This window comes from Mesorhizobium sp. M0207 (assembly GCF_040321995.1).
Taxonomy (GTDB): Bacteria; Pseudomonadota; Alphaproteobacteria; order Rhizobiales; family Rhizobiaceae; genus Mesorhizobium.
Genome location: NZ_JAMYSQ010000016.1, coordinates 1 through 164,491, shown reverse-complemented (window position 1 = coordinate 164,491; position 164,491 = coordinate 1). Strand labels below are relative to the sequence as shown.

Here is a 164,491-nt window from a genome sequence, read left to right as displayed (position 1 = left end):
GTCCGAGCCACTTAAGGCGAGGAGGTCGCGTCGACCTTAATCAAGACGCTTCGGTGCGAGTGGATCCACGGCTTCATCGCCGACTTCTTCAACACTATCGACCCATTTCTGCCGTTCGGATATCGGCCTCATCATCTCCAAGGCGGACATTCACCCATTATTCGACTAAAAATCTCGTTCCGATCAAAGCCGCCCTACTTCGTTGCAGCGGCTGCGGCTTCCCCCGGCGGCATAATCCGCATCATGAACGTCGACACCGCTTCCCCGGGTTTGAACGGGCCGGGAACCTGGTGGCTGACCGGCTTCACACTTTGGAGGAATGCCGCGATCGCCATGGCGTCATCCGCGGTGAGATGCGCGAAATCGCGCCAAGGCATGATCGGCGCCAGGATGCGGCCGTCCGGCCGTTCGCCGGTCTGGATCGCGGTGACGATCTGCTCCGGGGTCCAGCTTCCGATACCGGTCTCCCTGTCAGGCGTGATATTGCGGGCGACAAAGACACCAAGACCAGGAATCTCGAAGCCCACATCTGAACCGCCAAGGAAGCGCGACATGTCGGGCTTCCCGAAGAAGTAACCGGATGTGTGACAGTCGCTGCAGCCGGCAATCGTAACCAGATATTCGCCGCGCGATCTGTGTGTCATCGGCCATGGCCGCGTAAGATGGCAGGGCAACAATCGACGCTGTCAAGAATGCAAGATGAACTGGTGTCCGAAACATTGCTTCCTCCCTGTGATCTGTTCGTGTTTGTCCGTCGACCTCGCGCGCCGTCAACCGGTCGCAATTCCCCGATTTTAACCACGTCGAGGACGCTGAATTCTAGCATGGCCAGCACGTAGTAACCGTCAGCGATCAATTGGATGGTCGGCACTTGTCGCGCCCCGTTGAGCGCAGCTGTGACGGAGCTTGCTCAGCCGACGCACACGCCTTCTTTTGGCGCGATCGAGCCACGCACGTTGATGGATCGACTTCGTCGCCTGAAATGCCTTGACGGTCGGACCGGGTCGAACTCGGTCGTTCAGAGTGATTGGGTTTGATCCTGAAACGTCAGCCGCAGGCGACCGGATTCTTCAGCCGCCACACCGCATCATGCGCCGCCTCGGCCGGCCGCGCGCGCCTGTCAACCTGAGCAGTCCCACCTGTCAGCCGCATCAGTGCACCCACCGCGAACCACGCGGAACCGTCAAATCCCCATAGCGCCGGAACCACGCCCTCCATCCCGCGGGTTCTTTCCCTGGAGGCTTTCGGACGCCGGCCCTCGCGCCAAGCCAACACCTGTTGGCCGGCATCCGTAACCCTAAACAATAGCCGACATTTGCCGCACGCCTTCAGCTTTGACATCGGCGCTATCTTCAATTGCTGCCGGGGTGGCGGTGTAACCTTCAACGTGAGTCATCATGGCCTCCCTGATGTTGATAGGACGCCGCTGGCCTCTTGGGGTGCTCACGCGCTGAAGCTCGCGCTGCGAGCTTTCGACACGCTGTTCTCGGCTCGCGCGAGCCCCAACCCGAACCACAACGTCCACAGGGCCATTACAAAAGACGACGCAACCCAGACGAGGCTGCCCAGCCCGATGCCGAACCACATGCCCAGCGGCCATCCGACGAAGGCACCAAGCCCGGCCACGACTCCGACCAGTGACGCCCAGGTCGGCGTTACCTGTTGCCGGCTCAGCGTCTCATTGCCGGCGATCACGGCAACCGCCAGGCAGAGGAACATGAAGCCGTTGGCCTTGCCCTCGGCGAAGGCCCACCAGACCGCGAATCGCGCCATGTCGTTGGCGGCGACGGCATCGGCGACGGTGGTGGCCTCGGCCACGGCGGTTGTCATCGTCCAGAGCGCGCCGACGGCCACCACCGCCCAGGCGGATAGGGTCCACCAGCGTTCGGTCAGTCGAGAGCCGGCGGTCAGCACGATCAGGCTCGCGACGACGAACAGCGAAAGTGCTGCCGCGGCGGCCCAATGCACGACCACCCACAGGGTGACGCCACTGCCGATGGCCTGCATTTGCTGGGCGAGGTCGGGATTAATCGGCCCGTGACCGATCAGGACGAAACCCAAGAGTACAGAAGCGATCGCAAGCCAGGCGCCCGCGACCCGCATTGCGGTATCGGCATGCGACATCGCTACTTCCCTTCATTGTGGCCGGATGTTCGCAGCGCGATCACTGCGTCCGTCTCGCGATCTGTGGGCGAGCTGCGCCGTGGCGCCGCGCATCCATGGCCGATCGATTTCGAGTGCAAGCTAGCGCGGAAGGGAGGGCGGCGCTTCGGGCGAACCACCCAATGGGCGCCGATGACGGCATGGGTGATTCGACCCATGCCAGACCTGCTCAAACCAGGCGGTGCTCGTAGGCCCAGGCGGTGGCGGCAGCGCGCGTGGGGACGTCAAGCTTGTTGAAAATATTGCTGACGTGCCTGTCCACTGTCTTCCCGCTCAAATCCAGTTCGTTGGCGATTTGCTTGTTGGTTTTGCCGGCAGCGACCAGGCGGAGAACTTGCAGTTCACGGGCAGAGAGGCCGCGGGCTCCGTCTGATCGCATGCCAAGCAGGATATCGACACGAGAAAGGTCCGGCATGGCACCGAGCTGCCGGAACACTGTCCGGGCTGCCTGCAACTCCAGTTCCGCACCATCGTTGTCACCGAGGGCGCGGCAAGCCTGGCCTATCATGACGCCTACGCGCGCTGCTTCGTATGGCGCTTCGACTTGCTGCCACCCCTCGAGTGCCTGGCGCAGCCAAGTCAATGCAGCCTGCGCTTCGCCTTCTGCCAGTTCCACCGCTCCCCGCGCGTGAGCGGCAAGGGCGCGCAGCGGTTCGGTTCCGTAGCTTTCTCCAACGTCCGCCAGTTCGTGGCAGGCACGCCGTGCTTCCTCGATGTCATCAGCCGCCAGCATGATCTCGACGTAAGCAGGCAGCAGCCGAATGCGCTTCAGTTGGTCGGTCGTCGCGCCCATGACGCGCCGGATTGCGGCCGCAGCCGCATCGATGTGCCTTTCGGCCAACCGCAACAGGGCAAGGCCCGGCTGCGGTTCGAAGCCATGTTGGCTTGCACTCCGATATGCCTGCTCGGCCACGTCAAAGTCTCCGCGAAGGCGGTATACTTCCGCCAGCTGGTACCATGCTCCAGCCGTATCTCTCCGATTGTTCGACTGCGTCAAACGCTCCACGGCCTGCTGCGCTTCGTCGATCGCGTCCTGCCATGCGCCGCTGAGCCGCTTGATCTCGGCGCGATGCATCAGGCAGGTGCCGCTGAAACTGATCAGCTGGGGCTGTTCGGCGCACCATCGCCCCAGGGCGGAGGTCCATTCGCGTGCGCGGCCCAGAGCATGGACTTGCTGACACGCTTCGATCACGCTGCAGTAGATCAAGCCGGTAAGCAGCGGCGACAATTCGCCGGCCGTGACCGAAACCATCGCCTCGTCGAGGAGCGCGAAACCTTCCGCGGTTCGCCGCTGGCGCAACAGAACACGGCCCTGCAAATGCCGTGCACAGGCAACCAGATCCACGTCCGCAAAGCGCTCGCCAATCTCGACTGCGCCGCTCGCCGCAGCGTAGGCCGCTTCAAGGTTGCCCGAAGCAAGCTGCTGTTCGACATGGGGCAGCATCAGGTAACCCTGTTCGGCACAATCATGTGGCTCGCGTTCGAGCAGCCGATGCGCCCGTCCAAACCAGCCGGCCGCCTGAGCCATCTCCCCACGAAAGACAAGGCGCAGGCCAAGCCAGAAGGCGCAGCGGGCGGCCCGATGGCACTCGCCCGCGTCCAGATATGCATGATGGGTTCGCTCCAGGGCCCGCAGGTACTCCTCGTCGCGCCCGGTCAAATAGGCCGACATCGCCAGCCGTTCGAGATCGTCCACTGCGAGCGGAGCCGCTTCGCGGGCACGCGAGAAGAACCGATAGGCGTCGTCCCACGCCCTTTCCTCGTAAGCCTCACGACCGAGCACGAGCTGGTCCGCCTCCTGCAAGGAGCCGCTGTTGAATTGCTGTCGGTCTGACCTGCCCATCCGCATTGGTTCCTAGCCATCAATGGCTGCTTTGGAGCCAAGGTGCAGTATAGCATGCTCGAACGCGAATGACCGGAATGCACTTAAAGCGCTCTGAATGGGGAACGTCCCGGACGACTGAAACGGGTCGAACTCGGTCGTTCAGAATGATTGGGTTTGATCCTGAAACGTCAGCCGGCCGTGGCCGGCGTCTTCAGCAGAACGTCGCCAGAGGCTCAGTGCGGATCTCGACCCACTGGCAGCGCCGGCTCTCATGATAGAAGGACAAGAAGGGCGATGGGAACGCAGGGTCCGCGAAGGCACCCACCGGGATGGCGGTCAGACCGGGCTGGGTGTCGATCCGGTAGTGGACGGTGGTGCCGCAATCCGGGCAGAAGCTGTAGATGACGCGGCCACCCTCCTCGCCGGTGCGCGAGAATTCCGCTGCCCGCCCCTCGATCGATACGTCATTCTCGGCAAACCGCGCATTGAAGCTGAATGCACTGCCGGTGCGCCGCTTGCAGGCCAGGCAATGGCAGACGGAGACGCGCACCGGCTCGCCCGAACAAATGGCCGATAGCTGACCGCAGGAACATTTGGCGCGACGCGTGACCATGGCTGCTAGACTCCTGAAATGACCTCACTGCGCATCCGCGTGGGTGCTCAATTCGGCCCGCTTCTCATCCGAGACGACGGCGAGATCGAGGACCTTCTGCAATTCGGCAGCATGCCGGAACGACGGTTCGGCCTGGACGCCGCTGCGCACCGCATCGACGAAGCGCTGGTAGTTGGTCTGCACCGTTCCGGCGTCCAGAACTTGCCATTTGGCGTTCTCGACATCCTCGCCGATGCAGGCTTTCAGCTCCGAGCCGGTCAGATTGTGCACGACTTCGATGCCACCCTTGTCGCCGTAGATGCGCAGTCGGAGCTCGTTGAGATGGCCCGTCGCCCAGCGGCTGGCATGGACGACGCCGAAAGCGCCATTGCTGAAATCGAGCGCCATGGTGAAACTGTCATTGGCGTCGAGCTCGTACTCCCCGATCCGGTTGCCAGGCGCCTTGTCGAAGGACCGCAGGCGGCAGAACACATGGTCGATGTCGAGCACCGCGCCATAGCTGGCGAAATCGAGGATGTGGATGCCGACGTCGCCCAGCACGCCATTGGAGCCGTGGCCGCGCGACAGCCGCCACAGCCATTTCGGATCGGTGCGCCAGTCGCCCCAGAACTTGGATATCAGCCAGCTCTGCAGATAGGACGCCTCGACATGCCTGACCGTGCCGATCTCGCCTGCCAGCACCATGGCGCGCGCTCTCTGCAGCGGCGCGACATTGCGATAGGTCAGGTTGACCATGTTGATGATGCCGGCCCGCTCGGCCGCATCGGCCATTTCACTGGCCCTCTGGTAATTTTCGGCGAGCGGCTTTTCGCACAGCACCGGCTTGCCCGCCGCGATCAGCATCATGGTGGTCGGATGGTGGATGCGATCGGGCGTCACGTTCGCCACCGCGTCGAACTTGCCCCATGCCAGCGCCTCGTCCAGCGACGCGAAGCGGTTGGGGATACCGTAGATGTCCGAAAACTTGTCGACACGCGTGCGGTCGAGATCGACGGCGCCGATCAGTTCGACGCCCTCGATCTTGCCGAACTGCCTGGCATGCTCCTCCGCCATCCAGCCGGTGCCGAGTATCAACAGACGCATGATTCTTATCCTTAGGACAGGGCTTTATCTTCTTGTTCGATCATGGATTTGTCGTCTAGCGGAAGCCGGCTTCGCCGGCGGAATGAAGCTTTCCGCCGCGCTCGACGATCGGCTCGAGCGCCTTTTCCACCGGCACGTTCGGCGCATCGAGGATGGCTGGATTGGAGCCTTGGGGGTTGTGCGCCCATCTCACCGCATTGCGCAGCACCTTGTGGACGTTGGCGTCGTGATAGGTCGGATAGGTCTCGTGGCCGGGCCTGAAATAGAAGATGTTACCGGCGCCGCGGCGATAGGTCAGCCCCGACCGGAACACTTCGCCGCCCTGGAACCAGGAGATGAACACGGTCTCGAGCGGCTCCGGCACGGCGAACTGCTCGCCATACATCTCCTCGTTCTCGAGCTCGAAATACTCGCCGATCCCGGCAGCGATCGGGTGGTTGGGGCTGGTCACCCAGAGCCGTTCGCGCTCGCCCGCCTCGCGCCATTTCAGCGTGCAGGGAGTGCCCATCAGCTTCTTGAATACCTTCGAGAAATGGCCGGAATGGAGAACGATCAGCCCCATGCCTTCCCAGACGCGGCGCGCCACGCGCTCGACCACTTCGTCGGCGACGGCGCCATGGTCCTTGTGTCCCCACCACAGCAAGACGTCGGTCTCGGCCAGACGGTCGGCCGGCAGCCCATGCTCCGGCTGCTCCAGCGTTGCCCAGGACACTGATATTTCCGGGTCGAGCTTCAGTGCATTGGCGATCGTCGCATGCATGCCCTCAGGATAGATGCCCGCGACCACTTCGTTGGTTCGCTCATGAATATTCTCGCCCCAGACGACAGCGCGTATTGTCATGATGTCCTCGTGATTGTTTGAAGCCGGAGCCGCTCCACCGGCCACTCATACTGTCCCTGGACGGGATTGAAAACCTTCGAGATTGGCCAAACCTCCCCAGCTTCGTCATCCCAGGGCGGAGCAGGCGCGAAGCGGCGTCGCGAAGACCCTGGGATGACGAAGCCATGAAGGGCTGCCGCGAGCGACCTAAGCCCCTCGCCCCTCTTGGGCGACGCGTGTCAGCGGCTTCGACAGGCGCGGCACCACGACGAGGCGCTTGATCTTGCCCTTCTTGTAGGCGGCGAGGAAGCGGGCATAGTCCTTGAAGACGACGCAGCCATTCGATTCGGCGCGGCCGCCGCGCAGCATGTAGGTGTGGGCGAGCAGGCCGTCACGGCCATATTTGTTGCTGCCGCTGGCCGGCGTCAGACGGATCGCCTCGACACCGTGGAAGCGCGATTCGCGCATCGTCAGATTGTAGGTATCCGGCGGCGTCGGGCCGACATTCTTCTTGTGGACGTAGCGTGGCTGGTCGACCATCGCGCCCAGTCCCGAATGTGCCTCCAGCCGCGAGCCGTCGGGCATATAGACGGTCTTGGCCGAGATGTCGTAGACGGCGACGCCGGTACCCATGTTGGGCGTGGTGAACAGGTTCCTGAAGGCTCCGCCGAGTCCGCCGGAAGGCATGTCGGGCTTGGCATAGGCCAGCATGTCGCCGCCCTGCGTCTTCGAACGTTTGCCCGGCTTGCCCGACACACCCGGCACTGCCGCTTGTGACGAATTGCGAGGCGACAGGCTGCCGGGTTGCGTCTCGACCGGCGGACCGTCGGCCGTCTGCACCTTGCTCGCCTTGGCGGTCCTGGAGGCCTGCGCCTTGGGCGGCTCCGTTTTCGATGCCTGATCCTTTTGCGCCTGATCTTTTCGCGCCTGGTCTTTTAGCGCCTGATCTCTTGACGCTTGAGCCCGCGGCGCCTCGGCCAGCTTATCGATGTCCGCCCGCGGACGCAGCGTCGGCAGCGGAATGCTGTCGGGCATGTCGTCTTGCGGCGGCAGCGAGGCCAGTTGGACCTCAGGTTCTTGCGGCTCTTGCGAAGCCGCGGGCTCGCTTGCCGCGACGGCTGCCGGGAGCACGTCGATCATCTGCTCCGGCAATGTATTCGCCAGCGCCAGCGCAAGGCGCGACGAGCGTTCGATCTCCGCCACCGCGGGCCCGAAGCGCACTGACGCCGGGCCGTTCGGGTCGGGTATGCGTACCGGCTCGGCGAACCGGGCGTCGGCCGGCAGGCTGGCGAGCATGACGGGAGAGCCGGCTGAGGCACGGGCAAAGGCGGCGGCAAGCTTTTGCGGCGACAGCGCGGCCTTGGCGACCACGTCGTCGAAGCTCGATTGCCGCGACGCATCAGCGACAAGCGGCACGGTGTTGCGCTTGAGGCGGGCCGATTTTCCCTGGTGGACGAAGTTCGACGCCGACCGCAGGCAGTTGGCATCGCATCCGTGCTGCAGCAGCTTGGCCGACAGCGCCGCGTTTGCTGCGGCCCATGTCGGGGCCTGCGCCTTTGGAAGGCTGCGGCGAGGATCGGCGAGCGCGATGGTGCGCGGCGCGAGCAGGCTTTGCGGGAGACCGTTGGAAGCGGCGCTGAGCGAGGTTCCCACTGAATAAAGGCCGGCCAAGGTCGCCACCGACCATAAAGCAATGGCTGCGCCGACGGCCGGAACCGCGACCCAGCGCAGGCCGGGCCTCATCGAAGTCAATCCAGTTGCAGGACTGTCACCCCGGGTTTTCGCACTTACAAACGCCATTCAACCACTCTCAATCGGCCGATGCCGGCTAGCGGATTTCGCAGCCGTGACATTCACAGTTCGCCTGGTGCCCCCAGCACGCTTTGCGTCTGTTGCCGATTGATTCAAAAGATGGACAAAGTTGGTTAACCAATCCCTCTACCGACCGCCGATTGGGCGACGGTCACACCGAAAAACGCCCTCCAAAACCTGCATAGTTGGCAAAACTGCCCTCCAATGATGACTTTGCTGCCCGTTTTTGTCGGCCGAGTCAAGAAAGCGAAATGACTAGACCTTGCTGGGCGGAGTCGGCCATGGCTGCCAAAGTGAAGCCGGGCCGACGGGAATCGCGCGGCCGGTAGCCGCCGCCATCAAGCCCCGGCGATCGGTCAAACCGGCGATTATCGACCTGGCACTTGTCGACCTGCCACTCGGGCGAATGAACGTTAACCTCTGAGAATTCGGGATAGCGGCAAGATGTTTGCCGCACAGCAGCTGAATGTCGCGAAGTGTCGGAGCGGGATATCCAACACCTAGGCCACAGCCACCACTATGTGAGCCTGGATTTTGGCAGCAACCTCGCCGCTGCCATGCCTGTCAGCAATCGCGGCTGCGGCGTAGTCGGTTGCAGCGTCCAGTTTTCCCGCCTCTCTGGTCTCGATTTCATTGCGAAGGAGAGTGCCCTGGCAATATGCAACGGCCGGAACGCGGGGCGAGGAGGCACGGCTTTGTTCGGCTCTCGTCTCGATCACCACACCGGAAAAACCTGCGTCCTCCAGCTCGCTACGGATCAGTGCCGTATCGTGGTAGCCATGCGGCGTGCGTGCCAGAAAGCGCGGTGGATCGTTCGGAAAAATCCTCGCCAGGGCATTCGTCACATCGTCCGCAAATACATTCTCTTCGATGCGATCCCATACGCTGAATAGAAAATGTCTTCCGGGCTTCAGGACTCGCCGCGCTTCGCGATAGGCAGATGAGCGGTTGGGAAAGAACATCGCACCGAACTGACAACAAACGAGATCGAAGGCCGCATTTTCGAACGGTAGCGCCAGAGCATCAGCCTGACGCCATTTGATGCGATCGTCGGGAGCTTGCCGCGAAGCGGCGTAGTCGAGCATCGGCTGGTTGAGGTCGGTTACGACATAGCTTGCACCGAGCGACAGTTTTGGCGCCAATGCGCGGGTGACAACCCCGGTGCCCGCGGCGGTTTCCAAAACGGCGCTTGGCGACAAGGACGCTGCCCGTCGTGCAAGATCTGCGGCGAACGGCTCGAAAATCAACGGCACCATATAGCGGTCGTAGTTTTCCGGAATTGAGCCGGCGAATACCTTGTCCGTTTCCAACATTGCTATCCCCCGCCGTCCGTTTGATGGCTCGTCAGCATAGCATGGAATTGTTTGCTATTCGGTCGCATTCGACCGGGAGGCGGTTCGCTCCCGGAAGCTCCGAAACGCCGTGCTGCAATTATCTGCATATGTGTTAATATATTGTGGTCATGCGCATTGGTGCGTGGCCAACCATAAAATGGGAGGACGCGATGAAAACCATGAATCGCAGGTCCGCGATTGCTCTCGGCGTGACGGCGGCAGCGGTAACGCCTTTGTTCACGCTGGCGGCGGCGGCAAAGGTGAAGAAATACGGCCCGAAGGAAGGCAAGGAGATTGCACCCGGCGTCAGATTGGTCGAGGTCGGCACCGGCAATTCCGATATCCCCGCCTACAAGAGCATCTCAATTGTCGATATAGTCTTTCAGCCCGGAGCAGCCGCCCCTCAAATGGTGATGGACAACGACATGGTCTGCACCATTGCCGCCGGTGAATTCACGATCAAGAAGGCCGACAAGGAATTCAAGCTCAAGGAAGGTGACGTATATACCTGCTCCAAGGGCAAGACCGACGCGGCGGCCAACACCAGCAAGGTGGTCGGCATCCACCGCATCGCCGTCTTGATACCTGCCTAGCGCATACCGACGAAATCGGCCCGCGTCCTCTTCGGAGGCGCGGGCCTTTTGATGACGTGCGTGGCCTTGTGCGGTTCATCGTTTCACCGCTTCAACCCGGTCGACTTCGTCCAAGTGTGGTGAGGCTCATGCTGTTCATGGTTTTTCCTCCCGTTTTTTGCTTATGGGCGGTTCTCCCTCCGACCGCTTTGAAAGGGTGCGATTATATTAGAGATCGCGCAAGTTTCTGGCTGACTGCTGGCCGGTATAGGGGCCTGCATTGGCGGATTGGCAATGCGGCAGCGCGCTGAGCGTTTTGGAGTTCACGAAACGGCCCGGTGCTCTTCCCGAGCTGCCTCCCAGACCTCGCGCGCCGCATCTGCATTCAGTGCCGCGATTCCCAGGCCGACGATCAAATCCGGCCACGCCGAGCGCCACAGGAAGGCCGTCACCAATCCGGCCAGTATGATCGCAATATTGGCGACCGCATCGTTGCGGGCCGAGAGAAATGCCGCCCTGGTAAGACTGCCGCTGTGATGGCGGTAGCGCGCCAGCATGTAGGCGCACGACAGATTGACCGCCAGAGCGCCTAATCCCGCCAGCGTCAGCGCCGTTGGCTGCGGCGGCACCGGCATGTTGAACTTTTCCCACGCGGTCCACAGCGTCGCCAGGCCCGGCACCAGCAGGATAAGCGCCAGCGCCATGCCGACCCGCGAGCGGGCACGCAGCGACCATCCCATGGCGAGCAGTATGAGGAGATTGACCGAGGCATCTTCCAGAAAATCGACGCTGTCGGCGAACAGCGACACCGAGCCGATCGCCAGCGCGACAGCGAATTCAATGCCGAAATAACCCAGGTTCAGCAGTGCGACGACAACCACCACCCGGCGAAGGCCGTCCGACGCAATGGCTTGCTGCATGGTCTGTCCTAACACGATGCCGTTGTCGCTCTTACCAGCTGCTCTTCCAACGCAACAGCCGCATGGCATTGGCCGTCACCAACACCGTCGCCCCGGTGTCCGCGAGAATGGCGGGCCAGAGGCCGGTGATGCCGGCGATCGTCGTCACCAGGAACACTGCCTTCAGGCCCAACGCAATGGTGACGTTCTGCTTGATGTTGGCCATGGTTGCTTGGGACAGCCTGATCATGGCCGCAACGTCGCCGACGCGTCCATGCAGCACCGCTGCGTCAGCCGTTTCAAGAGCCACATCGGTGCCGCCGCCCATGGCAATGCCGACATCGGCCGCGGCAAGTGCCGGCGCATCGTTGATGCCGTCGCCGACCTTGGCTACCCTAAGCCCCTGCCCCTTCAACTCGCCGAGGATGCGCTGCTTGTCCTCAGGGAGCAGTTCGGCGCGCACCTCGATGCCGAGCTGTTTGCCGATGGCAGCCGCCGTGCGCTTATTGTCGCCGGTTAGCATGACTGTCCTGATGCCTGCATTGGTCAGCGCCTTTAGACCGGCGAAAGCATCCGGCCGGGGTTCGTCGCGCATGGCAATGAAGCCGGCCAGCGCGTTGTCTACAAGCAGCACCGCCACTGACTTGCCTTCATCGTTCAATGCCACGATGCGTGCCGCCTGGTCTGCTGGCAGCAGGTTTATCTCGCCCGCCGCGACTGGCGAGCCCAGAAACAGGTTCTTGCCGCCGACACGACCGATAACCCCTTTACCGCCGATCGCTTTGGCTTCGGCGGCAGGCGGCACGGGAATGTTGCCGGCTTTGGCCCTTTGGAGGATGGCCAAAGCGAGGGGATGGCTCGAGCCGATCTCAAGCGCTGCCGCGAGCGAAAGGATGTCGCGTTCACTGGCACCCACCGCAACGACATCGGTGACCTGTGGCTTGCCGAGCGTCAGCGTGCCGGTCTTGTCGAGCGCCACGGCGTTGATGGTCGCGAGCCCTTCCAGCACCGCCCCACCTTTCATCAGCAGGCCGCGCCGGGCTCCGGCCGAAAGCGACGCCGCGATCGCCGCCGGAACTGAAATGACCAGCGCGCACGGGCAGCCGATGAGCAGCAGCGCCAGCCCCTTGTATATCCATTCGTTCCAATCGCCGCCCAAGAGCAGCGGCGGTGTGGCGGCCACAAGCGCCGCGACGGCGACAACGCCGGGCATGTACCAGCGCGAAAAGCAATCGATGAAGCGCTCGGTCGGCGCCTTGTTTTCCTGCGCCTCCTCGACCAGCTTGATCACGCGTGCAATCGTGTTGTCTGCGGCGGTCGCCGTCACCTTGACGCGCAGCACGCCGTCGCCGTTGATAGTGCCGGCAAAGACCGTGTCGCCGACGTCCTTGCGCACCGGCACGCTTTCACCGGAGACGGGTGATTCATCGATGGCGCTCCCGCCTTGGGTGATCTCGCCGTCAGCCGGAATCCGGTCGCCCGGCCGCACGAGGATGATGGCGCCCACAGCCAGGCTTTCTGCCGGCACCTCGCGGGTCTGGCCGCCTTTCTCGACGAACGCGGTTTTGGGAACGAGGACCGTGAGCGCTTGAATACTGGACCGTGCCTTGCCGGCCGCAACCCCTTCGAGCAACTCGCCGATGAGGAACAAGAAGACCACCGTCGCCGCTTCCTCGCCGGCACCGATGCTGACGGCCCCGGCCGCCGCCACAGTCATCAGCATTTCGATTGTGAACGGAATGCCTGCGGCTGCGGCCATGGCCGCTCGGCGCGCGATCGGAGCCAGGCCGAGCAGCATTGCGGCGATGAAGGCCCACGGGCCGGTCGCGGGCCAGGCGCAATCAATCGCGAAAGCCACGGCCAAGGCGACCCCGCTGGCGATGGCCAGGCGGCCCTTGGCGCTGTCCCACCATAGCTCCGACGCCGGCGCATCATCGTTATCATGTAACCCCGCTACGTTCTCGTCGTGATTGCGCCTTCCGTCGGCATGGTTGTCGGCGGATTGATCGGACGCCGGCGTCCCAGACTTGGAGGTCAGCGGAGCGACGGCGTAGCCGAGGCCGGTGACCTTCCTCTCGATCGCGCCGAGATTGCTTTCGGGAGTATGAGTGACCGTCAGAGTGCCCGCCGAAACGGATACGTTGATGTCCTGAACACCAGGCATCCGCCGCACGGCCGTATCGATTTTGCTGGCGCAACCGGCGCACTCCACGCCTTCCACGCGGTAGCGGGTCTGGTGTTTGGTCGCAGCCATGGTGAACCTCTTGTATCTTCGAGCGCGACGCTACATCCTCTAGCGACTAGAGGAGCAAGCGAAAATGCCAGCAGGTATGACCATCGGTGAAGCGGCCCGATACAGCGGCGTGAAGGTTCCAACCATCCGCTACTATGAGCAGATAGAGTTGGTTCCTGCCGCTGCCCGCAGCGAAGCCAATCGCCGGCAGTATGAAGCGGCAGACTTGCGCCGGCTCGCCTTCATCAGGCACGCGCGCGAGTTGGGGTTCGGGATCGAAGCCATCAGGGCGCTGCTGACGCTGCAGGATAATCCCAGCCAGCCTTGTGCGACCGCCGACGTCATTGCCCAGGCGCGTCTGGCCGACGTGGTTCAGCGGATACGCAGCCTTACAGCATTGAAAGCCGAGCTGGAGCATATGGTCGAAGGCTGCCGGCACGGAAAAGTCTGCGAATGCCGTGTCATCGAGGTGCTGGCGGATCACGATAAATGCGAGCATGCCCGGCACTGATTGGGTCCCCTTGGTCGCTATGTCACAGCATTGGCACTTGCAAAAACCGTACTTTGCGGTCAGCCTGAGCAGATGTTGGCTCGGCTGTCGCCAAAACACATGCTTGTCACGCTGCTCGCGGTCTTCCTGACCGTGGGGCTCAGCCTGTCCGGTGCACAGGCCAGCATCATGTCGGCAACGATGACGGCCGGCATGGCTGCCGGCGATGGCATGACCATGCCCGCGGGGCCCGGCATGGACAAGATGGCCGATGCCGCCATGAAGGGTGACTGCAAGGGGTGCCTCAAGGGTGCCGGCGGTGACGGCAAGGGGATATACTGCCCGCCGACCTGCATTGCCCCGGCGCTTGCGTTGCTGCCGCAGAAGCTCGACATGGCGGCAATCCCGCTGCCGTCGCAAATATCGCCGCTGCCGGCGCCGTTCCTGCACGGGCGAAGTTCCCTGCCCGACCCATACCCTCCCAGAGCCAGCGCTCTCGTCTGACGCCGTTTCAGCCGTCCCACGGCTGATGTCCGGCGTCCGGTCGCCCGCTCGCGTTGATGCGCGACGGGCGCGGACAAGCAATCAGTCGACGCTCGCCGTCGATCGAGATCGCAAGGAACGTAAGGGTGAATAGCAATTCCAGTCTTTTCCTGTCGCGCCGCGGGTTCCTGCTTGCGGCGGCGGGCGTCGCCGTCTCGACGTCGATGCGCCCGGCGCCGGCAGCCGCAGTTGATGAGCGCCGTATCAAGGTCACGCCGGCCCATGCCCGGTTAATCGACGCAGGTGGCCCGCAAACCGCGGTATGGGCCTATGACGGCACAATTCCCGGCCCGACACTGCGCCTGCGGCAAGGCCAGCCGGTCCGCATCACTGTCGAGAACGGTCTCGACGAGGATACGACCGTCCACTGGCACGGCATTCGCCTGGCAAACGCCATGGACGGCGTGCCGGGCCTGACCCAGAAGCCGATCGGGCCGGGGCAAAATTTCGTCTATGAGTTCACACCGCCGGACGCCGGCACCTTCTGGTACCATCCGCACGCCGACAGCCTGGTCCAGCTCGGCCGAGGCCTTGCCGGCGCACTGGTCGTTGAGGAGGTCGAGCCGGTCGCCGTCGACCGTGACATTCTGTGGCTGCTGCAGGACTGGCGGCTTGCGGCCAATGGGCAGATCGCCGGCGGCTTCGGCAGCGCCATGGATGCGTCGATGTCGGGCCGCGTCGGCAATGTCGTCACCGTCAACGGCACGGGGCCAGGCGATCGGAGCGTGAAGGCCGGCGAGCGCGTCAGGCTGCGGCTCGCCAATGCCTCGCTTGCCCGCATGATGGCGCTGCGCTTCGAAGGCCACCGTCCGGTCGTCGTCGCCATCGACGGCCAGCCCTGCGATCCGCATGAACCGGAGGGTGGTCGCCTGGTGCTGGCGCCCGCCATGCGCATCGACATCGTGCTCGACATGCAGGGCCACCCCGGCAGCCGCCACGCGGTGATCGACGATTTCTACGACGGCCTTGCCTACACCCTGACCACACTCGCCTATGACGCAGCGCCGCCGCTGAGAACCCATCCGCTCGACACGCCTGTCGGCCTGCCGCGCAACCCCTTGCCCCAGCCCGACCTCGCTGGCGCCGAGCGCCAGGAAATCGTGCTGCAGGGCGGCATGATGGGCGGCGGCAAGCTCAAGGGCGTCGGCGGCATGATGGGCATGGGGATGATGGGCATGAACGGCGGTGCGGCCTGGGCGATCAACGGCATGTCGATGACCGGCGACGGCCATGCCGGCATGGCGCCGCAGTTCACGCTGAAACGCGGTGTGACCTGCCATCTCACCATGCGCAACGAAACCGCCTGGTGGCACCCGATGCATGTCCACGGCTTCAGCCTGTCGGTCATCTCGCGCAACGGTTCGCCGGTGCCGCACCGCCAATGGCAGGACACTGTGCTGCTCGCCCCCAAGGATGTGATCGAATGCGCCTTCGTCGCCGACAATCCGGGCGACTGGATGCTGCACTGCCATGTCGCCGATCACCAGATGGCCGGCCTGATGACGGCGTTCCGTGTGACCTGAAACTTTTATCCAATCAAGGAGAACTGCAATGAAACTGACCTACCGCCTTGCCGCACTGTCCCTGCTGATCGCAACGCCGCTGCCCGCCTTCGCCGCAACGATCAACGCCGTCATGTACAAGAACCCGCAATGCAGCTGCTGCGAGTCCTACGCCAACTATCTCGGGCACAACGGCTTTAAGGTCGACATCAAGTCGGTCAACAATCTCTCCCAGATCAGCAGCGATGCCGGCGTGCCGGCCGACCTCGAAGGCTGCCACACGCTGATGGTCGACGGCTATATCGTCGATGGCCTGGTACCGGTCGAGATCGTCAAGAAGCTTTTGACCGAGCGCCCTGCCATCACCGGCATAACGCTCGCCGGCATGCCGGCCGGCGCCCCAGGCATGGGTGGCGAGAAGCAAGGCCCCTTCGTCGTCTACGCCTTCACCAAAGACGGCAAGGCGCCCACCGTCTACGCGACCGAGTGAGGACATTGTGAGCAAACTAGCCATGGTCCTGGTTGGCATGCTGCTGGCGTTTTCGTGGCCGGTATCAGCCGCTGAGCCGCCGCAGAACTTTGCCGTTCACGAGGCGCCCGTCCCGGTGCCGGAAATCAGCTTCGAGGATGGCAATGGCAAGCCGAAAATGCTTGCGGATTTCCACGGCAAGGTCGTGCTGCTTAACGTCTGGGCGACATGGTGCGCGCCCTGCCGCAAGGAGATGCCGACGCTCGATCGTCTGCAGGCCAAGCTCGGCGGTCCGGATTTCGAGGTCGTCGCGCTGTCGATGGACCGTGCCGGACCTGACGCCGTCAAAATGTTCTATGGCGAGATCGGGGTCACACACCTCGCCCTCAACATCGACAGTTCCGCGAAGGCGATGTTCACGCTCGGCGCTGTCGGCCTTCCGATGACCCTGCTGATCGACCGCGACGGCAAGGAAATCGGCCGGTTGATTGGGCCGGCCGAATGGGACGCGCCCGACATGGTCGACTTCCTCCGCGGCCGCATCGCCGCCAACCCGGAAAGGAAGTGACCGATGCACATCCAATCGAGCTGGAAAGGATGGATGCGTGTGCTGCTGGTCGCGCTCGCAGCACTGGTCGCGGGCTTCGTCTACGGTGCGCGGGCGCACTCACTCGACGATGTCGACGCCATGCTGCAAAGCGATGAGAAATATTTCCAGCAGATCGACAAGCCGGCGCCTGATTTCACACTGCGCACCGCCGATGGGCGTGTCGTGCGAACGGCGGATCTGCGCGGCAAGGTGGTCGTCCTCCACTTCATCTACACGTCGTGCCCGGATGTGTGTCCCCTGCATGCCGAGAAGATCGCCGATGTCCAAAACATGGTGAACGGCACGCCGATGAAGAATCAGGTCACCTTTGTCAGCATCACCACCGATCCAAAGAAAGACACGCCCGACGTGCTGCACTCCTACGGGTCGGCGCACGGGCTCGATCCCGTCAATTGGCTCTTCCTGACCACGACCGAGGATCAGCCGGAGGATGCGACCCGCAGACTGGCGGAGGCCTTCGGCCACAAGTTCACGCTGACCGATGACGGCTATCAGATGCATGGCATCGTCACCCATGTGATCGACAAGGAGGGCCGCTGGCGGGCGAATTTCCATGGCCTGGATTTCGCGTCCGTCAATCTCGTCACCTTCGTCAATGCGCTCACCAACAATGTCGAGCGCCCGCACCATGATCAGGAAACGGGATGGTGGGCGAAAATCAAGGACATGTTCTGAGCACCATTCGCACGTGCCGGCGGTCCGGCGAAACAGAGGGAGGGAGAAGCCTGTGGCCCACAAGTCCAATCCATTGAGCGGAGCCGTCGGCAAAATGGCCCGTGCCGTCATGCTGGCCGGCGCGACGATGTGGCTCGCGCTCGGTCTCCACAATCAGGCGATCGCCGCGCGCGAGATGTCCCAGGACCAGTTCGACCAGCGTATCCACGATTATATCCTCGCGCATCCCGAAGTCGTCATGGAGGCGCTGCAGAGCCTCGACGCCCGCCAGCGCGAGGCTGCGGCAAAAGAGGCGAAAGCCGCCCTGGCGGCCAAGGCGGACGAGATTTTCCGGGACCCGGCGAGCCCGGTCGGCGGCAACGCCGAAGGCGACGTCACCATGGTCGAGTTCTTCGACTACAACTGCCCCTATTGCCGGCAGGTTGCGCCGATCATGGCGCAAGCAATGGCCGACGATCCGCATCTTAAGGTCGTCTACAAGGAATTCCCGATCCTCAGCACGGATTCCGTATTTGCTGCCAAGGCGGCTCTCGCCGCAAAGCGCCAGGGCAAATACCTGGCATTCCACAAGGCCCTGTATGCGGTGAAGACGCGGGTGACCGAAACGGTCGTGCTGAAGGTCGCTGCCAACGTCGGGCTCGACGTGGCTAAACTGAAGACCGACATGCAGCGGCCCGACATCCAGGCGTCGATCGACCGGAATACGCAACTGGCACAGGCGCTGAAGATCAGCGGAACGCCAAGCTTCGTCGTTGGCGAGCAGATTTTCCCCGGCGCGACCGACCTGGCAACGATGAAGAAACTGATCCAGCAGGCGAGGAGCAGCAAATGAGCCGAATATGCTACCTAAACCGACGGACGGTTGTTCTGGGCGGCGCCTTTTGCGCCGCCGCGGTCCTGAGCTTCCTCAAGGGGCCGGATCTGGCGATGGCCGATGGGGATGCCGATCTGCTGCGCCGTTTCAAATATCTCAGCCAGAACGGCAACAGCACGTGTTCGGCCAAGTTCACCGAGTCGATCGCGACCATGCCGGCGATGTCGCGGATCACGGGCTCGTGCTGCAGCCCGATGGAGATGAAGCGCTATGCCGAGCAGGTGAGCGGCCTGGCCAGGTACCGCGACATCGCGATGATCCCAAGCGATCCGTACGATATTCAGGCCGGCATCGCACAGAAGATGATGCCCTACTACGATGTGAAGCTCTCCGGCGACGAGCAGCAGGCTTACGACTATGCGATGGCTAATTCCAACGAGAAAGGCCCATGCTGCTGCCAATGCTGGCGCTGGAAAGTGTATGGCGGGCTGGCGAAGTTCCTGATCCGTGAGCACGGTTTCACCGGCAAGCAGGTCGTCGATGTCTGGGATCTCTCAGACGGCTGCGGCGGAGGTATGTAAGACGACCAGGACGTGGTCGACACTCCGGTTGGCAGGACAAGATACTTCCGGTTGCCGGGACAAGGGCGACAGGGCGGCCGATCGGGTTTCCTCGTCGTCTTGACCGAAATCCACGGCGAGCTAATTCCCTGCGCAATCGCCGATGCTTACCGACTAAGGCGGGCTTTCACTGACAGCAAGGTGATTGCAATGATGAATGGTCCAATGGGTACGTGGATGATGGGCGGCATGGCGCTCGTCTGGGTCCTGGTGTTCGTCGCCCTCTTGCTCGCGATTGCAGCCCTGGTCAAATACCTGCGAACCTGAAGCCGTAGACACCGTCAAGCATACGACTATGCGATGGCAATTTCCGAGGGGAAGGGAGCAGCCGCTGCCAATCCCTGTCAGACGAAGCCGGGAACCGGCTTGGTCTTGCCGCTCAGTTGCGCGCCCAGCGTCAGTGTCTGCGGGAAATTCCGGACGATCGCCGCCATCAAGGTGGCGCTGCCGGGGCGAAGGGCAATTCCGGCAACGGCCGCGGCGGCGTAGACCCGTGTCGAAAACAGTCTTTTCCAGGCCGCCTCGTAGCGTCTGGCGGCAGCCTCGCGCCCTGCTCGGCCACTTGGCGCGCATGCGAGTTCGCGAGCCAGCAGCCAGCCGGACTGAAGCGCCATCGAGATGCCCTCGGCGATGACAGGATGAGACTCTCCGGCTGCATTGCCGACGCGGAAGATGTCCTCTTCGTAGCACGAGCGAATTCCCGGCCGGATCGGACCTGCGGCAAGCCACGGACCGTCGAGGAGAGCCGGTTCCAAGGCGTTCCTGACGCCTCGGCACGAGTCCACGAGATGGCGCGAGACCGCATCGGCGGCCGACACGTGGCTCCGTTGTTTGGGGCCATATTGTTTACGCAGCCGCGCGAGCATATCGCGCCGGATGCAGCACGAGATCGACAACCGGCCATGATCCGCCGAAACCATGCCGCCATAGCCGCCGGGGAAGGCCAGCAGAGGCATCAAATCCGGCGGCAGGGACGACCCGGTGAAATGCGCCTTGAAGCCGAGCAGGTCCGACGGGCGATTGGCCTTTGCGAGCTGGCTGGGCAATGGTCCCGGTTCCCACGAGCCGTGTGCGGCGACAATCACCGGCGCTCGCAATATCGCCGCTTCATCCCCGGCCTGAATTCGCACCCTTCGCATCTCACCGTCCGGCTCGATGGCGACGGCGCGGCAAGGTTGAAAGATTTCGACACCCGCCGATCGCGCCGCTTGCAAAAGCAGAGAGTCGAGAATGTCCCGGCCGAGCGCCCGGCCGAAGCTGTCTTTCCCACGAGGCCCAGCTCCTGCACGTGGCATTGCCGCCTCGACACAGGTCTCCCCGGAAAACAAACCGACGCGGCGGATTTCGGGGCCGGCATTGGTACGCCAGGCATCGCCGATCCCGAGCCGGTCGAGAAGCGCAAGATTGCTTGCCGAGATGTATTCGCCGCAGACCTTGCGGCGTGGAAACGCACTCTTCTCCACAATTGCCACGGCCCATCCGCGCCGGGCCAGCGTGAGCGCGACGGATGTGCCCGCCGGGCCGGCGCCTATGATGATCGCGTCATGGGTCGACAATCCCGTCATGGGTCGTTGCCGGCGCTGGCGCCGACGAAAATGTGGGAAAACAGGCCGGCGCGTCGTTCCTCGACCGGTTTGCCGTTCGCCGCAAGCCAGAGACGGGAAAGCTCGCTGCCGCGAAAGCCGGCACGCACGCTTTGCGCCGCATCGTTTCGTGTGACGTCGTTGGCGCCGATTGCCGGCAGAAGACGGGTCGCGGCCAGCGGCAGTTTCGCCCGCAGCGGCTCTGTCGCAATGAGCAACGGGGCTTTCGGCCCGATCAGCGAAAACAGACGCACGAGTTGCGCATCGTCGAGATGATGCAGAAACAGATTGACGGTGACGGCGTCGAACCGCGCGCCCTCGATCTTTCCTGCCCAGTCGAAGACATCGGCGGTGACGCCTTCCGCCTTCCATCCCAGCCGGTCAAAATCGCCGCGCAATTGCGCGGTGAGGAGGCCGACGCGGTCGAGCATCACCAGTTCGACCCCGGGCCAATGCCTGGCCACGCGCCGCGCCACCGCCAGCATGAAGGAGCCATCGCCGGCGCCGATCTCCAGAATGCGGCGTGGCGGCTTTGGCACAAACCTCCTGAGCAACGACGTCATGATCGGCGCCTGAAACATTAGCATATTGATGCGCCGAACGTCGCGGCGCGCGGCCAGCGCTCGCGGATCTTCGGCCGCAAGTCCGTCGAGGATTTCCGGCGCAAGCTGCCGGTGCTCCAGGCCGCTCATGACACCGTTCGAAAGAGCATGGTTTCGGCCGTCAGCCCGGGTCCGAACGACATGCCGCAACCGAGCAGGCCGGGTGGCGCCTTCAGCATCTCCTTAATCACGAACATGACGGTCGCCGACGACATGTTCCCATACTGGCGCAACACCTCGCGCGATGGTTCCAGCGCAGTGGGCTCCAGTTCCAGAGCCCTTTCGACGGCATCGAGAACCGAACGTCCCCCCGGGTGCACGGCCCAAAGGTCGATGTCTTTAGCCGATCGGCCTCCGAGGATGGCGGCCTGGCTGTTCCGCAACGCTTCATGAATCGCTGCCGGCACCTGGCCGGAAAGAACCATTTCGAAGCCGTGGTCGCGAATGTTCCAGCGCATCAGGTCCCGCCGTTCCCTCGCCACCAGACAGTGAAAGCTATCGAGCTCGATGCCGGCCGGCTCGGCAGTGATGAGCGCAGCCGCGCAGCCGTCGCCCCAAAGGCAGAACGACAGCAGTTTTTCCAGCTCGGTGGTCTGTCGCAGATGCATCGTGCAGAGTTCGATATTGACCAGCAGGACCTTGGCCTGCGGGTCGGAGCGGACGATGTGGCGGGCCAGCTTGAGGCCGTTGATCGCCGCATAGCAACCCATGAATCCGATCATCGTGCGTTCGATCCCGTTCGGCAGCCCGCAACGCGCAACCAGCTCGAGATCGATGCCCGGCGCCGAAAAGCCGGTGCAGGTGGTGACGATCAAATGGGTGATGCGGGAAGCGTCGCCAAGCTGCAATCCGTCGATGCCCTTTTGCGCCAGAACAGGTGCGGCATCGTCGAACATCGCCATTCTCGCCGCCGTTCCGGGAAACGCGCCCCGGATGAAGGTTCCGGCCAGGTCGGCGGACGGTCCCTCGGGGTCGGACGCCGGCGCAAAGCAGGAATATCGGTGCTCGATGCCGGCAAGATCGGCCATGCGTTCGAAGATCCTCCGGCGATCGGCCGCGAGCATGGAGGCCGCGAAACGCAGGTAGAATTGATGAACCTCGTACTCCGGCACCGCTGTCGCGATCCGGTTGATATAGGCCTTGACGGGCATGTTCTGTCTCCTCGGCGTCTGCGCGGTGTTGCGTCGAGCCAGCGCCGGAGGGTCTTTGCTCATCGGCACCCGGTGTCGAACACCGGGTTTTGAGCACTGTTCGGTAAAAACGTTTCCGAGGACCGATTTCTTCCCGAAGGTTCAGTATGTGCTGGCAGGCAAACGGTTGGAGCGGGCGGGCGGTTGCGTCAGGCATCCAAAATCGCCACATCATGTTGACCTTCCATCTACTGGAAGGTCTATTTCCTCCGATAAAGGAGATTTCCGCCATGAACATCGGCGTCGCATCCGAAAAATCCGGCCTGCCGGCCAAGACGATCCGTTACTACGAGGATATCGGGCTCTTGCACCCGGCCCGGACAGACAATGGCTATCGCGATTACTCGACGGCCGATATTCACCGGCTGCGCTTCCTGCAGCGCTCGCGAAGCCTGGGGTTTTCGGTCGACGAATGCCGCCAGCTGCTGTCGCTGTACCAGGACAGGGAACGTGACAGCGCCGACGTGAAGGCGATCGCGAAAGCCAAGCTGGTCGAGGTCGACAGGAAGATCGCCGAACTGGTCGGATTGCGCGGCTTGCTTCACCAATTGGTCAGTCACTGCCACGGCGACGAGCGGCCGGATTGCCCGATCATCGACGAGCTGGCAGGACAAGGCGTCGCCCAGTGAGGTGGATTGAAAATCGGAGCGGCTGACGTGCAAACTTCGCTGTCATGCCGGCTTGTGCTGCCGCACGACCTTCCATTCATGCCAGATCAGCACCATGACGACAGCATCGAATACGGTCAGGACAAGCAGGCCGAACGAATGGGTGTAGGAGTAGCGGTAGACTTGATAGAACATAAATGCGCCCAGCGCCGCAAGCGATGCCGGATACGACCACAGCTTGCCTCTCAAAAGCCCGACAACGAGCAGCAGTTTTATCAGGCCGTGGCTAAGTAGGTAGAAGGCATAAAACTCCTTGCTGGCGACGGAAAAGTGGCTTGCCATCTGCGACAGATAGCCAGCTATGAAATCGTTCGGATCTTCGATCAATTCCTCTTGGGTGAATGTATTGACCCAGGAGGCAATGGCGTCGGTGGTGACGACATAAAGCAGGATCCCGCCCACGCATTCGATCAGGGCATGCGCCCCTTTAAGCCAGATGCTGAGCTCGAAAATCTGATGGATGCGGCGTTCGTCTACTGCTTTCACGAAATTCACCTTGCGATCGACAACAGCGGAAACGAGAAACGATGGATGCAGCTCTAACCCACTGGATCAACGCGGCAGCCGGGATCAGCCCTTTTCTTGATAAGGCAATGATCGTCGTCTCACAAATCGGCGTTCCGCTGATGGTGCTGGCTGTTGCCCTGCAATGGCGGGCAAAGGCCGACCGCTACCATGTGCGCCATGCTGCCTTGTCCGCCGGCTTGGCGTTCCTGCTCGGTCTGGCGATCAATCAGTTCATTTTGCTATTCGTCCACCGGCTGCGGCCCTACGATGCCGGCGTGACGCATCTGCTGATTGCGCCCAGCGCCGACTGGTCGTTTCCCTCCGACCACGCGACAGCCAGCTTTGCGGTTGTTGCGGCTCTTGCAATGCAAGGTCTGCCGCGCCGGACGCTGGCCCTCTCCATCATGGCATTGCTGATCTGCTGGTCGAGAATTTATATCGGCACCCACTATCTCACCGACGTGATAGGCGGTGCCACCACTGGCGTCTTAGGTGCCGTTGTGGTCCGATTTGCCTATCGCGAGAACTCCCGACTGGACAGTCTGGTCACAAGAATTCTCTAGCTCCTTATGTGCCAACGATGAGACGAGCAGCTATCATAGCGGTCCTGTCGCTTGCCTGCGTCTCTGTCGTGCTCGCCGCCGCCCATTCGGGTCGTGATGCGGTCATCCAGGCTCGCCAGGCCTCGATGAAGGAAATGGCCGCGGCGGCAAAGGCGATCGCTGGGATGTTCGACGGCAAGCAGGCGTACGACGCCGCGGCCTTCAAGGCGGCGGCCGAGACCATCCGCGCCCGCACCGGCCCTGCCCTGATTGCCGAATTCCCCAGCGCGACATTGGGCGCGCCTTCAGGCGCCAGGCCGGATATCGACCCCGCCCGCGCGGAGTTCGAAGAGCTGGCTCGCCACATCGGGACGCTGGCCAGCGCCTTGGCCTCCGACGCCGAGCGGGCGCCGCCGCGCATCACCGACGACATGAGAATGGGTTCCGGCCTGGCGATGGGCGGTGGCAGCCTGCTTGGCAAGCGACCATCACTCGCGGAAGCCGATCCCACTAAATTGCCGGCGGAGCACCTCCTGCATCTCATCTTGCAGGATTGCTCGAGCTGCCATTCGAAGTTTAGGCAAAAGGTCGAGTGATAGCGTCAGCTTCGCTGCAGCTGACCCGCCATGAAATTGCGCCAGCCGCCGAAATGCGAAATCTCCTTTGCATCGGTGAGACCGGCACTTTCGACGAGGAAGCCTTTCGGCGAAGTTCCGTCATCAAGCAGAAGCGTGCCGATGCCTAGCGGCGGCGGGATCGCGGCAACAAAACGGCCGAAGGCTTGCGGCGAGAGCCGCCAGACTTCGACCTCGATCGCTGTCCCCTTGCCGTTGCAGATGCGTTCGAGCCCCGGTCGCGGCACCGACTGGCCGGCGAGCGCGTAAAGCCGGTAGAGCGGCGCCGTTCTTGCAGCCCGGGCGAACATTGCGCCGAGCTGCTGCAGCTGGCCGTTCAGCGCCATCCCCGACAGATGCGCGCCGACCACGGCCAGCTCGATCGTGCCTTCATCCACGCCCGCCAGAACATCGCCGCGCTGCGGCTGCGGCCAGCCGATAGCACCAAGCGCAAGGCCGCTTGCCGCATGGACATCGCGCGCAAGCGACGCAGTCAGGTGGTCCTTGCCCGCCGCGGCAAGCAAGGTGACGCTCATCGGCAGACCGTCGCTGCGGGTTCCGCTCGGCACGGCAATGCCGCACATGTCGAGCAGATTGACGAAGTTGGTGTAGGTGCCGAGCCGGCTGTTGGTGACGATCGGATCGGCCAGCACCGCTTCGACTGTGTAGTGCGTCGGCGCGGTCGGCACGCAGAAAACGTCGACCGAGGCGATGACCGGCGCAAGCTTGGCCTTATAGCCTTGCAGGGCATAGAGCCCCTTGAAAGCGTCCGCAGCGGAAAGTTTTCGCGCACCGCCGATGATCTGCCGCGTCACCGGATGCATGGCGGCCTCGTTGGCATCCATGAAGTCCCTGATCGCGGCGTAACGCTCGGCCACCCAGGCGCCTTCGTAGAGCAGAGTGGCGGTGGCGTAGAAATCACCGAACGGGATTTCGACCAGCCGGCAGCCCAGCGTCTCCAGCGAGGCAAGAGCGGCCTCGAAACCCGCCTGCATCGCCTCGTCGCCGAAGAAGGTCCAGTCCGCCCTGGCCGGCACGCCGACAGTCAGCACCGGCGGGCGCGCGGCAAGAGCCTGAATGCAGAGGTCACGCGAATAGGGATCGGCGTCGTCCTTTGCCGCCGCCGCCTCGAACACGTGATAGGCGTCATCGACGGTGAGCGCGAAGACCGAGACGCAGTCGAGCGTCCGGCAGGCCGGCACGACGCCGGCGGCTGATAGCGCGCCGACGCTCGGCTTCAGCCCGACGATGTTGTTGAGGCCGGCGGGTATGCGCCCCGAACCGGCGGTATCGGTGCCGAGCGCGAAGGAGACGATGCCGCGCGCCGTCGCCACGGCCGAGCCGCACGAGGAACCGCCCGGCACCAGTTTCGGGTCGATCGCATTCCTCGGGATTGGATAGGGCGTGCGAACGCCGACCAGGCCGGTGGCGAACTGGTCGAGATTGGTCTTGCCGACAACCAGCGCGCCGGCGGCCTTGAGCCGCGCGACGACGGTGGCGTCTTTCGCCGGCAAGTAGGCATATTCCGCACAACCCGCCGTGGTCGGCATGCCGGCAACATCGATGTTGTCCTTGACCGCGAACGGCACGCCCCACAGCGGCTTTGCCGCGGGATCGAACGGGCCGAGCTTTTCCGCCTCGGCAAGCAACTCCGCCCTGCTCGCCAGATGGATGAAGATGCCGGGGTCATCGGCCGCCGCGAGCCGCGCATGGACCACATCGATCACCTCGCCAATGCCGACGCCGGCCTGATAGGCAACGTGCAGGCTCGCTATGTCGAAGCGGATTTCGCTCATTTGGCCTCGCCCAGAATGACTACCGGCAGGTTCCACTGGATGAGCACGACGCAGCCATCCTTGGTCCACACCGAATGCTCGGTTCCGACCGGGTTCAGGATCACGCTGCCCGCGGCATGATCGCCGTTCTCGTCGCTCTGCGTGCCTTCCAGCACGATGATCGTCTCCAGCCCGGCATGGCGATGACGCGGCACGCTGGCGCCAGCCCGGTAGTTCAGGATGGCGACCGACGGTTCCATCGGCCCACCCTTGAGCAGCCAATGCACTGTGATGCCTTCGCGAAAATGCTCGAATGGCAGATCACGCCAGCCCCCTTGGATGAGAGCCGCGTATGCGACGTTAGGCATTGGAAAGTCCCTCGAGCACCTGGTCCGTCGTTGCCGTCCAGCCGACGATGGCGCCCTGCGCCCTGATCATGGCAAGGGCTGCCGCCTTGAACTCCGGAAAATAGCTCTCAGTGGCATCCTCCGCCAGAAGGCATTCATAGCCGCGGTCGTTGGCCTCGCGCATCGTCGTCTGCACACAGACCTCCGTCGTCACCCCGGCAAAGACTAGCTGCTGTGCGCCGAGCCGCTTGAGGTCGTCGCCGAAGCTGGTGGCATAGAACGCGCCCTTGCCGGGTTTTTCGATGACGATCTCGCCAGGCAGTGGGGCAAGTTCATCGAGGATCGCCGTTCCCGGCTCCCCGACGATCAGCACACGACCCATTGGCCCGACATCGCCGATCCTGATCGACGGATTGCCGCGATTGCGCTTGGCCGGCGGCAGATCCGAAAGGTCTGCCTTGTGGCACTCCATCGTGTGGATCACCGGCAAGCCAGCGGCGCGAAACCCCTCGATCAGCCTCTTCACCGTCGGCACAATCGCCGTGACCCGGCTGACGTCATTGCCGAGGCTGGCGCCGAAGCCGCCAGGTTCGGCAAAGTCGCGCTGCATGTCGATGACGACCAGCGCCATCGCCTCAGGCTTGAACACAAACGGAAACGGCAGTGCGTCGATCCCAGCCATCAATGATGTCCCGCCATGTGCTCGCCGATCGTCTGCACGCTCGCCTGCGCGATCGGCGTTTCATAGACCAGCGCGCCATCCGACATGACGAAGATGCGGTCCGAGAGCTCAAGCAGCTCATCAAGGTCCTCCGACATCAAAAGCACGGCGGCACCGGCGTTGCGCGCCTTCATGATGCGGGCGCGGATTTCGGCGACGGCAGAGAAGTCGAGGCCGAAGCAGGGATTGGACACGATGAGCAAATCGACCTCGCCGGTCAGCTCGCGCGCCAGCACGGCGCGCTGCACATTGCCGCCTGACAGCGACGAAATCGGCGAAGCGAGCGAGGCCGTCTTGACCTTGAACTGTTCGACCAGGCGGGCCGCGTAGTCCCTGATCGCACTCACCCTGATCCAGTTGACCGGCTTGCCGGCCTCGTTGAGGTCGAAGGTCCGGAAGGCCATGTTTTCCGCCACCGTCATCTTCGGTGCGCAGGCATTGCGCAACGGCTCCTCCGGAATGAAGCGGACATTGAGCGTGCGCGCCTCGCTGCGGCTGGCGCCGTAGGGCGAGCCTTTCACCAGAACGTCGCCGCCATTGCGCGCCCGCTGTCCGGCAAGGACTTCGAGAAACTCCTTCTGGCCGTTGCCGGAGATGCCGGCAACGCCGACGATCTCACCCGATTTCACATCGAGTTCGCCGATGTCGATGGTTTTCAAACCGGTGCGGTCGGGCGCCTTCAGCGACTTTACCGTCAGCACCTGTCTGGCGCCGGCCGGCACCGGGGCGCGGCTGTCGAGTGCGGCGATCGGTTGGTCGCCGATCATCATCGCCGCCATCTGCTTGTGGGAAAGTTCGGAGACCTTTCCGGTTCCGGTCAGCCTGCCCTTGCGCAGCACGGTGATATCGTCGGCAAAGGCCGTCACCTCGTGGAATTTATGCGAGATCATCAGCACGGTGAGGTCGCCGGTCCTGGTCATGTCGCGCACCAGGCCAAGCACTTCGTGTGCCTCGCCGGGAGTGAGCACCGAAGTCGGCTCGTCGAGCACCAGGAAACTGCGGCCGAGATAGAGCTGCTTGATGATTTCGAGCTTCTGCTTCTCGCCGGCCGCAAGTTCCGCCACCTTGACGTCGAGCGGCAGCTTGAACGGCATACGCTGCATGAATTGCGCAAGTGCGGCGCGCTCCTTGCGCCAGTCGATGACGCCGGGCACCTTCTCGCGCGAAATGACCAGGTTTTCCGCACCGGTCAGCGACGGGACCAGGGTAAAGTGCTGGTAGACCATGCCGAGCCCGAGCGCCGAGGCATCCTTCGGACTGGCGATCGCGACCTCGCGGCCATCGACCAGCATGTCGCCGGCGGTCGGATGGTAAAAACCCGTCATGCATTTGACCAGCGTCGACTTGCCGGCGCCGTTTTCGCCGAGCAGCGCATGGAACGATCCCGCCGGCACCTTGATCGAGACGTCGTCCAGCGCGGTGAAAGCGCCGAAGCGCATGGTCATGCCGATGGTCTCGACGCCGACGGCTTTCTTGCCGATGCTTCCGCTCAAGATCGTGTCCTCACGGCAGCTGCGCGACGAAGGATGCCGAATTCGACACCGCGCCGAACACGCCGCCCTGCATCTTGATCATCTTGATCGCCGCGAGATGGTTGCCGTAATCGGTCGCGCCGCAGCAATCCTCCAGCATGACGCATTCAAAGCCGCGATCGTTGGCCTCGCGCATCGTCGTGTGGACGCAGACATCGGTGGTGATGCCGGTCAACACGATGTTTTCGATGCCGCGCTGGCGCAGGATCAGCTCGAGGTCGGTGGCGCAGAACGAGCCCTTGCCCGGCTTGTCGATGATCGGTTCGCCCGCCGCCGGATAGAGGTCGGGGATGATGTCCCAGCCGGGTTCGCCGCGCACCAGGATGCGCCCGGAAGGTCCGGGGTCGCCGATGCCGGCATTGATGCGGCGCGAACGCCAGCGCTTGTTGGCCGGCAGGTCGGCGAGATCGGGCCGGTGGCCCTCGCGCGTGTGGATTATGGTGTAGCCCTTGGCCCGCATGGCTGCGAGCACCGACTTGATCGGCTCGATCGGCGCCCGCACCAGCGAAAGATCGTAGCCCATATGATCGACATAGCCGCCCGGCCCGCAGAAATCGGTCTGCATGTCGATGATGATCAGTGTCGTATTGTCCGGCCGGAGCTCGCCATTATAAGGCCATGGATAAGGGTCGGCGTCGATGTAGCGCTGGGTGATCTCGGCTCTGGCGTTCATCGGAAAAACTCCAGTCATTTGGTGATCGACAATTCGCCCGGCGCGCCGACAAGCGAGCGGCTCGGCGACGAGGTGGCGATCATGATGATGAGCGTGAGGATGTAAGGCGCGGCGTAGAAGAGGTAGTAGCCCTGCGTGACCCCGACCGATTGCAACGCCGGGCCTAGCGCTCCCGCACCGCCGAACAATAGTGCCGCGGCAAAGCAGCCGAGCGGATTCCAGCGCGCGAAGATGACCAGCGCCACCGCCATCAGGCCCTGCCCCGACGAGATGCGTTCGGTCCAGCTGCCGGGATAATAGAGCGACAGATAGGCGCCGCCGATGCCGGCGAGCGCACCGCCGACACCTGTCGCAAGCAGGCGCACGATGTTGGGATTGAGGCCCATGGCGCGCGCCGCATCGGAGCTGTCGCCGACGACGCGCACGATCAGGCCGGCGCGGGTGTTGCGGAACGCCCACCATAGGAACACGGCAAGTGCGGCACCAATCAGGAACAGGATGTTGACGTTGAGCGCCGCCTGCACCTGCGGGATATCCGACCAGCCACCGAAGGCGATGGCCGGCAGGTCTGGTGCCGAGGGCTGGATAAACGGCTTGCCGAAGAAGAAGGCGAGACCGGAGCCGAACAGCATCAGCGCGATGCCGATGGCGATGTCGTTAACCCCGCGGAATTTGCAGATCCAGCCGTGGAACAGGCCGAAGCAAAGACCGGCACCGGCGGCAGCCAGCACGCCGAGCCATGGCGAGCCGGTCATCACCGCGACGGCGTAGGCAGTCATCGCACCGAAGACCAGCGTGCCTTCGAGGCCAAGATTGATGCGGCCGGAGCGTTCGGTGATGGCTTCGCCGAGCGAGACGAAGATGAAGGGCGTCGAAACGCGGATGGCGCCGCCGAGAATGGCGAGCGGCACGCCCCACAGGCCGATCTCGGTCGCGTCCATCAGGAGCCTCTCTTCCACAGATCGGGATTGAAGACCTTGAAGCGGCCGTAAAAGGTTTCGCTGAACAGGATGACGACGAAGAGCATGCCTTGCAGCACCAGCACGGTGGCGTCGGGCAGGTCCATGCGGCGCTGGATCAGCCCGCCGGAAGCGCCGATACCGCCGAGCAGGAAAGCGACCGGGATGATGGCGAGCGGATTGTGGCGAGCGAGGAAGGCGACGAGGATGCCGGTATAGCCATAGCCGGCGGCGAGCGAGGCGTTGGCGCTGCCTTGCACGGCGCCGACCTCCAGCATGCCGGCCAGCCCGGCGAAGCCGCCGGCCAGCCCGGTGAAGCCGACGATCAGCGGCCCGACGGCAAGCCCTTGCACCTGAGCTGCCCTGACATTGCCGCCGGCAATGCGGGCGGCAAACCCCCAGCGCGTCTTTTCGATCAACAGCCAGGACAGGAGGCAGGCGAGAATGCCGACGACCAGGCCCCAGTGCACGTCCATGCCTGGAATGTTGCCGATGCGGTAGGCATCCGCCAGCGGCTCGGTCGAGGGTTTGTTGAGCGAAGCCGGATCGCGCAGCGGCCCTTCGACCAGATGGTTCATCAGCGCGATGGCGATATAGGCCATCAGCAGACTGGAGATGGTTTCGTTGACGGCGCGGTAGTGGCGCAGTGCGCCGACGGCACCTATCCAGATGCCGCCGGCGACCGCGCCCGCCACGCCCATCAGCAGGATGACCACAAAAGCCGGCGCGCCATTCGCCGCGACGCCGATGGCGGCGGCGGCAACGCCGCCCAGCACGATCGCGCCTTCGCCGCCGATGACGACGAGGCCGAGCCGGGCCGGCAGCGCCACGCAGAGCGCTGCCAGTAAAAGCGGTGCTGCCCGCGACAGCGAGTTCTGGATCGAGAACCACGAGCCGAAGCCGCCGCGCCACATCGTCTCGTAGAGTTGCACCGGCGATTTGCCGACCAGCGCGATGAACACGCTGAACAGCGCCATGCCGACGATCAGCGCCGCGAGCGGTATGACGAAGGCTTCCGCCCGCCGCGCCGCCCATTCGAGCGCCGCCGGATAATTCCTGGCGCCAAACAGCGCCGGTGCGCTCGCAGTGCTGACCGTGTCTGCCATGGCCGTCTCCGATCCGGTTCAGGCGGTCGAACCGACGACGCCCTCGACCAGGTAGTCCATGCTTTCGAGTTCGAGCGCGGTCTCGGCGAAGGCCTGGCCTTCGGTCGCGACGACGACGCCCTTGTTGCTCTTCAGCGGACCCTTGATGACGGAAAAGCCGCCTTTCATCATTTCGGCCAGCGTGCCGTCGAACTGCTTGCGGGCGGCCTCGCCGACAGCGGGGCCGAGCGGGCTCATCTTGACGAAGCCGTCGGCCAGGCCGCCGCGCGTGAAATTGGGCAGCGGCGTGCCGGCCACCAGATCGTCGACGAACATCTTGTAGACCTTGGCCCAGTTCCATTCCGCGCCGGTCAGGTATTTTTCCGGCGCCAGCGGGCTCTGGTTGGCATGATAGCCGCAGACGAAGGCGCCACGCCCGGCCGCCGTCTCGACCACCACCTTGGGGCTGTCGACATGGCAGGTGATGACGTCGGCACCCTGGTCGACCAGTGCATTGGTGGCCTCGGCCTCCTTGACCGCCAGCGACCACTCGCCGGTGAAGATCACCTGGCAGGTGATGGTCGGGTCGACGGAGCGCGCGCCGAGCAGGAAGGAATTGATGTTGAGCAGCACCTGCGGGATCGGCTTTGCCGCGACGAAGCCGAGCTTCTTGGTTTTGCTGGTGTGACCGGCGACGACGCCGTTCAGATACTGGCCCATGCCGATATAGCCGAAATAGGAACCGGCATTCATCGGATGCTTGTCCTTGTTCCACATGCCACCGCAATGGCGGAACTGCACGTCGGGGAATTTCGCGCACATGGCGAGCATGTGCGGATCGAAATAGCCGAACGAGGTCGGGAAGATCAGCGACGCACCGTCGAGATTGATCATCGATTCCATCGTCTTCTGGACGTCGACCGTCTCCGGCACGTTCTCCTCCTCGACGACGGAAATTCCTTCGATCCCCTTCAGCGTGGCGGCGCCTTCGGCATGCGCCTGGTTATAGCCGTAATCGTCCTTTGGCCCGACATAGATGAAGCCGACGGTGGCCGTCGCGGCGAAGGCCCTGCTGATCGGAAACGATGCGGACGCAAGGCCGAGCGCCGCTCCGGCGGCGGAGGTCTTGAGCAGGTCGCGGCGGCTAAGCATGAATCTCTCGGACATTGAATGCTCCCTCTGTGGGGCCTTTGGGGCCGGTTAACACCTCAATGAAAGAAGTGTATGCAATCAGCATGCCAGTTTCGGAAATGAGATTTATTCAGCAATATCAATGAGTGTGCCGATGTTGGCTGCACAAAGCCGGAGCAATTGCATACACTTTTTGCCTCCAAAATCGCCAATTTGACATGAAGGCTAAAACATAGGCATACAGAGATGCGGAGGAATCGAAGCCGGTGAGTGGCTTACGACTCTAGCGAAAAGACTGGACGGAGGAGACGTGTCGGGAAAGCGCAATTTGATCAGGTCGGGCACGACCGTCGATCAGATGGTGAGGGCGATCAGCGACCGGATCGTCACCGGTTTCCTGCGCCCGGGCGAAAAGCTCGACGAGGCCTCGCTTGCCGCCCGCTTCGACGTCTCACGCACGCCGATCAGGGAAGCGCTCAGCCGGCTCAGCGCCATGGGGCTGGTCGAAAGGCGGCCGAACCGCGGCGCCACCGTCGCCGTGGTGACGCAGGAGCACCTCGCCTCGATGTTCGAAAGCATGGCCGAGCTTGAAGCGATCTGCGCGCGGTTCTCGGCCGAGCGCATGACCGCTGGCGAGCGCCGCACGCTGGAGGCCGAGCACCAGGCGTCGGCGCGCTTCGTGCAGCTCGGTGCCGAAGAAGAGTATGAGCTTTTCAACACCGAATTCCACACCCGGCTCTATCGCGGCGCCCACAGCAAGCACATTTATGAACTGACCGTCATGACCCGTGGCCGGCTGGCGCCCTTCCGGCGCGCGCAATTCATGCTGCCCGGCCGGCTGGCCCAGTCGTGGCAGGAGCATGACGCCATCGTGACAGCAATCATGCGCGGCGACAGTGCGGCGGCCGGAACAGCCGCCAAGGATCATGTCTCGATCGTCAGCGAGGCGAGCGCCGTCTTTGCCATCGGCGATCGCCCCAAAGGCAGGACCGAGCCGTTCCCGACGTCGGCTTCCTAACCGTCAATCGACCAGCACGGCGACCACGGCAGCGCAGTCGCCGGCCTTGACCAGCCCCGGAAAATGCCGCGCCGCCAACAGACCGGACATTTTGGCCCGGATCTCCTGCGGAGCGCCGCCGGTGCGGCCTATGGAATGGATACGTGCCAGCACCTGGTTCTCTGCCACCGGCTCGCCGAGATCGATCATCGTTTCGATCATCCCGTCGTCCTCGGCGAACGAGAAGCAATCGCCGGACGGCATGTCGAGCCAGCGGGTCGGCTGCATCTCGACCGCGCCGGCGACGATGCCGGCATGGCGCAGCACATTGAGCACGCCGCGACGTGCGATCCGCACCGTTTCCGCGCGCGAAGTCCCGCCGCCGCCAAGCTCTGTGGTGATGAACAGCTTGCCCATCTCTTCGGCGGCAGTGTCGAACATGCCGACCGCGTCGATCTCCAGCATTTTCATCGACCATGGTGCGGAGAAGGCTTCAACCGCGGCGAAACCCTTCGCTTCCAGCACCTTGTCGGGCCGGATGTGGGCGGCGCAGAACGGCACGAAGTCGAGCGTCTTGCCGCCGGAGTGGAAGTCGAGCGCGATGTCTGTACGGGGCAGAAGCTCGCGCTGGAAATAATCGGCGATCTTCTCGGTCACCGTGCCGTCGGGCCGGCCGGGAAAGCTGCGGTTGAGATTGCCCTTGTCGATCGGCGAGGTGCGTGTGCCGGCGCGGAACGCCGGATAGTTCATTGCTGGCACGATGATGATCGTGCCGCTGACTTGCTTCGGGTCGAGCGTACGGGCGAGGTCATAGAGCGCCAGCGGGCCCTCGTACTCGTCGCCATGATTGCCGCCGGTGAGCAATGCGCTCGGCCCCTTGCCGTTGCGGATGACGCAGATCGGGATCATCACCGATCCCCAGGCGGAATCGTCGCGGCTGTAAGGCAGGCGCAGGAAACCGTGTTGCACGCCGTCGCGCTCGAAATCGACGGTCGGCGTGATCGGTGACGGGCGAAGGCTGGACATCGGGCTCAATTCTTCACCACCAGTTTGCGCGGCACATTCGCCAGGCACTCGACGCCCGTCTCGGTGATCAGGATGGATTCGGTGATTTCCAGCCCCATCGTCTCAAGCCACAAGCCGGTCATGAAATGGAAGGTCATACCGGGCTTCAACTCGGTGCGGTCGCCTGGACGCAGGCTCATCGTGCGCTCGCCCCAGTCAGGCGGATAGGAAAGCCCGATCGGGTACCCGGTGCGGTTGTCCTTGACGATGCCGTACCGCTTCAGCACCGCGAAGAAGGCGTTGGCGATGTCCTCGCATGTGTTGCCGGGCTTGGCGGCGGCAAGTCCCGCCTCCATGCCTTCCAGCGTCGCCTTTTCGGCATCGAGGAATTCCTGCGTCGGTTTACCAAGGAACACTGTCCGCGACAGCGGGCAGTGATAGCGGTTATAGCAGCCGGCGATCTCGAAGAAGGTGCCCTCGCCCGATTTCATCGGCCGGTCGTCCCAGGTCAGATGCGGCGCCGATGCGTCGGCGCCCGACGGCAGCAGCGGCACGATCGCCGGATAGTCGCCGCCGATGCCGTCGACGCCGCGCGTGCCGGCATCGTAGATCTCGGCGACCAGGTCGCATTTGCGCATGCCGACCTCGATCTTGTCGACGATGCGCTGGTGCATCGCTTCCACGATGCGGGCGGCCTTGCGCATGTAGTCGATTTCGGTCGGGCTCTTCACCGCGCGCTGCCAGTTGACGAGTGCCGTGGCGTCGACGAAGCGGGCATAGGGTAAGTGCTTCTGCAGCGCTGCGAAGGCAGCGGCCGAGAACCAGTAATTGTCCATCTCGACGCCGATGCTGAGCTTGCCCCAGCCGCGATCGGCGAACACGCTGGACAGAAAATCCATCGGATGGCGCTCGGTCGACTGCACATAGTGGTCGGCATAGCCGATGATGTTGTCGTGCGCGAGATAGGCGGTGCGCTTGGCGCCGTTGGCGTCCTGGCCGCGCCCGTACCACACCGGCTCGCCCGACGGCGGCACGATGACAGCCTGATGCACATAGAACGACCAGCCGTCATAGCCGGTCAGCCAAGCCATGTTGGACGGATCGCTGACGACGAGCAGATCGATGCCCTTGGCTTCCATGGCCTTCCGCGTCTTGGCGAGGCGCTCCGCATATTCGCCGTGCGAGAATTTCAAGTTGGGCTGCATTGTTCTTGGTCCTCGTTTGTTGGGCCTTGCGGCCAGCATCAGCTTTCGAAAATCGTACCGGTCTTGGCCGCACGCGCACGGTCGCGGGCGAGCGTGGCGATCGCCGTGTCCTGCACGCCGGTGCCGGTCAGGTCGGCGATGGTGATGTCGCTGTCCGAGCGTCGGCCGTGCCTTTCGCCGGCGATGATGTGGCCAAGCTCGGTGATTTCGGCATCGGACGCCATCACGCCCGCCGCGATAGCATGGTGCAGTTCGCCCAATCGGCGCGTCTGTTTGGCGCTATCGGCGACGTAGAGATCGGCCATGCGCAGGATCGCCGGCGCGATCTCGTTCTTGTGCTCGGCATCCGAGCCCATGGCAGTGATATGCTGGCCGGCGGAGACGAAGCCGGCCTTGATCAGCGGCTCGGTCGACGGCGTCGTGGTGACGATGATGTCGGCATCGGCCGCAGCCTTTGCCGCGTCGGGCTCGGCGTGAACGGCGATGCCCAGTCTTTCGGACAATGCGTCGGCCGCGGCTTCGGCCTTGGCGGCATCCCTTGCCCAGATGCGGGCTTTGGTGATCGGCCGCACCAGCATCAGCGCCTCGAGCTGCAGTCCGGCCTGAACACCGGCGCCGAAGATCGCGGCAACGGAGGAACCCGGCCGCGACAGATGCTTGGCGGCAACCGCGCCGGCCGCCGCCGTGCGGATGTCGGTGAGATAGCCATTGTCGAGCAGCAGCGCCTCGACCAGACCGGTTTTCGCCGACAGCAGCACCATCATGCCGTTGACGCTGGGCAGGCCGAGCTTCGGATTGTCGAAGAAGCCGGGGCTGATCTTGATGGCAAAACCGTCGATGCCCGGCACATAGGCGGTCTTGACGTCGACCTCGCCGCGATGCTCGGGAATGTCGAGCCTGAGGATTGGCGGCATCGCCACCTGCAAGGTGGCGAGCGCGCGAAACGCGTTCTCGACGCAGGCAACGGCATCGAGATCAAGCTTCACGATCTTGCGCAATTCAGCTTCGGTGAGGATCGTCATCCGGCTCATGCTGCGCTCTCCGCAATTGCTTCGCCGCAGATGATCTTGCGGTGCAGTGTCATATCGATGTTGCGGCCGGACAGCACGAGCACCGTCGGGCCATTCGCTTTGACCTTGCCGGCAAGCACGGCCGCGATGCCGACCGCGCCGGCGCCTTCGACGATCTCGCGCTCCTGCTCATAGGCATGGCGGATGCCGGCGGCGATCTCGTCCTCGCTGAGCAGGATCACATTGTCGAGCAGGTCGCGGCACATCGAGAAGGTCAGCCGGTTGTCGAGGCCGATGCCGCCGCCGAGTGAATCCGCCAGCGTCGGCAGTTCTTCGACCAAAACCGGATGTCCGGCGTCGAGGCTCGCCTTCATCGCCGCACCGCGCGCCATTGAAACGCCCACCACCTTCGTCGCCGGGCTGACGCCCTTGACGGCAGCGGCAACGCCAGCCGCCAGCCCACCGCCGGAAAGCGGCACCAGCACAAGGGCGGCATCAGGAACCTGTTCGATGATCTCCAGCCCGAGCGTGCCTTGCCCGGCGACAATGGCAGGATGGTCGAAAGGCGGCAGCATGATCAGCCCCTCTTCCGCGACCAGCCGTTCGACCTCCCGCTGCGCATCGTCCTGGCTGTTGCCGACGATGCGGATCCCGGCGCCGAGCCGGCGGATCTCGTCGAGCTTGTTCTGCGGCACCAGCCGCGACATGCAGATCGTCGCGTGGATGCCTTGCAATTGAGCAGCATAGGCAAGTGCCCGGCCGTGGTTGCCGGTCGAGGCCGCGACGACGCCGCGCGCCTTCTCCTCTTCTGTCAGCGAAGCGATTGCGCTCGAGGCACCACGCAGCTTGAAGGCGCCGGTGGTCTGCCGGTGTTCGAGCTTGAGATAAACAGGAGCGTCCAAGTGCTGGGAAAGACTCCGGGAAGGAACGGTCGGCGTACGCTCGACCTTGCCTGCGATGCGCTCGCGCGCGGTGTGGATTTCGGACAGGCTTATCCTGGACGTGGTCATGGCTCATCAATCAGTTCAGCGGCAGCGTCATCAGACGGCCGAATTCAGGGCGCGGCTCGTCGTCGTCGCAAAGCCGCAGGCAATTCCAGGCCGTCGCCTGGTTGCTGGTGACGACAGGACGGCCGATGGCTTCTTCCATGCCGACAACTGCCGCCGCGGACCGCAGTGCCGTGCAGGAGACAAACAGCGCGTCCGAGTGTTCGGCCGTCGCCTCGCGAGCCAGATCGACCAAGGATTTCGGCGCAATCCGCGCCATCTCGCGATCATCCTCGAAGCCGAGGCAAGTGAAGCTGACGATTTCGAAACCATGCTCGGTGAAATAGGCCGCCATCGGCCGGCTGGTCTCGACCGTATAGGGAGTGAGGATGCTGATCGTCCTGGCGCCCAGCGCCTTCAGGCCGCGCACCCCGGCCATCGGCGGCGTAACCACCGGCGCGCCGGGTTTGGCGGCCTGCACCGCCGCCTCGATCTCGGCATCGCCGATCACGACGGAGGCCGAGGTGCAGGAATAGCAGATCGCGTCGAGCGGCTCGTCGGGCAGGATCAGGGCCGCGGCCGCCGTCAGTGACGGCTGCATCTTGCGCAAATTGTCCGGCGTCGTCGGGTTGGCGTAGGGAATGCGCGCGACATAGACCCCGATGCGGTCGCTTGCCACCATGCGGTGAAAATCCGGTTCGCTCGTGTGGTCGGTGGCAAGGATGATCAGGCCGACCCGCTTTTCCAGCGGACGCGCGTCGAGCGGCGGCCGGGCCGAATGCAGGCGGATTTCGGGTGCAGCGCTCATCTTTCGATCCGCCCATAACGGTGTTCCAGCCAGCGCAGCAGCACCACCGAGAACAGGCTGATGGCGAGGAAGAAGGCGCCGACCAACGTGATCGGTTCGATATACCGATAATAGGTATTGGCGACGCTCTTGGCCTGGTTCATCAGTTCCAGCACGGTGATCGCCGACAGCAGCGGCGTCTCTTTGAACATGGCGATGAAATAATTGGCAAGCGCCGGGATCATCGGCGGGATCGCCTGCGGAATGATGATGTGCGTCCAGGTCTGGGTGGCGTTCAGATTGCAGGCCTTGGCCGCTTCCCACTGGCCGCGCGGAACATTATCGATGCCGGCGCGGTAGACCTCGGCCGTGTAAGTGCCGTAATGCAGCCCGAGACCGATGACGCCCGCGACCAGCGGCGGCAACAGGACGCCAAAATCCGGCAGCACGTAGAAGATGAAATAGAGCTGCACCAACAGCGGTGTGCCACGGATGAACTCGGCAAGGAAACCGACGGTGCGCGACAGAGCCCTGTTCGGCGACCGGCGCGCCAACGCGATGCCCAGCCCGACGATCGCCGCCAGTACCGAGCCGAGCAGCGTCGCCAGGATGGTGATCTTCACCCCCTCGATCAGCGTCGGCAGGATCTGCCGGACAAAATCCCAATCCCATTCCATTATCAGGTCCGATCCATCATACGCGCACCCCGTCGAGGCCACGCGCCATGCGGCGTTCCAGCGACCGCACGCCCCAGGAGATGAGCAGCGCCAGGACGAAATAGATGACGAGGATGGTGCTGAACGGCACCAGAGTATTGCCGGTCTGCGAGCGCACCACCTGCGCCTGGAAGGTCAGGTCGGCGAGCGAGATTAGCGAAACGACGGCGGTGGCCTTGAGCAATTCAATGGCGTTGTTGCCGAAGGTTGGCAGCATCACCAGAAGCGCCTGCGGCAGGATGACATGGCGCATGGCTTGCCAGCGGCCGAGATTGAGCGCGGTGCACGCCTCATATTGTTCGCGGCCGATCGACTTGATGGCGCCGCGCACCACTTCCGCTGCATAGGCGCCGACATTGAGGCCCAGCGCCAGCACGCCGGCCTGCAGCGGCGTCAGCGAAATGCCGGCAAAGGGCAGCACGAAATAGGCCCAGAACAGCTGCACGAAAATCGAGGTGCCGCGGAAGAACTCGATATAGGCGGTGGCCAGCGCCCGCAGCACGAAAAACCGCGACAGCCGCCCCAGCCCGGCAAGAAAAGCCATGATCAAGGCCAGCACCGACCCCATCAGCGTCAGCTCGATGGTGACAAGCGCTCCTTGCAATATCAGGCCGAAATAGCCGGACCATTGGGTCATTGGGTCGAAAGTTTCCGCGTTGAATGTCTAGCGACACGTTGCTTCCAGCGTCCTTCTCCCGGTTCACGGGGAGAAGATACCGGCAGGCAGATGGGGGGCAGCGCGAACCAACCGGAGTATGGCGCCGCCCCTCATCCGGCCCTTCGGGCCACCTTCTCCCCGTGAAAGGGGAGAAGGAAGAACGCACCTACTTCGCCGAGCAGAGCTTGTCGCGGCTCGTCGACATTGCCGCCGCCGCCGAGAAGCCGTAAGGCTCGATGATCTTGGCGAACTCGCCGGACTTCTTCAGTTTCGCCAGCTCGACATCATAGGCGTCGCGCAGCGCTTCGTCGCCCTTCTTGAAGGCCGCGCCGTCGCAATAGACCGGCGCACCGACCACCGGCGCGATGACTTCGAGGTTCGGATCATTGGCTTTCTTGACCAGGTCGTTGATCGACAGCACGGGCAGCGAATAAGCATCGATGCGGCCGTCCTGCAGCATTTTCAGGCCGCTCTGGCCGTCCGGCACGACGATGACGCGCTCGCGCGGCACACCTGCGGTGAGCGCCAGCTTCTCTTCAGTGCCGCCACCCGGCGCGCCGATCGTGGCGCTCGCGTCCTTCGCGACGTCCTCGTAGCTCTTGAAGCCCTTCGGGTTGCCTTTCTTCACCAGCATCGCCTCGGCGTCGCACAGCACCGGTTCCGAATAGGCGACCGCAGCACAACGTTCCGGCTTCATGAACAGGCCGGCGGTGACGACGTCGAAACGGCCGGCCTGCAGGCCGGGAATCATCGCGCCATATTCCGAGATCGAGGCGACGATATCGTTGACGCCAAGGCGCTTGAAGATTTCACGCGCAACGTCAGGCGCCGCACCCGAAACCTTGCCGTCGGCAGCGACCGCCGTATAGGGCGGCTCGTTGGCGATGGCGACGCGGGCAAAGCCTTGCGCCTTGAGCTCTTCGAGCTTGCTGTCGTCGGCCGAGCCGGCCGTCGAGGCGGCCAGCACCGCCGTCAGCGCGATACCGGCGACGCCGGCCAAAATGGCAAATTTCTTCATTGTTCCCAACTCCTTGTTTGTCTGTCTTCTTGGCTTGCTTGAGGCGTCGCCGCCTCGCATGGCAGTCAGACCCGATGTCCGGCCGCAATGATCTTCTTCAGGAAACCTTGCGTGCGCTCCTGTTTGGGATGGCGGAAAATCTCGTCGGGCTTGCCCTCCTCGACTATTCTGCCGCGATCGAAGAACAGCACCCGGTCGGCGAAGTCATGGGCGAAACCCATCTCGTGGGTGACCAGCAGCATGGTCATGTCGGTCTCGGCGGCGAGCTTGCGCATGACGTTGAGCACCTCGTCGACGAGCTCAGGGTCGAGCGCCGAGGTGACCTCGTCGAACAGCATGATTTTCGGCGACAGCGCCAGCGCCCGCGCAATCGCGACGCGCTGCTTCTGGCCGCCTGAAAGCTGCGCCGGCATCGCTTTGGCCTTGTCGACCATGCCGACCATGTCGAGCAGTTCCATCGCCCGCTTTTCGGCGGCGGCCCGCGGCACGCCTTTGGTCAGCATCGGTGCCAGCGTCACATTGTCGATGACGCATTTGTGCGGAAACAGATTGAACAGTTGGAAGACCATGCCGATCTTCTGGCGCATCTTTGCCAAATGCCGTTCATCGGCCGTCAGCAGCCGGCCGTTGCGCTCCATGTGGTACAGCTGTTCGCCGTCGACCTGGATGTGGCCGCTGTCGATACGCTCTAGCGTCATCAGGATGCGCAGGATCGTCGTCTTGCCCGAACCCGACGGGCCGATCAGTGCCAGCTTCTCGCCGGGCATGACTTGCATCGAGAGGCCGTCCAGCACCTTGAAGGTGCCGAAGCTTTTCGAAATGCCGTCGATCTTGATGATGGGCGCCGACAATGGATTTCCCGTGCTGGAGAAGCTATGCCTTTAACGATGCGGATCGCGGCAAATCATGTCAATCAAGAAAATAATATCATGACAATATTTCGAACTCCGCACAATTCGCGCCATTCGCCGTCTAGATCGCAAGCAGGAGATGCTCGGGATCGCCGAGCAGAAGCTTGGTGACAACGCCGAGACCGGCACGCAGTTCCCCCTCCGTGGTCGAGCCCAGCGAAATCCGTACGGCTGGATGCCAAGGCATCTGCGAAATGCGAAACGACGTGCCGGGCGCGATCGCCACGCCCTGCAGGCGGGCCTGGGAAACAAAGCTTTCCTCACCGCGGTCATCGGGCAGTTGCAGCCAGACATGCAGCCCGTCGCGATGAGCGCGATAGTCCACTCCGGCAAGCACCTCGGCGGCTATGTCCAGACGCCGGCGCAAAGCCAGGCGCTGCCATCGCACGAGTTCCATCGCGGTGCCGTCGGTCACCCATTTGGTGGCGATCTCGGCCACCAACGGCGTCGCCATCCAGTTCGAGACGAGATGGCGATTGGCGACCGCGGCGACATAACGATCGGGCGCCGCGAGATAGCCGATGCGCAGGCCCGGCACCACGATCTTGGTAAAGGAGGTGACGTAGAGCGTGCGCTCGGGCGCGAAGGCGGCTACCGGCGGCGGCCTGTCCTCGACCAACGGGCCGAGGACGTCGTTTTCGATAATGGCGATGTCATGCCTGCGCGCAACGGCGGCAATCTGTTCGCGCCGGCCGGCATCCATCAGGGTAGCCGTAGGGTTGATCACCGACGGCTGCACGAACACGGCGCGGATGTCCGACAGCCGGCAGGCCTCGTCCAGCGCTTCCGGGATTAGCCCATTGTCGTCGATCGGCAAACCCTCGAGATTGAAGCCGAGATAACGCGCCAGCGGGATCAGCGTGTGGTGGCCGATCGCCTCGGTGGCGACGGTCGAACCGGGCGGCGCCACGCTCATCAGCGCCACTGTCATCCCTGCGGTGGCGCCGTTGGTCAGGCTGATGTTCTGCGGCGACGCGTCGAGGCCACAGAGGCGTAGCCACTCGACACCCACCGCGCGGTGGCGCGGGAACACCATGTTCGGCCTGAACGACAGTGCCGAGCTCGACGGCAGGTTTTCGGCGAGCCAGCCCAGCGCCTGCCTCAGCCGCTCCAGATGCATCGGTTCGCAGACCGGCTTCAGGATGGAGAGATCGATGACCTCGCCCAGCCGCTCCGGCAGATAGGGCGGCTCCGGCTCGCGGCGCTGCGTCTGCACGAAGCTGCCGCGGCCGACCTCGCCGGACACCAGCCCGCGGCGGATCAGCTCCTCATAGGCGCGGCTGACCGTCTGCACGGAAAGTTGCAGATCGTCAGCCAACTGCCGGTGCGTCGGCAACCGAGCGCCATTGGCCAGGCGCCCGTCATGGATGGCGCGCGCGAACTGGTCGGCGAGCGATTGATAGGCCGGCCGCCGGATAAGAGCGGGATCTGGTCGCCAAAATGTCATGACTTATTAGAGATCGAAATCAGTGCAATTGACAATCGAAATAATGCGCCGTCATGGTGTCCGGCACTAGAAGTGGACGATCATGGCTGCAGCGAAACTCGATCCGATCGACCTGAAAATCCTCGACGCCATCCAGCGCGACGGCCGCATCACCAAGCTGGCGTTGGCCGAGAAGGTCGGCCTGTCGCCGACGCCTTGCTGGATGCGGCTGCGCAAGCTGGAAAAAGCCGGCATCGTCTGCGGCTATCATGCCAGGATCGCCATGCGCGCCATCGCACCGGTCGCCACCGTGCTGATGGAGGTGACGCTGGCTAGCCACCGCCAGGCCGATTTCGACCGTTTCGAGCGCGTCATCCGCGACATCCCCGAGATCGTCGCCTGCTGGTCTGTCGGCGGCGGCGTCGATTACCTGCTGAAGGTGATGGCGCGCGACATCGACGCCTATCAGCGGCTGGTCGACACTCTGCTCGAGCGGGAGATCGGCATCGACCGCTATTTCACATATATCGTCACCAAGACGGTGAAGGAGGAGAGTGTGCTGCCGGTGGCGGACCTGTTGCCGACATCTTCCTGATATCGGAGAGATCGTCTGCCCGCTCGGTGCAATAGAGACAATCTCTCTACGTGCAGGCACGCAAACAGCCTCTCTGTTTGCGCGGCAGAGATAGTCTTGCGGCATCACCCGAACCGGGAGCCCGATGATGTCCGCACATTTTGCCCGCTCGCAGCGCCATGAAGCACTTGACCGCCTCGCCGACCGACGGCTGCTGCGCGAACTCGCCTATGTCGCTGGCCACTGGACGGCGAGCGAGACCGCGGAGAGTTTCGAGGTGACCGATCCGGCCACCGGATCCACCGTCGCTTTCGTTGCCGCGCTCGATGCCCGGCAGACGACATTGGCGATCGATGCGGCATCGCGCGCCTTTCCTGCCTGGCGCGCATTGCTGCCGCAGGAACGGTCGAAAATCTTGCGAAAATGGTTCGATCTGATCGTCGCCGCCAAAAATGACCTGGCCCTGCTGATGACGCTCGAACAAGGCAAGCCGCTGAAGGAATCGCGCGGCGAGATCGACTACGCAGCCTCTTTTGTCGAGTGGTATGCCGAGGAGGCCAAACGTCTCAACGCCGAAAGCGTCACCAGCCATTTGCCAAATGCCGAGATGGTGGTGCGACGCGAACCGCTCGGTGTCGTCGGCGTCGTCACGCCGTGGAATTTTCCAGCGGCCATGCTGACCCGCAAGGCGGCTGCCGCCCTTGCCGCCGGCTGCACCATCGTCGCGCATCCTTCCTCGGAAACGCCGCTGTCGGCACTGGCGCTGGCCGAGCTTGGCGAACGTGCCGGCCTGCCGGCTGGCGTGTTCAACGTCCTCACCGGCAGGGCTTCGACCATCGTCGGGCGGATGTGCGAAGACCCGCGCGTTCGCGCCATGAGCTTCACCGGCTCGACCGAGGTCGGCAGGTTGATCGCCGCGCAGAGTGCGCCGACGATGAAGCGGCTGGTCATGGAGCTTGGCGGCCATGCGCCGTTGATCGTCTTTGCCGACGCCGATCTCGACAAGGCTGTGACCATAGCCGTCGATGCCAAATTCGCCACCTCCGGCCAGGACTGCCTCGCCGCCAACCGCATCTATGTCCAGCGCCCGATCTACGACCGTTTTTGCGCCGCCTTCACCAAGCGCATCGAGACGTTGCGGACCGGCAATGGCCTGGCTGACGACACCGACATCGGGCCGTTGATGCACGAGCGCGGCGTCAAGAAGATCGAAGAGCAGGTCGCCGATGCGCTGGCTGGTGGCGCGCGCTGCCTCACCGGCGGTGGCCGCCATGTGGCTGGGCCGCTGTTCTACCAGCCGACCCTGCTCGCCGACGTTGGAGACGACGCGCTGATCATGCGCGAGGAGACCTTCGGTCCGGTTGCGGCCGTGACGCCTTTCGACAGCGAAGACGAAGTCGTCGCCCGCGCCAATGCGACAGAATACGGGCTCGTCGCCTATGTCGTCACTGAAAACGGCGGCCGGCAATTGCGCATGGGCCGCGCGCTCGACTATGGCATGGTCGCCATCAACCGCGTCAAGATCACCGGCGCGCCGATCCCCTTCGGCGGCGTCAAACAGTCCGGCATGGGCCGCGAGGGCTCGCGTCACGGGCTCGAAGCCTTTACCGATCTCAAATATCTCTGCCTCGACCTAGCGTAACGCCCTGTCAGGCTTTTTGCTTTCAAGGAGTAAAAAATGCTCGACCAGTCCAACGAACTCGCCGCCTGGGATCGCGATCATTTCTTCCATCCCTCGACCCATATGGGCACGCATGCGCGTGGCGAGAGCCCGACGCGTGTGATCGCCGGTGGCGAAGGCGTCACCATCTGGGACAATAACGGTCGCAAGAGCATCGATGCCTTCGCCGGGCTCTACTGCGTCAATGTCGGCTATGGCCGCCAGAAGATAGCCGACGCCATCGCCGCGCAGGCCAAGAACCTCGCCTATTACCACGCCTATGTCGGGCACGGCACCGAGGCATCGATCACGCTTGCCAAGATGATCATCGACCGTGCGCCCGAGGGCATGTCGAGGGTCTATTTCGGCCTCTCCGGTTCCGACGCCAACGAAACCAACATCAAGCTGATCTGGTACTACAACAACGTGCTCGGCCGGCCGGAGAAGAAGAAAATCATCTCGCGCTGGCGCGGTTATCACGGCTCCGGCATCATGACCGGATCGCTGACCGGCCTCGACCTGTTCCACAACGCCTTCGACCTGCCGCGTGCGCCGGTCCTGCACACCGAGGCGCCCTACTACTTCCGCCGTGCCGACCGCTCGCTGAGCGAGGAGCAGTTTTCGCAACACTGTGCCGACAAGCTCGAGGAGATGATTCTCGCCGAAGGGCCGGAGACGGTCGCCGCGTTCATCGGTGAGCCTATCCTCGGCACCGGCGGCATCGTGCCGCCGCCGGCCGGCTACTGGGAGAAGATCCAGGCGGTGCTGAAGAAATACGACGTGCTTCTGGTTGCCGACGAGGTCGTCACCGGCTTCGGCCGGCTGGGCATCATGTTCGGCTCCGACCACTACGGCATCAAGCCCGACCTGATCACGATCGCCAAGGGCCTGACCTCGGCCTATGCGCCGCTGTCGGGCGTCATCGTGTCAGACAAGGTCTGGCAGGTGCTGGTGCAGGGTTCAGACAAGCTCGGCTCGCTCGGTCATGGCTGGACCTATTCGGCGCATCCGATCTGCGTCGCCGCCGGCGTCGCCAACCTGGAACTGATCGACGAGATGGACCTGGTGCGGAACGCCGGCGAGACCGGCGCCTATTTCCGCGCCGAGCTGACGAAAGCCGTCGGCGGCCACAAAAACGTCGGCGAGGTGCGCGGCGACGGCATGCTGGCGGCGATCGAGTTCGTCGCCGACAAGAACGATCGCGTATTCTTCGACGCCTCGCATAAAATCGGGCCGCAGGTCGCGACCACCCTTGCGGCAAGCGGCGTCATCGGCCGGGCCATGCCGCAGGGCGACATTCTCGGTTTCGCGCCGCCGCTCTGCCTGACGCGGCAAGAGGCCGATATCGTCGTGTCGAGGACGGCCGACGCGGTGAAGAGCGTGTTTGCAAATATCTGAAGAGCCGACATGAATGCCATGACCAAGACCCTCCCCGCCACCATGGCCGCCGTGCAACTGATCGGGCACGGCGGACCGGAAAAGCTCGTCTACCGCACCGACGTGAAAGTGCCCTCGCCCGCCCGGGGCGAGGTGCTGGTCAAGGTCACCGCTTGCGGCATGAACAACACCGACGTCTGGGTGCGCCAGGGCGCCTATGGAACGGAGGAGGATGCCGCCGCTGTGTCGACCTGGCGTCGTCGGGGCAATACGCTGAGCTTCCCGCGCATCCAGGGCACCGACACGGTCGGCAACATCATTGCCGTCGGCGACGGCGTCTCGCCGACCCGCATCGGCGAGCGGGTGATGGTCGATTTCTCCATCTACAATCGCGACGACGATTCACTCGCCGACATCGACTATATGGGCCACGGCCGCGACGGCGGCTATGCCGAATATCAGGCGGTGCCGGCAGAGAATGCCCATGTCGTCGATACCGATCTCAGCGATGTCGAGCTCGCCACTTTCTGCTGCGCCTATCTCACCGGCGAACAGATGCTGGAACGCGCAGCATTGAAGGCCGGTGAGCGCGTGCTGGTCACCGGCGCCTCGGGCGGCGTCGGCTCCGGCATCGTGCAGTTGGCGCGGGCACGCGGCGCCATTCCCTATGCGGTTGCCGGCAAGGGCAAGGAACAGGCCGTGCGTGACATCGGCGCCGAGGCGGTGATCACCCGTGGCGTGGCCGACCTGCCGGCAGCCGTGAACGAGGCGACCGGCGGGCGGCCAATCGATGTGGTCGCCGACCTGGTCGGCGGCGCGATCTTCAACGACCTCCTGCGCATCTTGAGGCCGGAAGGCCGCTATACCACGGCCGGCGCGATTGCCGGCCCGGTCGTGCAGCTCGATCTGCGCACCATGTACCTGAAACAGCTGCAACTGCATGGCTCAAGCCAGGGCACACGCGCGGATTTCCGCCGCATCGTGCGCTACATCGAGGACAAGAAGATCCGGCCAATGGTCGGCGGCGTCTACAAGCTGTCCGATTTCCATCGCGCCCAGGCCGATTTCATCGCCAAGGATTTCGTTGGCAAGCTGGTCGTCGTGCCGGATGCGTCGCCAAAATAGCGCGTCGACCAAAAACGCCTATGACAGGCTCGGGCCGTTCGCGGACGCGGTGAGGTCGAGCGCCACATCCAAGCAGCGTTTTCGTGATGGCTTTGTTTATCTGAATGAGCAAACCCATTCTGATTTGGCTGCACGCCGGCAACAAGGATTCCTGACCCTCTCCTGCGGTGTTATAGGTTTTCGCGATTTTCTTATAACTCCCGCTTGCGTCCCTTGAGGTCATGCCGCTATAAGAGAACCGCATTTTTCTTATAACCGGAGCCGCCTGACATGAAGACGGTCGACCTCGTTTACCGCACGATGTATGCGGAACTCGTCCAGCGATCCTTGGACGCAGTCTTCGAAACGGATTTCCCTACGACGGGCAATCTCGTCAAGGTGCCCGTCAGGGGCAAGGTATACTGGTATTTCGAGGAAACGCAGCCGACGAAGACGCGACGGTATGTCGGGCCTGACAGCGATCCCGAGATTGCAAAACGCGTTGAATCCTTCCGTCAGATCAAGGACGACCTCCGCGCCCGCAGGAAGCTGGTATCCACGCTCGTGCGCGAGGCAGGGCTGACAGAACCCGAAAGGTTCACCGGGGATGTCGTCGAGGCGCTGGGGAAGGCTGGCATCTTCCGCTTACGCGGCGTCCTGGTCGGCACAGTCGCCTTTCAGTCCTACGCGGGCTATCTGGGCGTGAAGCTGCCCGGTGCAGCGTTGCAGACGGGCGATGCAGACTTCGCCCTATTCCATTCCGTGTCGGCCGCGGTCGAGGACAGCCTGCCGCCCATCCTCGAAATCTTGAGGGAGATCGACCCAACCTTCAGGGAAATCCCTTACAGATCAGATCCCGGACACGCGACGCAATTCGAGAACGCAGTCCGATACAAGGTCGAGTTCCTTACACCGAACACGGGCAGCGATGACTGCAACCTCGATGCCGTCTTTGGGCGGTGCATCCGCGCAGCCTCTTCGGTTTCTCGATTTCCTGATCCACGAACCAATCAGAACTGTGCTGCTGCATCGATCGGGAGTGCCTGTCGTGGTACCGTCGCCCGGACGATATGCGGTTCACAAGCTGATCGTTGCCTCGCGCCGACAGAACAACGCAAACGGCGTGGGCAAGCGGGAAAAGGATGTCCGCCAGGCAGCACTTCTGGTCGAGGCACTGGAAGCTACCCGTCGCCAGGACGATCTCGCCGTCGCGTTTTCGGAAGCGTGGGACAGGGGGAAACATTGGCGTGAAGCGATACAAAAAGGACTTGGCTTGATTCCCCAGAAACAGCGTGGCGACGTCGAGGCGACGATCGTCAACGCACTTTCAGGAATCGGCGAGGAACTGGAAGGATTCAGCGGCTCATCTGCGAAAACAAAGCACGGAGACTAAACGGCAGCAACGGGTGTGGAGGGTAACCTTCTGCCAGCCGTCGCCGAGGCGTTTTTGTTTTCAGGTTTCAAAAATCGACTTTGCCTATTCAGCTCTGCGATCGGATCTGCTTGGCGGCAGCCTCGAGCGACCGTTCAAACGCGTCGATCACCTGGTCGACCTGCGGCTCGGTGATGATCAGCGGCGGGCAGAAAGCCAGCGCATCGCCCATATTGCGCGAGATGACGCCGTTCTGCTGCATGAAGCCGTTGACGAGCCCGCCCAGTTCACTGGTCTTCCCCCACGGCGCCTTGTTCGCCTTGTCGCCGACCAGTTCGACCGCCGAAATCAGGCCGATGCCGCGCACCTCGCCGACAAGCGGGTGCGAAGCGAGCGTGCGCAGCCGCTTCAGCATATGCGCGCCGACCGCACGCGCATTGCCGACAAGGTCGCGCTCCTCGATCAGCTTCAGGTTCTCGAGCGCGACCGCTGCCGCAACAGGATGGCCGCCGCCGGTGAAACCGTGGCCGAAGGTGCCGATACCGTTGCTTTCGTCGGCGATCGGCTCGAATACCTTGTCATTGATCAGCAGGGCTGAGATCGGCAGGTAGGACGAAGAGATCTGTTTCGATAACACCATGATGTCGGGCCTGATGCCGAAGGTCTGCGAGCCGAACATCTCACCAGTTCGGCCAAAGCCGCAGATCACCTCGTCGGCGATGAGCAGGATGTCGTATCTCGACAGGACCGCCTGTATCTTCTCCCAGTAGCCCGCCGGCGGTACGATGACGCCGCCGGCGCCCATGATCGGTTCGCCGAAAAAGGCGGCGATGGTTTCCGGTCCTTCGGCGAGGATCAGCTTTTCCAGTTCGTCGGCAAGCCGCGTCGAAAACAGCTCCTCGCTTTCACCCGGCAGCGCCTCGCGCCAATGGTGCGGCGTCGAGGTATACAGCACATTGGCAATCGGCAGGTCAAAGGAAGTGTGGTTGTTGGGCAGTCCGGTCAGGCTTGCCGAGGCGATGGTGACGCCGTGATAGCCCTTCTTGCGGCTGATGATCTTCTTGCGCGCCGGCTGGCCGAGCGCATTCGACCGGTACCAGATCATCTTCATGGCCGTATCGTTGGCCTCGGAGCCGGAATTGGTGAAATACGCCTTGCTCATCGGCACCGGCGCCATCTGCACCAGTCTCTCGGCGAGATCGATCAGCGGCGAATGCGATTTGGAGCCGAAATCGTGATAGTAAGGCAGCTTCGACATTTGCCGTACTGCCGCATCGACCAGCCGCTTCTCCGAAAAGCCGACCGCGACGCTCCAGAGCCCCGCCATCGCCTCGATATAGCGGTTGCCGGCAAGGTCCTCGACATAGATGCCGTCGCCCTTCTCGATGACGAGCGGCCCCGACTCCTGATGCTTGCGCGCATTCGTATAGCCATGCATGTGAAAGCTTATGTCGCGGGCTTCGGGTGAATTCGGTCGTGCGTCCATGACGGCTCCTGATGCTGACGCGGAACAATCCTGCCGCCGGTCCGGCTCGGCAGGTCCCCGTGCGTTATGCCGTTTGATGCATCTTTCTCGAACGGTATAGTGTCAAGCGCTTTCGGCAGGGCCAGCGGATGGATGGACGCATGCAGAACTTCGGCTTGACCTAACCGTGGACCATGTCGACTGCATTGTCGCTGGCGCCGGCGTTGTTGGCCTGGCGATCACGCGAGAGATGGCGCAGCGCGGCATCGATACGCTGGTCCTGGAAGCCGAGAACGCTATCGGCACCGGGACAAGCTCGCGCAATTCCGAGGTCATCCATGCCGGCCTCCACTATCCGGTTGGATCGCTGAAAGCCCAGTTCTGCGTGGCCGGCCGGGAAAGACTCTATCGCTATTGCGAGGAGCGGGCGGTCCCACACGCGCGCTGCGGCAAGCTCATCGTTGCCACAAGTGCCGAACAGGAGCCGGTGCTCGCCTCAATCCGGGCCAATGCACGCGCTTGCGGCGCCGGCGACCTGTTGCGCTTGAGCGAAGCCGAGGCGCATACGCTGGAGCCCAGCCTTAAGTGCACGGCGGCGCTGCTGTCGCCCGCCACCGGCATCATCGACAGCCATGCCCTGATGCTCGCCCTGTTGGGCGACGCCGAGGAGCACGGGGCGGCACTTAGTCTCAACACGCGCATCGCCTCCGGCCGCATCGAAGCAGGCCGCGTCGTGCTCGAGACGGTGGACGCTGCCGGCGGCGAGCGCTTCGAGATCGCCACTCCGCGTTTCGTCAATGCCGCCGGGCTTGGCGCCGCAGCACTTGCCGGTTCGCTTGAAGGGCTCAATCAGCAATTCGTGCCAAAGCTCCATTATGCCAAGGGCAATTATTTTTCGGTGGCCGGACGGGCGCCGTTCTCGCGATTGGTCTATCCGGTGCCCGAACCCGGCGGGCTCGGTGTTCATCTGACACTCGACCTTGATGGCGTCGCCCGCTTCGGGCCGGACGTCGAATGGACCGATCAACTCGACTACCGCGTCGACCCGGCTCGTGGCGAGCGCTTCTACAGCGAGATCCGCAAATACTGGCCGGACCTGGCCGATGGCAGCCTGCAACCCGCTTACAGCGGCATCCGGCCAAAACTGTCCGGTCCCGGTGAGGCCAATGCCGACTTCGTCGTCCAGGACGTGGCGGTGCACGGCGTGGATAGCCTGGTCAACCTGTTCGGCATCGAAAGCCCCGGCCTGACCTCCTGCCTGACGATTGCCGACCACGTCGCGCAGTGCCTCGCGCCGAAGTTGTAGCGTGCGGCGCCCCGCGCCGCGATCTGCACTGTATCAAGGCGCATTGCGTGAACTTTCAGACGCAAGTCGCCTATGAGGCACATCGCGCACTTGCAGCCCGCTCCGCGCTCTGATTCCCTGCATTCTGGGGCTGTCCTGATTCGCACTGCCCGGTTCAGAGTTTTCGCAGTGCGCCCGGGACAAGCTTCCAGCGACCACTCGGCGTATCCAGGGAGAACGGCAATGAACACCGCGACGAGGCCGGTAATCTCGGAGATGAGGCCCAAGATCACCGTCGTCGGGGTCGGCGGCGGCGGCGGCAACGCCGTCAACAACATGATCGCCGAAGGCCTGCAGGGCGCGGAATTCATCGTCGCCAACACCGATGCCCAGGCCCTTGCCATGTCGAAGGCAACGAGGCTGATCCAGTTGGGCGCTCATATCACCGAAGGTCTCGGCGCCGGGTCCCTGCCCGAGGTCGGCCGTGCCGCGGCCGTGGAATCCATCGACGAGATCATGGATCACCTTGCTGGAACGCACATGTGCTTCGTGACCGCCGGCATGGGAGGCGGAACCGGCACTGGTGCCGCGCCTGTTATAGCACAGGCAGCGCGGGCAGCCGGAATACTGACCGTTGCCGTCGTCACCAAGCCATTCGTCTTCGAAGGCAGGCGCCGCATGTACGCTGCCGATGAGGGCATCGAGCGCCTGCGCGAAAGCGCCGATACCGTCATCGTCATTCCCAACCAGAATCTGTTCAGGATCGCCGACGCCAGAACCACGTTCGCCGACGCCTTTGCCATGGCCGACCGGGTCCTCTATGCGGGTGTCGGCTGCATCACCGATCTGATCGTCAAGGAAGGCCTGATCAATCTCGACTTCGCCGATGTGAAGTCGGTGATGCGCGACATGGGCCGCGCCATGATGGGAACCGGCGAAGCCGCCGGAGAAGGCCGTGCCAAGAAGGCAGCGGAAGCGGCAATCGCCAACCCGCTGCTCGACGAAGCTTCGATGATGGGCGCCAAGGGCGTCCTTGTCTCGATATCGGGCGGCATGGACATGACGCTGTTCGAGGTCGACGAAGCCGCTACCCGCATCCGCGAGGAGGTCGACAACGATGCCGACATCATCGTCGGCGCCATCTTCGACAAGGCACTCGCCGGAAAATTCAGGGTATCGGTCGTGGCGACCGGCTTGCGGCGTGGCCTGGAGATTCCACTGCTTGCCGAACCGGAAGTTCGCATGAACTGAACAGCGTTATCGCGTGCGGTTCGCTCAGCTGATTGCCAGCCTCGCGTCACCACGGCCGCGCGCCGTCGATGACTTCCATAGCGCGTGCAGCAAAACGGCCGGCCAGCGGTGCCACGTCGGCCGCATCGGCCGCAACCGCGCTGCCGGCCAGCACGCGGTCGGCGATGCCGACGAAGATCACGGCAAAGCGGAACATGGCAAACACCAGATGGAACCGCTGGAGCGGCGCCGTCGGCACGGCGTGGGCGAAGTAATGATCGAGGAATTCGCGCTGTGTCGGAATCCCGAGGGCTGCCTGATCAAGGCCGAGGATGCCGCCATATTCGTCCGATGAGGAATGCCAGGGCATCGAGCAGAAGCCGAGATCAGCAAGCGGATGGCCGAGGGTCGATAACTCCCAGTCGAGTATGCCGATCACCTCGGGCCGCTCGGGATGGAAGATGAGATTGCCGAGACGGAAATCGCCATGCGCGATCGAAACGTGGCCGTCATCTGGCGGAAGATGTCGCGGCAGCCATTCGGCGACGGCTTCGAGCGCGGCAATGCGCTCACTCGGCGATTCCCGCAACTGTCTGGTCCAGCGCGCGATCTGTCGCTCAAAATAGTTCCCGGGACGGCCATAGTCGCCGAGCCCAACCTCTTCCGGCCGGACGGCGTGCAGCTTTGCCAGCGCCTCGGCCATGCCGAAATAGATGCCGCGCCGCTCGTCCGGCGCCAGTCCCGGCAACGCGCCATCGTGGAACACCCGGCCGTCGAGCCGCTGCATCAGATAGAACGGCGTGCCGAGCGGCTCGTCGCCGTCGTGATAGAGCACCGGCCGCGGCACCGGCACCTTTGTCGACGCTAGCGCCTCGATCACCCGGTACTCGCGATCGACGGCATGAGCGCCGCGCAGGATCGGTCCCGGAGGTTTCTTGCGCAGCACCATGCGGCGGCCGCCATAGTCGACGAAATAGGTCGGGTTGGATTGGCCGCCGACGATCCGCTCAAGCGACATTTGGCCATCGCCAAAATGCGCTCTCAGAAAATCCTCCAGGCGTACTGGATCGAAATCCATCCTCATTGCCAGCTCAGCGGTGCCCGCCGCGACCTGTTTCGTCTTGTCTGCCGGCTTCGACATGCCAGCGCCAGAAGCCCGCACCTTCCTCGTTGAGAAAGCGGTTGAGCACCATCTTGTGGACCTCGTCGGCGCCGTCGACCAGGCGAGCCTGGCGGGCGTAGCGGTAAATCCATTCGAGTACAGTGTCTTTCGAATAGCCGCGGGCGCCGTTGATCTGGATCGCCACGTCGGCGGCGTCATGCAGCACGTTGGCGACCTGGATCTTGGCCATGGAGACCTCCTTGCGGGCAAAGCCACCGCGATCGAGCTCCCAGGCCGCCTTCATCACCAGCAGCCGCCCGATCTCGATGCGCATGGCAAGGTCGCCGAGCATCAGCTGGATACTCTCACGGTCGGCCAAAAGCTGCCCGAAACCGCTACGCTCGGCGGCATAGGCGCGCGCGATCTCGATGCAGCGCTTGGCAAGACCGAGCCAGCGCATGCAATGGGTGAGCCGCGCCGGACCGAGCCGGACCTGGGTAACCCGGAGGCCGCTGCCTTCGCCGGCAAGCACGTCCTCGACCGGGACTTCCAGGCCGTCGAACTCCAGCTCGCAATGGCCGCCATGTTCTTCCGGTCCCATGATTTCGATGCGCCGCACGATCCGCCAGCCCGGCTGGTCCTTGTGGAACAGCAAGGCCGAAAGGCCGTGACGCGGATCGTCCGAAGTGCGCGCAATGAGAATGAAGTGGCTCGCCTCTTGCGCGCCGGTGATGAACCATTTGCGGCCTGTGACGACATATCTGTCGCCACGCCGTTCGGCTCTGGTCATGATCATCGACGGGTCGGAGCCGCCGCCCGGGTGCGGTTCCGTCATTGCAAAGGCCGAGCGCACCTTGCCCTCGACGATCGGTTTCAGCCATCTTTGCTTCTGCTCAGGCGTTCCCAACCGTTCCAGCATCATCATATTGCCATCGTCGGGGGCCGCGGAATTGAACACGACCGGACCGAAGATCGAGCGGTTCATCTCTTCATAGCAGACGGCCATATCCACCTTGGAAAGGCCGGCCCCGCCGGTCTCGGGTTTGAGCTGCAGGCACCACAGGCCGGCTGCTTTCGCCTTGCCGCGCAGCGTTTCAAGCAGCGGCAGCGCAATATTGCCATGGCCGTCATAGCAAGCCTTGTCAGCCTCGAGCGGCAGGATTTCGCGCTCGACGAAATCGGCGATCCGGCTGCGGAAGGCCTCGGTTCGGACGGAAATGTCGAAATTCATGGCGCTCACAAGGATGAAACGAGATGCCGCCATCGGCTCCGATGGTCGCGCCGGTAGTGTAACTGCCGTCGTTGAATGGGAGCAACAGCAGTTCGCCGGCCGTTCCTTGCGCACGTCAAAGCGCCGGTTCGATATGGATCGATGCCGGCGTGCTGCCGATGCCGGTCGAATTCCAGGATCAAAGAGTGCTCAGGTTTCGTATCGCTAACGTCCGCGACAATGCTCAGATCAATTCGAGGACAGCGCAGCCATAGCCGTCCAGCGTCAACACTCCGGAGACAGGTCCTTGGCTATCGAGCAGGTTGCTGCCGAAGGGAACGCCGGTTACGGCAACGGGCGTGTCTTTGATGTTTTGCACGAACAGCAGCCGGCGTTCGTCATTCTCGCGCATCGTGACCTCGACGCCGTCCGGCAGATCCGGAACCAGAGGCTCCACATTCGCATCCACGAAAGTGCGCTTAGCGAGTTGAGCTGTCAGCTCCGGGGTTAGATAAGTGCCGACATAGAGCACACGGCCCTTGCCGACGGCGCGGGAGGTAATTGCAGGCGTTCCTGCCGCGTAGCGGTTCGACCAAACCCCTACAATTTCGACTTCCGGTTCGACTGCGAGGTTCTCATAGAAATAACCGGCATCGAACTCGTGGTTTCCGACGGTAAAACGACGGATACGGCGGCTGGATTCGGCCGGTCTGTCGGGAGGAATGACGAGCCCGCCGGAGCGCGACATCGTATTGAACAGGCCATTGGCCCCAGGTGCCGCCAGCCGCCCGAAATCCTCGACGCGAACGCCGGTCAACTTCGACAGCGACCGGCCCGGCGCTGTCTCGCGGATGACGTGGTTGTTTTCGTCGCGGGTTCCAGTGCGCGCGCCGATGATGACGGTACCGCCATTTTCGGCAAAGACTTGCAGCCGCTCGGTCCAGCTGTCCTTCCAGATCACCCAATGCGGCACGTAGAACACCTTGAGCTTCGACAGATCGTCTTCCGGGTGGATGAAGCCGCAGGCGATGCCGCGGTCATAGCAATACTGATGCAGCAAGATTGCATCATCCTGCGGACTTGGCAGGCCGATGGGGAAGGTCTTGTGGGCTTCCTGATTGTCGAAGTCCGAGCCGGCGATGCCGACATCCATCCGCACATGGGTGCCCAGGATCTTGTCTTTAAGCGCCGTCATCTCGGTGGCGAACTGCCTGGCTTCGTCATAGCGGCGGCGAGCGACATCATCATGGTCTATGATGCCCATCCAGTATATCTCGGCGCCGAAATGTGCGGGACGCCAGCGGAAGAACATGATCCCATCGGCGCCACGCGCAACCGACGACATCGCCATGCGTCGCATTTCGCCTGGCTCCGGCGTCAGCGTGCAGAAGCCCGGCTGGGCGCCAAAACCCGACTGTTGTTCCGGCACTATGTAGTTGCCGGAAAATCCCCTGCAGATGTCGAGATGCAGCGCCTGGATCTTGGCGTGATTGCCGAGGCGAAAGAACTCGTCATAGAGGAACGGATAGATGTCGTAGCCGACGAAGTCGAGATCGGTGGAGAATTGGCCGCGAAAGTCGATGTCACGCAATCCGCCGAGATTGTGGAAGATGAACCAACTGGCATTCGCTTTTCTCAGGATCTCGACCTGGTCGTGCTGGAACCGTGCTGTCGAAAAGGCGAGAAAACGGTGGTAGTCCTGGAGGTGACCGGGACCGGGAAAGGACGGGGAAAAATCCAGCGGGAAGACAATTTCGCGGAAATCGCCGTAAGCCGTCGCCCAGAAATCGCCACCCCAGGCGAAGTTCAGCCTGTCTATCGTCTGGTAGGTTTCCTGGAGATAAGCCTGGAATTCCTTCAACGCCGACGGCGAATAGGATTCCGGCATGCTGGTGTTGAGTTCGTTGTCGGTCTGCCAGCCTATGACATTTGCATTGTCGCGGTAGTGGTCCGCCATCGCCCTGGTAATCTTGCGGCTATAGTCGCGAAACACCGGGCTGCTGGTGTCGGCATACTGGCGCGAGCCGTGGCCCATCGACCGGCCATTTCCATCAAGCCGCAGGATTTCCGGATGCTTTGCCGTCAGCCAGCGCGGGGGGGTGGCGGTCGGCGTGCACAGGATCGTGTTGACGCCGTGACGCGCGAGGCGCTCGATTGCCCGGTCGAACAGGTCGAAATCGAAGGTGCCTTCACGCGGTTCGAAAATGTGCCAGGCGAATTCGCCGAGGCGGGCGACGTTGAAGCCGGCCTCGGCCATGCGCCGGGCGTCGTTGTCCCAGTAACTCTCGTCCACATGTTCGGGATAGTGCGGCGCGCCGACCAGAAAGCGGTCGGTCTGGATCGTGCGCCAGACCGACAGGGCGCGGCCTCTTGAAGTCTTGTTCACGAAGGATACTCCTGCAGATCAGTCGGTGATGGTGGGTTTGCGGGCACTGATTGTCCGCTCATCGACAGAGGAAAAGAGATAGACGTCACGCGGCTCGACCTTGAAGCCGACGGTCGCGTCGGCAGCGACGGCACTCGCATGGCCGATCTGGACGGTGACGTTGCCGCTGCCGCTTTCGGAACTGACGCATTGCAGCGGGCCCGCGTCGGCATAGAGGATGGTCTCGCGGCCGAGATGCTCGACCAGCCGCACCCGTCCTGCAAAACTCGCTGTCCCTTCCGCGGCCAAGCTGATGCTCTCCGGCCGAATCCCCATCGTCACCCTATCGCCGACCTGTACGGATGCCGCTTCCGTCAGTTCGACAGTCAAAGGAGAAAGACCGGCGGTCGACAGCGTGGCGGCACCGCCGGAGACAGCGGCGACGGTCACTTCGAAAAAATTCATCCGGGGTGCGCCGAGGAAGCCCGCGACGAAGAGATTGGCCGGATTGCGGTAGAGTTCGAGCGGAGCGCCCACCTGCTCGACCGAGCCGCGATTGAGCACGACGATACGGCTCGCCATTGTCATCGCCTCGGTCTGGTCGTGCGTGACATAGACCATGGTGGCGCCGAGCCTGGCGTGCAGATCGGAAAGCTCGACGCGCATCTGCGTGCGCAGCGCTGCGTCGAGGTTGGACAATGGTTCGTCGAACAGGAACACGTCGGGCGAGCGGGTTATCGCACGGCCGATCGCCACTCGCTGACGCTGGCCGCCGGAAAGCTGTTTCGGCCGCTTGTCGAGCTGGTCGGTAATGCGAAGGATCTTGGCGGCTCGCAGCACGGCGGCATCGATCTCGGCCTTGGGGCGATGCGCCATGCGCAGGCCGAAACCCATGTTCTCGGCGACGGTCATATGCGGGTAAAGCGCATAGGACTGGAAGACCATGGCAATGCCGCGCTCACCCGGCTCGGTGGTGGTGACATCACGGCCGTTGATCAGAATCTTACCGGTCGAGACGGTTTCAAGCCCGGCGATGATCTTCAACAGCGTTGACTTGCCACAGCCGGACGGCCCGACGGTGACAATGAACTCGCCCTGTTCGACGCTGAGATCGATGCCGCGCAGCGCGTGGTAGCTGCCATAATTCTTTTGTATCTGCCGGAGTTCAAGACTGGTCATGGAGCCCTGCTTGCGAAATCAGTTTCGGATCGGGTGGGCGACGCCTTGAAGTCATGGTCGCTCATCCCTTGACCGCTCCCATGGTGAGGCCGGTGATGAAGTGCTTCTGCATTAGGAAGAACATGGCAACCGGCGGCAAAGCCACGACGATGGTGCCAGCCGAGATCAGGTTCCAGGCCGAGACCCATTCGCCGCGCAGGTTGGCGAGGCCGGCGGTCACCGGTTTGACGGTATCGCTGATGGTCAGCACGACCGCCCAGAAATAATCGTTCCAGATAAAGGTGAAGAGCAGGATGGCCAGCGCCGCGAGAGCCGGCCGCACCAATGGGACCACGACATGTACCAATGTCTGAAACGGCGTCGCGCCCTCGGCCCTGGCGGCCTGAAACAGTTCTCCCGGCAAGGCGGCGATGAAGTTCCGCATGAACAGTGTCGCAAACCCGGTCTGGAAGGCGATATGGAAGATGATCAGGGCCGCCATCGTGTCGTAGAGGTTGAGCCGCACCATGAGATCGCGCACCGGGATCATCATGATCTGGTGCGGCAGGAAGTTTCCGCCGACGAACAGGGCGAAGACGAGCATATTGCCGCGAAACCGGTAACGGGCGAGCACGAACCCGGCGAGCGTGCTCAAGATGAGAACGCCCATCACCGAGGGGATTGTGATCGTCAGGCTGTTGAGGAAGTAGCGGGCCATGGGCGTCTGGGTGAAGACCGCCGTGTAGTTGTCGACCAGGCCGAATTGGGTCGGCCAGCCCCACAGATTGCCGCCCATGACATCCTGTGTAGAGCGGAACGAGGTAAGGATGATGGCAAAGAGCGGCGCCAGCCAGACAATCAGGATGCCGACCACCAGCACGACATAGAGGCCACGCTGCCAAATAGCAGTCTCGGGAATCGGGCGGGGAAACATCAGCCGCCTCTTTCATCGGCGCGGATCATCCGCGTCAGGTACCAGGCGATGAAGACCGCCATGATCACGAACAGCACCGAGGCAATGGCCGCGCCATAGCCGAAGCGGTAGGAAAATATGGACTGCTCGAACATCTGATAGGCAAGCACCTCGGACGAACCGAAGGGGCCGCCGCTGGTCATCACCGAGACCATGTCGAAGGAACGCAGTGCGCCGACGACAGTGACGGCGATGGCGATAAAGGTGACCTGCGTCAGCTGCGGCAACACGATGTGGCGCAGCATGTTCCAGCCCCTGGCGCCGTCGACCCGCCCGGCGCCGATCAGGTCCTCGCTGAGATTGTTGAGGCCGGCGAGATAGAGCACCATGCAGAAGGCGATCTGCGGCCACAACGCTGCGATCACGACGGCGAAGGTGACGAAGTTTTCATCCGACAGCACTGCCGGGGCGGTCGCGCCGAAGGTGCGGAAGATCAGGGCGAGAAGTCCGAATTCCGGCGTATAGACCCAGGTGAAGACAACGCCGACGGCAACCGAAGCCAGCACCAGCGGAATGAAGAACAGCGATTTGAGCAGGCGCATGCCGCGGATTTTCTGGTTGACGAGCAGCGCGATGGCGAGGCCGAGCGGCGGCGCCAGCATGAACATCACCAACCAGATCAGATTGTTCTTCAGCGAAACATAGAACTGCGGGTCGGCAAACAGTTCGCGGTAGTTGCCGAGGCCGATCCAGACCATCGGGCTGAAGCCGTCCCATTCGTGCAGGCTGATCCACAGGCTCTCGACCGCAGATGCCAGAATGACGACGGAAAACAGCACAGCGGCTGGCAGGATCAGAAGTGTCGGTGTCAGCCACCAGCGATGGCGGCGCCAAAGCTTCGTCATTTTGGGAGACCTCATTCACGGAAAGCATCAGGGAGCAGAGTACGAACCCCGCTCCCCTCCGCTGGGAGTCGCTAGATCTTGAAGATCCGGCGACGGGTTCCCTCGAGACGCTGAAGAATGGCGTCCCGGCGCTCCGGCTTGGCCATGAATTCCTGGAAGCCGACCAGGCCGGCCTGGGCCATGTCGGGATCGGTGTCACGGTCGTAATATTGCGACGTGCCGGCCACCGTCTTCAGGCTTTCCACAGCCGCGTTGACCAGCGGGTCCTTGCTGGCCGGAAGGTCGTTGCGCGGCGGAACGTTGCCGCCGGGTTCCAGATAAGGGCCGAAATTTTCCGGCTGGTAGAAGAACTCGAGGAACTCGCGGGCACCCGCCTTGTTCTTGGCGTTGGCCGGGATGTGGACCGAATTGACCGAGAATTCTTCGTAGCGGTCGAGGGCGCCGTCAATCTTCGGGAAAGGGGCGAATGTCAGCTGCTCGAGATCCTGCTCAGGGAAAGTAGCTTTCACGAAGGCACCGAGGTTCATCATGCCGGCCTTCTTCTGGGCGAGGAAGGCGCCGGCCTCCTGCCAGCCGAACGACGTCTGATCCGGTGTGAAGAAACCCTGCTTGATCAGCTCTTCCCAGTGGTCGAAAACAGGCGTCAGCGCCGGGTCGGTGTAAGCCATCTTGCCATTCATCAAGGCAAAGTGCTTGTCGAGACCGTTGATCCGCAGGTTCATCTGGTCGAACCATCCGGCCGCCGGCCAGAGTTCCTTGGTGCCGATGCTGACGGGAATAAGGCCGGCAGCCTTGGACTTCTGGCCGTAAGCAAGGAATTCGTCCCAGGTCGCCGGCACCGTCAGTCCGTGCTCGGCAAAGACGTCCTTGCGATAGAACATGCCCCACATCGTGCCGCCAGTCGGCAGGCCATACTGCTTGCCGTCGACAGTGACGGCACCGGTCGTGGCACCCAGCACGTCCTTGTACTTTTCCTTCTCGAACAGATCCGAAATGTCGTCGAACAGGCCGCGGGTGACGAAGGCGCGCATGCGGTTTCCGGAGAACCAGAAGCAGACATCCGGCGCGCCGGCGACAAGGTAGTTGCGGATCGCGGTCTTGTGGGCCTCGTGATCCATATTGTTGATCACAACCTTGGTGCCGGACTGCTTCTCGAAGTCGGCCGCGATGCGCCGCAAGATCCGCAGGGCATCGGCATTGTTTTCGTCTGAAATGATGGTGACTTCGCTCGACTGGCTGAGTGCCGGCATCGGGAAGCCCGCGAGGGCTCCAGCAGAAATGCCCCCAGCTCCCTTCAGGAAATTGCGCCGCGTCGACGGCTTTTCAATCCACTTGAACGTCATTGTTACTCCTCCCGTGTTGTCAATTCTCTACTGGCACACCGGCCGGCGCGGTTGTTCTTCTCAACGGCACGGCTCACCTCCCGGGCAAGAGAATATGCTTGCCCGCTCCTTCAGAGCGCGGTGACATTGCTAACCGGATTAATTTCGCTGACCCCCGGTTCGGGTGTTGAACAGTCGGGCAAACTTATGCATATGTTTTCTCGAGAGGCAATAATTAATTTACAAAATTAAGAAAGCGGATCCGTGAAGCTCAAGGGTGACCCGAGCACGACTCGGGCGATGAACCGCAGACTGATCCTCAATCTCTTGCGGCAGGAAGGAGCGCGCAGCCGGGCCGACATAGCGTCAGTTACCGGCCTTAGTCCGGCAGCGGTCACCTTCGTCGTGGCCGACCTCATCGAGGATGGCCTGCTGATCGAAGGCAAGACAGTCGTGGGCTCGGCTGGGCGCCGCCCTATCCCGGTGGATATCAACTATGCCAACGGCCTTGCCATAGGTTTCAAGCTGATGGTCGGATCGGTCGAATGCGTGGTCACCGATCTTGCGACCAATCCGCTGGGCTCTCTGCGCGTCAAGCTCTCGGACAGCGATCCCGACCACATCATAGCGACCTTGGCCAAGGCGGTACCGGAGCTGATTTCCATTGTCGATCGGCCCGCTGCCAAGCTTGCCGGGATCGGCATTTCAATGCCTGGCGTCATAGACAACCAGAAGGCTGTGTGTATCCGCAGCAATCGCTACAACTGGGACAACGTTCCCCTTGGCCCGATGCTGGCCGAACTGGTAGACGTCCCCGTGTGGCTTGAGGACGACACCAATGCCTATGCCATCGCCCAGCAACTCTTCGGCCTGGGACGCCAGCACCGCAATATGGCTGTGCTGGCGATCGGCGTCGGAATCGGCTGCGCGCTCGTCTTCGATGGCAAACTCTATCGCGGCGCGAACGGTGCCGCCGGCAAGTTCGGCCACAGCTCTTATGAGGAGAACGGCCGCCTTTGCGAGTGCGGAAAACGCGGCTGCTTGATGGCCTATTACGCCGAGCCGGCGATCCTGCGCACCTGGCGCGAAGCCACCGGGCCCGACGAGACGGATAGCAAAGTCAGCCTTATGGCAGCCTTGGCAGACCGCGAACCGCGAGCCGTCGCCATTCTCGAAGAAGCCGGACATGGCATCGGCCGGCATCTCGCCAATCTTGTCAACATCACCGACCCGGAGGTCATTGTCGTCGGCGGTGAAGCCGTGTCGTTTGGCGATGCGCTGTTTGGCCCAATGCGCCTGACACTTGGGAAAAATACCTTTCGCGCGGCACCACCAATGCTGCTGGACTGGGAGGACAATTCCTGGGCAAGGGGAGCGGCTGCTCTCGTAACGCAGAAGCTCTTTGATTTCGAAACATCTGCCGGCAACGCCGCTCCGCTTTCAAAGCCGGCCCTATGGTCGGCATAGGCGAGTGAAATAGACAGCCCTGCGCCTCAGGCCGCTCGAACGCTGCGCGCTCCACGCGCCCAGGCCGGCAGCCAATCGCCATGCGCAACCAGCAAATCATCGACCAGCGACCATATCTGGTCGAGGTCGAGCTCGGCCGCCGTGTGCGGGTCCATCATCGCCGCGTGATAGATGTGCTCGCGGTTCTCGGTCATCAGCGCCTGGACCGTCAGCTCCTGGACGTTGATATTGGTGCGGATCAGCGCGGTGAGCTGCACCGGCAGGTCGCCAATGAACGTGGGTTGAATGCCGGAGGCATCGACGAGGCATGGCACCTCGGCCGCGCAATTATACGGCAATGACGTGATGCAGCCATTGTTGCGGACGTTGCCGTAGATCACCGACGGCTCGCCGGTCCAGACCGAGTTCATGATCGAGGACGCATATTCCTTCGACTGCTCCACTTCGATCTTGTCAGCCGAGCGATAGGCTTCCGCTTGCCCCTTCCAGCGTTCGATCTGCTCGATGCAGCGCTTCGGGTATTCGTCGAGCGGGATACCGAATTTCTCGATCAGATCCTCGCGCCCGTCCTTGATGAAATAGGGCGTGTATTCCGCGAAATGTTCGGAGCTCTCGGTGACGAAGTAACCGAGGCGCTTCAGCATCTCGTAGCGCACCTTGTTCGGGCAGCGCGGATTCCATCCCGGCTTCGGCGCCCGCCCTTCGCTGTAGGCGCGCAGCAGATCCGGATAGAGATTGCGGTAGGAGCCGTCCGGCTGGCGATGCTCGAACTTCAGGTAGAAGGCCATGTGATTGATGCCGGCCGAGCGGTAGCGAATCTCCTCGTAGGGAATATCGAGATCATGCGCCAGTTCCATCGCCGTACCTTGCACCGAATGGCAGAGGCCGACCTGCTTGATGTCGGGGTATTTCTCCGCGATCGCCCAGGTGTTGATCGCCATCGGGTTGACATATTGCAGCATGATCGCCTGCGGGCAGACCGCGAGCATGTCCTCGCAGATCTTCCAGAGATGCGGCACGGTTCTCAAGCCTCGCATGATGCCGCCAACACCGAGCGTATCGGCGATGGTCTGGCGCAGCCCGTATTCCTTCGGAACTTCGAAATCGGTTACCGTGCAGGGCTCGTAGCCGCCGATCTGGAAGGCGACGACGACGAAATCGGCGCCCGCCAGCGCCTTGCGCTGGTCCGAATAGGTTTCGGCTTTGGCCTTTACGCCAAGCGTCGAGATCAGCTTGCCGACGACGATTGCGCTTTCCTCGAGCCGTTGCGGATTGATGTCCATCAGCGCGATCGTCGAGCCGGATAAAGCCGGACGCTGCAATATGTCGCCGACGATGTTCCTCATGAACACCGTCGAGCCAGCTCCGATGAAAGCGACCTTGGGATTTCTTGCCACAACAACCTCCGGCATAAGCAATTAGGCTACCTCGAAAGCGGCTTTGACCAGCCGTTCGGTGTAAGCGGTCTTGGGATGGGACAGGACTTCGTCGACCGGCCCCTCTTCGACGATCTTGCCGTGCTGCATGACGATGACGCGGTGGCACAGCGCCCGCACGACCTTGAGGTCGTGCGAGATGAAGATGTAGCTCAGGCCCCGTTCGCGCTGCAGCTTGCGCAGCAATTCGATGATCTGCGCCTGGACCGAGAGATCCAGCGCCGATGTTGGCTCGTCGAGTACGATGAATTCCGGTTCGAGCGCGACGGCGCGGGCAATCGCAATACGCTGGCGCTGGCCGCCGGAAAACTCGTGCGGGAAGCGCGAGAGGATATCGCCGGGCATGCCGGCGCTGATCAGCGCCTCGCGCACCCGCTCGATCCGATCGTTCCTGGTGGCGCCCATGCGGTTGACGACCAGCCCTTCCTCGATGATCTGGCCGATCGTCATGCGCGGGTTGAGCGACGAGAACGGATCCTGGAAGACGACCTGCATGCGCGACCGCAACGGCCGCATCTGCGCCCGCGAGCAGCCATGGATCGGCTGGCCATCGAAATAGATCTCGCCGCTGTCGGTGGTGTTGAGCCTGAGCAACGCCTCGCCGAAGGTGGTCTTGCCCGATCCGGATTCGCCAACGAGACCCAGCGTCTCGTGCCGTCGAAGGGTCAGGCTGAGGCTGTCGACGGCAACGAGTTCGCGCAGGTCCGGCCTCATGAACGTGCCATGCCGCAGCATGAAGGAGACGCGCACATTCCTAGCTTCAAGAATAACGTCGGCGCCTTCCGGCAACGGATTTGCCTGGCCGCGCGGCTCGGAGGCAAGCAGGTGACAGGTGTAGGGATGCTGCGGATTGGCGAACAGCTTCTCCGTCACATTGTGCTCGCGCATCTCCCCATGCTGCATGACGTAGACATAGTCGGAGAACTGCCGCACCACGGTCAGGTCATGCGTGATCAGGATCACCGCCATGCGCAGTTTCTTCTGCAGGTTTCGGATGAGATTGAGGATCTGCGCCTGAACCGTGACGTCGAGCGCCGTCGTCGGCTCATCGGCGATCAGCACATCGGGATCGTTGGCCAGCGCCATGGCGATCATCACACGCTGGCGTTGGCCGCCGGAAAGCTGGTGCGGGTATTGTTTCAGCCGCGCCTGGGGCTCAGGAATCTGTACCTGCTGCAGCAGCTCGAGCGCTCTTGCTTCGGCCTGCCTGCGGCTCATCTTGCGATGCACCCGTATCGCCTCGACGATCTGGCTTCCGATCGTGTAGATCGGGTTAAGCGAACTCATCGGCTCCTGAAAGATCATCGAGATGCGGTCGCCGCGCAGTTTGCGCCGCGCACGCTCGGAAAATTTCAGGATGTTGGCCCCGTTGTATTCGACAGTCGATTTCGGCGACACGACTGCGCGCTTCGACAACAGTCCCATGACGGTGCGCGCCGTCACCGACTTGCCCGATCCCGACTCGCCGACAATGGCTATCGTCTCGCCGCGATAGAGCTGGAAGGAGATGTCCTTGACGGCTTCGATCATGCCGTGTTCGACCTTGAAATCGACGGCGATGTTGCGGGCATCAATGACCGGGTTTTCCGAACGGCCGTCATGGTCGAGCCGGACAGGCGGTGCGAAGGATTTGACGAGCGCGTGTTGCATCATCTCATGCTCAATAAGGATCGACCGCATCGCGCAGTCCATCGCCAAGCGCGTTGAACGCGAAGACGGTGACAAGCACGAAGCCGACCGGTGAGAGGATCCAGGGATAGGTGCCGATGACCGAATACGTCGCGGTGTCTTGCAGCATCAGGCCCCAGGAGATCAGCGGCGGCTTCACCGCGAAGCCGAGAAAACCGAGGAAGGATTCGAGCAGAACCACGCTGGGGATTGCCAACGTGACCGCAACGATCACGTGGCTCATCACGTTTGGAAAAATGTGTTGCATGATGATGCGGCCATCTGTGGCGCCGACCGCCATCGCCGCACGAACGTAATCAATCCGCGCCAGTGCCAGGGTCTTGCCGCGCACTTCGCGCGACATCTGCGCCCAGCCGAGTGCCGACATGACAACGATCACGAAGGCCAGGAAGACATTCGTCGGCGCCGTCACCGGAACCAGCGAGGTCAGCGCCAGATAAAGCGGCAATTGCGGAAACGCGAGCACCAGTTCGACGAAGCGCTGGACCCAGACGTCGAATGTACCGCCGAAATAGCCCGACACCATGCCGACCGTCGTGCCGATCACAGTGACGATGAAGACCACGGTCAATGCGATCATCAACGAGATGCGCGAACCATAGATCGCACGAGCCAGCACATCGCGACCGAATTTGTCGGTGCCAAGGAAGTGCACCGGCTGGCCGTCGGTCGAGCCGAAGAAGTGCCGGTTCGCGGGAAGCAGGCCGAGCAGTCTGTACTCCGCTCCCTTGACGAAGAAGCCGAGCAGCCGCGGATGGTCGTAGTCCGGCCCGACGACGGGTTGGAAGGTGACCGGGTCGAGGTCTTCCGAATCCGCCAGGGCATAGACGCGTGGCTGGAAGACGAAGTTGCCGTCCTTGTCATGGAAGCTCATCATCTGCGGCGGGGCGAAGCCGACATCGGTCACCTTGGGATCCATCGGTGCGAAGAAGTCGGCAAACACCGCCAGCAGCACCAGAAACGCGACCAGGATGAGCCCGGCCATGCCGGTCCAGGACCGTTTCAGGCGGCGCCAGACGAGTGCGATGTAACTCTCATTGCCGCGCGGCTTGATCTTGGCCGGTTCCTCGGCAAGTGGCGGCAGCGAGGGCTCGAAAGCAAGCATCTCAGGACCCTGCATATTGGCGCACACGCGGATCGAGCATGACGAGCAGCATGTCGGCGATGATGTTGCCGACGATCAGCGTCGCCGACAGCACCATCATGAATGTCGCCGTGACATAGACGTCGCCCACCGCCATCGAGCCAACGATCGCCGGGCCGACGGTCGGCAGGGCAAAGATGATCGCGGTCTCGATCTCGCCGGTCAGCATATAGGGCAGCACCACGCCCTGATACATGACCAGCGGATGCAGCGCATTGGGCACCGCATGGCGCATCACGACCGCACCGCCGCTAAGGCCCTTGGCGCGAGCGGTTTCGACGTATTGCGCGTTCAGCGTGTCGAGCAGATTGCCGCGCATCACCCGCATGTTGTAGGCGAGCCCGCCGAAGGTGGCGATGGCGACAACCGGCCAGACATGCCGGACGAGATCGACGACCTTCGCCCAGGACCACGGCGCCCCGCCAAATTGCGGCGAAAAGAAGCTGCCGATCTCGGAAACGTTGAACTGGAAGACCAGCAGATAGACGATGATCAGCGCCATCAGGAAGCGCGGCACCGTCATGCCGAGGAAGGAAATCGCTGACAGCGTACTGTCGATCCAGCTGTACTGCCTGGTCGCCGCCCATATGCCGAAGGTGATACCGAGGACCGAGGCCAGCAGATGGCACACCAGCGCCAGCAGCAGCGTGCGCGGCAGCCGCTCGCCCACCACATCGGCCACCGGCTTGTTGTAATAGAGGCTGTAGCCGAAATCGCCGCGGGTGATGATGCCGCCGATCCAGTTGAAATACTGGACGGGCAGCGGCTTATCGAGACCGTGTTCTATCCGATAGGCCTTGGCCTGCGCGTCGGCCTCGGCGAATGAGGCCCCGCCCTGATTGATCAACTGCGAGCGGATGTAGTCGGCATAGTCGCCCGGCGGCGCCTGGATGATGGCGAAGGTGACCAGGCTCAGAATGGCGAGGACCGGGATCGCCGACGCTATGCGCGTGAGCAGGAATCGCAACATCGGTCGGTCCGCTTCCTTGTCTGGCCGGTCGCTCTCTTTGAGCGTACGGAGGTTTGCTTTGTCCGGCCGCGCCAACTGGCGCGGCCGGAGGTCTCAGTCAGGGGAGGTAAACCTAGTTCATCGGGCCCTTGTCTCCGGGCTTGCCGGGAAGCTCTTCGGGGAACAGCTCGTACTTGGCCTGCTTGTCGGCAGCGACAAAGACCCGCTCGCGGACGATCGAATCCTCGGCCCAGTTGAACATGAAGATCGGCGTGCCCTGCGGGATGTTGGAGAAGCGTTTGTTGATGATCAGCGCGCCGGGATATTCCGTCAGGCCGACATTGTAGACGTGCTCGGTCAAGATCTTCTGGAACTTTCTCATCAGGCTGGCGCGCTCGTCATTGTCCGCGGACGAGACAAACTTGTTGACGATGTCGACGAGGTCCTTCTCGAAAGGCATCATATCGACCTCGCCGTTTTCCGGCGCACGATGGTCCCAGCTGGTTCGTGGACCGACCGGGGCCAGCTGATCGGTATTCTGGACGACGGAAGTCAGCTCCTGATCGTTGCGCCGTACCAGCCAGTCGAAGCGGCCGGAGTATTGCGAGGCATCGCGCTGGGTGCCGTTGAGTCCGTTCAGCACGATCCGCAGCCCTAGCTTTTCCATCTGGGCGACGACACCTTCGGCAAGGCTCTTGTCGGTGGTGTAGTCGTTGTTGACGAGCATCACGATCTCGACATTCTTGCCGCCGGCGGTACCTGCAGGAAAATTGACGAAGCCGTCGCCATCCGTGTCCTTCAGGCCTGCCTTGGCGAGTTCCGCCTTAGCGCCTTCGAGATCGAAGGGGTAGTAGACCGTCGACTTCCGGTCGTAGAAGCTCGTGCCCGAGGATAAGCCGCCCGGATAGATGGCAGTGAACGGACCCTTGACCAGCGAGTCGCCGAGCGCCTTGCGGTTGAGCGCCATGGTGACGCCTTTGCGGAAGTCCTCGTTGCGGTTCAGCTCGCGTATCGCCTGTCCGCGCTCGTCGGGGTTGCCCCAGCCATTGGCTGAGAAATTCATGCGCAGATTATAGCCGATCAGCCGCGCGCCGAACGCAAGCCGTGCCGGTGCGTCTTTTTGCGCCGCGCGCTTCAGCGAGGCGACGAAGTTCTCTGGCTGCTCCAGATTGGAGAAGTCGCCCGCCCCCGATACCGCCTGAACGTCGCGGTCGGCCCAGGTCGACAATTTGTAGTGCAGTTCATTGAGATACGGCAGCTGGTTGCCCTTCTCGTCGACCTTCCAATAGTACGGATTGCGACGCATGACGATGATGTCGTCGGGGCGGTATGCCACTGGCACCCAGGCGCCCATCACCGGCATGTTCATATATTCCGGCGGGAACGCGTTCTTGAACTGCTCGTAGGTGTTCTTCGAATATTTCGGATGCTGCGGCTTGAGGATATGTGACGGGCCCGGACAGAAGGTGCCGTAAGCCATGGCGTAAAGGTATTGTTTCGGAAAGGCGTCCTTGAACGTCCACTCGACGGTGTAGTCGTCGATTTTCTTCAACGTCGTGCCGACGCCGAAGGTCTCCTGCGTCGCGCCGTTCAGCGGCGACACATTGGGGTCGATCACCTCGTCGTCCCAGTAGAACATCACATCGTCGGCGTTGAACGGAACGCCGTCCGACCATTTGGCGCCTTCGACCAGATGCATCGTCAGCGTGTGGCCGTCCTTCGACCAGTCCCAGCTCTTGGCGAGGTTCGGCAGCGGCTCCGTGTCCTTGGCCTCGACCTGGAACAGCGGCGCGGTGCGCGTCAGGCATTCGGAAAGGCCGATGTCGATACCGCCCCAGCCTTGCGTCTGGCCGGCGCCGTAGTTCCAGCCCTCCGGCCGGCCGCCGATGACATGACGCATCGTATCACCGTAGACACCGACGCCGTCCGGCATATTGCCGGTCTTGAAGACCAGCGGCTCCTTCGGCAGCCGGTCCTTGACCGGCGGCAGCTTGCCTGCCTTGACGTATTTGTCGGTGACCCAATCGGGTTCGTGGTATTCCGGAAGTGCCTTGAACTCCAGGATGGAGTCGCGCGCCACGTATTTGATCTTTCCCTCGGCGGGAAATTGCGCGGGCACCGGCGGCACGGTCGGCTCGGATGCATACGCGTTCAGCGCCGAGGCCGAGACGCTAAGCGCCAGCCCGGCGAGAATGCCAATGTTTCGAAAATTCCTCATCGTCTCTCCTCCCTGTTGTTCAGGAGCGCGTTGACGCCGCTCCATTTCTCCTCGAACGAATGTACAGACGGGTGCGGAAAATCCTCCCGAAAGCTTGCCGCGATCCGTTCTGGCGAAATTCAGACGGCCTGCTTGAGAGCCGTTTTTTCCGCACGCAATTCCTCGATCGAACGGACGTCGCGCCTTGCCGCACCGGCCCATTCGCGGGTCTTGATCCTGGATTTCGAAAGCCGTTCCTTCGCGGCCGGCACCGCATCGGCATATTGCGGCAGCCAGCGAGCCTGGGCGACGACCATTTCGTCCACCATTTGCCAAACCTCTTCCGGCGTCGAAACCGCGCCGACCAGCGGGTCGTGCAGGACCGCGAGCTTCAGCAGGTCGATATCGCCGGAGATCGCCGCATGAACCGACATGCGCTGGACGTTGATCGAGGAAATGCAAGTGGCGGCGCAGGCCTCCGGCAGCGTGATGCCGGAGGCCATGTTGATACCGAAGCGGTCGACGAAGCCGGGCGACTCGATGATCGCGTCCTGCGGCAGGTTGGTGATGATGCCGTTGTTCTTGACGTTGAAATGGCCGCGGTAAACGCGGTTCGTCTCCAGCGCCTCGAGAATGTGGCTGGCATGCTCGTTGGAGCGCTTGGCGGGGTCTATCGGCCTGGCGGCGGATTCCAGAAATTGCGGGAACTCCGTTTCGAACCAGTTGCGTGTTTCGGTCGAATAACGAAGGTAGCCGCCGGTCTCGCCGTGAATCCAGTCGGACATGTCGATCCAGCGGGTGATTTCGTCCGGCCGCTTGCGATACCAGGGCAGGTATTCGGAAAGATGGCCGTTGCTTTCGGTCGAATAGACGCCGAAGCGCTTCAGGACATCGATGCGCAGCTTTTCCTGCTGCGAATAGACCGGATGCGCCTCGAAGGCGGCAACCAGCTCGTCCTTACCGATCTTGCGGCCGTTGAGACGCAGGTCGATGAACCAGGTCTGGTGATTGATGCCGGAGCAGACGTAGTCGAGATCGGTGCGCGACTTGGCGCCGAGCACTTCGGCGATCTGGTCGGCGCCATGCTGGACGCCGTGGCAGAGGCCGACGGTATCGACCCTGCCATATTCGATCGCCGCCCAGGTGTTCATGGCCATCGGATTGGCGTAGTTCAGGAATTTCGCCCCAGGCTCGGCGACTTCGAGGATATCCTTGCAGAAATCGAGGATCACCGGAATGTTGCGCTGGCCATAGAGGATGCCGCCGGCGCAGATCGTGTCGCCGACGCACTGGTCGATGCCATACTTCAAGGGAATGCGGATGTCGTCCGCATAGGCTTCGAGACCGCCGACGCGAACGCAGCTGATGATGTAGCGTGCGCCCTCGAGGGCAGCACGGCGGTCTGTCGTTGCCGTAACCTTGGTCGGCAGCCTGTTGAATTCGACGACCCTGTCGAGGATCGACTTGATCATCTGGAGGTTGCGCTCGCTGAGATCGGTCAATGCGAATTCGACATCCCTGAATTCAGGAACGCACAAAATGTCGGTGAAGAGCTTCTTGGTGAACCCGACGCTTCCCGCACCGATGATAGCGATCTTGAAACTCATCAGCCTCACCTCGACCTGATCGAACGCTAGGGCAAAGGCGGCGAAAAGAGGCTGGCCCGCCTGCGACGCTATGCAGGCTGGAATCCAGCACTTCCTCCCATCCGCTCTTTGACCGCGGTTTCTTTTGCTTTTCTCGAGGGATTATGCGCCTTATTCGGCACGCGACCAGAGAAGGATTATGCTTTTAGGGGTAATTTTGTGCTGCGGAACTTGATCGACATCGGGCCGGCGGGCAGGACGGTATCGCTGCCGCGCGGGCGCCAGCGCCTACACACCATGCCGACAAGCACCGGCTATGAAGTGCGCGAGAACGAGGTCTACGACTGGGATGGGCGCAAGCGCGGCCTGACGCCGTTTACCGTGCTCCAGCATACGATCAGCGGCACCGGCCGATTGCGCTACGAGAACCGGAACTACCGCCTGCAAAAGGGCGACACTTTGCTGGTTCTCGTGCCGCACAACCACCGTTACTGGCTGGCCAAGGGCGAACGCTGGGAGTTCTTCTGGATATCGATGAACGGCGAGGAGGCACTGCGCATCCACAAGTCGATCCTTGCCGCCGTCGGTCCGGTGCTGCGGCTGCAGCCCTCGACGATCGATCATCTGGCTGATTGCAGTGTGCGCCTGATCACGGGCGCGGTCTCGCCGGGAGCCGCCTCGGCCGTCGCCTATGAAGCAGCCATGGCGCTCTACGACGATGTCTTCGGCTCGCATGCCGTCACCGACGACAAGAGCGCCATGCAGCCGGTCATCGATCACATCAGGGCCAATCTCGACAGGCCGCTCCGCGTTGCCGATCTCGCTGAGATCAGCGGCCTGAGCCGCGCGCATTTCTCGCGCTGCTTCGCCGAGAGCGAGGGACTTCCGCCCGCCGAATTCGTGCTGCAGCAGCGACTGCAGCGGGCGGCGAAGTTGCTGACGAAGGCCGATTTCCTGCCGGTCAAGGAAGTCGCCATCATGTGCGGCTTCGAGGATGCCAATTATTTTTCGAAGGTCTTCCGCCGCCTCTACGGCATCAACCCGACGCAGTTCCGCACCAACGGGATGTATGCCAGCCTGGGAACCGCCCGATAGCCCGATAGATTGGCACCGCGCTTGGCATCGGGTGCGGGAACGCTTTTGCTTCCCCTTGGTTTAGGACAAGAGAGCCTGCTCGCCGCTGCCGCACCCCCGCTCTGGCGGCGATCAGGCCACAGATGTCAGGGGAGTGATCGATGAACAACCCCGATCCAAACAACCCGAATCCACTGCCGGACAATCCCAATCCGGAGCCGGCCCGGCCGCCTGCCCCGCCGGAGACTCCGCCGGGAGAACCTCCAGGCGTTCCCCCGCCCTCACCGGATCCAATTCCGACGCCGGACCAGGAGCCGATCGGAGTTCCTCCCGGCACGCCTTCCGAAATTCCTTCGGAACCGACCTTTCCCGGGCCGACCGACTGAAGGGGCGGTCGGGTGGAGGATGGCAGGGGTGATTTCGGCGAAGCGCTCGAAACGGGTCTTGCCATGGAACGTTTTGCGCTGGCGCTCATTCACCCTTCCATCATGGAAACCGGCGGCGGGCCCTGCAACCAAGGGAGGTTAAAATGAAAGTTGGCAACTGCATGACAAAGGACGTCGAGATCGCCAGTCCGCAGCAAACCCTGCGCGATGCGGCAGAAATGATGGGTCGCCTCGACGCCGGCGCAATGCCGGTGGGCGAGAACGATCGGCTTGTCGGCATGGTAACCGATCGCGACATCGCAATCCGCGGCGTCGCCCAAGGCAAGACACCTGACGCCAAGGTACGGGAAGTGATGAGCACCGAGGTCAGGTATTGCTTCGAAGACGAAGACGCGGAGGATGTTCTGCGTAACATGGCTGACCTGAAAGTGCGCCGCTTGCCGGTGCTGAATCGCGACAAGCGCCTGGTCGGCATCGTTTCGCTGGGCGACCTCGCCACCAACAGCGAGACGGCAACAGCAGGTGAAGCGCTGAGCGGCATCTCGCAACCCGGCGGCGAGCATTCGCAAACGATACACTGACGGCGCACCATCGGCCGGCCTTTGCTACGACCGAACCGCCGGCTGGATAGACGCCGGCCTGCCGGCGAAACTGTTCAGAGGCGAACTGGACTGCAACCCGAGGAGCAAGCCATGATTACGATGAAGGCCGTCCGTATCCACGATTTTGGTGGACCGGAGGTTCTTTCGCTGGACGCGGTTCCGTTGCCTCAGCCGCATGACGACGAGGTCACGCTCAAGGTCTACGCGGCAAGCGTCAATCCCGTCGACTACAAGGTTCGCGAGGGCTCTTCGGGCGCGGATCTGCCCGTCACGCTCGGCCGCGACGTATCCGGCGTGGTGGAACTGTGCGGCACGCGGGCTCATACGCTGAAGAAGGGCGATCCGCTATATGCCATGCTCGGCAACGACCGCGGCGGCAACGCCGAATATGTCGTCGTCAAGGCAACGGAGGCGGCGGCGAAGCCGCAACGCTTAAGCCACGCCGAAGCCGCCGCCGTGCCACTTGCCGGCCTTACCGCGTGGCAAGGCCTTTTCGATCACGGCGGCCTCAAATCCGGGCAGCGGGTCCTTATCCATGGCGGCGCCGGCGGCGTCGGTCATCTGGCGGTGCAGTTCGCAAAGGCCGCGGGCGCGTTTGTCGCGACGACTGTGTCCGCGCAGGATTTCGATTTCGTCCGCGCGCTTGGCGCCGACCAGGCGGTCGATTACAAGAACCAGCGCTTCGAGGAGCTTGTCGAGGACGTCGACCTCGTCTTCGACCTGGTAGCGGGTGAAACACAGGACCGCTCGTGGGACGTGCTCAAGCCCGGCGGGACGCTCGTCTCAACGCTTTCCGAACCGTCGGCGGAGAAGGCCCGCCTGCATCGGGCTCGCGGCGTTTCCTATTTGACCAAGCCGAACGCGGCGCAGCTTGCCGAGATCAGCCGCCTCATCGACGCCGGGAAGGTCAGGCCATTCGTGCAGGCAATCTATCCTCTTGAGGAAGTCGCCAGGGCCGAGGAACAGCTCGAGAAGCAGCACACGCGCGGCAAGATTGTGCTTCAGGTAGCTGCCTGAGCACTCGCCGAACAACAGGCCGCGGGCCAGTTTGCGGAGTGCTCGGACACAGGCCGTTTTCTGCTGTCCAGAAGCCCGGCGGCCGAGAGTTTGACACAGGACGGCCCGCCGGGCCTGGCCGGCTTAGGCAGGTGCCGGCTAAAGCAGCATGCGCCGGGTTTGCCGGGATGCGCAAATCAAACAAATCAAGGAGATGCAACGGATCGTGAGGCACGTCGCGACGACACCGTCGCACGGCCGCCGTCAGCTAACTGCGAAGTGAAGCACACAGCGTTTACCGACAGGCGAGCCAGGTTCCTACCGGCCGCAAGCCGCAAAAACCGCTTCAAACTGTCGGAAACCGGCGATAGGTTCGAACCATGTCTCAACCCGCCAATATCTCGCGCGAAACGGCAGTCTCGCCGTGGCGCCACAACTGGTCAGGAGCGTATGATGGCAGACGAATGCAGGCACGCCGGGGACATTCGCGACGTGACACCGAGCGCGCTCGGCTGCGAGGAATGCCTGAAGAGCGGTTCGCAGTGGGTGCATCTGCGGCTCTGCCGCACATGCGGCCATGTCGGCTGCTGCGACGACTCGCCCAACCGTCATGCCACCAAGCATTTTCGGGCAACCGGCCATCCTGTCATCGAAGGCTACGATCCGCCGGAAGGTTGGGGATGGTGCTACATCGACGAAATCTTCCTCGACCTCGGCGACCGCACCACGCCGCAAAACGGTCCGATACCGCGCTTCATTTGAGCTTTTTGCGAGCGGGCCGTTTCCGTGAAACGATGAACCGTTCTAAAGCATGTCGCGCAAAAGTGTGCAGCGGTTTTGCGATAACGACATGTATAAAACAAGAATCTAAAGCGCGTTGCATGAGGCCGATCGAACGCGACGCGCTTTAGTCCAAGGCTGCTTCGGCTTGAGCGGGCGCATCGCGTCCCTCTGGTGGTGCCGATGACCGCTCGCGCATATGCCTGACCGTCTGGAGGACACGATCGGCAAGAGATGCAAGCGCGCCCTGTGCCGTGCGCGTCCCGATGACGGATTCCAGCGTAACCGCCTGCGTTGAGAATTTGTGTTTGAACGACTCTGCGCCACAGAGGAAATCGACCATGCTCAAGCCGTGATCGATCGACCACTGCACGTAATCCATCAACAGGATCACACCCGGCGACGCCCGGCCGAAATCCGGATCGAACGTCGTCACGAAGGCCATCATCATGTCATGCTGGACGAAGTTGATCGACACCGCGACCATCACGCCATTGCATTCGAGGACGAAGATATGCAGCACGCCGGCGCGCGCCAACGCATCGACGAGCGCGGCGAGTACCGGCACGCCCTCTTCGAACAGGTCTGATTCACGCATGCGCTCGGTCAGCCATTTCCGCTTCAAGGCCGCGAGGCGCTCCAGTACCGGTTGCAGCGGCTCGTCGGGGGCAAGCAGGCGAAATCTCACCTCTCCGGTTTCTTCCAGCGCCTTGATGCCGCGCCGATAGTTCTGGCGCGTCTTTTTCGACTGGCCCGCCAACCATGCCGCTCCGCTTTCCCATTGTCCGGCAACGCGATAGCTGACTTCCGTTCGGTGAAACGGACGAAGCCTGATGCCGCCGGAAGCTCCCGGCGTGAAAATTTTGCGGGCCGCCGCATCCGGCGAGAGACGACTGATCAAGGCAAGGTCGAAGCCGCCGGCATCGCAGAGTTGGGTCCATAGCTCCTGCAGCGCCGATAACGAGCATTCCGGAGCAACGAGAATATCCCCATAGTCGGTATAGCTGCCGGCCGCCCATTCGAGAAACCGCAGCCCCCTGCGCCTGCCGATCGCCAGCGGAACGACAGCAACGAGTCTCTCGCCCTTCCAGACCAGGCCGATCCGCAACGCGCGCTGGTCACGGCGTTGTACGGTACTCCACCATGCCGAAATCCAGGCATGGCTTTGAAAGATCAGCCCGTCGGTACGATGCCAAAGCTCCATCCAAGCGGCTTCGATCGCAGCCAGGCGATCCGCCGAACGGACGATTTCCAGGCGCTCCGCGCTTAGGACGTCGATGGAAACAGCGGTGTTCATGAAGGAGAACTGTCCTGTGGCTGCGCGACCACATTGGGCCGTCTGTGAAACAGTCGCATGACATGCCTTGCCATCTTCTTGAGCGGCAGGATGTAGAGCCCAAAGAGCGACTGGTAATCGCGCACATCGCGATCGACCAGGCCAAATTTCAGGTCTTCATCCGGCTCCGGGACAAATTGCGTTCCGAACAGACGATCCCAGAACGAAAAAAGCAGGCCGAAATTCTTGTCATAATGACGCGGGTCGATGCTGTGATGCACCTGGTGCCAGTGCGGACACAGGATGATGTTGTTCAACGGGCCGAACGATATCTTGAGATGCGTATGGCGAACAAAGTCCATCATCAGGATGTTGCGGATGACGTAGACGTTGATGCCGAAGATAGCGACCTCTACCGGATCGAGTGCGATCAGGCTCCAGACACCGAAGCAGATGCCCGGGATGACGCCATCCCACATACGGTTCATCAGATCGTCCAGCGGATGAACCCGGTCCTTGGTGATCCCCACCATCACCTCGGCCGAATGATGTACCTTGTGCAATTCCCACAGGAACGGGAAACGGTGCTGGGCGACGTGGTAGAGGTAGTATGAAATATCATAGGCGACCAGCATGGTTGCGGTGAAGATGACGATCGTCACCGGTCCCGCCGGGCCGCCGAGAAGCGGCGCGTGGATGTTAAGGAGCCAGCCAATTGCCTCGCGTGTGCCATAGCCCACCGCGACGACGAAGGTGACGCCGGCAGGAATAAGCAGGAAAGGCATCATCGCCCGTTTCGTGATCCAGAACAGGGCGTCGGCTCGCGCCGACGGGTGCAGGATGACTTCCTGTGGGAAGGCGAAGTCGAAAAAGTCCCTGAGGGACTTATGTTCGGCAGTTCGCCAGTAGGCGATCACCGCGCTGCCCAGTGCGGTGAGGAGAAGCAGGCCGAGCGTGGTCAGATTGACGTTCGAAAGCTTTTCCACAATCGCTCTGGCAAATTCGGAAAACATTGATGCAGCGGCTCCTGGTCGTAAGAAGGCAGTCTGGGGGTCGTAAGAAGGCGATCTGGCGAATAGCAAAGCACAAAATTCCCGCCAAACTCGCTACGCCGCCTGCAACCAGTGGCTGTTGCGGGGCGCAGCGGGCAAAGCAGGCTGGATGGTGCGAGACTAGCAGATCAACGGTAACGAAACCGCTAAATGTCCAAACGTAATTAATGTCGAATACGGCTGGAACTCACGCGGCAACTCTACGTTGGCACCGGTTTTTGCTGTCGCGGCGGGTGAATTGGGGCAAGATGGATATCGATCCCGGCTTCGCCCACTTCACCGTGCCAGGCGAGGCGTTCGGCTTGCTGCCTGCTGCCAAAACGCAGTGAAACCCAACCGCCTTGGCCCGGCATGTCACCGCCGGCGCCGATATCGAGAGCAGCATCAGGAAAGCGGATGGCCAACAGTACCTCGTCGCCGCGCAATACCGCGACCGTATCTTCGTGCCGGTCGGCATGGAGGCCGGGGGCCAGTTGGAAGACGATCTCGGACTGGCGCCTGCCGCCGAGCAGTTGGTCGGTGATGAGGATGCCATCGGCCTGGCGCGCCAAAGTGCGCTGATGCACGACGCCGAAGCGGCTTCTATAGCCGTCATGCCGGGCGCTCAGCCTCCAGTGCGGTCCCGGTTCGCTCTCCACCAGCGATGCGACTGCCTTGTGCGACCAGTTGAAATTTCCAGCGATGGTGCTTTGGCTCTTGCCCTCGATGTTCAGCGTGTTGTGCGCCGGTGTGGAGCGGAACCAGTCGCGCCATGCGCCTCCCGAACCGTAGAGCCAGGTGCCGGGATCGACCAGCACCGGCTCATCGTCGATGCACAGGGTGAGCGACAGCGCGTCGGCATGGCCGTGCGCCGCTATCGAGAGATAGCCGAGCGGTCCATGGTCGAACGTCAGTTCGACATTGCGGCCATTCATTGCTCCGCGCCAGACGGAGAGCCCGCCTTGCGTGAATGTCTGCAAGCCATGCACCGCGGGCGCCGGGCCTGACGGCGCACCAAAGAAAAGCGAACGAAAATCGTCAGGCTCCGGCGCGTTGCCCGGCGTCCCCAGTAAGCCGTGGATGGCGGCCGCGACGGATCGGATATAGTTCGGCTCGTCGCCCAGCTTCAGCACATGGCCCTCATCGTCGTCGCCGAAGCGGGCGGCTTTCTGTGGCAGCCAGCCGACGAAATTGGCGAAGGCGCCCAGACGCGCTTCGACGGCCGAGGGAAACGGCGTTCCCGCCTGGCGCGCCGCGGCGGCGCACAGCAAGATGAGTTCGGCGCTGAAGGCTGCATAGGTCGGCGTTTGCTCGGCACCGGCGCCGTCGGCAAGAATCTGCTTGTGCGTCTCATTTAAGAGGGCGCTGCGGGCAATTTCGGATTCGGCCCCGAGCGCCAGGCCAACCAGATATTCGCCAGCCAACTCTGCGACGAGATGGTTGTTGGCGGAGGAATATCGCGACGGAAACCGCGGCAGCCAATAGGCGCTTGCCGCGAGTATCTCACCGGCTTTCCGCAGCGTCGCCGGGTCAAGCCGGTCACCGATAAGGTCCAGGGTGACGATCAGGCTGATGGCTCGCAGCGCTACTTCGATGCCGGAAGCCCAGCCAATGCCTCGGTACGGCGGATTGGCGGAATGCCAACTGCCGATTGCCGCCTCAATGGCACTCCGGGATCGATTGTCCTCGCTGAGGAGCAGGTGTGCAGCCAGTACTGGCAATTGCTGCAGCCGGTTGATCTCCCAGACATATTTTATATCGCCAAGGTCGCCGCCATCGCGAAAATCGATATCGAAAGTATGAGCCTCGGCGCCAGGCCAAAGCCTGCCGGTTACCGGATCAAGACGCCAAAGCTCAGCAGGAAACAAACGATCGGGCTCACGCTTTGGCCATGTCCGCCCGAGTGCCGAAAACCGGCCATGAAGCATCTCTTGCGCGGCCGCCGCTATGGCCTGCCGTTGAGCGTCGGTCGCTGCCAGCGCAGCATGGCGAAATCCGGGCAGCACTGGGTGCAACTGCGGCGATGGATAGCGCTCCCACCCATCATCGCGGCGGCGCGACGCGATCCTTCGACGTTGCTCGCCCAGCCGGTGCAACACCTCGGCCGGTCCCATGCTGCGCAATCGGTTGATGTACCAGCCGATTCTCATGCACGCCCCGTCAACGTTTCGGTCCTTGTATACCATGCCGTCGAAAAGCTGCGGGCCGGCAATCTTCTTTCCCGTTCGTTGCGGTTAATATCTCCCGCGAGCATGCGGAGGGAGCGATGCGAAAAGCGGTGTATTTTGTTGCCTGGGTGCTCGCCTTGCTTGTGGCGGCCGAGGCAGAGCCCATCCCTCTCAAGCGCGGCGTTGGCGTGCATCAGTGGCTCAACTGGTCGCCGGTGGCGAAAGACGGAACCTACGTTTGGCCGCCCTATCGCAGCGAAAAGGAGTGGCTTGCGGAAAGCAGGCCGCTCACCGACTGGCCGGCCGGGGAGGTGTTTGCCCACATCCGATCGATGGGCTTCGACTTCGTCCGGCTGAGCGTCGATCCCGGCCCGCTGCTTGCCAGCGGGGACGCCAGGCGGCAGCAGGCGCTGGACATACTTGCCGCCGCCGTCGAGCGGATCACGTCGACCGGCCTCAAGGTGGTTTTCGACCTGCATGGCGTCACTCAGGTTCCCGACTACAGCATGGAGATGATCTATGGCGGCGCCGACAGCGAGGGCGTTGCCCGCTATCGTCAAATGGTTGTGGCGGTCGCCGCCATGCTGGTCAAGATAGGCACCGACAAAGTCGCCCTCGAACCTTACAACGAGCCCGCATACTACCCTTGCGATGCGAGCGGCAGCGATCACTGGCAGCGGATCATGGCAGGGACCGTCCACGAAATTCGAGCGGTCAGCAGCGAACTTACCATCGTTGCAACCGGCGCCTGCGGCGGCAGCATTGCCGGATTGGTCAACCTCAGCCCCGGCTTTGATGACCCAAACCTCTATTACAGCTTCCATATGTATGAGCCGCACAGCTTCACCCACCAGCGGCCCGATGACACGATCAGCTTTGCTTCGGGACTTCCCTGGCCGGCCGACAGCAGTACACCCGAAGTGGTGACCGAAACCCTTAGAGCGCGGATGGACGCTGCCGGCTTGAGCAGGGTCGAGCAGGTCATGAACATGGCCACCGCGCGCCAAGCAATCGCGAACTATTTCGAGCAGAACTGGGGCCAGAGCCAACTGGAGGCGAGCTTTCGCCAGGCTGTCGACTGGGCTGATGGCCATGGCATTCCCAGCCGGCGGCTCTTCATGGGCGAATTCGGCGCTATTCTCATGTCCGCGGACGGCCGCATGGGCGCCTTTGAGGCCGACCGTTCGCGCTATCTCAAGGCAGTGCGCCGAGAGGCCGAACGCTTCGCGATCCCATGGTCTGCCTGGGAGTTCTCCAATCCCTATGGGATGAGCCTCATCCCGCCCGATGGTCCCCCGGTTCCCGACCCGGAGATGCTGCAGGCATTGGGCCTGCCATAGGTGCCACCACACGCCCTCACTAGCGAACAACCGGTGGCAATCCCTGACCCGCCAGGCTCGATCGAGGAACGGCCCGCGGCAGCTTTCTCCCGGTTGGGTTGTATTGGCACGAAGTGTTTAACACATTTGTTGTACTGAGTGGGGAATGCGCGCGCCTAGGGGGGAACAATGTGTGGAATTGCCGGATGGATCGGGCGAAGGGCTAAAAATCCACAAGAGCGGGCCGCCAAAATGTCAAACGCATTGCGGCATCGCGGTCCCGATGCCGAAGGCACCGAGATATTGGACCTGAATACCGGCGAGCAACAATTGGCATTGGTTCATCGCCGCCTGGCGATCATTGACCTAGCGCCCGAGTCGAATCAGCCGATGCAGATTGAGGACGGTCGTCTCAAAATAATTTTCAACGGCGAGATATATAACTACATCGAGCTGCGCCAGGAACTGATCGGCCTTGGCCATCATTTTCGAACGCGCTCCGATACCGAGGTGCTGCTCCGAGCCTACGATCAGTGGCGCTTGTCAATGTTCGACCGGCTGAGCGGCATGTTCGCCTTTGCACTCTGGGATGCTCAGAGGCAGGAATTGATCCTCGCCCGGGATCCCTTCGGGGAAAAGCCGCTTTACCTCATGCAAAGCGAAAAATTGCTGCTATTTGCCTCGGAGATCAACGCATTGTTGTCATCGCAGCAAGATGCTCAGGAACTCGATCTGGATGCCGTGCACGAGTATCTGAACTGGCGTTATGTGCCGGGACCGCGCACGCTCTTCAAACAGATCCGCAAACTCAATCCCGGAAGCTATGCTGTCTGGTCGCAAGGGGTAGTCAAGGAAACGCGCTACTATACGCCTCCGGACCAGGCGGCCGTTACCGAGCGGATCGACGGAAAAACCGCCAAGCGGCGATTTCTGGAATTGCTCGACCATTCCGTCGAGATCAGGATGCGCAGCGATGCACCTTTTGGGGCCTTTCTCTCCGGAGGGCTCGACTCCTCGGCTATCGTCGCGCTGATGGCCAGGCACAGCGCCACGCCCATTCGCACGTTTTCCGTCGGGTTCGACAACGCAGCCTATAGCGAATTTGCATTCGCCCGACGCGTTGCCGATCATTTCAAGACCGATCATTGCGAACTTGTAATCCAGCCAGGCGATCTGATGGATCATCTGCCGACGATGGTTCGCCAACGCGGGGCACCTGTTTCGCAAAGCAGCGATATTCCAATTTACCTGATGTCGGAGCGAGCCTCGCAAGACGTCAAGATGGTGCTCACCGGAGAAGGAGCCGACGAGATTCTCGGCGGCTATCCCAAGCATCGCGCGGAATCACTGGCCGGGATCTACCAGTCGCTTGTTCCAGCCTCGCTGCACGATAACGTCCTTTCCCCTTTGGTACGCGCCATGCCGGGCGCGTCGGCCAAGGTCGATACATTTGCCCGCACCGCGGGCGAAAGGGACTTTGCCGCCCGGATGGTCTCCTGGTTTGGAGCCGTTTCGGCGCAGCAGAGCGCTTGCCTGATCGGCGCGTCCGCAAATCGCCGTTATGAGCGCAACGACTTTCCGTTCTCGTCAAGCGCTGCGGCTTCCCATCTTCGCCGCGTGCTGTTTTTCGATCAGACATCGTGGCTGCCTGACAATCTCCTGGAACGAGGCGACCACATGATGATGGCCGGTTCAATCGAAGGAAGAATGCCGTTCCTGGATCGAGACCTGGTTTCATTCGTCAGCAAATTGCCCGATCGCTACAGGCTGGGTTGGTTGCACAGCAAGCAGATCCTGCGCGACAGCATGGCCAATATCCTCCCGGAGGAAATTCTCAGCCGCCGCAAGGTCGGGTTCAAGGTACCGGTCGCCGAATGGTTTCGCGGATCGATGAGGAACTACCTGCATGACCATCTTTGCTCGCCTCACTCTGTCATTCGCAGCTATCTGAGTCCTAAACAGCTAGATCAAATCGTCTCGGAACACACCACGCGTGCTGCAGACCACGAAAAGCTGATATGGGCGCTGTTGAATTTGGAGATATTCCACCGCGAATTCAGGCTCGACGCGCCGCCGCGATCGTCGGCCTCAGCGCTTGACCGTTTGACGGCTTGACGCGGCCGACCGCCAGACATCGCAGATTGCGCCGACAAACGGGGCGAGCTCAAGCCGTTCCCGATGCACTGCCATGGCACCGGCACCAAGCTTTGCCCGCAGTGCCGGGTTCTCCGCGAGGCGGCTCAGCGCCTCGGTCAACGCTGTAACATCGCCTGGCGGCACCAGCAGCCCGGATTGCCCGTCGGTGATTATGTCTTCGACGGCGCCAACCGGGGTCGCCACCACCGCCAAACCGGCTGCCATGCCTTCGATCACCGACATCGGCAGATTTTCGGCGAAGGATGGAAGAACCAGAATATCGGCCGAAGAAATCAGCGATGCGACATCGTCCGGTCCCACCCAACCCGGAAAGGCGATCCGGTCTGCAATCCCCAGCGCGGCCGATTTTGCCCGTGCCGCCTCGACTTCGCCATCGCCGGCAATCGTGGCGCGCCAATTCTTGACAGGGCTCATGCGGTGCAGCGCGTCTAACAATTGCGGTACGCCCTTGCGGTCGCCGATGCGGCCCAGGAACAGGATATGCACATGGTCGCCGCCGCCGACATGCGCCAGCGACGGGACTTCGGTCGCATTGGGCACGATCACGATATTGCCGGCTGCGCCCGGCGCCCGGCTGGCGACGAAATCGCGCCAAAGCCTGCCCAAAACGATCACCCGATCGGCATGCTCGAACAGAGCTTTGATACGGCGGCTAATGAAACCGCGGTCGGCTTTCCAGAATGTCTGATACTGCGCCCCGTGCAAATGCAGGACATAGGGTATCGACAGCAGCCGTGCGCAGGCGGCGATCACCATCTTGCGGTAGGTGCTGCCGGAAACTGAGATGTTGATATGAATGACATCGGCGCGTCCAGCCAGACGCGCTTTAAGCATCCGTAAGCAAAAACCGAGCATATAGAAGATCGAAAGTCCGACATGCCCCGGGCCACGACTGGCAAGGAAGCACACATCGATGTCGGCGATTTCTTGCCGTTCGAACTCCTGCTTCAGCGCGCCCATGATGCGGTCGATGCCGCCCTGCCCCGAAACGCCCGAGGGCGTCGCGACCAGGACATGTATTTTTCGATCGGATATGAGGCGCTGCAACATGATGGTACTCTAAATAACACAGACCGGGTAACTGCAAAGCAAACGTTCCCGATAAGTTTTACGGCAAATCTTTTAGTTCAAACTGAATCTGTTCACCCTTCGGCGTCATCGGGCTGGATTTTCCGCCAGTCGGCGGCTAGTCGAAGGTGAGTTTTCCAGGGACACGCCCTTGCTGCTCCGTTCCACGCTCATTTATGCTCCGGCGATCCTGCTGACGCGAATTTCGGCGCTGCTCCTGCTGGTCGTCGTGACGCGTTTGATCGACCAGACCGAGTATGGCCTGCTCACCCTGGTGGTGACCGTCGGGGAAATGACCGACATTGCCGTCACCAACTGGCTGCGCATCGCCTTGCTCAGGCTTGGCGGCAAGGGCGAAGTCAGCCGCGGCAGCCTGATGCTGGCCGGGCAGGTGTTGCTTGCCACCACAGCACTGGCGCTGGTCATATCGGTAGGCGCGTCGGCGGTGATCGTGCCTGAACGCTGGATCGAGTTCGCGATCGCAGTCTGCGGCTATCTGGTCGCCGGGTCCATCAGCCGCTTCGCGTTGACGGTGCTGCAGATGCAGCAGCGCCATTCGGTCTATTCGATGCTAGAAGCCCTGCGTGCCCTGCTGCAACTCGCGTTACCGATCGGCGCTATCCTTGTCTTTCAGGACAGCTTTCTGACGGTGTCGCTCGGCTCGAGCCTCGGCGCCTTGATTGCCGGCATCGTGGCGGGCATCATGGCATCGCGACGGCTCGTTGCCGGTCCGCCGCGTTTCACCCACAGGGACTTCTTTGCGCTCGGTGTGCCGCTGATCATCATGGCGCTGGTTGGCTTCGGGCTCAACAGCGCGGAGCGTCTGTTCCTCAAGTTCTATTACGATGCCAGCGCCGTGGCGATCTTCGCGGCAGCCTATGCGCTGGCCCGCCAGCCGATCGATATGGTCGCCAACGCTATCAACATGGGCGCCTTTCCCGAGGTGGTTAGCCGGTTCGACGAGGATGGGCCCGCGGCATCGGGTCGGTTGCTGTCGCAGTTAATGGCCTTGATGATGCGGCTTTGCCTGCCGATTGCAGCGATGCTGGTCGCGCTCAGCAGCGATATCACCGAGCTCATGCTGCCCTCGCAATATCACGGCCGCTTCGGCCTGCTGTTTCCGATCATTGCCTTCAGCGTGCTGTGCGCCAACCTCACCAGCTTCGTCTATGGCGTCGTGGTGCACGCGCACAAGCGGCCGTGGCTGCTGATCATCGCCAATCTCTTCGGCTCGGTGGCAACAATCGCATTGTCCCTGCTGTTGATCCCCCCGATGGCGGAGATCGGCGCCGCTTTGGCGCTGGCGGGGGGCTCCGTGGTGGGCTCCATAACCTGCATCATCATCAGCGAGCGGCTCACACCGGTGCCGGTGCCGTGGCGCGACATCGGTGTTTCGGTAATCATCTCGCTCAGCACGGGGGTGGCCGCCAAGCTTGCCAGCATGGTGGCCGGCGACGTGCCGGCGATCTTCTCGCTTGTCGCCGGCGGCACCACCGGCGCCGCGGTTTTCTTCGGGCTGACCTCGTTGTTCCACCCCGTGGCAGCGACGCAATTCGTCGCCCAGCTGCGAGCGCGGCTACGGATCGCGTAAAGCGAAGTCCAGGGGCAACGCCTGTTTTGTGGGGGGAACGCGAAACTATAAACCGGCGTTTCGGCGCCAGCGACGCTCCCAGAACTCCCGGCACAGCAGTCCCGCATAGGCAGTGTTGGTGTCGTAGTAGCGGCGCCACAAGCGTCGCGGCTCCTGGACGACGCGGAACAGCCACTCCAGGCCGGCCGCTTGTATCAGCTTCGGCGCACGGGCAACCTTGCCCCCATAGACGTCGAAACTGCCGCCTACGCCCATCACGAAGCTTGAGGCGAGTTCATCGCGGTAGCGTTTGAGAAAGCGTTCCTTGCGCGGTGTCGGCATGGCCACCAGCAGGCAGTCGGCGCCCGAGGCGTTGATCGCCGCGACGATCCCGGCCTCGTCCTCCGGCTTGAAATAGCCGTTGCGCATTCCCGCTATGACGAGGCTCGGATGGTCCTTGGCAAGTCTCACTACAACCGCGTCGAGAACGTGCTGTTCGGCCCCCAGCAGATACGGCCTGAATCCACGCTTCGCGCAGAGGCTCAGCAGATTGATCATGATGTCGACGCCCGCCACCCGCTCGGGCAGCGCGACGCCGCACAGACGTGCACCCCAAAGCACGCCGATGCCGTCGACATTGACCACGTCCGCCCCGGCCACGTCCTCGCGCAGCTCGGCATTCTGGCGCATGGTCACCAGCTTGGCGACGTTCACGACCACATGATGCAGCGGCCGCCCCAGGGTCATCGCCTCGTCGGCGATGGCCAGTGTCTCGGCCATGGTCAGCGCATGGATCGGTGCACCAAGGAACTCCCGGCGCCGTGATGCCAACAGGGAATGCTGCGCCCATGCCGGGGCGTGCGCGTTCATGCGGCCTGCTCCCTTGCAAGCGTCACTTGTGCGACCTCTGGTTTCTTGCCTTCGATGCGGGCGTCGGGCTTGCGTGCCTTGCGCCACGTCCACAGACCCCTCGTATCGACGAGCTTCTTGTCCTTGAGCGCTTCGGGGTCGACCAGATTGAACTGCCGATGGTCGACCAGGAGGACGACGATATCGGACTTGTCGATGGCCGAAAGTGCGTCGGTGAACACGATGCCCCTGCCCTCGAGCTCATGCGGCAGCGCATTTGTGTTGGGTTCAGCCGCAATGATCTTCACATTGGGGTTATCGGACAGAAGCTTCACCACCTCGACGGCCGGGCTCTCGCGCAGATCGTCGATATTGGCTTTGAAGCTGAGGCCAAGACAGGCGATCGTTTGCTTGCGGGAGGGGTCGAGCAAGGCCTCGATATCCCTGACCACCGACATCGGCCGCTCGGAATTGATCCGGCGTGCCGAAGCCATCAGCCGCGTGCTGTTGGGTGCGGCGTCGATGATAAAATATGGATCGACCGCAATGCAGTGACCGCCGACGCCCGGGCTCGGCTGGAGGATGTTCACGCGAGGGTGCCGATTGGCGAGATCGATCACTTCCCAGACATTGAGCGACAGGTCCTGGCACACTGCAGCAAGCTCGTTGGCGAAGGCGATGTTGACGTCGCGGAACGCGTTCTCGGTCAGTTTCACCAGCTCAGCACTTTCGGCCGTCGTCATGAACAGGTCGCCGGTGACGAAGGTTGAATAGAGTGCCGCGGTCCGCTCCGACGATTTGCGGGACAATCCCCCGATCGAGCGATCGTTGTTGATCAGCTCGGTCAGCACCTTTCCCGGCAGCACACGCTCGGGCGAATAGGCGACCAGCACATCGGCGTCTTCGCCATGCTGGACAGGAAATTTGAGATCAGGCCGCAACTCGGCAAGCAGCCCGGTCATGATACGCGTGGTTCCAACCGGCGATGTCGATTCCAATACCACAAGGTCTCCGCGCTTCAGCACGGGGGCGATGCTTCGTGCCGCCGCGAGCACGTAGGTTACGTCCGGCTTATGATCGTGGGTCATCGGGGTCGGCACGGCGATGATATAGGCGTCCGCCGGCTGCGGCGTGCTGTAGGCCATGAGCTTGCCGTTCGCCACGACCTTCTGGATCAGACCGTCAAGGTCCGGCTCGACGATGTGGATTTCGCCGCGATTGACCTTCTCGACCACCGCTCCGTTGACATCGACGCCAATGACGTTGAGCCCGCGGCTGGCGAAAATGGCGCAGGTCGGCAGGCCGATATATCCCATGCCGATTACGGAAACGGTTTTGATTTCAGCCATGATGCAGCAGTTCCTCAACAATCCGGTTACTAGCCCGGCCATCGCCATATGGGTTGTGTCGTTCCGCCATGCCGCGATAGGCAGCCTGATCGTCGAGCAGGCGATTGGCGTTGAACAGGATTTTTTCGACATCGGTGCCGACAAGGCGGGCGGTGCCGGCCACGATCCCCTCGGGTCGCTCGGTATTTTCGCGCATCACCAGCACCGGCTTGCCGAGCGAAGGCGCTTCTTCCTGCACGCCGCCGCTATCGGTAAGCACCAGATAGCTCTGCTTCTGCAGGTACAGGAACGGCAGATAGTCCTGCGGCTCGACCAGATGGATGTTCGGCACGCCTTCCAGCTCTGCGTTGACCACCGAGCGCACATTGGGGTTTGGATGGACAGGGTAGACGATCTGCACGTCTCCCCGCGCCGCCAATCCCTTCAACGCCGTACAGATGCGCTGAATGCCGCCGTCAAAATTCTCGCGGCGATGTCCGGTGACGAGGATCATCTTCTTGGAAGGGTCGAGGAAGGGGAAGCTGGCAGCGAGCTTCGCGTTCATCAGCCTGTCGGCATCGATCGCGCTTGAAAAATGCAACAGCGTGTCGATCACCGTGTTGCCGGTCACGAAAATGGTGCTTTCGGCCTTTCCTTCGGCGATGAGATTGTCGCGCGCTTGAACGGTCGGCGCAAAATGCCAGGTGGCGATGTCGCCGGCAATCTTGCGGTTCAGTTCTTCAGGAAACGGCGAGTTGATGTTGTGGCTGCGCAATCCTGCTTCGACATGAGCGACGGGGATACGCTTGTAGAAGGCAGCAAGAGCCGCGGCCATTGCCGTGGTGGTGTCGCCCTGTACCATGACGATATCGGGCTTCGCCTTGTCCAACACCTCGGCCATGCCCAGGAGCACGCGCGAGGTCACATCGAACAGCGACTGGCCGGGTTGCATGATGTTGAGATCGTGGTGCACAGGCAAGCCGGTCAGCTCGACAACCTGGTCGACCATTTCACGATGCTGGGCGGTTATGCATATTTCGGTGATGAAGCCTGGATGAGCGAGGGCGGCACGCGCCACTGGAAAGCATTTGAGTGCCTCCGGCCTAGTGCCGAACACGATCAGCAGTTTCTGCCTGGATGGCAGTTTTGGACGTGAAAGGACGTTCATCGCTGATCCTGGTCGCCTGCAGCCTTCGGGACATGCCGACTATTGCCCGCAAGAGTCATAATAGCGCCGGAAAGCGCCTTCGTGATCTCAATTCTTAATATATGATTAACAACCAAGGCCGCGTTCTCCCGGTTTAACTCTTGTGAAAGGTTGGGCTGACAAGTAGTCTATGGCAGTAGTCTTGAAAAAGAATATATTGGATTGACTAATATTTTAATCATCGGCCACGCCGACACATCCCGGCGCTGGGAAAATGAGCTTCTGGCGCGGTTGAGTGCGGCTGGACATGCGGTTTCGAGTTGCCGCGCGCCGACGCCTGAACCCAATGCGCGCACGATGGATAATGTGCTGGCGCTCGAGGGCCGGCGCTTCGGCCCCTCACTGGCAAGCCGTTCCCGGCCGTTGCCGTCCGGCGACACCGGCCCAGTCGATCTTATAGTCGATCTCACGGCTACCGCCGCACGACGCGGCACGCCTGTCCTGACGCTCGAATTTTGCGGCCAAAGCAGCTTTACCGCAGGCATGACCGAGATGCTGGCGAGCGGGCGGCTGCCCGAACTCACCGCGCGCCTCGACGGCGTTGCCGTCGCCAGGGCGCGGCCGATGATCAGCGACCGGTTGTGGCTGTCCCGAACCAGCAACGACCTGCTCGCCGGCGCCATCTCCCTGATTGCCCAATGTGTCGCCCGCTTTTCCGCGGGCAAACTTGCGCCGATTGCCGAGAGCCCGGCGCCGCCCCTGCAGAAAGGCGGATTTATCGGGCACTATCTGCCCTTTTTCGGCAGGGGGTTAGTCGACCGCGCCGTGCAAAAACTGCGACGTGGTCGGCGTCCCTTCTATTGGCAGGTTGCTTATCGGCTGATCGACGGTCCAGGCGTCGCCGAAACCGGACTGCTGGATGGTAAGCCCTTCACCGTGCTTGCCGATGACGGGCAGCGCTTCTACGCCGATCCGTTCGTTCTCGAGCGCGACGGCCGTCATTTTCTGTTTGTCGAGGAGTTTCCCTACTCCACCGGCCGCGGGGTGATTTCCGTCGCTGAACTTGGCACCGACGGCAATTTCGGCGTACCGAAAGTGGTGCTGGACGAAGCGCATCATCTGTCATATCCGCAGGTGTTCGCTCACTCCGGCGAGATTTTCATGATCCCTGAAAGCGCTACGGCGCGCGAAGTGGTGCTCTACCGTGCCGTGCAGTTTCCGGATCGCTGGGTACGCGATACGGTGCTGATGACGGACAGGGATTTCAACGACGCCACGCTGCTCGAATCCGACGGCCGTTTCTGGCTGTTGGGGACGGAGCGGTTCGGTTACGGCAGCGCGTCCGACACGATGGCGGTCTATTCCGCCCCTGCGCTGCGTGGGCCTTGGGTCGCGCATGCGCTCAATCCCATCGCCGTCGATCACTCGGCCACTCGGCCGGGCGGCGCTTTCATCCGCCAGGGCGACGCTTTGCTGCTGCCGGTGCAAAACGGGTCTAGAGCCTATGGCGGCGGCCTGGGATTGATGCGGCTGGATCGGCTTGATGATTTCGACGTCCGTTTTGAACTGCCCCGCCCAATCGATCCCGGGCCGGCATGGGCTCGGTCCGGCATTCACACGCTCAATCGCGCGGGCGGTGTCGAGGTCGTGGACAGCGCCGGCTGACCGGACCCGAGGTCCGTGCTTAACGAGATCCAGCCGGGTTTGGGCTGGATGCAGCGGCCGAAGGCATGCTCTCGAGCGAGCCTCCATGGGGCTGCTTCCTGTAGGCAAGCAGCAACACCACGATGATCGTCATGTCCGGCGTTTTTGACGAAAGCGCGTTGTTTGACAGCGCGGCAAGCAAGAACGTTATGGTGCCGATCCATGCCGGCAGCGGCGCCCCGCGCAGCAGCCGGAAGACGAACCAGAATATCAGCGCTGTAAACAGCAGGGCTATGGGCAGGCCGAAGAGCAAGATAATTACCACCGGCGCGCTTTCGATGTAGGGCAGATGCAGCTTCTGCCGGACGATCGCCAGCAGGTCGTCAACGTTCATGCCGAACAGGATGTCGTTCCAGCTGACCAGTCCGAACACCTGATAAATGGTCACCCGGGCCATGAAGTTTTCGTCGAAGATGGTGTTGCTGAACCGATTCAGCAGACCGCCCGCAAACAGCATCGCAACAAGCACCGCGCCGCCTGTCACGGTGAACATCAGCACGACAAATTTGGCCTGCCGCTCATATTTGAGCGACAGGCCCGGCCAAGGCACGAACAGCAGCAGAATGAGGATTTCGCCGGTGGCGAGCATCAGCGCGGCGCGAGCGCCCGATGCAGCGCAACCGATGAACAACAGGAAGATCGCCATCACCCGCGCCCATATGCGCCAGTGCGTCAGCGGCACGAATCCGATGGTTGTGGCGCAGAGCGCGCCCAGTGCCAGCGGATGGGCCGACAGGCCAGTTGGCCTGAATTGCAGTTCGTTCAACCCATAGGGCAACAGCCGATGTTGAGTCACCGCCTCGATGGTGCCGATGACAGCGCTCAGGATCGCCATCCCGAGCACGACGTCCCCCAGCGCCCGCCGCACCTCTGCATTCAATGCCAGCATCAACAGGCCTGTGGCGCCGGCCACCAGATAGGTATCGATGATGAACCCGGAGGAGCCCGCACGGCCGGTAACGAACAGATAGGGCACCAGCGCGAACATCAGCACCGAATAGCGGATCAACGCCTTGAATATTCCAATTTCGTCGCCGTGCAGCAGAAACGGCCGGCTGAAAAGAACGATAGGAAGCAGCAGGATGATCGCATAGGTGCCGAAATGCAGCTTCTCGTAGAACGAGCCTCCCTGGGCCGTATAGTCGACGACCATGTTCATCACCTGCGGTGATACCGTAAAGCGAAGCAGGAGCGCGAACGCCGCGCATAGGAAAAACAGCAGCGACAGCGCGTTCTGACGGCGCGCTCGGCTGGACGATAATCGTTCCGAAGCGGCAGCGGGATAGCTCATGGCCCATCCAAATGGCGATATTCGAACGGCATTCTGGGCAACGAAATCCCTTCAACGTCCGCCGGACGGACAGCGTGAGCGGTAAAATGGGCCAACTTGGAAAATAAGATGTTAACGATGTTTCTGTAGAGCAGGCCAAGCGTAATGATTTAACAAGGGTTGTCACCATGTCTGCCGGTTCCGGCACACCCCCTATCTCCGCGACGGCTTCCAATAACAGTGCATTCGAGCGTATCGCCAATGCACGGCGCAGGGCATTGCTGCAACAGCATGGCCCAGTCGCGGCGTTAAGCTCCGCGCCGGTGACGCCGCAACCTCCAGAGCCTGTCGCGACGGTGACCCTGGACAAGATCGGCGATTTCCTCGAGCTCGATTTTCGACGCCTGTTCGTCTGGTTGCGGGCCGGCCTCGCCCTGGCCTTCATGCTGGCGGTAATCGGCGGCATTGTCGGCGGCGCCTATGCATTGCTGAGCAAGCAGCGTTACACCGTCACGACCGAGGTCCTCATCAACCCATCCAATTTGCAGGTTGTGGAAAACGACCTCTACTCGCAACCGGGCCAGGTCGATAGCCAGCTGCTCAGCACGCGCAGCAAGCAGCGCATCCTGACCTCGGGCAACGTGCTTTCCCGTGTGGTGGACGAACTGAATCTGACTCACGATCCGGAGTTTTTCGATCCGGACCGGAGCACATCCTCGTCCGGCGCTGTGGCGAAGCCCGACCCGAGGCTCATCGCCTTGAAGAACCTGGCGGACCGGGTAGACGCCATCGCGGATCCGACCTCATTTGTCACAACCCTCTCGGTATCTGCGGAAACCACCGCCAAGGCGATCCTGATCTCGCAGGCCATAGTCAAAAACTTCCAGGAAGAACTGGCTAAGGCCGAAGCTGCCGGCGCCAGCCGTGCCGCGGCTGCCCTTGACAGCCGGCTTGGCCAACTCAAGAGCGACGTGCAGGCAGCCGAAGAGAAGGTCGAGAGCTACAGGCGCAGCCACAACCTGTCGTCCAGCAATGGCCAGCTCGTCAGTTCGCAGACGCTGACGCAGCTCAATGGCGAAATCGTCGATGCGCAATCGCGTGTCATCGCCGCGCAGGCAAGCTACGACGCCCTGGTTGCCTCCGGTATCAACGGGGCCAATCCCGACCCCACGGTTTCGGAAGCGCTCGCTGCGCTGCGCGACAGGTCAAACAGCCTGCGGCAGCAGATCGACTCACAGTCGATGACCTTCGGTCCGCGCCACCCGACGATTGTCAGGCTCAGGACGGAACTCGAGACCGTCAACTCGCAACTCCGGGCCGAGTTCTCCCGCACCGTCGGCACGGCAAAGGCCAGCCTGGACAAGGCCCGGGCCTCGTTGGCTTCTCTCAACGCCCGGATGAACGATCTGAAGGGCAATGTATTCACCGACAGCGAATCCGAGGTCGCCCTGCGTGAACTTGAACGCGATGCCGCGTCCAAGAGAGCGGTCTATGAGAGCTTCCTGTCACGTGCGCGCCAAATCAGCGAGCGCGAGCAGATCGACACCACAAACGTACAGGTGATTTCGACCGCGGTGCCCCCGCCCGCGCGCTCATGGCCCCCGCGCACTGCCCTGGTGGCAGGCGCCGGAGCGTTCGCAGGCTTTGCCCTGGGGATGCTGCTGGCCATCGGCATGGGCATCATCCGCGACATGCGCCGGCCGCCGACCCGATCAGGCGTTGCCGCCAGCCGAGCCTGAAGCAAGGCATGGTGAAGCGCATCGTTTTCCACATCGCCAGCCTGAGGGGCGGGGGCGCCGAACGTGTTTTCGTCCTGATGGCAAATGAACTGGCATCGCGTGGCCACGAGGTCACGCTTTTTACCTGGAACGCGGAAGGCCCTAACGCCGCGCTGCGTTCCGCTGCCGTGCATCTGGTCGACTTCGGCCTTCCCTTGCGCGGCGAGGGTTACGCCAAGTCGGCGACGCTGAAAGGCATCGTGCGAAGCGCAAATTTGTTCCGCCGCCTTGATCCTGATGCGGTCTATAGCGCCCCGGAATTCGCCAATCTGGTGATGGCGCTGTCACTCATGTTGGCCAGAAGCCGGGCAAAATTCTTTCCAAGCTTCCATGCCGCGGCCTCGCTGCCTGCCAGCGGCCTCGGCGCCAGGCTGGCGATCTGGCTTTCCGCGCTGGTTGCAGCGCGCGCAACCAAAGCCATCGCCGTTTCGGCGGGTGTCGGCCGTGACATCATCGCCCGAGGCTTCCCCGAATCGAAGGTTGTCGTCATCAACAACCCGCTGCCGCCGGCTGTAGCACCGCAGAGGAATTCCTATGCCTGGCAGGCAGCGTTGGCGGCGATGGGCAATGGCCCGGTCATCGCCACCGCGGGACGCCTGGTGCCGGTCAAGGACCACCGGACTTTGCTGCGGGCCTTCGCTGCCCTGCGCGCCGGCCGCCCTGCCCGGCTTGTCATCTTCGGCGAAGGTCCGCTGGCTGCCAAATTGCACGCCTGTGCCGAGCAGATCGGCATTGGCCAGGACGTACTCTTTGCCGGCTACGTCAACGATCCCGCAGCCTGTTACGCCGCAGCCGATCTGTTCGTCCTTACATCCACGAGCGAAGGCTTTGGCAACGTCTTGGTCGAGGCCATGGCCGCCGGTGTCCCCGTAATCTCCACCGATGCTCCGCACGGCCCGCGCGAAATACTCGGTGACGGCCGCTTCGGCACCTTGGTGCCGGTCGGTGACGCCGCGGCCCTGGCGAAGGCGATGGCCGAGACGCTGGACCACCCCACCCCTGCTGCCGTGCTGAAAAACAGGGCGGTGGATTTCACAGTCGACAAGATTGGCAATCAATACGAAGCGTTGCTCTAGTCGTTACGCACTGGCAGCAAATCGGCGTTGGATGCGGTCGACGTAGTCGGGCTTTGATTGCGATAATCTCTTCACGGGCTGGGGCGCAACGAATTCATCGTGAGACGTTTCCTCGTTCCTTGAGTTGTTGGGCGAGGAAATCCTTGACCGAATCGAGAACCGCGTCCCGTTCATGAGATATGCCTGGCAGCAAATCGAAGCGCACGCGCACACCCGCCTCCTCGAACGATCGACACAATGCCATGAGGCGTTCCGGCCGTGTTCGCCCGGCATCGTTGGCGCCTGGCATCCAATGGGTGCTGCCTTGGACATGAGTGATTTCCCAAGTCTCCAGGTCAGCGCCGCCGACGATCATCTGGAAAGGCACTTTTGCCAGCGCTGCGGCATCGAAGGTGATGCCGAACTTCTCCGGCAGATCGCGAATGCCCACCCACCAGTCATGCGTCGGATCGAGCAAGGTCACCGAGCCTGGCGCGCCGATTGAGGCCGCCCAGAGCCTGTCGGGATGCAGGATAGCAAAACGATGCGTGAAATGTCCGCCGCCGGAAAATCCGAACATGGCAAAGCGGCTCCAATCCTGACTGTATTTGGCGCTGACCTCCTCAACCATGGCGAGCAGCACCTGATCGTAGCGTATGTTGCCCTCGAGCAAATATTTGTACCCGCTGCGGGCATCATCCCCGAGAACGCCGATTGGAAACAGCGGACACAAAACGGCGCAGCCGTTCCAGCGTCCGAACTCGGAAAACGCGTCGCGGAATCCAAGAAAAGAGGTGCGGCCGGTGCCATGGACAGCGACCATCAGATCGACTTTGGCCCCTTCCCCAACCGCGGGAGGCACATACAGGCAATAGTGAAAGCGCGGGTCTGATTTGGAAGCAAAGATGGCGGTCGCGCCAAGGTCATAGGCAGCGCGACCGCGATCCGCGACAGGTCCCCTGGCAACGCTTGTCAAATCGATAACTCCTTAATAGGCCCGGCGTTCCGACAACAATATACCGGTCGGCCGACCTCGTGAACTGGAGGCGCCTCCAGGCAGCCGCGAGGAGGACCTCGTCGTGCACCGGAAGCAGGGCGCCGGCGGGACGATCAGGGACAAAAAGAATGCCTCCGCCAACGCCTCGGAAAGCCGCCATTAACTTTTCGTTAACCATGCCGGGCTAGCTTTAACCAATCAGTAAGGACTCGCCTCTGTGACCTGCGTCGCTCCCATTCAAAACAAGTCCATACGCTTTCGAGCGCGCTCGTTTGTAGCCTTCACCCTCACCCCTGAGGCCCCGCTTGGGGAATGGCTGCAAAGCCTCGATCACTGGACCGAAAACTCTCCCGGCTTCTTTGCCGGCCGCCCGGTCGTGCTCGATCTGAATATACTCAAGCCCGAGGTGGGCGAGATGCGGGATCTGGTCTTACAACTCGCGGAGCGCGGGATTCGCATCTACGCGATCGAGGCCGATGGCAATGTAGCTCTCGATGCCGATCTGCCGCCGCTCCTCGTTGGCGCCAAGGAGGCCACCGCCGACGCGCTTTACGTGCAGCCGGACCCGAAGGCCGCAGCTGAGGCCAAGACGGAAGAGCCGCAGGCGCCGAACTCATTGATGATCAAGGCACCGATCCGCTCCGGCCAGTCGATCTTTCATCCCGATGGCGATGTGGTCATTGTCGGCTCCGTCAGTTCCGGTTCCGAGATCATCGCCGGAGGATCGATCCACGTCTACGGCACGCTGCGTGGACGTGCGTTCGCCGGCGCCACGGGAAATTCCGCGGCTCGCATCTTTTGCCGGAAAAACGAAGCCGAACTTCTGGCGGTGGACGGCTGGTACCGCACTGCCGAGGAGATGGACGCCTCCTCGCGAGGAAGGCCGGTACAGGCCTTTCTCGAGGACGGCGCACTTTGCGTCGCACCGCTCAACTAACAACATTGGAGGCACAAATATGGGCAAGGTAGTGGTTGTCACATCCGGCAAAGGGGGTGTCGGCAAGACGACCTCGACGGCCGCTCTCGGCGCCGCGGTCGCGAAAACCGGCAAGCGGGTGGCTCTCGTCGATTTCGACGTCGGCCTGCGCAACCTCGATCTGATCATGGGTGCCGAGCGGCGCGTTGTTTTCGATATCGTCAACGTCATTCAGGGAACCGCCAAGCTTTCGCAGGCGCTGATCCGTGACAAGCGACTCGAAACGCTGTTCCTGCTGCCGGCCTCGCAAACGCGCGACAAGGATGCTCTCACCGAGGAAGGCGTCGCCGACGTCATCGACAAGCTGCGCTCCGTTTTCGACTACGTCTTCTGCGACAGTCCGGCCGGCATAGAGCGGGGCGCGCAACTTGCCATGCGCTTTGCCGACGAGGCGGTAATCGTCACCAACCCGGAAGTGAGCTCGGTCCGCGATTCCGATCGCATCATCGGCCTGCTCGACTCCAGAACGATGAAAGCCGAGCAAGGTGAATCGATTGTCAAACACGTCCTCGTCACGCGCTACGATGCTGCGCGCGCTGCCCGCGGCGAGATGCTGAGCATCGATGACGTGCTCGAGATCCTGTCGACGCCCTTGCTGGGAATAATTCCCGAGAGCCAGGACGTGCTGCGCGCGTCCAACGTGGGCGCGCCGGTTACGCTCAGCGAAAACACCAACCCCGCCGCACGCGCCTATATCGACGCGGCAAGAAGACTCGAGGGCGAGGACCTGCCGGTCATTCTGCCTTTCGAACGGAGGGGCCTCCTCGACCGGCTGTTGGGAAGGAGGGCAGCATGAACCTGCTCGATATCTTCAAGCGCCGCGGGAGCGCGCCCGTGGCGCGCGAGCGCTTGCAACTGCTGTTGGCTTACGAGCGTCGAAGCCGCAACCAGCCCGATCTCGTCTCGGTGTTGCGCGAGGAGATCATGGCGGTGATCGCCCGGCATGTTCAGGTCGACCAGGATTTCCTGCAGGTGAGTATGGATCACGGCGAAACGACGTCGAGATTGGAGATCGACATCCAGATCCCCAACAAGGTCGCAATGCCCATGGCCGCGGCGTTCTAACGGAATTCTCGGCCAGGGCTTGCGTCGGCTGCTGCCGAAAATTGCGGCGCCGTGGTTGGTGTGCTTGAGCCGGTCGCCACCGGCAAGTTCTCGCAATTCGAGGACAATAACCACTGCCTCACCAAAACCCCGCGGCCGTTTCCAGCCGCGGGGAGCCTTGGGAGGTCTTTCGAAACCGGTGGTCAGATGTTGGCGAGCAATTCGTTGACGCGGCTTTCCATATCGGCAAGGGCGGTGTCGACGTCCTTCTGGCCACTGATTGCTGCACTCATCTCTTCGCCGATAATGTCCTGGATCGCAAACTGACGCTGTACGGCGGACGGCAGCGGCTTGCCGAGATCGGCGACCGCAGAGATCGTGTTGCGATGCGGCAGGGCCTTGAAGGCGTCCGAGGTGATGACGGCCTTATAGGCCGGCAGGTGACCGGTGCGCGACCATTCGAAGTCGTTGTCGGCGAAGAACTTCAGGAATTTACCGATGGCCGCGATCTGTTCGGGCGTGCGGTCTTTCTGTGAAACGGCCCAGGTATGGCCGTCGGCATACTGCGCGTGGGCGCCGCCAAACAGCTGCGGATACGGATAGACCGCATAGCCGCCCTTGTTGAGCGCCGTACCCTTGGTCTCGGACTGGGCGTTGTAATCGCCGACCACCCAGGTGCCGTTAAGGTGGACGCCACCCTCGCCGGCAAGGAAGGCGTTGATCGAGCCGCCATAATCGAGATCCTTGGTGGTGTAGCCCTTCTCGAAGATCGCCTTGTACATCTCGACGACCTTCTTGGCTTCCGGCGTATTCAACTTCACATGCTTCGGATCGGCGAAGAAATCGGAATCCTGCTGGAAAAGATAGGTGTAGAGGTTGCGTGTGTAGAGTGCAGTCTCATTGGTTAGGTTCTGGACGAAATAAGGCTTGCCCGTCTTCTGCTTGAACTGTTCGGCCTGGGCGAGCAGTTCCTCAGGCGACTTTGGAAAAATCGGCGTGCCGTCGGCATTGACCAGGCCGGCTTGTTTGAAAAGATCCATGTTGACGTGATAGAGCATCGTCCAGCTGTCGATCGGCAGGCCATAGACCTTGCCGTCTTTGGTGGCGCCATTGCGCGCCGCGTCGGTGAAGGCGTCGGGTGTCACGCCGACCGACTTCAAGAGATCGTCGAGCGGCATCAACAGGCCCTTCGACTGATAATCCGACAGTACGGATTCATGGATCGTGACGATGTCCGGAGCGTCGCCTGAAGCGAACTGCGCGGTCAGCTGATCATAGCCGGGCCATTCCACGGTAGTGACGTTGACATGGACATCGGGATTGTCGGCGTTGAACTTGTTGATTAGCGAGGTGATGATGCCGCATTCGCCAACGGCCTTGGTGGCATCGGTGTTGGTGCCGAAATCGGCATCGCAGGCGCCGAAAAAGCGCTGCACGCTCAGCTCCGTGGCCGCGAAGCTTGGACTTGCGAGCATCATTGCGCCCGCAGAGACTGCGGCAAACAGTATTTTCTTCAGTTTCATATCAGTTCCTCCTACTGAGTTTCCGCCGCTCCACCCTGGATTGGCTTTCGTGCTTCAATTGCTGCGCATTCCCCCGGCCGTCAGGCAATCTTCGTTATCTCACCGCAGCGCCGGAGACCGCCGTGACGATGTATTTCTGGAAGAACAGGTAGACGATCAGGATCGGTGCACCGGCGAACACCGCCTGCGCCATCAGGAAGCCGATGCCTTCGGACTGGGCGAAGTTGGTCTGGGTCGAGGCCATGCCGACCGTCAGCGTGAACATGTCCTTCTTCGTCGCCGAAATCAGCGGCCAGAAGTAGTCGTTCCACGCGCCGAGAAAGGTGAAGATGCCGAGCGTCGCCTGCGCAGGCAGCGTGAGCGGCAGAAGCACCTTCCAGAAAATCCTGAGCCGGCTGGCGTTATCGAGCATGGCGGCTTCGTCCAGCTCCTTCGGGATGGCCTTGAAATACTGGGTCATCAGGAAGACGCCGAACGGAGCTGAAAGGCCCGGCAGGATGAGCCCTTGATAGGTGTTGTGGAACTTCAGCATGCTGAAGATCTGGTGACGGGCGACAAGCACGGCCTGTTCCGGGACCGCCAGGCCGAACAGCACGATCACGAACAGCACGTCTCGGCCGGGGAAATTCAGCCGTGCAAAGCCGTAGCCGGCGAGCGATGACAGGATCAACGTGCCGAGCGTCAATCCGCCCGAGACGATGATGCTGTTGCGCACCCAGATGAACACCGACGAGGTGCCGACGGTGTTGATGTAGTTCTTCAGCGTATAGGGCGCGTGAAACACCGAATTCGGATCGGCCATCAGCTCCGTATTGTCCTTGAGTGACAGGCCGATGACCCACAGAACCGGCGCGATCATGACGATCGAAAGCAGGATGACCAGGGCCAATAACAAATGGTCGCCAAATGCCCGGCCCTTGATGGAAGCTGCTGTGGCGCTCATGCCTGGTCTCCCCTGCTGCGTGTCACCAGGTACTGGGCCATGGCCGCGACCAGGATGAGGATGAACAGGATTTCCGATGCCGCGGCGCCCAGGCCGAGATCCCAGCGACGGAATGCGGTATCGTAGATGTAGAGCACGATCGGCTTGGTCAGGTTGTTCGGACCGCCGCGCGTCATCAGCCAGGCCTGGCCGAACAGCTGGAATTGCAGCACGATCTGGATGATGATCACCAGGATGAAGGTCCGCTTGATCGACGGCAGCGTGATCGAGCGTAGCGTCTGCCAGCGATTGGCATTGTCCAGCGCTGCCGCCTCGTAAATATCTTGTGGAATCTGCTGGAGCGCCGAGAGAAAGAGCATCATCGGCAGGCCGATGCACCACCAGATGGTGGCAATGGCGATGCCGATCATCGCAAGGCTGGGGTCGGAAATGAAGGCCGGAGCCGTTGCGCCGAACCATCCGTAGATCGTCGACAACAGGCCGACATTCGGAATGAAGACGATGCGCCAGATCAGCGTGACGATGGTGACCGACAGCACCGACGAGGAAAAGAACAGCGTCCGCAAAACCGCGGCAGTGCGCGTGCGGCGGTTGAGGCAAAGCGCCAGGAAAAGGCCGATCAGCGCCAGCGTCGGCACCGTCAGAAGCACGAAATAGAAGGTGTTCCAGATCGATTGCAGGAAGACCTTGTCGTGATACAGCCTGGCGTAATTGCCGAGACCGACAAAATTTCCGGACGAGAACGTGTCGGCCTTGTGGAAACTCAGCCACATCCCCCAGAGCAGCGGGAAGAGCAGCAGCGTGGTGAAGAAGAACAAGAATGGCGCAACGAAAATGACGTTTCGCCATTGCGGCGCATAGATGTCGGCGGTAGGGGCTCTGACGCCGACAGCAAGCGTCGCGGTCGGGGACATCGCCAGCCGGTCAGCCATCTCAGGCCTCCCTCGCATGCCAGGCGCGGCCGGTCTCGTTGAACAGATGCGATTTCTGGCCGTCAAAGGCGAGCCCGATTCTGTCGCCGACGGCGACGCGGCTGTTGCCGGCATCCGAGCCGACGATCTGCTGGCCATCGCCCAGCCGCGCGTAGATCAGGGTGCGTTCGCCGAGCCGCTCGAGCACATCGACCACGCCGCCGGCATTGCCCTGTCCGGCGGCAACGATGCGCACGTCTTCAGAACGGATGCCGAAAGTGTACTTGCCATCGGTCAGTTGGCTGGAGGCGATCTCGGTCTGCACCGAGACGCCGTCCGCAAACCTGGCCGTGGCGTTCTCGCCGGATCTGTCAAGCGTCGCATCGACGAAGTTCATCGCCGGCGCGCCGACGAAACCCGCGACGAATTTGGTCGCCGGGCGTTCGTAGATCTCCATCGGGGTACCGATCTGGTCGATCTTGCGATTGTTCATGACGACGATGCGGTCGGCCAGCGTCATTGCCTCGACCTGGTCATGGGTGACGAAGATCATCGTCGATTGCAGCCGCTGGTGAAGCTGGGCAAGCTCGATGCGGGTGCGGGTGCGCAACGCCGCATCGAGATTGGAAAGCGGCTCGTCGAACAGAAAGGCCTTCGGCTCCTTGACGATCGCACGGCCGATGGCGACGCGCTGGCGCTGACCACCGGAGAGCTGGCCCGGCTTGCGATCGAGCAGATGCGGCATTTCGAGGATGCGGGCGGCTTCGTTGATGCGCGCCTCGATGACCTTGCCTGGAACGCCGATATTCGCAAGCCCGAAGGCCATGTTGTCGCGCACCGTCATGTGCGGATAAAGCGCATAGGACTGGAACACCATGGCAATGCCGCGCTTGCCCGGTGGCAGATGATCGATGCGCTCGTTATTGATGGCGATCTCGCCGCTATCGACAGCTTCGAGCCCGGCAATCATTCGAAGAAGCGTCGATTTTCCGCAGCCGGACGGGCCCAGGAACACGATGAATTCGCGTGCCCTTATGGAGAGCGACAGATGATCCAGCACCGTCATGGCACCGAACTGCTTGCTCACGTTCCTGATCTCGATATCGGCCGTCACGTCGACGCTCCTCCTCAGCGTTTGCGCTTTCTCGATGATCCGCCTGAACTCAGAGCCTCAGGCGTATGACCTGGTAGGAATAGGGCGGCAGTGACAGGCTCAGCTTGCCGCTGGCGAGCGAGGCGCCCTCGCCCTTCCTGGGGCCGACATTGCCAGGGTTTTCGGCCGAATTGACGGCTTTCAGATCGGCGTGTGCCATCACCTGGTGATCGACGATCTCCGCCGCGCCGAAGCCGGTGAGGTCGACCACTGTTTCGATTGCCTCGCTCGAATGGCGGTTGACCGCGAAGAAGGTGACGTGGCCGGTTTGCCTGTCGTGCACGCCGGCAACATCGACATAAGCGACATCGCCCGCAATGCTGGATTTGTAGGTCGGGCTTTCCACCTTGAGATCCAGCGCATTGCCGCGACCATAGTTAGAAGCAAACAGATAGGGATAAAAAATCGTCTGCCGCCATGCCGGGCCATTCGGAACGGTCATGATCGGCGCGATGACATTGACCAGTTGTGCCAGGCAGGCGATCTTGACGACATCGGAACGGCGGATGAAGGTGTTGAGGATCAGGCCGACCTGCAGCACATCCTCGAAATTATAGATGTCTTCGAGCAACGGCGGGGCGAACGGCCAGCCGTTGCTGCCGCCGAGTATCTTCCTGTCCTGCTCCTTGGAATGGTACCAGACGTTCCATTCGTCGAACGAGATGTAGACCTGCTTGTTGGAGCGCTTCTTGGCCTTGATATACTCGATGACGCCGGCGACCGAGACAATGTAGTCGTCGAGCTTTTCGCTCATGGCGAGATAGTTCGGAGCGTCGTTGGCTTCGTTGTCGAAATACATGTGCAGCGAGATGTAGTCGACCTCGTTGTAGGTATGGTCGAGAACCGTCGCTTCCCATTCAGGGTAGGTCGGCATCTTGGCATTCGAAGAGCCGCAGACCACCAGCTCAAGTGACTTGGAGAAGGCACGCATGGCCTTGGCCGTCTCATGCGCCAGCCGGCCATACTCGTCCGCGGTCTTGTGGCCGATCTGCCAGGGGCCATCCATTTCATTGCCGAGGCACCAGAGCTTGACGTCGAACGGCTCCTTGCGGCCGTTGGCGATGCGCTTGTCGCTCCATTTGCTGCCGCCGGGATGGTTGGCGTACTCCAGCAGGTTGCGGGCTTCATCGAGGCCGCGCGAGCCGAGATTGACGGCAAGCATCATCTCGGTGTTGGCGGAGGTGCACCAATCGGCAAATTCATGCAGGCCGACTTCGTTGCTTTCCGACGTGTGCCACGCGAGGTCGAGGCGCACTGGACGCTGTTCCTTGGGGCCAATGCCGTCTTCCCAATTGTAGGCCGAGACGAAATTGCCGCCGGGGTAGCGGACGATCGGAACATTGAGTTCCCTGACGAGATCGATGACGTCCTGACGCATGCCGTTGGCATCCGCTGTCGGATGGCCGGGCTCATAGATGCCAGTGTAAACTGCCCGCCCCAGATGCTCGATGAAGGATCCGTAGAGCCTCGGATCGATTTCCGAGACAACATAGTGCGGATGAGCCGTAACGGCTGCCTTCATGCATTCCTCCCATCGATATCACAAACGATGATTTAAATCATCTTGCCCGATATCAAAGAGGAATTGGCAGCCCTTCGTCAAGCCAAAATAGCCAAATGTAGGACAATTAGACGAACGCTTTGGAACAGCAGAAAGCCAGATAGTTGAAATTGCTGCGTTATCTTCCGAACCCGGTTTCATGATATCAACCAGTTTTGATCCTGAGCAGGATGTCCTGATCGTAATTTCCAAAGCCCTTGCCGAAAATATTGATCCCGCCGGGGCGCTTGGCGTCGTCCTTGACGCCGATACGGACGCGGATTGAATGATGGCTCTTCAGATCGAGTGCGGCGAGCCCGGTTTCGGACATCCTGAGGCCGTCGACATAGGTGCCGTCATTGGCAATTCGCCAGTTCTTCAGCTTACCGTATTGCGAGCCCTTGAGCTTCCACCAGGAGGGCGTGAAGACGCCGCGCTTGTCGCCGAAATCCCCCGGCGACGTCCAGGTGCCGACATCGACGCCATTGATCGTCAGCGTGATGTCCGAGGGCCAATCGGCGCTGGTGCCCGGCACTTCCGAAGACAGCTCTATCGCAACTTCGAGCCCGGTGATCTCGGCATTGGCGAGCTTGGCATTGTTGGGGAACTGGTATTCGACAAAACCGCGCGTGAACCATAGCAGACCGGCCTTCATGCGGTCCGGATCGAGGAAAGTGTTCGGCACATCGAGCAGACCGATGATGCCGTCCGGCGAACAAAGGCCGCAGGGCGCGGTAACCTCGAAGCCGGTATAAAGCCCGATCGGCATCGACACTTCGATCGCGTCGTTCTTGACCGCACGATATTCGCTCTTGAACACGACGAGCACTTCTTCCGCCATCGGATAACAGATTTTCTGACTGCCTTTCTTCGCTTTCAGGTTCTCGGTGCGGATCAGCCCCGCATCCTCCAGCACCTGGATGTTGGTCGAGACGGTCGACTGCGGAAGCGACAGCACGGCGGCGATTTCGTTGACATTCATCGGCCCCTTCTCATGCAGCAGTTTCAGCATCGAGATCCGCGCCGAGGAGGCAAGCCCCTTGAGCACGGCAATGCCTTCCTCAGGTTCAATCACCAGAAAATTGCGACTCATGAAATTGCCCGGCCCATGTAAAATCCATATCCGAAATTACCCTGTATATCGGGATATCTGATTTAATCAATGTGCAGGCGGAACGTCGGGCAATTTGTTGAATCCGGCAGGGCGAGGGTCGCGCGGGGGCCCTGCACAGAATTTGTGCAGGAGCCATATGCAGAGTGGACACCTGAACGCCGATCGCCCAATCTAGTCCGGAGCCGAGCCCGGTGATGGCGGCTTGCACATAAAGCGGTTGGACGGGTCGTGACCAAAGGGTGGAAATTATACGATCAGCGACTGGCCTGGGTCCTCGTCGCGCCTGTGCTTTTACTGCTTACCCTGCTTCTGCTGCTGCCGATCGCGATGATGACGGTCTACACGTTTTTCACCTTCGTCACCGCGGGGGTGGAGTCGGCGGTGCTGACCTTCGACAACTGGAAGGAATTCCTCACCGACAGCTACTATCACGGTTTTCTTTGGAAGACCGTTCGCGTCGGCGCCATCACCGCTGTGATCTGCGCGATCCTTGGCTATTTCCCCGCCTATTTCATCTGGGCCACGACCTTCAGGCACAAATGGCTGTTGTTGCTGCTGCTCATCGTGCCGTTCTGGATCAGCTTCACCATCCGGACATTCTCGTGGATCCATATTCTCGGCGAACAGGGGCTGATCAACGTCGTGCTCATCGGGCTGGGGATTATCAACGAGCCGTTGCCGATGCTCTACACCGAGGGCGCCGTCATCATGGGGCTGCTGCATTTTCTGCTGCCCTATATGATCCTGAACGTCTATGTCAGCCTGGAAAGCATCGACCGCACGCTGATCGCCGCCGCCCGCTCGATGGGCTGTACCAGCGCGCAGGCGTTTCGCGAAGTGACCCTGCCGCTATCGATGCCGGGGCTGGGCGCCGGGCTGCTGCTCTGCTTCGTGCTGGCGGCCGGCTCCTATGTGACGCCGCAGCTGCTCGGTGGCAGCCGCGATGCGCTGTTCGGCAACTTGATCTACGACACCATCATGGGGCAGCTCAATTGGCCGATGGGCGCCACGCTTTCCATCGTCCTGTTCGTCCTGCTCGGCGCGGCCGCGGCCGCCTATAGCCGCTATATGGGCCTATCGCAGATCATGAAGGGCCTCAGTGCATGAGAGCGGATCATCCCGATCGCGAAGGCAGATGGGTGTGGCGGCTGACCGGCGCGATCACGGTGTGCGTCTACGTCTTCATGTTTGCGCCGATCCTCGCCACGGTCGTGCTTTCCTTCAATGCCTCGATGTTCGGCGGCTTTCCCCTCACCGGCTTCTGCCTGCGATGGTACGAAAAGCTGCTCACCAACGAGCCGGTTCTCGACGCCTTCCGGACATCGATGTGGATTGCCCTGGTGACGGCAACGGTGACGACGCTGCTCGGCATCATGGCGGCATTGGCGCTGGTGCGCTTCGAGTTCCGTGGCAAGCAGGCGATCAACACGCTTGTCATTCTTCCCGCGCTGGTCCCCGAAACGATACTCGGCGTCGGCCTGCTGGTCATGATCAAAGCCGTCGACCAGCCGCGCAGCATGACGCTGCTGGTGCTCGGCCACATTATGCTCACGCTCCCCTACGTGGTGCTGATCGTCCAGGCGCGCATGGTCGGCATAAAACGTTCCTATGAGGAGGCGGCGCTTTCGCTCGGGGCGCCGCGCGTGTCGACATTCCGCGAAATCACGCTGCCGCTGCTCATTCCCGCAGTGCTTGCCAGTGTTCTGCTCGCTTTCACCATTTCGTTCGACAACACCTCGGCCAGCCTGTTCTGGCGGCCGGCCGGCGTCGAGACCATGCCGACGCAAATCCTTTCGATGCTGAAGATCTCGATCAGCCCTGAGGTGAACGCGCTCGGAACCGTCATGATCCTTTTGACGGTCGGCATTCCCTTGGCAGGCGGGCTCATCCTGCAAAGCCTCACCTGGTTCAAGGCAGGCAAGTGAAAATGAAAATGGGAGAATGGAAATGAAACTGACAACCACCAAACGACTGGAACGGCTCAACGAACGCTATGCCAATGGTGACATCAGCCGGCGATCATTCCTGACGCTGACGGCGGCCGCTACCGCCGCCACCGGGCTTTCCATGCCCTGGATGGGACGGGCGCTGGCCGCGGTTTCGGAAGTGCGCTTCGACGGATGGGGCGGCGTGGTGCAGGAGGCGATCGATAAGTACGCGTTCCAGCCTTATACCGCCAAGTCCAAGGTCAAGGTCGTCCAGGGCACCTTTGGCGACGAGAACGAGATCATCACCAAGATCAAGACGTCGAAACCAGGCGACTTCCAGATCGTCCATTCTTCCGGCGTCAACTACTACATCAAATACGTCAATGGCGGTTTCAATTCGGAGATCAACGAGGCAAACATTCCGAACATGGCGAATGTCCTGACCGCCATGATCGAGCCGTTCCGCAAGATCACGCCGAAGCTGTCGGCAGTGCCATATGATTACGGCACCACCGGCATCGCCTACAACAACAAGGTCATCTCGCCGGAGGAAGCCAAGGAAAAGGGCGCCAACCTGCTTACCGACACGAAATATGCCGGCAAGATCGGCGGCTATGCCGATATGACGACGCGCGTCTGGTATGCGGCACTGCAGACGAAACAGGACCCCAACAACATCCAGGACATGGATGCGGTCTGGGCCAAGGTTCGCGAGACCCGCGACCTGGCCAAGAAGTTCTGGAGTTCCGGCGCGGAACTCATGGACCTCCTGTCGCGAAACGAGATCGTTGTCACCGACGCCTGGTCAGGACGTGTCGCCGCCCTGCAGCAGCAGGGCCAGCCGATCGGCTATCTCGACCCTGCCGGCTCATACGCGTGGATGGAGGACATGCTGGTGCTCAAGGGTTCGCCGATGGCCGAATGCGAGGAACTGATCAACTTCATGCTGGATCCTGCCACCTCGATCGCCGTCGCCGAGGGCCAGAACTATCCGCCATCGCTTGACCCCACCAAGGTGAAGCTGACCGACAAGATCGCGGCGCTTCCGGCCTTCGACCCGACTGGATCGATGAAATCGCTGACCTTCGCCGATCCGCTCTACTGGGCGAAGAACGAAGACGCCTGGACCAAGCAATGGGACAGGGTGTCGAAAGGTGCATGACGACAACAGCCACGACCAGCAGCCCCGGCCGGCTTCGGCCGGGGCTGATGGCGACCCGCTCGCCCAGAGCGAGCGGCAGCCGATAGGAAAGCCTGCGGTCGAGTTTCGCGACATCGATATTTTCTACGGCAAGTTCGCCGCTGTGCGCGATTTTTCACTGGCAATCCGCAAAGGTAGTTTCGTCACCTTGCTGGGGCCGTCCGGGTGCGGCAAAACGACGATCCTGCGCTCGATCGCGGGCCTGGTCGACATCTCCAGTGGCCAGATCTCGATCGGCGGAAAGCGGGTCGACGACATCCCGATCTATAAGCGCAACATTGGTCTGGTGTTCCAGAACTACGCGCTCTTTCCGCACAAGAACGTCTTCGACAACGTCGCATTCGGCCTGAAATACCGGAACGTGCCGAAACCGGAAATCGTGCGCCGGGTCAAGAAGGCGCTGGATATGGTGCGGCTGCCCGGCAGTGAGACAAAGCTGCCGTCGCAGCTCTCGGGCGGCCAGCAGCAACGCATCGCACTGGCCCGCGCCATCGTCTTCGAGCCGGAAGTGCTGCTGCTGGACGAGCCCTTGTCGGCGCTCGACGCCAATATGCGCGAGGACATGCGCGTCGAGATCAAGAAAATCCAGAGGGAGACGGGCATCACCGCTATCTTCGTGACGCACGACCAGGAAGAAGCCTTGTCGATGTCCGACCACATCGTCGTGATGAACGCCGGCCTGATCGAGCAGATCGGCTCCCCCGCGCAGGTCTATGACCAGCCGGCCACCGCATTCGTCGCCAATTTCCTGGGCAAGGCCAACATGCTGCCCGGCAGCGTGACAGTGATGGACGGCAAGATGGCGACGATCGCGCTGGCCACCGGCCATGTCGTAAAGGCGGCCGCGCCGAAGGCGCTCGCGACCGGCAGCGCGGTCACCGTCGTCGTTCGCCCGCAGAAGCTTACCGTCGGTACCGCCGGTGCTGCCAACAGGCTGGCGGGACGGATCGTCTCGACCTCCTATCTCGGCGGCAATGCGGTCTACGAGATCGACATCGGCGCCGGCACGCTGGTGCGCGCCAACACGTTGATCGACGGACAGCCGCTGCGCGAAGGCGAAACGGTCGATGTCTGCTTCGACCCGCTGGGTTGCGTACTTCTCAACGCGCAAGGTGTACGCATCGCCTAGCGAGGCGGCGCTGACCCGTTCAGTCTTTCGCGTCACCCTTTGGCCCGAGAAATCGCGCATAGATCTCACCGACAATACCGCGCCGGAAAACCAGCACGCAGACCATGAAGGTCAGGCCCGTGGCGATGGTCACTGGAAAATTCGAGGTGGCGAGCGTGTTCTCCAGGCCGACGACCAGACTGGCGCCGATGATCGGCCCGACCATGGTGCCGATGCCGCCGAGGAGCGTCATCAGGATCACCTCGCCGGACATCTGCCAGGTGACGTCGGTGAGTGTGGCAAACTGGAAAACGATCGCCTTGAGCGCGCCGGCCAGTGCGGCCAATGTTGCCGACATGACGAAAGCCGCCAGCTTGTAATTGGCGACGGAATAGCCAAGCGAAATGGCCCGGCTCTCGTTTTCCCGGATGGAACGCAGGATCATGCCGAAAGGCGAGTTGATGATGCGCCAGATGGCGAACACGCCGATCAGGAAGACCGCCAGCACGAAATAATAGATGTTCATCGGGACGTTCAGGTCGAGCATTCCAAGCAGCCTGCCGCGCGGCACGCCCTGGATGCCGTCCTCACCTCCGGTGAACGGCGCCTGCACGCAGAAGAAGAAGAACATCTGCGACAGCGCCAGCGTGATCATGGCGAAATAGATGCCTTGCCGGCGGATGGCAAAGAAGCCCATCACAAGGCCGAGCAGCGCGGCACCCAGGACGCCGAGCAGGATGCCCGCTTCCGGCGGCCAGCCCCAGACCTTGACCGCGTGTGCGGTGAAATAGGCCGCCCCGCCGAAGAATGTCGCATGGCCGAAGGACAACAGCCCGGTGTAGCCGAGCAGAAGGTTGAACGCGCAGGCAAACAGCGCAAAGCACAGCATCTTCATCAGGAAGATCGGATAGACGAAGAAAGGCGCCACCAGCAGCGCCAGGATGCCGAGCCCGACCAGCGCCCATTCAAGCCGTGCCGAATTCTTGGCACGCGTCTCGCGAAGTGTCAGTTCGGCCATCTCAGGCATCCCTTCCGAACAGGCCGGCTGGCCGGACCAGAAGCACGATTGCCATGATGACGAAGACCACCAGATTGGAGGCTTCGGGATCGAAGACCTTGGTCAGGCCTTCGGCGAGGCCAAGCATGTAACCGGTGACGATCGCCCCGAGGATCGATCCCATGCCGCCGACCACGACGACGGCGAAGACGACGATGATGAGGTCAGATCCCATCAGCGGGCTCACCTGATAGATCGGCGCGGCGAGAACCCCTGCAAGTCCGGCAAGAGCGGCGCCGAGGCCGTAGGTGAGGGTCAGCAGCAACGGCACGTTGACGCCGAAAGCCTGCACCAGGCCGGGGTTCTCCGTCGCCGCGCGCAGATAGGAGCCCAGCCTGGTCTTCTCGATCAGCGCCCAGGTGCCGAAACAGACGATCATCGAGGCGACCACCACCCAGCCGCGATAATTGGGCAGGAACATGAAGCCGAGATTGGTTCCCCCGGAGAGCAGCGGCGGCACGGAATAAGGACTTCCCGATACGCCATAGTAGTAACGGAACACCCCTTCGAGCACGAGCGCGAGGCCAAAGGTGAAAAGCAGCCCGTAAAGCGGGTCGATGTCGTAAAGCCTCGACAGCGCCAGGCGCTCGACCACGACGCCGAAGCCGCCGACGATCAGCGGCGACAGGATCAGAGCCGGCCAGTAGCCGATGCCGAAGCGGGTGAGAAGCAGGTACCCGACGAAGGCGCCGAGCATATAGAGCGCGCCGTGGGCAAAATTGATGACGCGCAACAGGCCGAATATGACAGCCAGGCCCAGGCTCAACATTGCGTAGAACGAGCCGTTGATGAGGCCGACCAGCAATTGGCCGAGGAATGCCTGAACGGGTATCCCGAAGATCATCGTCATGGCGCCATCATACACCCAGCACTTCATGCAGCAGCGTCATGCGATCCGGCAGTTCGCCGACCGGAAAGCCCGCCACGACCTTGCCGTGCTCCATCAGGTAGAAACGGTCGGTGACGCGGCTGGCAAAGCGGAAATTCTGCTCGACCAGCAGGATCGTCATGCCGCGCTTTTTCATCGTCGCCAGCAGATCGCCGATGCGCTGCACAATGACCGGAGCCAGGCCCTCGGTCGGCTCATCGAGAAGCAGCATTTTTACGCCGGTTCTGAGCATGCGCGCGATCGCCAGCATCTGCTGCTCGCCGCCCGACAGCCTGGTGCCCGGGCTGTTGCGGCGCTCCTTCAGATTGGGGAAAAGATCGAATATTTCCTGCACGCTCATGCCGCCCTCGGCGACGATCGGCGGCAGAACCAGATTCTCGTCCACGGTCAGCGTCGCAAAGATGCCGCGTTCCTCTGGCACCAGGCCGATGCCTTGATGCGCGGTCCGGTGCAATGGCAGGCGCATCAGATCCTTGCCGTCGAAAAAAATCTGGCCGGTCCGCTGGCGGATCAGCCCGATAATGGCGCGCAATGTCGTAGTCTTGCCGACGCCGTTGCGGCCCAGCAACGTCACAGTTTCACCTGGAAAGACCTCAAGATCGACGCCGTGCAGCGCATGGCTCTCGCCATACCAGGCGTTGAGGCCGCGGACTGCGAGAAGCGGCGCGGCGTCACTCATCGGCGGTGCCCATATAGGCGATCCTCACCCGCTCGTCGCGGCTGACCGTGGAGTAGTCGCCGGCGGCAAGGATTTCGCCGCGCTGCATGACGGTTATCCAGTCGCAAAGATCGGCTACAACAGTCAGATTGTGCTCGACCATCAGCACCGCACGCTCCCTGGCGACCGAGCGGATGATGTCGGAAACCGTGCGCACATCCTCATGCCCCATGCCGGCCATCGGCTCGTCGAGCAGCAGTACTTTCGGGTCGAGCGCCAGCGTCGTGGCGATCTCGAGCACGCGTTTCCTGCCATAGGAGAGATCGGCGGCGGGCCTGTTCTTGGCATCGTCGAGGCCGACAGACCGTAAAAGCTCCTCGGCGCGCGGCGTCAACCGATCGAGCACAGACAGCGAGCGCCAGAACTGAACGCTGAGTCCGGCCGGTCGCTGCAATGCAACGCGCACATTGTCGAGCACGCTGAGATGCGGAAACACCGCCGAGATCTGGAACGAGCGCACCAGGCCCATCCGCGCGACCTTGGCCGGCGAGGTGCGGGTGATGTCGTGGCCGAGCAGTTCGATCCTGCCGCCGGTCGGCGGCAGGAACTTGGTGAGCAGGTTGAAGACGGTGGTCTTGCCAGCGCCGTTGGGTCCGATCAGCGCGTGGATGTTGCCGTGGCAGAGGTCGAGATCGACATTCCTGACCGCAACAAAGCCGGCGAAGTCACGCCGCAAACCGCGGGCGGAAAGCACTACCGGCGGCCCATCCAGTTCAGGCGGCGCCATCGGCCCGCCAATCACTCGCCTGCCGTGGGACAGCCGCTCTCCTTGGGGCTCAGAAACGCCTCGTTACCGGGGATCGTAGCGAGCGGTTTGTAATAGTCCCACTCCTTGGTGCTCTCGCTCGGCGACTTGACCTGATAAAGATACATGTCATGAACCATGTTGCCGTCGGCCTGCACTTTGCCGTTTGCCGTAAAGACATCGTTCACCGGCATCGCATGCAATTCCTTTGCGACCGCCTCGGTTCCATCGGTGCCGGCTTTGTCGATCGCCTTCAAATACTGGGTCACCGCTGAATAGGTGGCGGCCTGGATCATATTCGGCATGCGGTTGGTGCGCTTGAAGAAGCGCTGGGCGAACTCGCGACTCTTGTCGTCGCGATCCCAGTAGAAACCTTCGGTCAGCACCACGCCTTGCGCCGCCTCGAGACCGAGCCCATGCACCTCGGCCAGCGTGAACAGAAGTGCTGCAAGCCTCTGACCGCCCTGCACGATACCGAATTCGGCCGCTTGCTTGATCGAATTGGAGGTGTCGAGGCCGGCATTCGCCAGGCCGATAACCTTGGCGCCCGACGATTGCGCCTGCAGCAGGAAGGATGAATAGTCGGTCGAGCCGAGCGGGTAACGCACCTCGCCAGCCACCTTGCCGCCATGGCTCTCGACGAACTTTGCGGTCTGCTCCTTCAGCGAATAGCCGAATGCATAATCGACTGTGACGAAGAACCAGCTGTCGCCGCCTTGCTGGACGAGAGCGCCACCAGTCCCCACTGCCTGCGAATGCGTGTCGTAGGCCCAGTGGAAGCCATAGGGCGAGCACTGTTTACCGGTTAGCTCGGTGGTCGCGGCGCCGGTGACGATGTCAATTTTTTTCTTTTCCTTGGAAATTCCCTGGACGGCGAGCGCCACCGAGGAGGTGGTCAGTTCCATGATGGAATCGACCTGTTCGGTGTCATACCACTGCCGCGCAATGTTGGAGGCGATGTCCGGCTTGTTCTGGTGGTCGGCGCTGACGACCTCGATCGGCGAGCCTTGTACCTTGCCGCCGAAATCCTCGACCGCCATCTTGGCGGCCTCGACCGACCACTTGCCGCCGAAATCGGCATAGACGCCCGACTGGTCGTTGAGAATGCCGATCTTGATCTTGCCGTCGGAAATCTCGGCGGCTGCGGCAGGCATCGCGGTCGCTGCAAGAAGCGCGGCCGAGACCAGGTACGATATCTTCATTGGTGACTTCCTCCCGTATGGTCGACAACCGAGCAACATGTCGGCGGCAGCCTGCTGCAGCACGAAGAGTGGCCTCCCACATTCCGTCCTCGCCGGCGCAAAATCACGCAGCGCTGTACGGCCGCCGTCCTTCAAATCGTAGCATCGCTCGGCAACGCGAGAACAGTTACTTTAGTATTAGGCATCCGCGATGCCCGGCCGCCGAAGCGCAACATAGCGCCGGATCGTGCGGCGTCCAGATCAGCCTCTATTCTCGCCGAAGCAATGATTACGGCTGACGGTCCGGATATCGTTGAACGAGAATTCCCTCGTCAACCGCCGGCTGGATGATGGCAAGCAACCAGGCGGCCCTCGCCAATGCTTTGGAGAAGCGGGCGCTCGCTGCGGCAGATCGGGGTGGCAGCTGGGCAACGGGTGTGGAACCGGCACCCCGAGGGTGGGTTCATCGGGCTGGGCAGATCACCCTTGAGCACCAGCCGGCCGCGCCGCGCCCGGTCGATGCTGGGTATCGGCACGGCGGAACGCAGCGCCGCGGTGTAATGATGTCTGGGCGCCGCAAAGACCTCGTCGGTCGGCCCGCTCTCCACGATTGACCCCAGATACATCACCGCCACACGGCTCGAGATTTGACGCACCACGGAAAGATCGTGGGCGATGAACACATAGGTCAAGTTGAACTCCTCGCGCAGGTCGGCGAGCAGATTGACGATCTGCGCCTGGATCGACACGTCGAGCGCCGAGACCGGCTCGTCGGCCACGATCAGCCGTGGCCGCAGCGCCAGCGCGCGGGCGATGCCGATACGCTGGCGCTGGCCGCCGGAGAATTCGTGCGGGTAGCGCGATGCGTGCTGGGGCGACAAGTCGACCCGGCGCAGGAGCTCGGCCACGCGGTCCGCCATTTCCGATGCCGAGAGGCGTTCATGGATGCGGAACGGATCGGCCAGCAGATCGCCGACCCGCCGGCGCGGATTGAGCGAAGCGCTGGGATCCTGAAAGACCATCTGCATCTGCCGCCGCAACGGACGAAGCTGGCGCTGGGAGGCGTCGCTGATGTCGCGGCCCTCGAATTCCAGCGACCCCGAGCTGATTTCGGTCAGACGCACCAGACACCGGCCAAGCGTGGATTTGCCGCAACCGGACTCGCCGACGATGCCGAGGGTCTCCCCGGGCCAGATGTCGAGCGACACCCTATCAACCGCATGCACGGTCCGGCGCTGCGCCGGGAAGATCGAGCGGCCGACGCTATAGCGCTTCGACAGGTCGCCGGCACGAAGCAGCGGACGTTCGAGTGGCCTGGCATTCATCGTTGCATCTCCACCACGCCGCCAGGCCTCTGGGCAGCGAATTGTCTGCGCGTAGGCTCCGGCAACAGGCACGCGGCGCGATGGCTCTCGCCTTGCATGATCGGCAGTTGAACCAGACAGGCGTCGTGGCGAAAGGCACAGCGGGGGCTGAAGGCGCAGCCTTTCGGCAGGTTGGAGAGCGATGGCGGAATTCCCGGAATGGCAGCGAGCCGGGCTGGACGTGGTCCCTCCATCGGCGGGATCGAGCCGAACAAGCCCCATGTGTAGGGATGCAGCGGCGCCCGGAACACGCTGCTCTTGCCGCCCTCCTCGACAAAGCGTCCGCCATACATCACCAGTACCCGGTCCGCGACTTCGGCGACGACGCCAAGATCGTGCGTGACCAGGATCACAGCGGAACCGAACTGGTCGCGCAATCGTCCGATCAGTTCGAGGATCTGCGCCTGCACGGTAACATCGAGGGCTGTAGTCGGTTCATCCGCGACGAGCAGCGCCGGATTGCACGAGAGCGCCATGGCAATCACCGCGCGCTGGCGCATACCGCCGGAAAGCTGGTGCGGACAGCTGTCGATGACCCGATCCGGATTTGCGATGCCGACCGCATCCAGCAATTGCACGGCCCTCGCCCGTGCCGCTTTCGCCGACACCTTTTCATGCGCGCGGACCTGCTCGCCGATCTGGTTGCCGATCGTATGCACCGGGGTGAGCGCAGACATCGGATCCTGGAAGATCATCGCGATTTGGCGGCCGCGGATGGCATCGAGCGCACGCCGCTTGAGCCCGATCAGCTCCTGTCCCATGAAACGGATGGAACCGGAGACGATAGCGTTGGGGCTGTCGATCAACCCCATAATGGCGAGCAAGGTCTGGCTTTTGCCCGAACCGGATTCGCCGACCACACCGACGATCTCGCGCTGCTCGACGGAGAACGAAACACCTCCCACCGCCCGCACCAGGCCTTCGTCGCTGCGGAAGGAGACAGTGAGGTCCTTGACCACCAGAAGGGGAGCATCAGCCGACATTGCGCGCCCTCGGGTCGATTATGACGAAGACGACGTCGACGACGAAGTTTGCCATCACCACGAAGAAGGCGGCGTAAATCACCGTGGCCAGGATCATCGGCAGATCGAGGGTCTGCAGCGCCTCATACGTCAGTTTTCCGACACCCTGCAATCCGAAGACCACTTCGGTCAACAGCGCGCCGCCGCCGACCAAGGCACCGAAATCGAGGCCGAACATGGTGACGAATGCGACCAAAGAGGTCCTGAGGCCATGATGCAGCAGCACCCGGCGTTCGCCGATCCCCTTGGCCCGGGCGGTGCGGATGAAATCCTCCTGCATCATTTCGATCAGGCTTGCCCGCAGCACCCGGCCGTAGAGGCCGACATAAAGGGTTGCCAGCGTGAACCACGGAATGACGAGCGCCTTGAACCAGCCCCAGGGATTCTCGGTCAGGGGGATGTAGCCGAGCGGAGGAACCCAGGAAAACAGCCAGTTGTCGTGCCAGCGGCTTTGCGTCAGCAGGTTGGCGACCTCGCCCAGCCAGAAGACCGGGATCGACACGCCTACCAGGCTCAGGATCATCAGCGCGCGATCAATGAATGTACCGCGCGTTGCGCCTGCGATCACACCGACGATCAATCCGCCGAGCACCCACAGCACTGCCGCGCCGCCGACCAGCGACAGCGTCACGGGAATGGCGCTTATCACGGTCGGAATGACACGCTGCCCGCGATTGACGAAGGAGGTGAGATCGCGGCTGACGAAAAGCCGGTTCATCATCAGCCCATATTGCACCGGCAATGGGCGGTCGAGACCGAAATCGTGGCGCACCTGGATCAGCGTCTCTTGCGAAGCATTGCGGCCGGCAATGCGCGCCGATGGATCAGCGCCAGGCGTCGCAAAGAAGATCAGGAAAGCGACGACGCTGATACCGAACATAACCAGCACCATCTGGCCAAGCCGGAAGCCGAGCGCGGCAACCACTAGACGCCCCTCGGCGAGGATTTCGGATCGAGCGCGTCGCGCACGCCGTCGCCCAGAATGTTTAGGGCTAGCACCGTGATCACAATGGCTAGCCCCGGCACCAGTGCCACGACCGGCCGCGAATAGAGCAGGCCCTGGCCGTCCTGGATGATCGTGCCCCAGCTGGCATCCGGCGGCTGCACGCCGATCGACAGGAACGACAGCGAGGATTCCGTCATCATGTTGAGCGCCAGGATCAGCGGCACGAAAACGATGATGCGGGTCACCACATTGGGCATGATGTCGCGCAAAAGGATGCGCCAGGGCGATGCGCCAAGGCCGATCGCAGCGGTGACGAATTCGGCATGCATTAAGGTCAGGACATGGCCGCGGATCGGCCGCGCCACATAGGGCACATAGACGATGCCGATGATGAAGACCGGTAGCCACAGGCTGCCGGAGCGGATTTCGAACGGACCGATCTGGATACTCTGCGCAATCAGCACGATCGACAATGAAATTGCCAACAGGAAAATCGGAAAAGCCCAGAGCACGTCGAGAATGCGCGACAGGCCGATGTCGACGATGCCGCCGAAGAAGCCGGAAACGACCCCAAGGAATGTCGCGAGGACAAGGCACAGCACGGCTGCAGCACCCGAGATCAACAGCGAATCCCGTCCGCCGTAAAGCAGCCGCGCCGCGACGTCACGGCCCTGGTTGTCGGCACCCAGCATATAGGGTCCGATGCGCCAGGTCGGCCCGACCGGCGTCATGCCGAGGCCAAGGCCTTCGGTGGAGGGCTGCAGCACCGGCTGGGTCACCCCATCGACGACGATCTCGCCATTGAGATTGGTCACAAATGGATCGGTGCCGGAGACGTACCGCGCATAAAGCGGCGCCGCGAGCGAGGCGATCACGATGACGACGAGCACGGCGAAGGCAGATATTGCCGAACGATCGCCTTTCAGCTTGCGCCATGCGGTGCGCCACGGGCCATCGGTGGCCCGGCGAACCGGGATGGCAGGCTGGTCCGCAATGACATTGACCATGAACAGGATTGCCTGGGAAAAATCGCGGCCTGGAAGATGCGCTGATCCGCCGGAAAAGGAAATGCGACGGAGAGCCAGCGGCACTCCGTCGCATTGGCTCCGGTCGGCTATTCCACCCAGGACTGGCTGACAATCCAGTAGAATTGCGGGCTGAAGGTGAAGTTCTTCAGCCTGGAAGAGATCACATCGACGCGCTTTGGCGTGAACAGGACAGCGACCGGAGCCTTGTCCGTCACAGCCTTGTCGATGGCGGTCCAGAGTGTCGCGCCCTTGGCCGGATCGGCGATGGTGGCTGCCTCTGCCTCATCCATCGATGCGTCGATCGACTTGTCGCAGAACCCCGAAATATTGACCGAGGCGTCGGAGCCCGGCGTAAACGAGGCACAGCTGAACAAGACCTGCAGGAAATTCGATGGCGCCGGGTAGTCCTGGAACCATTGCGAGATCGAAATCTGCACCTTGTTATTGGTGTTCTGGATGTAGGTGAACTGTATGTTCTGCGAGATCGGCTTGACCGACGTCTTGTAGCCAAGCTGGTTGAGCACATCCTGCAGGTAGACGCCGATCGCTTTGGAGACCGTGGTGTCCTCGGTGATGATCGTCACCTCCTGACCTGCGGTTCCCGATTCAGCGACCAATTGCTTGGCCTTGTCCATATCCGGTGCTGACCACTTCTCGCCCGGATTGGCGGTGAACGGGCAATAGGCCGCAAATGACGGGAAGCCCGGTGGCAGGATCTGGCAGGCCGGCTGCGCCAGATTGCTGCCGCCGAACAGCTTGACGATCGCGGCGCGGTCGATCGCGAAGTTCACTGCCTGGCGAACGCGGATGTCGTTGAACGGCGCCAGATTGGTGTTCATCGGCGCGTACCACATCGCTGTCAGCGGATGAACCGTGACCTGCTTGGCATATTTGGTGCCGAGTTCAGCGAGACGGTCGGACGGCGGCGGGTCGAACATCCAGTCCGCCTGGCCGTTCTCGACAGCGGTCACCGCCGCCTCGTCGGTTAGGCCGAATTCGTAGTCGATCTCGTCCGGATATCCGGCCGGCTGCGCTTCCTTGCTCCATTCCTTGAAATGAGGGTTGCGCACAATCTTCATCAGCTTGTTGGGATCGTAGCTGGCGATCATGTAGGGTCCGGTGCCCAGGATCGGATCGGTGCCGGCGTCCTTCGGCGGCGCGCTCGCCGGCAGGATCGACGCATGCGGAACAGCCAGCTTCTGCAGGAACTCGGCATCCGGCTGGACCAGATTGAAGGTAATGTTTCCGGCGGCGTCGTCGACTGACAGGCCACCTTCGAGGGTACACGTCGCAGGCGTCTTCAAGCACGCATCCGCGCCGACGATGCCTTTGTAGAAGGTCCCGGCCGTCGGCCCGCTGATCTTGAAGATGCGTTGGAACGAAGCCACCACGTCCTTCGTGGTGACATCCGACCCATCCGCGAATTTGATGCCCTTGCGCAGCTTGAAGACGTAGGTCTTGCCGCCGTTCTCGACCTGCGGGAGGCTTTCCGCCAGGTCCGCGACGACTTCGAAACCGGTCTTGTCCCCGGCCTTCTTGTAGGTCACCAGGCCATCGTAGAGGACATAATTGATCTGGAAATACTGCAGCGTGTAGTTGATGTGCGGATCGGCGGTGCCTGCCGCGGCATTGGCCAGCAGTCGGAGTGTGCCGCCTGGCTTGCCCTCGGTGGCCAGGGCACTGTTTGCCGGCGACATCATGGACACGCCGAGCAGAGCCAGGCAGGGCATCAACGCTGCAAATGCTTTTTGGGGTCGCATATTTGTTCCCTCATGGAGGCGTCTCGGCTTTTGCCGCGCTGAGCCCGGTCGATCGACCATTGCGCGGCTGAAACAGTCTGGGTTTGCGAACGGTGTCCGCTACTTGGCCCAATCGCAAAAGACTACGGCGAGCGAAGCCGGACGGGATAGCTATTAAGATAGATAGGGTCGGACAGGCTTATCCCCGCCTATTTGTTGAGCAGCCGGCCGACATGGCTATTTGACAAGCAATCATCAGCGGGTAAGCTTGCCCGATGCAAAGCCTTCCAGGCGATCTAGAGAGCCGGTTCCAAACCGGAATGAGCATCGACGCTGCCATGGCGGTGGCAACGGAGGTGCTGGAGCCTATCGGTTTCACCGCATTCATCTACGACTATACGCCCGTGCCGGTCAGTCACAAGGGCGAGCTTATCACGCCCTCGTTGATGGCTCTGCGCAACGTGCCGCGCGACATGCAGGATCTCTGGTGCAAGGGCGGATATTATCAGCTTGACCCGGTGCAGGAGGCCGCGCTCACCGTATCCAGACCGTTTCTCTGGTCGCACAGCGGCGTTCAGAGCACCGTCATGCAGCGCGTGCTCCAGTCCAAGCACGATCCTGTGGTCAGCTATTTGCTTGACACCAGGATGACCTGCGGCGTCACCGTTCCCATTCGCCTTGCCGGCGGCGATCTCGCCACCTTTACCGCGATCCGTGCCGATCCGGAGGCCGGGTTCGAGCTCGAAGCCAGACCCTTGATCGCCGAGATCGGAGATCTGGGTCATCTGCTGCATGACTCCGCCTACGCCGGTTTCGACGCCGGAATCCGCACCTGCCAACATGTCCATCTGACGTCGCGCGAACGTCAGTGCCTGCGCCTGGCCGCTGCCGGACTGACGGCCAAGCAGGTCGCGCGTGAGATTGGCCGCGCGGTGCCTACCGCAACGCTGCACCTCAACGCGGCGACGCGAAAGCTTGGCGCGCGCAACCGCTTCCATGCCATCGCGCTCGCCGCCCATTACCGGCTGCTCGAACCGGAGCATTGAGGCTCGCGACCTGCGGGCGATCGGCCTTGCCTCGGGCGAACCCATAACCCGCGAACCTATAAATAGTGCTAGCTGTAAATGCGCTGGGCCGCTTAGTACCGTCGGCCGCAAACAAGGCTTGGGAGGGGTGCACCAAAGTGGCTCCTGCCGCGCCATGATGCGGAGCTTGGACTGTGACGGCATATGCGATCACCGAAGGATTTAGCGACTACAAGGGCTATCGCACCTGGTACCGTGTGACCGGGGACCTCGGGTCGGGCACGCTGCCCTTGGTCGTCGCTCATGGTGGACCGGGCTGCACCCACGACTATGTGGACTCATTCAAGGAGCTTGCCGGAACCGGGCGAGCCGTCATCCACTACGATCAGATCGGCAACGGTAAATCGACCCATCTGCCGGACAAGGGCGGCGACTTCTGGACCGTCGATTTCTTCCTGGGCGAACTCGATGCGTTGCTCGCCCATCTCAGCATTGCCGGCCATTATGCCCTGCTCGGCCAGTCCTGGGGCGGCATACTCTCGGCCGAGCACGCCGTGCGCCGCCCTGAGGGGCTGAAGGCATTGATCTTGGCCAATTCGCTAGCCTCGATGGCGCTGTGGGTGGAAGGAGCCCGGCAATTGCGCGCCGAGTTGCCAGCCGATGTGCAAAGTGCGCTCGACCGACACGAAGCGGCGGGAACCACCGATCACCCCGAATATGTTGCGGCGACGAAGGCTTTCTACGACCGTCATGTCTGTCGCGTCGTTCCGATGCCGCCAGAGGTCGCCCGGACATTTGCGGCAATCGAGGAAGATCCGACCGTCTATCACACCATGAACGGTCCCAATGAGTTCCACGTCATCGGCACGATGCGGAACTGGACCATCGTCGACCGCCTGCATCGGATCGAGGCGCCGACCCTGGTTTTCCGCGGCTTCTACGACGAAGCGACCGAGGCCTGCGTCCAGCCCTTTCTGGATCTTATTCCGCACGTTGAAGGCCTGGTCTTCCCGAATTCCAGCCACATGCCGCATGTGGAGGAAAAGCACGACTGCCTCAGCGCCGTCGGGCGCTTCCTGGCCAAATACGATTGACGTTCCAGCACCAGGCCATCTGTTCCAACGGATCGTCGACACGACGCAGTCGTCGTGAGGCAGGTTCAGAAAACCTCGAACCGTCCCATTTCTCCGCCGACGCACATTGCTATGCCTCGGTGATGGCGACGCCACGCTATGTGGATGTCTCGCAAAGGCCTGCAGGGTCGTCCGATGAGGCCAAATCACGGGCAGAATGCCAGATCACGGACAGCATAAAGGAGCCCATTCGAGCGCCTTTTCCATTGCCCGCGGAGGCGGAGGCCTAACGTTGCGGCGCAGATTGGCATGTCGCCGGCATGGCCGCAATCAGCCTGCCTTCCCCTGAACTGGCATCCCGTCGCTGAAAAACCTGACGGATACGGAGGACCAAGTTGCCGGTGGGTACGGAAAGTATCGGACCCAAAGTTTCGCCAAGCAGTTGCAACCGAATTCATTAGCCGGCGTTAAAGTGCGGGTGATCTAGCGGGGCATGGGGAGGCTTTCATGCAGACGTATCTCGTCGAGCGTATGGACGGCGACGATGTTATCTCGGTGCGCGTTGTCAACGCGCCGAGTCCGTTCAGAGCCGCAGCTATGATGACGGGCGGGCGTATTACCTTCCGAACGTGGGAAAAGGATTGGATCCGCGTGACCGACGAAAATCGGGGACAGATCTATGCCTATTGTTTCGTCCCCGGCAGCTATTCCGACACCGAAACATCGGCGGTATCGTCCGGAAGAACCACCGAATAGGCAATATGCCTGAATAGCGGCAATTCCATCTTCGACCCCACCTTGGTCTTCGAGCCCGCCTTGGCATGTGTCCGTGTCATGCGCACCACAACAGCCAGCGAGCCCGGCATGATTGGCTCTGCCGGCGGCTTGCGAAACAGGCGAAGTGACTAACCAAGCGTCATTGAGCGAAGATCGGGGCATCATCAGAATGATCGATGAAAAGATTGGGGCGGGGGGCGATAAGTGACCCTAATCTTAGCGTAGGCAACTCATGTCTTCGGCATATTTGGGATCAGAAGTCGCGGATCAGGATCTAGCGGTGGATTGTCAGACAACGACCTCGGATAATTGGTCAAGTGTCCCACAATACGCACTGGATCAGGGTGGTCCCGTACTGCGCCCATTTCAAAGATTGGGCGTCGATTTTACCAACATTGCGGCCTTCGATCACCTGAGAAATGTCGTCCGCCAGTACCCCGACAAGCTTGCAATCAGCGACGGCGCCAATCGTCTGACCTATTCCCAGCTCCTCCGGTCAGTCGAGACGCTGTCCCACCAGATCGCGGCGGCCGTCCCAGACGGACAGGCGATAGGGATTCTTCAGGCCAACTCGGCCTGGTATCCCATTGCCATGCTGGCAAGCATGACGGCTGGGCGGCCTTCGGTGCCACTCAACGCGCGAGATCCTAGCTCGCGTATCCTTGAAATCGTGGCCGGGGCGCGGCTCTCAGCTGTCCTGGGCGAGGGCAATGTCCGACCCGATGGTTTGCCTCACCTGGTCAGTTGGATCGATGTGTCGACCAGTGCGGCCTCGCAGGCTGGGCAAGTGCCTCGTTCTTATTTCGTCTCGGTCGATGCGCCCGCCATCGTGCTTTATACGTCAGGGAGTACGGGCAGGCCCAAAGGCATCGTTAACAGCCAGCGCAGCTTGCTATGCCGGGTCCAGCAATATGTCGATGCGTGCCACATCAACTCGGATGACGTTTTCCTGCCATTGACCGGACCGGCCACAATCGCCGGGTGCCGGGAGATTCTTGCTGCTCTTCTCACCGGCGCCACCTTGCATCTGGTCGAAGTCGAAGCGGTCGGCTTGCGCGCCGTTCAACGCCTGGTGCGATCCGAAGACGTGACAATCACCTATCTGGTGCCGGCACTGCTTCGCGCGCTTATGGCAGACGGACCTGCAGAAGCGTTCCATTCACTCAGAGTCGCCCGGATCGGTGGCGAGAAGGTGCCCTGGACCGACATCGCCCTGCTGCGCAAGGCCGTCTCCGATACGTGCCTTATCCAGATCGGTTATTCGTCAACCGAGACCACCGGCTCGCAATGGTTCCTGCCGCGAGACTGGCCAGAGCATGGAGATTCGGTTCCAGTTGGCTGGCTGCTGCCTGGAATCACCTTCGCAATTGTCGACGAAGCGGGCCGCCGCGTTCAACCGGGCCGCAGCGGAGAACTTCTGATCAGGAGCCCGTATGTCCTGCTTGGCCATTGGGAGGACGGGGCGGTTGTGCCGGCAACATCAGACCCGCACGATCCAGGCCTTCGGATTTTCGCGACAGGTGACCTCGTTCGACTTGATGATCAAGGCCTGCTGCACATCGTCGGTCGCAAGGGGCGCCAGGTAAAAATCAACGGTCGACGCGTCGAGCCAGCCGAACTCGAACGGGTGCTGCGTTGTGCACCCTCTGTCGCGGATGCCGTGGCAATCGTCACGGCCGCGAATGAGCTTGTCGCCTTTGCTATTCCTCGGCGCTCGGCCGAAGCGACCTTTTCGGACGAGCTTCGCCAGCTTGTCAGGACCAATCTGCCGCCGCCGCTGCGTCCCTTGCGGTTGCACACGATCGCCGAGATTCCGCGTCTGCCGAGCGGCAAAGTCGACATCACGACACTTGCAGAGATGGATCTTTCAGCCAGAGAGACAGCGGCGACCGCGCGTCCGCTCGAGCCGCAAGGCAAGCTGACCGCGCAGCAGGTCGTCCAGCGGGCATGGACCAGCATTCTCAATACGCGCGTAGCGGCAGGACGCTGGGATGACGCCGGAGGAGATTCGCTAAAGCTGCTGCACTGCGTCATGGAAATCGAAAGCGCCATCGGGCAGGAACTCGGCCTTGAGGCCTTCACCGTCGGGATGAGCCTGGAGCAAATGATCAAGGCGGTCGTGTCCGCCCAGGCAGGCGATCAAAGCGCGCGCGCCCAGAAGCACGACCCTCCCATTCTTTTTCTGTTCCCGGGGTCCGTCGGCTATGGCCCGAGCCTTGCTGCCTTTGCAGCAGCGATGGGCAAGGTGACCCGTGTTGCCCCGATCAGGTATCCGGCCCTGGCTATGATACTGCGCGGACAAGACAGCCTCGCCGATATGGCCGACGCCGCCGTCGACCAGATCCGCCGCGCCCAACCCTCGGGCCATGTACGACTTCTCGGCCATTCGCTCGGCGGCGCTGTTGCCTTCGAAGTTGCGGCGCGGCTGCTGGCAGCGGGGCGAACCGTAAAGTTCCTCGGCATCCTCGACACCAGCCTCGTCGGGGAGCGAAGCGCCCGCTGGGAGACGTTTACGCGCACAGTCAATCGAATCCGAACCAACCGCGTGTCCGCTTACCGGATGGCTTGCCGCGCCCTCGCGAAAGTTGCCGTGGCAATGAAGCGCGAGGCACAACTGGTCCAGTTTCTCGACCGCTTCGCTCAAGGACAGTTCAACGCGACGAGCTTTAGAACCAAACTAGAACTGCAAGAGGTTTTGCGCGCGCAAGCCTTCTTCCAGTGGGTGGCCGAGCCAAAGCCGGCTCTGCCGATCACAGGCACCCTGTTCCGCTGTGCTCGACCCGGAATGCCTCTGGCAATCGGCTGGGATAACGTCTTCGCCCATCTGGACGTGATTCCGATCGTCGGCAGCCACATCGATCTGGTTGTAGAGCCTCACCTTACCACCAATCGTCCCCTTATCGAGAAAGCGGTGGCGAAAACCTATTCGCCAATCGAGTCTCGCAAACTGGAGTACAAGCCATCGACCTGATCTCATCATTCGGCAAAGACGCCCTGGTGCTCGACGCTGGCGCGGAAGTCGATCGCATCGTCCAGATCTTGCGCCAGCAGGTCCTTGGCACGCTGCGACGTCGAGGCGTGGTTGTCGGCCTCTCAGGCGGCATCGACAGCTCCGTCGTGGCGGCGTTGTGTGTTCGCGCCTTTGGGAAAGGCAAGGTCCTCGGGATATTCATGCCGGAGCGCCATTCCTCCGGCGACTCACTGAGGCTCGGCCGCATTGTCGCCGCACACCTTGGTATCGAAACGATCCTGGAGGATATAACGCCGGCCCTGGAAGCGACCGGCGCCTATAGACGGCAGACCGAAGCAATCCAGACCGTTGTTCCCGAATATGGGGACGGCTGGAAATGCAAGCTGGTGCTCGCCTCGGTTCTCGAGAGCAACGGTCTCAACATCACGCGCCTCACGGTTCAGGACCCCGAGGGCAGGACCGACACAGTGCGCCTGCCGTCGGCAGCCTATCTGCAGATCGTCGCTGCAACCAACTACAAGCAGCGCCTGCGCAAGATGACCGAATACTACCATGCCGACCGCCTCAACTACGCGGTAGCGGGCACGCCGAACCGCCTGGAGTACGACCAGGGCTTCTTCGTCAAGCAGGGCGACGGAATTGCCGACCTGATGCCAATCGTCCACCTCTACAAGACCCAGGTCTACCAATTGGCCGAATATCTTGGGGTGGACGAAGAGGTCCGGCGCAGACCGCCCACCACGGACACCTTCTCGATGGCGCAGAGTCAGGAGGAGTTCTACTTCGCGCTTCCTTATTATCTGATGGATCTGTGCCTCTACGGCTTGAACCATGGGATCGCCGACGAAGACGTCGCTGAGGCAACCAGCCTCACGGTGATGCAGGTCCAGAAGGTTTTCAAGGATATCGACAGCAAGCGGCGCGCCGCACGTTATCTTCACGCGCGGCCGTTGGTGTCCTCTTCAATGGGCGAGGGCTAGGCGATGTGCGGCATCGCCGGAATTGTGTCGCTGAGCGCCGCAGCGGCGCCCCCTTCCCGGGATGCGCTGATACGTATGGCGGGGGCGCTGGCGCATCGCGGCCCGGACGAGCGCGGGCTTTACCGGGACAGACGTGCAGGATTGGCGCATGCCCGCCTGTCCGTCATCGATCTCGCAAGCGGCCAGCAGCCACTCGCCGGCGCGGGCGACACGATGTGGATCGTCTTCAACGGCGAAATCTTCAATTACGTCGAGCTGCGACAAGACCTGGTCGCGCTCGGTTATCGCTTCCGCACACACAGCGACACCGAGGTCATCGTCCATGCCTATCATGCCTGGGGCGAGGCCGCCTTCGAGCGAATGAATGGGCAGTGGGCAGTCGCCATCTGGGACTCCGTGGCAGGTCGTCTCGTCTTGTCTCGGGATCGGTTCGGCATCTGCCCGCTGCACTTTTGCGAGCATGGCGGGCGGCTTTACTTCGCCAGCGAGGTGAAGGCCATTTTCGCGGCCGATGCGGATATACCCCGCGCCTTCGATCCAGCCGGCATCGATCAGACTTTCACACTCTGGACTGTCGCGCCGCCACAAGGCGTGTTTGGAGGAGTAAGCGAACTCACGCCGGGGCATGTCCGCATTTATGACAGCGGCGTCGTCCGGGAGCGGGCTTTTTGGAAGCCTGACTATCCAGAGGTTGACGGACCCGGCGATGATGAATTCACCGGCTCGCTTGATGACGCGGTGGAGGAAGTGCGCAGCGCCCTGGAAGCCGCGACGGCGCTCAGGATAGTACGCGCCGACGTGCCGGTCGGCTGCTATTTGTCCGGCGGGCTCGACAGCTCGCTGGTCGCCACCCTAGGGAGACGCTTCGCGGGCGAGCGCTTCCAGACTTTCTCGCTGCGTTTTGCCGACGCCGAGTATGATGAGACGCATTTCCAGCGCCTGGTTGCCGGCATGGCCGGCAGTGACCATCATGAGGTGGTTGTTTCGCGCAGCGATATCGCTGGCATCTTCCCTGAGGTGATCTACCACACCGAGCGGCCAATCCTCAGGACCGCGCCGGCGCCGCTGTTCCTGCTCTCGAGACTGGTGCGCCAGCACGGCATCAAGGTCGTGCTGACCGGTGAAGGGGCCGACGAAATGTTCGCCGGCTACGATTTGTTCCGCGAGGGCAAGGTCCGCCGCTTCTGGGGACGCCAGCCCGCCTCGACGCGACGCTCGCGGCTGCTGGAGCGCCTCTATCCCTATCTCAGCCGCTCGCCGGTGCAGCAGCAGGCAATGGCACGCCAGTTCTTCGGGCGCGACATTCACGCCTGTGACGCGCCTGGTTTTGCGCATGGCACGCGCTGGCGTACCACAAGCGCCATCAAGCGGCTGTTTTCGGCAGACATGCGCGCCCAAACGGAGCGCCGCAACGCCGTGTCCGAGCTGCTTGCCCGCCTGCCGCCGGAGTTGTCGCGATGGGGCTCTCTTGCGCAGGACCAGTACATAGAGATTCAGACGCTGATGTCGGGATACCTGCTTTCCTCGCAAGGGGACAGAATGCTGATGGCTCATTCCGTCGAGGGGCGCTTCCCGTTCCTCGATCATGAACTCGTGAGACTCGCGAATTCGCTTCCGGCCGCCTACAAGCTGCGCGTGCTCGATGAAAAGCATGTGCTGAAGCGCGTAGCGCAACCGATCGTGCCGTCGGAAATCGTCACCCGCAAGAAGCAGCCTTACCGGGCTCCCAACGCGCTTTGCTTTGTCGCAGATGGCGCTCCGGCCTACATTCGCGAAGCACTTTCGGAGGCGGCGCTGCGCGAAGCGAACGTCTTCGATCCCAAGTCGGTTACCCGGCTGCTGAGCAAGTGCCAGGCCAGCGCCGGCGGCGGCGACCTGTCCAACTCCGACAATATGGCGCTGGTCGGAGTGCTGTCGACGCAGCTTCTCCATCGGCAATTTATCGCGAGCCGTCCAAGTGGGGCCCGCACGCTCAAGCTCAGCATCGATATCGACCGCGAACACCGCGAAGAGGTGCTCGCATGATGCATGGCGCCGTACCGCTCCTGCACGACTATCTCACCCACTCTGCCAGCCGGCTCGGCGACAAGGTGGCCCTAGTGTGCGGCAATCAACGCGTCACTTATGGCGATCTCGATATGCGTTCGAACGCCATAGCGCACCATTTGACCGATGCCGGAATTGCGCGTGGCGATCGCGTGGTGGTCTTCGCCGACAACACTGTCGAGGCCGTCATTGCGTTCTGGGCGGTGCTCAAGGCCAACGCCGTGGTGTGCATCGTCAATCCGCTCACCAAAAGCGACAAGCTTGATTATCTGCTCAACGATTGCCGCCCGACGGCACTGATCACCGACAAACACCTGCACTCGATTTTCAGGGAGCCGGCGCGGAATTGCCCATCGTTGCGCCGCATGATCGTCTCCGGGCCGATCGAACACAGCGACCTGCAAGAATTGCCGCATGCTGTGCGCTGGGACGCCGCGGTCGCGGCAGCCCGCAGCACGCCGCCCTGGCGCCGCTGCATCGACATCGATCTCGCTGCGATCATTTATACGTCCGGCTCGACGGGCGAGCCCAAGGGCGTGATGCTGACGCATCGAAACATGATCGCCGCGTGCGCCTCGATTTCCTCATACCTGGCGCTTGCCGAAGACGAGGTGATCCTCAATGTCCTGCCGCTCGCCTTCGACTACGGTCTTTACCAGATGATCATGGCATTCGGCGCGGGCGCCCGGCTGGTGCTTGAGCGCTCATTCGCCTTCCCGGCGCAGATCCTTGGGCTGATCAAGCAAGAAAGGGTGACGGGTTTTCCCGGCGTACCGACCATCTTCGCCGCACTCGGGGAGCTCAGGTCTCTCAGGGATCAGGATTTTTCGAGTATTCGCTACGTCACGAACACTGCGGCCGCCCTGCCGCTCAAGCACATTCTCCTGCTGCAGGAACTGTTTTCTGGCGCCCGCATCTATTCGATGTACGGCCTTACCGAATGCAAGCGCTGCACCTACCTGCCGCCGGAGGATCTGGAGCGAAAGCCGTCGAGCGTCGGGATCGCCATCCCCAATACGGAAATGTGGATTGTCGACGAGCATGACAGGCGGGTCGGCCCCGGCATCGTTGGTCAGCTCGTCATCCGCGGAGCGACGGTGATGAAGGGCTATTGGGGCAAACCGGAGGCGACAGCCAGGAAGCTCAAGCCCGGCCTGCTGCCGGGTGAGCAGGTCCTATACACCGGCGACTACTGCCGGATGGACGCCGAGGGCTACCTCTACTTCGTCGGTCGCGGCGACGAGATCATAAAATCGCGCGGAGAGAAGATAGCGCCGAAGGAGGTGGAAAACGTGTTGATGAACATTGCGGGCGTACGGGAAGCCGCGGTCATCGGCGTTCCGGACGAACTGCTCGGGCAAGCAGTGAAGGCATTTGTCGTGATGGAGCAGGGAAGCATGATCGGTGAAAAGCAGTTGCAGAAAGAGTGCCAGAGACGGCTGGAAAACTTCATGGTTCCGAAGTCCATCGTCATCGTACCCAGTCTGCCGATGACCGACACGGGTAAGCTCAAAAAAACGGCCCTGTCATGAGTCGGTACCAGGGCGAAGTTGATCAGCATTCATCTTTTGTACCGGAGGCGAAATAAATGTTATCTACCAAGGATAGAACCGATACCTGCAGCGAACAAATTCGCGCTTTCCTGGCCTCGAATTTCTATATAGCCGATCCCGAGAGCCTGGAGAGCGACACCTCGCTCCTCGACCAGGGCATCGTGGACTCGACGGGTGTGCTCGAGGTTATCGGCTTCATCGAGGAGACCTTCGGCATCACGGTCGAAGACAGCGAGCTGCTGCCGGAGAATCTCGATTCCATCGAGGGAATTGCGCAATACGTCATGCGCAAGAGAAACTGATTTCCGAAATCTCGCGCAACTCTGTTTCAGCTTCCCGGCCGTTTCTAGCCGCGACAGCGCGTCTACCTGCCGCGGCTGCGATGCTTACGCCTGCGCCCTCGTATGTCCCACAACCACCCTGACCTCACAGGCCTGGTTGGTGACTGCCCGGATACTCTCATAGGCCTTGGAACGCTCGAGCAAACTCATGACCTGCCGGTCCTGGCCAAGCCCCACTTCGAAAAGCAGGATGCCTCCGCGCCGCAAATAACGCGGCGCCTCCTTGAGCACCCGCATGTGGATGCTCAGGCCGTAGGGGCCGGCTGCGAATGCTTCACGCGGCTCGAGCTCGACCAGATGCGAACGGTCGCCCTCGAGCCGTTTTTCCGAAATGTAGGGCGGGTTGCAAACGATCACGTCGATCGTGCCGTCGAGCTCCAAGCCTGAGAAGGCGCTGAACAAGTCGCCCTGAAGCACCGTTACCCGGTCCTCGATTTTAAGATGGGTGACGTTGCGGCGCGCGACCTCCACGCATCCGTCGGTAAGATCGCTTGCCCACACGCGCGCGGTGGGAGCGTGGTGCGCGATGGCGCACGCCAGATTGCCCGCCCCACAGCACATGTCGACAACGCGAGGCACCGGCAGGTTCAGTTGGCTCAGGACATCGAGAGCGGCCTTGCCGAGCAGTTCCGTTTCCGGCCGAGGAACAAGCGCACCGGGCGAGACCAGCAACTGCAATCCCATGAAGGTGCTGCGCCCCCTGCCGTAGGCATCGGCAACATTGATCTCTTCGCTCACGACACTCGCCTCCCCGATTTAGCCGGCGTTGGTGGCCGACGTACCGATGAAGTGTATCTCAAAACCGTTTAACTCTCGATCGACAAAATCAAAACCCATCCGTCGCCAGACGCTTTGAAGCCTTGATGCTACAAAGATGATCATAAGCTTCTGGCGGGTGTCATGATTAGGAATATCTCCTTACCTGACCCGGTTATCCCCAGCCTGGCGAGCCAGTTGCCGAATTCTCAGCCTGGCGTCACGATTTTGCTACATTTTAATCAAAGAAGGCACGTATGTAAGCAATTCGTAATGTTCAGCAGCGGGGCGGGGCTGCTGCTTCCCGGAAGGTTAAAGTTTGTCCCTCATCGAAAGAATCGACGAGATTGCGCGGCAATTTCGCGTCAACGAGCGCACATCATGAAGTCGACCAAAGGGCGCTCGCTCGATCTCCGCTCCGCAATGTTCGGCTGTGTGCACGGCCTCGTCGGCGTAGGCGTTTTCTCGGCATTGATAAATATCCTCGCCTTGACCGGCTCCGTCTACATGCTCCAGGTCTATGACCGCGTGCTGCCTTCGCAGAGCGTGCCGACTCTTATCGGATTTACAGTCGGGATGCTGGGACTTTACGCGGCCTATGGGCTCCTCGATTTCGTGAGGCTTCGCCTGTTGGTCCGCATCGGCAGCCGCCTGCATAGAAATCTGCAGCAAAAAGCGTTCGCAGCCTCGCTTTCCCTGCCCCTCGTCGCCGGGCCGGATGCGAACCGGGTACACCCGCTTCGTGATCTGGACCAGCTACGTGGCTTTCTTTCCGGGCTCGGGCCGACAGTCTTGTTCGACGCTCCCTGGATACCATTTTATATGGTGGTCATCTATCTGCTGCACCCCGCGCTTGGCGTGCTGGCAACGCTCGGCGCATGTGCCGTTGTGTTTTTGACGGTGGTTGCCGAGATCATCGGCCGCAAACCAGCGGCTCGTGCATCTGAGACACTCGTAGCGCAGCGGCTTCTGGCCGACTCCGGCCGCCGCAACGCAGAGGTTGTTCAGGCGATGGGCCTTTCCGCCCCGCTTAGCCGGCGCTGGAACGAGGTCAGTCATCTTTATCTGAAGAACCAGGAACGGCTCTCCGACGTCGTCGGCGCAGCAAGCTCACTGTCGAAGACGCTCCGAATGGCCCTGCAATCATGTGTGCTGGGGCTTGGTGCCTACCTTGTGATCGGCGGCGAGGCCTCGCCCGGCGTGATCATTGCATCGTCCATATTGCTGGGCCGCTCGCTGGCACCGGTCGATGTGGCGATCGCAAACTGGAGAGGGTTTCTGGCAACCCGCAAAAGCTATTCCGAGCTGGCGGCAGCCCTGGATGCTTTTGATAGCCAGCAAGAGCCAATGGAACTGCCCGGCCCGAAGGCTGAGCTTGCGGTCGAGGAATTGACCGTCGCGCCACCAAGCCTGCAGAAGCCCACCATCTTCAATGTAAGCTTCCGCTTGGCGAGAGGCGCAGGGTTGGCGGTCGTCGGCCCGAGCGGCTCCGGCAAGACCACGCTCGTGCGCGCTTTGGTCGGCGCATGGAAGCCGCTTCGTGGCACGGTAAGATTGGACGGCGCCTCGCTCGATCAGTGGAACTCAGAACTGCTCGGCATTCATATTGGCTACCTGCCGCAGGACGTTGAGCTGTTCGACGGGACGATCGCCGACAACATTTCGAGGTTCGGCGGTAAAAGCGACGCAAAAGGCGTGCTGGCAGCTGCCAAGGCTGCGGGCGTGGACAAGATGATCATGCGTCTTCCGCAGGGTTTTCAAACACGCATCGGAGAAGGCGGCGCGGCCCTTTCGGCTGGGCAGAGGCAGCTCGTCGGGCTTGCCAGGGCACTTTACGGCGATCCATTCCTCGTCGTTCTTGACGAACCAAATTCCAATCTGGATGCAGACGGTGATGCTGCTTTGGCCGGCGCAATCCTGGCAGTGCGTCGGCGCGGCGGTATCGTGATCGTCGTTGCGCATCGCCCCTCCGCTCTCGTCAACATCGATCAGGTACTCGTCCTGTCGAACGGGATGCTCCATTCGTTCGGCTCGCGCGAAGACGTTCTGGCAAATGTGGTCCGGCCCTTCCCGCGCCCGGACAAGCCAAACATTGTCGTTCCGCTGCAGCACGGTGCAAGCGGGCATGCGTGAGGTATTGCTTAGTGTCTAACGTGACCATGTCGTCATATGCTGCGGTTGGCGGCGAAGGCCCGCCGACCGGGCAGAAGCCGCAGCCGGATGGGATTCGAGCCAATCTACCCTGGGGTACTCTGGTCCGGAGCCTAGCAGCACATTGCCGTTCCGCCGCACAAGGGTGCAGCCGGGCATATGCGAGGTATCGCTCTGCTGTTGCCGTGTCATACGTCGCAGCCGGTGGCGAAGGCCGTTCGTTGGAGACGAAGCCAGAGCCGGATGGCATCCGGGCCAATCTGCTCTTGGGCCTGGCAACCAGCTTGCTGTTGATCTTTGGCGGAGGGCTCTGGTTGGGATTGACCAAGATTGCCGGCGCGGTGATTGCGCCCGCAACCGTGGTGGTCGAAAGCAACATTAAAAAAGTCCAGCATCAAACCGGCGGCACCATCGGCGGAATCTTCGCGCAGGACGGCGATCATGTGAAGGCCGGCGATGTGTTGGTCAGGCTGGACAACACATTGACCCGAGCAAACCTGCAGATAGTCACCGAGGACCTCAATCGCGCCACCATTCGTCTGGCCCGACTGGAGGCCGAGCGCCAGGGTCTGCCGGAAATGCAGACCCCGCCCGACCTTCGCGCTCAAATGGGCGACCCGCAAGTGGCGGCACTTGTCAGTGGCGAGCGTGCCTTGTTTGAAAGCCGTGCTGCGGCGCTGGCTGGCCAGAAGGCACAATTACAAAGCCGCGCGAAGCAGCTGGAACGTCAGATCGATGGCCTCAAATCGCAGCAGTCTGCAACGGACGAGTCTCTGGATCTGCTGACCAAGAACCTTGCGGATGTCGAATCTCTCTACGCAAAGAAGTTGGTGTCCAAGGAGAGGTTGAGCAATGTCAGCCTGGACAAGACCCGGGCTCGCGGCGAATCGGGACGCCTTGTCGCAGCGATAGCAGAGGTCCAAGCTCACATCAGTGAAACGGACCTGCAGGTGCTTCAGCTCGACGAACAAATGCGGAGCGACGTGACCAACGAACTTCGCGAAACGGAAGCCAAGCAGACCGAGCTCAGTGAGCGCAAGGTGGTGGCCGAAGACGAACTCAGCAGGACAGACATTCGTGCCCCGCAATCGGGCACAGTACAAGAATCCTCGGTCCATACCGTAGGAGGCGTGATTGGCGCGGGAGAGGTGCTCATGATGATTGTGCCCGATTCCGACAACCTTGTCGTCGACGCTTCCATTCCTCCGTCGCGTATCGACGAGATTCATCCCGGACAGCAGGTGTCGATCCGCTTTCCAGCGTTCGACGCCGGCACCACACCTGCTTGCGAAGGCTCGGTCAAGCGCGTCTCAGCGGATCTGATCAAGGATCAGCAACGCCAGCTTTCCTTTTTTTCGGCGCGTATCGACGTCGAGAATGAAGCGACGTGCCTGACAGGAGAGAAAATCCTCAAACCGGGCATGCCCGCCGAAGTCCACATAAGAACCGACGAGCGCAGTGTCTGGTCCTACTTGATGAAGCCCCTCACCGACCAGTTTTCCAGAGCTTTCAGGCAGTAAAGCGGTTGCCACACTCAACCGACAGTGCGGCGGCCGATTGGATCGGGGCGCAGCCGATCTATCGGGTCGCCGCATTTTCGAGAGCGCTGCTGAATCTGACCTCGATCGTGTCTCCCGGCATGACCTCGGTGTCTTCTTGGGCAAGCTGTTTTCGCCATTCTTCGCCGACCTTGCGAATGATCGTGACCTCGGCCTGGATCGTTTCGCCGGCAACCGGCAACGGCAGAGCGGCCGCTCCCGTGGGCTGCAACTTCTGGCTGGCGGCGCGAAGTCTTGCGCCAACGTCGGCAAGACGCACGTTGGTATCCTTCAACTCAGTCAGCAGACCCATTCTTCTTTGGTTGACATTGCGTTCGTGCTGTCTGGTAAAATCGTCCTGCTGACGTCGTGCTCTCATAAGCTCAACCGACGTTTCGAGTGCCCGGCTGGAAGAAAGAACCAAAGCGCGCCGGACATCGGCAAGCCGGGTATTGGTTAGATTTCCGGACTCAAACGCTTTCCTTACGCGCGCCAGCTCGTCTTCGTCCGCCTTCACTCCATCCGCTTCGGCCTGCTCGCGCTTGAGCAGGGTCTCGGTTTGTGCAGCAGCATCCTTGCCACTTTTTTCGAGAAAGCCCTGCTCTTGCCGGAAGTTGTCCAACGAGAGCTTCAGCCCTTCCGCTTCAGCCTGCGCGATCGCCGACGCAAAACTTGCCGGCAAGGGAGATCCTTGTGGTGGCTGCATGTCGAAAGTCGGTTTGTCCTGAAGTTCGGCGCGGATGCGGGCGCTATGAAAATAATCTCTCGTATATTCCCCCCAAAGCGACTCGTAATCGCGCCGCAGATCCACCGGATCCGGGCCAACCTGGTTTGCCCGGGACCGCAAAAGGCTGAAACCGCCTGACACGGCAATCGCCTGCCGCACGGTCATCAGCGGGCGGTAGGCCTGCTGTCCGGGAGTGAGCACGTCGCCGGTCACATAGATCGGCCTGTACTCCGCAACCACGGCGGTCACGTCTGTCGGCTTGATGACGATCATTTGCTCCCGCCCATCAGGCAGACGCTGGTGGAATATCTTGGTCGGCAAGATCGTCTGCATGCGCGTTTGCAGTTCAGCCGGAGTTAAGCCCCCCACCGAAACCATCCCGACTTCGGGAAGCGCGATCGTGCCGTCCATCTGGACCACCGCACGTTGCGTTCGCTCCGGGATGGAGGCAATTCCAATCTCGACGGTGTCGCCGGCAGAAAGTCGATAGGCGACCCGCGGTTCCGCTGCAGCAGCCGTATTCATGGCAGCCAGCATACCGAACACGACAAGAAGCATTCGATCAACGAGGACCATTGGCGGCAATCTCCTTCTGGTTCGACCGCGGCTCTTCCGGCCAATCGAGACGGGTGACGAATTCGTAGACCGGCCCGCCAGGCACGCCCCAGTTGCTCGACCAGATTACCTGTGAGCCGTCGGGGGATGGCGAGGCATGGGTCTCGCTCCAGTAATCGGACGGGACGTTGTGAGTTTGCGTGACGCGTCGAACCTCCCCGCTGCCGTCGAGGCGAAGCGCGATCACCTCTCGCGCATATGGCGCCCAGTCGGGATTGGCAGATATCTCTTCCGGCTTGCCGCCATAGCTTACGAACACCCAACCGCGCCTGTCCAATGCCCGCAGGGATGCATGCTCGGCTTCGCCAAACTTCATAAGTGAGGTGACCTTTCCGTCGGCCAGCCTCCTTTTGATGACGTGATATTTGTCAGGGTCGGACTTGCTGATGCCCACGAAAACTTCGCTGCCATCTTTATCCACCGTCATATCGCCATGGCCGGGGCGATGATGGTCAGTCCACCTCTGCCGCAACGTCCCGTCGACGGAGAAAATAGCCCGCTGCTCTGTGTCCTCGTTCACATTCTGAAAGCACAGGATGTTCGCTCCGAGCGGGGAGATCGAGCAGGCGCTGACGGTTCCGGCAAGCTGAGCAAGATCGATGTCCGGAAATTTCCGGCGCTGCTTGAGATCATAGGCAAATACAACCATCGCGCCATCCCCACGGATTGCGCGCACTGCTATGCGATCGCCGTCACGGCTGGGATTGCCTTTGGACGGCCCGAACTGAAGATCACGATAATTCGGTGAAACGAACAGGACGTCTTCGCGATTGGTCCGCGGCGCCCAGGTCGAAATTTTCCGGTCCTGAACGCAGATCATCAGATCGGCATTTTGCGGATGCCATTCGCATTCAGCCGATCGAGCACGACGGAAGAGCGGGACATAGGTCTGCCCGTCGAAAAAGCACATGCCATTGCAGCCGTTGGTGATGACGAGGAGAGTCTGGTCCGAATTCCAGGCCTGGGCGCTGGAATAACGGTGGCTGCAGAATTTTTTCTCGCATACGACTCCATTCCCAAGGGCCCCAGGCTTGGTAATGCGCATGAAAATTGTCCCGAAGGCTGGGTCGGTCGCGGGTTGGAGATAATCGGGCAAGTCCATCGTCACTGGCGCAACAAATTGTCTCGACGCGCTGCTTTGCCGACTGCCTGCCATGGTCAAATCCAACGACAAGGCAGCCGCAATCAACAGAGCCAATCCTCCCGGGCGAAAGCTCATGTCATGTAGCCCATCTCGTGTCGCACCCGGCCTTCGCTGAGGCGCCCTTGCCACCATCCGATGGTCCGCTCCAGGCCTTCGCGCAGGCTGGTCTGGGCACGCCATCCAGTCTTGCTTTCGAGGAGCGAAGAATCGGCCAGCAAGGCACGCACCTCGGAATTCTGCGGCCGCAGGCGGCGCTCGTCCCGGTGGATTGGTTTCTTGCAGCCACTCAACTCGATCACCAGATCCAATATGTCCGAGATCGTCACGGCGCGCTGGCTTCCGGCATTGTAGGCATGGCCAAATTCGAGCTCGGCGGAACCTGCGGTCAAAAACGCCGCCGCGGTGTCTTCCACGAAAGTAAGATCGCGGATCGGGCTTGTGTCTCCCACCATGATCGCCGGGCATTTCTTGTCGAGAGCCTGGCGTATAATGGTCGGTACTATGGCCCGCTCACTCTGGCGCGGGCCGTACGTATTGAAGGGCCGCATGATGACCACAGGGATGTCGAACGATCTGGCGTAGGACTCCGCCATCATGTCCGCGCCGATCTTGGATGCCGAATATGGTGACTGTCCCTGCAACGGGTGCGATTCGCTGATAGGCATTGTCAGCGCGGTGCCATAAACCTCGCTTGTCGAGGTGTGCACCACACGTTCCGTATCCCATTGGCGCGCCGCTTCGAGGACGTTGACCGTGCCCAGGATGTTCGTTTCTACATAGGACTGGGCCGCGGCGTACGAATATGGGATAGCTATCAGTGCGGCGAGATGAAACACGACCGCCTGGCCACGCACGATCCGGTTAAGGAAGGCGCTGTCACGAACATCGCCGCGGATGAGGTTCAACTGGCTTCGAATGGTGTCCGGCAAATCGTCCAGCCAGCCGTGGCTGTCGAAGGAATTGTAGAGAGCCAGCGCAGTGACGTCCGCGCCGCTACGGACGAGTGCTTCGGTGAGATGCGACCCGATGAATCCGTCGGCACCGGTAACCAGAACTTTCCTGCCCTTGTATGCCATGACCCAAGCGTTCCCCCTATGACGTGAGGCACTGACTTTGCAAATCCACGAGAGTGCGGGTGTTCCACCTGCTCTCAAGTTCCGATCGGCGACGGCGAAACCACCCCAAGCACCGCCAGCAAGCCGCGCACCATCCACACAACATCGGACCCGATCGTGCGCTGCGGATAATAGGAAAGGTCGAGCCTGGCTTTGGCAGGAAACAGAACCTGGCGATAGAACAGTAGCGGGTCCATCGATCGCGGATAGAAACGGGCTTCATGCCGGAAGAGAACCTGGGCTGGACCCAGCAAGCCTGGCTTGTATTGTAAAATGTCTTCGAAGCCCCCGCGAAAACAGTCGGCGAAGGCAAGGCTCTCCGGGCGTGGCCCGATGATTGCCATCTCGCCTCTGAAGACGTTCCAAAGCTGTGGCAGTTCGTCGAACTTGGTGACCGCGAGGAACCGTCCTATCGGCGTCATGCGGCTGTCATCGGCCATGGTCAGAGCCAAGCCACCGGGGTCACATTGCACGCTGAACTTGCGAAACTTGTACATGCGGAATGGGCGAGCACCGGCCCCGACGCGGGTCTGTGTGAAGAAGATGGGCCGACCGCCTTCCAGCAGCAGCGCCACGGCAATCAGCAGCATCAGCGGGCCAAAGACGATCGCCGCGGCTGCAGCAATGACGAGATCGATTGCTCGTCTCGCAGACCCATGGGCGGCGCTCGAGCCGTTAGGCCTGTGAATGGCTAGGTCCAGGGCATTCATGCGGCTGTTCCTGTCTGAGCGCAGTTATTGACCGCCGCGGCAAGAGCGACCACCACCGTTTCGACCAAAGGTGCGGTGATCTGCGGATGCAGCGGTACAGTCAGTTCGCGCTGGGCGAAATCTTCAGTGCGCGGTAAGTGAGTACCGGGAATGAGCTCACGATAGAGCGTCATCTGGTGCACCGGCGGGTAGTGGATAGTGGTTTGTATCCCTTGCCCGCGCAGTGCGTCGATGACGTCTTGCCTGTCGGCGTAACGTGGCAAAAGGATAGGCATGATGTGGTAGGCCGACGTCCGCGGCTCGTGGAACGGGATGGTCACGGCTGGGCAATGCTTCGCTATGAGACGACGATACAGCATGACCAGGATACGCCTGATCTCATTCCACTCTTGCAGATTTTGCAGCTGGACCAGTCCGATCGCAGCCCGCAATTCATCCATGCGATAGTTGAATCCGAGCATGGTGACATCATACTGAGGGGTGCGGCTGTTCAGCCTTTGACGTGTCCCGGTGGTCATCCCATGTCCACGCGCCTGGCGGATTGTCTCGAGCAGACCGGCATCCCTGGCGATCACAGCCCCGCCTTCCGCCGTGGTCATGTTCTTGTTGCCGTAGAAGCTGAAGGCGGCCGCCGCACCAAATGTCCCCACCTCCTTCAAGCCCGGCGCATGCGCGGCGTCCTCGACGATGTGTAGCCCCCGGGCACGGGCGAACCTCTGCCATTGTTCCCGATCGGCGAGGTAGCCGGCGAAATGAACGAGAATGATTGCCTTGGTGCGGGCCGTGCATTTCGCTTCGGCTTCCACGATCGACATCAGCGGCACGTCGGCTGACTCGATGTCGACGAAAACCGGCGTCGCACCGACATAGAGGACCGCATTTGCGGTCGCCACGAACGTCAAGGATGGCACCAGCACCTCGTCGCCCGGTCCGATGCCAAGTGCGTGCAAAATGAGATGAAGCGCTGCGGTGCAAGAACTGACCGCGACGCAATCCTCCGCATCATGAACGTCGGCAAAAGCTTGTTCGAAGGCTCGTACCTGCTCCCCCATGGTCAGCCAGCCGCTGTCGATGACCCTGGTCAAAGCAGTCTTCTCCGGCACACCCAAGATCGGGGCACTGACCAAGAGCATCACAACCTCCTAGACTGATAACTGTGGGAACCGGGCTCGTGACTTCATCATCATCATGCAGCCGTCGCAGTGACCTCGATCGAGGCCGACTGGTCTTCCCAGGAAATGGTCTGTGCGTTCTGAAAATCGTCGACGCGCCCGATATCGAGCCAGAGACCCTCATGCTTGTACACGTGCACGGTTGTGCCGTTCTGCATCATCTGCAGCATCAGGTCGTCGAACCCAAAGGGTATGCCGGATGGGATAAACTGCAGAACATCCGGGTTCATGCAGTAAATTCCCATGCTGACCAGATGCGAAAGCGTCGGCTTCTCGCGAAAGACCTGCACGGTATTGTCGACTTCGTCGATGACGCCGAAATCCATCTTGATCAGGCGACAGGCTGTTGCGATTGTCACTGGATCGGTGTGCTTACGGTGCGCTGCTACAAATCGACTGAGGCTTAGATCCGTGAGGACATCGCCATTGAGAACGATGAATGGCTCCGTCAGTTCATCCCTGATCAAAGACAGTGGCCCGATGGTGCCAAGCGGCTCCATCTCCTGCGTATATCGAATTTTCAGGTTCCACTGCGAGCCATCTCCACACACGGTGCGGATCAAGTGGCCGAGATACCCGGTTGTAATATAAACTTCCTGAATGCCGTTGCGTCGCAACCATTTCAGAAGCATCTCGAGAACCGGCCGTGCGCCGATCGGCATGAGCGGCTTCGGCAAGACCGAAGTGAAGGGGCGGAGGCGTGTTCCCATTCCTCCACATTGAATAACCGCTTTCATCCTGGTCCTCCCTTGTTCATTCGGCCTGAACGCCATCGTCACGGGCCGGCTATCCTGCCCTGGTCAGCACCCGGGAAACGCGTTCTTGTCCCCTCAGAAGAACCGGTGAGATTTCCCGTAGAAGACCGGTGAGATTACTCCACTGTCCCCTGATCCGGACATTGCATCTGGATGGTATGTGGCCGTCAGGGTGGATGTCGTCGTGCATTCGAATGGTAACAATTCAGCCGTTTTGCTGTTCTATATCTTTAGGCCTATAGCACTGCTGAACGACCGGCCGGTCTGTCAGCTGTCCAAAAGGTCAGAACGTATGTTCGACGACGTTCGGCGGGTTTCGCTCACAAGGGACAAAAAAAGAGGAGCGTTTCCCGTCATTTAAGATTATATTAGAAATCTGGCGTTTGCGGTGTTGGGGGTGCCGCAGCGTCGGCTGGATGAATCGACGAGTGGATGGCCACGATTTTCAGGCCATTACCGTTCAATCCATTCAGATAGGCGTTGGGGTAGTTCAATGTATCGAATCGTCATCGCCGACGATCACGGCTTGTATCGTCGCGGCTTGCGATTGGCACTGACCGCAGGCATTCCAGGTGTGGAGATCTTTGAAGCGTCCTGTTTCGACGCGGTGCTCAGTTTGCTGGCGGAGCAGTCGTTCGTGGATCTTGCGATCCTGGATCTGAATATGCCGGGCCTGTTCAATCAAGAAGTGCTCGGCGGGATCCTGTCTGCCTATCCGGACACGCGATTTGCGATCGTTTCCGGAAACGATTCACGCTCGGAAATACTCACAGCTCTGTCGATCGGGCTTCACGGCTACATCGTAAAATCGCAGACGGACGAAGAGGTTGTTTTGGCCGTCAATGAAATCCTCTCCGGCCGCATCTATGTTCCTGCACTTCTGTCACGCCCGGGAGCGACGCAAACAACCCACGCGCATACCCATTCCGACGACAAAGGCCCACAGAGGCGTACCGCTGGCGTCAACCTTGGCAGGCTGACTTCGAGGCAAAAGGAAGTCCTCAAGCTGATGGCGGAAGGCTATTCAAACAAGGAAATTGCGCGCGATCTGGAAATCGCGGAGGCGACCACGAAAATCCACGCTGCTGCGGTTCTGCGTGAATTGGGGGTACGCAATCGGACCGAGGCTGCCGTTATGCTGAAGACTTGGCTTTCGAGACATGCCAGCTAGAGCGCCGCGCGTCCTTTTGGACGTGCAAACGGCGTCGCAAGACTCCTCATGCATTTTACTGCATATCCCAAAGCCGCGGCGCAGCTTTGGGCCGACGACATTCTTGGAAGGAACCCTGCGCATCTCAAAGGCCGCTCAGCGCGACCCGCCTTTAGATATCTGCTTTCCGATTGGAGCACTGCACTACAATCCGATTTCCTTGCGTGACAGCCGCAGCGAATACCGTAACCCTTGGTCCGATATTTCCAGCCTGGGAGAGTGACCGACAAGCGGCGCTCCATCCACTCCGATTATCATGGAACCGAAGCCATGACGGACTACGCTCGAGGTCCGCCGCCGCCCCGATTCCACCCACTCGAACCCGATCTCGCTGCCTGTGTCTTCAGGTGCGAACGTCCAGCTTACGTCGATCCGGCCTTTTGGATCGCCAAGCGCTCCATACTTCATGGAATTGGTGGCAAGCTCGTGAACGATCATCGCAAAACTCTCGGCGGCGCCTCCCGACATCGTCACGGAAGGACCGCCGACCGATATGGCGCGTGTTCCCATATATGGTTGCAATTCTTGAGCAACGAGATCGTTTAGCGTCCCCGATACGCTGCCGTTGCGTGAAAGAAGCAGATGGGTTGCCTCAAGCGCGCGTATCCGGTCGATCAGCATTTCCTTGTATTTGGCAACATTGTTTCCAGGAGCATCGACCATTTTCACGAGCGCAGTGATCACCGCGAAAACGTTGCCGAACCTGTGGCGTTGTTCGAGCATAATGCGCTCCCGCTTCTTTGCCGCGGCGCGCAGCAGCGTGGTTTGTCGTCTCTCGCTCAGGTCGGCGGCCACTCCAAGCCGCTGTCCACCATCATCATGTCTTTCCTCCCTTCCGCGCAGCGCAACCCAGCGGATATGTCCGTCCGGTCGGCGGACGCGTATCTCGACATCGTAATTCGTGACCGATGGTGCGGCCTTTCTCGATGCCGCCAGCTTCGGCCAGTCCGCCGGATGAACGACAGCTGACAGCTCCTCCAAACTGCGGCTATTGGCCTGGGCCAGGCCGAGAATGTCCCAGAACGTGTCCGAGCCCGTGACTATCCCGTCTTTAAGGTCTATGCGCCACGTGGCCAAGCGTCCAGCAGACAGAGCGAGGTCCAGCCATTCCTTCTGGGCCCGAAGCGCTTCGTGAACAGCGCGTCGTTCCGAAATATCGTCGACCACCACGAAGATGCTCTCCGAGAGGCCACCCTCGGGCACGGACGAAGAAAGCGTTAGCCTGGCCCAGAATGCCGTACCGTCCTTTCGTGACAGACGCACCTCCGAAACGAACGAAGAAATGTCATTGCCCAGCCTCGCCAGCAATTGCGCCAAGGTATCCCGGTCGTTCGGATGGGCGAGCGTATCAAGCTGTAATTGGGCAAGCTCCTCCTCCCTGTACCCGGTCATCTCACAAAGGCGTCTGTTGGACTGCAGCAACTCACCTTTCTTGTTGGTGTTCGCGAATCCCATGGCAGCACGTTCGAAGGCCCAACGATAGCGGCTTTCGGTCGCCTCGACGGCAGCGAGCCTGGCCTCCGCGACTTCCAGCAACTCACGCAAGTCCTGCCGCAGACGATGGAAGGTCATGGCAATCACGCCACCCGAAACCAGAAGCAGGATTGCGCGTGCCCAGTCTCCACTTGAAATCTGATCGTGTCCTCGTGCCCACAGCCCGACAGCAACCATCAGAATGGTCGCAGCGAGCGCAGGTACGCGGTCTTCGAGATAAGCGATAATAATAATAGCCGGAATAAATTCCAGAAAACTTGCGCCTTGCCCAATATAGGCTGACGATTTTATTTCAAATATCAGTGTGGCAGCTAACACCGATGCAGACGCAATATGAGTTAGCAATCTGCCCGACGGGTTCGAATTCGACCTGCGCGACTGCGAGCTCATGGACACAGACTACAACCTTCTGACTAGCCCGTCGAGACTAGAGCAAAAAACGTACAGCTTAGTACCACTGCCGGATTGCCATACCGCTATCATAGCGCGCATTTTATCGGACGCAGCGGGGCCTAAGAGCTGCCTTAGAACTGTCGGATCATATTAAGTTTTCAAGGTGATGATGAACGTATTATCCGTCAGCGCATAGAAGACTATAATCCAGCTACACATAGAAGACTACATGAATCCCGAATACTTATTTCGGGCGTGTGAAACTTTGGGTTAGGGGTAGAAAATGAATCTGATCGATAGACAGGTCGATGCTTCTTCGAACAATCGGTATATTGTTACGAGGACCAAGTATGATTTTGAAGCGCGGAATACGCGGCCCTCTTCTGGTCACGTTCCCGATCGCGCATCGGATCCATTGGGCGCAAGGTTCGGCGAACCAAAAGGCCGCAGTCTGGAATCCATAACCGGCGTGCTTGATCGCATTGGCTGTGGCTATCTCGTGTTGAATCGCGAAAGAAAAGTAGTCGAGTGGAACGCAGCCGCCCAAACCACGCTTGAGCGCCAGGGCGAAGCGGCCGACACGGCGAGCGGACTTACGGCCGCCCTAAGGCGGCTGATCGCGAATGTTCCGGGCCAATTCCTGCCGGGCTCATTGTCTTGGGTGGTGATCCGCAGCAGGGGCGACCGACCGGTGATACTGAACGAGAACGGCGTTATCGCTCCCGACGGAACAAGCATTGTGGCGCTGCTGGATCGCGACAACAGGTCGGGGCCAAATCCTCGGACGCTGCAAAGAATGTTTGGCTTGACGAGCGCAGAAACGCACCTCGCCTTGCGCTTGGCCCAGGGCGACGCACCTTTGGAGATCGCTCGCAGCTGGCGTCTCAGCCGCACCACGATCCGTTCCCAGCTTGCCTCGCTGTTCGCCAAGACCGAAACAAAACGCCAGGCGGAACTGGTGGCCCTTCTTGGGCGTATTTCGGTCCTGCCGTAAGGGCCGCGCAGTTGTTGGGGTCTAGTTGGCGGCATCCACATGCGACGGGGCTTGGTCGACCGGTGCTGGAGGCCGTTCCAACCTAGCTTGGCAGGTCACGTTGCGCAGCGCGTGGCCGGCGCCTGCTCACCTGTGCCGACGCCGACGCCCCGGCACATAACATCCCGGCACAATTGGCCGGGATCTCGGAATAGGCAATTCGACACTGTCGAGTGACGTCGAAGGGGCAAAAAATTGGATCATGATTTAAACGGTGGTTCCGTTCTTTCTGCGGAAAATATGGAAACCGCCCGATCCCGGTCAGACCGCGCCGTGAAGGAACTCGTCCCGATAGGACCGATCGTCGTCACCGGTGCTGCAGGCTTCATTGGTTTTCACGTCGCCTTGCGGCTTTTGCGTCTGGGTGTCGAAGTCATCGGCGTCGACAATTTCACCCCCTACTACGATCCACGACTCAAGGAAGCGCGGTTTGCACGTCTCTGTGCCGAGCCGGGCTTCACTTCGATGCGAATTGATCTGGCGGATGCCGCCCGCGTTCAGTTGCTGTTCTCAGAATTTCGCCCCTCACACTTTGTCCATCTCGCGGCTCAGGCCGGCGTGCGTCATTCACTTGCTGACCCGCATTGCTATGTGCAATCGAACATAGTGGCGTTTCTCAACGTCCTTGAGGGCTGCCGGCACTTCGGCGTTAGTCATCTCGTCTACGCTTCGTCGAGCTCCGTCTACGGCTCAAATCGAACCACACCGTTTTCTGAGCATCACGGCGCAGACCATCCTGTCAGTCTGTACGCCGCAACCAAGCGTTCAAACGAATTCATGGCGCATTCATACAGTCATTTATTCTGCTTGCCCGTGACCGGACTGCGCTTCTTCACCGTTTATGGCCCCTGGGGCAGGCCCGACATGGCAGTCTACATGTTCACGCGTTTGATTATCGAGGGGAAACCAATCGAAGTAGCCAATGCCGGCCGCGTGTGGCGAGACTTCACCTATATCGACGACGTCGCTGAGGGGGTGGTTCGAGCACTCGCTGCACCGCCGCGACCCGACCCGGGTTGGGATTTTCTTACCGCAGATCCCGCCACAAGTTCTGCACCGTACCGCGTCTATAATATTGGCAACGACCGGCCGGAGGAGATTAACCGGCTGATTTCGCTCATCGAGACCGCCCTTGGCTGCCGGGCGATTCGCGTGGAAGTGCCTCTACCACCGGGCGACGTTCTGGAGACTCGCGCCGACGTGAGTGATCTTCGTAACGCTGTCGGCTTCGCCCCGGCGACAACGCTCGAGGACGGAGTGCAACGCTTTGTCGAATGGTACCGGGACTTTCATGGAACGAACATCGCAGCCAGCACACAGCAACAAACGTTAATGCATGTGTAAGCCCACCGTGTAATCCGCGCCTTGTCGGAGCGACGAATCCACGCGTCGGCCATCCTTGTCGCGGCTGCTGGTCTGGTCAAAAGATCCAGTTGGTACCGCATAACGTGACGACGACATTCCCGAGCATCGATGCCCGCGCGATCCCCGCAGAAATCAGTTCATCGCGGGCAAGTCCAACGAGCGGTCTCAATTTCAGAGCTGCAGTTGTGCCCCGCCCGGAGCACAAAGAATTCGCTACATCGCCGCTCCGCCGAACGATGTCATTCAGATGGATGATGGTGACGTTCAGGCCCCATCGTAAGCTCCGGTCAACCGCATTTTGCCTCCTCGGAATCGCGAGCTCATGTCCCAAAGCTACTTTCTGAGATCCAGGACGGTTCCTACGGTCGAGAAAATAATCACCCGTGTTCCTCCAAGCCCGATCGGCAGTATTCTGCGCGCGGCAGGAGGCGTTTCGGCCATGGCGATTGCCGGTCAGTTGACTCTCGTCGCCGCTGTTCCCGTTTTGGCCCGGCTCTATTCCCCGGCAGATTTCGGGATCTTCACGATTTATCTTTCGATCGTAAACATCCTCGGCGCGATCGCAGCACTGCGTTTCGAGGCCTCTCTCTATGGTGTCAAGGACAATGCGCGGGCGTATGTGACTGTTAAGCTCATTCTCCTGGCTGTGTCGGTGACGAGTGTCCTCGCCTTTGCGGCAGGACTGCTGTGGGCGAGCATCGCTCCAGCGCGGGTCGGCCACCTCGCCTGGCTCGTTCCACTTGGGATGGCGGGCGCAGGTCTCGTCGAAGCCATGAACTGCTGGAGCCTGCGCGCAGGCCTGCTACGAGACTTCGCCCTCGGCCGGCTGATCTTGCCGGCGACCATGGCCCTGCTGCAATTGATTTTTGGGCTCGCCCATTTCGGAGGTGAGTCGATGGTACATGCCCATATCCTGAGCCAATTCATTTTTATCGGACTCCTCGGCTCTCGGATTCTGAGCTGGAAGGACTTACACGGCGTCGCCCGAGCGCCGTGGCGTACCGTCTTTGCCGTCGCCAGGCGAGAATACAAGTTTCCGTTATTTGACATTCCCTCAGCTCTCGCGAGTTTCGCCATTATCAATCTTCCCGCAATACTTGTTGGTTCGCTGTTTGGCGCCGCTTTTGCGGGTTACCTGGGAGTGGCAGCGCGGCTGGTGACTGCGCCGGTCACGCTGATCGCCACCCCGCTCAGCAATGTTTTTGTCTCCGAGGCGAACAAAAACAGTGATCGCAGACATCTGCTCGGCACCGCACGCGGCCTCTTGATGCTTTCAGCCTGCCTCACTGCATTGCCAATATTGGCGCTTGGCCTGGCTGCGCCATATATTGTCGTCCCCCTGCTGGGCCCGCCCTGGGTTCCCGCCGCAGACATTATGACCGCGCTGGCGTTCATGGGGGCTGCGCAGGCGTTGGCGACGCCGCTTCAAGATGTCCCAGCTCTCCTGCGCCGGCAGGAGCTACGGCTTCTCGTCGACGGCGCGCGGACGGCGCTGGTGTTTGGTCCGCTTCTTGCCGGTGCTGAGGCAGGTTGGGAACCACTCAAGGTCATTTATCTGATGGCGGCCGGCGGCGGCGTCGGGTTTGCACTGAAAACGGCGGCCTCTCTGTATATTTTGAGCCATGCCATTAAACCAGCGGGAGCTGCCATACCAAAACAAGGTCATCATCTCGAGGGAAAAGCACCATGAAACAATCGCAGCTTGATCAGCTCCAAACGACCGCTGTGGTTGACCAACATCATCGCGCTGATGCTTCGCGACTGCGCCCTTTCATTTCAGTTGCAATCCCAACCTTTCGCCGACCGGACACGATCCGCCGGGCAATGGATAGCATTCTGAGTCAGAATTTTTCCAGTTGGGAGTTGGTCGTCAGCGACGACGAGGGCCGGGACGGACCGACCTGGGCAATCGTGGCCGAGTATGCGCGGACCGAGCCTCGCATCCGAATTGTCGAAAACTGCCGGGGCCGCGGTCAGGTAGAGAATACCAACAATGCCATGCTCGCTTGCGCCGGAAAATGGATCAAGCTGCTCCATGACGATGACTGGCTCGCCCCGGGCGCACTCAAGACCTTTGCCGAGGTTTCCACCAAGCATCCCTCAGCTGCATTCATGACCTGTGCAGCCAATATAATTGAGGACGATCGGATGAAATTCCGATTGCCACCGCAGGGGCGGCAACGAATTTCCGTCTACTCAAGCCAGCAATGCCTGACGGACCTCTATCTGGTCCGCACGACGCGGAGCCTTGGGATCATCCCATCGACGCTTTTGATCAACCGCGACGTCATTCACGCGGGTTGCCTGATGCGCGCCCATAATTCAATCCCAGCTGGAGTCGACCAGCTGTTCTTTGTCGATCTGGCCTGCCACGGAGACATGGTCGCGATAAACGATGGCTTGATCTTCTACGACGCGACGAACCACCCGAGCATCACTACAACCAAGAGTTTCGATGAGGTCGATCAGGTAACGCTTGCCGTCAAAGAGCTTAACTGGAACCTCATCGAGGATCGTAAACATCTTCCCTGCCCTGAGACTCTGTTACGGGCGCTGCGGGTTGCTCGTCTTCCCAGCAGATTCCACCAGCAACCCTGGCGGGCGACGATCCGAGATGCGATGCAAATTCTTCGCCCGTCAGTTATGAAAATAGCGAGCCAGCACATTCTTACTTACGTGTTCGCGATCCGCCCGAGACTGGGTCGATTGCGTAGCCTGAGACGATTTAGCTTCTGAGCATGGCGGCATCGTCGAGCGCGACGGCGGGCGGGCTGGGGCGCATCATATACCGTCGAAGGCGGCTTTCCTTCGGTCTGGCCTTTAGGGGTAAGCGAGATGACCATTTGTCCGGCGTGTGCCAGTGTATCAACCGCGAAATTGTTCGAAGTGACAGCAGATGAGGCCTCTCGACATTTCATCAATCCGCGTCAGGACCCCGATCGCTCTCGAAAATTAACAAGCCACCTGTCGGATCTCTGGGGCAGCAACACATGCGATATCCGCAAATGCGCAGATTGCGGATTCGGTTTTGCAGATCCCTTCGTCGCTGGCGGCGTTGAATTTTATAACTTAGCCTGGGCGTACCCTTCCTATCCGACCATGAAATGGGAATATTCAAGGACTATCGAAGAGCTCGCGGGCCTGAAGACTGGCGGAAAAACTGCCCTCGAAGTGGGGTCTGGGTTCGGATATTTTCTCGATCGCATCAAGAATAAATTCTTCCATGTTTCCGACATCTCTGCGGTCGACTACAACGAAACGGCGAGGTCTGTACTGGCGTCGAAAGGCTTTAAGACCTATTCAGGCGATTTTCGGATGGACAGCTTCGATTCTATGAAAGAGTCCTTCGACTTTATTTTCATGTTTCAAGTCTTCGAGCATATGGACCAAGTGGACGACGTTTTTGCTCGATTGAAATATCTTTTGAAGGCGCAAGGATCTGCCTTTATCGCCGTGCCAAATGAAAACAGAACTTACTACATGGAGTCCCATGGCTCGCTCATAGACATGCCACCAAACCACATCGGCCGATGGACGAAAGAAGCCTTCGATGCCATATGTCAGCGGCACGGCTTGCAATTGAGCAAGTGCGAGCGGGAGCCGTTCAATCTCGCCAAATTCCTGAAACAAGACATCGTCCACAGCTTTTTCCGAAAGGGAGAGAAACCAGGTAGCGTGAGTGAGTTCGTGCGCGCCCTGCCGCGAAGCAAAGCGCAACGGATTGCGCAAGGTTTGACTGCCCTTGCGATTTCACCATCGCGGTTGCCGGCATGGGCATACGCGGTCAGGAATGCATCGACGATGGGGGGGAGCGCACTCTGGGCAAAGATCGACAAAGTCTCGTCACCTGCGCTACGGCTTCATCGCCAAGCCAAGCAGCGATGAGCGGGTCCGCGTGAAGGGTGATTTCGACACCACTAGGCGCGCGGTGAATGCCAAGCAGACGAAGGACGGCGTCAGGCGCGTTGCCTCAGATGGGGTCCGGAATTCATGAATGCCCGTCCGGCGGCTCCTGGCCGTAGGTTCCGTTGTGACACTTCGGACCCACGCTCCGGATGGATCTCTCCGCGACAACCCCAGCTACTGCCGGATGGCCCGCGCCCAGCAGCCGATCGGCGCAGCGCCTAGCGCGGTGATTTTCAACCAAGCGGGAAGTGCGCAACAACAAGAGCCGCGCTCGTCATGTCCTCTCCAGCAAGAGGTCAGCGCTGTCCCCGAACCGGTAACCAGCGTGCTTCCTGAGATTAACCTTCGTGAGAACGCTTGCGACGGGGACCGAAGCTGGTGCATCGCCCGCAAGCAGGTCCAAAACGCCTCGCGCGATGCTGCGTCGCGTTTTCGCCCAGCGAACGGCGAAAAGAACCACGTCACCCCAGCCTGTCAGGAGCCTGGCCTCTGGTCCCTCAAGCCCCAGCGGTCCATTTATGATGACGACCCGATAGATCGAGTGCAGTTCATCTTTGAAAGGGGAGCCGTCGACACTGGACAGCAAGGGCAGCAGATCCTCCGACGGTGCGAGCGCCATGAAGTCGATCCCGATCGCCGACATTCCTGCTATCGCATCGTGCAGTGCACAACGGTCACTCACATAGTCTCCGAAAAAATTGTGCGGCTTACGTGCGCTGAATTCCTTCACAAACTCGCCCGTAAGGCGGTGGTCCGTGCGGTCCAGATCAATGAAGAGTACTCGCCCTCCAAGTCTGGTGGCCGCCAAGGCCATGCTCCATGCGAGCTCGGTCTTGCCATCATCCTCACCGCAGGATGTTATCAAGATTATGTTCGAGTAATCCCTTGCCTGTTGGGGCGCCGCGGCGACAAGCAGGGACGTCACGGCGCGGCTGTATCTGCACCCCTGCTGGCCTGAAACCAGCTGCTGCAGTCGCTTCGCGTGCGTTGTGGGAGCCTGGGGTATTAGCCCGAGGCACGGAACCTTGAGCGCTGCTTCAGCTTCGGCCTCTCCGCGCAAAGTGCGATCGAAGCGTTGGCGGACAAGTATGAAAATCCCTCCAATCAGGCCAAACACGACCATGCCAGGCGGAATAAGAAAAATTGGCGAAAGAGTCGTTGGATTGGTAGGGGGCCACGCCGCTGAGAGAAGCCTGACTCCGGGGGATGGACTTGCAATACGCCGCATCAAGTCCTGTTGCCGGGTCAAAAGGTCGTTGTAGCGCTGCGTCAGGATGCTGACCTGCGGCTCGAGAGCACGCAGTCCGGAAAGCCGGCCGGCTGTATCGGCCACAACCGCATCTAGGACATCCTTACGCTTTTGCAGCGCCGCAATCTGGGAGCGATAGATGTTTGCCTCAGCGGCGACGCGGGCGATTTCTTGTTCGATCTCACGATCGATCGCATTTGTGACATTCTCATCTGCCGTGCCGTTGGCCTGGCCTGCCAAGAGATCGGCCAGCAAGGGTGATCCGATGGCTTCGGCTACCGAGGCAACGGGCGCGCCCCCCTTTCGCAAGTCCTGAATGTGTTGGAGTCGGGATTCCGTTGCGGAGAGGTCCGCTTTCGACAAGGAAATTTGCTGAGTGAGTTCGGCTGTCTCCTTGGCAGCATTGTCCGCCGCACCTTGATCGACCGCGCCATGGCTCAACCGATATCTCTCCAGACGATCGGTCGCTTCTGCCAGACTGCTTTGTATAGTCGGCAGCCCGGAGACTATCGAGTCGAGTTCCAGCCTGTCCGACGCTTGGCTTTTCCTTGCCAGATCGCCAATATACACTTCGACGAACGTGTTGGCGATCAGAGCGGCTCGCGCCGGATCGTGATCGGTGAAGCCGACACTGATAACTCTCGATCGCAGCTCCTGGCCGATCCTCATACCTTCACGCAGCACCTTGAGTTCAGCCGCATCTGGCGCCGCCGGCGTGCTTCGCGGCCAAATTTTGGCCAGCAAATCGGCTGGAACCGAGCGCAAATTCAGCGGCTCGACGCCAACAGGCTTCGGAGGATGGTTTCCGGTTCGAGCACCAGCCTGTTTAGCACCATTGGCAGCATCCGTTTTGCGCAGCGCTGCCACTACGCTTCGCAGGTGGCTTTGCGATGAGAGCATGGTGATATGGTCGTCAATGCTGGAATCCAGCTGATCCTGAGCAGAGATCAAGCCGCCGGCAGGGGCTGCTCTACTAGGTGCGTCGACGATTACCTGCGTGGTGGCCTCGTATAGGGCAGGCCGTGCAAGCCCTCCAAGCGCGGCCAAGACACCGCCTGCGACGACCATGGCCAGGAGGAACCACTTTTTTCTTGAGAGGGTAACGAGGAGCTGATGGAGCGGGGTTTGCGTGTCCATCTGCTCACGTAACGGCCGTTTCATGCGCGGAGTGATTTCGCGCGCAGGCAAGTGCATTTCGGTAACGTGCGGAAGGTGGATGCGGCTAACTATGGACCCTTCCATCTTAATCTCCTGTAAGTTCGGGCACGCGAGAACCCGTTGCTGGCGGCGATGGCCGCCTTGCCTCGTTGTGCCAGGCCTGGAACATCAAAGCCGGCCACAATTCGCGAGAATGGTCGTGCCTGCCATCGACGTGACCGCGCCAGCACGCATCCACCTTCGCAAGGTCGAAAATTCCGTCTCCGGAGATGCGCATATCGGCGACAAGATCGTTTGCCCAACTGAGCAGCGGGCCCCTCAGCCAGACTGCTATAGGAACATCGAAACCTTGCTTTGGCCGCTCGATCAGTCGCTGCGGAACGTACCGGCGCAACAGCTGACGAAGGATCCACTTACCTTTGCCATTACGAACCTTGGTATTCGTCGGCAGGCGCCAGGCGAATTCGACAACCCGATGATCGAGTAGCGGGCACCGCCCCTCGAGGCTGTTGGCCATGCTGGCGCGGTCCAGCTTCACCAATATATCGCCGGGCAGGTAGCCGTCCATATCGTCATACAAAAGACGGGACAGCAGCCCATCAAGCCGGTGCTCGACGTGGATTGATGAGGGGGGCTGGTGCAGGCTGAGGTTCTCGGTCGACGATCTCGTCAGTCGCCGAAACAACTCGTCCTCATCGGCTGCAGCGAGTAGCTGAGCGAGGCGATCCAGCCGGTCGCCCCGCAGCGCATGCCGTGCACCCTCCGAAAGCGGCAGCTTCCCGACGAGATCGTGACGGGCTGCACGGGCCAGTAACCCAGTGCCTGCCGCGAGCGCCCGACGCAGTGCCGACGGCAGAGTATGCTGTCGTCGCAGGCGGGCAGCCATGAAGTGGCGGGCGTAGCCGGCGAAGCATTCGTCGCCACCGTCACCCGACAGAGCCACCGTAACGTGCCGGCGGGCGAGCCGCGCCACCAGCAGAGTTGGTATCTGCGATTCGTCAGCGAAAGGCTCGTCCCAGATCTGCGGCAATTCTGGAATGACTTCGCGCGCTACGGCAGCCGAAAGGTGGAGTTCGGTATGGTCGGTGCCCAGATGCCGCGCGACTTCCGCCGCGTGGGGAGCCTCATCGAACCCGCCCTCTCCGAAAGCGATCGTGAACGTGCGCACCGGCTTGTCCGATTGAGCCTGCATCAGGGCTACAACCGTCGAGCTGTCTATTCCGCCCGACAGGAAGGCCCCGAGCGGAACGTCAGCGATCATGCGCTCCCGAACGGCAAGTCGAAGCAGGCCATCCAGTTCAGTGGTAAGTTCTTCGTCACTGCCGACGACCTGCTCCGCCCGCCCTTTGGCGGCGGTTTCGGCTAGCGACCACCAGTATCGAATACGATGCGCTAGCGAGGCGGCACTTCGCGACGCGGCGAAGTCAGCTGCCGTCACCGACAGGACCGAACCCGGCGGTAATTTGAACACGCCTCGCCAGATGCAGCTGTCATCCGGTACCCATCCGTTCGAAAGCATCGCCGCGGCCGCATTGATATCGAGCTCCTGACAAAAACCTGGAAAACGGGTGATCGCCTTCAACTCAGAGGCAAAAACAAGCGCATCACGTGTTGAGGCGACATAAAGCGGCTTTTTGCCCATTCGGTCGCGGGCGAGATGGAGCGTCCTCGTCTTCAGATCCCATAGTCCTAGCGCGAACATGCCGGCGAAGCGTGTGAGTGCTTTTTCGAGGCCCCAATTCTCAATAGCGGCAAGCATGACCTCGGTATCGCTGGTGCCCCTGAAATGACGACCTGTACTTTCCAGTTCGCAGCGCAGATCGCGGAAATTGTATATTTCGCCGTTAAACGTAATGACGTATCTGCCGCTTTCGGAATGCATTGGCTGGCAGCCCGCCTCCGACAGATCAACAATGGCCAAACGCCTGTGACCGAAGGCAAGCCCGGCTTCGCTACGTATCCAGAATGCCTCGCCATCCGGTCCGCGGTGACGAAGCGCGGCCGTCATTTGCTCTATTGCCTTGAGCGGCTTCGTGTCGGCTGAATCGGGAGCAAGAAGAATTCCGGCAATACCACACATGCCATTAACCCGGATTGTTGGAGATTGCAGAAACTGCTTTCGGAGCACCGGCGACAAGGCAGATGGTCAGCGCAAACCACACGATCGGGTGACGGATGATCAGGTGCGGCATTCCGAAAATAGCGATTGACACCACGAGCGCTAACAGCGCGTCGAGCTTCGCACGCCATACCGACACGATGGCGGCGCTGACGATCCAGACCAGCGCCAGAACCGCAATAAGTCCACCTTGAGTGTACAGGTCGAGGATCGTGTTGTGAGCCTCGAAGGGTCGTTCCAGAAATTGCGATTCGAACACTGATGGGCGCTCGAGATGCGGACCTGGACCAAGGCCCAACGACCCGGATTCCGCGCCCTTCTCTATTGCTTCGTCCCAGAGATGCACGCGGAGTGCGGCGGTTTCGGCAGTGGCCTCGCCGCCCTTGTCCTTGGTCAGGCCCTTGGCGAAGTTTTCGAGGACGCTCGCCTCCGTCACGGCGTAGGGGGTTATCGCGATCGCCAACGGAAGGATACCGACGAGCAACAGGAGGACGGCTTGCCGTGAAAAGCTGCCCCTGTTGCCACCGGTCTTGAGCCATGTCCTGATCCGCAGCCCGAGGAACGTCAGGCAGGTCAGGATACTGGTATACAAATAGGTATCGCTCTTTGTCAGCCTCCCGACATAGAAGGTTAGGAACAAGCTGGCGATCCCAAGAAACCTGCCCCATCGATTGCTGGTGGTGGTCGCAAGATGCAAGGCTAGCGGGCCAAAGATTGCGCAGTAGAGCGCGAGCTGATTTGGATTGTGCGACCAGCCGCGAAAGCGGTCCCAGTACCAGGGATCGACGCCAGCTCGGGGGATCCAGCCCCAGCCCTGTCCCAGCTGAATGGCAAGGGCCATATTCGCGATACCCACGACCCACCAGCCAGTACGACGGAGATGGCGGTCGGCGTCGGGTTCTGCAGCGGCAAGGCAGGTGACGCTGACCAACAGCAGGTAGGCCATCGTATCGTGCATCAGGCCCGTCAGGTATAGAACTGTGGTCAGATAGCCGACAACGGTGCCGACCCCCAGAGCCAGCGCCATGATCGTCCAGTAACTTGCAAGGAGTGTCAGCGCCGGCCTGGTCTCCAGGCGACCGCCGGCAAGGACGCGCGCGATCGACAGCATGATCCAAAGCACGAGGAACAGTTCGCCAATCCCCAAGGGCGACCCGGGAATGTCGAGTTGCTCCGCATAGGTCGTTGCGAGCCCGCAGGCCAGGATCGCGTCCCGGATCATCGGCGCACATCCAATCTACCGCTGACAGCATCGTCTCTAATTAAGATCGGATACGCCGGTCGGGCGAGGCCACCGTGGGATTTGGCGCCAAGGATATTTTCGTACAGATCGCAATACTGAGCGACCACCCGCGGCAGCGCGAACTGCTCACGGACGAGTTCGACAGAACGACCGCCCATGATTTTTCCGTGACTGCGGTCGGACAGGATGTCGACTATCCGAGATGCAAGGCCATCGGCGTCGTAAGGTTGGACTAGGTAGCCGTTCCATCCATCCTCGACCACCTCATTGCAGCCGGGCATCTTTGAGGCGACCATGGGCAATCCCGCCAGCCCTGCCTCGAGCAGGACGCGCGGGATTCCTTCTCGATATTGTGTGGGGAAGGCGAACACGTCGGCCATGCCAAGAAGGGCTGGAACATCGCGTCGTGGGCCTAGCGCGATGATATGAGGAGCGTGTCTATCGATTTCCGACTTGTCGACTGCAAATGGACCTTCGGACTCCCAAGGGCCGACAAGCACGAAACGCGCATTAGGCCTTTTAGAAAGGACGCGGGGGACTGCTTGGAGCAGCGTCGGGATGCCCTTCTGGCGGGTTAGCCGGCCCACAAAAATTACGATCTCTGCTGACTGGAGCCCGAGTTCCTGGCGCATTTTCGCCGCCGGCGGAGCAAGATGCCTCGCCATAGCGAACGCATCGACATCAATGCCAGAACTGCGGATCACTCTTCCGCTGCCAGGTTCAATCAATCGAAAGCGCTTGAAGAAAGCCTCATCGTCCCGATTCTGAAATACCGTCGCTGCCGTCCAGAAGGAGGCAAGCCATTGTAGTCCGCAAAAAATTGGACGTAAGGCCAGAGCCCGCGGTTCCAACGATGAAAATGTCCAGCCCAGGCCGTTGATCGTGCGCACGACCGGGACCGTTCCGCGCACCGAAATGGGTGTCAGCAGGTTAGGCTTGGTGTCGAAGCTTTGGACGATGTCAGGCCGGAGTTCCGCAAGCAATTTCCGAATCGCTCTTACAGCGGTCCACTCGCCAGTGCCGCTGGCAAATCGGTCGAAACCGTAGCGGCGATGCGGAATGCCATGCCGCAAAAACGCAGCCTCATCGCCGGTTGAAACTGCCGTGACCCGGAAGCCGCTTTCGCGCAGCGACATTAGGAACGGAATTCTCAGGGCGTGATCTTCGCCTCCCACACAAACGAGATGCGGATTCATCTCGAAGCTCCCGTCCGTGCGCCGTGTTCCGGTCGCGTGAAGTAACTGCCTTTCGCATCTGCTTTCATGGGTTTGCTTCGTTACTTCTGTGCGCGTGAAAGGATACGGTAGGAGGAGGCTTGCATACTGTCCTCGTCTGTTTGAATGAGGCAAACTGCATAGGGATCACGCCCTTACGGGAATCGCGAACCGCCTCGACGGCATCTAGTGGTGCATAGGAACGGGTACGCGGATGAATTGCGCCTCGAACTCTAGGGGTTCGGCCAAGCCGGACTTGCAACTGATAAGGCAACCGAAGAAAGCGCTTCCCACAGTCGTGCGTTGTACGGCTGCTCTACGCTGGGCGCATCGGATTCCTAAGCTCCCGGTCCGGGTTCGCGCCTCAGTTTGTCCCGCTTGTGCTACCAGGCATGATAGTCGGCCCCCTCAGCCACAACTCCTGGCGCAACCTGCCTCCTTGCGATCAGCGGATAAGCCGATTCGACCGTACCGATGCCGGCAACCTGATCTGCCGACCGATTTCACGCGACGAACGCGGGGACGCCTACGAATTATCCACAACTAATTGGTTGCGGGAGTGAGACTGTGGAGGGGTCTGGCTCTTAGGTGAACGTCTGTCTGATCACTCAATGCGCGGGTGAACAGTTAGATACAAACATAATTCAAAAGTTTATTTCAGAGAAATGCAAGGTATAATTTAGATATTAAACTATATGTCTTTCAATTAAGCCAGATAGTCCGGATAAAACTACGGCCCCTAGCGAGGTAATATTCCTTGTCCTTTATTTATTATGTCCATGGAGGTTACTCCTTCCGTGCAGCATTCCTATTGGCGATCAACCATTCTATCAGAGCCTGCATGTATGTGATTTGGCGCTAATATACACCCTCTAGTAGGCAGACATCCGCGGGGCGCTATCGAATCAAAATGAGGGATTATGGATGGCAACTCTGCACTATGCATCGGGTGGTTCTGCCACCGAAATCGCAACCGCCGGCTTCAATCTAGCTGACGTTCAGTATGTTTCGCTGGTCGACGCATTGCCGGATGGCATGAAAGGCCTGGTCTATCTCAATGAGCATGAGGGCGTAACTTCATCCTTCATCGAGAAAATGACCCCCTTCCTCGGCAATCCGAATGTGTTTGGATTCTATCTGGTTGACGAGCCCGATCCCACGGGCAGGTGGGGCACCTATGCAACCGCCGAGAACCTGAAGGCGGAATCCGACTGGATCCATGAGCATTTTCCAGGCGCCAAGACCTTCATCACCATGATGAACATGGGATCCCCGACCAATCCGGATTTTACCAACACCTACAATCCCGCCAACACGCATATCGACTATTTTGGAATAGACCCCTATCCGGTGCGCACGGGAACGGACACGGTCGACTACGACATGATCGACCGAGCCGTGGCTGCAGCGGTGAAATCCGGCATCCCGATCAGCAACATCGTTCCGGTCTATCAGGCCTTCGGTGGCGGCAATTGGGAGACTTCCGACGGCGGCAGACAGGTCATGCCCACCGCCGAACAGATGCAAATCATGATCGATCATTGGGCCAAGCTGGTTCCGTCACCTGCCTTCGACTACACCTACAAATGGGGAACGCAGAACGGCGACACCGCATTAGAGAGTTCTCCGGAATTACAAGCCGTTTTCCGGGAGCACAACCTCGCAACGACTGGGACCGAACCGCCTCCAGTCGACACAAGCGACACCTTGTATGGCACCAGCGGCGACGATGTGTTCCACGGCGCCGGCGGCCACACGATGATCGGCTATGGCGGCAATGACACCTATTATGTCGATGACATCCGCGACAAGGAGATCGAGGCTGCGGGCGGCGGTACCGACAAAGCATTCGCCTCCGTAAGTCATGCGCTTGCGGCCGGATCGGAAATCGAGCTTCTCGCCACCAGCAATCCGTCCGGCACGACGGCAATCCACCTCGCGGGCAACGAATTCGGCCAAATCATCCAGGGCAATGCCGGATTCAATATCATCAATGGCGGCGGTGGCGCCGACACGATGGCTGGCTATGGCGGCCCCGATACCTACTATGTCGACAATGCCGGCGACAGGGTAATTGAGGCGGTGGGTGGCGGCGCCGACAGGGTGGTCACTTCGGTGAGCCATACGCTTTCAGCAGGCTCGGAGATTGAGATTCTTGCCACCAACAACCCGTCCGGGACGACGGCAATGAACCTCAGCGGCAACGAATTCGGCCAGACCATCCAGGGCAACGCCGGCGCCAACATCATCAATGGCGGCGGCGGCGCCGACAAGATGGTCGGCTATGGCGGCAACGACACCTTCTATGTCGACAACGCCGGCGACAAAGTCTACGAGGCAGTGGGCGGCGGCAGCGACAAAGTGCTCGCCTCGGTGAGCCATGCCCTTTTGGCCGGCTCGCAGATCGAGCTCCTCGCCACCACCAATCCGTCCAGTACGTCTGCAATCAACCTGACCGGCAACGCCTTTGCCCAGACCATCCAGGGCAACGCCGGCGCGAACATCATCAATGGTGGCGGCGGTGCTGACATCTTGACCGGTAACGGAGGCAATGATGCATTCGTGTTCAACAGCGCCCTTGGACCCGGCAATATCGACAAGGTCACCGACTTCAACAAGCTCCAGGACAAGATCCAGCTCGACGACGCCGTTTTTGCCGGGCTTAAGCTGGGTGGCCTTTCATCCGATGCTTTCTTTGCTGGCACGGCTGCGCATGACAGCTCCGACCATATAATCTACAACAGCTCAACCGGAGCGCTCTCTTTCGACAGCGACGGCATCGGCGGCGCAGCTCAAATACAGTTCGCCACTCTCTCTCCAGGTCTGTCGCTTACGGCAGGTTCGTTCCTTGTGATCTGAACGACCCGGAACGGCGGACCTTCAATTCGAGACGGTCCGCCGCTTTATCTTTGTTCAAGCACCGGATTTTTCCAAAGCGGGATGCCCATTTCTGGCTGATGCTCAACCTTCGTCACCCAGCGGGTTCGAGTTGTGTGCGTCAAGTTCAGCAAAATGGCGTGGCATTGCGGTGACGTCGGCGTGTCCGCCGCGCAGCCCCCGTGTTTAGCGGAGCGGCGGACACATGACGGTGCTCAGGCGGCCAAGGCCCTCAGGCTCTCCAGCTGGGAACCGCCCTACTCTCACCTTTTGGGCGGTTTCCTAAATTGATTTGATCTCGATCACGGAGATCTGCCGACCGATACCAGGTGACGAGCGCGCAGATGCCTACGAATTGTCCACAGCTAATTGGTTGGGCAGTGAAACTGTGGAGGGGCCCGGAGTCAGAGGTTAACGTCATTTTGAATTTCCGTACGAAAGTTGACGTCTAACGCATTAAAATCTATAAATGTATAGCCATTATAAAAATATCGAGGAACTTCAAAAACTACAGCGCCTTCAAAATAAAGTCGCAATTCTGGCATCATTCTGACATCAGAAGACAATAAGCATCTTGTCCTAAGTCGCTGCTGTCAAAATAAGTCACAATCCGTGCAGCATTCCTACAAACGGTCAATGATTCTATCGACGGGTGTCTGTATGTGATTTGGCGCTAATATACGCCGTCTGTAGGTAGACGCCGGGCGCTATCGAAATCAGAAAAAGGAATATTGGATGGCAACTCTGCATTATACGTCGGGTGGATCCGCCACCGAAATCGCAACTGCCGGCTTCAATCTGGCTGACGTTCAGTACGCTTCGCAAGTCGACGCGTTGCCGGACGGCATGAAGGGTCTGGTGTACCTCAACGAGCACGAGGGCGTAACTTCATCCTTCATCGAGAAAATGACCCCCTTCCTCGGCAATCCGAATGTGTTTGGATTCTATCTGGTTGACGAGCCCGATCCCACGGGCAGGTGGGGCACCTATGCAACCGCCGAGAACCTGAAGGCGGAATCCGACTGGATCCATGAGCATTTTCCAGGCGCCAAGACCTTCGTCACCATGATGAATATGGGATCCCCTACCAATCCGGATTTTACCAACACCTACAATCCGGCCAACACGCATATCGACTATTTTGGAATAGACCCCTATCCGGTGCGCACGGGAACGGACACGGTCGACTACGACATGATCGACCGAGCCGTGGCTGCAGCGGTGAAATCCGGCATCCCGATCAGCAACATCGTTCCGGTCTATCAGGCCTTTGGCGGCGGCAATTGGGAGACTTCCGATGGCGGCAGACAGGTCATGCCCACCGCCGAACAGATGCAAACCATGATGGATCATTGGGCCAAGCTGGTTCCGTCACCCGCCTTCGACTATACCTACAAGTGGGGAACGCAGAACGGCGATACCGCGCTTGAAAGCTCCTCGGAACTGCAAGCCGTTTTCCGGGAACACAACACCACTACCGCTGCGGCCTCAGACATCACCAGCAGCGACAGCAGTGCTGCTGCGCCCGCGTCCGACGCCGCCACCAGCGATAGCAGCTCGACTGTGACTGCGCCTTCCCATGCCGCAACCGGCGATAGCAGCTCGACTGCGACCGCGCCTTCCCATGCCGCCACCGGCGATAGCACCAGCGATGGCAGCTCGACCGCGACGGCGCCTTCGCACCTCATCGCAAGCGATGGCAGTTCGACTGCGACCGCCGCCGGCGCCACCACGAGCGATAGCAGCTCGACTGCCGCCCCTTCCCATGCCGCCACCGGCGATAGCACCAGCGATGGCAGCTCGACCGCGACGGCGCCTTCGCACCTCATCGCAAGCGATGGCAGTTCGACTGCGACCGCCG

General features: G+C 61.4%; 139 protein-coding genes and 2 pseudogenes. 56 read left to right on the top strand and 85 right to left on the bottom strand.

The genetic code is table 11. The features are described from left to right. Window positions 1–194: 194 nt before the first annotated feature. The 9 genes and pseudogenes from NKJ15_RS21305 to NKJ15_RS21265 all read right to left on the bottom strand — a co-directional run bounded on the left by NKJ15_RS21305 (window position 195) and on the right by NKJ15_RS21265 (window position 9,629). Window positions 195–720 (bottom strand): annotated as a pseudogene (locus NKJ15_RS21305) (cytochrome c). 327 nt (window positions 721–1,047) lie between these two features. Further along, window positions 1,048–1,218 carry a hypothetical protein gene (locus NKJ15_RS21300; RefSeq protein ID WP_352501300.1) on the bottom strand — a complete coding sequence of 57 codons (171 nt, stop codon included), beginning with the start codon at window positions 1,216–1,218 and terminating at the stop codon, window positions 1,048–1,050. Between the two features lie 225 nt (window positions 1,219–1,443). Further along, window positions 1,444–2,124, bottom strand: coding sequence for a hypothetical protein (locus NKJ15_RS21295; protein ID WP_352817365.1), 681 nt, complete (start codon window positions 2,122–2,124; stop codon window positions 1,444–1,446). A 208-nt stretch (window positions 2,125–2,332) separates the two neighbouring features. Next, window positions 2,333–4,006, bottom strand: a complete 1,674-nt coding sequence (locus tag NKJ15_RS21290; RefSeq protein WP_352817363.1) for a LuxR C-terminal-related transcriptional regulator — start codon at window positions 4,004–4,006, stop codon at window positions 2,333–2,335. Between the two features lie 193 nt (window positions 4,007–4,199). Next, window positions 4,200–4,601 carry a GFA family protein gene (locus NKJ15_RS21285; protein ID WP_352817360.1) on the bottom strand — a complete coding sequence of 134 codons (402 nt, stop codon included), beginning with the start codon at window positions 4,599–4,601 and terminating at the stop codon, window positions 4,200–4,202. A gap of 24 nt (window positions 4,602–4,625) precedes the next feature. Further along, on the bottom strand, window positions 4,626–5,684 hold the full coding sequence (locus NKJ15_RS21280) for a Gfo/Idh/MocA family protein (protein WP_352775866.1): 1,059 nt from the start codon (window positions 5,682–5,684) through the stop codon (window positions 4,626–4,628). Between the two features lie 55 nt (window positions 5,685–5,739). Next, window positions 5,740–6,525, bottom strand: coding sequence for a ThuA domain-containing protein (locus NKJ15_RS21275; protein WP_352817357.1), 786 nt, complete (start codon window positions 6,523–6,525; stop codon window positions 5,740–5,742). 186 nt (window positions 6,526–6,711) lie between these two features. Further along, window positions 6,712–8,247 (bottom strand): DUF2778 domain-containing protein, encoded by a 1,536-nt coding sequence (locus NKJ15_RS21270; RefSeq protein ID WP_352817355.1) that lies wholly within the window; start codon window positions 8,245–8,247, stop codon window positions 6,712–6,714. 569 nt (window positions 8,248–8,816) lie between these two features. Next, window positions 8,817–9,629 (bottom strand): class I SAM-dependent methyltransferase, encoded by an 813-nt coding sequence (locus tag NKJ15_RS21265; protein WP_352817353.1) that lies wholly within the window; start codon window positions 9,627–9,629, stop codon window positions 8,817–8,819. A gap of 191 nt (window positions 9,630–9,820) precedes the next feature. Here NKJ15_RS21265 and NKJ15_RS21260 point away from each other — a divergent pair, with 191 nt between their 5' ends. Continuing rightward, entirely contained in the window at window positions 9,821–10,243 is a 423-nt protein-coding gene (locus NKJ15_RS21260) for a hypothetical protein (protein WP_352817350.1), read from the top strand. 302 nt (window positions 10,244–10,545) lie between these two features. On the opposite strand, the gene NKJ15_RS21255 is transcribed toward NKJ15_RS21260, so the two are convergent. Both NKJ15_RS21255 and NKJ15_RS21250 read right to left on the bottom strand, forming a co-directional pair. Further along, window positions 10,546–11,142 carry a cation efflux transmembrane domain-containing protein gene (locus NKJ15_RS21255; RefSeq protein ID WP_352817347.1) on the bottom strand — a complete coding sequence of 199 codons (597 nt, stop codon included), beginning with the start codon at window positions 11,140–11,142 and terminating at the stop codon, window positions 10,546–10,548. A gap of 31 nt (window positions 11,143–11,173) precedes the next feature. Next, on the bottom strand, window positions 11,174–13,375 hold the full coding sequence (locus NKJ15_RS21250; protein WP_352817344.1) for a heavy metal translocating P-type ATPase: 2,202 nt from the start codon (window positions 13,373–13,375) through the stop codon (window positions 11,174–11,176). A gap of 76 nt (window positions 13,376–13,451) precedes the next feature. Here NKJ15_RS21250 and NKJ15_RS21245 point away from each other — a divergent pair, with 76 nt between their 5' ends. From NKJ15_RS21245 to NKJ15_RS21210, 8 genes are all read left to right on the top strand, one after another. Continuing rightward, window positions 13,452–13,865, top strand: a complete 414-nt coding sequence (locus tag NKJ15_RS21245; protein ID WP_352817341.1) for a MerR family transcriptional regulator — start codon at window positions 13,452–13,454, stop codon at window positions 13,863–13,865. Between the two features lie 99 nt (window positions 13,866–13,964). Next, window positions 13,965–14,348, top strand: a complete 384-nt coding sequence (locus NKJ15_RS21240; protein ID WP_352817339.1) for a hypothetical protein — start codon at window positions 13,965–13,967, stop codon at window positions 14,346–14,348. A gap of 125 nt (window positions 14,349–14,473) precedes the next feature. Next, a complete protein-coding gene (locus NKJ15_RS21235; RefSeq protein WP_352817337.1) occupies window positions 14,474–15,910 on the top strand; it encodes a multicopper oxidase family protein in 1,437 nt (478 codons plus the stop codon). A 28-nt stretch (window positions 15,911–15,938) separates the two neighbouring features. Continuing rightward, complete coding sequence (locus tag NKJ15_RS21230) at window positions 15,939–16,379, top strand: DUF411 domain-containing protein (RefSeq protein WP_352817335.1); 441 nt, start codon at window positions 15,939–15,941, stop codon at window positions 16,377–16,379. Window positions 16,380–16,386: 7 nt separating this feature from the next. Next, complete coding sequence (locus NKJ15_RS21225) at window positions 16,387–16,926, top strand: TlpA family protein disulfide reductase (RefSeq protein WP_352817332.1); 540 nt, start codon at window positions 16,387–16,389, stop codon at window positions 16,924–16,926. Between the two features lie 3 nt (window positions 16,927–16,929). Then, window positions 16,930–17,643, top strand: coding sequence for an SCO family protein (locus NKJ15_RS21220; RefSeq protein ID WP_502906934.1), 714 nt, complete (start codon window positions 16,930–16,932; stop codon window positions 17,641–17,643). A 52-nt stretch (window positions 17,644–17,695) separates the two neighbouring features. Continuing rightward, a complete protein-coding gene (locus tag NKJ15_RS21215) occupies window positions 17,696–18,475 on the top strand; it encodes a DsbA family protein (RefSeq protein ID WP_352817330.1) in 780 nt (259 codons plus the stop codon). Then, entirely contained in the window at window positions 18,472–19,038 is a 567-nt protein-coding gene (locus tag NKJ15_RS21210; protein WP_352817327.1) for a hypothetical protein, read from the top strand. The genes NKJ15_RS21215 and NKJ15_RS21210 overlap by 4 nt, the downstream gene beginning before the upstream one ends. Before the next feature lie 383 nt (window positions 19,039–19,421). On the opposite strand, the gene NKJ15_RS21205 is transcribed toward NKJ15_RS21210, so the two are convergent. From NKJ15_RS21205 to NKJ15_RS21195, 3 genes are read right to left on the bottom strand one after another with little or no spacing between them, the layout of a single operon-like run. Next, a complete protein-coding gene (locus tag NKJ15_RS21205) occupies window positions 19,422–20,642 on the bottom strand; it encodes an NAD(P)/FAD-dependent oxidoreductase (protein ID WP_352817325.1) in 1,221 nt (406 codons plus the stop codon). Continuing rightward, window positions 20,639–21,352 (bottom strand): methyltransferase domain-containing protein, encoded by a 714-nt coding sequence (locus NKJ15_RS21200; RefSeq protein ID WP_352817322.1) that lies wholly within the window; start codon window positions 21,350–21,352, stop codon window positions 20,639–20,641. The genes NKJ15_RS21205 and NKJ15_RS21200 overlap by 4 nt, the downstream gene beginning before the upstream one ends. Further along, window positions 21,349–22,413 carry a type III polyketide synthase gene (locus tag NKJ15_RS21195; RefSeq protein WP_352817319.1) on the bottom strand — a complete coding sequence of 355 codons (1,065 nt, stop codon included), beginning with the start codon at window positions 22,411–22,413 and terminating at the stop codon, window positions 21,349–21,351. The genes NKJ15_RS21200 and NKJ15_RS21195 overlap by 4 nt, the downstream gene beginning before the upstream one ends. Before the next feature lie 269 nt (window positions 22,414–22,682). Between NKJ15_RS21195 and cueR the strand changes: the two genes are divergently transcribed. Beyond that, window positions 22,683–23,081, top strand: coding sequence for a Cu(I)-responsive transcriptional regulator (gene cueR / locus NKJ15_RS21190; protein ID WP_352473250.1), 399 nt, complete (start codon window positions 22,683–22,685; stop codon window positions 23,079–23,081). A 42-nt stretch (window positions 23,082–23,123) separates the two neighbouring features. Here the strand turns inward: cueR and NKJ15_RS21185 are convergent, their stop codons facing one another. Further along, window positions 23,124–23,606 carry a DUF2127 domain-containing protein gene (locus NKJ15_RS21185; protein ID WP_352452336.1) on the bottom strand — a complete coding sequence of 161 codons (483 nt, stop codon included), beginning with the start codon at window positions 23,604–23,606 and terminating at the stop codon, window positions 23,124–23,126. Window positions 23,607–23,647: 41 nt separating this feature from the next. On the opposite strand from NKJ15_RS21185, the gene NKJ15_RS21180 reads away from it, so the two are divergent. Together NKJ15_RS21180 and NKJ15_RS21175 are read left to right on the top strand one after the other, a co-directional pair. After that, window positions 23,648–24,190, top strand: coding sequence for a phosphatase PAP2 family protein (locus NKJ15_RS21180; protein ID WP_352817316.1), 543 nt, complete (start codon window positions 23,648–23,650; stop codon window positions 24,188–24,190). Window positions 24,191–24,207: 17 nt separating this feature from the next. Beyond that, window positions 24,208–24,765: a cytochrome c gene (locus tag NKJ15_RS21175; RefSeq protein WP_352817313.1), complete on the top strand. Its 558-nt coding sequence runs from the start codon at window positions 24,208–24,210 to the stop codon at window positions 24,763–24,765. A gap of 5 nt (window positions 24,766–24,770) precedes the next feature. Here NKJ15_RS21175 and atzF read toward each other — a convergent pair whose 3' ends face one another. Genes atzF through NKJ15_RS21135 form a run of 8 tightly spaced genes read right to left on the bottom strand, consistent with a single transcriptional unit; the run spans window position 24,771 to window position 33,042 of the window. Beyond that, the gene (gene atzF / locus NKJ15_RS21170; protein ID WP_352817309.1) at window positions 24,771–26,579 is read right to left on the bottom strand and encodes an allophanate hydrolase; all 1,809 of its coding nucleotides are present in this window, start codon (window positions 26,577–26,579) and stop codon (window positions 24,771–24,773) included. Further along, window positions 26,576–26,926, bottom strand: coding sequence for a cupin domain-containing protein (locus NKJ15_RS21165; RefSeq protein WP_352501326.1), 351 nt, complete (start codon window positions 26,924–26,926; stop codon window positions 26,576–26,578). The genes atzF and NKJ15_RS21165 overlap by 4 nt, the downstream gene beginning before the upstream one ends. Next, a complete protein-coding gene (locus NKJ15_RS21160; RefSeq protein WP_352817307.1) occupies window positions 26,919–27,587 on the bottom strand; it encodes a cysteine hydrolase family protein in 669 nt (222 codons plus the stop codon). The genes NKJ15_RS21165 and NKJ15_RS21160 overlap by 8 nt, the downstream gene beginning before the upstream one ends. Then, window positions 27,587–29,119, bottom strand: coding sequence for an ABC transporter ATP-binding protein (locus NKJ15_RS21155; protein ID WP_352817304.1), 1,533 nt, complete (start codon window positions 29,117–29,119; stop codon window positions 27,587–27,589). Before NKJ15_RS21155 ends, NKJ15_RS21160 begins: the two co-directional genes overlap by 1 nt. A gap of 10 nt (window positions 29,120–29,129) precedes the next feature. Beyond that, window positions 29,130–29,831, bottom strand: coding sequence for a biuret amidohydrolase (biuH, locus tag NKJ15_RS21150; protein WP_352817302.1), 702 nt, complete (start codon window positions 29,829–29,831; stop codon window positions 29,130–29,132). Window positions 29,832–29,845: 14 nt separating this feature from the next. Continuing rightward, entirely contained in the window at window positions 29,846–30,772 is a 927-nt protein-coding gene (locus NKJ15_RS21145; protein WP_352817299.1) for an ABC transporter permease, read from the bottom strand. Continuing rightward, window positions 30,772–31,896 carry an ABC transporter permease gene (locus NKJ15_RS21140; RefSeq protein WP_352817297.1) on the bottom strand — a complete coding sequence of 375 codons (1,125 nt, stop codon included), beginning with the start codon at window positions 31,894–31,896 and terminating at the stop codon, window positions 30,772–30,774. The genes NKJ15_RS21145 and NKJ15_RS21140 overlap by 1 nt, the downstream gene beginning before the upstream one ends. A gap of 18 nt (window positions 31,897–31,914) precedes the next feature. Beyond that, window positions 31,915–33,042, bottom strand: coding sequence for a BMP family ABC transporter substrate-binding protein (locus NKJ15_RS21135; RefSeq protein WP_352473233.1), 1,128 nt, complete (start codon window positions 33,040–33,042; stop codon window positions 31,915–31,917). A 322-nt stretch (window positions 33,043–33,364) separates the two neighbouring features. On the opposite strand from NKJ15_RS21135, the gene NKJ15_RS21130 reads away from it, so the two are divergent. Next, window positions 33,365–34,024, top strand: a complete 660-nt coding sequence (locus tag NKJ15_RS21130; RefSeq protein ID WP_023677208.1) for a GntR family transcriptional regulator — start codon at window positions 33,365–33,367, stop codon at window positions 34,022–34,024. Between the two features lie 3 nt (window positions 34,025–34,027). On the opposite strand, the gene doeB is transcribed toward NKJ15_RS21130, so the two are convergent. The 10 genes from doeB to ehuR form a co-directional block, all read right to left on the bottom strand. Next, on the bottom strand, window positions 34,028–35,029 hold the full coding sequence (gene doeB / locus NKJ15_RS21125) for a N(2)-acetyl-L-2,4-diaminobutanoate deacetylase DoeB (protein WP_023677207.1): 1,002 nt from the start codon (window positions 35,027–35,029) through the stop codon (window positions 34,028–34,030). Window positions 35,030–35,034: 5 nt separating this feature from the next. After that, window positions 35,035–36,213 (bottom strand): ectoine hydrolase DoeA, encoded by a 1,179-nt coding sequence (doeA, locus tag NKJ15_RS21120; RefSeq protein ID WP_352769493.1) that lies wholly within the window; start codon window positions 36,211–36,213, stop codon window positions 35,035–35,037. A 38-nt stretch (window positions 36,214–36,251) separates the two neighbouring features. Next, window positions 36,252–37,244 carry a cyclodeaminase gene (locus NKJ15_RS21115; RefSeq protein ID WP_352817294.1) on the bottom strand — a complete coding sequence of 331 codons (993 nt, stop codon included), beginning with the start codon at window positions 37,242–37,244 and terminating at the stop codon, window positions 36,252–36,254. Next, window positions 37,241–38,233: a hydroxyectoine utilization dehydratase EutB gene (gene eutB, locus NKJ15_RS21110; protein WP_352817292.1), complete on the bottom strand. Its 993-nt coding sequence runs from the start codon at window positions 38,231–38,233 to the stop codon at window positions 37,241–37,243. The genes NKJ15_RS21115 and eutB overlap by 4 nt, the downstream gene beginning before the upstream one ends. A gap of 10 nt (window positions 38,234–38,243) precedes the next feature. Then, on the bottom strand, window positions 38,244–39,017 hold the full coding sequence (eutA, locus tag NKJ15_RS21105; RefSeq protein WP_352817289.1) for an ectoine utilization protein EutA: 774 nt from the start codon (window positions 39,015–39,017) through the stop codon (window positions 38,244–38,246). Next, on the bottom strand, window positions 39,014–39,673 hold the full coding sequence (gene ehuD / locus NKJ15_RS21100; RefSeq protein WP_352467665.1) for an ectoine/hydroxyectoine ABC transporter permease subunit EhuD: 660 nt from the start codon (window positions 39,671–39,673) through the stop codon (window positions 39,014–39,016). The genes eutA and ehuD overlap by 4 nt, the downstream gene beginning before the upstream one ends. A 16-nt stretch (window positions 39,674–39,689) precedes the next feature. Next, on the bottom strand, window positions 39,690–40,349 hold the full coding sequence (gene ehuC / locus NKJ15_RS21095) for an ectoine/hydroxyectoine ABC transporter permease subunit EhuC (RefSeq protein WP_352541675.1): 660 nt from the start codon (window positions 40,347–40,349) through the stop codon (window positions 39,690–39,692). 187 nt (window positions 40,350–40,536) lie between these two features. Beyond that, window positions 40,537–41,388, bottom strand: coding sequence for an ectoine/hydroxyectoine ABC transporter substrate-binding protein EhuB (gene ehuB / locus NKJ15_RS21090; RefSeq protein WP_023677200.1), 852 nt, complete (start codon window positions 41,386–41,388; stop codon window positions 40,537–40,539). A gap of 65 nt (window positions 41,389–41,453) precedes the next feature. Next, window positions 41,454–42,239 (bottom strand): ectoine/hydroxyectoine ABC transporter ATP-binding protein EhuA, encoded by a 786-nt coding sequence (gene ehuA / locus NKJ15_RS21085; RefSeq protein ID WP_023677199.1) that lies wholly within the window; start codon window positions 42,237–42,239, stop codon window positions 41,454–41,456. A gap of 121 nt (window positions 42,240–42,360) precedes the next feature. Then, on the bottom strand, window positions 42,361–43,746 hold the full coding sequence (gene ehuR / locus NKJ15_RS21080; protein WP_352452352.1) for a MocR-like ectoine utilization transcription factor EhuR: 1,386 nt from the start codon (window positions 43,744–43,746) through the stop codon (window positions 42,361–42,363). A gap of 82 nt (window positions 43,747–43,828) precedes the next feature. Between ehuR and NKJ15_RS21075 the strand changes: the two genes are divergently transcribed. From NKJ15_RS21075 to NKJ15_RS21055, 5 genes and pseudogenes are all read left to right on the top strand, one after another. Then, window positions 43,829–44,320: an Lrp/AsnC family transcriptional regulator gene (locus NKJ15_RS21075; protein ID WP_352817286.1), complete on the top strand. Its 492-nt coding sequence runs from the start codon at window positions 43,829–43,831 to the stop codon at window positions 44,318–44,320. Window positions 44,321–44,447: 127 nt separating this feature from the next. Continuing rightward, window positions 44,448–45,941: an NAD-dependent succinate-semialdehyde dehydrogenase gene (locus NKJ15_RS21070; protein WP_352817283.1), complete on the top strand. Its 1,494-nt coding sequence runs from the start codon at window positions 44,448–44,450 to the stop codon at window positions 45,939–45,941. A gap of 36 nt (window positions 45,942–45,977) precedes the next feature. Beyond that, complete coding sequence (locus NKJ15_RS21065) at window positions 45,978–47,357, top strand: aspartate aminotransferase family protein (protein WP_352817280.1); 1,380 nt, start codon at window positions 45,978–45,980, stop codon at window positions 47,355–47,357. Window positions 47,358–47,366: 9 nt separating this feature from the next. Next, window positions 47,367–48,461, top strand: a complete 1,095-nt coding sequence (locus tag NKJ15_RS21060) for an alcohol dehydrogenase family protein (protein WP_352817277.1) — start codon at window positions 47,367–47,369, stop codon at window positions 48,459–48,461. A gap of 270 nt (window positions 48,462–48,731) precedes the next feature. After that, window positions 48,732–49,833 (top strand): annotated as a pseudogene (locus tag NKJ15_RS21055) (nucleotidyltransferase family protein). 88 nt (window positions 49,834–49,921) lie between these two features. On the opposite strand, the gene NKJ15_RS21050 reads toward NKJ15_RS21055, so the two are convergent. Continuing rightward, entirely contained in the window at window positions 49,922–51,298 is a 1,377-nt protein-coding gene (locus NKJ15_RS21050; RefSeq protein WP_352817276.1) for an aspartate aminotransferase family protein, read from the bottom strand. A 166-nt stretch (window positions 51,299–51,464) separates the two neighbouring features. Between NKJ15_RS21050 and NKJ15_RS21045 the strand changes: the two genes are divergently transcribed. Then, window positions 51,465–52,583: an NAD(P)/FAD-dependent oxidoreductase gene (locus tag NKJ15_RS21045; protein WP_352817273.1), complete on the top strand. Its 1,119-nt coding sequence runs from the start codon at window positions 51,465–51,467 to the stop codon at window positions 52,581–52,583. 222 nt (window positions 52,584–52,805) lie between these two features. Beyond that, entirely contained in the window at window positions 52,806–53,813 is a 1,008-nt protein-coding gene (ftsZ, locus tag NKJ15_RS21040) for a cell division protein FtsZ (protein ID WP_023677189.1), read from the top strand. A 46-nt stretch (window positions 53,814–53,859) separates the two neighbouring features. Here the strand turns inward: ftsZ and NKJ15_RS21035 are convergent, their stop codons facing one another. The 7 genes from NKJ15_RS21035 to NKJ15_RS21005 all read right to left on the bottom strand — a co-directional run bounded on the left by NKJ15_RS21035 (window position 53,860) and on the right by NKJ15_RS21005 (window position 62,788). Further along, window positions 53,860–54,876, bottom strand: a complete 1,017-nt coding sequence (locus NKJ15_RS21035; RefSeq protein WP_352501437.1) for a phosphotransferase family protein — start codon at window positions 54,874–54,876, stop codon at window positions 53,860–53,862. Window positions 54,877–54,883: 7 nt separating this feature from the next. After that, a complete protein-coding gene (locus NKJ15_RS21030) occupies window positions 54,884–56,125 on the bottom strand; it encodes an acyl-CoA dehydrogenase family protein (protein WP_352817374.1) in 1,242 nt (413 codons plus the stop codon). Between the two features lie 223 nt (window positions 56,126–56,348). Continuing rightward, entirely contained in the window at window positions 56,349–58,490 is a 2,142-nt protein-coding gene (locus tag NKJ15_RS21025; protein WP_352817271.1) for a beta-galactosidase, read from the bottom strand. Between the two features lie 18 nt (window positions 58,491–58,508). Next, entirely contained in the window at window positions 58,509–59,648 is a 1,140-nt protein-coding gene (locus tag NKJ15_RS21020; RefSeq protein WP_352817268.1) for an ABC transporter ATP-binding protein, read from the bottom strand. Between the two features lie 61 nt (window positions 59,649–59,709). After that, window positions 59,710–60,561 carry a carbohydrate ABC transporter permease gene (locus tag NKJ15_RS21015; protein ID WP_352452362.1) on the bottom strand — a complete coding sequence of 284 codons (852 nt, stop codon included), beginning with the start codon at window positions 60,559–60,561 and terminating at the stop codon, window positions 59,710–59,712. Next, window positions 60,561–61,445 carry a carbohydrate ABC transporter permease gene (locus NKJ15_RS21010; protein WP_023677182.1) on the bottom strand — a complete coding sequence of 295 codons (885 nt, stop codon included), beginning with the start codon at window positions 61,443–61,445 and terminating at the stop codon, window positions 60,561–60,563. The genes NKJ15_RS21015 and NKJ15_RS21010 overlap by 1 nt, the downstream gene beginning before the upstream one ends. A gap of 71 nt (window positions 61,446–61,516) precedes the next feature. Next, entirely contained in the window at window positions 61,517–62,788 is a 1,272-nt protein-coding gene (locus NKJ15_RS21005) for an ABC transporter substrate-binding protein (protein ID WP_352817265.1), read from the bottom strand. A gap of 243 nt (window positions 62,789–63,031) precedes the next feature. Between NKJ15_RS21005 and NKJ15_RS21000 the strand changes: the two genes are divergently transcribed. Next, on the top strand, window positions 63,032–64,234 hold the full coding sequence (locus NKJ15_RS21000; RefSeq protein ID WP_352817263.1) for an ROK family transcriptional regulator: 1,203 nt from the start codon (window positions 63,032–63,034) through the stop codon (window positions 64,232–64,234). A gap of 26 nt (window positions 64,235–64,260) precedes the next feature. On the opposite strand, the gene NKJ15_RS20995 is transcribed toward NKJ15_RS21000, so the two are convergent. From NKJ15_RS20995 to NKJ15_RS20970, 6 genes are all read right to left on the bottom strand, one after another. Then, window positions 64,261–65,631, bottom strand: a complete 1,371-nt coding sequence (locus NKJ15_RS20995) for an alpha-glucosidase/alpha-galactosidase (RefSeq protein ID WP_352473203.1) — start codon at window positions 65,629–65,631, stop codon at window positions 64,261–64,263. A gap of 21 nt (window positions 65,632–65,652) precedes the next feature. Next, on the bottom strand, window positions 65,653–67,320 hold the full coding sequence (locus tag NKJ15_RS20990) for an ABC transporter ATP-binding protein (protein WP_352817371.1): 1,668 nt from the start codon (window positions 67,318–67,320) through the stop codon (window positions 65,653–65,655). A 10-nt stretch (window positions 67,321–67,330) separates the two neighbouring features. After that, a complete protein-coding gene (locus tag NKJ15_RS20985) occupies window positions 67,331–68,464 on the bottom strand; it encodes an ABC transporter permease (protein WP_352467677.1) in 1,134 nt (377 codons plus the stop codon). Between the two features lies 1 nt (window position 68,465). Next, on the bottom strand, window positions 68,466–69,473 hold the full coding sequence (locus NKJ15_RS20980; RefSeq protein ID WP_352817260.1) for an ABC transporter permease: 1,008 nt from the start codon (window positions 69,471–69,473) through the stop codon (window positions 68,466–68,468). Between the two features lie 112 nt (window positions 69,474–69,585). Further along, window positions 69,586–71,670 (bottom strand): ABC transporter substrate-binding protein, encoded by a 2,085-nt coding sequence (locus NKJ15_RS20975; protein WP_352817257.1) that lies wholly within the window; start codon window positions 71,668–71,670, stop codon window positions 69,586–69,588. Window positions 71,671–71,789: 119 nt separating this feature from the next. Next, on the bottom strand, window positions 71,790–73,256 hold the full coding sequence (locus NKJ15_RS20970) for an alpha-glucosidase/alpha-galactosidase (protein ID WP_352472519.1): 1,467 nt from the start codon (window positions 73,254–73,256) through the stop codon (window positions 71,790–71,792). Between the two features lie 198 nt (window positions 73,257–73,454). On the opposite strand from NKJ15_RS20970, the gene NKJ15_RS20965 reads away from it, so the two are divergent. The 4 genes from NKJ15_RS20965 (at window position 73,455) to NKJ15_RS20950 (ending at window position 77,055) form a co-directional block, all read left to right on the top strand. Continuing rightward, entirely contained in the window at window positions 73,455–74,330 is an 876-nt protein-coding gene (locus tag NKJ15_RS20965) for an AraC family transcriptional regulator (protein ID WP_031211896.1), read from the top strand. A 508-nt stretch (window positions 74,331–74,838) separates the two neighbouring features. Beyond that, window positions 74,839–75,276: a CBS domain-containing protein gene (locus tag NKJ15_RS20960; protein WP_352472517.1), complete on the top strand. Its 438-nt coding sequence runs from the start codon at window positions 74,839–74,841 to the stop codon at window positions 75,274–75,276. Window positions 75,277–75,387: 111 nt separating this feature from the next. After that, window positions 75,388–76,314 carry an NADP-dependent oxidoreductase gene (locus NKJ15_RS20955; protein WP_352449638.1) on the top strand — a complete coding sequence of 309 codons (927 nt, stop codon included), beginning with the start codon at window positions 75,388–75,390 and terminating at the stop codon, window positions 76,312–76,314. A gap of 429 nt (window positions 76,315–76,743) precedes the next feature. Continuing rightward, window positions 76,744–77,055, top strand: a complete 312-nt coding sequence (locus NKJ15_RS20950) for a UBP-type zinc finger domain-containing protein (RefSeq protein WP_036238601.1) — start codon at window positions 76,744–76,746, stop codon at window positions 77,053–77,055. Between the two features lie 145 nt (window positions 77,056–77,200). Here NKJ15_RS20950 and NKJ15_RS20945 read toward each other — a convergent pair whose 3' ends face one another. From NKJ15_RS20945 to NKJ15_RS20935, 3 genes are all read right to left on the bottom strand, one after another. Continuing rightward, window positions 77,201–78,370, bottom strand: coding sequence for a GNAT family N-acetyltransferase (locus NKJ15_RS20945; RefSeq protein WP_352817254.1), 1,170 nt, complete (start codon window positions 78,368–78,370; stop codon window positions 77,201–77,203). After that, entirely contained in the window at window positions 78,367–79,362 is a 996-nt protein-coding gene (locus NKJ15_RS20940) for a sterol desaturase family protein (protein WP_023677167.1), read from the bottom strand. Before NKJ15_RS20940 ends, NKJ15_RS20945 begins: the two co-directional genes overlap by 4 nt. A gap of 239 nt (window positions 79,363–79,601) precedes the next feature. Then, entirely contained in the window at window positions 79,602–81,530 is a 1,929-nt protein-coding gene (locus NKJ15_RS20935; protein ID WP_352817252.1) for a heparinase II/III family protein, read from the bottom strand. A 116-nt stretch (window positions 81,531–81,646) separates the two neighbouring features. Between NKJ15_RS20935 and NKJ15_RS20930 the strand changes: the two genes are divergently transcribed. Both NKJ15_RS20930 and asnB (NKJ15_RS20925) read left to right on the top strand, forming a co-directional pair. Continuing rightward, a complete protein-coding gene (locus NKJ15_RS20930) occupies window positions 81,647–82,888 on the top strand; it encodes a glycoside hydrolase family 5 protein (RefSeq protein WP_352817249.1) in 1,242 nt (413 codons plus the stop codon). 168 nt (window positions 82,889–83,056) lie between these two features. Then, entirely contained in the window at window positions 83,057–84,982 is a 1,926-nt protein-coding gene (asnB, locus tag NKJ15_RS20925; protein ID WP_352817247.1) for an asparagine synthase (glutamine-hydrolyzing), read from the top strand. On the opposite strand, the gene NKJ15_RS20920 is transcribed toward asnB (NKJ15_RS20925), so the two are convergent. Continuing rightward, on the bottom strand, window positions 84,956–86,074 hold the full coding sequence (locus NKJ15_RS20920) for a glycosyltransferase family 4 protein (protein WP_352501357.1): 1,119 nt from the start codon (window positions 86,072–86,074) through the stop codon (window positions 84,956–84,958). The genes asnB (NKJ15_RS20925) and NKJ15_RS20920 overlap by 27 nt on opposite strands. 169 nt (window positions 86,075–86,243) lie before the next feature. Between NKJ15_RS20920 and NKJ15_RS20915 the strand changes: the two genes are divergently transcribed. Further along, window positions 86,244–87,683 (top strand): lipopolysaccharide biosynthesis protein, encoded by a 1,440-nt coding sequence (locus NKJ15_RS20915; protein WP_352771238.1) that lies wholly within the window; start codon window positions 86,244–86,246, stop codon window positions 87,681–87,683. A gap of 45 nt (window positions 87,684–87,728) precedes the next feature. Here the strand turns inward: NKJ15_RS20915 and NKJ15_RS20910 are convergent, their stop codons facing one another. Genes NKJ15_RS20910 through wecB form a run of 3 tightly spaced genes read right to left on the bottom strand, consistent with a single transcriptional unit; the run spans window position 87,729 to window position 91,007 of the window. After that, window positions 87,729–88,532 (bottom strand): WecB/TagA/CpsF family glycosyltransferase, encoded by an 804-nt coding sequence (locus tag NKJ15_RS20910; protein WP_031211886.1) that lies wholly within the window; start codon window positions 88,530–88,532, stop codon window positions 87,729–87,731. Then, window positions 88,529–89,860 (bottom strand): UDP-N-acetyl-D-mannosamine dehydrogenase, encoded by a 1,332-nt coding sequence (gene wecC / locus NKJ15_RS20905; protein ID WP_352569040.1) that lies wholly within the window; start codon window positions 89,858–89,860, stop codon window positions 88,529–88,531. The genes NKJ15_RS20910 and wecC overlap by 4 nt, the downstream gene beginning before the upstream one ends. Next, window positions 89,853–91,007, bottom strand: coding sequence for a non-hydrolyzing UDP-N-acetylglucosamine 2-epimerase (gene wecB / locus NKJ15_RS20900; protein ID WP_352541699.1), 1,155 nt, complete (start codon window positions 91,005–91,007; stop codon window positions 89,853–89,855). The genes wecC and wecB overlap by 8 nt, the downstream gene beginning before the upstream one ends. 201 nt (window positions 91,008–91,208) lie before the next feature. Here wecB and NKJ15_RS20895 point away from each other — a divergent pair, with 201 nt between their 5' ends. Further along, entirely contained in the window at window positions 91,209–92,651 is a 1,443-nt protein-coding gene (locus tag NKJ15_RS20895) for a glucosamine inositolphosphorylceramide transferase family protein (RefSeq protein WP_352817242.1), read from the top strand. 19 nt (window positions 92,652–92,670) lie between these two features. Here the strand turns inward: NKJ15_RS20895 and NKJ15_RS20890 are convergent, their stop codons facing one another. After that, window positions 92,671–93,981, bottom strand: a complete 1,311-nt coding sequence (locus tag NKJ15_RS20890; RefSeq protein WP_352449650.1) for a VpsF family polysaccharide biosynthesis protein — start codon at window positions 93,979–93,981, stop codon at window positions 92,671–92,673. 167 nt (window positions 93,982–94,148) lie between these two features. On the opposite strand from NKJ15_RS20890, the gene NKJ15_RS20885 reads away from it, so the two are divergent. Both NKJ15_RS20885 and NKJ15_RS20880 read left to right on the top strand, forming a co-directional pair. Continuing rightward, entirely contained in the window at window positions 94,149–95,699 is a 1,551-nt protein-coding gene (locus NKJ15_RS20885; protein ID WP_352817240.1) for a GumC family protein, read from the top strand. Between the two features lie 8 nt (window positions 95,700–95,707). Then, window positions 95,708–96,814: a glycosyltransferase gene (locus NKJ15_RS20880; protein WP_352817237.1), complete on the top strand. Its 1,107-nt coding sequence runs from the start codon at window positions 95,708–95,710 to the stop codon at window positions 96,812–96,814. Between the two features lie 94 nt (window positions 96,815–96,908). Here the strand turns inward: NKJ15_RS20880 and NKJ15_RS20875 are convergent, their stop codons facing one another. Continuing rightward, a complete protein-coding gene (locus tag NKJ15_RS20875) occupies window positions 96,909–97,769 on the bottom strand; it encodes an alpha/beta hydrolase (protein WP_352817234.1) in 861 nt (286 codons plus the stop codon). Between the two features lie 238 nt (window positions 97,770–98,007). Here NKJ15_RS20875 and minC point away from each other — a divergent pair, with 238 nt between their 5' ends. Genes minC through minE form a run of 3 tightly spaced genes read left to right on the top strand, consistent with a single transcriptional unit; the run spans window position 98,008 to window position 99,831 of the window. Beyond that, window positions 98,008–98,727: a septum site-determining protein MinC gene (minC, locus tag NKJ15_RS20870; protein ID WP_352817232.1), complete on the top strand. Its 720-nt coding sequence runs from the start codon at window positions 98,008–98,010 to the stop codon at window positions 98,725–98,727. A 19-nt stretch (window positions 98,728–98,746) separates the two neighbouring features. Then, window positions 98,747–99,562: a septum site-determining protein MinD gene (minD, locus tag NKJ15_RS20865; RefSeq protein WP_023677152.1), complete on the top strand. Its 816-nt coding sequence runs from the start codon at window positions 98,747–98,749 to the stop codon at window positions 99,560–99,562. Further along, entirely contained in the window at window positions 99,559–99,831 is a 273-nt protein-coding gene (gene minE / locus NKJ15_RS20860; protein ID WP_023677151.1) for a cell division topological specificity factor MinE, read from the top strand. Before minD ends, minE begins: the two co-directional genes overlap by 4 nt. 182 nt (window positions 99,832–100,013) lie before the next feature. Here the strand turns inward: minE and NKJ15_RS20855 are convergent, their stop codons facing one another. The 7 genes from NKJ15_RS20855 to NKJ15_RS20825 form a co-directional block, all read right to left on the bottom strand. Further along, the gene (locus NKJ15_RS20855) at window positions 100,014–101,333 is read right to left on the bottom strand and encodes an ABC transporter substrate-binding protein (protein ID WP_352449655.1); all 1,320 of its coding nucleotides are present in this window, start codon (window positions 101,331–101,333) and stop codon (window positions 100,014–100,016) included. A gap of 94 nt (window positions 101,334–101,427) precedes the next feature. Next, entirely contained in the window at window positions 101,428–102,276 is an 849-nt protein-coding gene (locus tag NKJ15_RS20850; protein ID WP_031211878.1) for a carbohydrate ABC transporter permease, read from the bottom strand. Continuing rightward, complete coding sequence (locus tag NKJ15_RS20845) at window positions 102,273–103,190, bottom strand: carbohydrate ABC transporter permease (RefSeq protein ID WP_502893759.1); 918 nt, start codon at window positions 103,188–103,190, stop codon at window positions 102,273–102,275. The genes NKJ15_RS20850 and NKJ15_RS20845 overlap by 4 nt, the downstream gene beginning before the upstream one ends. A 19-nt stretch (window positions 103,191–103,209) precedes the next feature. Next, window positions 103,210–104,301 (bottom strand): ABC transporter ATP-binding protein, encoded by a 1,092-nt coding sequence (locus NKJ15_RS20840; RefSeq protein WP_352449658.1) that lies wholly within the window; start codon window positions 104,299–104,301, stop codon window positions 103,210–103,212. 49 nt (window positions 104,302–104,350) lie between these two features. After that, window positions 104,351–105,862, bottom strand: coding sequence for an arabinosylfuranosidase ArfA (gene arfA, locus NKJ15_RS20835; protein ID WP_352817228.1), 1,512 nt, complete (start codon window positions 105,860–105,862; stop codon window positions 104,351–104,353). Between the two features lie 18 nt (window positions 105,863–105,880). Beyond that, window positions 105,881–106,042, bottom strand: coding sequence for a hypothetical protein (locus tag NKJ15_RS20830; RefSeq protein ID WP_352541706.1), 162 nt, complete (start codon window positions 106,040–106,042; stop codon window positions 105,881–105,883). 4 nt (window positions 106,043–106,046) lie between these two features. Continuing rightward, a complete protein-coding gene (locus NKJ15_RS20825; protein ID WP_352817226.1) occupies window positions 106,047–106,973 on the bottom strand; it encodes an ArsR/SmtB family transcription factor in 927 nt (308 codons plus the stop codon). A 249-nt stretch (window positions 106,974–107,222) separates the two neighbouring features. Here NKJ15_RS20825 and NKJ15_RS20820 point away from each other — a divergent pair, with 249 nt between their 5' ends. From NKJ15_RS20820 to NKJ15_RS20805, 4 genes are read left to right on the top strand one after another with little or no spacing between them, the layout of a single operon-like run. Then, window positions 107,223–108,101 carry an ABC transporter permease gene (locus NKJ15_RS20820; RefSeq protein WP_352501364.1) on the top strand — a complete coding sequence of 293 codons (879 nt, stop codon included), beginning with the start codon at window positions 107,223–107,225 and terminating at the stop codon, window positions 108,099–108,101. Further along, window positions 108,098–108,919, top strand: coding sequence for an ABC transporter permease (locus tag NKJ15_RS20815; protein ID WP_352817224.1), 822 nt, complete (start codon window positions 108,098–108,100; stop codon window positions 108,917–108,919). The genes NKJ15_RS20820 and NKJ15_RS20815 overlap by 4 nt, the downstream gene beginning before the upstream one ends. A 22-nt stretch (window positions 108,920–108,941) precedes the next feature. Further along, window positions 108,942–110,084, top strand: coding sequence for an extracellular solute-binding protein (locus NKJ15_RS20810; RefSeq protein WP_352817221.1), 1,143 nt, complete (start codon window positions 108,942–108,944; stop codon window positions 110,082–110,084). After that, the gene (locus NKJ15_RS20805) at window positions 110,077–111,252 is read left to right on the top strand and encodes an ABC transporter ATP-binding protein (protein WP_352817219.1); all 1,176 of its coding nucleotides are present in this window, start codon (window positions 110,077–110,079) and stop codon (window positions 111,250–111,252) included. Before NKJ15_RS20810 ends, NKJ15_RS20805 begins: the two co-directional genes overlap by 8 nt. A 19-nt stretch (window positions 111,253–111,271) precedes the next feature. Here NKJ15_RS20805 and NKJ15_RS20800 read toward each other — a convergent pair whose 3' ends face one another. From NKJ15_RS20800 to NKJ15_RS20755, 10 genes are all read right to left on the bottom strand, one after another. Beyond that, window positions 111,272–112,249 carry a branched-chain amino acid ABC transporter permease gene (locus NKJ15_RS20800; protein WP_502906933.1) on the bottom strand — a complete coding sequence of 326 codons (978 nt, stop codon included), beginning with the start codon at window positions 112,247–112,249 and terminating at the stop codon, window positions 111,272–111,274. A 1-nt stretch (window position 112,250) separates the two neighbouring features. After that, window positions 112,251–113,138 carry a branched-chain amino acid ABC transporter permease gene (locus tag NKJ15_RS20795; RefSeq protein ID WP_352817215.1) on the bottom strand — a complete coding sequence of 296 codons (888 nt, stop codon included), beginning with the start codon at window positions 113,136–113,138 and terminating at the stop codon, window positions 112,251–112,253. A gap of 7 nt (window positions 113,139–113,145) precedes the next feature. Next, window positions 113,146–113,856, bottom strand: coding sequence for an ABC transporter ATP-binding protein (locus tag NKJ15_RS20790; protein ID WP_352472486.1), 711 nt, complete (start codon window positions 113,854–113,856; stop codon window positions 113,146–113,148). Then, window positions 113,849–114,622, bottom strand: a complete 774-nt coding sequence (locus NKJ15_RS20785) for an ABC transporter ATP-binding protein (RefSeq protein WP_352817212.1) — start codon at window positions 114,620–114,622, stop codon at window positions 113,849–113,851. The genes NKJ15_RS20790 and NKJ15_RS20785 overlap by 8 nt, the downstream gene beginning before the upstream one ends. Window positions 114,623–114,633: 11 nt before the next feature. Then, window positions 114,634–115,842 carry an ABC transporter substrate-binding protein gene (locus tag NKJ15_RS20780; protein ID WP_352769395.1) on the bottom strand — a complete coding sequence of 403 codons (1,209 nt, stop codon included), beginning with the start codon at window positions 115,840–115,842 and terminating at the stop codon, window positions 114,634–114,636. 311 nt (window positions 115,843–116,153) lie between these two features. Continuing rightward, complete coding sequence (locus tag NKJ15_RS20775; protein WP_352769392.1) at window positions 116,154–117,146, bottom strand: ABC transporter ATP-binding protein; 993 nt, start codon at window positions 117,144–117,146, stop codon at window positions 116,154–116,156. After that, window positions 117,143–118,168, bottom strand: a complete 1,026-nt coding sequence (locus NKJ15_RS20770) for an ABC transporter ATP-binding protein (protein ID WP_352769390.1) — start codon at window positions 118,166–118,168, stop codon at window positions 117,143–117,145. Before NKJ15_RS20770 ends, NKJ15_RS20775 begins: the two co-directional genes overlap by 4 nt. Next, the gene (locus NKJ15_RS20765) at window positions 118,158–119,132 is read right to left on the bottom strand and encodes an ABC transporter permease (RefSeq protein ID WP_352541714.1); all 975 of its coding nucleotides are present in this window, start codon (window positions 119,130–119,132) and stop codon (window positions 118,158–118,160) included. Before NKJ15_RS20765 ends, NKJ15_RS20770 begins: the two co-directional genes overlap by 11 nt. Continuing rightward, entirely contained in the window at window positions 119,132–120,160 is a 1,029-nt protein-coding gene (locus NKJ15_RS20760; protein ID WP_352817209.1) for an ABC transporter permease, read from the bottom strand. The genes NKJ15_RS20765 and NKJ15_RS20760 overlap by 1 nt, the downstream gene beginning before the upstream one ends. Window positions 120,161–120,267: 107 nt before the next feature. Then, window positions 120,268–121,941, bottom strand: coding sequence for an ABC transporter substrate-binding protein (locus NKJ15_RS20755; RefSeq protein ID WP_352817208.1), 1,674 nt, complete (start codon window positions 121,939–121,941; stop codon window positions 120,268–120,270). Between the two features lie 299 nt (window positions 121,942–122,240). On the opposite strand from NKJ15_RS20755, the gene NKJ15_RS20750 reads away from it, so the two are divergent. The 8 genes from NKJ15_RS20750 (at window position 122,241) to NKJ15_RS20715 (ending at window position 132,647) form a co-directional block, all read left to right on the top strand. Continuing rightward, a complete protein-coding gene (locus NKJ15_RS20750) occupies window positions 122,241–122,966 on the top strand; it encodes a LuxR family transcriptional regulator (protein WP_245274646.1) in 726 nt (241 codons plus the stop codon). A 173-nt stretch (window positions 122,967–123,139) separates the two neighbouring features. Beyond that, a complete protein-coding gene (locus tag NKJ15_RS20745; RefSeq protein ID WP_352817206.1) occupies window positions 123,140–124,039 on the top strand; it encodes a proline iminopeptidase-family hydrolase in 900 nt (299 codons plus the stop codon). Between the two features lie 486 nt (window positions 124,040–124,525). Next, window positions 124,526–124,774, top strand: a complete 249-nt coding sequence (locus NKJ15_RS20740) for a hypothetical protein (RefSeq protein ID WP_352472478.1) — start codon at window positions 124,526–124,528, stop codon at window positions 124,772–124,774. Window positions 124,775–125,027: 253 nt separating this feature from the next. Next, window positions 125,028–127,766, top strand: a complete 2,739-nt coding sequence (locus NKJ15_RS20735) for an AMP-binding protein (protein ID WP_502906932.1) — start codon at window positions 125,028–125,030, stop codon at window positions 127,764–127,766. Then, window positions 127,763–128,746: an NAD(+) synthase gene (nadE, locus tag NKJ15_RS20730; RefSeq protein ID WP_352472523.1), complete on the top strand. Its 984-nt coding sequence runs from the start codon at window positions 127,763–127,765 to the stop codon at window positions 128,744–128,746. The genes NKJ15_RS20735 and nadE overlap by 4 nt, the downstream gene beginning before the upstream one ends. Window positions 128,747–128,749: 3 nt before the next feature. Beyond that, entirely contained in the window at window positions 128,750–130,771 is a 2,022-nt protein-coding gene (gene asnB / locus NKJ15_RS20725) for an asparagine synthase (glutamine-hydrolyzing) (RefSeq protein ID WP_352817203.1), read from the top strand. Continuing rightward, on the top strand, window positions 130,768–132,324 hold the full coding sequence (locus NKJ15_RS20720) for a class I adenylate-forming enzyme family protein (protein ID WP_352817201.1): 1,557 nt from the start codon (window positions 130,768–130,770) through the stop codon (window positions 132,322–132,324). The genes asnB (NKJ15_RS20725) and NKJ15_RS20720 overlap by 4 nt, the downstream gene beginning before the upstream one ends. 56 nt (window positions 132,325–132,380) lie before the next feature. Beyond that, window positions 132,381–132,647: an acyl carrier protein gene (locus NKJ15_RS20715; protein WP_023675628.1), complete on the top strand. Its 267-nt coding sequence runs from the start codon at window positions 132,381–132,383 to the stop codon at window positions 132,645–132,647. Window positions 132,648–132,731: 84 nt separating this feature from the next. On the opposite strand, the gene NKJ15_RS20710 is transcribed toward NKJ15_RS20715, so the two are convergent. Beyond that, window positions 132,732–133,424, bottom strand: coding sequence for a N5-glutamine methyltransferase family protein (locus NKJ15_RS20710; protein ID WP_352817199.1), 693 nt, complete (start codon window positions 133,422–133,424; stop codon window positions 132,732–132,734). A 399-nt stretch (window positions 133,425–133,823) separates the two neighbouring features. On the opposite strand from NKJ15_RS20710, the gene NKJ15_RS20705 reads away from it, so the two are divergent. Continuing rightward, entirely contained in the window at window positions 133,824–135,575 is a 1,752-nt protein-coding gene (locus NKJ15_RS20705) for a type I secretion system permease/ATPase (RefSeq protein ID WP_352472473.1), read from the top strand. Window positions 135,576–135,814: 239 nt separating this feature from the next. Further along, complete coding sequence (locus NKJ15_RS20700) at window positions 135,815–137,113, top strand: HlyD family type I secretion periplasmic adaptor subunit (RefSeq protein ID WP_352472472.1); 1,299 nt, start codon at window positions 135,815–135,817, stop codon at window positions 137,111–137,113. Window positions 137,114–137,171: 58 nt separating this feature from the next. On the opposite strand, the gene NKJ15_RS20695 is transcribed toward NKJ15_RS20700, so the two are convergent. From NKJ15_RS20695 to NKJ15_RS20670, 6 genes are all read right to left on the bottom strand, one after another. After that, window positions 137,172–138,434 carry a polysaccharide biosynthesis/export family protein gene (locus tag NKJ15_RS20695; RefSeq protein WP_352541721.1) on the bottom strand — a complete coding sequence of 421 codons (1,263 nt, stop codon included), beginning with the start codon at window positions 138,432–138,434 and terminating at the stop codon, window positions 137,172–137,174. Further along, on the bottom strand, window positions 138,421–139,692 hold the full coding sequence (locus NKJ15_RS20690; RefSeq protein WP_352817197.1) for a hypothetical protein: 1,272 nt from the start codon (window positions 139,690–139,692) through the stop codon (window positions 138,421–138,423). Before NKJ15_RS20690 ends, NKJ15_RS20695 begins: the two co-directional genes overlap by 14 nt. Further along, window positions 139,689–140,693 (bottom strand): SDR family NAD(P)-dependent oxidoreductase, encoded by a 1,005-nt coding sequence (locus tag NKJ15_RS20685; RefSeq protein ID WP_352472469.1) that lies wholly within the window; start codon window positions 140,691–140,693, stop codon window positions 139,689–139,691. Before NKJ15_RS20685 ends, NKJ15_RS20690 begins: the two co-directional genes overlap by 4 nt. Before the next feature lie 74 nt (window positions 140,694–140,767). Further along, on the bottom strand, window positions 140,768–141,442 hold the full coding sequence (locus NKJ15_RS20680) for a sugar transferase (RefSeq protein WP_352817195.1): 675 nt from the start codon (window positions 141,440–141,442) through the stop codon (window positions 140,768–140,770). After that, complete coding sequence (locus NKJ15_RS20675) at window positions 141,439–142,575, bottom strand: DegT/DnrJ/EryC1/StrS family aminotransferase (RefSeq protein ID WP_352472522.1); 1,137 nt, start codon at window positions 142,573–142,575, stop codon at window positions 141,439–141,441. Before NKJ15_RS20675 ends, NKJ15_RS20680 begins: the two co-directional genes overlap by 4 nt. Window positions 142,576–142,628: 53 nt before the next feature. Continuing rightward, window positions 142,629–143,351, bottom strand: a complete 723-nt coding sequence (locus NKJ15_RS20670) for a nucleotidyltransferase family protein (RefSeq protein WP_023675619.1) — start codon at window positions 143,349–143,351, stop codon at window positions 142,629–142,631. Window positions 143,352–143,862: 511 nt separating this feature from the next. On the opposite strand from NKJ15_RS20670, the gene NKJ15_RS20665 reads away from it, so the two are divergent. Then, entirely contained in the window at window positions 143,863–144,540 is a 678-nt protein-coding gene (locus tag NKJ15_RS20665) for a LuxR C-terminal-related transcriptional regulator (protein WP_023675618.1), read from the top strand. Between the two features lie 183 nt (window positions 144,541–144,723). Here the strand turns inward: NKJ15_RS20665 and NKJ15_RS20660 are convergent, their stop codons facing one another. Next, on the bottom strand, window positions 144,724–146,463 hold the full coding sequence (locus NKJ15_RS20660) for a PAS domain S-box protein (RefSeq protein WP_352472467.1): 1,740 nt from the start codon (window positions 146,461–146,463) through the stop codon (window positions 144,724–144,726). Between the two features lie 286 nt (window positions 146,464–146,749). Between NKJ15_RS20660 and NKJ15_RS20655 the strand changes: the two genes are divergently transcribed. From NKJ15_RS20655 to NKJ15_RS20635, 5 genes are all read left to right on the top strand, one after another. Beyond that, on the top strand, window positions 146,750–147,460 hold the full coding sequence (locus tag NKJ15_RS20655; RefSeq protein WP_352817192.1) for a helix-turn-helix transcriptional regulator: 711 nt from the start codon (window positions 146,750–146,752) through the stop codon (window positions 147,458–147,460). Between the two features lie 279 nt (window positions 147,461–147,739). Continuing rightward, the gene (locus NKJ15_RS20650) at window positions 147,740–148,843 is read left to right on the top strand and encodes an NAD-dependent epimerase (RefSeq protein WP_352541735.1); all 1,104 of its coding nucleotides are present in this window, start codon (window positions 147,740–147,742) and stop codon (window positions 148,841–148,843) included. Window positions 148,844–149,186: 343 nt separating this feature from the next. Further along, entirely contained in the window at window positions 149,187–150,554 is a 1,368-nt protein-coding gene (locus tag NKJ15_RS20645; RefSeq protein WP_352817189.1) for a lipopolysaccharide biosynthesis protein, read from the top strand. Then, window positions 150,551–151,600: a glycosyltransferase family 2 protein gene (locus tag NKJ15_RS20640; RefSeq protein ID WP_352472464.1), complete on the top strand. Its 1,050-nt coding sequence runs from the start codon at window positions 150,551–150,553 to the stop codon at window positions 151,598–151,600. The genes NKJ15_RS20645 and NKJ15_RS20640 overlap by 4 nt, the downstream gene beginning before the upstream one ends. Window positions 151,601–151,699: 99 nt before the next feature. Continuing rightward, complete coding sequence (locus NKJ15_RS20635; protein ID WP_352817186.1) at window positions 151,700–152,749, top strand: class I SAM-dependent methyltransferase; 1,050 nt, start codon at window positions 151,700–151,702, stop codon at window positions 152,747–152,749. Window positions 152,750–153,044: 295 nt separating this feature from the next. Here the strand turns inward: NKJ15_RS20635 and NKJ15_RS20630 are convergent, their stop codons facing one another. The 4 genes from NKJ15_RS20630 to NKJ15_RS20615 are packed head-to-tail and all read right to left on the bottom strand — an operon-like array spanning window position 153,045 to window position 159,735. After that, window positions 153,045–155,261, bottom strand: a complete 2,217-nt coding sequence (locus NKJ15_RS20630; protein WP_352472462.1) for a GumC family protein — start codon at window positions 155,259–155,261, stop codon at window positions 153,045–153,047. Window position 155,262: 1 nt separating this feature from the next. Continuing rightward, entirely contained in the window at window positions 155,263–157,257 is a 1,995-nt protein-coding gene (gene asnB / locus NKJ15_RS20625; RefSeq protein ID WP_352817368.1) for an asparagine synthase (glutamine-hydrolyzing), read from the bottom strand. A 4-nt stretch (window positions 157,258–157,261) separates the two neighbouring features. After that, entirely contained in the window at window positions 157,262–158,518 is a 1,257-nt protein-coding gene (locus NKJ15_RS20620) for an O-antigen ligase family protein (protein WP_352472460.1), read from the bottom strand. Beyond that, window positions 158,515–159,735 carry a glycosyltransferase gene (locus NKJ15_RS20615; RefSeq protein WP_352501390.1) on the bottom strand — a complete coding sequence of 407 codons (1,221 nt, stop codon included), beginning with the start codon at window positions 159,733–159,735 and terminating at the stop codon, window positions 158,515–158,517. Before NKJ15_RS20615 ends, NKJ15_RS20620 begins: the two co-directional genes overlap by 4 nt. Window positions 159,736–160,677: 942 nt before the next feature. Between NKJ15_RS20615 and NKJ15_RS20610 the strand changes: the two genes are divergently transcribed. After that, a complete protein-coding gene (locus NKJ15_RS20610; protein ID WP_352817183.1) occupies window positions 160,678–162,612 on the top strand; it encodes a calcium-binding protein in 1,935 nt (644 codons plus the stop codon). A 753-nt stretch (window positions 162,613–163,365) separates the two neighbouring features. Beyond that, window positions 163,366–164,491: calcium-binding protein (locus tag NKJ15_RS20605; RefSeq protein ID WP_352817180.1), on the top strand; the 1,126-nt coding region annotated here is incomplete at its 3' end.

What these genes read in the sequence shown, in the direction of transcription:
- NKJ15_RS21275 (WP_352817357.1), bottom strand. Translation starts at nt 6,525, where the DNA reads ATGACAATACGCGCTGTCGTCTGGGGCGAGAATATTCATGAGCGAACC.
- NKJ15_RS21030 (WP_352817374.1), bottom strand. Translation starts at nt 56,125, where the DNA reads ATGAATTTCGACATTTCCGTCCGAACCGAGGCCTTCCGCAGCCGGATC.
- NKJ15_RS21020 (WP_352817268.1), bottom strand. Translation starts at nt 59,648, where the DNA reads ATGACCAGTCTTGAACTCCGGCAGATACAAAAGAATTATGGCAGCTAC.
- asnB (WP_352817203.1), top strand. Translation starts at nt 128,750, where the DNA reads ATGTGCGGCATCGCCGGAATTGTGTCGCTGAGCGCCGCAGCGGCGCCC.
- NKJ15_RS20945 (WP_352817254.1), bottom strand. Translation starts at nt 78,370, where the DNA reads ATGAACACCGCTGTTTCCATCGACGTCCTAAGCGCGGAGCGCCTGGAA.
- NKJ15_RS21180 (WP_352817316.1), top strand. Translation starts at nt 23,648, where the DNA reads ATGGATGCAGCTCTAACCCACTGGATCAACGCGGCAGCCGGGATCAGC.
- NKJ15_RS20630 (WP_352472462.1), bottom strand. Translation starts at nt 155,261, where the DNA reads ATGGAAGGGTCCATAGTTAGCCGCATCCACCTTCCGCACGTTACCGAA.
- NKJ15_RS20635 (WP_352817186.1), top strand. Translation starts at nt 151,700, where the DNA reads ATGACCATTTGTCCGGCGTGTGCCAGTGTATCAACCGCGAAATTGTTC.
- NKJ15_RS20880 (WP_352817237.1), top strand. Translation starts at nt 95,708, where the DNA reads ATGGTGAAGCGCATCGTTTTCCACATCGCCAGCCTGAGGGGCGGGGGC.
- NKJ15_RS21165 (WP_352501326.1), bottom strand. Translation starts at nt 26,926, where the DNA reads ATGCCTAACGTCGCATACGCGGCTCTCATCCAAGGGGGCTGGCGTGAT.
- NKJ15_RS21015 (WP_352452362.1), bottom strand. Translation starts at nt 60,561, where the DNA reads ATGTTTCCCCGCCCGATTCCCGAGACTGCTATTTGGCAGCGTGGCCTC.
- NKJ15_RS21280 (WP_352775866.1), bottom strand. Translation starts at nt 5,684, where the DNA reads ATGCGTCTGTTGATACTCGGCACCGGCTGGATGGCGGAGGAGCATGCC.
- NKJ15_RS20885 (WP_352817240.1), top strand. Translation starts at nt 94,149, where the DNA reads ATGTCTGCCGGTTCCGGCACACCCCCTATCTCCGCGACGGCTTCCAAT.
- NKJ15_RS21060 (WP_352817277.1), top strand. Translation starts at nt 47,367, where the DNA reads ATGAATGCCATGACCAAGACCCTCCCCGCCACCATGGCCGCCGTGCAA.
- NKJ15_RS20650 (WP_352541735.1), top strand. Translation starts at nt 147,740, where the DNA reads ATGGAAACCGCCCGATCCCGGTCAGACCGCGCCGTGAAGGAACTCGTC.
- NKJ15_RS20665 (WP_023675618.1), top strand. Translation starts at nt 143,863, where the DNA reads ATGTATCGAATCGTCATCGCCGACGATCACGGCTTGTATCGTCGCGGC.
- NKJ15_RS20985 (WP_352467677.1), bottom strand. Translation starts at nt 68,464, where the DNA reads ATGCTTGCTTTCGAGCCCTCGCTGCCGCCACTTGCCGAGGAACCGGCC.
- NKJ15_RS20785 (WP_352817212.1), bottom strand. Translation starts at nt 114,622, where the DNA reads ATGGCGCCGCCTGAACTGGATGGGCCGCCGGTAGTGCTTTCCGCCCGC.
- NKJ15_RS20640 (WP_352472464.1), top strand. Translation starts at nt 150,551, where the DNA reads ATGAAACAATCGCAGCTTGATCAGCTCCAAACGACCGCTGTGGTTGAC.
- NKJ15_RS20975 (WP_352817257.1), bottom strand. Translation starts at nt 71,670, where the DNA reads ATGAGGAATTTTCGAAACATTGGCATTCTCGCCGGGCTGGCGCTTAGC.
- NKJ15_RS21230 (WP_352817335.1), top strand. Translation starts at nt 15,939, where the DNA reads ATGAAACTGACCTACCGCCTTGCCGCACTGTCCCTGCTGATCGCAACG.
- NKJ15_RS20750 (WP_245274646.1), top strand. Translation starts at nt 122,241, where the DNA reads ATGAGCATCGACGCTGCCATGGCGGTGGCAACGGAGGTGCTGGAGCCT.
- NKJ15_RS21300 (WP_352501300.1), bottom strand. Translation starts at nt 1,218, where the DNA reads ATGGAGGGCGTGGTTCCGGCGCTATGGGGATTTGACGGTTCCGCGTGG.
- asnB (WP_352817368.1), bottom strand. Translation starts at nt 157,257, where the DNA reads ATGTGTGGTATTGCCGGAATTCTTCTTGCTCCCGATTCAGCCGACACG.
- ehuC (WP_352541675.1), bottom strand. Translation starts at nt 40,349, where the DNA reads ATGACCCAATGGTCCGGCTATTTCGGCCTGATATTGCAAGGAGCGCTT.
- NKJ15_RS20795 (WP_352817215.1), bottom strand. Translation starts at nt 113,138, where the DNA reads ATGACGATGATCTTCGGGATACCCGTTCAGGCATTCCTCGGCCAATTG.
- NKJ15_RS20790 (WP_352472486.1), bottom strand. Translation starts at nt 113,856, where the DNA reads ATGAGTGACGCCGCGCCGCTTCTCGCAGTCCGCGGCCTCAACGCCTGG.
- NKJ15_RS21035 (WP_352501437.1), bottom strand. Translation starts at nt 54,876, where the DNA reads ATGAGGATGGATTTCGATCCAGTACGCCTGGAGGATTTTCTGAGAGCG.
- NKJ15_RS21010 (WP_023677182.1), bottom strand. Translation starts at nt 61,445, where the DNA reads ATGACGAAGCTTTGGCGCCGCCATCGCTGGTGGCTGACACCGACACTT.
- minE (WP_023677151.1), top strand. Translation starts at nt 99,559, where the DNA reads ATGAACCTGCTCGATATCTTCAAGCGCCGCGGGAGCGCGCCCGTGGCG.
- NKJ15_RS21290 (WP_352817363.1), bottom strand. Translation starts at nt 4,006, where the DNA reads ATGGGCAGGTCAGACCGACAGCAATTCAACAGCGGCTCCTTGCAGGAG.
- NKJ15_RS20735 (WP_502906932.1), top strand. Translation starts at nt 125,028, where the DNA reads ATGTCTTCGGCATATTTGGGATCAGAAGTCGCGGATCAGGATCTAGCG.
- doeB (WP_023677207.1), bottom strand. Translation starts at nt 35,029, where the DNA reads ATGTCCAGCCTTCGCCCGTCACCGATCACGCCGACCGTCGATTTCGAG.
- NKJ15_RS20830 (WP_352541706.1), bottom strand. Translation starts at nt 106,042, where the DNA reads ATGAAACCGGGTTCGGAAGATAACGCAGCAATTTCAACTATCTGGCTT.
- NKJ15_RS20775 (WP_352769392.1), bottom strand. Translation starts at nt 117,146, where the DNA reads ATGAATGCCAGGCCACTCGAACGTCCGCTGCTTCGTGCCGGCGACCTG.
- NKJ15_RS20685 (WP_352472469.1), bottom strand. Translation starts at nt 140,693, where the DNA reads ATGGCATACAAGGGCAGGAAAGTTCTGGTTACCGGTGCCGACGGATTC.
- NKJ15_RS21205 (WP_352817325.1), bottom strand. Translation starts at nt 20,642, where the DNA reads ATGACGGGATTGTCGACCCATGACGCGATCATCATAGGCGCCGGCCCG.
- eutA (WP_352817289.1), bottom strand. Translation starts at nt 39,017, where the DNA reads ATGAGCGCTGCACCCGAAATCCGCCTGCATTCGGCCCGGCCGCCGCTC.
- NKJ15_RS21250 (WP_352817344.1), bottom strand. Translation starts at nt 13,375, where the DNA reads ATGGCTGCGACCAAACACCAGACCCGCTACCGCGTGGAAGGCGTGGAG.
- NKJ15_RS21050 (WP_352817276.1), bottom strand. Translation starts at nt 51,298, where the DNA reads ATGGACGCACGACCGAATTCACCCGAAGCCCGCGACATAAGCTTTCAC.
- NKJ15_RS21130 (WP_023677208.1), top strand. Translation starts at nt 33,365, where the DNA reads ATGGTGAGGGCGATCAGCGACCGGATCGTCACCGGTTTCCTGCGCCCG.
- NKJ15_RS20680 (WP_352817195.1), bottom strand. Translation starts at nt 141,442, where the DNA reads ATGAATGCCCTGGACCTAGCCATTCACAGGCCTAACGGCTCGAGCGCC.
- NKJ15_RS20950 (WP_036238601.1), top strand. Translation starts at nt 76,744, where the DNA reads ATGATGGCAGACGAATGCAGGCACGCCGGGGACATTCGCGACGTGACA.
- atzF (WP_352817309.1), bottom strand. Translation starts at nt 26,579, where the DNA reads ATGAGCGAAATCCGCTTCGACATAGCGAGCCTGCACGTTGCCTATCAG.
- wecC (WP_352569040.1), bottom strand. Translation starts at nt 89,860, where the DNA reads ATGGCTGAAATCAAAACCGTTTCCGTAATCGGCATGGGATATATCGGC.
- NKJ15_RS20845 (WP_502893759.1), bottom strand. Translation starts at nt 103,190, where the DNA reads ATGTCCCCGACCGCGACGCTTGCTGTCGGCGTCAGAGCCCCTACCGCC.
- NKJ15_RS21210 (WP_352817327.1), top strand. Translation starts at nt 18,472, where the DNA reads ATGAGCCGAATATGCTACCTAAACCGACGGACGGTTGTTCTGGGCGGC.
- NKJ15_RS20660 (WP_352472467.1), bottom strand. Translation starts at nt 146,463, where the DNA reads ATGAGCTCGCAGTCGCGCAGGTCGAATTCGAACCCGTCGGGCAGATTG.
- NKJ15_RS20825 (WP_352817226.1), bottom strand. Translation starts at nt 106,973, where the DNA reads ATGAGTCGCAATTTTCTGGTGATTGAACCTGAGGAAGGCATTGCCGTG.
- arfA (WP_352817228.1), bottom strand. Translation starts at nt 105,862, where the DNA reads ATGAAGGCAGCCGTTACGGCTCATCCGCACTATGTTGTCTCGGAAATC.
- NKJ15_RS20695 (WP_352541721.1), bottom strand. Translation starts at nt 138,434, where the DNA reads ATGGTCCTCGTTGATCGAATGCTTCTTGTCGTGTTCGGTATGCTGGCT.
- NKJ15_RS21140 (WP_352817297.1), bottom strand. Translation starts at nt 31,896, where the DNA reads ATGGCAGACACGGTCAGCACTGCGAGCGCACCGGCGCTGTTTGGCGCC.
- NKJ15_RS21135 (WP_352473233.1), bottom strand. Translation starts at nt 33,042, where the DNA reads ATGTCCGAGAGATTCATGCTTAGCCGCCGCGACCTGCTCAAGACCTCC.
- NKJ15_RS20815 (WP_352817224.1), top strand. Translation starts at nt 108,098, where the DNA reads ATGAGAGCGGATCATCCCGATCGCGAAGGCAGATGGGTGTGGCGGCTG.
- NKJ15_RS21240 (WP_352817339.1), top strand. Translation starts at nt 13,965, where the DNA reads ATGCTTGTCACGCTGCTCGCGGTCTTCCTGACCGTGGGGCTCAGCCTG.
- NKJ15_RS21070 (WP_352817283.1), top strand. Translation starts at nt 44,448, where the DNA reads ATGTCCGCACATTTTGCCCGCTCGCAGCGCCATGAAGCACTTGACCGC.
- cueR (WP_352473250.1), top strand. Translation starts at nt 22,683, where the DNA reads ATGAACATCGGCGTCGCATCCGAAAAATCCGGCCTGCCGGCCAAGACG.
- NKJ15_RS20890 (WP_352449650.1), bottom strand. Translation starts at nt 93,981, where the DNA reads ATGAGCTATCCCGCTGCCGCTTCGGAACGATTATCGTCCAGCCGAGCG.
- NKJ15_RS20610 (WP_352817183.1), top strand. Translation starts at nt 160,678, where the DNA reads ATGGCAACTCTGCACTATGCATCGGGTGGTTCTGCCACCGAAATCGCA.
- NKJ15_RS20705 (WP_352472473.1), top strand. Translation starts at nt 133,824, where the DNA reads ATGAAGTCGACCAAAGGGCGCTCGCTCGATCTCCGCTCCGCAATGTTC.
- NKJ15_RS20740 (WP_352472478.1), top strand. Translation starts at nt 124,526, where the DNA reads ATGCAGACGTATCTCGTCGAGCGTATGGACGGCGACGATGTTATCTCG.
- NKJ15_RS21115 (WP_352817294.1), bottom strand. Translation starts at nt 37,244, where the DNA reads ATGAGCCGGATGACGATCCTCACCGAAGCTGAATTGCGCAAGATCGTG.
- NKJ15_RS20615 (WP_352501390.1), bottom strand. Translation starts at nt 159,735, where the DNA reads ATGAATCCGCATCTCGTTTGTGTGGGAGGCGAAGATCACGCCCTGAGA.
- NKJ15_RS21260 (WP_352817350.1), top strand. Translation starts at nt 9,821, where the DNA reads ATGAAAACCATGAATCGCAGGTCCGCGATTGCTCTCGGCGTGACGGCG.
- NKJ15_RS20855 (WP_352449655.1), bottom strand. Translation starts at nt 101,333, where the DNA reads ATGAAACTGAAGAAAATACTGTTTGCCGCAGTCTCTGCGGGCGCAATG.
- ehuR (WP_352452352.1), bottom strand. Translation starts at nt 43,746, where the DNA reads ATGACATTTTGGCGACCAGATCCCGCTCTTATCCGGCGGCCGGCCTAT.
- NKJ15_RS20990 (WP_352817371.1), bottom strand. Translation starts at nt 67,320, where the DNA reads ATGCAACACGCGCTCGTCAAATCCTTCGCACCGCCTGTCCGGCTCGAC.
- NKJ15_RS20780 (WP_352769395.1), bottom strand. Translation starts at nt 115,842, where the DNA reads ATGAAGATATCGTACCTGGTCTCGGCCGCGCTTCTTGCAGCGACCGCG.
- NKJ15_RS21200 (WP_352817322.1), bottom strand. Translation starts at nt 21,352, where the DNA reads ATGAGCGGCCTGGAGCACCGGCAGCTTGCGCCGGAAATCCTCGACGGA.
- NKJ15_RS21195 (WP_352817319.1), bottom strand. Translation starts at nt 22,413, where the DNA reads ATGCCCGTCAAGGCCTATATCAACCGGATCGCGACAGCGGTGCCGGAG.
- NKJ15_RS21265 (WP_352817353.1), bottom strand. Translation starts at nt 9,629, where the DNA reads ATGTTGGAAACGGACAAGGTATTCGCCGGCTCAATTCCGGAAAACTAC.
- doeA (WP_352769493.1), bottom strand. Translation starts at nt 36,213, where the DNA reads ATGCAGCCCAACTTGAAATTCTCGCACGGCGAATATGCGGAGCGCCTC.
- NKJ15_RS21175 (WP_352817313.1), top strand. Translation starts at nt 24,208, where the DNA reads ATGAGACGAGCAGCTATCATAGCGGTCCTGTCGCTTGCCTGCGTCTCT.
- NKJ15_RS20930 (WP_352817249.1), top strand. Translation starts at nt 81,647, where the DNA reads ATGCGAAAAGCGGTGTATTTTGTTGCCTGGGTGCTCGCCTTGCTTGTG.
- NKJ15_RS20955 (WP_352449638.1), top strand. Translation starts at nt 75,388, where the DNA reads ATGATTACGATGAAGGCCGTCCGTATCCACGATTTTGGTGGACCGGAG.
- NKJ15_RS21065 (WP_352817280.1), top strand. Translation starts at nt 45,978, where the DNA reads ATGCTCGACCAGTCCAACGAACTCGCCGCCTGGGATCGCGATCATTTC.
- NKJ15_RS20620 (WP_352472460.1), bottom strand. Translation starts at nt 158,518, where the DNA reads ATGATCCGGGACGCGATCCTGGCCTGCGGGCTCGCAACGACCTATGCG.
- NKJ15_RS21075 (WP_352817286.1), top strand. Translation starts at nt 43,829, where the DNA reads ATGGCTGCAGCGAAACTCGATCCGATCGACCTGAAAATCCTCGACGCC.
- NKJ15_RS20720 (WP_352817201.1), top strand. Translation starts at nt 130,768, where the DNA reads ATGATGCATGGCGCCGTACCGCTCCTGCACGACTATCTCACCCACTCT.
- ftsZ (WP_023677189.1), top strand. Translation starts at nt 52,806, where the DNA reads ATGAACACCGCGACGAGGCCGGTAATCTCGGAGATGAGGCCCAAGATC.
- NKJ15_RS20920 (WP_352501357.1), bottom strand. Translation starts at nt 86,074, where the DNA reads ATGTTGCAGCGCCTCATATCCGATCGAAAAATACATGTCCTGGTCGCG.
- NKJ15_RS21295 (WP_352817365.1), bottom strand. Translation starts at nt 2,124, where the DNA reads ATGTCGCATGCCGATACCGCAATGCGGGTCGCGGGCGCCTGGCTTGCG.
- NKJ15_RS20800 (WP_502906933.1), bottom strand. Translation starts at nt 112,249, where the DNA reads ATGGCCGAACTGACACTTCGCGAGACGCGTGCCAAGAATTCGGCACGG.
- NKJ15_RS21245 (WP_352817341.1), top strand. Translation starts at nt 13,452, where the DNA reads ATGACCATCGGTGAAGCGGCCCGATACAGCGGCGTGAAGGTTCCAACC.
- NKJ15_RS20940 (WP_023677167.1), bottom strand. Translation starts at nt 79,362, where the DNA reads ATGTTTTCCGAATTTGCCAGAGCGATTGTGGAAAAGCTTTCGAACGTC.
- NKJ15_RS21220 (WP_502906934.1), top strand. Translation starts at nt 16,930, where the DNA reads ATGCACATCCAATCGAGCTGGAAAGGATGGATGCGTGTGCTGCTGGTC.
- biuH (WP_352817302.1), bottom strand. Translation starts at nt 29,831, where the DNA reads ATGAACGCCAGAGCCGAGATCACCCAGCGCTACATCGACGCCGACCCT.
- ehuD (WP_352467665.1), bottom strand. Translation starts at nt 39,673, where the DNA reads ATGGAATGGGATTGGGATTTTGTCCGGCAGATCCTGCCGACGCTGATC.
- NKJ15_RS20655 (WP_352817192.1), top strand. Translation starts at nt 146,750, where the DNA reads ATGAATCTGATCGATAGACAGGTCGATGCTTCTTCGAACAATCGGTAT.
- NKJ15_RS20645 (WP_352817189.1), top strand. Translation starts at nt 149,187, where the DNA reads ATGTCCCAAAGCTACTTTCTGAGATCCAGGACGGTTCCTACGGTCGAG.
- NKJ15_RS21285 (WP_352817360.1), bottom strand. Translation starts at nt 4,601, where the DNA reads ATGGTCACGCGTCGCGCCAAATGTTCCTGCGGTCAGCTATCGGCCATT.
- NKJ15_RS20960 (WP_352472517.1), top strand. Translation starts at nt 74,839, where the DNA reads ATGAAAGTTGGCAACTGCATGACAAAGGACGTCGAGATCGCCAGTCCG.
- minD (WP_023677152.1), top strand. Translation starts at nt 98,747, where the DNA reads ATGGGCAAGGTAGTGGTTGTCACATCCGGCAAAGGGGGTGTCGGCAAG.
- NKJ15_RS20755 (WP_352817208.1), bottom strand. Translation starts at nt 121,941, where the DNA reads ATGCGACCCCAAAAAGCATTTGCAGCGTTGATGCCCTGCCTGGCTCTG.
- eutB (WP_352817292.1), bottom strand. Translation starts at nt 38,233, where the DNA reads ATGACCACGTCCAGGATAAGCCTGTCCGAAATCCACACCGCGCGCGAG.
- NKJ15_RS20690 (WP_352817197.1), bottom strand. Translation starts at nt 139,692, where the DNA reads ATGAGCTTTCGCCCGGGAGGATTGGCTCTGTTGATTGCGGCTGCCTTG.
- NKJ15_RS20675 (WP_352472522.1), bottom strand. Translation starts at nt 142,575, where the DNA reads ATGCTCTTGGTCAGTGCCCCGATCTTGGGTGTGCCGGAGAAGACTGCT.
- NKJ15_RS20850 (WP_031211878.1), bottom strand. Translation starts at nt 102,276, where the DNA reads ATGAGCGCCACAGCAGCTTCCATCAAGGGCCGGGCATTTGGCGACCAT.
- wecB (WP_352541699.1), bottom strand. Translation starts at nt 91,007, where the DNA reads ATGAACGTCCTTTCACGTCCAAAACTGCCATCCAGGCAGAAACTGCTG.
- asnB (WP_352817247.1), top strand. Translation starts at nt 83,057, where the DNA reads ATGTGTGGAATTGCCGGATGGATCGGGCGAAGGGCTAAAAATCCACAA.
- NKJ15_RS20760 (WP_352817209.1), bottom strand. Translation starts at nt 120,160, where the DNA reads ATGGTCAATGTCATTGCGGACCAGCCTGCCATCCCGGTTCGCCGGGCC.
- NKJ15_RS21005 (WP_352817265.1), bottom strand. Translation starts at nt 62,788, where the DNA reads ATGACGTTCAAGTGGATTGAAAAGCCGTCGACGCGGCGCAATTTCCTG.
- NKJ15_RS20770 (WP_352769390.1), bottom strand. Translation starts at nt 118,168, where the DNA reads ATGTCGGCTGATGCTCCCCTTCTGGTGGTCAAGGACCTCACTGTCTCC.
- NKJ15_RS21160 (WP_352817307.1), bottom strand. Translation starts at nt 27,587, where the DNA reads ATGGCTGGGATCGACGCACTGCCGTTTCCGTTTGTGTTCAAGCCTGAG.
- ehuB (WP_023677200.1), bottom strand. Translation starts at nt 41,388, where the DNA reads ATGAAGAAATTTGCCATTTTGGCCGGCGTCGCCGGTATCGCGCTGACG.
- NKJ15_RS21255 (WP_352817347.1), bottom strand. Translation starts at nt 11,142, where the DNA reads ATGCAGCAAGCCATTGCGTCGGACGGCCTTCGCCGGGTGGTGGTTGTC.
- NKJ15_RS20935 (WP_352817252.1), bottom strand. Translation starts at nt 81,530, where the DNA reads ATGAGAATCGGCTGGTACATCAACCGATTGCGCAGCATGGGACCGGCC.
- NKJ15_RS20980 (WP_352817260.1), bottom strand. Translation starts at nt 69,473, where the DNA reads ATGTTGCGATTCCTGCTCACGCGCATAGCGTCGGCGATCCCGGTCCTC.
- NKJ15_RS20715 (WP_023675628.1), top strand. Translation starts at nt 132,381, where the DNA reads ATGTTATCTACCAAGGATAGAACCGATACCTGCAGCGAACAAATTCGC.
- NKJ15_RS20810 (WP_352817221.1), top strand. Translation starts at nt 108,942, where the DNA reads ATGAAACTGACAACCACCAAACGACTGGAACGGCTCAACGAACGCTAT.
- NKJ15_RS20910 (WP_031211886.1), bottom strand. Translation starts at nt 88,532, where the DNA reads ATGAACGCGCACGCCCCGGCATGGGCGCAGCATTCCCTGTTGGCATCA.
- NKJ15_RS21270 (WP_352817355.1), bottom strand. Translation starts at nt 8,247, where the DNA reads ATGAGGCCCGGCCTGCGCTGGGTCGCGGTTCCGGCCGTCGGCGCAGCC.
- NKJ15_RS21145 (WP_352817299.1), bottom strand. Translation starts at nt 30,772, where the DNA reads ATGGACGCGACCGAGATCGGCCTGTGGGGCGTGCCGCTCGCCATTCTC.
- NKJ15_RS20670 (WP_023675619.1), bottom strand. Translation starts at nt 143,351, where the DNA reads ATGAAAGCGGTTATTCAATGTGGAGGAATGGGAACACGCCTCCGCCCC.
- NKJ15_RS20970 (WP_352472519.1), bottom strand. Translation starts at nt 73,256, where the DNA reads ATGAGTTTCAAGATCGCTATCATCGGTGCGGGAAGCGTCGGGTTCACC.